Annotated in this window: 158 protein-coding genes and 5 pseudogenes; 73 read left to right on the top strand and 90 right to left on the bottom strand. The window is 60.7% G+C overall.

Annotated features, from left to right (window positions below; genetic code table 11):
* Positions 1-212: 212 nt before the first annotated feature.
* A complete protein-coding gene (locus C9383_RS12215; protein WP_060753078.1) occupies positions 213-2,201 on the top strand; it encodes a peptidase U32 family protein in 1,989 nt (662 codons plus the stop codon).
* 63 nt (positions 2,202-2,264) lie between these two features.
* Here C9383_RS12215 and C9383_RS28400 read toward each other — a convergent pair whose 3' ends face one another.
* Together C9383_RS28400 and C9383_RS12205 are read right to left on the bottom strand one after the other, a co-directional pair.
* The gene (locus C9383_RS28400; RefSeq protein WP_235863267.1) at positions 2,265-4,571 is read right to left on the bottom strand and encodes a hypothetical protein; all 2,307 of its coding nucleotides are present in this window, start codon (positions 4,569-4,571) and stop codon (positions 2,265-2,267) included.
* 113 nt (positions 4,572-4,684) lie between these two features.
* Positions 4,685-5,587, bottom strand: a complete 903-nt coding sequence (locus tag C9383_RS12205; RefSeq protein WP_090371117.1) for a DMT family transporter — start codon at positions 5,585-5,587, stop codon at positions 4,685-4,687.
* Positions 5,588-5,696: 109 nt separating this feature from the next.
* On the opposite strand from C9383_RS12205, the gene C9383_RS12200 reads away from it, so the two are divergent.
* A complete protein-coding gene (locus tag C9383_RS12200) occupies positions 5,697-6,137 on the top strand; it encodes an Lrp/AsnC family transcriptional regulator (RefSeq protein WP_060753081.1) in 441 nt (146 codons plus the stop codon).
* On the opposite strand, the gene xylB is transcribed toward C9383_RS12200, so the two are convergent.
* The 6 genes and pseudogenes from xylB to C9383_RS12170 all read right to left on the bottom strand — a co-directional run.
* Entirely contained in the window at positions 6,106-7,596 is a 1,491-nt protein-coding gene (gene xylB, locus C9383_RS12195) for a xylulokinase (protein WP_090371119.1), read from the bottom strand. The two genes, C9383_RS12200 and xylB, sit on opposite strands and share 32 nt — an antisense overlap.
* 7 nt (positions 7,597-7,603) lie before the next feature.
* A complete protein-coding gene (locus C9383_RS12190; RefSeq protein ID WP_090371121.1) occupies positions 7,604-8,605 on the bottom strand; it encodes a LacI family DNA-binding transcriptional regulator in 1,002 nt (333 codons plus the stop codon).
* A 24-nt stretch (positions 8,606-8,629) separates the two neighbouring features.
* Entirely contained in the window at positions 8,630-9,562 is a 933-nt protein-coding gene (locus tag C9383_RS12185) for an ABC transporter substrate-binding protein (RefSeq protein WP_090371123.1), read from the bottom strand.
* Positions 9,563-9,596: 34 nt separating this feature from the next.
* Positions 9,597-10,574 carry an ABC transporter permease subunit gene (locus C9383_RS12180; RefSeq protein WP_090372408.1) on the bottom strand — a complete coding sequence of 326 codons (978 nt, stop codon included), beginning with the start codon at positions 10,572-10,574 and terminating at the stop codon, positions 9,597-9,599.
* On the bottom strand, positions 10,567-12,099 hold the full coding sequence (locus C9383_RS12175; protein WP_090371125.1) for a sugar ABC transporter ATP-binding protein: 1,533 nt from the start codon (positions 12,097-12,099) through the stop codon (positions 10,567-10,569). Before C9383_RS12175 ends, C9383_RS12180 begins: the two co-directional genes overlap by 8 nt.
* 189 nt (positions 12,100-12,288) lie before the next feature.
* A pseudogene (locus C9383_RS12170) lies at positions 12,289-13,465 on the bottom strand (pyridoxal phosphate-dependent aminotransferase); the annotation flags it as partial.
* 267 nt (positions 13,466-13,732) lie between these two features.
* On the opposite strand from C9383_RS12170, the gene C9383_RS12165 reads away from it, so the two are divergent.
* Positions 13,733-18,736, top strand: a complete 5,004-nt coding sequence (locus C9383_RS12165) for a glycosyltransferase (RefSeq protein WP_090372410.1) — start codon at positions 13,733-13,735, stop codon at positions 18,734-18,736.
* Positions 18,737-18,747: 11 nt separating this feature from the next.
* On the opposite strand, the gene C9383_RS28525 is transcribed toward C9383_RS12165, so the two are convergent.
* The 3 genes from C9383_RS28525 to C9383_RS12160 form a co-directional block, all read right to left on the bottom strand.
* On the bottom strand, positions 18,748-18,882 hold the full coding sequence (locus tag C9383_RS28525) for a hypothetical protein (protein WP_268876210.1): 135 nt from the start codon (positions 18,880-18,882) through the stop codon (positions 18,748-18,750).
* Positions 18,883-18,893: 11 nt separating this feature from the next.
* The gene (locus C9383_RS28175) at positions 18,894-19,061 is read right to left on the bottom strand and encodes a hypothetical protein (RefSeq protein ID WP_162843531.1); all 168 of its coding nucleotides are present in this window, start codon (positions 19,059-19,061) and stop codon (positions 18,894-18,896) included.
* 70 nt (positions 19,062-19,131) lie between these two features.
* Complete coding sequence (locus tag C9383_RS12160) at positions 19,132-19,677, bottom strand: hypothetical protein (protein WP_090371129.1); 546 nt, start codon at positions 19,675-19,677, stop codon at positions 19,132-19,134.
* A 401-nt stretch (positions 19,678-20,078) separates the two neighbouring features.
* On the opposite strand from C9383_RS12160, the gene C9383_RS12150 reads away from it, so the two are divergent.
* Both C9383_RS12150 and C9383_RS12145 read left to right on the top strand, forming a co-directional pair.
* A complete protein-coding gene (locus tag C9383_RS12150) occupies positions 20,079-21,488 on the top strand; it encodes a circularly permuted type 2 ATP-grasp protein (RefSeq protein WP_090371131.1) in 1,410 nt (469 codons plus the stop codon).
* 2 nt (positions 21,489-21,490) lie between these two features.
* Complete coding sequence (locus C9383_RS12145; protein WP_060753090.1) at positions 21,491-22,441, top strand: alpha-E domain-containing protein; 951 nt, start codon at positions 21,491-21,493, stop codon at positions 22,439-22,441.
* A gap of 42 nt (positions 22,442-22,483) precedes the next feature.
* Here C9383_RS12145 and C9383_RS12140 read toward each other — a convergent pair whose 3' ends face one another.
* Both C9383_RS12140 and C9383_RS12135 read right to left on the bottom strand, forming a co-directional pair.
* On the bottom strand, positions 22,484-24,739 hold the full coding sequence (locus C9383_RS12140) for an ATP-dependent DNA helicase (protein ID WP_090372412.1): 2,256 nt from the start codon (positions 24,737-24,739) through the stop codon (positions 22,484-22,486).
* A complete protein-coding gene (locus C9383_RS12135; protein WP_060753091.1) occupies positions 24,736-26,382 on the bottom strand; it encodes a VRR-NUC domain-containing protein in 1,647 nt (548 codons plus the stop codon). The genes C9383_RS12140 and C9383_RS12135 overlap by 4 nt, the downstream gene beginning before the upstream one ends.
* Positions 26,383-26,570: 188 nt before the next feature.
* Here C9383_RS12135 and C9383_RS12130 point away from each other — a divergent pair, with 188 nt between their 5' ends.
* On the top strand, positions 26,571-26,795 hold the full coding sequence (locus tag C9383_RS12130) for a YgdI/YgdR family lipoprotein (RefSeq protein WP_060753092.1): 225 nt from the start codon (positions 26,571-26,573) through the stop codon (positions 26,793-26,795).
* Positions 26,796-26,846: 51 nt separating this feature from the next.
* Here the strand turns inward: C9383_RS12130 and C9383_RS28170 are convergent, their stop codons facing one another.
* Positions 26,847-27,011 carry a hypothetical protein gene (locus tag C9383_RS28170; RefSeq protein ID WP_162843532.1) on the bottom strand — a complete coding sequence of 55 codons (165 nt, stop codon included), beginning with the start codon at positions 27,009-27,011 and terminating at the stop codon, positions 26,847-26,849.
* 178 nt (positions 27,012-27,189) lie between these two features.
* Between C9383_RS28170 and C9383_RS12125 the strand changes: the two genes are divergently transcribed.
* Positions 27,190-27,456 (top strand): hypothetical protein, encoded by a 267-nt coding sequence (locus C9383_RS12125; RefSeq protein WP_081086958.1) that lies wholly within the window; start codon positions 27,190-27,192, stop codon positions 27,454-27,456.
* Here the strand turns inward: C9383_RS12125 and C9383_RS12120 are convergent, their stop codons facing one another.
* The 10 genes from C9383_RS12120 to C9383_RS12075 form a co-directional block, all read right to left on the bottom strand.
* Positions 27,457-28,887, bottom strand: coding sequence for a polyurethane esterase (locus C9383_RS12120; protein WP_090371133.1), 1,431 nt, complete (start codon positions 28,885-28,887; stop codon positions 27,457-27,459).
* A 284-nt stretch (positions 28,888-29,171) separates the two neighbouring features.
* Positions 29,172-32,255 (bottom strand): autotransporter outer membrane beta-barrel domain-containing protein, encoded by a 3,084-nt coding sequence (locus tag C9383_RS12115; RefSeq protein ID WP_090372415.1) that lies wholly within the window; start codon positions 32,253-32,255, stop codon positions 29,172-29,174.
* A 51-nt stretch (positions 32,256-32,306) separates the two neighbouring features.
* Positions 32,307-35,264: an autotransporter serine peptidase EprS gene (gene eprS, locus C9383_RS12110; RefSeq protein WP_090371135.1), complete on the bottom strand. Its 2,958-nt coding sequence runs from the start codon at positions 35,262-35,264 to the stop codon at positions 32,307-32,309.
* A 30-nt stretch (positions 35,265-35,294) separates the two neighbouring features.
* A complete protein-coding gene (locus C9383_RS12105; RefSeq protein WP_060753095.1) occupies positions 35,295-36,629 on the bottom strand; it encodes a TolC family outer membrane protein in 1,335 nt (444 codons plus the stop codon).
* A gap of 2 nt (positions 36,630-36,631) precedes the next feature.
* Positions 36,632-37,945 (bottom strand): HlyD family type I secretion periplasmic adaptor subunit, encoded by a 1,314-nt coding sequence (locus tag C9383_RS12100; RefSeq protein WP_090371138.1) that lies wholly within the window; start codon positions 37,943-37,945, stop codon positions 36,632-36,634.
* Entirely contained in the window at positions 37,942-39,693 is a 1,752-nt protein-coding gene (locus C9383_RS12095; protein WP_090371140.1) for a type I secretion system permease/ATPase, read from the bottom strand. Before C9383_RS12095 ends, C9383_RS12100 begins: the two co-directional genes overlap by 4 nt.
* A 102-nt stretch (positions 39,694-39,795) precedes the next feature.
* Positions 39,796-40,164 carry an AprI/Inh family metalloprotease inhibitor gene (locus C9383_RS12090; RefSeq protein WP_090371143.1) on the bottom strand — a complete coding sequence of 123 codons (369 nt, stop codon included), beginning with the start codon at positions 40,162-40,164 and terminating at the stop codon, positions 39,796-39,798.
* Positions 40,165-40,212: 48 nt separating this feature from the next.
* Positions 40,213-41,646 (bottom strand): serralysin family metalloprotease, encoded by a 1,434-nt coding sequence (locus C9383_RS12085; RefSeq protein WP_090371146.1) that lies wholly within the window; start codon positions 41,644-41,646, stop codon positions 40,213-40,215.
* Between the two features lie 367 nt (positions 41,647-42,013).
* Positions 42,014-43,117, bottom strand: a complete 1,104-nt coding sequence (locus C9383_RS12080) for a DmpA family aminopeptidase (protein WP_090371148.1) — start codon at positions 43,115-43,117, stop codon at positions 42,014-42,016.
* Positions 43,118-43,126: 9 nt separating this feature from the next.
* A complete protein-coding gene (locus C9383_RS12075; protein WP_090371150.1) occupies positions 43,127-44,491 on the bottom strand; it encodes an APC family permease in 1,365 nt (454 codons plus the stop codon).
* Between the two features lie 201 nt (positions 44,492-44,692).
* Between C9383_RS12075 and C9383_RS12070 the strand changes: the two genes are divergently transcribed.
* Positions 44,693-45,478, top strand: coding sequence for a helix-turn-helix transcriptional regulator (locus tag C9383_RS12070; protein ID WP_090371153.1), 786 nt, complete (start codon positions 44,693-44,695; stop codon positions 45,476-45,478).
* 78 nt (positions 45,479-45,556) lie between these two features.
* Here C9383_RS12070 and C9383_RS12065 read toward each other — a convergent pair whose 3' ends face one another.
* The 4 genes from C9383_RS12065 to C9383_RS12050 form a co-directional block, all read right to left on the bottom strand.
* Positions 45,557-45,973, bottom strand: coding sequence for a hypothetical protein (locus tag C9383_RS12065; protein ID WP_090371155.1), 417 nt, complete (start codon positions 45,971-45,973; stop codon positions 45,557-45,559).
* A gap of 486 nt (positions 45,974-46,459) precedes the next feature.
* A complete protein-coding gene (locus C9383_RS12060) occupies positions 46,460-47,539 on the bottom strand; it encodes a polyamine ABC transporter substrate-binding protein (protein ID WP_090371157.1) in 1,080 nt (359 codons plus the stop codon).
* 79 nt (positions 47,540-47,618) lie between these two features.
* Positions 47,619-49,025 carry an NAD(P)/FAD-dependent oxidoreductase gene (locus C9383_RS12055; RefSeq protein ID WP_090371159.1) on the bottom strand — a complete coding sequence of 469 codons (1,407 nt, stop codon included), beginning with the start codon at positions 49,023-49,025 and terminating at the stop codon, positions 47,619-47,621.
* Between the two features lie 49 nt (positions 49,026-49,074).
* On the bottom strand, positions 49,075-49,884 hold the full coding sequence (locus C9383_RS12050; RefSeq protein WP_060752897.1) for a helix-turn-helix transcriptional regulator: 810 nt from the start codon (positions 49,882-49,884) through the stop codon (positions 49,075-49,077).
* Between the two features lie 253 nt (positions 49,885-50,137).
* Here C9383_RS12050 and C9383_RS12045 point away from each other — a divergent pair, with 253 nt between their 5' ends.
* Positions 50,138-50,422: a DUF1652 domain-containing protein gene (locus tag C9383_RS12045; RefSeq protein ID WP_060752896.1), complete on the top strand. Its 285-nt coding sequence runs from the start codon at positions 50,138-50,140 to the stop codon at positions 50,420-50,422.
* Positions 50,423-50,459: 37 nt separating this feature from the next.
* On the opposite strand, the gene C9383_RS12040 is transcribed toward C9383_RS12045, so the two are convergent.
* Positions 50,460-52,907, bottom strand: a complete 2,448-nt coding sequence (locus C9383_RS12040) for a UvrD-helicase domain-containing protein (protein WP_090371161.1) — start codon at positions 52,905-52,907, stop codon at positions 50,460-50,462.
* A 217-nt stretch (positions 52,908-53,124) separates the two neighbouring features.
* On the opposite strand from C9383_RS12040, the gene C9383_RS12035 reads away from it, so the two are divergent.
* Positions 53,125-53,820: a pirin family protein gene (locus C9383_RS12035; RefSeq protein ID WP_060752894.1), complete on the top strand. Its 696-nt coding sequence runs from the start codon at positions 53,125-53,127 to the stop codon at positions 53,818-53,820.
* Between the two features lie 157 nt (positions 53,821-53,977).
* Here C9383_RS12035 and pgm read toward each other — a convergent pair whose 3' ends face one another.
* The 4 genes from pgm to C9383_RS12015 form a co-directional block, all read right to left on the bottom strand.
* Positions 53,978-55,621, bottom strand: coding sequence for a phosphoglucomutase (alpha-D-glucose-1,6-bisphosphate-dependent) (gene pgm / locus C9383_RS12030; protein WP_060752893.1), 1,644 nt, complete (start codon positions 55,619-55,621; stop codon positions 53,978-53,980).
* A gap of 104 nt (positions 55,622-55,725) precedes the next feature.
* A complete protein-coding gene (locus tag C9383_RS12025; protein WP_090371163.1) occupies positions 55,726-57,132 on the bottom strand; it encodes an aminotransferase-like domain-containing protein in 1,407 nt (468 codons plus the stop codon).
* A gap of 36 nt (positions 57,133-57,168) precedes the next feature.
* Complete coding sequence (locus tag C9383_RS12020; protein WP_090371165.1) at positions 57,169-58,587, bottom strand: hypothetical protein; 1,419 nt, start codon at positions 58,585-58,587, stop codon at positions 57,169-57,171.
* A 705-nt stretch (positions 58,588-59,292) separates the two neighbouring features.
* Entirely contained in the window at positions 59,293-60,315 is a 1,023-nt protein-coding gene (locus tag C9383_RS12015) for a zinc-dependent alcohol dehydrogenase family protein (protein ID WP_060752890.1), read from the bottom strand.
* Positions 60,316-60,583: 268 nt separating this feature from the next.
* Here C9383_RS12015 and C9383_RS12010 point away from each other — a divergent pair, with 268 nt between their 5' ends.
* A complete protein-coding gene (locus C9383_RS12010) occupies positions 60,584-61,498 on the top strand; it encodes a LysR family transcriptional regulator (RefSeq protein WP_060752889.1) in 915 nt (304 codons plus the stop codon).
* Between the two features lie 414 nt (positions 61,499-61,912).
* On the opposite strand, the gene C9383_RS12005 is transcribed toward C9383_RS12010, so the two are convergent.
* The 5 genes from C9383_RS12005 to C9383_RS11985 all read right to left on the bottom strand — a co-directional run bounded on the left by C9383_RS12005 (position 61,913) and on the right by C9383_RS11985 (position 69,797).
* On the bottom strand, positions 61,913-63,199 hold the full coding sequence (locus C9383_RS12005) for a type II toxin-antitoxin system HipA family toxin (RefSeq protein WP_060752877.1): 1,287 nt from the start codon (positions 63,197-63,199) through the stop codon (positions 61,913-61,915).
* Positions 63,192-63,509 (bottom strand): helix-turn-helix domain-containing protein, encoded by a 318-nt coding sequence (locus C9383_RS12000; RefSeq protein WP_060752876.1) that lies wholly within the window; start codon positions 63,507-63,509, stop codon positions 63,192-63,194. Before C9383_RS12000 ends, C9383_RS12005 begins: the two co-directional genes overlap by 8 nt.
* A 762-nt stretch (positions 63,510-64,271) precedes the next feature.
* Entirely contained in the window at positions 64,272-65,570 is a 1,299-nt protein-coding gene (fabF, locus tag C9383_RS11995) for a beta-ketoacyl-ACP synthase II (protein WP_090371167.1), read from the bottom strand.
* A gap of 10 nt (positions 65,571-65,580) precedes the next feature.
* On the bottom strand, positions 65,581-68,691 hold the full coding sequence (locus C9383_RS11990) for an efflux RND transporter permease subunit (RefSeq protein WP_090371169.1): 3,111 nt from the start codon (positions 68,689-68,691) through the stop codon (positions 65,581-65,583).
* Positions 68,688-69,797 (bottom strand): efflux RND transporter periplasmic adaptor subunit, encoded by a 1,110-nt coding sequence (locus C9383_RS11985; protein ID WP_090371171.1) that lies wholly within the window; start codon positions 69,795-69,797, stop codon positions 68,688-68,690. Before C9383_RS11985 ends, C9383_RS11990 begins: the two co-directional genes overlap by 4 nt.
* Positions 69,798-70,003: 206 nt before the next feature.
* Here C9383_RS11985 and C9383_RS11980 point away from each other — a divergent pair, with 206 nt between their 5' ends.
* Both C9383_RS11980 and C9383_RS11975 read left to right on the top strand, forming a co-directional pair.
* Positions 70,004-71,464, top strand: coding sequence for an efflux transporter outer membrane subunit (locus C9383_RS11980; RefSeq protein ID WP_090371173.1), 1,461 nt, complete (start codon positions 70,004-70,006; stop codon positions 71,462-71,464).
* A gap of 82 nt (positions 71,465-71,546) precedes the next feature.
* Positions 71,547-72,332, top strand: a complete 786-nt coding sequence (locus C9383_RS11975; protein WP_060752871.1) for an SDR family NAD(P)-dependent oxidoreductase — start codon at positions 71,547-71,549, stop codon at positions 72,330-72,332.
* A gap of 103 nt (positions 72,333-72,435) precedes the next feature.
* Here C9383_RS11975 and C9383_RS11970 read toward each other — a convergent pair whose 3' ends face one another.
* The 9 genes and pseudogenes from C9383_RS11970 to C9383_RS28645 form a co-directional block, all read right to left on the bottom strand.
* The gene (locus tag C9383_RS11970) at positions 72,436-73,707 is read right to left on the bottom strand and encodes an OmpP1/FadL family transporter (protein WP_090371175.1); all 1,272 of its coding nucleotides are present in this window, start codon (positions 73,705-73,707) and stop codon (positions 72,436-72,438) included.
* A 318-nt stretch (positions 73,708-74,025) separates the two neighbouring features.
* Complete coding sequence (locus tag C9383_RS11965; RefSeq protein ID WP_060752869.1) at positions 74,026-74,646, bottom strand: TetR/AcrR family transcriptional regulator; 621 nt, start codon at positions 74,644-74,646, stop codon at positions 74,026-74,028.
* 354 nt (positions 74,647-75,000) lie between these two features.
* Complete coding sequence (locus tag C9383_RS11960) at positions 75,001-75,762, bottom strand: SDR family oxidoreductase (protein WP_090371177.1); 762 nt, start codon at positions 75,760-75,762, stop codon at positions 75,001-75,003.
* A gap of 28 nt (positions 75,763-75,790) precedes the next feature.
* A complete protein-coding gene (locus C9383_RS11955) occupies positions 75,791-76,618 on the bottom strand; it encodes a DMT family transporter (protein WP_090371179.1) in 828 nt (275 codons plus the stop codon).
* A gap of 74 nt (positions 76,619-76,692) precedes the next feature.
* On the bottom strand, positions 76,693-77,598 hold the full coding sequence (gene gcvA / locus C9383_RS11950) for a transcriptional regulator GcvA (RefSeq protein WP_090371181.1): 906 nt from the start codon (positions 77,596-77,598) through the stop codon (positions 76,693-76,695).
* Positions 77,599-77,815: 217 nt separating this feature from the next.
* Positions 77,816-78,331: pseudogene (locus C9383_RS28660) on the bottom strand (methyl-accepting chemotaxis protein); the annotation flags it as partial.
* Between the two features lie 345 nt (positions 78,332-78,676).
* A pseudogene (locus tag C9383_RS28655) lies at positions 78,677-79,759 on the bottom strand (cache domain-containing protein); the annotation flags it as partial.
* Positions 79,760-80,137: 378 nt separating this feature from the next.
* Positions 80,138-81,127 (bottom strand): annotated as a pseudogene (locus tag C9383_RS28650) (methyl-accepting chemotaxis protein); the annotation flags it as partial.
* Between the two features lie 300 nt (positions 81,128-81,427).
* A pseudogene (locus C9383_RS28645) lies at positions 81,428-81,703 on the bottom strand (PAS domain-containing protein); the annotation flags it as partial.
* A 271-nt stretch (positions 81,704-81,974) separates the two neighbouring features.
* On the opposite strand from C9383_RS28645, the gene C9383_RS11935 reads away from it, so the two are divergent.
* Positions 81,975-82,916, top strand: coding sequence for a cupin domain-containing protein (locus C9383_RS11935; RefSeq protein ID WP_090371187.1), 942 nt, complete (start codon positions 81,975-81,977; stop codon positions 82,914-82,916).
* 58 nt (positions 82,917-82,974) lie between these two features.
* Here C9383_RS11935 and C9383_RS11930 read toward each other — a convergent pair whose 3' ends face one another.
* The gene (locus C9383_RS11930) at positions 82,975-83,859 is read right to left on the bottom strand and encodes a LysR family transcriptional regulator (RefSeq protein ID WP_090371189.1); all 885 of its coding nucleotides are present in this window, start codon (positions 83,857-83,859) and stop codon (positions 82,975-82,977) included.
* Positions 83,860-83,953: 94 nt separating this feature from the next.
* Here C9383_RS11930 and C9383_RS11925 point away from each other — a divergent pair, with 94 nt between their 5' ends.
* Positions 83,954-85,090 (top strand): DSD1 family PLP-dependent enzyme, encoded by a 1,137-nt coding sequence (locus C9383_RS11925; RefSeq protein WP_090371191.1) that lies wholly within the window; start codon positions 83,954-83,956, stop codon positions 85,088-85,090.
* Positions 85,080-85,469, top strand: a complete 390-nt coding sequence (locus C9383_RS11920) for a RidA family protein (protein WP_090371192.1) — start codon at positions 85,080-85,082, stop codon at positions 85,467-85,469. Before C9383_RS11925 ends, C9383_RS11920 begins: the two co-directional genes overlap by 11 nt.
* Before the next feature lie 94 nt (positions 85,470-85,563).
* Here C9383_RS11920 and C9383_RS11915 read toward each other — a convergent pair whose 3' ends face one another.
* Positions 85,564-85,920 (bottom strand): hypothetical protein, encoded by a 357-nt coding sequence (locus C9383_RS11915; RefSeq protein WP_090371194.1) that lies wholly within the window; start codon positions 85,918-85,920, stop codon positions 85,564-85,566.
* Positions 85,921-86,188: 268 nt separating this feature from the next.
* Here C9383_RS11915 and C9383_RS11910 point away from each other — a divergent pair, with 268 nt between their 5' ends.
* The gene (locus tag C9383_RS11910; RefSeq protein WP_090371198.1) at positions 86,189-87,382 is read left to right on the top strand and encodes an IS4 family transposase; all 1,194 of its coding nucleotides are present in this window, start codon (positions 86,189-86,191) and stop codon (positions 87,380-87,382) included.
* Between the two features lie 110 nt (positions 87,383-87,492).
* Here the strand turns inward: C9383_RS11910 and C9383_RS11905 are convergent, their stop codons facing one another.
* The 4 genes from C9383_RS11905 to C9383_RS11860 form a co-directional block, all read right to left on the bottom strand.
* On the bottom strand, positions 87,493-88,080 hold the full coding sequence (locus C9383_RS11905; RefSeq protein ID WP_090371200.1) for a tetratricopeptide repeat protein: 588 nt from the start codon (positions 88,078-88,080) through the stop codon (positions 87,493-87,495).
* 181 nt (positions 88,081-88,261) lie between these two features.
* On the bottom strand, positions 88,262-88,516 hold the full coding sequence (locus tag C9383_RS11900) for a MafI family immunity protein (RefSeq protein ID WP_060752857.1): 255 nt from the start codon (positions 88,514-88,516) through the stop codon (positions 88,262-88,264).
* A 5-nt stretch (positions 88,517-88,521) separates the two neighbouring features.
* Positions 88,522-105,873 carry a two-partner secretion domain-containing protein gene (locus tag C9383_RS28390; RefSeq protein WP_090371202.1) on the bottom strand — a complete coding sequence of 5,784 codons (17,352 nt, stop codon included), beginning with the start codon at positions 105,871-105,873 and terminating at the stop codon, positions 88,522-88,524.
* 33 nt (positions 105,874-105,906) lie between these two features.
* The gene (locus C9383_RS11860) at positions 105,907-107,628 is read right to left on the bottom strand and encodes a ShlB/FhaC/HecB family hemolysin secretion/activation protein (protein ID WP_090371204.1); all 1,722 of its coding nucleotides are present in this window, start codon (positions 107,626-107,628) and stop codon (positions 105,907-105,909) included.
* Positions 107,629-107,901: 273 nt separating this feature from the next.
* Here C9383_RS11860 and C9383_RS11855 point away from each other — a divergent pair, with 273 nt between their 5' ends.
* Positions 107,902-108,963 carry an aromatic ring-hydroxylating oxygenase subunit alpha gene (locus C9383_RS11855; protein ID WP_090371206.1) on the top strand — a complete coding sequence of 354 codons (1,062 nt, stop codon included), beginning with the start codon at positions 107,902-107,904 and terminating at the stop codon, positions 108,961-108,963.
* Positions 108,964-108,990: 27 nt separating this feature from the next.
* Entirely contained in the window at positions 108,991-109,941 is a 951-nt protein-coding gene (locus C9383_RS11850; protein WP_090371208.1) for a PDR/VanB family oxidoreductase, read from the top strand.
* Positions 109,942-109,947: 6 nt separating this feature from the next.
* Here C9383_RS11850 and C9383_RS11845 read toward each other — a convergent pair whose 3' ends face one another.
* The 5 genes from C9383_RS11845 to C9383_RS11825 all read right to left on the bottom strand — a co-directional run bounded on the left by C9383_RS11845 (position 109,948) and on the right by C9383_RS11825 (position 116,800).
* Entirely contained in the window at positions 109,948-110,661 is a 714-nt protein-coding gene (locus C9383_RS11845) for a GntR family transcriptional regulator (protein WP_060752849.1), read from the bottom strand.
* 84 nt (positions 110,662-110,745) lie between these two features.
* Positions 110,746-112,488 carry an acyl-CoA dehydrogenase gene (locus C9383_RS11840; RefSeq protein ID WP_090371210.1) on the bottom strand — a complete coding sequence of 581 codons (1,743 nt, stop codon included), beginning with the start codon at positions 112,486-112,488 and terminating at the stop codon, positions 110,746-110,748.
* A gap of 9 nt (positions 112,489-112,497) precedes the next feature.
* Entirely contained in the window at positions 112,498-114,381 is a 1,884-nt protein-coding gene (locus C9383_RS11835; RefSeq protein WP_090372417.1) for a feruloyl-CoA synthase, read from the bottom strand.
* A 62-nt stretch (positions 114,382-114,443) separates the two neighbouring features.
* Entirely contained in the window at positions 114,444-115,892 is a 1,449-nt protein-coding gene (locus C9383_RS11830; RefSeq protein WP_090371212.1) for an aldehyde dehydrogenase, read from the bottom strand.
* Between the two features lie 77 nt (positions 115,893-115,969).
* Positions 115,970-116,800: a p-hydroxycinnamoyl CoA hydratase/lyase gene (locus C9383_RS11825; RefSeq protein ID WP_090371214.1), complete on the bottom strand. Its 831-nt coding sequence runs from the start codon at positions 116,798-116,800 to the stop codon at positions 115,970-115,972.
* A gap of 213 nt (positions 116,801-117,013) precedes the next feature.
* Between C9383_RS11825 and C9383_RS11820 the strand changes: the two genes are divergently transcribed.
* Positions 117,014-117,505 carry a MarR family winged helix-turn-helix transcriptional regulator gene (locus C9383_RS11820; RefSeq protein WP_090371216.1) on the top strand — a complete coding sequence of 164 codons (492 nt, stop codon included), beginning with the start codon at positions 117,014-117,016 and terminating at the stop codon, positions 117,503-117,505.
* A 1-nt stretch (position 117,506) separates the two neighbouring features.
* Here the strand turns inward: C9383_RS11820 and C9383_RS11815 are convergent, their stop codons facing one another.
* Complete coding sequence (locus C9383_RS11815) at positions 117,507-118,823, bottom strand: OprD family porin (RefSeq protein ID WP_090371218.1); 1,317 nt, start codon at positions 118,821-118,823, stop codon at positions 117,507-117,509.
* Between the two features lie 305 nt (positions 118,824-119,128).
* On the opposite strand from C9383_RS11815, the gene mhpT reads away from it, so the two are divergent.
* A complete protein-coding gene (mhpT, locus tag C9383_RS11810; RefSeq protein WP_090371220.1) occupies positions 119,129-120,361 on the top strand; it encodes a 3-(3-hydroxy-phenyl)propionate transporter MhpT in 1,233 nt (410 codons plus the stop codon).
* Here mhpT and C9383_RS11805 read toward each other — a convergent pair.
* The 3 genes from C9383_RS11805 to C9383_RS11795 form a co-directional block, all read right to left on the bottom strand.
* A complete protein-coding gene (locus tag C9383_RS11805; RefSeq protein WP_090371222.1) occupies positions 120,339-121,286 on the bottom strand; it encodes a SphA family protein in 948 nt (315 codons plus the stop codon). The genes mhpT and C9383_RS11805 overlap by 23 nt on opposite strands.
* Before the next feature lie 81 nt (positions 121,287-121,367).
* Positions 121,368-122,135 (bottom strand): coniferyl-alcohol dehydrogenase, encoded by a 768-nt coding sequence (locus C9383_RS11800; protein WP_090371224.1) that lies wholly within the window; start codon positions 122,133-122,135, stop codon positions 121,368-121,370.
* 44 nt (positions 122,136-122,179) lie between these two features.
* Complete coding sequence (locus tag C9383_RS11795) at positions 122,180-123,655, bottom strand: benzaldehyde dehydrogenase (RefSeq protein WP_090371226.1); 1,476 nt, start codon at positions 123,653-123,655, stop codon at positions 122,180-122,182.
* A gap of 269 nt (positions 123,656-123,924) precedes the next feature.
* Here C9383_RS11795 and C9383_RS11790 point away from each other — a divergent pair, with 269 nt between their 5' ends.
* From C9383_RS11790 to C9383_RS11755, 8 genes are all read left to right on the top strand, one after another.
* Positions 123,925-125,682 carry a sigma-54-dependent Fis family transcriptional regulator gene (locus tag C9383_RS11790; protein ID WP_090371228.1) on the top strand — a complete coding sequence of 586 codons (1,758 nt, stop codon included), beginning with the start codon at positions 123,925-123,927 and terminating at the stop codon, positions 125,680-125,682.
* A gap of 168 nt (positions 125,683-125,850) precedes the next feature.
* On the top strand, positions 125,851-127,107 hold the full coding sequence (locus C9383_RS11785; protein ID WP_090371230.1) for a cystathionine gamma-synthase family protein: 1,257 nt from the start codon (positions 125,851-125,853) through the stop codon (positions 127,105-127,107).
* Positions 127,108-127,218: 111 nt separating this feature from the next.
* The gene (locus C9383_RS11780) at positions 127,219-128,649 is read left to right on the top strand and encodes an amino acid permease (protein WP_060752837.1); all 1,431 of its coding nucleotides are present in this window, start codon (positions 127,219-127,221) and stop codon (positions 128,647-128,649) included.
* Between the two features lie 56 nt (positions 128,650-128,705).
* A complete protein-coding gene (locus C9383_RS11775) occupies positions 128,706-129,596 on the top strand; it encodes a LysR substrate-binding domain-containing protein (RefSeq protein ID WP_060752836.1) in 891 nt (296 codons plus the stop codon).
* A gap of 16 nt (positions 129,597-129,612) precedes the next feature.
* Positions 129,613-130,992: a threonine synthase gene (gene thrC / locus C9383_RS11770; RefSeq protein WP_090371234.1), complete on the top strand. Its 1,380-nt coding sequence runs from the start codon at positions 129,613-129,615 to the stop codon at positions 130,990-130,992.
* Between the two features lie 22 nt (positions 130,993-131,014).
* Positions 131,015-131,452: an Lrp/AsnC family transcriptional regulator gene (locus C9383_RS11765; protein ID WP_060752834.1), complete on the top strand. Its 438-nt coding sequence runs from the start codon at positions 131,015-131,017 to the stop codon at positions 131,450-131,452.
* Between the two features lie 177 nt (positions 131,453-131,629).
* Positions 131,630-132,679: a homoserine dehydrogenase gene (locus tag C9383_RS11760; RefSeq protein WP_090371236.1), complete on the top strand. Its 1,050-nt coding sequence runs from the start codon at positions 131,630-131,632 to the stop codon at positions 132,677-132,679.
* 4 nt (positions 132,680-132,683) lie between these two features.
* Positions 132,684-134,096 carry an aldehyde dehydrogenase family protein gene (locus tag C9383_RS11755; protein ID WP_090371238.1) on the top strand — a complete coding sequence of 471 codons (1,413 nt, stop codon included), beginning with the start codon at positions 132,684-132,686 and terminating at the stop codon, positions 134,094-134,096.
* Positions 134,097-134,187: 91 nt separating this feature from the next.
* Here the strand turns inward: C9383_RS11755 and C9383_RS11750 are convergent, their stop codons facing one another.
* A complete protein-coding gene (locus tag C9383_RS11750; RefSeq protein ID WP_162843554.1) occupies positions 134,188-134,505 on the bottom strand; it encodes a hypothetical protein in 318 nt (105 codons plus the stop codon).
* A gap of 422 nt (positions 134,506-134,927) precedes the next feature.
* Between C9383_RS11750 and C9383_RS11745 the strand changes: the two genes are divergently transcribed.
* Positions 134,928-135,455 carry a sterol desaturase family protein gene (locus C9383_RS11745; RefSeq protein ID WP_090371242.1) on the top strand — a complete coding sequence of 176 codons (528 nt, stop codon included), beginning with the start codon at positions 134,928-134,930 and terminating at the stop codon, positions 135,453-135,455.
* A gap of 37 nt (positions 135,456-135,492) precedes the next feature.
* On the opposite strand, the gene C9383_RS11740 is transcribed toward C9383_RS11745, so the two are convergent.
* Complete coding sequence (locus C9383_RS11740) at positions 135,493-136,401, bottom strand: LysR family transcriptional regulator (protein ID WP_090371244.1); 909 nt, start codon at positions 136,399-136,401, stop codon at positions 135,493-135,495.
* A gap of 383 nt (positions 136,402-136,784) precedes the next feature.
* Here C9383_RS11740 and C9383_RS28520 point away from each other — a divergent pair, with 383 nt between their 5' ends.
* The 7 genes from C9383_RS28520 to C9383_RS11700 all read left to right on the top strand — a co-directional run bounded on the left by C9383_RS28520 (position 136,785) and on the right by C9383_RS11700 (position 145,897).
* A complete protein-coding gene (locus C9383_RS28520; protein ID WP_268876211.1) occupies positions 136,785-136,916 on the top strand; it encodes a hypothetical protein in 132 nt (43 codons plus the stop codon).
* 39 nt (positions 136,917-136,955) lie between these two features.
* Positions 136,956-137,483 carry an ester cyclase gene (locus C9383_RS11725; RefSeq protein WP_090371246.1) on the top strand — a complete coding sequence of 176 codons (528 nt, stop codon included), beginning with the start codon at positions 136,956-136,958 and terminating at the stop codon, positions 137,481-137,483.
* Between the two features lie 238 nt (positions 137,484-137,721).
* Positions 137,722-138,963 (top strand): multidrug efflux RND transporter periplasmic adaptor subunit MexE, encoded by a 1,242-nt coding sequence (gene mexE, locus C9383_RS11720; RefSeq protein ID WP_060752822.1) that lies wholly within the window; start codon positions 137,722-137,724, stop codon positions 138,961-138,963.
* 15 nt (positions 138,964-138,978) lie between these two features.
* Entirely contained in the window at positions 138,979-142,158 is a 3,180-nt protein-coding gene (locus C9383_RS11715; RefSeq protein ID WP_090371248.1) for an efflux RND transporter permease subunit, read from the top strand.
* Positions 142,155-143,570 carry an efflux transporter outer membrane subunit gene (locus tag C9383_RS11710; RefSeq protein ID WP_060752820.1) on the top strand — a complete coding sequence of 472 codons (1,416 nt, stop codon included), beginning with the start codon at positions 142,155-142,157 and terminating at the stop codon, positions 143,568-143,570. Before C9383_RS11715 ends, C9383_RS11710 begins: the two co-directional genes overlap by 4 nt.
* Before the next feature lie 373 nt (positions 143,571-143,943).
* Positions 143,944-145,128, top strand: coding sequence for an MFS transporter (locus C9383_RS11705; protein WP_090372419.1), 1,185 nt, complete (start codon positions 143,944-143,946; stop codon positions 145,126-145,128).
* A 244-nt stretch (positions 145,129-145,372) separates the two neighbouring features.
* Positions 145,373-145,897 (top strand): hypothetical protein, encoded by a 525-nt coding sequence (locus C9383_RS11700; RefSeq protein WP_090371250.1) that lies wholly within the window; start codon positions 145,373-145,375, stop codon positions 145,895-145,897.
* A 648-nt stretch (positions 145,898-146,545) separates the two neighbouring features.
* Here the strand turns inward: C9383_RS11700 and C9383_RS11695 are convergent.
* Positions 146,546-147,568: an AraC family transcriptional regulator gene (locus C9383_RS11695; RefSeq protein ID WP_090372421.1), complete on the bottom strand. Its 1,023-nt coding sequence runs from the start codon at positions 147,566-147,568 to the stop codon at positions 146,546-146,548.
* Positions 147,569-147,737: 169 nt separating this feature from the next.
* Between C9383_RS11695 and efeU the strand changes: the two genes are divergently transcribed.
* Genes efeU through efeO (C9383_RS11675) form a run of 4 tightly spaced genes read left to right on the top strand, consistent with a single transcriptional unit; the run spans position 147,738 to position 151,959 of the window.
* Positions 147,738-148,583: an iron uptake transporter permease EfeU gene (efeU, locus tag C9383_RS11690; RefSeq protein WP_090371252.1), complete on the top strand. Its 846-nt coding sequence runs from the start codon at positions 147,738-147,740 to the stop codon at positions 148,581-148,583.
* Positions 148,584-148,593: 10 nt separating this feature from the next.
* Positions 148,594-149,796: an iron uptake system protein EfeO gene (gene efeO, locus C9383_RS11685; RefSeq protein WP_090371254.1), complete on the top strand. Its 1,203-nt coding sequence runs from the start codon at positions 148,594-148,596 to the stop codon at positions 149,794-149,796.
* Between the two features lie 14 nt (positions 149,797-149,810).
* A complete protein-coding gene (efeB, locus tag C9383_RS11680) occupies positions 149,811-151,115 on the top strand; it encodes an iron uptake transporter deferrochelatase/peroxidase subunit (RefSeq protein WP_090372423.1) in 1,305 nt (434 codons plus the stop codon).
* A 25-nt stretch (positions 151,116-151,140) separates the two neighbouring features.
* Positions 151,141-151,959, top strand: a complete 819-nt coding sequence (gene efeO, locus C9383_RS11675; RefSeq protein ID WP_060752815.1) for an iron uptake system protein EfeO — start codon at positions 151,141-151,143, stop codon at positions 151,957-151,959.
* A gap of 47 nt (positions 151,960-152,006) precedes the next feature.
* Here the strand turns inward: efeO (C9383_RS11675) and C9383_RS11670 are convergent, their stop codons facing one another.
* Together C9383_RS11670 and pssA are read right to left on the bottom strand one after the other, a co-directional pair.
* On the bottom strand, positions 152,007-155,678 hold the full coding sequence (locus C9383_RS11670) for a hypothetical protein (protein ID WP_235863269.1): 3,672 nt from the start codon (positions 155,676-155,678) through the stop codon (positions 152,007-152,009).
* Between the two features lie 152 nt (positions 155,679-155,830).
* Positions 155,831-157,174 (bottom strand): CDP-diacylglycerol--serine O-phosphatidyltransferase, encoded by a 1,344-nt coding sequence (gene pssA / locus C9383_RS11665; RefSeq protein WP_090371256.1) that lies wholly within the window; start codon positions 157,172-157,174, stop codon positions 155,831-155,833.
* A 124-nt stretch (positions 157,175-157,298) separates the two neighbouring features.
* Here pssA and C9383_RS11660 point away from each other — a divergent pair, with 124 nt between their 5' ends.
* Together C9383_RS11660 and C9383_RS11655 are read left to right on the top strand one after the other, a co-directional pair.
* Positions 157,299-157,871: a TetR/AcrR family transcriptional regulator gene (locus tag C9383_RS11660; RefSeq protein ID WP_060752813.1), complete on the top strand. Its 573-nt coding sequence runs from the start codon at positions 157,299-157,301 to the stop codon at positions 157,869-157,871.
* A gap of 45 nt (positions 157,872-157,916) precedes the next feature.
* Positions 157,917-158,396 carry a nuclear transport factor 2 family protein gene (locus C9383_RS11655; RefSeq protein ID WP_060752812.1) on the top strand — a complete coding sequence of 160 codons (480 nt, stop codon included), beginning with the start codon at positions 157,917-157,919 and terminating at the stop codon, positions 158,394-158,396.
* Between the two features lie 179 nt (positions 158,397-158,575).
* Here the strand turns inward: C9383_RS11655 and C9383_RS11650 are convergent, their stop codons facing one another.
* Together C9383_RS11650 and C9383_RS11645 are read right to left on the bottom strand one after the other, a co-directional pair.
* Positions 158,576-159,733 carry a PQQ-dependent sugar dehydrogenase gene (locus C9383_RS11650; RefSeq protein ID WP_090371258.1) on the bottom strand — a complete coding sequence of 386 codons (1,158 nt, stop codon included), beginning with the start codon at positions 159,731-159,733 and terminating at the stop codon, positions 158,576-158,578.
* Positions 159,734-159,745: 12 nt separating this feature from the next.
* Positions 159,746-160,060 (bottom strand): hypothetical protein, encoded by a 315-nt coding sequence (locus C9383_RS11645; RefSeq protein WP_090371260.1) that lies wholly within the window; start codon positions 160,058-160,060, stop codon positions 159,746-159,748.
* A 184-nt stretch (positions 160,061-160,244) separates the two neighbouring features.
* On the opposite strand from C9383_RS11645, the gene ku reads away from it, so the two are divergent.
* Both ku and ligD read left to right on the top strand, forming a co-directional pair.
* Entirely contained in the window at positions 160,245-161,078 is an 834-nt protein-coding gene (gene ku, locus C9383_RS11640; protein WP_060752809.1) for a non-homologous end joining protein Ku, read from the top strand.
* 23 nt (positions 161,079-161,101) lie between these two features.
* The gene (gene ligD, locus C9383_RS11635) at positions 161,102-162,637 is read left to right on the top strand and encodes a DNA ligase D (protein WP_090371262.1); all 1,536 of its coding nucleotides are present in this window, start codon (positions 161,102-161,104) and stop codon (positions 162,635-162,637) included.
* A 19-nt stretch (positions 162,638-162,656) separates the two neighbouring features.
* Here ligD and lpxO read toward each other — a convergent pair whose 3' ends face one another.
* Together lpxO and C9383_RS11625 are read right to left on the bottom strand one after the other, a co-directional pair.
* Complete coding sequence (gene lpxO, locus C9383_RS11630; protein ID WP_060752807.1) at positions 162,657-163,556, bottom strand: lipid A hydroxylase LpxO; 900 nt, start codon at positions 163,554-163,556, stop codon at positions 162,657-162,659.
* 257 nt (positions 163,557-163,813) lie between these two features.
* Positions 163,814-165,157, bottom strand: coding sequence for an LPS O-antigen chain length determinant protein WzzB (locus C9383_RS11625; RefSeq protein WP_090371264.1), 1,344 nt, complete (start codon positions 165,155-165,157; stop codon positions 163,814-163,816).
* Between the two features lie 336 nt (positions 165,158-165,493).
* On the opposite strand from C9383_RS11625, the gene C9383_RS11620 reads away from it, so the two are divergent.
* Positions 165,494-165,880, top strand: a complete 387-nt coding sequence (locus C9383_RS11620; RefSeq protein ID WP_090371266.1) for a TIGR03067 domain-containing protein — start codon at positions 165,494-165,496, stop codon at positions 165,878-165,880.
* Positions 165,881-166,015: 135 nt separating this feature from the next.
* Here the strand turns inward: C9383_RS11620 and C9383_RS11615 are convergent, their stop codons facing one another.
* Entirely contained in the window at positions 166,016-166,828 is an 813-nt protein-coding gene (locus tag C9383_RS11615) for a class I SAM-dependent methyltransferase (RefSeq protein WP_090371268.1), read from the bottom strand.
* Positions 166,829-166,980: 152 nt separating this feature from the next.
* On the opposite strand from C9383_RS11615, the gene C9383_RS11610 reads away from it, so the two are divergent.
* The 3 genes from C9383_RS11610 to C9383_RS11600 all read left to right on the top strand — a co-directional run bounded on the left by C9383_RS11610 (position 166,981) and on the right by C9383_RS11600 (position 171,497).
* Positions 166,981-168,219: an MFS transporter gene (locus tag C9383_RS11610; protein ID WP_090372427.1), complete on the top strand. Its 1,239-nt coding sequence runs from the start codon at positions 166,981-166,983 to the stop codon at positions 168,217-168,219.
* 142 nt (positions 168,220-168,361) lie between these two features.
* A complete protein-coding gene (locus C9383_RS11605) occupies positions 168,362-169,948 on the top strand; it encodes an ABC-F family ATPase (protein WP_081086944.1) in 1,587 nt (528 codons plus the stop codon).
* 373 nt (positions 169,949-170,321) lie between these two features.
* On the top strand, positions 170,322-171,497 hold the full coding sequence (locus C9383_RS11600) for an MFS transporter (RefSeq protein WP_090371270.1): 1,176 nt from the start codon (positions 170,322-170,324) through the stop codon (positions 171,495-171,497).
* Here C9383_RS11600 and C9383_RS11595 read toward each other — a convergent pair.
* The 3 genes from C9383_RS11595 to C9383_RS11585 all read right to left on the bottom strand — a co-directional run bounded on the left by C9383_RS11595 (position 171,491) and on the right by C9383_RS11585 (position 174,389).
* Complete coding sequence (locus C9383_RS11595) at positions 171,491-172,540, bottom strand: alpha/beta hydrolase family protein (RefSeq protein WP_090371272.1); 1,050 nt, start codon at positions 172,538-172,540, stop codon at positions 171,491-171,493. The two genes, C9383_RS11600 and C9383_RS11595, sit on opposite strands and share 7 nt — an antisense overlap.
* Positions 172,541-172,746: 206 nt before the next feature.
* Entirely contained in the window at positions 172,747-173,358 is a 612-nt protein-coding gene (locus C9383_RS11590; protein ID WP_090371274.1) for an FMN-dependent NADH-azoreductase, read from the bottom strand.
* A 104-nt stretch (positions 173,359-173,462) separates the two neighbouring features.
* A complete protein-coding gene (locus C9383_RS11585) occupies positions 173,463-174,389 on the bottom strand; it encodes an AraC family transcriptional regulator (RefSeq protein WP_090371276.1) in 927 nt (308 codons plus the stop codon).
* 159 nt (positions 174,390-174,548) lie between these two features.
* Here C9383_RS11585 and C9383_RS11580 point away from each other — a divergent pair, with 159 nt between their 5' ends.
* Genes C9383_RS11580 through C9383_RS11570 form a run of 3 tightly spaced genes read left to right on the top strand, consistent with a single transcriptional unit; the run spans position 174,549 to position 177,249 of the window.
* Entirely contained in the window at positions 174,549-175,928 is a 1,380-nt protein-coding gene (locus tag C9383_RS11580) for an NAD-dependent succinate-semialdehyde dehydrogenase (protein WP_090371278.1), read from the top strand.
* Positions 175,929-175,987: 59 nt separating this feature from the next.
* Complete coding sequence (locus tag C9383_RS11575) at positions 175,988-176,896, top strand: LysR substrate-binding domain-containing protein (RefSeq protein WP_060752900.1); 909 nt, start codon at positions 175,988-175,990, stop codon at positions 176,894-176,896.
* Positions 176,893-177,249 (top strand): MmcQ/YjbR family DNA-binding protein, encoded by a 357-nt coding sequence (locus C9383_RS11570; protein WP_090371280.1) that lies wholly within the window; start codon positions 176,893-176,895, stop codon positions 177,247-177,249. The genes C9383_RS11575 and C9383_RS11570 overlap by 4 nt, the downstream gene beginning before the upstream one ends.
* On the opposite strand, the gene C9383_RS11565 is transcribed toward C9383_RS11570, so the two are convergent.
* Both C9383_RS11565 and C9383_RS11560 read right to left on the bottom strand, forming a co-directional pair.
* Positions 177,238-177,621 (bottom strand): DUF1294 domain-containing protein, encoded by a 384-nt coding sequence (locus C9383_RS11565; protein WP_060752796.1) that lies wholly within the window; start codon positions 177,619-177,621, stop codon positions 177,238-177,240. The genes C9383_RS11570 and C9383_RS11565 overlap by 12 nt on opposite strands.
* Entirely contained in the window at positions 177,618-178,448 is an 831-nt protein-coding gene (locus C9383_RS11560) for an undecaprenyl-diphosphate phosphatase (RefSeq protein ID WP_060752795.1), read from the bottom strand. Before C9383_RS11560 ends, C9383_RS11565 begins: the two co-directional genes overlap by 4 nt.
* A 16-nt stretch (positions 178,449-178,464) precedes the next feature.
* Between C9383_RS11560 and C9383_RS28010 the strand changes: the two genes are divergently transcribed.
* The 4 genes from C9383_RS28010 (at position 178,465) to C9383_RS11545 (ending at position 181,549) form a co-directional block, all read left to right on the top strand.
* Positions 178,465-178,680 carry a hypothetical protein gene (locus tag C9383_RS28010; protein ID WP_143038215.1) on the top strand — a complete coding sequence of 72 codons (216 nt, stop codon included), beginning with the start codon at positions 178,465-178,467 and terminating at the stop codon, positions 178,678-178,680.
* Complete coding sequence (locus C9383_RS11555) at positions 178,677-180,311, top strand: methyl-accepting chemotaxis protein (RefSeq protein ID WP_060752794.1); 1,635 nt, start codon at positions 178,677-178,679, stop codon at positions 180,309-180,311. The genes C9383_RS28010 and C9383_RS11555 overlap by 4 nt, the downstream gene beginning before the upstream one ends.
* Positions 180,312-180,470: 159 nt before the next feature.
* Positions 180,471-181,034 carry a nicotinamide riboside transporter PnuC gene (pnuC, locus tag C9383_RS11550; RefSeq protein ID WP_060752793.1) on the top strand — a complete coding sequence of 188 codons (564 nt, stop codon included), beginning with the start codon at positions 180,471-180,473 and terminating at the stop codon, positions 181,032-181,034.
* A complete protein-coding gene (locus C9383_RS11545) occupies positions 181,031-181,549 on the top strand; it encodes an AAA family ATPase (RefSeq protein ID WP_090371282.1) in 519 nt (172 codons plus the stop codon). The genes pnuC and C9383_RS11545 overlap by 4 nt, the downstream gene beginning before the upstream one ends.
* A 387-nt stretch (positions 181,550-181,936) precedes the next feature.
* Here C9383_RS11545 and ggt read toward each other — a convergent pair whose 3' ends face one another.
* Both ggt and pdxR read right to left on the bottom strand, forming a co-directional pair.
* Positions 181,937-183,661 carry a gamma-glutamyltransferase gene (gene ggt / locus C9383_RS11540; protein WP_090371284.1) on the bottom strand — a complete coding sequence of 575 codons (1,725 nt, stop codon included), beginning with the start codon at positions 183,659-183,661 and terminating at the stop codon, positions 181,937-181,939.
* A gap of 76 nt (positions 183,662-183,737) precedes the next feature.
* Complete coding sequence (gene pdxR / locus C9383_RS11535; protein ID WP_090371286.1) at positions 183,738-185,123, bottom strand: MocR-like pyridoxine biosynthesis transcription factor PdxR; 1,386 nt, start codon at positions 185,121-185,123, stop codon at positions 183,738-183,740.
* A 131-nt stretch (positions 185,124-185,254) separates the two neighbouring features.
* Here pdxR and C9383_RS11530 point away from each other — a divergent pair, with 131 nt between their 5' ends.
* The 4 genes from C9383_RS11530 to C9383_RS11515 are packed head-to-tail and all read left to right on the top strand — an operon-like array spanning position 185,255 to position 187,958.
* A complete protein-coding gene (locus C9383_RS11530) occupies positions 185,255-185,731 on the top strand; it encodes a carboxymuconolactone decarboxylase family protein (protein WP_090371288.1) in 477 nt (158 codons plus the stop codon).
* A complete protein-coding gene (locus tag C9383_RS11525) occupies positions 185,724-186,164 on the top strand; it encodes a GNAT family N-acetyltransferase (protein ID WP_090371290.1) in 441 nt (146 codons plus the stop codon). Before C9383_RS11530 ends, C9383_RS11525 begins: the two co-directional genes overlap by 8 nt.
* A complete protein-coding gene (locus tag C9383_RS11520; protein WP_090371292.1) occupies positions 186,161-186,754 on the top strand; it encodes an FMN-dependent NADH-azoreductase in 594 nt (197 codons plus the stop codon). The genes C9383_RS11525 and C9383_RS11520 overlap by 4 nt, the downstream gene beginning before the upstream one ends.
* Before the next feature lie 58 nt (positions 186,755-186,812).
* Positions 186,813-187,958 carry a MalY/PatB family protein gene (locus tag C9383_RS11515; RefSeq protein ID WP_090371294.1) on the top strand — a complete coding sequence of 382 codons (1,146 nt, stop codon included), beginning with the start codon at positions 186,813-186,815 and terminating at the stop codon, positions 187,956-187,958.
* A gap of 50 nt (positions 187,959-188,008) precedes the next feature.
* On the opposite strand, the gene C9383_RS11510 is transcribed toward C9383_RS11515, so the two are convergent.
* Entirely contained in the window at positions 188,009-188,224 is a 216-nt protein-coding gene (locus C9383_RS11510; protein WP_060752785.1) for a TOBE domain-containing protein, read from the bottom strand.
* Between the two features lie 314 nt (positions 188,225-188,538).
* On the opposite strand from C9383_RS11510, the gene C9383_RS11505 reads away from it, so the two are divergent.
* From C9383_RS11505 to C9383_RS11495, 3 genes are read left to right on the top strand one after another with little or no spacing between them, the layout of a single operon-like run.
* Entirely contained in the window at positions 188,539-189,495 is a 957-nt protein-coding gene (locus C9383_RS11505; RefSeq protein ID WP_090371296.1) for an aliphatic sulfonate ABC transporter substrate-binding protein, read from the top strand.
* Positions 189,496-189,505: 10 nt separating this feature from the next.
* Positions 189,506-190,333: an ABC transporter permease gene (locus C9383_RS11500; protein ID WP_090371297.1), complete on the top strand. Its 828-nt coding sequence runs from the start codon at positions 189,506-189,508 to the stop codon at positions 190,331-190,333.
* A 20-nt stretch (positions 190,334-190,353) separates the two neighbouring features.
* Positions 190,354-191,046 carry an ABC transporter ATP-binding protein gene (locus C9383_RS11495; RefSeq protein ID WP_412046863.1) on the top strand — a complete coding sequence of 231 codons (693 nt, stop codon included), beginning with the start codon at positions 190,354-190,356 and terminating at the stop codon, positions 191,044-191,046.
* 98 nt (positions 191,047-191,144) lie between these two features.
* On the opposite strand, the gene C9383_RS11490 is transcribed toward C9383_RS11495, so the two are convergent.
* The 5 genes from C9383_RS11490 to C9383_RS11470 form a co-directional block, all read right to left on the bottom strand.
* Positions 191,145-192,755 (bottom strand): GMC family oxidoreductase, encoded by a 1,611-nt coding sequence (locus C9383_RS11490; RefSeq protein WP_090371300.1) that lies wholly within the window; start codon positions 192,753-192,755, stop codon positions 191,145-191,147.
* A gap of 24 nt (positions 192,756-192,779) precedes the next feature.
* The gene (locus tag C9383_RS11485; protein ID WP_060752780.1) at positions 192,780-193,997 is read right to left on the bottom strand and encodes a mandelate racemase/muconate lactonizing enzyme family protein; all 1,218 of its coding nucleotides are present in this window, start codon (positions 193,995-193,997) and stop codon (positions 192,780-192,782) included.
* A 1-nt stretch (position 193,998) separates the two neighbouring features.
* A complete protein-coding gene (locus C9383_RS11480; RefSeq protein ID WP_090371302.1) occupies positions 193,999-195,309 on the bottom strand; it encodes an MFS transporter in 1,311 nt (436 codons plus the stop codon).
* A 75-nt stretch (positions 195,310-195,384) separates the two neighbouring features.
* On the bottom strand, positions 195,385-196,809 hold the full coding sequence (gene aldA / locus C9383_RS11475; protein WP_090371304.1) for an aldehyde dehydrogenase: 1,425 nt from the start codon (positions 196,807-196,809) through the stop codon (positions 195,385-195,387).
* A 115-nt stretch (positions 196,810-196,924) separates the two neighbouring features.
* Positions 196,925-197,854, bottom strand: a complete 930-nt coding sequence (locus C9383_RS11470; RefSeq protein ID WP_081086943.1) for a LysR substrate-binding domain-containing protein — start codon at positions 197,852-197,854, stop codon at positions 196,925-196,927.
* A gap of 284 nt (positions 197,855-198,138) precedes the next feature.
* On the opposite strand from C9383_RS11470, the gene C9383_RS11465 reads away from it, so the two are divergent.
* Entirely contained in the window at positions 198,139-199,371 is a 1,233-nt protein-coding gene (locus C9383_RS11465) for an MFS transporter (RefSeq protein WP_090371306.1), read from the top strand.
* On the opposite strand, the gene C9383_RS11460 is transcribed toward C9383_RS11465, so the two are convergent.
* On the bottom strand, positions 199,309-200,223 hold the full coding sequence (locus tag C9383_RS11460; protein ID WP_090371308.1) for a LysR family transcriptional regulator: 915 nt from the start codon (positions 200,221-200,223) through the stop codon (positions 199,309-199,311). The two genes, C9383_RS11465 and C9383_RS11460, sit on opposite strands and share 63 nt — an antisense overlap.
* A 105-nt stretch (positions 200,224-200,328) precedes the next feature.
* Between C9383_RS11460 and C9383_RS11455 the strand changes: the two genes are divergently transcribed.
* The 8 genes from C9383_RS11455 to C9383_RS11420 all read left to right on the top strand — a co-directional run bounded on the left by C9383_RS11455 (position 200,329) and on the right by C9383_RS11420 (position 210,171).
* Positions 200,329-201,210: a HalD/BesD family halogenase gene (locus C9383_RS11455; RefSeq protein ID WP_090371310.1), complete on the top strand. Its 882-nt coding sequence runs from the start codon at positions 200,329-200,331 to the stop codon at positions 201,208-201,210.
* Positions 201,211-201,261: 51 nt separating this feature from the next.
* Positions 201,262-202,488 (top strand): M24 family metallopeptidase, encoded by a 1,227-nt coding sequence (locus C9383_RS11450; protein ID WP_090371311.1) that lies wholly within the window; start codon positions 201,262-201,264, stop codon positions 202,486-202,488.
* Positions 202,489-202,781: 293 nt separating this feature from the next.
* Positions 202,782-204,416 carry an ABC transporter substrate-binding protein gene (locus C9383_RS11445; protein WP_090371313.1) on the top strand — a complete coding sequence of 545 codons (1,635 nt, stop codon included), beginning with the start codon at positions 202,782-202,784 and terminating at the stop codon, positions 204,414-204,416.
* Between the two features lie 57 nt (positions 204,417-204,473).
* The gene (locus C9383_RS11440) at positions 204,474-205,427 is read left to right on the top strand and encodes an ABC transporter permease (protein WP_090371315.1); all 954 of its coding nucleotides are present in this window, start codon (positions 204,474-204,476) and stop codon (positions 205,425-205,427) included.
* Positions 205,424-206,260, top strand: a complete 837-nt coding sequence (locus C9383_RS11435; protein WP_090371317.1) for an ABC transporter permease — start codon at positions 205,424-205,426, stop codon at positions 206,258-206,260. The genes C9383_RS11440 and C9383_RS11435 overlap by 4 nt, the downstream gene beginning before the upstream one ends.
* Positions 206,261-206,262: 2 nt before the next feature.
* Positions 206,263-207,900 carry a dipeptide ABC transporter ATP-binding protein gene (locus C9383_RS11430; protein WP_090371320.1) on the top strand — a complete coding sequence of 546 codons (1,638 nt, stop codon included), beginning with the start codon at positions 206,263-206,265 and terminating at the stop codon, positions 207,898-207,900.
* 85 nt (positions 207,901-207,985) lie between these two features.
* Positions 207,986-209,155: a hypothetical protein gene (locus C9383_RS11425; protein WP_090371322.1), complete on the top strand. Its 1,170-nt coding sequence runs from the start codon at positions 207,986-207,988 to the stop codon at positions 209,153-209,155.
* A 140-nt stretch (positions 209,156-209,295) separates the two neighbouring features.
* On the top strand, positions 209,296-210,171 hold the full coding sequence (locus tag C9383_RS11420; protein ID WP_090371324.1) for a LysR substrate-binding domain-containing protein: 876 nt from the start codon (positions 209,296-209,298) through the stop codon (positions 210,169-210,171).
* A gap of 26 nt (positions 210,172-210,197) precedes the next feature.
* On the opposite strand, the gene C9383_RS11415 is transcribed toward C9383_RS11420, so the two are convergent.
* From C9383_RS11415 to fae, 4 genes are all read right to left on the bottom strand, one after another.
* On the bottom strand, positions 210,198-211,568 hold the full coding sequence (locus tag C9383_RS11415; protein WP_090371325.1) for an MFS transporter: 1,371 nt from the start codon (positions 211,566-211,568) through the stop codon (positions 210,198-210,200).
* A gap of 72 nt (positions 211,569-211,640) precedes the next feature.
* Positions 211,641-213,074 carry an NAD-dependent succinate-semialdehyde dehydrogenase gene (locus tag C9383_RS11410; protein WP_090371327.1) on the bottom strand — a complete coding sequence of 478 codons (1,434 nt, stop codon included), beginning with the start codon at positions 213,072-213,074 and terminating at the stop codon, positions 211,641-211,643.
* Positions 213,071-214,105 carry an aldo/keto reductase gene (locus C9383_RS11405; RefSeq protein ID WP_090371329.1) on the bottom strand — a complete coding sequence of 345 codons (1,035 nt, stop codon included), beginning with the start codon at positions 214,103-214,105 and terminating at the stop codon, positions 213,071-213,073. Before C9383_RS11405 ends, C9383_RS11410 begins: the two co-directional genes overlap by 4 nt.
* Positions 214,106-214,115: 10 nt before the next feature.
* Positions 214,116-214,628: a formaldehyde-activating enzyme gene (gene fae / locus C9383_RS11400; RefSeq protein ID WP_060752763.1), complete on the bottom strand. Its 513-nt coding sequence runs from the start codon at positions 214,626-214,628 to the stop codon at positions 214,116-214,118.
* Between the two features lie 301 nt (positions 214,629-214,929).
* On the opposite strand from fae, the gene C9383_RS11395 reads away from it, so the two are divergent.
* Positions 214,930-216,176, top strand: a 1,247-nt coding sequence (locus C9383_RS11395) for a ribonucleotide-diphosphate reductase subunit beta (protein WP_107338867.1), incomplete at its 3' end; no start/stop codon positions are given.

The following is a 216,176-nucleotide window of genomic DNA, read 5'->3' as shown; positions in this document are numbered from 1 at the left end:
CGCCCTGCACACCGCATAACCCTGTGGGAGGGGGCTTGCTCCCGATAGCGGGGCATCAGTCACAAATAAGCTGACTGACAGGCCGCTATCGGGAGCAAGCCCCCTCCCACAAGGATTGAGCAGTTTGCACACCGGCCCTATGGTAGGTGCCCGCCCAGCGTTTCACGGCTACAATGCGCGCCTCAACCGTGACAAGCCTGACTAAAAAAACTATGTCCTTGCCCAAGCATCACCTGGAATTGCTCAGCCCTGCCCGCGATGTCGCCATTGCGCGCGAGGCGATCCTGCATGGCGCCGATGCCGTCTATATCGGCGGCCCAAGCTTCGGCGCACGCCATAACGCCTGCAATGAAGTGAGCGATATCGCTCAACTGGTCGAATTCGCCCGGCGTTATCACGCCCGTGTGTTCACCACCATCAACACCATCCTGCATGACAACGAGCTGGAACCGGCGCGCCGGCTGATCCATCAGCTGTACGACGCCGGCGTCGATGCCCTGATCGTGCAAGACCTGGGGGTGATGGAGCTGGATATTCCGCCCATCGAACTGCACGCCAGTACCCAGACCGACATCCGCACCCTGGCCCGCGCCAAGTTTCTCGACCAGGCCGGTTTCTCGCAGTTGGTATTGGCCCGTGAGCTGAACCTGCAAGAGATCCGTGCAATCGCCGACGAGACCGATGCCGCCATCGAATTTTTCATCCACGGCGCCCTGTGCGTGGCATTCTCCGGGCAGTGCAATATCTCCCACGCGCAGAATGGCCGCAGCGCCAACCGTGGCGACTGCTCCCAGGCGTGCCGCCTGCCCTACACCTTGAAAGACGATCAGGGCCGCGTCGTGGCCTTTGAAAAGCACCTGCTGTCGATGAAGGACAACAACCAGAGCGCCAACCTGCGCGCCCTGGTGGAAGCCGGCGTGCGTTCGTTCAAGATCGAAGGCCGCTACAAAGACATGGGCTATGTGAAAAACATCACCGCCTACTACCGCCAGCGCCTCGATGACATCCTGGAAGACCGCCCGGACCTGGCTCGCGCGTCCAGTGGCCGCACCGCGCATTTCTTCCTGCCCGACCCGGAAAAAACCTTCCACCGGGGCAGCACCGACTACTTCGTCAGCGATCGCAAGATCGACATCGGCGCCTTCGACACCCCGACCTTCACCGGCCTGCCGGTCGGCGTGGTGGAAAAAGCCGGTAAGCGCGACCTGCAAGTGGTGACCCATGAGCCGCTGTCCAATGGTGACGGCCTCAATGTGCTGATCAAACGCGAGGTCGTCGGTTTTCGCGCCAACATCGCCGAGCCTAAAGGCGAGTTCGAAGAAGACGGTGCCAAGCGCTACCGCTACCGCGTCGAGCCGAATGAAATGCCGGCCGGCCTGCACCAGTTGCGCCCCAACCACCCACTGAACCGCAACCTGGACCATAACTGGCAACAGGCGCTGCTCAAGACCTCGGCCGAGCGCCGTATCGGCCTGTCCTGGGTAGCGCGCCTGCGTGAAGACCAGCTGCAAGTCACCGCCACCAGCGAAGAAGGCCTGAGCGCCAGCGTCACCCTGCCCGGCCCGTTTGGCGTGGCCAACAAGCCGGAACAGGCGCTGGAGACCTTGCGTGACCTGCTCGGCCAACTGGGCACCACCGAGTACCACGCCACCGACATCCAGCTGGATGCACCGCAAGCGTTCTTCATCCCCAACTCACAGCTCAAGGCTTTGCGCCGCGAAGTGATCGAAGCACTGACCGCCGCTCGCGTTGCCGCTCATCCACGGGGCGGGCGCAAGGCTGAAACCTCGCCGCCGCCGGTGTACCCGGAAGCGCACCTGTCGTTCCTGGCCAACGTCTACAACCAGAAGGCCCGGGATTTCTACCACCGTCACGGCGTAAAGCTGATCGACGCGGCCTTCGAAGCTCACGAAGAAACGGGCGAAGTGCCGGTGATGATCACCAAACACTGCCTGCGTTTCTCGTTCAACCTGTGCCCTAAACAGGCCAAGGGGGTGACGGGCGTGAAGACCAAGGTGGCGCCGATGCAATTGATCCATGGCGATGAAGTGCTGACGCTCAAGTTCGACTGCAAACCCTGCGAGATGCACGTGGTGGGCAAGATCAAGGGGCATATCCTCGGCCTGCCGCAGCCTGGCAGTGTGGTCGGTTACATCAGCCCGGATGACTTGCTCAAGACCATCCCGCGCGCACCGCACTGAGTCGACCCAGAGAGGTATAAACCAGGCGTTGGACGAAACCGACGCCTGGCGCCTCAGCGGCGCTCAACCGAAATAATTGGGAAACGTGTTAGGCCCCGCGTACAGGAAGTTCGCCGACGTCAGTTTGATGCCTTTGGGAAACTTCAGCTCGACGAACGGACTGCCCGCCGTGACAGGACCCAAATTCGTCGGCACCTGATCCGTGCTGAATATCACCATATAGTCACCTCGCCCCTCGTAGCGCTTGTTACCCAAAAACAACAGGGTTTCGACGTTTTCACCATTAAATTGCTGGCCCGGTGGGTTAACGTAGACCCCGCCTTTGGAGCCGGCACGCGTGGCTTCACGCGAGGCATCATTAATACTCAACTGCCGCGTAATCGCTTCTGCGCCTTCCTTATTGGTGTAATGAATGTAAACCGGCTGCCCGTTGTACGTGCCCGAATCCACTACCGACTGCCAGTTTGGATGGTTCACCAATTTCTGACTTGCCGCCGTGTTGCCGGGTGCCTGGAGGCGACCTTTCGAACTCGCATCCATTGCCTGCGTTTTCTTTGCGCCGGGGCGTTCGCCGCCTTGAACCCCTCGCCTGGCCCAGACGCCGGTTTCATCCGGCTTGGCAATAATGCCGCTGCTCACCAGCCGGGTCGGGTCTTGAGGGTCCGGTACCCGCAGCAGATAGTGCACGTTGTCCCCGGCGTCCGGCTTGGCACCGGCAAAATATCTGGCGCCGTTGTACTGGATTTCACGCATGCCCGAGCCGGCCTTGGAGAGCGGCGTTGCGTTGAGTTTGAACTGATTGACGCCCTTGGCCAGGTTCTGCGAGGTATTGGGCGCCCATTTCAATCCCTGTACACCGCCTTCCCATGCGACGCCTGGCGCACCCGGCCTGAAGGTGTAACTGGCAAAGTGGGTTGAGGGTTTCAGAACCTTCGGAATGACCGGTTTCACCAGTCGGATGCCACTCGTTACAACTTCGGTGACGACTTTTTCGACCGGCAGCAAAAAGGCCAGAATATCTATCCATATCTGCGCGAGCCCTTCTATGGGGCGCCCGGCACTGATTGCTTCGATTCCGTGCCAGAGAGGCACAAAACCTTTCAGCACTTCGCGACGTTTTTCCCTCTCTTGCTTGAATGCCTGATAGTTTTTCCGGTCATCTTTCTCGGCGTCAGTAACGCGTTCCGGGTCCTCTTGTGCGCTGTGCAGCAAGTCCAGATCGCTCAGGTAAAACAACTTCTCGCCGACTAGCGTCGATAGCTGCTTGTTGCGCTCCAGGAACAGCGCCTGCGGGTTGGACGAAGTGGTCGCACCTGCAGTCGGTGCCGGCAATTCCCCCAGGGGCTCCAGCGCGTAAAGCTGCGCTGAAAAAGACGTGTTGTCCGGCTGCACACCGGGCTGCTTATCCACGTTGGCCTGGTACTGACTGCCTTGAATATTCGGCTTTTGCCACGCCGTGAACGTCTCGGAGTAACCACCGTCGGGCAAGCGTTTTTTTCCGATCACGCTACTGCCTTGGAAGACACCGATATAGTCATCCCGTTTAACCACCGTCCCCTGTTCAGGGTTGACCTCATACACGGTGGTCTTGCCCTGATGGACAGCCTTGAGCAAGAACGTACGGCGCTCCAGCTTGCCGTCCGTTCCCGATGACCTCATTGCATACACACCGACGTCGCCCTGGGCGATAGCAATCTGGTCCGGCACGGGCAAGGTCGAGAACACCTCCTGGAGAATCGTGGCGTAGGCGGTTTTCTTGTTCGCCAGATCCGTTTTGAAGTCCTCACCGAACCGTTTGTCGTCGTAGAGCGCCACCGGGTAGGTTTTGTTGTCCGGGTCGGCATGGCCCTTGATCGGGGACACCTGCTGTGTGCCGATGAAATAGTCCTTGCGCATTGGCATGGGCGTGGAAAGACTGTTGACGGCGTCCGCTATTTCTTCGAGGTGTTTATCCAGTGCGGCAACGGCTTTTTGAATGTCCGCCTGTGAATATTCGGTTTTCCGCTCAAGGATGCCATTCGCCACCGCCCATTCCAGCGCAGGACCTACGCGGGCCGCAGCAATGAAAAGCGCCTGCTCGGGGGTCACCGCCGTGGCACTCATTTTCCCTGGCAAAGCGATCAGCTCTTGCTGGGTCATGCGCTTGGATGAGCCAGGCTCGATGCCTTCAGCCAGATTGACGCCATGCTGAAAACTCACCCAGCTGGCCGAGTTTTTGCTCAGGCCCGACGGCGCCGCCGCCAACTCACGCTTCACCGCCGCAGGGGCATCAAGCGCACCCTTGTGACGGACGTTGCCGGGTTCTATTGCGGCTTGAACGTTTCCTGCCAGGTAGTCAGGGGTTGGAAAGGTAAAAAGAGTGGTTTTCATCGTTCGCCATTGGGGTGGGGAATTTGCTCCAGGCTGCGGTAGACCCGCAACCTGGCATCCGTCCACCCTGTGTGGCGCCTGCGTAGGAATCTGTTCCATCTAAGGCGCAGGGATCACGCCTTTTCAATTCGGCCAGGGGCTTTCAGGGGCCACCACCAGCCCCGCTGCAACCCTGCCGCCGCCAGCAGAATCGCCGCCACGCCCAGCCATTGCAGCCAGCCCAGGCGATGTCCGAACGCAATCCAATCCACGAAAATCGCTGCAATCGGGTAGATAAACGACAGCGCGCCGGTGATCGCCGTCGGCAGTTTCTGGATCGCGCCGTAGAGCAATACATACATCAAGCCGGTATGCACCACGCCAAGGGTGGCCAAGGCCGCCCATGCGTTGCCCGCCGCCGGCAAGCTGTTCCAGGGCACCAATGGCGCCAGCAACAAGGCACCGGTGATGACCTGGATCAAGGCCATCAAGTGCGGTGGCACGGCTTTCAGGCGTTTGATGATCAGCGCCGCCACCGCGTACAAAAACGCCGCGCCCAGGGCCAGGGCGATGCCCGTCAAGTAATCACCGCCGCCGCTCTGTTGCGCGCCATGGGCGGTGACAATCGCCAGCATGCCGAGGAACGCCACACTCAACCACGCCAGTTTCTGCACGGTGATCTTTTCCCCGAGAAACACCGCCGCCAACATCACCAGCATGAACGGCTGGACGTTGTACACCGCCGTACTGATGGCGATGGACGCGCGGGAATAGGACTCGAACAGCAGCAGCCAGTTGCCGACGATGGCCACCCCGCTGAGCATGGCCAGCCCCAGCGTGGCCCAGGTGAGCAAGTCCAGGCGCAAATAGCCCAGTAGTGCACACACCAGCAGCAGCGTCAGCCCCCCGATCACGCAACGCCAGAACACCACTTCGATGACCGACACGCCAGACACCAGCACAAACCAGCCAATGGTGCCGGAGATCAGCATGGCGGCGACCATTTCCCATGACCCGCGACGGATGGATGTATCCATGATTGAGACTCCTCAAGTGAGGCTCAATTATGGCAATCTGCTTGGCAGTGGCTCCAGCGACTAAAAAAGGCAAAAAACCAAAATCACCTTTTCTTATTAGGCGAACATCATGATTGACACCATCGACCAGCAACTGATCGCCGCCTTGATGGATGACTCGCGGCTGTCGCTCAAGGCTCTGGCGGGCATCACCGGGTTGTCCTCGCCCAGCGTTGGCGAGCGCCTGCGCCGCCTGGAGGAGCGCGGCGTGCTGACTCACTACACCGTCGACATCGACCCCCGGCATTTCGGCTACCTGCTGCAAGCCATCGTGCGCATCCGCCCGTTACCCGGCAAATTGCAGGAAGTGGAGCGGCAGATCCAGGCGATCCCGGAGTTCACCGAATGCGACAAGGTCACCGGTGATGACTGCTTTATTGCGCGCTTGCATGTACGCACCATGGAACAGCTCGACACCCTGCTCGACCGGCTCAACACCTACGCCGAAACCAATACCGCCATCGTCAAGAAAACCCCGGTCAAACGGCGCTTGCCGCCCTTGGCTGACTGACGGCGTGCAGCCCCTTGGCGGCGGCCAGCAAGCCTTGAAACTGGCGATAACGTGCGTTTAACCGCGGCTGCTGTGTGAGGTCCGGCCAGTACCGCGCCTTGACCGGCATGCCGGTTTCCAACAACCTGTCGCCCTGCCCGATCGCCAGGAACCCCAGCTTCGCCGCACCGATACAGGCGCTTAACTCGCTGCCGCGCAGCGTGAAAACTTCCCGCTGCAGAATATTGGCCAGCAGTTGTGCCCAGTATTCACTGCGCGCCCCGCCACCAACCAAGGTAAAGCGCTCGACGTGGGCACCGGCCGATTGCACCGCGTGCCACGCATCCAGCAAACCGAAACCCACGCCCTCCAGCACCGCATAACCGAGCATGGCCGCCGTGCAATCATGGCCCAGGCCCATAAAACCGCCGCGCAGCAGCGGGTCATTGTGGGGGGTGCGCTCGCCGGCCAGGTACGGCAGGAACAGCGGCATCTCCGGGGGCACGGGCTGCTCGATCGGCCATTGCGCCTGGATCTGATCCAGCAAGGCCTGTTCGTCCGGCATGCCGGTCAGCCGCGTGACCCAGCGCAGGCAACTCGCCCCGGCCAGCATGGCCCCCATGGTGTACCAGCGGCGCGGCAATGCATGGCAGAAACTGTGCACCGCACCGCCCGGGTTACCGGCAGCGTGATCAGTGATGGCGACGACCGCCGCGCTGGTGCCCAGGGTGATGAAACCATCGCCGGCGTTGATGGCACCCATGCCCACTGCAGCCACCGGGTTGTCGCCACCGCCGCCGGCGATCACCACGCCAGGCGCCAGCCCCAGGTCGCCGGCCGTCAACACGGCACTGGCGGCACCGCCTTCGACCAGCCGGGGCAGCTGTTGCGGCACCAGGCCCGTGGCACGCACCATCGGGGTAAACCACTCACGCTGCGCCACGTCCAGCCACAGCGTACCGGCGGCATCGGACATCTCGCTGATGCGCTCGCCACTCAAGCGCAACCGCAGGTAATCCTTGGGCGACAACACGCAATCAATCGCGGCGAAGACGTCAGGCTCATGCTGTTGCAGCCACAGCAGCTTGGGCGCGGTCAGCCCGGCCATGGGCAAGCTGCCGGTCACTTCGGCAAACTCGCTGCCCAGTTGTTCGGCCTCGGCCACCGCCCGCGAGTCATCCCACAGGATGGCCGGGTACAGCACGCGGTCGTCCTTGCCCAGCAACACCGCACCGTGCATCTGCCCCGACAGGCCGATACAGGCGACACGCGTGAACGCTTCATGGGCACGCAATTGCTCCAGCGCCTGCACGCAAGCCAGCCACCAATCCTGCGGTGCCTGTTCGGACCAGCCGTTGTGGCGCCGCGACACGCTCAAGCGCACTCCGGCGTGGGCCAGCACGACGCCGTCGAGGTCCATCAGGATCGCCTTGAGTTCCGAGGTGCCGAGGTCTATGCCGAGGGAAACAGGACTGCTCATATGGGGGTTATTCCAATCCAATACAGCCACATGAATGGCGAAGTCGCAGGGTGGGCGCCAGGCGCACGCTCTGGGTCGGCGCGTCGGGCCTGGCCATGCGTTGCAGCAGCAGATCCACCGCCCGCGCGCCCAGGGCCTGCACCGGCTGGGCAATCAAAGTCAGGCGCGGCACAAAAAAATCCGCCCAGTCAAAATCATCGAAACCCACCAGGGCCATCTGCCCCGGCACCGCTATGTGTGCGTCACGCAACGCGTGCATGGCGCCCAGGGTCATCAGGTTATTGCCGGCCATGATCGCCGTGGGTGGCGCCGCCAGGCCGAGCAACTGCGCGGTGGCCTGGCGCGCCGGCTGCGTATTTGAGCCGCCATTGACCAGCAATTGCGCATCAAACGCCAACCCCGCCGCCTGCAACGCGGCGCGATACCCCGCCACCCGCTCATCCGTGGTACTGAAGCCCTCGCGTCCGGCAATGAAGCCGATGCGACGGTGACCATGGGCGATCAGATGAGCGATCAGAGCCTGGGTCGGCTGGGCGTTGTCCACCCCGACCTGGTCAAACTGCTCGCTCATCATGCGGTCCACCAGCACTGCGGGGATCTGGTTGGCCCGCAGGTAGTCCAGCGCTTTGGAGCCATTCGAGGGGGCCAGCACCATCCCGTCAACCCGCCGATGATGCAGCGCCGTGACCACGCGCAACTCTTGCTCGGGGTCATCGTGGGTATCGACGAACAACATCATGTAACCGTGCTTGGCACACTCGGTTTCGATGGCGTGCACGGTTTCGCTGAAATAGTGGTTGGACAGCGCCGAGATCGCCACGCCGATCGTGCTGGTGCTGGAGCGGGCCAGCGAGCGCGCCAGGGTGTTGGGGATATACCCCAGCTCCTCAATGGCGCGCTGTACCGCCTGCACCGTCACCGGGCTGACCTTGCGCGTGCCGTTCAATACGTGGGAGACGGTGGAGGTCGACACCCCCGCCCGGCTTGCCACGTCATCCATGGTGACCACGGCGCTTGCCCCTTGCTCAGTGGATCAATGTTTGCTCGACCAGCCGCTGTACGTAGCGACGTTGTCGCGGGTGATCAGTTTCGGCGTGAGCAGGGTCACCGCTTCGGCCGGGGCCTTGTCATTGAGAATGTCGTTGCCCACATTCACCGCCGTCTGGGCCATGGCCCATGGGTCCTGGCTGGCGGACGCCTGGATCTGCGTGTCGGTCTTCAGCGCGTTCTCGATATCCGGCGCGCCGTCCACCGAGGTGATGAGCATGCCGCTGCGTTTCAGTTGCTTGGCCGCCAGGTCGCTGCCGATGGCTTGCGGGTCATTGATCGCGAACAGCCCATCGATTTTCGGGAAGCGCGTCAGGTAACCCTGCATTACGTTCAAGCCGCCTTCGCGCGAGCCTTTACCGTCCTGGTCGTCCGAGAGCACCTTGATCCCCGGCGCTGCGGCGAATGCCGCCTTGCAGCCTTTGACGCGATCGGTCACGGCGGTGACCTGCGGACCGTTCTGGATGATCACGTTGCCCTTGCCCGAGAGTTTGTCCACCAGGAACTGGCAGGCCAGCTTGCCGGCTTCGACGTTGTCGGTCTGCACCGTGGCATTCACGCCCTTGGCGTCCACATCCACCGCCACCACCACAATCCCCGCATCCCGGGCTTTCTTGATCGCAGAGGCCATGGCCGACGGGTCGACGGCGTTGAGCAGGATCAAATCGACCTTGGACGAAATGAAGTTATCGATCTGGGAAAATTGCTTGCTCAGGTCATAGTCGGCCGACACCGAGGTGACTTTGACGTTGGGGTTGAGCTCCTTGGCCCGGGCCGTGGCACCGTCGGCCAGGGTCACGAAATACGGGTTGCCCAATGAGCCCATGCTGATGCCCAGGGCCTTGAGTTCACGAGCATCGACGGCCTGGGACACCAGGGTAGCCAAGGCAATGACGGGAAACAGTCGTTTGAAGTTCATGCCGGTCTCTCTTGTGATTGTTGTTTGAGTGAACTCAGGTCCGCGCACCGGACTGGCGATAGCGATCCAGCGCGACCGCACCGATGATCACGATCCCCTTGATGATGTACTGCCAGATGTCCGACACCCCCAGCAGCACCAGGCCGTTGGTGAGCACCGCGATAATCAGCGCGCCGATCAGGGTGCCGCCGATGGTGCCGACACCGCCGGTGAAACTGGTGCCGCCGAGGATCACTGCGGCGATTGCATCCAGCTCATAGGACTGGCCCAGTTGCAGGCCGTTGGCGGCGAACAGGCGTGAAGCGCTCATCACCGCACCCAGCCCGGCCAATGCGCCGGACATGGCATAGACAAAGAGCAGCACCTTCCACACCTTGATCCCCGACAGCCGCGCCGCCTCGGGGTTGCCGCCCACCGAATAGATCTGCACGCCCATCACCGTGCGGCGCAGGATGAACCACGACAACGCCACCACTGCCACGGCGATCACCACCAGCCACGGCACGCCGAGGATCGAGTCATTGCCGATAAATGCGAAGGGCAGGTCCGGGTTGAACACGGTCTTGTCGTCCGCCAGCAAACGCGCCAGGCCACGCATGGCGGTGAGCGCGCCCAGGGTGACGATAAACGGCGGCAGGCGCATGAAGGCGATCAACCCGCCATTGACCAGGCCCAGCAACAACCCGAAGCCGATGCCGGCGGCGATCCCGAACATGCCGAACTGCGGCGACATCGATGCCTGCAAGGCGACCACGGCGGACGCCGCGAGAATCGCACCGACCGACAGGTCGATCCCCGCCGTGAGAATCACAAAGGTCATGCCCGCCGCCAGCACCACGTTGACCGAAGCCTGTTGGGTGATGATCGACAGGTTCTGCACGGTGAGGAAGTTTTCACTGGCCAGGGCAAAGCCCACCAGCAGCAGGACCAGCACCGGCAGCATGCCCACGGTGCGCATCAGTTCACGCACGCGTTCGGTTTTATGGGGTGTTGTCATCGTCAATTCAGCCATGGGCAGCCACCTGATCGCCACCAGTGGCGAGGTCAATAATACGTTCCTGGGAAATGGCATGGCCGGAAGCCCCGCCGACTTCGGCGACCAACTCGCCTTCGCGCATGATCAGCACACGGTCGCAGGTGCCGATGATTTCCGGCAGCTCGCTGGAAATCACCACGATGCCCACGCCCGCCTGCGCCAGTTGATTGATGATGCGGTAGATCTCCGACTTGGAGCCGATATCCACGCCCCGCGTCGGTTCATCGAGGATCAGCACGTGCGGCTTGACCTCCAGCAACCGCGCCAGGAGCACCTTTTGCTGGTTGCCGCCGGACAACGCGCCGACATTGACCTTGCCCGACGCCACACGAATCGACAGCGACTTGATCGCAGCGGCAGCGCGTTGTGCCGCATGGCCACGATCGAGCACGCCACCGGCATGGGCATCCGGGACGCAGGCGCAGACATTGATGTTGTCGGCCACGCTCATGTCCAGGAACAGCCCTTGGGCCTTGCGGTCTTCGGTGAGGTACACCACGCCGGCACGGATCGCGTCGGCCGGGGTGCGCAGTTGGGTGACGGTCTTGCCGACCACTTCCAGGCTGCCGCTGGTGCGCGGGTCGGCGCCGAAAATCAGGCGCGCCAGCTCGGTACGCCCGGCCCCGACCAAGCCGGCAATGCCCAGCACTTCGCCGGCATGCAAATCAAAGCTGCAGCGGCGCACCCGCTTGCCATCCGCCATATCGCGCACGCGCATCACCACGTTGCCCGGGTTATACGCCGCGTGTTCCTTCTTGTAGAACCCCGAGAGGTCGCGGCCCACCATCATTTTTACCAGCACCTCGGCGGACAGCGCTTCACGGGTCAATTCGCCGATGTATTGGCCGTCGCGCAGTACCGAGACCCGGTCGGATAACTCATAGATCTCGGCCATGCGGTGACTGATATAGATGATCGCCAGGCCCTGGCTGCGCAGCTGTTTGATCAGGGCAAACAGGCGGTCGGTTTCGCGGGAAGACAACGGCGTGGTCGGTTCGTCCATCACCAGGATCCGCGCGTGCGCATGCAAGGCGCGGGCGATTTCCACCAGTTGACGCTCGGCAATCGACAGGCTGCTCACGAGGGTATTGGGCTTGAACTCGGCGCCCAACCGTTGCAACACCTCGACGCAGCCGGCCTGCATGCCTTTGCGGTCGATGGTCCAGCCACGCCGACGTTCGCGCCCCAGATAGATGTTCTCGGCCACGCTCAGGTTCGGGCACAGGCTCAGTTCCTGATAAATCACGGCGATGCCGAGGGTCTTGGCGGTGGCGGGGTCGAAGGAGGCAACGGGCTGGCCGTCGATGCGGATTTCACCGCCGGGATCGGCCTGGTAAGCGCCGGAAAGAATCTTCATCAGGGTCGACTTGCCGGCGCCGTTCTCACCCATCAGGGCATGAATTTCACCGGGATAGACCTTCAGGCCGACGTTCTTGAGCACCCGCAAACCATTGAAGGTTTTGCTGATGCCCTGCATCTCAAGCAAGGGATCAAGGCTCATGGCTGAGCTCCTGGATTTATTATTTTTGTTGTCGAATGCTGCCGACTCTAGATCAGATACATTTCCTTACGCAAGCGCTTGCGTTTGCCGTTTATCGTTTGGTTAAACGTTTCAGTCAAAGCAAAAAAGCGGAATCTGCGGGTTACTAGCTATTTGATGCTGCATGACGACCCAGGCTGCAGTCACCGCGCTCATCGGCCAACTTGGTCACAAAGCCTGCGATACGCTGGCACGCCTGGGCCAGGCGTACTTCGCCAAGGGTGAACGACAAGCGCACAAAACCCTGGGCGGGCTCACCAAAGGCCGCCGCATCGAGGACCGACACGCCGGCTTCGCGAAACAGTCGCCAGGCGAAGTCCAGGGAACTGAGGCCGGTCCCCCGTATGTCCACCAGCACAAACATACCGGCTTGGGGTGCCTGCACCTGGATGCCAGGGCAGAGACTCAGCGCGGCCACCACCAAATCACGTCGGCGCCGGTAGATCTCGCGCATGCCCTGGGTCACGTCATCATGGGCCAGCACCGCCGCCGTGGCGGCTTCCATCACAAACCCCGGCACACCGTAAAGCATGCTCAGCACCAGGGTTTGTGCGTGCACCACCATCTGCGGCGCGGCGATGATCCAGCCGATGCGCCAACCGGTCATGGCGTGGGACTTGGACAAGCTGCCAATCACGATGCAGCGTTCGGCCATACCCGGCAACGCGGCCAGGCTGTGGTACTGGCCGTCGAACACCAGGCTTTCATACACCTCGTCGACCACCACCCATAGGTCATGGGCCACGGCCAGGTCGGCGATGGCTTGCAGCTCCCGAGGGTCAAGTACCACGCCGGTGGGGTTGTTCGGGTTGGAGAAGAAGATCGCTCGGGTACGCGGGGTGATCGCCGCGGCGAGCGCCTGCGCGTCCAGGCGAAAGCCGGACTCCGGCAAGCACGGCACACGTACCAGGGTCGCGCCGCTGGCGTTGAGCGTGGCTTCGTAGGTGACGTACATCGGGTCGAGCACCAGCACTTCATCCCCGGCCTGCAACAGGCACAGGGAGCTGATGAACAATGCATTTTGTGCGCCGGGCACAATGATGACGTTTTCGGCGCCTACGGCGCGCCCCAGGCTGTTGCTGTAGCGCGCCGCCACCGCGTCGCGCAGGGTCTGGCGGCCGGGGATCTCGGTGTAGTGGGTATCGCCCTCGCGCAGGGCGCCGACGGCGGCATCGGTAATGAAGGATGGCGTGGCGAAATCGGGGTCGCCGACGCTGAGGATAATGATGTCCTCGCCCTGGCTGGCGGCGTGAAACGCGGCGTGGTGTATGTCCCAGGCAGCGACGCCCTGCCCTGTAATTCGTTCAACGAAGGGGGAAAACCGCATGCCGGAGCCTCTCGTTCAAAAAGAAATAAGCGCGGGTCCGTCCAAGTGCGAACGGATGGATGCGCTCAACATAGTTCAAACTCCGTAGCCGTCCAATCAATCAAGGCGGCTCGACACAAAAGCCTTTGGCGCAAAGAGTGGAAACACAAGGCACAGGACCTGCCGGCAGAAGCGAGGAATCAAAACGGGGCGCATGGCGACACAAGGACAATGCCACGGGACTTAGTGAGCCCGGGCGTAATCCATACCCTGTCGGTGACCAACCTCATGAACACTGTTTCGCTCTCCCATGCCACGCAACACCGTCCTCCCCCCGCCCCGACAACCGCCAACCCGCCGCAGCTTTCCGGGCAAGCGCGTGAGTTTCCCGCCCCCTCGGCACCGGCTGAAGGTTCACGCCCCGAGGGTGATCGTGAGCTTGCAACAACGGAGTATCACAGCGCGTTGCTCCTGGCGGCCAACCGTGAACGAAACATCACTATTGGCCAGCTTCCTCCCTCCTCCACCTTCGGTCAGTGGTGGACACAGTTGCATAACGCCTTTCAGTCCCCCGACGTGCTGCAGTGGATCCGAGACCAAGGGATCGACACGGCATCGATCAAGCTCAATGCCACCTCGGGCCAGATCAGCTTTACGCTCACGCGGGCGCGTGATCCCGAACAAAAACTCCATACGGTCGGGCAAGACGACCCGCACTGGGCGGCTATCAGCGGCCCGGTTCTGAATGCCGCCAGGGTTATTGCCGCAGGCCATGCCGATACCTGGTTCAAGCCGCCGGTCAGTGTTCCAGATGAACCGGTTGCCTGGTGGTTGATCGGCCGGTTTTACAACGAGCGGCAGGACCTCACCGGGCCGGCGATGCGTGAGCGTGCGGCAGAAATCGATCGAAACCAGGGGTTCACCCCGCTCGATCCAGGCACGTCGAAACACTTGATCGAATCGCGCAGCGAGGAAGCACTCCAGAACCAGAAAGCGTTTACAGGCGATATCCACAACCGACATCAGGCTGCCGGCGAACTCAGACACCTGGCGGCATCCGTGGAGAATGGCGTCGAATATGATGGGCAGATTACGTATGAACTGAAAGCCAGGACACTCAACCTGTCTGCTGACAGCAGCTACCGTCCCTCAAGCGGCGGCCAGTCCCCGACCGTCTCGCTTTTACAATACCTCACGGACCACGGGTTGCACTTGCCAACCCGTCACGAAGAGCTGGTCAACCTCGCGACCGTCCTCTCCACTCCCACACCCAAGGCGGCTGTGCGGGGGAACCTCAGCGGTGCGCTGAGGTGGCTTGACCAGGAGAGCCTGCAACAGCTCAATGCGGATATTCAGGGCGGCACGTTCGGCAACATTAAGCTGAGCCCGTTCAAAACTGTCTTGGACTACCTGCTGGACAATCGGTCGATCTCTCCCGCCGAGCTCGACAACCCGCGCCTGATGATTGAAGCCTTGATCAGCTCCCCCAGGGGCAAGGCCCTGGGCGACGCCATTCAAGCAGTCTTTGCCGCGCGCGGTGTCAAAGGCCCCGGCACCGATTGGCTGCTGGCGGCGCTGCATCTGGAGGTTGATAGCGACGCAGCACAGGGCTTGAAGATTGGCGGCTATCACTTGGTTTCGCCTGAGAATGTGGGCAAGACGGCTGCCACGGTTTTCAAGGAACTGGTCGAGCACCTGGTTGCCCGTGGGCAGGCTTCGTCGCCTGAAAAGGCGCTGATCCAGGCGCACCTGGTGTTGGCCAGGCTGGCACCGGAGTTCCGGGTCAAGGGTATCCCGGACACGATCGTCCCCGGCACTCACAGCTGGGTCAGCTTCGCCACCCTGGTCGCCCGTATTGAAGCGAAATCGCCGGGTGCCACGGCAACGATGAACTATGCGCAAATCATGCTGGAAGGCAGCACCGCACCGGTCACCGATGAGGACAGCGCAAGTGAATATGCCGCCCAGGCCAAAGCACTCAAGCAGTGGGCCGTCGCCAACGGTCAGGCATATCCCTCGACCGAAGCGGCCATGGTTGAAGTGCGCAAGGCGTTCACCGCCCAGATCAACGAGTTGAAGGAGGCGGCGCAAACAGACATAAGGGAACTCCCGACCACTCGGGCCATTGCACTGGAACAGCTGAAAAAGGCCCTGCCGCACATCGACCCGAAATGGTTCGACGAAAAATGCATCACCGTACAGCCCTCACATAAACGCTTTCCAGAACGCTACTCGATACTGGACAGTTACATCGACGGACGCCCTCTGTTCTGGACACCCAACCGTGCCAACTTCTGGAAGGAGGAAGCACGTAACTTCACCAACCTGTTCAGGTCCGAGGAAAACCAGGAGCAGCCTGATCAAACGCCCGCCGCCTGGGTCTCTTCATCCAGCGCGTTCAACTTCGATGAGGTTCGCGAAAAGCTGAAAAGCCTGCCACGCCCAAAAGACCTGTTCGCGCAACAATTCACCGACTTTTCCGATGCGCTGAAAAAAACCACGGCGGCGCAGTACAAATTGCTGCTGGCCAGACAACCGCTGGAAGACCGTCAGCATCTGCAGTTCGGCCAATTGACGGTCCGCAAGGAAGTCAGCTACCACCGGGCGGACCACCCCGTACGAGTGGCCGATGGCGTGCTGTTGGTAGAAACCGAATACAACGGCAAGGTCATCCACTATGCGATTGATCGAAACAAGGGCACCATCACTCGCCGGCCTGGGCAGACCTATGATGAATACCCGCCGACCAACGGCACCATCCCCCAACCCGGCAAGCGGTACGACGTGATCAAACCTGCGGGTAACTACCCGGCAGACGTTACGGATGAGAAAAAAGATGCCCGAGGCGCGCCTGACAGTTTCAGCAGTGTCCGGACCCGCTACATCGTCGATGCGGTGCTCGACGACATGCGCCTGCCCGAGGTCGAGCGTTATGCCAAAGGTGCCACGACCTTCGACACCCAGGTACCGCTGCACGAGAGGATTGAACAAATCGTCGTCGGCTTGATTCCATTCAAATCAGGCATCGAGAACATCATCAACGGCAGGATCAAGGAAGGCATTGTTGAAGTTGTTGTCGACCTGTTCGGTTTTGCAATCGGCATTGGTGGCGCACTCAAAGGTGCGAAAGGCGTTGTCGCAGGCGCGTCAGCCCTTTCAAGGGTGGGCCATGCAGGCAAAATCATTGGCCGGGCAGCGGTGGGCGCGCTGAACCCCTTGAGCGGTGTCGATGACCTGGCGCTGGGTGTCCTGCAGGCAGGCAAGAAGGCAGTCATAACGGCAGCCGGCGCCACCTACCGCGGGATTCAACATCTACGTGGCCAGCGTAGTGTCAACCTGCTTGAGCTGGCCAAAAAGCCGGACATCGCCGAAGGCACCTACAGGGCACTCAATCACACGGTGGAAAGCCAAGCCCTTGCCAAATTCGATGAGGCATCAGGTCGCTGGTACGCCTTTGACCCGCATACCCAGCAAGCCTTCGGCAAACCGCTGGATAACTTCCGGGTGGCTCCTGCTGGCGCCAATACCGCCGACAGCTTGCACGCGATCGGCAGCGCTGATGCCGTCAAGGCCGCCAGTCAGCAATACGGCCTGGCGGCAAGCGGACGGTTAAAGGCTGGACAACAGACGGTGGAAGACATCGCGGTCATGGTTCAAGGTAACTGGCACCGATACGATGCGTTCAAGAAACAACCCTTCGGGCCACCTTTGAAAGACTTCACCCCTCACCGAATCGCGGCTGGCGGCGAGGTCCGGCCCCTGGACCCGGACCTCCTGGGTTATGAAGCCAAGTACATCGCGGCTGACGAGCTCTCGGCCAAGGGCTTGCAAGGCAATGTCTATGTGGGCCGTGGCCGGAATGAATACGTGAAGATCGACGGGGTGCTTTACAAATCCAAGCTTAAAGACGGACAACGTGTCATCCGGCATCCCCAGGGCACGGGGCCGGACATTCCGGTCAGGGATCTGGGAGCCTCAGGATGGGAACCTGCCGCCAGAACTGCGCGTTTGCTGGGCGGCAAGAGTGACGCACCCTTGCGTTGGAAATTGGGCGACAGCACCTATGTCGTGCCCATGGACGACATTAAAGTCGTGGAAAACTCAACCACTCCGTTCACGCTCAACTACAAGGGCGTCGAACATAACGTCATCTTCGACAGTTCGGCGGGAGCCTTTAAAGAAAGCAACCTGTCCACCGGTATCGATCCGCTCAACCCTGCCTATTTCTGGCGAAGCGCCAAGGGCAAGTGGCAACGCGGGCCGTTCAACGAATTCATAAAAGCCAGAAAGGCAGATGCGCATACCTACTCGTTCGTTGATGTCCTGCCGCCTTCGGCCGTGAAAATCCCCAACGATGTGAAGCCGATCCCCAGAAACCTTCACTATTTCTGGGCGGGTCAAGAGCTCCCGCCCAAGCTGATGGATACCCTGCTCAACAACGCCGCCCAGGCTCCCGGTTACAAGTCCATCCTGCATGTGGATGCTGACACCCCAGCCATTTTCAACCAGATAAAGCGCACCCTGGAAAGCAAGGCTCCCGGCCTGGAAGTCAGGAACCTGCGCGAGGATGACGTCTTCAAACAGCTGAAAGGCGATGGGATGTATGACTACTTTCGACAGGGACAAGGGAAAAACCTGGCCGCCGCTTCAGACGTTGCCCGGTACCCTATCCTCAACAAGTATGGTGGGTTCTATCTGGATACCGATGATGTGATCCAGGCAAAGGTCGGGGCTGACGGGTTAAATGCCGGTGCGAGTGATGTGCTGCTCAACAAACCGGTTGCCCATAGCCTCACCGGCTATAAGCCGTTCTACAACACCAGCAATTTCGGCACACAAGCAGGCAACCCGGTCATCACCGCAGTGATTGATGAAATGAAAACCAGCTTTTCGGCCAACAAAGCCTACTTTGCGGCGAACCGGCCTACGGTGGGCCGTGGGCCTGACGGCCGAGTGCAATACACCCCTGAATTCAATCTCTATGAGGGCAAGATTTTTGAGACTGTGGGGCCAACGCTGTTCAACAAGGTGCTCAAGTCGCAACGGCCTGACATGTACGACTTGGGCTTTGACGGCATGACCAAGGAGTCGCGGCTAGTCAACGGAAAGCTCGAATCACACGGCCCGATAGTTAACATTGAAAACGATGTTCGTCAGTACTACACGCGTCGCGGCATCGTTCCCCCGCAAACGCTGGACAAACAGCTGGACAACCTCAAGCAGCATTACTATCCGCTTCACTACAAGTTCCAGGTCAGGATTGGCGCTGAACACTCCTGGATCAACGCCTGACCTGAAGAGGCTCAATCCTGGGGCTCTGTAGTGCCGGCCTGCGGCGCTTCATCCAACGGTTTGAGCGGTACTTGTGCATCATCCATCAACGACCCCGGGTCTTCATTGCCGGGGTCGTTGAGTTCTTCATCAGGCTCTTTTGACATGACCGTTCCCTCTAACCGCCTTGGGTATCGATATCGGCATCGGTTTCAGGCTTGGGCTCGCGCTCGGGCTTGAAGTCTGGACTGTAGTCGTTTTCCTTGGCCTTGGGGTCTTTAGCTGGCGTCGGGTCCTTGGGGGCATCGGCACCGGTGGCAGGTTGTGGGTGTGGGTGTGGGTTCATGGGGCACCTCTTGGAAAATATCGGCCGGGTAAAGTTAAGGGCACGCTCCCGGCGCTGAAGTTCAATTGATTCAAGACACCGGGTTATCCACCTGGATGTAGAACGCATAGGCGCCCAGCACTACCCAGAACACCATGAACAACCAGGGCGCACGCATCGAAAACAACAGCGACTTGCGATAGCCCTTGTGCGATGACTCCGTTTCGCAGAACAGCGGCGAATCGTCATACGCCAGCCCCATCACCGGCTCGCTGCGCAGCAGTTCGCTCTGCTTGTAGTGCCAATGGTCGATGATTTCGTAGGCGGCGCGGATACCCGGCCAGGCGTTCAACGAACTGAGGATGCCCAGGGCGGCGAGGAATACCGGCACCACCAGCGTGAAGAATTTGCCCCACTCGGGATTGAGATTGCCCATGCCCGAGACGAACGCAATCACCAGAAATGACTGCGCGGTGAGGTAAGCATCGGTGCGGTTGGCCAGGATGCTGGTTTCGTATTGGATCTCTCGGCGATAGAAATCCAGGCGGTCCTTGGGCGAGCCGAAGATCTTGGCGTTGTGTTCGCTGTGATCGGTCAGCGCCGCTTCGGGAGTATCCGGCGAGATGATTCTGGGCACGGCGGTGCTCCATTAAGGTGTCAAGTGTCGTTAGAAGAATCACGGCAAGGTGAAGTTCAAACATTGTCACGCACCCATTTGGCGCACCGCCTGCCCCTGTAGTGAGCGAGCTTGCTCGCGCTGGAGTGCGCAGCGCTCCCGTTTTTGTTGGGGCCGCTGCGCAGCCCAGCGCGAGCAAGCTCGCTCACTACAGGTGGTTTAGGCACAAGCTTTGCTTAACCCTTTCATCACCCACTACCGCGCTCACCTGCAGGAGCTTTCGTTACCCCCCGACCCAGAGCCGACCCCATAAGAAAGTAAGGACCCGGTCCGCTGGCACTGTGCGCCACGGCCTTATAAAAAATGCGTTTTTTGAAGCGGCAGTGCCATCAAGCTGCACTCGGCACTGACAAGGTACTGGAATGGCTCGATCTTTCTTTGATGAAATGAATGACGCAAACGGCGTGTGCCGTGCGCACTATCAGGACTTCTCACGCTGGCTGGCCAACACGCCGCCGGAACTGCTGGCCCAGAGGCGTCGCGAAGCTGACCTGTTGTTCCATCGCGCCGGGATCACCTTCACCCTCTATGGCGACGAGCAAGGTACCGAACGCCTGATCCCCTTCGACATCATCCCGCGCAGCATCCCCGCCAGTGAATGGAGCGTGATCGAACGCGGCTGCATTCAGCGGGTCAACGCCCTCAACCTGTTTCTTGCCGATATCTACCACGACCAGCGCATCATCAAGGCCGGCATCATCCCGGCGGACCAGGTGCTGGGCAACGAGGGGTATCAGAAGTCGATGGTCGGCCTGGACCTGCACCGCGGCCTCTACTCGCACATTTCGGGTGTGGACCTGGTCCGCGACGGCGATGGCACCTACTACGTGCTCGAAGACAACCTGCGCACGCCCAGCGGCGTGAGCTACATGCTCGAAGACCGCAAGATGATGATGCGCCTGTTCCCGGAAGTCTTCGCCAAGCAGCGCATTGCACCGGTGGACCACTACCCCAACCTGCTGCTCAAGACCCTGAAAAGCTCCAGCCGCCTGGACAACCCCAATGTGGTGGTACTGACGCCCGGGCGCTTTAACAGCGCGTTCTTCGAACATGCGTTCCTCGCCCGGGAAATGGGCGTGGAACTGGTCGAAGGCGCCGACCTGTTCGTGCACGACCTCAAGGTGTTCATGCGCACCACCGACGGCCCCAAGGCCGTGGATGTGATTTACCGGCGTATCGACGATGCGTTCCTCGACCCACAGGCATTCAACCCGGAGTCCATGCTGGGTGTTCCTGGCCTGGTCGCCGCGTACTGCGCGGGCAACGTGGTGCTGGCCAATGCGATTGGCACCGGGGTGGCCGATGACAAGTCGATCTACCCCTATGTGCCGGACATGATCCGCTTCTACCTGAGCGAAGAACCGATCCTGCAAAACGTGCCGACCTTCCAGTGCCGCAAGCCGGATGAACTGTCCCATGTGCTGGCTAACCTGGGCGAGCTGGTGGTCAAGGAAACCCAGGGCTCCGGCGGCTACGGCATGCTGGTGGGCCCGGCCTCGACGGCCGCCGAGATCGAAGATTTCCGCCAACGCATCAAGGCCCGCCCCCACGCCTACATCGCCCAGCCCACCTTGAGCCTGTCGACCTGCCCCACCTTTGTCGAAAACGGCATCGCGCCACGGCATATCGACCTGCGACCGTTTGTGTTGTCGGGCAAGGAAACCCGCCTGGTGCCCGGCGGCCTGACCCGCGTGGCGTTGAAGGAAGGTTCGCTGATCGTCAACTCGTCGCAAGGCGGCGGAACCAAAGACACCTGGGTGGTGGAGGACTGAGTATGTTGAGTAGAACCGCCGCAGATCTGTACTGGATGTCCCGCTACCTGGAACGTGCCGAGAACCTGGCGCGCATGCTGGAAGTCAGTTACTCGCTGTCGTTGATGCCCCAGGCCGGGCGCAGCGATGGCCTGGACGAACTGGCGATGTCGTTGCTCAGCAGCGGCACCCTGGACAGCTACCTCGAACGCCATAAGCACCTGGACGCCGAGCGCATGTTGCACTTCTTCGCCCTCGACGCGGAAAACCCCGCCAGTATCTACAACTGCCTGCGCGCCGCCCGGGGCAATGCACATGCGGTACGCGGGCGCATCACCGCCGACATGTGGGAGAACCTCAACGCCACCTGGCTGGAAATGCGCAGCATCGCCGCCGGTGGCCTGGCACGCCACGGCATCAGCCACTTCTGCGACTGGGTCAAGCAGCGCTCGCACCTGTTCCGAGGCGCGACCTCGGGCACCATCATGCGCAATGATGCCTATCGGTTTATCCGCCTGGGCACCTTTGTCGAGCGCGCAGACAACACCTTGCGCCTGCTGGATGCGCGCTACGAGATGTTTGGCGAAGAGTCGGAAGAAGTCAGCGACCTGTCGGCACGCGGTTATTACCAGTGGAGCGCGCTGCTGCGCGCGTTGTCGTCGTTCGAGGCGTACACCGAGTTGTACCCGAATGCGCTGAACGCACGCTCGGTGTCGCAGTTGCTGCTATTGCGCAGCGATGTACCGCGTTCGTTGCATGCGTGCATCGAGGAACTGAGCCATATCCTGGCGGACCTGCCCGGCAGTTACGGGCGCTCGGCGCAGCGCCTGGCGGCGGAGTTCGAGGCGCGACTGCGCTATACCGGCATCGATGAAATCCTTGAAGACGGCTTGCATAGCCGGCTGACCGAGTTCATCGACACCGTGCGCGAGTTGGCGCGGGCGATTCATAGCTCTTACCTGGAAGTCGTCTGAGGCGCGGCCACGCGTGTGGTCCGCAGGTGGTTGGGTTGGGCATCACTCAATCAACCACCAACGCGGCAACAATTGGCGCACCCGCGCCTCGCCAAAGCGGTCATCGATCAACATCACCACACCTCGGTCCTGTTGGCTGCGGATCACCCTCCCCGCCGCCTGCACCACTTTCTGCAGGCCTGGGTACAAATAGGTGTAGTCGTAGCCCGAGCCGAAGATAGCGCCCATGCGCGCTTTCATCTGTTCGTTGATCGGGTTCAGTTGCGGCAGCCCCAAGGTCGCGACAAATGCCCCGATCAAGCGCGCGCCGGGTAAATCAATGCCTTCGCCAAACGCACCGCCCAGCACGGCAAAGCCGACCCCCTGGCTGTGCTGGGTGAATTGGTCGAGAAACGCCTGCCGCTGCGCCTCGGCCATGCCGCGTGACTGCAACCACAACGCAACCTGCGGGTGCCGCTCGGCCATCAACTGCGCCACCTGTTGCAGGTAATCGAAGCTTGAGAAAAACGCCAGGTAGTTGCCCGGTTGCGCGGCGAACTGCTGGGCAATCAACTCGACGATCGGCTCCAGCGAAGCTTGGCGGTGCACGAACCGTGTGGAGATCTGATCAACAATACGTACGCGCAGTTGCTCGGCCTTGAACGGTGACTCCACGTCGATCCAGGCGGTGTCCGCCGGCAAGCCAAGCAGGTCGGCGTAATAGTGACGCGGGCTCAGGGTCGCGGAAAACAGCACGCTGCTGCGGGCCGCCGTCAGCCTGGGCCGGATGAATTCGGCGGGCACCAGGTTGCGCAGGCACAGGGTTGAAGCGCTGCGTTTGCCGCCGAACGGCCGCTTGCTGATATCGAAGAGAAAATGTTCGTCGAACAACTCGGCCACCTTGGCAAATTGCAGCGCTTCGAAGTAGAACGCTTGCAAGTCGCCGGACAGCGCCTCGGGGTGGTCGTTGAAGTACTCGCCCATGGCGCTGGTGGTCAGGCTCAGGGCCTGGAGCAGTTTGTCGGGTTTGCTCGCATACGCCTGGTACGGCGCGAGCTGGTCCTTGTGCAGCGCATTCCACTCACGGTTGAGGCGCTGCAAAGGCTTTTTCAAGGGGTCGGGGGCGACGTCGCGCAAGGTCTTGAGTGCATAGGAGTCGAGGCTGGCGCTGTACATCGCACGCGCGCGCTCCACCAGGTTATGGGCTTCGTCCACCAGCACGGCGGCGCGCCATTGGTTGAGCTGGGCCAGGCCGAACAGCATGGCGCCAAAGTCGAAATAGTAGTTGTAGTCGGCGACCACCACGTCGCTCCAGCGCGCCATTTCCTGGCTCAGGTAATACGGGCAGACCTCGTGGGCCAGCGCCACCTCGCGCAGGTTGCGCTGGTCCAGCAGGCGTACCTGGGATGCTGCCTTGCGTGCGGCCGGCAGGCGGTCGTAAAAACCTTTGGCCAATGGGCAGGCATCGCCATGACAGGCTTTGTCCGGGTGTTCGCAAGCCTTGTCCCGCGCGACCAGCTCGAGCACGCGCAGCGGCAGATCGGGGCTGCTGCCGTAGAGCACCTGCGCCGCGTCCAGGGCGAGTTTGCGCCCAGGGGTCTTGGCCGTGAGGAAGAACAGCTTGTCCAATTGCTGGGGCGCCAGTGCCTTGAGCATCGGGAAAATCGTGCCGACGGTCTTGCCGATGCCGGTCGGCGCCTGGGCCATCAGGCAACGCCCGGTACTCACGGCCTTGTATACCGCCTCGGCCAACGGGCGCTGGCCGGGGCGAAAGGCCGCATGCGGGAACGCCAGGCGTTGCGCCGCGCTGTTACGCGCGTCGCGATGCTGCATCTCGCGCTCGGCCCAACCAAGGAACAGCGCACATTGCTGGTTGAAGAACTGCTCCAGCTCCACTGCGGTGAAACGCTGGTTGAGCAGGGTTTCGCCTTCGCCGACGATGTCGAAGTACACCAGCGCCAGGTCGATCTCGCCAAGGCCGAGCTTGCGGCACATCAGCCAGCCGTAGACCTTGACCTGGGCCCAATGCAATTGCCGGTGGTTGGCGGGCTGCGCGCCGAGGTCGCCGCGATAGGTTTTGACTTCCTCCAGGCGATTGGCATCCGGGTCATAGCCGTCCGCCCTGCCCCGCACCTTCAGTTGTGCATATTCGCCTTCGAGGGCGACTTCGTTTTGATAATGCGCGCTGCGCCGCGAAGCCACCGTGCGATGCCCGACGATGCCTTCCTGGGCGCTGGGTGACGGTGTGAAGCGCAGGTCCAGGTCACCGACCTTGGCCGTGAACTCACACAACGCGCGTACCGCGACGCTGTAGCTCAAGCCGGTTGCGCCCAACGCACGTAGCAGACGGTGACCGGCATCTGGTACTCGCCGCAGAACTCCAGCCAACGCAGCTGGTTGTCTTGCAGGCGGTCGCCCGGCCCCTTGACCTCGATCATGCGGTAGGTTTTGCGGGCGGGCCAGAACTGGATCAGGTCCGGCATGCCGCTACGGTTGGCGCGGATGTCCAGCAGCAAGCGTTCAAACCAATAGCGCAAGTGCTCGGCGGGCAAACAGTCCAGGGCTTGCTCCAGCAGCGCTTCGCTGAGCAGGTTCCAGAACACGAAAGGCGATTGGATGCCCCATTTGTCTGCGTAGCGCTGGCGGATGCTGGTTTTGTAGCGCTCATCTTGCAACTGCTCGAAACAGGCCGCGAACAGCGGTGCACGGCGCTGATGAAAATCTTCGCTGTGCAAATCCGCCGGCCCTCGCTGGAACGGGTGGAAAAACGCCCCCGGCAACGGCGCAAAGATCGCGTCCCAGCAAAGCAGGCCGAACAGCGAATTGATCAGCCCGTTCTCGACATAATGCACCGGCGCATCCGGCTCGCTGAGATGGGCCTGCACGCAATACTCCACCGACATCAGCGGTTCGGGCAGCGCCAAGTCCAGGTCCAGGCGGGTGATGGCCCGGGGCTTGATCCTGGGCAGCGCCGGCTCCCCCAGCTTGCGGCGCAGACGCGGCAGCACGCGCAGCAGGTGTTGCTGTTCGGCGGCGCTTTCCGGCGCCTGTTGCGCCGCACACGCCAGGGCCATGGCCTGGGCATAGTCCTCTTGGCGCTCCAGCACCCGGATCAGGCGCGAACGCGCGCCGGGGTGCGCGCACTCGCGATAGATCCGTTGCGCCAAGTCCAGCTCGGCGCTGCGTTCGCAATACTGGCCGATCTGGAACAACAACTTGGCGCGACGCTTTTCCAGCCAGGGGTTATCGGTGGCAAACGTGGCGATTTGCGCGAGTACCACGTCCAGCGTCTGCCCCGCTTCAAACGCTTGCTGGCACTGATGCAGGAACAGAAAGCCGTGCACGTCATCACGGTGACGCAAGCCACGGGACTGCGCACAGAACTCGACCTTTTCGTAGGTGTAGATGCCCAGGTCCGCCAGCACGAACTCCGACCAATCCTGATGCAGGTTGCCGAAGAACATCAGCCGCAGGCGGTCGCACAGGTCCATCACCGTGAGGCTATAGAGGGTGTCTTCAAGGTCCGGGCACCATTGGGCAAAATGCCGGGGCTCGGTAAACCGCGCCGCCAACGCGTCCAGCCAATCGGTTTTCCTGGCCTTGGGTTGCTCGATCCAGGGCTTGAAGGCCGCGAGGATTTCGCCTTTCTGCAGGACGGCGAACAGTGCTTCAAAGCCCAGCGGGCACTGGTCATCGACCCAACCCTGCTGCACCAGTGCCAGCGCTGCCGTGTGGGTGCAACCAATTTCCAGGTAATTGAGTTTGCTCGCCCGAAAATGCACGCCCTTGCGCATCACCATGCGCACCAGCAGCGCCTGGGACGCCTGCGGCAAGCTGTCGAACTGCTGAATAAAATGCACTTCGTGCGCATCGAGCAAATCGGCATAGCGCTGCCCCAGCCACAGCAGTACTTGACGGAAGTTATGCAGGTAATACAGGGGATCGTCGAGGGGGTTGGCCATGTCACGCGCTGATCGAATACTGGTTATGCATACAGAGTGCCGCCACCCAGCGGCTGTTGCAATCGCTAATAGATAAATGGCGCACGCAACTTTTTGTATAAAAGTGATCAGATAGCTCAGTTGATGGCGTAACATTTAGGGCCCGCAGCCCCTGGCTACGGGATTTTTCAGGGTTAAGGGTAAGGGTTATGAACATGAAGAATTTGGGTCTGCCACTGGTTGCACTGTCTTTTGTGCTGTTGGCCGGGTGTGCGACACAAACCGTGGTCACATTGCAAAATGGCACACAGTATTTGACCAAGGACGTCCCCAACGCCAAGACAGCCGACGGCTTCTACGAGTTCACCGACATCGCCGGCAAGCACATACGCGTAAAAGCCGCGGATGTGGCGACCGTCATCAAAGAAAAATGACAGTAAAAAGCCCCGCAAATGCGGGGCTTTTTGTTAAGGGGCATCCCTCGGTCAATACCGGTAGTACGGGTGGTAATACGGGTGATAGTAGGGATGGTAATAGTACGAGTGGTAGTACGGGCGATAACAGCACGGGGCCGGATACGCCGGGTACACCGCACACCCGCCCAACCCCAGCAGGACCAGGGCGCACAGCAACAATCGTAAACGGGACATGTTCGATTCCTCCCACGTGATCACGCGAAACAGCTCGCTTGACCGTTAAACGCGTGCACGCCGGCCGATCCGTCGCGATGGGAAGTTAAAGATTTATTTAGCGAAGGATTTTCCACGCCGCTGCGTTTAACCGATAAGCCGCCTTCATTCGAGGGCGGCAGCACGGAGAACCAAGGCCATGGCACGCATGTCCCGAGCGGTACGCGCGCTTTTACTCATTCCCTTGACCCTGGCGGCCCTGGCGAGTACGCCCGCCTTTGCCGACACCATCATCATCCGCCAGGCACCCCGGGTGATCGTGGTACAGCCCCCACCCCCACCGATCTATTACGCGCATTGGGGTTACGGGCCACGCCCCTATTACTCTCCACGCCCCTACTACGGTTATGGCTACTCCCACCGGCCGCATTGGGATCACGGCTGGCGGGAGCGCCATTGGCGTTGATCAGCCGATGCTGACGCCGTCAGCCCATAGCCCACCCTGCCCCACGCCGACCAGGGTCACCGAGTCGGCGCCAAAGGTGAGCACCGTGTCCGCACCGACCACCTTGGCGTGATCACGCAGGTCGGTGCTGCCTTCCACATCCTTGAACACCAGCTTGTCGGTGACCTGGTAGCCAATTACCCGATCGTTGCCAAAGTGGCCGCTGAACAGGAAGGTGTTATGCCCGCTGTTGTCACGGATCGTGTCATTGCCCTTGCCGCCTTCGATAAAGTCCGCGCCCTTGCCACCCTGGATCAGGTCGTTGCCGTCGCTGCCGATGATGAAGGTATTGCCCTTGTGGGCCTCGGCATTGCGGTTCAGGTCCTGCACCCAGGTGTTGGCCCGCGCCGGGTCGGACAGATTGGCGACTATCACCGTCGAGTCGCGGGTCATCTGGTCGTAGAAGCCGGATTCGAGGATACGCGTCATGCCATCGCCATAGCCGAACGGCAAGTGGGAGAGCCAGGTAGGCAGGTTGACGATGGAGAACGGCAGCACATTCCACAAGGTGGAGGCGTAGTGATCGTTGAAGTTGACGATGTTGTCGGTGGTCGACTCATGCGGCTTGTCGTGCACACCCAGGGACGACAGGTTGAAGGATGAGCCATCCAGTGCGCGGAAGACCGGGTCATTCTCATAGCCGACATTGAGCACCTTGTCGCCGGCGCTTTGGGTGGGCGACGCATAGGCCACATAGTTGGCGTCCTGGTAAAAGCCCGCCCACTTGCTGTTGCTCAGGTCCGCCATGCTGTTGACCGCCAGCCCGCCCAGGCTGTGGCCGCTGACCAGCACGTCCTTGCCGCTCAGGCCATGGGCGCCGGCATAATCGGCCACGTTCTTGAGCAGGTTGCCGAACGCTTCGCCCGCATAGTTCTTGGCATAATCCTTAGGCCCCAAGGCGGCCAGCAGATCGCTGATCAGGTCGCCGATGGAGTCACTGATCAGGTGCTCCCGTGGCCCCGAGGTGCCGCGAAAGCTGATACCGATTTCCTGCAGCTTGCCGGCGTCATCGTATTTGCCCAGCACCTCGACCTGGGCGCTGGTATAGCCGGCCTTTTCACCGAAGAACGTACCCCGCTGGTCGACCTTGCCCTCGTAACCCAGGGTTGCGGCGCTGATGGGCGTCCAGCCGGCTTTTTGCACGGCTTCAAGGGCGGCTTTTTCCGAGTCGGGGTTCCAGGGGATGCCCGGAATCACGCCTTGTGAATCCGTGCTGCCCAGCAACGCCGTGACCAGTGTGCCCGGCAGGCCGAGGCCAAAGCCGTTGTGCTGGTAGCCCACGGCAAAGCCGTTATCCAGGTTGTGATAGGAATACAGCGTGATCGCCATGGCATCGGCAAACAACGCTTTGGAGCCCTCGGTGCCGAGGTTTTTATAGTCAAAGATACCCATGGTAGTGCCTCTCTGTTGTTGGATTTGTCGAGAAAGCGTTTGTCCTATGTCGAACGTATGTAGTGAGCGGGCTTGCCCCGCGCTGGGTGGCGAGCCCTAATGCCAGTCAGTTAAGGCGTAACGCGGTCACTGTGGGAGGGGGCTTGCTCCCGATAGGCCGCGCAGCGGCCTCAAAAATGGGCCTGCTACGCAGTCCATCGGGAGCAAGCCCCCTCCCACAGGTTATCCATCGTCCACTCGTCGCTTAACTGACAGGCATTAGGGCGAGCCCGCTCACTACACGGTCAGAAGGCCCAGTCGAGGCTCAAGCCGACGCCGTGGACGTTCTCCTTGCTGGCCAGCAGGCCGTTGTAGTCAAAGTTCACCCGTGCATCCTTGGTCAACGCCAGGCTGACCCGCGCGCCCACCAGCGCCGCATCGCGCACCAGCGGCGCGCTCTGCACCGCAAAAGACGGGCCGCCCGAGGCAAAGGCCAGGGACTGCTCCGACCCCACGCGGCTCAGGTTGTGCTGCCAACCCAGGGTGCCGGACACTTCCAGCGCCTGGTGATCGTTGAGGTTGATTGTCTTCAACGCACGTGCGCCCAAGGTGCTCAGCACGACGTCGCGGCTGTCGTCGCGGCCTTTGAGTGCGGCGGCATCGCCCTTCTCGGTAAAGCCATCGGTGTCCAGGTGCACGTAGGCCAGGTTGGCGAACGGCTCCAGGGCCAACGGTTGCAGGTTGACGCGGTAAGCCGCTTCACCGAACACCTGGGTGCTGCGGGCGTCGACCTTGGCTTTCTGCTTGCCGGAAACGTCGCCGTATTGCAGGTCACGCTTCATATCAGCGCGATGCCAGCTGTACGCCGCGCCGCCGCTCAGGCGCAAGGCGCCGATTTCATGCCCGGCATAAGCGCCCAAGTGGTAGCTGTCGACCGAGGCGCGACTGTGGGTGTCGTTGCCCATGTTCAGCGAGGTATCGCTGTAGCCGGCAACCAGACCGATGCGGGTCGCCTCGTCCAGTGCGCCATCCACCCCGGCAAGCATGCCGCCGATGGACGTGGTGTAACCCGCCGTCTCACTGCGGCTGTCGGTCTTGCCCCACGCCCCCAACGCCTTGACCCACACGTTGCCACGGCTGTCGAGGGTATCGCTGCGCGAGCCCATCTCACCGTTGCGCAGGCGCTCGCCCACGGCTTCGCGCACATAGCGGCTGTCGTTGATCAGCGCGCTCTGCAGGGCCGGGTAGATCTCGCCGGTCAGTTGCTGGAAGGCACCTTGCGCCGAGGCGGCATTGGGTGCCAGCAACAGGCTTTCATACACCGCATTGCCCGCGCCCAATTGCTCGGCGGCGCCGGCCACCGCACGTTGGTTAGGCGTGGCGGCGACGCTGGCAAAGCTGTTGGTGCGTGCCACGTCCAACTGCACACCGGTGGCGCCGTAGTTCAAGGTGCCACCGATAAACAGGTAGTTGGGCAGTACCGCGCCAAAGGCGCCGGTCACACCGCCGGCGGCCTGCAGGATGTTGTACTGCCGCCCGATCAGGCTGTCGGCCTGTGCCGCGCTCAACAAGGTCGGGCTGTTTTCCAGGGCCAGGGTCACGGTGCCGCCGTTGAGGGTGGCGGTGCCACCGGCAACGATCCGGTCGCTGCTGGTCGGCGACAACTCCACCGCGTAGGTCGAACCGGCGTCAAACGTGACATTGCCCGCCACATTCAGGGTGCCTATGGAATTGCCCGGCGCCACGGTGCCGCCGCTTTTCGCGGCCAGCGAGCCGATACGCCCGGAGCCGCCCACCACACCGCCCTGGCTGACGCTGACGTCGGAGGTCACCGAACCGTTGATCGCCAGCAACCCCTGGTTGACCAGGGTCGGACCGCTGTAGGTATTGGTACCGGTCAGCACCAGCGTACCGATGCCCTGCTTGGTCAGGCCGCCGTGGCCCGAGATGTCATTGCTCCACACATCGCGCCCGCAATGCACGTCGGTGCACAGGCGCTGGGTGGGTTTGCCCGCGTCCACCACGGCGCCCACGCCCGGCAGGTCGGCGACAAACTGCCCGCTGCCATAGGCGCCATCGATACGGAACTCGGCGGGAATGTCCTCGGCCGTGATGAACATACCCGGCCCGTTGACCGCCTTGCCCAGGTTGATCATGCCCCAGCCATACAGCGAATCGATACCCGGCGCACCCAGGTCGGTGGCGGTGGTTTTGAGCACGGTGGAGACCTGTTCGCCGCTCATGTACGGGAAGCGTTCCATCAACACCGCTGCGGCGCCGGCCACATGCGGCGCGGCCATCGAGGTGCCGTTTTTGTTGGCCCAATCGGTGGTGAGGTTCTCCAGCGTGGTGCCATTGATGATCGAACTGAAGATCTTGGTGCCCGGCGCCGACACGCAGAAACTCGCCGCATAACCACAGCGCGACGAGAACGTACTGATCACATACGGCGTGGCACTCGTGGTATCCGGATTTTGCTGCAATGCCGCCACCGACAGCCAGTTCGGCGCGATGTCCGGCACAAAGTACGCCAGGCCCGACATCGCATCCGGGTTGTTGCGGTTGTAGTCGTTACCGGCGGCGAAGATGGTCAGCACGCCGCTGCGCGCGGCGTCGATGGCCCCTTGATAAGCCCCACCGGCCAGCGTGCCGAGGATCGGCCGGATATTGTTGAACTGCGCCTGGGCTTCGTTGACCGTGAAGTTCGGGAACGCCGGATCACGACCGCCCTTGGCATACTGCGCGCCGATGCCGATCCCCCAACTGTTGTTGATGATGCGTGCGCCGCTGGCCACCAGACCGTCCCAACCGGCCTTGTACACCGCACCGTCGTTGCCGAGGATGATGCCGTCTTCGGGGCCTGGGTCACCGTTTTCCGCGCTGAGGATCTGCGCGTTGAAGGCTACGCCGTGCATCGGCCCGCCATCGCGGTTGCCGGCGGCAATACCGCCAACGTGGGTACCGTGGTTGCCCAACTTGCCATTGGAATCCTGGGACGGCGTGCCGTCATAGCGGAACGCGTCGCCCGCCTTGACCGGAATGTAAGGGTCGGTGTACTGGCGGATGCCCTCGGTGACAATCGTCACCACTTTGCCGGGGCTGGCGAATTCCGGGTGCTGGGCATACACCGGCTGGTCGAAAATCCCCAGCTTGACGCCCTTGCCGGTGTAACCGGCGGCGTACGCGGTGTCGGCCTGGATGGCGCCCAGGCCCCAGTCAGCCTTGAACTCAGTGCTGCGCCAACTGGCGGCGTCGCCCAACTTGCCGGTTTCCACATAGGGTGCGGCCTGGGCGGTTCCCAGGGTTGCCAGGCAGCACAGCAGCGCGCCGTATGGCACGCAGCTCAAAGCCTTGAGCGGGTAGCCCGGGCCGGTGTGAGTGGCGGTAATTCGTTTGTTCACGGTGACCTTCCTTAGTTTTCTTGGTTTTTCTTGTTGAACTCAGAACTGCCAGTTGAGGCTCAAACCCACACCCTGGGTTTTCTCACTGCCCCCCAATTGGCCGGTGTAGTCCAGGTTGACCCGCGTGGATGGGCTCAACGCCAGGCTGGCCTGCACGCCGACCAGCGCCGCATCGCGCAGCAGCGGCGAACTGCCCACGGCGAATGACGGCCCGCCGGCGACAAACGCCAAATGCTCTTGCGATTGCACCGCGCTGAGGCTGTGCTGCCAGCCCAGCGAGCCCGACAGTTCAAGCTGCTGGCGATCATTCAGAGGCAGGGTTTTCAGCGCACGCACGCCCAGGGTGCTGAGCACCGCGTCACGCTGATCGCGGCTGCGCTCCAGCGCGGCGGCAGCGCCTTTTTCGTGGAAGGCATCGCTGTCCAGGTGCACGTAGGCCAGGTTGGCGAACGGCTCCAGGGCCAGGGGTTGCAGGTGAATGCGGTAGGCCGCCTCGGTGAACAATTGCGCCGTGCGCGCTTCAAGCTTGGCCTTTTGCTTGCCGCTGACCGCGCCGTACTGCAAGTCACGCTTTACATCGCCGCGATGCCAGCTGTAGGCACCACCGACGCTGACGCGCCAATCGCCCAGCTCGCGCCCGGCATATGCGCCGAAGTGGTAGCTGTCGATGGACGCCGATGCATGGGTGCCACTGCCCATGTTCAACGAACTGTCGCTGTAACCGGCGACCACGCCGACACGGGTCTGTTCATCCAGCTCGCCGTCCACACCGGCCAGCAGGCCACCGAGGGAGCGGGTCGAACCTGCCGTTTCACTGCGGCTATCAGTCTTGCCCCAGGCGCCGAGCGCCTTCAGCCACAGGTTGCGTTCACCGCTCACCGGCACATGCCGCAGGCGCTCGCCCACGGCATCGCGCAGTTGCAGGCTGTCGTTGAGCAGCATCGCGCCGATCGCCGGATAGATCTCGCCGGACAACTGCTGCAAGCCTTGTCGGGCGGTGGCCACCGAGTCCGACAGCAACACACTCTCGTACACCGGATTGCCCGCGCCCAACTGCTCGGCTGCGGCGGCCACGTTGCGCTGGTTGCGGGTAGCAGCCACGCTGGCGAAGGTAGCGTTGTTGCGCCCTACATTCAGTTGCACGCCGTTGGCCGCATAGTCGAGTGTGCCGCCCAGGAACAGGTAGTTGGGCAACACCTGGCCGAACTGGCCCTGGATGCCTCCCGCCGCCTGGAGGATGGAGTACTGCTGGCCGATCAGGCTGTGTACCTGGCTCTGGCTGAGCAACGTGGGGCTGTTTTCCAGCGCGAGGGTGACCGTGCCGCCACCCAACAGCGCTTTGCCTCCCGCCACGATGCGGTCGCTGCTGGTGGGGGTCAGCTCCACGGCGTACGTGGAGCCTGCCGCCAGGTTCACATCGCCGGCCACTTGCAAGGTGCCCACCGAGTTGCCTGGCGCCACGCTGCCGCCGTTATTGACCGACAGCGCGGCAATCCGCCCGGAGCCGCCGAGGGTTCCGCTGTCGTTGACCGTCACCGCCGATGCCAGCGAACCATTGACCGCCAGCAAGCCGCCGTTGACCGTGGTCGCACCGCGATAGGTGCTGTCGCCACTGAGGACCAGCCGCCCGCCGCCGGACTTGATCAGGCTGCCCTCGTACACCCGCTGGGCGGCGGCCTGGTCGCGTGCGGTGCCGATGGCGTAATCGGTCTTGTCCTGTTGGCTGGCATTCGCGGCCACGCCGTTTTGCCAGCCCTTGTCGAGCAAGGTTTGCTGCCAGGCGGCGTGCTCGGCGCGGTCTTCGGCCTGGCGCTGGATCAGCGCCTGATCGGTGATGCCATTACTCCACACATCGCCTTGCCCGGCCGCGAGGTTCACGTTCATCGCGCCCAGCAGTTGCCCCGGCCCGTGCATCGCCCGGCCCAGGTCCGACACACCCCAACCGACCGTGGTGTTGGGGGCTTGGGTGATCGAACCATCGAGCTGCGTCGCGGTGGTCAGCAGCACCTGCAACGCCTGCTCATTGCTCATGTACGGGTAGCGCTCCATCACCAGCGCAAGCGCGCCGGTGGCGTGGGGAGCCGCCATCGACGTGCCGGATTTCACGCCGTAGCCGCCGTCGGGGATGGTGCTGTTGATCAGCGCGCCCGGGGTGGAAATGCACCAATATTTGGCGATGCCACACTTGTTGTACTTCTGGTTGTTGGCTTTATCCAGGCCCGACACCGCGAGCCAATGCCCCTCCAGCTCCGGTTGGAAATACGGCAGTGCCGAGCGCACGCTGGCATTCGCATAACCACTGTTGCCGGCGCTGAACACATTGATCACGCCGGCCTTGGCCACGTCCGCCGCCGCATCCAGCCAGGTGCCCTGGTTGTAATGCTGGGCATAGGCGGCGTGCAGATCGCCGAGGGTCTGGTAGCTGACATCCTTGGGCTGACTGCCCCAACTGTTGTTGATGGCGCGCACGCCGGAATCGACCAGCGCGCTGTACACCGTCTTGAAGTATTGGGGGTCCGGGGTCGGGCCGAACAGGAAACTGTCGTTGGCGTTGGTATTGCCCACGTAGATTTGTGCGTTGTAGGCCACGCCATGCATGCCCACGCCGTCACGGGACGCGCCCATGGTGCCGGTGACATGGGTGCCGTGGGAGTCGTTGTTGGGGTTGAGCGCGCCGGTAGTGCTGAACGGGCTGCCATTGACGTAGGTGCCGGTAGCCGTGACCGGGTGGAAGCGGTCCTTGGCCGCCTCCGGGTGGTTGGGGTCGAAGCCTGAGTCGAGGGCGCCGATTTTTACGCCGCTGCCGCTGATGCCTGCGGCGTAGGCCTCATCCGCCTTCATGCGTCCCAGGCCCCAGTCACTCTGGAACTCGGCGGTGCGCCAACTGGCGGGGTTACCCGCTTGACCGGTCTCGGTGTATGCCGCCTGCGCCGCAACGGACAACAGCAGCAAGGAACCGGCGGTAAAGGGTTTGAAGCGAGGTGAATCGGTGATCATCTAAACCATCCTTATTGTTTTTTTAGACGCTCATTTCACCGGGCCGAAAGCCTCATCGACTTTCGCCAGGTCGGTGTCACGCAAGTTGCCGGCGTAGTAATGCAATTTGGTCCAGGCCATCAGGTAGTCATAACGCGCCTGGGCCAGGTCGCGACGGGTGCTGTACAGCTGCTGTTCGGCGTTCAACGCGTCGAGGTTGACCCGCTCACCGCCGAGGATGCTTTGCCGGGTAGACACCACCAGCGCTTCAGCCGAAACCAGGGCTTTTTGATAGGCGCGCAACTTGCTCACCCCCGACAGGCAGGCGCTGAACTGGCGACGCAGTTCGATCAGGGTCTCGCGGGTCTTGCCTTCCAGCTCGTACTCGGCCTGCTCCATGGCGCGGCTGGCCTGGCGGGTGGACGCGGAGACGGCGCCACCGGCATACAGCGGCAGGCTGAATTCGACACCGATGGTGTTGGTGTCATAGCGCTGGTTGTAGGTGTTGCCGCTGTCGGACTCCTGGCGACGCGAGCTGGCGTACGCGGTGATCTTCGGCAAATGCCCGGCGCGGTTGCGTTCCACCTCATAATGCGCCACCTCGACCGCCTGGCGCTGGGATGCCAGCGTGGGGTTATTGCTGATCGCCAGCTCATGCCAGGTGTCGTAGTTGGCCGGGGTCAAGGTGAAGGCGGCGAAGCTCTGGTTCAGGGGCGCCAGGTCATGGATGTCGACGCTCTGCACGCCGATCAAGGCCCCCAGTTCGCGCAGCGACGCGTCTTGTTCGTCCAGCGCCTGGATTTCTTCGGCGGTCGCCAATTCATAACGCGACTCGGCTTCCAGGATGTCGGTGCGCGTGCCCTCGCCTTGCTGGAACAGATGCTGGTTCTGCTGGAACTGTTGCTCGTACGCTTTCTTCTTGGCGCGGGCAATGTCGATCTGGTCCTGGGCGAACAACGCCTGGGTGTAGTAACTCAGTACCCGCACCAGCAGCGCCTGGCTCTTGTCGCGAAAGCTCTCGTCGGCAAACAACGCCTGGGCCACGCCCTTGCGGTAGTTGGCATAGGCTTCGTAGTCGAACAACGGCTGTTGCAGGCTGAACGTGGAGCCGTAGCTGTTGTAATTGCGGTCGTCGCGATAGGAGCCGCCGCGTCCATCCGGCAGGTGCGCCTCGGAGTTGTTACGGCCCTTGTTGTAGTTGTACGACAGCCTCGGCAGCAGCCCGGCACGACCAATGGTACGGTTCTCCAGGCCGGCATCGCGCTCCTTGATCGCCCCGAGGAAGACCGGGTCGTTACGCAGGGCCTGTTCGTACACATCGAACGGGCCCATGGCCGCTTGCGCACTGCCACAGGCCAACAGCAAGGTGATGAACACTGACTTCATGCTCATTCCTCGGTCAACGCGGAGCCGGCGCGGTCGAGCAGCGGCTTGAACAGGTAATTGAGCAACGAACGCTCACCAGTGCGCACGAACATCTCGGCGGGCATGCCGGGCTTGATCACCAGGCCGTGGAGTTTTTCCAGTGCCGCGTCACTGACGCTGCTACGCAGCACGTAGTACGGCGCGCCGGTTTTTTCATCGAGCATCTGGTCGGCGGAGATCAGGCTGACCTCGCCCGGCACACGCGGGGTGCGGCTCTGGTTGAACGCCGTGAACAGGATGTCGACCGGCAGATGGGTGCCCACCTTGTCCACCAGATGCACCGGCAGATGCCCTTCCACCTCCAGGCGCGTGCCCTGGGGCACGATCTCCAGCAGGGTTTCACCGGCCCGCACCACGGCGCCTTCCGTGTGCACGCCAAGGTTGACCGCAATGCCGTCGGCCGGGGCGTTGATTTCGCTGTGCTGCAGGTCGAAACCCGCCGAGGTCAACTGCTGCTCCAGGGTCAAGCTGCGCAACTGGGCGTCGGCCAGTTGGCTGCGCACCTCCTTTTGGTATTCCTCACGGTGTTGCTGCAACTTGAGGCGCGACTCGAGGATGCCTTGCGCGACGCGACCGCTTTCCCCGGTGTTTTGCGCCAGGCTTTGCTGGACCTGGGACAGCTGACGCTGATAGTCCATCAGGCGGTTGCGCGGGATATAGCCATTGTCGGCCAGGGGCTGCAGGTTGCTCAGTTGCTCGCGCAGCGATTGCGCCTGGGCAGTGAGGTCGCTGCGGGCACGGCGCATGCCATCGAGCTGTGCGCTGGCGCCTTCGATGTTCGCGCTGATGCCCGCCTGCTCGCGGGCAAAGGCTTCGCGGCGGCTGCTGAAGAGTTGGCGCTGGCCTTCAAGCACCAACGCCAGCGCCGGGTCAGGGTTGGCACTCAACTCGGCCGGAAAGGTGACGCTGGATTGGTTGTCGCGCTCGCTCTGCCAGCGGGCGGCGCTGGCCCAGGCCAGGCGGTATTGGGCCTGTAGCGACTGCACGTCGGCTTGATGCTGGGTCTGGTCGAGCAGAAACAGCGGCTGGCCTTGTTTGACCGCCTCGCCCTCCTTCACCAGGATCCGGCTGACCACGCCTGGGCTGAGGGTTTGCACAGCCTTGCGCTTGCCCGACACCACAACCGTGCCTTGCACCGGAATGCCTTGGTCCAGTGGGGCCAGGCTGGCCCAGAGGAAAAAACCGCCGGCGCCGACAACCGTCAGCAACCAGCCCATCTTGACGAAAAAACCGGCGTCTCGCTGCTTGAAAGGGGATTCGAAAGTGGTACTGCTCATGCGCCTGGGTTCCTTGCGGCTGGGTACTGACGGCTAAGGCTCACTCCGGCCTTTTCCCGTGGTGCTTCCGGCTGGCCCGACAAGGCGCGCAGCACTTCCTGGCTCGGCCCGAACGCCTGCAACCGCCCTTCGTTGAGCACCGCCAATTTGTCCGCCTGGGCCAGCGCCGAAGAGCGGTGCGTCACCAGCACCACGCTTGAGCCCTGGGCTTTCATCTGCACGATGGCGCTGGCCAGCGCGGCTTCGCCTACGGTGTCGAGGTTAGAGTTGGGCTCATCCAGCACGATCAAGCGCGGCGCGCCGTACAGCGCACGGGCCAGGGCCACGCGTTGTTTCTGGCCGCCTGACAGGCCGCCACCGTTGTCGCCCAGCACCGTGTCGTAGCCTTGCGGCAAGCGCAGGATCAGCTCATGCACCCCGGCCTGTTGCGCCGCCTTCACCACCTGCTCCGGGTCGGCATCGCGAAAGCGTGCGATGTTGTCGGCGATGCTGCCGCTGAACAATTCGATGTCCTGGGGCAGGTAGCCGATATGCGGGCCGAGGTCATCGCGATCCCAGCGGTGAATATCCGCGCCGTCCAGGCGCACAGTGCCCGCCAGGGTCGGCCAGACACCCACCAGCACGCGGGCCAGGGTGGATTTACCGGAGCCCGATGCGCCGAGCACGCCCAGCACTTCACCGGCCCCCAGGTTGAAGCTGACTTGATGCAGGGTGGCCAGGCGTCGCCCCGGCGGGCCCGCGCTGACTTGCTCGAAACTCACCTGACCCTTGGGCGCCGGCAAGGCCATCTGTTCGACTTGCGGTGGAAACTCACGCAACAGATTGTCGAGGCGTTGGTAAGCCAGCTTGGCCGAGCTCCACTGCTTCCACACCGCGATCAATTGGTCGATCGGGCTGAGTACGCGCCCCATCAGAATGGAGCCGGCGATCATCATCCCGGCGGTCATCTGGCCCTTGATCACCAGCCACGCACCCAGGCCCAGCACCAGCGATTGCAGGCACAGGCGCAAGGATTTGCTCAGGGAGGTGATCACCGAGCCGGTGTCGCTGGCCTTGTTCTGGTAACCGAGAAATTGCGCATGCACGGCGAACCAGCGCTTGCGCAGCGCGCCGAGCATGCCCATGGCCTGGATCGTCTCGGCGTTGTGCAAATGGCTGGTGGCCAACTGCGTCGACTGCTGGGAAAAGGCGCCCGCCTCGCCCAGCGGCTTTTTGGTCAGGTATTCGTTCAGGCAAGCCAATGCGATCAAGATCACGGCGCCTGCCGTGGCCAGCACGCCGAGCCACACGTTGAACAGGAAAATCACGAACAGGTAGATGGGAAACCACGGCGCATCGAAAAATGCGAACAGCGCAGGCCCGGTGATGAATTGGCGGATCACCGTCAAATCGCCCAGGGACTGCCCGGCATGCCCCTGGCCCCGTTGCAGGTTGCGTTCGAACGCGGCCTTGTACACGCGCAGGTTGAAACGCTGTTCCAACTGGCTGCCGATACGGATCACGATAAAACTGCGCACCACTTCCAGGGTGCCGACAAAGGCAAAGAAGCCCACGACCATCAGTGTCAACATCACCAGCGTGGTTTCATTCTGGGAGGACAGCACGCGGTCATACACTTGCAGCATGTAAATCGACGGCACCAGCATCAGCACGTTAATCAACGCGGTGAAACAGCCGATGCTGATCAAAATACTTTTGTATTCACCCAATGCCCTGAATAAGGGCACAACCGCATGGGACTTCGCCATATTTATTGATCTTCCCTGAAGCGAATACGCGCAATAGTTGCCCAGCCCCCTGACTAAGGGACGGCCAACTATGAAATCGAGTTATAGGCTTATAACGATTAACTAAGGCGTGCGTTGCAATACAACTTCCGAACCGGAGGCGGTGCGCCCTTTATATTCGCCTTCTTTCTGGCGATTCAAATGGGTAATACCGCTGCCTTCGGCGTTCATCAACCAGATGCCGTCCGGGGTCGGTGACCAGGTCAAGGGTTTGTCTCCCAGCCATTGTTCGACACAGGCGACATCACCGGCCAGCGCATTGGCCTGTTCCAGCAGGTCCAGCGCGCAGACCTGATCCTGTTGCTTGAGCTGCCAATGCCCGGCCAATTGGGCGCTGGAGGGTAATACGAGACTGCTCGCCATTGCTTGGGCTCCTGCCAAAACGAACAACACCTGCGAAGCACAGGCGATCAAATGGGAAAAACGCGGCATCTTCTGCTCCATCATAGAGCGCGGCGCCGTGGCGCCGCGCGCTTTACATCAGGCTACGATGTCGCTGGTTGCCGCCTGGCCAACGGTGGTGACGAGGAAATCCGCCACGCCATGCCCAGAGAAGTCCACTGCCAACGTACCCAGGTTGGTACCCGAGGCGTAGGTCAGTACAGCATCGCCGGCATGCCCGGTGAATGCATTGACGAAGCTCAAGCCTGCACCTTTGGTGATACCGGTGAGGTCGATCTTGTCGGAACCGGAGGTGAAGTCGAAGATCTTGTCGGCCGCACCCGGCTTGGAGTCGGAACTGGCACCGTACACGAAGGTATCGCTGCCGGCGCCGCCCCACAGTTGGTCCGCACCGCCGCCGCCGTAGATGATGTCGTTGCCGGCACCGCCCTTGATGAGGTTGGCTGCGTTGTTACCAATGATCAGGTCGTTGCCCGAACCGCCGAAGGCGTTTTCGACCGTGACGCCCTTGGCGATGGACACGTTGCCCACCAGGCCGCCAACGTCGGAGAACGACGCTTCATTGAGGTTGATCTTCTGGTTCTGGGTAAAACCGGAGAAGTCCAGGGTGTCATTGCCGCCACCGTCCCATACCGAAAACACCAGCTTGTCGGCATTGGAAGTGGCGCTGTAGAAATCACGCCCGGTGTTGGAGTTGAAACCGTAGGTGGTGTCGCCGGCACGCGTGTTGTAGTTGGCGCCGTAGAGCTTCTGGATCGCCGCGATGTCGTCGATCAGCGGGCCCGAGGAGTAAGCCTCGACCCCGCCTTTACTGAAGTTCTGGTTGGTGTTGCTCTCGCTCCAGTAACTCATGACGCTGTAGCCACGCGTGTCCTGTCCATAGGTCGCGTCGTTATAGGTCGGGTTGCCATTCCCGGCGTTGTAGTCGCCAGGGTGAGCCAGGCCCAGGGTGTGGCCGATTTCGTGGGTCAGGGTCTGCCGGCCATAGTTGTTCAGGTCCGGGGTCTTGTTCGGCGTGTAGCTGTTGTTGGTCAGGTACCACGAAGTGCCGTCGTAGCCTGCGCCGGTGCCGGGCAGGTAGGCGAAAGCCGCTGCGCCGTCCTGGCCACCGCTGTAGTTGCCGAAGGTCATGTGTGCATCACCACCGGAAGCCTTTTCGGTAAAGGTCACGTTGGCGACATCCGACCAGGATTGCATGGCCAGTGCGGCCTGTGCTTTTTGCTGGGTGTTGAATTGGCTGAACCCGGAAATGCCATGTTTGTTCATGGTGGCCGAGGAAGCCGAGGTGAGGAAGGTGTAGGTCAGATCGATCTTGCCGTTGCCATCAAAGTCCCGGTACGCAGCACCATCCCGCAGCAGCTGGGTCGCTGCCTGGTCCACGGTGTAGGACGGTTTGCCATTGACCGTGAGGTTGCCGCCACGGTCGTACAGATGGCTGAAACTATCGATCTGCGAATACGCTGTGCTGGTTTGCGCTGCAGAAACAATAGCTTTGTCTTTTACTTTTGACATAAACGTACTTCCTTGTTTGCAAGTGCATCAGTCTTTGTTCGATAGGAACCTCGCGGGCGAGATCGTCCTATCACTCGCCTCTTTTGAAGGCGTATCGAAACTGACACAACCTGAAATCTTTCGTCTACAAATATTTCCGCATTGAAACTGTGACGTAGATTCAACTTGAGGAAGTGCTCTCCAGCATTTATTGGGGGCCATTGCTTCTGCGCGGCCAATTGTCGCCCACTGTTATTTAAATATTAAATATCGGTAAAGCCGCTCAAGTTGAGCGGCACACTTGATAAATGGATCCAATATATTGTCACGGTGTCATCTACAACATTAAAGAGCCACTATCTGCACTATTAAAGTGCTTTGTCCCCTATTACCGGGCCACACTCCAACCCGACTTGTTCAACGCGCTGATCAGCCTCTCGCCGGTAAGTCCCGGCACGCTGATGCCGTCTTGCGTGGTCATGTCTTCACCGGCCAGCAAGGCATTGATGATCGCCTCCTCCACCGCCTCTGCCGCCGCGCTGAACAGCGGTGAAATATGGTCGTTGTTCACCATCTGCAGGGGCGTGCTCAGCGGTAGGTCCTTGCGCCCGTAATCGGCTGGCGGGATCGCCTGGTTGCCCGTGGCGAACGCCAGGAACAGATCGCCACTGGAGTCTTCAGTGCCGCCACCGGTGCGGGCGATACCGACCGAGGCACGCTGTGCCAGGCGTCGGCACTGGTGCGGCAATAACGGCGCGTCGGTGGCGAGGATCACCACAATCGAGCCCATGCCGGGCGTACCGCGTTCGGCGAACGGCGAAGGGATCTCCATCAGATGACGCCCCACCGGGTAGCCATCCACACGCAGTTCCTGGCGTTTGCCATGGTTGGCCTGCACCAGCGCGCCGACCGTCCAGCCCCCCTGCTGCGCCGGCAAGCGCCGCGATGCCGTCCCGATTCCGCCCTTGAACTCGTGACAGATCATCCCGGTACCGCCGCCCACCGCGCCCTCCTGCACCGGGCCGGATTCAGCGTTATCCAGCGCCGTGCGCACATGCTCAGGCTTGACGTGCTGGCCCCAGATATCATTCAGCAGGCCGTCGTAGGTTTCCATCACCACCGGCATGCACCAATACACGGCCGGGTCTGCCAGGCGCTCACGCTCCAGGGCGATCAACGTGTCGCGCACCACGCCGATGCTGTGGGTGTTGGTGATCGCCAGCGGCGTGGTCAGCAGCCCCGCTTCGCTGATCCATTCAAGGCCAGTGGCGTCGCCATTGCCATTGAGCACGTGATAGCCGGCAAAGCATGGTTGATGGCGCGCCTCCCCGGCCCGTGGCTGGATGACGCTGACGCCGGTGCGCACCTGTTTGCCGTCGATGCAGGTCTTGAGCGTGGCGTGGCCGACCCGCACGCCCGGTACATCGGTGATTGCATTCAATTCGCCGGGCGTGCCCAGCCCCAACGTGATGCCCAATTGACGTGCACGCATAACCACTCCTTACAATTTCTGAAACGCCGGACTCAACCGGCCACTGATGCAATACAAAATCACCGACGTGGCCAGCAAGCCGATGATGATCATGATGTCCCGGACCGACGCAGCCGCGATCAGGGTCGTCAGTAAATAACCCGCCCCCAGCACCGCCAGTAACGCCGGCAGCGGCCACAGCGGCATGCGGTACGGATGCTCACGATCACGCAGCAGCACCCGGCTCATCAGCGCACTCAACGCCACCACCAAGTACACCAGCATGATCAGCAATACGCTGAATGAGGTCAGGTCCGCCAAATTGGAGCTGAAACTCAGCAACGCCGAGGGAACCGCCAGAAACAGCGTAGCCAACCAGGGTGAATCCCAACGCGGGTGGATACGCGTGAAGCAGCGATTGATGGTCGGCGTCCACAGCGCATCGCGGCCACTGCTGAACACCACGCGGCCGATCTGGATGACGATGGCGACGATGGCATTGAACACCGACAGGAAGATCCCCGCGCTGACCAGGCGTGACAGGGTTTCATTGCCGTGGCTGGTCAACAGATAACCGATGGGGTCCGGGCTGCTGATCATCGCACTCAGCGACGGCGCGCCGATTAGCAACGCGGTGATCGGCACCAGCTCAATCACCACCACCAGCCCCAGCGACCACAATACGGCTTTGTGTACGCCTTTGCCGCCACACTTCATGTCTTCGGCCAGCAGCACGGCCGGGCCATAGCCATTGAACGAAAACAGGCCGATACCGACCGCGCCGATCACCAGGCCCCAGGGCGCCAGATGCAACATGCCGTTCTCGACAATCTGCGGTTGCAACAGCACGCTGGCCGGCTGCACCGGGTTACCGAAGCCGATACACACGATCACCAGCAGTGCCGCCACTTCCAGCAACAGGCAAGTGCCGGTGATCCAGGCATTGAGCTTGATATTGAGTATGCCCAGTGCGTAGCTGCACACTACGATCACCAGGGCTACGGTTTGCGAATCGAATTTCGTGCCCAAGGCGTTATTGAGATACGTCGCGGCTCCCGTTGCCAGTACCGGCGGGATAAACAGCAACATGACCAGCACGGTCAAAAACGTCGCATAACCGGCCATGCCGCCGAACACGCGCTTGGCGTAGACATATTCACCCCCTGCGCTGTTATGGGCACGCCCCAGTTCGGCGTAGCAGAAGGCGAACATCAGTGCGAGCAAAGCGGCCATCACAAAGGCCAGGAACACACCACTGCCGGCCTGTTGAATGGCAAAGGGCGCGATGACGAACACGGAACTGGCCGGAGTGACCGCCGAAACGGTGATGGCCACCACATCGAAGACGCTCAAGGTCGGCTTGAGCACGCCGTCTGGCGCGGGAGAAGCACTCATATCGTTATCCTCTGTCGTTGTTTTTGGTGTGAGGCAGAAACGAAAAACCGGATGGGTTGCGGGATATGTTTCCCGCTGAATGAGCACGAAGGTATCGGCTGCGACGGTGTCAGCCAATTCCCCTATTGGGGTACTCCCCTTGACGGCCCCCGGCAAAAACCCAACCCTTGACCGATCTATTCGAGGCCGGGAGCCGTTTAAATGAGCCTGTTCAGGGAAATCGGCATGCATGCAGGGCTGGGGCGCACCCTGTCACAGATCGGCACCGAGCGGTTCTGGAAACAACTGGTGCTGTTACTGCATCAGTGCCTGCCCTTCGACAACGCCCTGGCGATCTTCTACCCACTGGAAGGCCCGCCCCAGGCGCTGGAGGAATACGACGCCCAGCCCAGCAGCAAACCGGCGTCGATGCTGGTTTACCTCAATGGCTTGTATTTGCTCGACCCGTTTTTCCAGGCGTGCCGCGAAGGCTACCTCAGCGGTGTGTACCGCCTCGAAGAGGTGGCGCCGGACCATTTTCGCCAGAGTGAATACTTCCTCAACTACTTCCACGACAACGTCCTGGAAGATGAGGTGCAGTTCATCCTGCAATTGCCGGGGGCAGGCACTTTGTCATTGTCGCTGGGCATGCAACGCCGGTTCAGTTTTGAAGAAAGCGGGCTGATGACCACGCTGGCGGCGTGGGTGCTGCCCTTGATGCAGCAGCATTGGCAGCAAAGCACTCAGCGAGTGCCGGCGATGGACAGCCAGATCAGGGACGCCCTGAGCCATTTCGGCTGCGGCGTGCTGTCGGAGCGTGAGCTGGAAGTCGCCCGGCTGGTATTGCGTGGGTTCTCGTCCAAGGCCATGGCCGAGCGCCTGAACATTTCGCCGGACACCGTGAAGGTGCATCGGCGACATCTGTACGCGAAGCTGGATATCTCGTCACAACCGGAGCTGTTTTCGTTGTTTATCCAGTCGTTGGGGCATGATCTGGAGAATCCCTGAGGGCCGGGTGTCACTACCCAATAAAGAGCGGCTTTCTGAAGTCGACGTCAGAAAGCCGCACTGTCGGTTTTGAGCCTTTCAAACCTTTCCGAAGATATTGTACACAACGTCTATCCCATTCCCCTCCCGGGTTTTAGCCTCCACACGTCCTCGAATCCACACAATCGGACCGGACGTAATAAACAGCACCTCGGCACTGACTGCTGGGCGGCCCTGAGTTGAGCCATGGGGAACGTAAGTAACACTCACTACTTTGTCCGCTAATGTGTAAGTACCGCTTGGCGTGTCAACACCCTTAATCTCGACCTGGATGATTGCTGGCGCTAGCGGATCTGAACCTTCCATCCTGCCAAAAAATCGAATATTTCCGCTTTGTTCGTCGCGATAGACCGATGTCGATATGAAAATACTCGGCACACCGCCAGTGGTTACCGCACCCACCATACTGCCGAACGGGCTGATTTTCGGCAGGACGATATTAGGGACGTTTGGCATAAAAACTCCTTTTTTCATTTGATGACTAATAGGCATCAGGAGCTTAAGTCAATCGCCCAAAAATAAAACCTGTCAGAAATGACAGTCTAAGAAATCGGTTTTTAATCGCTAGAAACTCTATGGACCGCGCCTGCCATGGTGGCCGGCTCCATAGGCGGCCTGCCGCACCTTTTATCATTGGCTTAGTGCACGTAATTGGTAAAACTGGCCATCACGTCCGCGTTAACCCCTAGTCCCACCAGTTAAACCGCCTGATACCGAACGCAGCCTTGTAGTGAACGGGCTTGCCCTAATGCCAGTCAGTTAAGGATTAACGCGGTCACTGTGGGAGGGGGCTTGCTCCCGATGGACTGCGTAGCAGGCCCATTTTTGAGGCCGCTGCGCGGCCTATCGGGAGCAAGTCGAATCGTCGCACCGCCCCTCCCACAATTTATTCATCGCCCGCTTTATCGCTCAACTGACAGGCAAGCCCGCTCACTACGAACTTCAGCGGCCGGTACGGATGGTGTTCCACACCCGTGTACGCACCCGGTCGATATTCAGCGGCATCGCCTCCAGGGCAAACAATTTGCCCATCATTTCCGGGCTCGGGTACACCTTGGTGTCGGCCTTGATCATCGGGTCCACCAGGCTGTCGGCCGCGCTGTTGCCATTGGCGTAGTGCACGTAGTTGGTGATGCTGGCCATCACGTCCGGGCGCAGCAGGTAGTTCATGAACGCGTAGCCGGCTTTTTCATCGGGCGCGTCGGCGGGCATGGCGACCATGTCGAACCAGATCGCAGCGCCTTCCTTGGGGATGTTGTAGCCGATGTTCACGCCGTTTTTGGCTTCCCTGGCACGGCTTTCGGCTTGCAGGATGTCGCCGGAGAAACCGACAGCCACACAGATGTCACCATTGGCCAGGTCGGCGGTGTATTTCGAGGAATGGAAGTACGCCACATACGGCCGCACTTTCATCAGCAGGTTTTGAGCTTTTTTGTAGTCTTCAGGCTGCTTGCTGTGGGGCGGCAACCCCAGGTAGTTCAGCGCGGCCGGCAACAGTTCCGGACCGTTGTCGAGGATCGCCACCCCGCACTTTTGCAGCTTGGCCATGTTTTGCGGTTTGAAGATCAAGTCCCAGGAATCCACCGGCGCGTCGTCGCCGAGCACGGCCTTGACCTTGTCGATGTTGTAGCCGATGCCCGTACTGCCCCACAGGTAGGGAAAACCGTGGGCGTTGCCCGGGTCGTTGTTTTCCAAAGCCTTGAGCAATACCGGGTTGAGGTTTTTCCAGTTGGGCAATTGGTGCTTGTCGAGCTTCTTCAGCGCGCCGCCCTCGATCTGCCGGGCCATGAAGTGGTTGGACGGGAACACCACGTCATAACCCGATTGCCCCGTCATCAACTTACCGTCGAGGGTCTCGTTGCTGTCGTACACGTCGTAGGTGAAACCGATGCCGGTTTCTTTCTGGAAGTTCTTGGTGGTGTCGGGCGCGATGTAGTCCGACCAGTTGTAAATTTTCACTGTCTCAGCGGCCTGGCTGATAGACGCCGCTAATATCAGGGGAAACAGGGCAATGACTTTCATGGTTCGATTTCCTGGCGGTTTCAGGGCTGTTGTTATGGCAGGCGATCAAGGATCCAAAGCGTTCGTGCGAGTCAAACGATCAGTGCATGAAACCTTCCATGAAGCCGGCCACGGCGCTCGCCCACTTGCGCCGCCAGGGCGCGGTATGGGGGTCGGCCAACACCTGGTCTTCATGCACAAAACTGCGAATGATCGCGTTGTAGCCCAGCCAGCGGCAGGGCTCGGGCTCCCAGGGCTTGAGTGCGTCCAAGCCACGCTCGCGGATCACCCAGGGCTGGGTGGTCAATGGCGTATCCAGGCCCAGGATCAGGTCAGCCAAGGTGCGCCCGCCCAGGTTGGTGGCGCCGACGCCCTCCCCGCCATAACCGCCAGACAGCGCGATACCGGTCTTGTGGTCACACAACATATGTGGCCGGAAGTTGCGTGACATGCCGAGGTTGCCGCCCCAGGAGTGTGTAATTCGTACCTTCTTCAGCTGTGGGAAGAGTTCACCAAACAGGTAACGACGCAGCTCGACTTCGCTGTCGGTCAGATCGAAGTTGTGTCGCAACTTCCCCGCGAACTGATAGCCGCCACGGGCCCCGAACACCAGGCGATTGTCCGCTGAGCGCTGGCCGTAGGTGACCTGACGGCTGCTTTCGCCGAACGCCTGGCCATGGCTCAAGCCGATTTCATCCCAGGTCGCGGCGCACAGCGGCTCGGTGGCGACCATCAGGCTTTGCACCGGCAACTGATAACGCCCCAGGGCCGGCAATGTGTTGGCGTAGCCTTCCACCGCCGGCACCACCCAGGCGGCGCGCACGCTGGCCTGGGCGGTGCGCAGGCGGCCGGACTGCCAATGGGTCACCGGGCTGTTTTCGTAGATCGTCACCCCCATGTTCTCCACCACCCGCGCCAGGCCGCGCACCAGCTTGGCGGGGTTGATCGTCGCGACATGCGGCGCATAGATGCCGCCATAGGGCTTGGCGATACGGATCTGCTCGGCCAACTGTTGCGGGCTCAACCAGCGGTAGTCGTGTTCAGTCAGCCCCTGGGCGTGGAGTTTGTCCAGGTAACGACGCAGGCTGCGCTCCTGTTCGGGGTAGCGTGCGGCGCAATACAGGGCACCGCCTTTGCGGTAGTCGCAGTCGATCCCTTCACGGGCCAACACCTGGGCCACTTCATCCGGAATGCCGTGCAACAGATCGAATGAGGCCCGGCGTTGTTGCGGGTCGAGGCCCGCCAACAAGCGGTCTTCACCCAACAGGTTGCCCATCAGCCAGCCACCGTTGCGGCCCGACGCGCCAAAACCTGCGGTGTGTGCCTCGATAATCGCGATTTTCAGCTCGGGTGCCTGGCGCTTCAGGTAATACGCGGTCCACAGCCCGGTATAACCGGCACCGATAATGGCCACGTTGACATCCAGGTCATGGGCCAGCGCCGGCCGCGCCAACAGCGGGTCGTCCAACTGGTCCATCCATAAACTGATCTTGCGCCATGCCGGCATGCCGGGCTCCCCTACCTCATTTCGATAGGGACGATCCTAGGGCGTGAGGTTATGGGCTGTCTTGCGCGCGTGCACGCAGAGAAATTTGCTTGACGTAAGCCTTGGGCGACTGCCCGGTGTGCTGGCGAAATGCGCTGTAAAACGCCGATAACGAGTTGAAACCCGCAGCGAACGCCAGCTCATCGACTTTTATCGGCGACGTGGCCTTGTCCAACTCGGCCAACAAGTGCTGGAGCCGTGCCTGGTTGACGTAGCGGTAGAAGCTCTGCCCGAGCACCTGGTTCAGCAGGTAGGACATCTGATTGCGGCTGTAGCCACACGCCTTGGCCACCCGTTGCAAATCCAGCTCCGGGTCCAGATAGGGTTGCTGCTGTTGGAAATACTGCTGCAGGTCGTTGGCCATATGCCCCAACTGGTGCGGCGACAGGCCCAGGCGACTGACGGTCGGGCGTATGGCCTGGGCCGGTTGTTCATGCACCAGGGATGCGTATTCATTGACCCGCCAGATCAGCCCGTCACGCACGGTGATCGCTTCGCTGGTGCGGAACGACACTAACCCCTGGCCGCCGCGCAAGGTGATGCAGTACTGGATGAAGGCCGTGTCACCGTCGGCGCGAATGCGGTCAGCATGGGCGATGGCCTCATCGGGCCCACGCGGCATGCTGGCTTGCAGGTACTCACGCAGTTCGGCGTAGCCCACCACGCGGTTCTGGAAGAAGTCGTGGTACTGGATGTCCGGATGGTAGTAGGCCATGACCCCATCCAGGTCGCGATGGCGCCAACACAGGTGGTGACGCAACACCAGTTCAGCCGTGGCCCGGGTGGTTTGGCAATCATCGGCCGAGGCGCTGTCGGGCATATAAGGCTCTGTGGCGGGTAAATGGTGAGACTGCCGAATTATCACGACCGCTTCAAGGGTCGATCAGCGCTGATCACTAATGGCTTTTTGCCTGATTTGAACCAGGACATGACCTACATCAAAGAGTCAGTAAACAACTGCCGAACGGGACAAAAAAGTCACATGACGGTTACGAACGAATGCTATTTTTGAAATTCTTCAAACCATGACCATTGACGGTCCTGGCCCTGCCGCGAGCTAAAGGAAGCGCTCAATGAACAAGGTGGGCAATATGCACGGCAACCTGAACAAAGTGACGTTCCCCAACGCCTGCCAGCTGATGCGCTGGCATTTTCATCCGATGGGTTTCGAAGGCAGCATGGATGCGCCTGGCAGCATGATCGTGCGCCTGTTCGACCGGGCCAGCGGCGAGACCTTGATCGCCATCGCCGGCATCCCCTGCGCCACCGTGATGAATGCCTCTGATGTAGAGCGCATCATCGAGGCGGTGGAGGATGAGTTGGAGTCCTTTGTACCACCGCTGTCTTTGCGGGCTTGATGCCTTGCCCGGGCCGTCGTGAGCGGCCCTGCCGGAGTCATCCACGCCGGTCGTCGAAGAACGCTTTCTTGCCATCTACCCGCTCCGAGGCCCTGGGCACATTCACGCCCTGGCCCTCCGGTTTCTCGACATACCAATAGCAGTGGCTCACCGCACGGGTGATACCGACGTAAGCCAGGCGCAGCACTTCGTCTTTTTGCGCCGTGTCATAGGGCTCGCTGTCGCCGTCCTTGCCCAGCCCGGCCATGCGGTAGACCTGGTTCTTGTAGGGCGAACTGGTGACATGCTGGCAATCGCCCAGCAGAAAAACAGCATCCGCCTGCAGGCCCTTGGCGCTGTGATAAGTCAGCTGTTTCAACCTGCGAGCCGCTGGCGGCAAGCTCGAATCCAGATTAACTACAGACCAAATATGCTCTTGAATCAATAACTTATCGCTGCTTTTTCTATACAACATCAAGACCGAATCGCCTTTTTGATAATGCTCTACCAGCGTGCGGCCCAGCATGGCGTCATCGCGATCAAGCACCGCAACCGGGACCAAGGGTTTGGGTGCGCCGCTGGCCTTGGCTTTTTTGCCGGGAATCGCCGGGGCGCTGCGCACCACATGCTCGGCGGCGTCGATGATGTGCTGGTGGCTGCGGTAGTTCTCGCCGAGCATCACACGGGTGGTCGCGGGTGACGGGAATTCCTGGTTGAACGCAATGAAATACTGGGGCGAACTGCCGCGCCAACCATAAATCGACTGCCAGTCGTCCCCTACGCAGAGTAACGAAGAACGCTGCGCCCCACGCCCGACGTGCATCGCCGGGCCACGGCTGCGGATTTCACGCAGGCTGGCGCGGAGCCACGACACGATCTGCGGCGACACGTCCTGGAACTCATCGATCATCAGGTGCGACATCGGGCGCAACAGCGGGTCGCTGAGCAACTTGAGGTTTTCCGGGGTGTTTTCACCGAACAGCGAGAACATGCGGTTGTAGGTCATGATCGGCGGCGACTGGTCGAGCAGATGGTCTTCCAGGGCTTTCCAGAAAATGCTCAGGGCCTCGAAGAAGAACCGATCGGGGTCGTCCTTGGCGAAGCTCATCCGGCCCACGGCAGTGGGTACGTCCAGGCCAAGGTTTTCGATAAAGCCGGCAGCCGTGACAAAGCTGTCCAGCAGCGGCGCCGACGCCAGTTCACCTTTAACCTTGTAGTCAAACCCGGGGCCCGCCGTGGCATCCCCCGCCAGGCTGCCCAAAAGCCGCTTCGATGATTCGTAATTATCAAGCCAAATCAAAGGCTTGCGGCAGAAAGCTTGAAACAAGGTGCGCTTTACCGCCCACTCCGCACGCACCGACAGTTTGGCATTGGGGCGTGTGATCTGGGCATTCTCCCGAGGATCGAAGCCCAACACCACCCAAGCGTCCAGCTCAGCGATGTAGCCATGGCAATGAAACTGCGCACCGTTGATCTCGAAGGTCTGGCGGCTGGGCTCAATGCCTTTTATCGGCCAGGCGCCGGCACGAAACCACAGGTCTTCGATCACATCGCAGAGTTCTTCATCACGCTTGGCCGCCAATTCGGTCACCGCCATGCGCTTTTGCACATCCGGGTGGTCGCGCTCCAGTTCCTTGAGCTGCAGGCCCTGGCGCGCCAGCGGCACGATCAGTTCACGGAAGCGTTCATGGCGACCATGCAAGTGGTGGTAGCAGGCATTCAGCTGTTGGCGCTGCGCGTCGCTGATCCGCAGGTCGAACGGGTTGCTGTCGGCGTCTTCAACCCCACTGCCGAGGTTCTCGAAGGCTTGCAGCCGTTCAAAGCCCGGCAGACTGCGCACCATGGGCAAAATGCGCGAGTGAAAGGTACGCACCACCGCCTGGGCCTCTTTGAGACCAAGGGGTTGGCCCCACAGGCTGAGAATCTGCATGAGTTTGTTGATGAAGTCTTTACGTGATTCGCGGGTGAAGGTCACCACCGTCATCGAGCTGAGCTCGAAGCCCAGATAATGGGTCAACAGCAGGATACGCAGCACCAGGGAGGTGGATTTACCTGCGCCCGCCCCGGCAATCACCGAGGTCGAGGGCGTGTCGCTGAAGATCATCTTCCACTGCGCCGCACTGGGCTGGGCATGCTCGGGCAGCAATCGGGCCACGTCGGCCTTCATGCGTTTTTTCACCTCGGCGGTCAGCGGCAGGCGCCAATCATCGAACAGGCTGTCGTCGATCCCCGGCGCGCGATGCTCGTCCGGTCGAAAGTCACGAATCAACAGGACTTGCCGGCCTTCCTCGATACCATCGGCCTTACCCTCGCGGTAGCCGTACTCCACGCCGGCCTCGTGCCCGCTGCGAAACCCATCCGCCTGGCCATGCAGCCAGGAAAACCGGTGCTGGGCCCGCAAACGGGTCAGGCCATGCCCAAACAGGCGCGCCGCCAGACGCTTGAGTAGCGGCATTTCGGCCAGTGGGCGCAGTTCGGGCGGTAGATCAGGCTTTTGTTGCGGCACGCGGACTCCTGCGATGGACTGGCTTCGACAAGTGCGCCATGGTCGCCGGAAACGGCGCTCAGTTCCAGCCAATTGCTTTATCGTCATGCAGTTAGGCGATGAAGTGAAAGTCAAAACACGCGCAACCCATCTAATCGACTGATAGGAATAAGGCACTTTTTACGCTTTTTATCGATCATCCGCTGCCGGAAAATGCGCTCATTCACAGGAGACGATCATGCTTGAACTTCGACCCTTCAATACGTTGGGCGGCGCCCATCACGGCTGGCTGGACGCTCATCACCACTTTTCATTCGCCGAATACCACGACCCCAAGCGCATGCACTGGGGCAACCTGCGGGTGTGGAACGACGACATCATTGCGCCGGGCACCGGTTTTCCGCAGCACCCGCACCGCGATATGGAAATCATCACCTATGTGCGTGAGGGCGCGATCAGCCACGCCGATAATTTGGGCAACAAGGGTCGCACTGAGGCTGGCGACGTTCAGGTGATGAGCGCCGGCACCGGGATCGCCCACAGCGAATACAACCTGGAAGCCACACCGACCAAGATTTTCCAGATCTGGATTATCCCGAACGAATCGGGGTTGCCGCCGTCCTGGGGCGCCAAACCGTTTCCCAAAGGTGACCGCGAGGGTTTTGTGACCCTGGCCAGCGGCAAGGCCGGAGACAGCGAGAGCCTGCGCATTCGGGCGGACGCGCGCCTGGTGGCAGCGAACCTGAAAGCCGGGGAAAGCGCCGAATACCGGCTGGACAGCGGGCGGCGTGCGTATCTGGTGCCGGCGACCGGCGTGATTGAAGTCAACGGCTTGCGTGCACAAGCTCGCGACGGTGTTGCGGTGCAGGATGAGCAGGTATTGCGCGTAACGGCGATTGAGGACAGCGAGATTGTGCTGGTCGATCTGGCCTGACGGCCGGCGGCATGGATGAACTGTGGCGAGGGAGCTTGCTCCCGCTGGACTGCGTAGCAGGTCCAGTCTTTTCAAATCAAAAGCGGGGGCCGCTTTGCGGCCCAGCGGGAGCAAGCTCCCTCGCCACGGTGACAGTCTTTTCAGAAACTGAGTGGTATCACTCGGAAATCGCGCCGTCGACCAGCACCTGCGCTTCTTCCACCAACTGCTTGAGGTGATCTTCGCCAATAAAGCTCTCGGCGTAGATCTTGTAGATATCCTCAGTACCCGATGGGCGTGCGGCGAACCAGCCGTTTTCGGTCATCACCTTCAAGCCACCGATTGCCTGGTTATTGCCCGGCGCATGGCTGAGGATTTGCTGGATGCTTTCCCCGGCCAACTGCGTGGACGTGACCTGCTCCGGCGACAGCTTGCCCAGCAGCGCTTTTTGCGCCGGGGTGGCCTTGGCGTCGACGCGGATCGCGAACGGCTCGCCCAGGGCATCGGTCAGGCCACGGTAGATCTGGCTCGGGTCCTGGCCTTTGCGCGAGGTCATTTCCGCGGCCAGCAAGGCCGGGATCAAACCGTCCTTGTCAGTGCTCCACACGCTGCCGTCTTTACGCAGGAACGAGGCGCCGGCGCTTTCTTCGCCACCAAAGCCCAGCGAGCCTTCGAACAGCCCGTCGGCAAACCATTTGAAACCCACCGGCACTTCGTAGAGGCGACGCCCGATGCGCGCGGCGACGCGATCGATCAAGCCGCTGCTGACCACGGTCTTGCCCACGGCCGCATCGGCGCGCCAGTCAGGACGGTTCTGGAACAGGTAGTCAATCGACACTGCCAGGTAGTTGTTCGGCGCCAGCAGGCCACCGGACGGGGTGACGATGCCATGGCGGTCATGGTCCGGGTCGCAGGCGAAGGCGACGTCGAAACGCTCCTTGAGGCCGATCAACCCTTGCATGGCATAGCTCGAAGACGGGTCCATGCGGATCTGGCCGTCCCAATCCACGCTCATGAAGCGGAAGGTGGCGTCGACTTCGGTGTTCACCACGTCCAGGTTCAAGCGGTAGTGTTCAGCGATCGCCGACCAGTAGCGCACCCCTGCTCCGCCCAATGGGTCGACGCCCAGGCGCAGGCCCGCGCTGCGGATGGCGTCCATGTCGATCACGTTGATCAGGTCGGCCACGTAGCTGTTGAGGTAGTCATGCCGATGAGTGGTGTCGGCCTTGAGCGCCTGCGCATGGGTGATGCGCTTGACGCCGGCCAGTTTATTGGCCAGCAGTTCATTGGCCTTGGCTTCGATCCACTTGGTCACGTGGGTGTCGGCCGGGCCACCATTGGGCGGGTTGTACTTGTAGCCACCGCTTTGCGGCGGGTTATGGGATGGCGTGATGACGATGCCGTCCGCCAGGCCGCTGGTGCGGCCACGGTTGTAGCAGATAATGGCGTGGGAAATTGCCGGTGTCGGGGTGTATTCATCCCCTTCGGCCAGCATCACGTGCACGCCATTGGCGGCCAGGACCTCCAGGGCGCTGGCGCCGGCCGGCGTCGACAGGGCGTGGGTATCCAGGCCCACGAATAGCGGGCCATTGATCCCTTGGGCTTCACGGTACAGGCAGATGGCCTGACTTATGGCGAGCACATGCCATTCGTTGAAACTCAGCTCGAACGAGCTGCCACGATGCCCGGAGGTGCCGAAGGCCACGCGTTGAGTGGAGATTGCTGCATCAGGCTGGCCGGTGTAATAGGCCGTGACCAGTCGCGGGATATCCACCAGCAACTGAGCTGGCGCCGGCTTGCCCGCAAAAGGACTGATAGTCATGCATAAACCTCGAAAAGAAGGATTCGGAAAAAGTGACAGTTTACTGGGAGTTGGACTACTTCGCGACGATATCGATCCGACAGTGATTGGAGATTTTTCATACGCTAGTCGATCTGCGCCTGGCGCAATGCCTGTGCCAGGCAATCCAGGGTGATATCAAGGTTCAGCTGCCCACTGAACGTGTGGCTGAGCCGCAGATGCTGGGAATGCAAGCCGCTGAGGCTGAACAACTCACCCGGAGCAATCACCACGTGTTGCGCGACCATGCGCTGGAACACCTGACGCATATCCACCGCTGCCACCGATTCCAACCAGAAGCTTGCCCCGGCGATGGGCATGCGATAGCTCACGCGCCCCTCCAGGTGGGCATCCAGGCGCTCACTCATGGCCTCTGCCTGTTCGCACAAGTGCTCGCGCAACGTCTGCAGGTGCTGGTCGAACCGCCCGTTCTGGTAAAGCTGGGCGATGGCGCGTTGACGGATCGACGACAGCCTGAATGAGCGCAGCAGAAATTGGCGCTGCAACTCGCCGCTCAGGTGTCGCGACAAGACATAACCAAACGGCGCTTCCGGCCCGAGTACCTTTTCGAACGAGGAGAACACGATCAACCGCTCCGGGTTGACCAGGTTGCGCAGCGGGACCGGGGGCGATGCGAAACTCAGCTCACCGAATGTATCGTTCTCCAGCAACCAGCCGCCATAGTGCTCCAGCAACTGGGCCACGCGCAGCCGCTCTGCGGTCGACAGCGTATTGCCTGACGGCAGGCTGACCACCGATGACAGCAACACCAGGGGCACCGGTTCGTGACGCAGCAGCTGTTCGAGCATCGCCAGGTCCAGGCAACCGTCGGCCTGCCAAGGCAACTCGACGACCCGCACACCGGCAGCCTGCAACAGGCGCAAGATCAAATAATCACAAGGGGACTCGACCACCACCATACTGCCCTTGAGACCCAATGCATCAATCAGGATCTCCAGCACGCCTCGCACGTCTGCGCCGATGTACACCTCATCGGCCTGCCAGCAACGCGTGGGCGATGAGGTGTAGCGCGCCGCCAACGCCGTACGCAACTCCCACACGCCACAGGGTTGCGACCAGGGTTGCAGGTGATGCGGATGGCGCCGTACCAGTTGGCGCTCCAGCGTCAGCAAAGCGCCGTCGAGCGAGCCCAGCAGCGCCGGCTCATCACCACTGAGCACGGCCATTGCCGGACGCCGCGCCGCCACGTACAAGCGCTCGAGCAGATCGGCACCCGCCATCATTTGCGGGTTGACCGCAGCCGGCCAGGCAAAATAGCCGGATTTGGCTACTGAGTAGACCCGTCCTTCCTTCTCCAACAGTGAGTAAGCGTACTGAATCGTCGAGATCGACACGTTCAGCCGTGCCGACAACTGCCGCAGGGACGGCAGTTTGACCGGCGTGTCCAGGCTGACCTCGTTGATCAGGTTGATCATGTAGCGGTACACCGCCTGGTAAGCGAAATCCGCCTGTCGCTCCCCGCGCAGGGTCATTGGCGCTGACCTGGTCTGACAAACCGGTGCACGCGGCTAACGCCCCGACAACTGCGCCGCCTGCGCCTGGGCCAGGCGGCGGTTGCGCAGTTGGGCACCCCGTTCGATCTGTACCGGCCGCTTGCGGTACAGGTGTTGCAACAACGGCAGCGACAACCCGCTGGTATCGACTGCCCATTGCTGCAACACATCGCCGGCCGGCTTGCCTTGCAACACGTTGTGCAGCTCAGGGAGCGCCACCAGCATGCCCGGGTGGCATTGGCGCAGGTAGCCCTCCAGCCGCTCGCCATGGTGAATGAAGGGTGAGAACAACAGGCAGGTCAACTGCCCTTCATCCAGGCCGAAGAATTCCTGGGCATAGGTCGCTGACAGAATCCGTCCGTCATCTGAGCTTGCCTCGGCAATCAGGTGGTGTGGAATGTGCCGGCGGTACATGGCGTCCATTGCTTGCCTGACAAAGCTATCCACCCCTTCTGCGTAGGACAGCTCCCGCAGGCATTGGGCCTGCAGCCCATGCAAATGCGCCATCAGCAATGGGTTAGGGAACGCCGAATGGCTGAAGTGGAACGCAAAGGGGTCCGGTTTACGGGCCAGGAACTGCGTGAGCAGCGGTGTCGAGGCAACGTCCACCTCCCCCAGCAGATCGTCGATGCCGATATACGCCAGATGCCGGTGCCCGCCCCGGCCCGGGCTGTCGATGTCCTCATAATGTTCGCCGTAGAGGTCACGGTAGCAACCGGCGCTCCACTCCTCCATGCGCGCAAACAGCGCACTGAGCGATGACGACTTGCCGGGCGGCAGAGTGATGCCCGCCGTAGTGGCCGTCTTTTTCAGCCAGGCCAGGTATTGGCTTTGCGTGCGCGCAGAATCGCCACTGACCACCGCATGCACCCCGCCACCCCATGTGGTGACCCGTTGGTAGAAATCCCCCAGGCGCAGGTAGGTGTCGTTACACAATGTCGCCCTGATATCGCCGGACGTCAGGTGCCCTATCATCAGCATATTGCGCTGGCTGACCTCACGCCCCGCACTCGACGGCGGGCGCTGGTGATTGAATGGCAGCACTTCCTGGTTTTCCACCAGGAGCAGGTCTACGCGGGGATCGTCGTGCAGAAACAACGCGCTGTAGCCCTGGTACAGGGTGTCCAGTGTCGCCTGGGTCATGCCCGCATGCCGCAAGGTGGCTACACGCAGATGAAAGGTCTTGGGCGCCCGCCCGGCAATGGTCAATTGCGCCGCCCGCAGCAGCGCCAGGGTGTAGCTGCTGACAGCACCACCGCCATGGGCGACGAGCACCTTGTAGTCACCGACTTGTTCCATGCCGCCGGCAGCCACCACAATTCGCTGGATCAACAATTGAAGTGCCGTACGTTCGGCACGGGTAAAGTGCCCGATCAACCGCTGCAGAACTTGATGATAAACATAGTTCATGGCTTGCTCGTGAATTGCGCTCATTGCTTTACTACCCGAGTTGAAATATCAGTTTCAAGCAACTGCCAAGAGCAATTGCCTGACCTATTACATCTGTAGGTTTATTACTCGTTACAGGGTACGAGGATGGATCAACATTAGCACCTTGCAACAAACCCACCGGAGCGTTACCGGTGGCATTCCAAATGACCACCTTTGACGAGAGCCGCGATCCTGCGCGCCCTACGGCGAAAGAAGGGATAGCCCTAGGAATAATCCGACAGCGTCCTACACCGCTCCAACTAATAAATTAGAGAAATATCTGACCGACATTACTTACCTCTTTCACCCGAACCCTGAAAAACCGCCCAGGCATTCCCAATAAACTTTCAATACAAATAGGCAGGGCCGAATTAGTTTCGACGAAACGATGCGGTAGTTTCAGATAGTCAATCATTGCTCAGTCCTTGAGATGACAGTGAAGGCACAATTATCGGCACTCAAATAATGAATAACAGATACAGAACAGCGCCAGAAACCCGTTCAGATGATCAACCGGCCGCACGTTAATCGCGCCCACACAACAACGCCGCGCTGGAATTCAGGGCGGCGCAAGGGGCAAAGGTATTGTTTGCGGGGCAGAACAGCCCGGTGGCGGCTTAACCCAGGCGCAGGTTAAGCCCTGACAAATGGCGTGTTTGCCTCATCCACTCGGACCCAGGCGCGCTCATTTGCGAATACTCCTACAGCTCAAACAGCCTCAACCTGCAAGGCAACCCGCTCGCGACACGGGCATTCGTCCATGTAGCGGTGCGCTTCGACGAACTGGCTGAACGGGAACACCGTGGTTTTCAACGGCACCAGCACGCGGTCGGCGGTCAGTTGGTTGATGTCGCGCAGCGCACGTTGCAATGCCACCTGGTCCTGGATGATGCCCAGCTCCGGCTTGCCGGTAAAATTACCGATGCAGTGCACAAAAAACTGAATGTTCTTCTGGAACGCGGCACAGGCCGGGAAAGGCGTCTGGTTGCCACCCTGCAAGCCATACAGCACCAGGCTGCCACGGGGCGCCAACACGTCGCCGAGCAGCGACATCTGCGGGCCGCCCAGGCCATCGAACACCACATCCACACCGCGGTTATCCGTATATTTGTTGACTTGCATGAGCAGGTCCTGCTCTTCAGTCACGATCACCTTCTCTGCGCCAAGCGACAGCAGATACTCACGCTCCGCGCTGTCCTTGGTCGCGGCAATCACCCGCACACCCAGGGCCTTGCCCAGTTGCACGAACGAAGGTCCCGCGCAGTGGCTGGCGTCAGTCACCAGGGCAAACTGGCCCGGCTTGACCCGCGCCAGGTCCACATAGGCAAAGTAGGCGATCAACAGCGGCGTGTAGTGCACGCTGGCTTCAATAGGGCTCAAGACGTCCGGGTAACGGGTCAAGGCCGAGCGAGGCAGAACGATCTGCTCGCCATATACCGGGTAGTCATTGGGGCTCTCGGCCGGAAAACTGGCCACCTTATCACCCACTGCCAAGTCGTCCACGCCGTCGCCCAGGGCGACAACAACGCCGGCCATCTCATGGCCAAGGCCCGACGGCAAACGGGCATGGGAAGACGCCAGGTTCTGACGCCAGAGAATGTCGTACCAACTGATGCCAATCGCGTCGACGCGCACCTGCACTTCGCCCGGTGCGGGCTGTGCGGCTGCATGCTCTTCGCACTTGAGCACCTCGGCCGGACCAAACTTGTGAAAACGGATCGTGCGGGACATCGCAAACCTCGCCAAAGTAACCTCTAATGCCATGAACTCTATCTGGGCTTTCCGGGCAAGGCCACCGGTCGCCGTTAATAGTCAACATGCCTGCCATTGATTCAGCTTCTGAGGAATAGACCCCAAGACTCGTAGGAAAACTCAATTAGCCGGTGCAGAGTACCAGTCTTTCCCCGTAAGATTCATGCCGGTCATACTTTTGAATGGAATCTGAAGGTTCTGAATATGGCCGTTCTCGTCAAGCTTGCTGACTCTTCCAGGACCCAAGATGAACCGTAACGACCTGCGTCGTGTCGACCTTAACCTCTTGATTGTATTCGAAACCCTGATGCATGAGCGCAGTGTGACCCGCGCCGCCGAGAAATTGTTCCTTGGCCAGCCGGCCATCAGCGCGGCGTTGTCACGCCTGCGTGGGTTGTTCGATGACCCGCTGTTCGTGCGTACCGGGCGCAGCATGGAACCCTCGGCCCGCGCCGTGGAAATCTTCGCACTGCTCTCCCCGGCCCTGGACTCGATTTCCACCGCCGTCAGCCGCGCCGCCGAGTTCGACCCGGCCACCAGCACCGCGGTGTTTCGTATCGGACTGTCCGATGACGTCGAATTCGCCCTGCTGCCCCAACTGCTCAAACGTCTGCGCGCCGAAGCCCCCGGCATCGTGCTGGTGGTGCGCCGGGTCAACTACATCCTGATGCCTGGCCTGCTGACCTCCGGCGAAATCTCCATCGGCGTCAGCTACACCGCCGACTTGCCGGCCAACGCCAAGCGCAAGGTACTGCGCCGCAGCCTGCCCAAACTGTTGCGCGCCGACAGCGTCCCCGGCTCCCTGAGCCTGGACGACTTCTGCGCCCGCCCCCACGCGCTGGTGTCGTTCGCAGGCGACCTCAGCGGCTTTATCGATGAAGAATTGGAAAAACTCGACCGCAAACGCCACGTCGTCCTCGCCGTGCCGCAGTTCAACGGGCTGGGCACCCTGCTGGCCGGCACCGACATCCTGGCCACTGTGCCGGACTATGCAGCCGACGCACTGACCTCCGCCGGCGGCCTGCGCGCCGAAGACCCACCCCTGCCGGTGCGCAGCTTTGAACTGCATATGGCGTGGCGTGGCTCGCAGGATAATGATCCGGGGGAACGGTGGTTGCGGTCGCGGATTCAGATGTTTTTTGGCGACCCTGAGAGTCTTTAGGCGTTGTCGGGCAGGCTGTTCAGCCTGATCATTTCCGGCTTAGGCCATGGAGATCTACCCATTTCCAGAGTACGAGGCATCTGGGGGCATATCTGAGGGCATGCTATGGATGCTTTGAAAAGGATGCCCCAGGTCTAAAACAGGCGGACACCATCAACCTTAATTCTGGCGTTCAGTAGGCGTATTTACCGTTTGCAGAGCTGGTGTTTGCCAAGGAATGAAGCGTCAACGGTAGCGGCGACGCTCACTGTGTGTACCAAGGCGATATCCCAACTCAATCAGGTGAGTTTAAGGCTCAAATCAATACCAAGCCTTGGTCATCCGGCAACCCCCACGTCTTCGGCGGCACAGGGCCCTACGTGCTTGAGGCACACGGCAGCATTGATTATGAGAGTCGCCCGCTCCTCCCGATCTTCAGCGGCGACTGCTGCCCGCATGACCGTGGTGTAACCGAGCTATGTTCTGATCGATGCGGCATTGGATCGTGCGCAAGGTGTCTTGAGTAATAACCTGTGGGCATAGGTCCTCGGCGATGCTTGCAAACCGGCTCGCCACATCACAAATGCCGTCAATCATTCTGCCTGCAACGTCCGGGGGAACCTCGGCTTCCTCGGCAAGCCGAAGCATTTGCGTGCGGGAAATCGTCAGGGCTTCCCCCATCACATCCATCTGGTGATATCCACTTGGCCCCTCGCAGAAGGTCACGTCGTAAGCTGGCGACAGTCTCCACTGACCGTCTTGCGACATGATGTAGGCAAAGTTCTTGGGATGATCGTCTCTGTTGTTGAACGCAACATTGAAGACGGCACGTTCGAAGGCCACCGCCATCTCTCGCACGTCGTTGGTACACATCTGTGTTGCCCGCAAGAAGTTGACGTAGTCCAACACCCCCGGAGACCGGTAATTTGCCCCCGTAAAGGCCGCTAGGCTTTGCATGGGTACGCGCAGTCCATCCCGACGGTCAAATCGCTTACTAGCAAACGCCGCTAAGCCATTAGGCAGACTGAAGTACTGCGTGTCAGGGGTCTCGATACCGCACATGCGCAGGCATTCGGCGTAGACCATTTCGATAGCGCACACCTCGGCATGTTCTTCTTTGGCCGGGAACTTAATCAACCATGCTTCAAAGCCCGCCGTGACAGCAGTGGTAAACCGGCCAGTTTCGGGATCGCGATAGACGAGGGCCTTAGGCCTTGCACCTTGAGGCGAGCCGCCCACCAGCAGCAACGCATGCAGGAACTCGCCACCGTCTCCATGGAGCACTTCCTGCACTTCGGCGGCAAGCTGCTCCAGCGGGATGTGGACTTCAGACTCCTGCCCTTCGGGTGCCACTGGCTCAAACGTCATGGCCCCCATTGCATTGCTACCGATGTAGGCCAGCCGTTCCAGTGAGCCGATGCGCGCCGTGGTGAGCCCGCGGCGCCTGAACATACGGTCCATCAGCAACATGCCCCACCCATCCGGCAAGGAGTCGTAAACAGGCCCTGGCAAGTACAGTTGGTGGTCTGGGAAATCTCGGCGCAACTGAGTCCCCTCCAGCGGCAGCGTGTAGGAGGACAGCTCCAAGCCCCTTTGCCTGGCTTCATTGCTGTACTCGAACACGATCAGCGGGCGACCGGTCAGGGCAGTCGTGGAGACCAGCGTGCCCCATTGCAATCGCTCACCCCAGCCCTCGTAGAAGACGTTCACTTGCTCAAGCATTGCCGGACTTCCTTTTTGTACGGAGACGATTGGCGCTGTTTTCGTAACGCCGAATATCCTCGATGGTGTCCAGCTTTGGCAGGAACAAGCCTTCAAGTTCCTTGGTTCGGCCAAGAGCCATCGCCACCCGAACGACGCTCTCGAATCCGACATTGCGCCCGGCTTCAAGATTGGACACTGTGTTTGTGCCGATGCCAGCACGCCCGGCCAAGTCGGCTTGTGTCATGTCCAGCGCCAAGCGCTCTGTGCGCAAGCGATCGCAGATGCGTTTAACGACTTCGCTCGGCTTGCTGAAGCTTAAATCCAACATAGTGTGTACCTAGCCCATTCTGTGCCAGTTAGTTCCCAAAATTATAGAATTAACGCATAGCCCTATCAAGCGACTTAATTCCCTAAATCTGTGCCTTATCGCTTGATTTCTAGCTTTAGCCACAACTTACTGGACTTATCTACCACAAAGGCAAAGGGCAGGTAGAACTATTGAGGCCTGCTCAGAACCGTATTTTGGATGAAGGCTTGCCTTCCGCCTGAGCCCGGTGAGCGTTGGGGGCAAAAATGGGGGCTACAGCACCGGCTGCCAGCAATTCATTCACCGGAGTTGAGCCTGTTGGATCATTCAGTTCTGACGTGCGCATCGGGGTTGATCAATCGGGGCAAAAGTGGTCGAGCGCTGCTTGAAGGACATCTCTCATCCATCAACCACGTGTGAAAGCGTCTAAATTAGGGGTTTCTGGGAACCAGGGAAATGCAATCAGATGGAATTTCAGACATGCCCAGGGATGCGGGATCGACTTCTGGAAAGCGCGTCGTGGTAGCTGACAACAGGCATCGCTTGCAGGACAATTTCTCGGGGGACTCGCCCACAGTGTCATGACTGAACGCAACGATTGCACACCGGCCCTCTTCAGCAAAAGCGAGGTACTGGGTGATCAAATATCGATAGGGGTTTTCAGCGGCCAATCCAGCCTGCGCGGCTTGCGCCTCCCATATCGTCCAAAATAAGAGCGCGCGTCGCATCTGCCTTGCTGCCTTTAAAGCGACTCATCTCCTGCCTCCGGGGCACAACCTGCCATCACACTTCAGACTCAGGCGCCCAGCGGCGGAACAGCACGCTCGCGTTAACGCCGCCAAAACCGAAGCCATTTGAAAGTGCGTGCGTGATAGCCATCCCCCGGGACTTGAGGCTTACCAGGTCAAGCCCAGCAGCCGCCTCATCGGCATGATTCAGGTTGAGCGTGGCAGGCACGATCTGATCGCGAAGTGCCAATACGGTAAAGATCGCCTCAATGCCTCCGGCCGCCCCCAGAAGATGCCCGGTGGCAGACTTGGTCGAGCTGATTGCCACACCAGAGCCACTCCCGAACACCGAGCGAATGGCGGCCAACTCGCCCTTGTCACCGACCTGTGTGGAGGTCGCGTGTGCGTTAATATGTTGAACATCTTCGGGACTGACAGCAGCCTGACGCAGGGCCTGCTCCATGGCGCGGCGTGCGCCGCTACCGTCCTCGGGACCTGCGGTCAGGTGATAGGCGTCTGCACTGGTGCCATAACCCACCAGCTCAGCCAGTGGCTTGGCGCCACGCGCGAGGGCATGCTCCAGTGACTCGATCACTAACAACGCCGCGCCTTCGGACATCACGAAGCCATCGCGATCCCGATCAAAAGGCCGTGAAGCCTGCTGCGGGTGCTCGGCAAAACCTGTGGAAAGCGCACGGGCCGCCGCAAAACACCCTAGGGTCACACGGTCGATCGCCGCTTCGGTACCGCCGCAAAGGGCGATATCGGCCTCACCACTTCTGATGATTCTGGCGGCATCGCCGATAGCCTGTACGCCGGCGGCACAGGCCGTTACCGGTGCGCCAAGCGGCCCTTTGAAACCGTGCCGGATGGAAACGTACCCCGCCGCCATGTTGGCGAGAAAAGACGGTGCAGTGAATGGCGACAATTTGCGCGGGCCACGTGTGTCGGTGGTCCGTACAGCATCGGCAATCGCACCAAACCCGCCCACGCCAGATGCAATAATCGTCGCGGTTCTCTGCTGGTCTGCGCGTTCAGTCGGGTGCCAGCCTGCCTGCCCAAGCGCCTCATGCGCCGCTACAAGGGCAAACTCAATGAAGCGATCCATCTTCTTGCGATCCTTGGCGGAAATGATGCGCTCGGGGTCATACCCCGCGATGGCGTCTTCAGCCAGTGACGGCACCTGACCGCCAACTGCAACGCCCGTCCCCTCGGTAACCTCGCCCGGTAACTGGCGGATGCCGGAACGCCCAGCCAACAAACGCTTCCAGACCTCCTCAACGCCGCACCCCAGCGGTCCGACAATGCCGACACCCGTGACTACGATTCGCTTTTGGCCATTGAGATTATTCATTGAACCCTCCTCATTTATCAGTCAATAGTGCTTGGGTGGGTGTCGCTGTATGAGTGCTGCTCTCAGGTTCAGGACGGATCTTGAACCAGATGGAGTACATCGCAGGCAGGAATACCAACGTAATAACGGTCCCGACAAACGTGCCTCCGATCAGGGTGTAGGCCAGCGTCCCCCAGAAGACGGAATGGGTCAGCGGGATAAACGCCAGGATTGCCGCCATTGCTGTCAGCAAGACTGGGCGGGCCCGCTGTACCGTGGCTTCGACCACCGCATGGAAAGGGTCCAGCCCTTCTTGTTCATTGTGGTGGATTTGCCCGATCAGAATCAGCGTATTGCGCATCAGGATGCCCGAGAGCGCGATCAGCCCCACCAGCGCGTTGATGCCAAAGGGTTGTTGAAACAGTAACAAGGTCGGCACCACACCAATCAATCCCAGCGGTGACGTGAGGAACACCATGATCATTGCGGAAATTGAGCGGACCTGCAGAATGATGACCAGCAATGTCATGGCAATCATAATCGGGAACAGCGGCAACATCGCCGTACCGGCCTTGCCCGACTCCTCGATTGCACCCGCTTGTTCGATCCGATACCCATCCGGCAGTTTGTCGATGATCGGCTGGAGTTCTTTCACAATCACACTCGAAACATCCGGCGGCTGCAAACCCTCGGCAATGTCGCCTCGTACGGTGATGGTCGGCGTACGATCACGACGGCGAAGGATCGGATCCTCCATGCGTACATCGATTTCCCCTACCTGAGACAATGGAATCCGCTGACCCGCCGTGCCGACCAGGGTGAAACCTTCGATCCTGGCGGGATCAAGGCGGATATCACCCGCCGCACGCCCGACCACCTGCACCGAACGAATGTCCTCGCGAACCACCGTGATCGGTACGCCCGCCAGCAGGAATTGCAGTTGCTGTGCAACCGCGCTTGAAGTCAACCCCACGGCCTGCAAACGATCCTGATCCAGCGTGAAATGCAACGTCGGCGTCAGCGGGCCCCAGTCGGTGTTGACGGTTCTCATCATCGGACTGGCCTGCAACACGTCCTGCACCTGGCTGGTGATTTCGCGAAGTTTTACCGGGTCAGGCCCCATCACCCGGTAGGCGACCGGGAACGGTGAGTACGGACCAAACACCAGTTGCGTGACCCTGACCCGCGCTTGCGGCGCAAGGCCTTCGGCAACCGCCTCGCGGAGACGGAACTTGAGGGCTTCACGAGCCTCCTGGCTGTCCGTCAGCACCACGATTTTCGCGAATGACGGATCCGGCAGTTCCGGTGCCATCGCCAGATAAAAGCGCGGTGCACCTTGCCCGATGTAGGCCGTGACGATTTTTGCCTCATCCTGCTTTTGCAGCCAGGCTTCTATCTTGGCGGTGGTGGCGCTGGTCTGCTCAATGGAGGTTCCATAGGGCATTTGCACTTCAATCAGCGCCTCAGGGCGGTCCGAGGTCGGGAAGAACTGCTTCTTGACCAGCCCCATGCCGAGGATAGACACCACAAACAAAGCGATAACAGTACCGGCCACCAACCATTTGCGCGCAATGACCTGCGCCAACACCCGGCGGAAGCGGTTGTAATGACGCGTGTTGTAGATGGCAGCGTGGCCACCTTCGACCGTCTTGATGTTCGGTAACATCTTCACGCCAAGATACGGGGTAAAGACCACGGCCACCACCCAGGAGGCGATGAGCGCGATGCCGACAATCCAAAACATGTTGCTGGTGTACTCGCCAGCTGTCGACTGTGCGAAGCCATTGGGCATAAAGCCGATCGCCGTCACCAGGGTACCGGACAGCATTGGCGCAGCCGTATGACTCCAGGCATACGCGGACGCTTTGATGCGGTCGTAGCCCTCTTCCATTTTTACCACCATCATTTCGATAGCAATGATGGCGTCGTCCACCAGCAGGCCGAGCGCCAGAATCAATGAGCCGAGGGTAATCCGGTCAAAGTTCTTTCCCGTGGCCTCCATCACCACGAACACCACGGCCAGCGTCAACGGCACAGCAGCCGCCACCACAACGCCGACACGCCAGCCCATGCTGAGAAAGCACACCAGCATCACCACGAGCAGTGCGACGAAGAACTTGACCATGAACTCGCCGACGGCCGAATCGATATTTACCGCTTGATCGGTGACTTTGGTAAACGCCATGCCCAGCGGCATGCCATGGTTGATCTTGACCGTCTCCGCATCCAGCGCCTTGCCGAGGTCCAGCCCGTTCCAGCCATCGCGCATCACGATCCCCAGCAGCAACGCATCTTCACCGTTGTTACGGACGAGAAAGGTTTTTGGATCTTCGTAACCACGTTCAATCGTCGCGACATCAGAGAGTTTGAGCGTACGTCCCTGGAGCGTAATAGGCGTGTCCCGAATCTTCTGCAGCTTGTCGAAGGCGCCATCCAGACGGAGGAAGACTTGGGGCCCCTCGGTTTCGATCGAGCCGGCGGGCGTGAGCACATTTTGATTGTTCAGCGCGGCAAAGATGTCCTGAGGCGATACGCCCAGGTTGGCCAGGCGATCATGGGAAAACGAGACAAAGATACGTTCGGGTTGCTCCCCGATAATATTGACCTTCTTCACACCCGGCACATGCAACAGGCGCTGGCGCAACGACTCGGCATCGCGCACCAACAGGCGCTGTGGCTCACCTTCGGCTTTCAGGGCAAACAGGGCGAATGTCACGTCCGAGAATTCGTCGTTGACCATCGGCCCGATGACACCGGCCGGCAGCTTGATCGCCTCATCATCGAGCTTTTTACGCGCCTGATAGAACTCTTCCTGCACCTGCGACGGCGGCGTGCTATCCAGCAATGACAGCATCGTGAACGCCAGGCCTGGGCGGGTATAGGTTTCCGAGCGGTCGTACCACTTCAGTTCCTGCAGGCGTTTTTCAAGCGGCTCTGCGACCTGATCCTGCATCTCCTGGGCAGTCGCCCCCGGCCACGCGGTGATCACCGTCAACTGCTTGACCGTAAAGGGAGGATCCTCTGCGCGCCCCAACTGGAAGAACGACAGGATGCCCGCAACGGCAATCAGGAAAATCAAAAATACCGTAATTGAGCGCTCGCGTACGGCGAGCGCCGAAAGGTTGAAACGCCCCTCGCTCATGGATGAGTCCCCGCAACCTTGACGTCACCCTGCTCAGCCAGACGCACCTCTTCGCCATCGCGCAGCAGGTGTGCACCCAAGGCTACAACGGGCTCACCCTCCTTGAGATCGCCTGCGACGCGGGCTGAATCGTCGCTTAAGCCCAGGACCTGCACAGGCCGCCAGCTCACTTTCGCCGGTGTACCGGCGATGACCCACACCCCCGTCCCCTTGCCGGGGTCATAAACCGCCGCGATGGGTACTTGCAACACCGGCCTCTGCGCCGCGCCTTCTGTAATCCTGAGCGTGACGGTCGAACCAAGTGGTGCATTCGCCAGTGCGCCCTCCAGCACATACCGCGCCTCGAAGGTGCGAGTCATACGGTCCGCCGAGTCCGACAGCAGCCTTAGCCTTGCGGTAACAGCACCGGTGGTGTTGCCATAAAGTGTCGCTTGCGCGGAAGACCCGGCTACCGGACGCACGGTCTCGGGCAGGTGCACGATCGCTTCGCGCTGCCCTGCCCTCGCGAGCCGAACCACCGGCTGCCCCGGACTGACGACTTGCCCAGGCTCAGCGAGCGTCTCCACCACGACGCCGTCGGTATCCGCCACCAGCACCGCATAACCCGAAGCATTGCGCGCCACGTCAGCCTGCGCCTGCGCGGCGCCCAGTTGCGCCCTTGCGGTATCCGCCGCCGCTTTAATCTGGTCATAGGCCGATGCAGAGACCGCGCCTGCAGCTACCAGATCACGGTAGCGCGCTTCGTCATCCGCAGTCTGCTTGGCTCGGGCCCGAGCGGCTGTGACCGACTCTTGCTGTGCCCGCGCCTGTAAACCCAAGTCAATCGGGTCGAGGCGCATGAGCGGCTGGCCACGCTTGACGGTCTGGCCCGTGTCAACCAGGCGCTCAAGGATCTTGCCTGACACCCGAAAACCCAAATCGCCCTGAGTGCGGGCAGCGACGACCCCAGTGAAAGAGCGCGAGATATCGGAGGAACCTTGAACCGCTGCCGACCTCACCAGAGGGGCTTGCGTGCGCGGATCTTGAGCGGTGGATGAGTCGCCACACGCCGTCAGGACGAGAGCAAACAAGCAAGCGGCAATAGGGACAGGTCGAAGCCGGCGCATAGATTCCCTTGATTCAATAATAGGATGGAAATCATATTTTTAAATCTGTGACCATATTTGTCAATCGTCACAAGCGTGACACATCACGTTAACTCGGTAAAAGTGCTATTTATCAGCCAATCTGGCAGTGAATCAACAGTGTCAATTGACAGGTGGTGACCATATCGTAATATGGTTACACACAACATTCGATTCAAGGAATCTAAATGCCCTCCCTTCAGCCCCTAGCTCTTTTGGTGAGCGTCAGCCTGATAGCAGGTTGCGCGGTCGGTCCGGACTACCAACGTCCTGACGCGCCGCTTTCCAGTGGATATATGGGCCAGGCCGCTGTTGAACAGCGGCCTGGTACGCCGCAGGCAAGTCTTGTTGCGTGGTGGGAAGGCTTTGGTGATCCACAGTTGGCCGACTTCGTCTCTAAAGCACTTGCGCAGAACCTGGACCTGGCACAAGCGGCGGCGCGAGTCACACAAGCGCGCGCAGGACTGGGCGCCGCCAATGCCGCGTTACTGCCCTCGGGAAACATCAGCGGTCAGGCTGCGCGGTCCTATCAGTCAATCGAGACGCCACTCGGCCAAGTGCTGAATTCAACCCCTGACTTTGATCGATACGGAAGTTCCTACGAGCTAGACCTTGATGCGAGCTGGGAGGTGGATGTATTTGGCGGCCTGCGACGCGGACGCGAAGCTGCACTGGCCGAGTACCAGGCCTCCGTGGCTGGCGTTGCCGCCACACGCCTGGCCATCGCTGCACAGACGGCTGATATCTACATCACGGTCCGTGGATTGCAGGCCCGGCTGGACATCGCAAACCGACAAGTCAAGACGCAGGAGCAATTGCTGGAAAAAGTCCAACTGCTCTATGGCAAAGGCCTCGCCGCCAGCTATGAAGTTCGCCAAACGGAAGGCTCGCTTTCGCAAGTCCAGGCAACAGTACCGGCCCTGCAAACCGGCCTGGATGCCGCCATGAACGCGCTCGATGTGATCCTCGGCACGCCTCCAGGCACGCATCGAACGCAATTGGCGAGTCAGGGCACGATTCCTCTGGCCCCCCAACTGAACGACACTGGAACACCCGCCGATTTGCTGCGCCGCCGGCCAGATCTGATTGTGGCTGAACGCCGTCTCGCGGCCTCCAACGCACGCATTGGGGAGGCCACCGCCGAGTACTACCCGAAGTTTTCACTTAGCGCATTGCTCGGCAGTGCCACGGCCGTATCCAGTGGCAACCTGTTTACCGGCGGTGCCAGCCAGTCGGCAGGCGTCTTGGGCCTGCGCTGGAGGCTTTTCGACTTCGGTCGCATAAACGCACAGATTGACCAGGCAAAGGGGCAGGAAGCCGAAGCCCTGGCCGCTTACCGCCAGTCTGCCCTGCGCGCCACCGAGGATGTCGAAAACGCTTTCTCCGCCCTGGTGAACCGGGAACTTCAAGCCACCACCCTCACCACAGGCGAGGACGCCCTGACACAGGCCCGCCAATCGTCGTTCACGGCTTATGAAAAAGGTACAGCCAGCCTGATCGATGTGCTGCACGCCGACGAGACCCTGCTGCGAGCTTCCGATGCACGCGCGCAAGCTCGAACAGAATCGGCACGAGCGGCCGTCGCCGCATTCAGGGCTCTCGGCGGTGGCTGGCAGGCGCCTGAACCCCAGCCTTTGGCGACTCGATGAGCCACGACTAGTGGTTTTTGGTCGTGGCGCAAAGCAGCGAGTTGGCGAACCCCACAACAGCAATACTTCAGAGAACAATACTATGCAGTCGAGCGAGAATTCCTGGGTACTCATTACCGGCGCATCAAGCGGTTTCGGCAGAGAGTTTGCACAACAGTATGCTGCAGAAGGAAGATCACTGATCCTGGTCGCGCGCAGACTGAATGAACTTGAAATGCTCGCTGAGGAGTTGCGCGCACGTTACGCCGTCGATGTGTTGGTGCAACAGGCGGACCTGTCATCCATTGATGTGATTATCGATCTGCATCGGGATCTGCATGACCGCAACATTGTCGTCGATATACTGATCAACAACGCGGGCTATGGCCTACAGGGCGCATTTCTGGACGAACCCCTGGAAAGCTCCCTGGCTATGATCGACTTGGATATCGCCAGTCTGACCGCCATAACTCGTCTCTTTGCCGAGGATATGCGAGCCCGGCGAAAAGGGCATATTTTGATGGTTGCCAGTCTGCTGTCTTACCAAGGCGTTAAAAACTTTGCCGTTTACTCCGCCGCCAAAGCTTATGTGCTGAGATTCTCCGATGCGCTTCATCGCGAACTCAAAGGTGACGGTGTCGTCGTCACTGCGCTGTGCCCAGGCATGTCTGACACAGGCTTTGCATCAAACGCCAAGCAAAAGATCACCCCCCTCTTGCGCAGGGTGATGATGCAACCCCAGCCCGTGGTACAAGCAGGAATCCGCGCACTGCAAGCGGGACGAATGAGCGTCGTGCCGGGTTTCGGCAACAAGGCCATCAGCGTGCTGACCTGGGCCACGCCTCGTCGGTTTCACCAGGGGCTTATGGAACACGTAATGGGCGTCTGAGTACGGGATAAAACACCGCCTTTCCCAACGGTAGCCGTTGGGAATGCTCTAAACGACCGGAAGTAATGCACGACTCCCGGCCGGTGTGTGGAACAGCAGCCAATCAGAACCGATAACTGACAGAGGCTCCAAGACCGCTCGCGCTGTTTTTATACTTGGAACTGTAGGCGCCCCTAGTCGCAGAGACGTGATTGACCCGAACACTCTCTTCCCACAGATAAGAGTAGGCAACATCAATTGTGAAGTTGTTTGCGGGGGTCCAGCCTGCGCCGATGCTGAACACTTTCCGGTCGCCCGTAGGAATGCGCGGCCCTCGATCGGTGTTATTGGTGGGCGACTGATCGACCGAGAAGCCGGAACGAAGCACCCACCGATCATTTAGCTTGTACGCCGCGCCGATCGCGTGCGCCCAAGTATCATGCCAGTTCTGTTCTTCGGTGACGGAACCTAGTTGAGCATTCAACAAAGGAGGCAACCCTTGGGTCTCAATGTTCAACTCCTTGAAGCGACTCCACCGAGTCCAGGTGCTTCCCACGTAGAGGGTCCAGTCATCATCCAGTTGATGAGTCAACGACATGTCGACTGACTCTGGAGTATCCACTTCCAACGAAGCGTCATAGCTACGACCACTTACCCCTAACACGCTAAAGAGACCGTCAGTGACCTTGGTCTTGGCATCCAGGCGGTAGCTGACCTTGGAATGGTAAGTCATCCCCAGACGGGTTCGGTCTGTAGCCTGCACCAAAATACCGACGTTGAAACCCAGAGCCGTGTCATCCCCGGTGCTTTTGAGTTTGCCGTCATTGCGGCCAGGGCTCAGCGGATTGGGTACCATCCCGGACAGCTCGCCGCTGATGCGGTTGATGGTAGGACCAAACCCGATCGACACTTTATCGTTAAAGGCATAGCTGACCGTGGGCTGAAACGTGAGGGTCGTGACTTCACTTTTGTTCGCATAGTATCGGCCAGCAAAATCGCTGCCGTAATCGGTCATCAGACCAAACGGCACATAGAACCCCATACCGAATGCCCAATGCTCATCAACAGGCTTGACGTAGTACCCCATCGGTACCGTGGTCACTGGCACCATGTCGCCGTCTTCCTGACCGCCGAATGTACTGCGCGTCTGGCTTATATCCGACTTCGCGAAAAGCGTCGCGCCGCCCACGCTGACCTGTTCGCTTTTCAAGCGAGCCATACCCGCCGGATTACCGAAGACCGTGCTCGCATCTTCAGCCGAAGAAGAGCGACCGGCAAATCCGGAGCCCATCCCGCTGATGCTTTGTTCGTTGAGCGCAAAACCGCTCGCCAGCACATTAGAAGAAGCAAGCACGACAGCCAGTCCAAGTGGACGCTTGAGCAAGTTTTTTTTCATTGTTGGAACTCTTCGTGATCACCGGAAAGAACCGGCTAGCAGTAGTTTTGTTATGGGCTCAGTTCGTTTGCATCACGTAAAAAGGCCACAGCTTGGCGCGCCCAAAGAACCCAGCGACCGCCGTGGAAATAACAGAGTGGCGCTGAATCATGGCAATGCAGCCAAAACTGAGGCACCATATTTAGTCATGTGACCATTTATGTCAATGGTCACAGTCCAGGCAAGAACGTGTATGCCACTGCTCGATGCAATGGCTGAAACTGAAAAGGTATTTTTTCGACGTTCACATGAACGCTGCGCAGAATGCGCAGCCGGGAATCACGGCATGAGGCTGCGCAATATAAGATTTGAGGTGAGCGTGGGGGCTGTCTCAACGAAGTCAAGATTGTATTGCAGCAGCAACGGGTTGACGAAAGGCCGCAGCGCAAAATGGATGGAATCGACCGTCTCATCCAATGGGGTCTTGCGTTCAAATTCGCCGCTTTCCCGCCCTTCACGCACAATCTGCAAAACGAAACGCTTAATCTGCGCGTCGTAATTTTGTGTACTTGGCCAGCTTTCTGACGCCGCAAGAGCGGCAATGTCATAGAGCTTTCGATCGTTAAAGAACAGGCTTGCACCTGTGGAGATCAAGGTTCTGACCAAGCGTCGAAAGCGCTCCATTGACGAAACATCATCGACACTGATGGCCTGTTCAACCGCCGCGACGATTTCCGCCAAGCAATTTGAGCAGATGGCTTCGCCGATCGCCTGTTTGGAATCGAAGAATTTGTAGATGTAAGCCTTGGAAAATCCGATAGCCTTGGCCAGGTCGGAAACCGTGGTTTTGCTGTAACCGTACTGGCTGAAATGTTCGTTGGCCGCCGCGACAATCTGATCTCGAATGTCATGATCAGCTGGGCCTCGAACGCCGGGCGAGAAAATGGATGGCTGGTTCATGCCTGTAGCTTACGGATCCAATTCACAGTTGACAACTCGTGACCGTTTTAAAACCGGGTCACAAGTCTGTCAGGCGCTGGATACCTCGCTAAATTGACTTGGATCGGTCGGGATGCGCATCCGCCATAATGCTGACTATCTCTTCAATGCATCATTATTCAGCGCAGTACATTGTCTAACTTGTCCCACTTTACGGACTCACTGGCCGTTTTTTTCAGGTAAATAGGTGCATTGGCTACCAGAACAAAGACTTGATCCTGGAGGCCACTGCCCTCGCGAGCGAGAAACGCTAAACATGCTGCTTATATAAGTCATGACCGGAAAGACTTTCCGTGCAGGCTTCCACAATCTGACTCATTTACCGCCCGTCACATCCAGGAATGTACCAGTAACAAACGATGCCTCCGCACTCGCCAACCATAGAATCGCGCGGGCCACTTCCTCAGGCTGTCCGCCCCGCCCCATGGGGATCGAGTCCTTGACACGATCGACCCGCCCCGGCTCACCGCCACTGGCATGCATTTCGGTATAGATATGTCCGGGGCGAATACAGTTAACGCGTATGCCTTCGCGCGCGACCTCCTTTGCAAAGCCAATGGTGAAAGTCTCCAAGGCTCCCTTTGACGCCGCATAGTCGACATACTCATTGGGGCTGCCAAGGCGCGCCGACGCCGAAGAGACATTGACCACCACGCCGCCCGGGCCGTTGTGACGGTAAGCCATACGCTTTACCGCCTGCTGGGCGCAGAGGATTGGCCCGATGGAATTGACCGCGAAAATGCGCTGCATCCGCTCGAAGCCGAGACCCTCCAGGCGTGACTGAGTCGCCAGCATTCCGGCGTTATTGACCAAGACGTCAATGCGTCCGAACGAGTGGTCGATCGCTGCGAACAAATCAGCCACCTGCCGAGGGTCCGCACTGTCGGCCCGCATCGCCAGCGCTCTGCGCCCCAACGCTTCCACATCCGCAACCACAGCCAACGCTGCGGCCTCGTTGGTAACGTAGCTGATCGCGACGTCATAACCTCTTGCAGCAGCCAGCCGAGCCGTTGCTGCCCCTACTCCACGACTTCCACCCGTGATTAGAATCAGCGGTGCCTGCGAGACGTCGACCATTAGATATTGCTCCTGAGCCGTGGCTGTATCAGCCGATGAGTAAGGTGCCGCTGGCGATCACTACGCACGCCAGTATCCGGCGTGCGGTTAACGTCTCGCCGAGGAAGACATAGCCGATCAACGCCGCAAACAGCACGCTGGTTTCACGCAATGCGGATACCGCGCCCAAAGGCGCTTCGTTCATCGCGTAGATGACCATTGCATACGCGAGCAAAGAGACCAGCCCGCCGACCACAGCAGTCGCTGTTCCGGGCCGGGCAGAGAATAAGCTGCGGGCATCACGCAGACCGATGTAGACCGCCGGCATCAACACGCCCCACAGGGCGCACATCCACACGGTGTAGGCCAGCGGCGCACCGGAGAGCCTGGCACCGATGCCGTCGACCACGCTGTAGGCCGCGATAAAGCCGCCCGTTCCCAGCGCATAGGGCAGGCTGGGAACCGAAAGACTGCGCCCTCTGAAGGCCAGGGAAATAATCCCGCATGACACCAGCGTAACGCCGAGCAACTCGCCAGGCGTGATGCTTTCTCCGGCAAAAACGGCTGCACCCAAGGTGATCAGCACTGGAGACGACCCACGTGAAATCGGATAGATCTGCCCCAGGTCGCCGACTCGATAACTGCGCACCAGAAACAGGTTGTAGCCCACATGCAGCAACCCCGAAAGCACCGCATAGCCCCAGCTTTCAATAGCGGGGGGCAGCATGAATGCTGCGGCAACGAGACTGGTGACGGCGATGGCAATGCACATCACTGTCATCGACCATAGCCGATCAGCGCCACTGCGCAGCAGCGCGTTCCAGCTGGCATGCAGGAGCGCGGCGAAAAGCACGAGGAAGATGAGATGGATAGGCATGCGCCACTCTAGGCAATTCGGCGCCGGGACTAAAGCGAAGGCTCCTCATCGTAGCATGAATGAATGCTCATACATTAAGGTTCTACGTGTTTTACCTTCAGCGCCTCATCGACCAACCATTGACGAAAGCTGGCGATGTGCGGCTGTGATTCAATGCCCTTGGGGCAGACGAAGTAATAAGCGAGCGGCGATGGGAACGGCACATCGAACAGCCGAACCAAGCGGCCATCGCCGATTTCGCTCTCGACATGCCCGCTGCGCACCAATGCAACGCCTTGGCCGAGCAGGGCCGCTTCCACCGTCATGTTGGTATCGCCAAACCTGACGCTTTCCTGAAGCGGCAAATAGGCCAGCCCGACGGCTTGAAACCACACTTCCCACTTGGGTACCAACTCGGCACCGTCCCGCGTCAGAAGCGGAAAATGTAACAATTCCGCGGGGTTCTGCGGAGTGCCGACGCGCCGCAACAGTTCTGGGCTGGCCACAGGAAATACCTGCTCCCCAAACAGGAACTCAGAATGCAGACCGGGGTAATTGCCCTTGCCGAGCCTGATCGCAACATCAGCCTGGCCGTGAGAGAAGTGAATTATTTTATCCGTGGTATCCAGCGAGACCAAAAGCTCCGGGTGCTGACGAGAGAGACGCGGCAAGCGTGGCAGCAGCCATTTGAGCGCGAAGGAATAGGTGGTACTGACGCTGAGTCGAACCCTGTCTTTCTGCTCGCGCAAATCACCCAGAGTCGCCTCCAGGCTGATGAAAAACTCGCGCACGATGGGCGCCAGCGCAGCCCCCGCTGCCGTGAGGCGTAACGCCTTGCCACGTTCAAACAACTGCACGCCCCAAAGGGCCTCAAGATGCCTGAGCTGGTGGCTGACCGCGCTTTGAGTCACATGTAGTTCCTGTGCGGCCGACGTAAAGGTCAAGTGCCGGGTGGCAACTTCAAATGCGCGCAAGGTCGCGGTGGGCGGCAGGTCTCTCATGGGCAGTATCCAGCGAGTTATCAGAAAAGTGCATGCATGAACGTTCGCTCATGATAGGCATAAACTCACTCGGGACGCTGTGTTCTCCATCAATCCCCCGCGCCGACGGCGTCGGCCAAGCCTGAGACATAACCTGCGGGCACGCCCAGGGAAAAGACTGCATTGACCGCCCGAATGAAAACGATGAAAGCTCACCGTTTTCATTCGGCCTGAGAGACTAATATTTAAAACGCCCTACCAGGCCTTTAAGCTCCCCGGAAATCTCTATCAACCGCCCCGAGCCAGTCTGTGACGACTGGGCAAAGCCTTCGACCAACTGGGCATCGGCATGGATCTGTGCGATGTGCCGGTTGATCTCTTCAGCCACCTGGTGCTGCTGCTCGGCGGCGGTGGCGATCTGAGTGTTCTGGTCGCGGATCGAGTCCACCGAGCCGCGGATCTTGTCGAAGCTGTCACGGGCCTGCTGGATGCGTTCCACGCTGGCGTGGGACACCTGCAGGCTGCCTTGCATCTGTTGCGTGACTTCCTGGGTGCGGCGGGCGAGATTGCCCAGCAGGCTGTCGATCTCGCCGGTGGAGTCGGCTGTGCGACGCGCCAGGGCGCGCACTTCGTCGGCGACCACGGCGAAACCACGGCCCTGGTCACCGGCACGCGCCGCTTCAATCGCGGCGTTGAGCGCCAGCAGGTTGGTCTGCTCGGCGATCGAGCGGATGGTGTCGAGAATGGTGTTGATGTTCTGGCTGTCCTGCTCCAGCAACTGCATGGTCTGGGTCGACTTCTGCAGGTCTTCGCTGAGCTTGAGTACGCTGCCGGTGGCTTCGCCGATGTGCTGCTGACCGTCATGGACGTCGCGGTAGCCTTCGTCGGCACTCGACGCGGCGGCGCTGCATGAGCGTGCGACCTCGTTGGCGGTCGCCACCATTTCGTTGAACGCCGTGCTCACCAGCTCCACCGCTTCACGCTGGCGACCTGCGGCCTGGTTCATGTTGTTGGCCACTTCGCTGGTGTCGACGGCGGCGGTCTGCAGGTCCGATGAAGCGCTGCCGATGCGCTGCACCAATTGGGCGATCATGCCCAGGAACTGGTTGAACCAGCCCGCCAGGCCGGCGGTTTCGTCCTTGCCCTGCACTTTGAGTTGGCGTGTCAGGTCGCCCTCTCCTTCAGCGATTTCCTGCAGCCCATCGGCCACGCCGCGAATCGGGCGCACGATGACGCGGGCAAAACTGGCGCCGACAATCGCGAACACCAAGGCCAATACTGCTGCAATGGCGGCGATCAACCAGGTCAGGCGGGTGGCGTCGGCCATCACTTCATCACGCTTGATCAGGCCGATAAAGCGCCAGCCCAGGTCTTTGGAACTGACCACGTTGGCCATGTAGGGCACGCCATCGATCTCGATCTGGGTCACACCGTCGCCGCGCTTGGCCAGTTCGGCGTAGTTGGGGCCCAGGTCGGCCAGGGGTTTGAAGTTGTGCTTGGCGTCGCTGGGGTCTACCAGCACGTTACCGTTGGCTTCCACCAGCATCAGGTAGCCGCTGTGGCCCAGCTTGATGTTGCGCACCAGTTCCGTGAGCTGTTTGAGCGACACGTCCAGGCCCACCACGCCGAGTATATTGCCGGCGGCATCGGCGACGGTGTGCACGGTGCCGATCAGCGTCACATCGTCCGGCGCCCAGTAGTAGGCACCGGTGCGCACGGTGGTGCCTGGCGCGGCGATGGCCGCTTTGTACCAGGGACGCACGCGGGGGTCATAGTTGTTCAGTTTGGTGTCGTCCGGCCAGCTGGCGTAGCCGCCGTCGCTCAAGCCCAGTGACAGGTAGGCGGTACTCGGATGGCTTTTGGCGAACTGGTCGAATATCGCCAGCAGCTCTTTGTTGGTCGGGGTCAGCGGAATTTGTGCGGCATCGGCGCCGGCGTAGCTCTTGAGGTCCTTGGCCGCGACCACACGCGGGTCCTTGGCGACGTAGTCGACGTTTTGGCTGATGCCGTCGAAAAACTGCTTCATGCCATTGTCGATCTGGCGGATCTCGCGACCGCTGCTGTCGAGGAAATTGGCCTGGGCCCCCTCCCGCACATTCAGCACTACCAAAACGGCGACCAGGATGACCGGGACACACGCGATAGCCGCGAACGCCCAGGTCAGCTTCTGCTTGATATTCATGACTTCACCTGCGGGTATTTATAGTTTTGGCAAGGAGAAACGCTAGAGCTGACGTCGCATGTGTTGTTATCGGAAGCCATGCTTAGACTGAATTATCGGCCGCGTTGAAGCGCACTTTAGGAAGATACCGGGAGCTTTTGTACGGCGAATATCCAGGCTGCACCCAATAAAAAAGGCCTGCGCAAGGCGTAATACCAGTCAGTTAAAGCTTGACGCGGTCATTGTGGGAGGGGCGGTGCGACGATTCGACTTGCTCCCGATGGCCGCGAAGCGGCACCAGCTTTGGGTTTGAAAAGGCTGGGCCTGCTGCGCAGTCCATCGGGAGCAAGCCCCCTCCCACAGGTTATTAACTGACCAGCATTATGCTAAGGGCAGGCTTTATCGATTAAAGCGCTCGACCAGGGAGTATTGCGTGGAAGCCGTGCGGGTCAGCTCGGTGTTCAGCCCTGCCGATTGGTTCGCCTGCTCCGAAGTCTGATCAGCCAGCTGGGCGATAGTAGCGATGTTCTGGCTGATTTCCTCGGCCACCGCGCTTTGCTCTTCCGTAGCGCTCGCAATCTGGGTGGTCATGTCGGTGATGTTGGCGACGGCTTCACTGATGCCCAGCAACGCCTTGTCCGCCTCGAGCACTTGGAGTACGCCCTCTTCGGCCTGGCGGCAACCGCTCTCCATGGTTTGCACGGCTTTGCCGGACGAGACCTGAAGCGTGGTGATCAGTTGATGGATCTGCGTAGTCGATTGCGAGGTGCGCTGTGCCAGCTGGCGGACCTCATCGGCCACCACGGCAAAGCCTCGGCCCATGTCGCCGGCACGGGCAGCTTCAATGGCGGCATTCAGTGCCAGCAGGTTGGTCTGATCGGCGATGCCTTTGATCACATCCACGACCGTGCCGATTTCATCACTGTCCCGCGCCAACTGCGCCACAGTCAGGCCGGTTTCGCTCACCACATTCGACAGACGCTCAATGGCTTCGCGAGTTTCCCGGGTTACATCGCGGCCACGCCCCGTCAGCTGGTTGGCCTGCTGGGTGGCATCAGCGGTGCGTTGCACATGCCGGGCAACTTCCTGGGTCGTCGCCGCCATCTGGTTGACTGCGGCCGACACCTGCTCAGTCTCGACACGCTGGCGCTCCAGGCCTTTCGAGCCCTCAGCGGCCAGCGCCTCGGATTGCCCCGCAAGTCGGCTGAGCTGCTCGGCGGTGTCCTGCAAACGGGTAAGGCAAGTCTTCAGACGCGCAGTCTGACTGACGAAAGCCGTTTCCAGGCGGGCTTGCGGGCCACGGGCATCGCTGTACATCTGCGCAATCAACGCATCGGAGGTCGAGGGTTCGGTCATCTGTAACAGGTGCTGCGTTCCGCGCTTTTGCCAACGTGAAAAGACCCAGCCAACCGGTAACGCCACGGCTGCCGCCACACCGAATGCCAACGGCGCACTGAAGAACACACCGCTCACCGCACCCGCCAGCCCGGTGGCCAGATATGGCAGGCAATCCTGCGCAGCACACACCCAGTTTTCCCAGCGAGGGATGGCCGACTTTCCTTGGCTGATACGCTGATAGAGCGCTTGCGCCCGACGGACCTGATCCGCCGTCGGCTTGACCCTGACCGACTCGAAGCCCACCACCTGGCTGCCTTCGAATATCGGTGTGACGTACGCGTTGACCCAATAGTGATCGCCACTTTTGGAGCGGTTCTTGACGATCCCCATCCATGGCCGGCCTTGTTTAAGCGCACTCCACATGTGCGCGAATACGGCTGGGGGCACGTCCGGATGACGAACGATGTTTTGCGGAGCCCCTATCAGATCTTCTCGATTAAAACCGCTGATCTCGACAAACGCGTCATTGCAATAACTGATAACGCCTCGGGCATCTGTTGTAGAGATAAGTTTCTGCTGTGGGTCAAGTGAAACTTCGCGCTGAGTAACGGGTTGATTATTTCGCACAACGACTACCTTTTATGACTTGCATAGCCATCGGCAAGCGCCAGGAAAAGTTAATACTTTTTTTTGAAATTTTTCTTATACATACAGACTTTGTACCGAAATCGAACAATAAACGAAGCTTTATAAATCTGAACGAAAGTACCAACTAAGAAGAAATAAACAAATAGCTTTGCTGCCATAACGGTCGCAGTTTCTATATATATCAGCACTTTGCAGAAGGGCCTGATCCGGCCTACGCTGCATCCACGGATCAGCGAGCGAGGTGACAATCGTGAACAGCACATTCAGGATCGATGCAGTAGACGCCGTGCCGCCAAACGAGCGCGAAGCGGAATATTTCGAGTACAGCAAAGCGGCAAATCCGATCAGCGCCAAGCTCATTACAGGCGTGCCCTACCACAACTTTCCAGCCTCGCTCTGCGACTCAGGCCCCTCGCGGGTCGTGCCGCTGGACCTGAGCGAAGCATTGGGCTGCGAAGGGCCGGCCACCGGCCCCGGGCTTTGTGCCAACTTTATCCGCCTCAATGTGGGCGACAGCCTGACGCTCCAGCCCAACGCCACCTCGCAGGTTTTTTATGTGATTGCCGGCGCAGGTAAAGTGACCCAGGGCGAGCACACCCTGGAATGGTCCAAAGGCTGCTTCATGGCACTGCCAGGTCTGCTGGGCGCCTGTTTCAGCGCGACCGAGGACGCCCGGCTCTATTACGTGCATGACGAGCCCCTGTTGCGCTATCTCGGCGTGACCCGCAGCACTGACCGGTTCTTGCCGACGTTGTACCCGGCGCAGACCGCCAACGCGAAGTTGCGTGAAGCGGCCGATGACCCGCGTGCGCAAGACCGCAGCCGTATCAGCATCTTGTTGGGCAACCGCAATTTCCCGCAAACCCGAACCGTGACCCATGTGCTCTGGGCCATGTATGGAATTCTGCCGGCCGGTTCGGTCCAGAAGCCTCATCGGCATCAGTCCATTGCGCTGGATTTCATCGTCGATTGCCCGACAGGTTGCTACACCCTGGTCGGCACCGACCTGGACGCCGATGGCCAGATACGTCACCCGGTCCGCGTGGATTGGGCACCGGGGCTGGCGTTTGTCACGCCGCCCGGTTACTGGCATGCCCACTTCAACGAGTCCGACCAGGAAGCGTTCCTGATCCCGATCCAAGACGCGGGGCTGCAGACCTACCTTCGCTCGCTGGATATCCGCTTCAGTTGATAGCCGTCGGGCAAGCGGCGCACTTGCATAAAGCATGTTTGCGCCGCCCTTCGTCTGATCAGGCTTTCAATGCGTCCTCCAGAAACGCCACCAATGCCTCCACCCGCGGGCTACGCAGCTTGCGTGAGGGCACCAACAGGTTGATCGGCGCACTGTCGAATTGCCAATCCGCCAACACCCGGACCAGGCTACCGTTGGCGATTGCATCACTGACATCCCACTGCGAACGCAGCACCAAGCCCAAGCCTTGCTCGGCCCAACGCCGCGCGACGCTTCCATCGTTACTCAACAGTGCGGGTTCGATGCGCAGTGTTTTGCGCCCCTGCCCCTTACGCAGATGCCATAGCGTGACATCTTCATCATTTTCACGAATGCAAATGCAGCGATGCTCGGCCAGTTGCTCCGGTGAAGATGGCACCCCGTACTGCTCCAGATAGGCTGCGCTTGCGCACAACCATCGGTGGTTTTGCGTAAGGGGCCTGGCGATCCACAGGCTGTCGTTCAGGTGACCAATGTGAATAACTGCGTCGCTGTCGCGACGATCAGGCCATGGCGTTTCACGCAAATCCAGCTGCAGGCGCAGCTGTGGATGCAACCTGGCGAAGCGGGCCAGCAGCGGTGCAATCCGCTGGCGTCCATAGCCGAACGGCGCCGCCAGCCTGAGCGTGCCGGTCAGCCGCTCATCCTGTTGCCTGAACGACTCCGGCAGCGCCTCCAGTTGCTCCAGCAACAGCGCACATTCACGGGAGAAACGCTCGCCATCAGCCGTAAGGCTCAAGCGCCGGGCATCGCGATTGGCCAGGGTCAGCCCCAGCAGCGTCTCCAATTTGCGTAGGCGCATGGACAGTGCGGGTGGCGAGACGTTGAGCATTCTGGCCGCAGCGCTCAAAGACTCGGAGCGCGCCAGTGTTGCAGCCAGGCGTAGATCTTCGACAGAGATCATTCAATTTTACTTAATGATTGATGACCATTGATTGAACCACAACTTTACGAACGCTGAGTAGAGTGGCCGCGTATCCAGCCACCTGAGTTCTGTCATGTCAGCCCTGATTGCCTCCCTCGATACCCCCGTCGCGCTAATCGATGTCTCGCGAATGCAGCGCAATATTCAGCGCATGCAGCAACGCATGCACAGCTTGGGTGTGCGTTTGCGCCCGCATATCAAAACCAGCAAATGCCTGCCCGTGATCAAGGCGCAGATAGCCGCCGGCGCGAACGGCGTCACGGTGTCCACCCTGAAAGAAGCGGAGTATTGCTTTGCCGAGGGCATCAACGATGTGTTCTATGCCGTGGCCGTAGCGCCCGGCAAGTTGGCTCAGGCCCTCGCACTCAGGCGCCAGGGCTGCAACTTGAGTGTGCTCACCGATAGCGTTGTCGGGGCCCAAGCGATTGTCGCCTTCGCACAGCAACACGACGAACGTTTCAACGTGTGGATCGAGATAGATTGCGACGGCCACCGCTCAGGCTTGGCCGTTGAAGACCCTGCGCTGCTAGCGGTTGCCCGTGTCCTTGTTGAGGGCGGCCAGCAATTGCGCGGCGTGATGACCCACGCCGGCTCCAGCTATGAACTCGACACTCTTCCAGCATTGCAGGCCCTTGCCGAACAGGAACGCCAGCTCTGCGTCAGCGCCGCTGAAAAAATCCGCCAAGCCGGGATGGCCTGCCCGGAGGTCAGCATCGGTTCCACACCCACCGCCCTGTCGGCGCTGAACCTGGAAGGCGTGACGGAGGTACGTGCAGGTGTCTACGTATTCTTCGACCTGGTCATGCACAACATCGGCGTTTGCCAGGCGGACGAGTTGGCCCTGAGCGTGCTGACCACCGTCATCGGCCATCAGCAAGACAAAGGCTGGATCATCACCGACGCCGGCTGGATGGCCATGAGCCGTGACCGCGGCACCCAACGCCAGCGCCAGGATTTCGGCTACGGGCAGGTGTGTACCGAAACCGGCGACTGGATCGACGGTGCGCGAGTGACAGGCGCCAACCAGGAGCACGGCATCATCACCCTTGGAGCGGCCCAGGGCACCGACATCGTGACGCGCTTCCCCATCGGCAGCCGCCTGCGCATCCTGCCCAACCACGCGTGCGCCACCGGCGCGCAATTCCCGCACTATCACGCCTGCGACGCCGAAGGCGCCGTGCACACCTGGAGTCGCCTGCATGGCTGGTAAGATCGAACTGATCCACACGACCAACGCGGCAGCCCCAGGCGGGCATTACTCCCAGGCGGTACTGCACCAGGGCGTTTTATACGTGTCCGGGCAGTTGCCGGTGCGCGCAAACGGCGAGCACAGCGCCGACCAACCGTTCGAGGTGCAAGCCTCAATCGCGCTCGATAACCTGATGGCAATCCTCAGCGCAGCCGGCCGGAGTGCGAGTGACCTGTTGAAGGTGACGGTGTATGTCGTGGGGGTAGAGCATTGGGCCGCTTTTGACCGGGTTTATGCGCGTTATCTGGGAGAGCATCGGCCGGCTCGTGCGGTGGTTCCGGTGGCGGGGTTGCATCATGGTTATTTGATAGAAATTGAGGCGGTGGTTGGTGGGTTGTAAGTGTCAGCGTGGGCCAAGGACGGTTTTTTAACTTTTTGTGGTCATGTCTGCTGGTTGGCTGGGGCTCCCTCAGGGGCTGCCCCCTATTTCCACATTAAACTACTGCAACAGGACAAATACCAAGCCGAGTAGAGATCACATAGGACTCAAGCCCGTTACACTCAGGGATGACTCTCAATGACTTTTCCCCCTCAAACTTCAACACCAGAATCCCCTCCTCTTCAAGCGAAGCACTTGTCACCTGGCAATTCAGATAATCAAAAAGCAACTCACTGGTGCTCACATCCTCACCGTGCCCCTGTTGTTTCCGTCCATGTATTTCACTTGTAAAGGGACACTGTATTAGCACGGTAGCACCATTCCCGAATATCAAAACCTGCGAGCCAACCCCGACTGTCACACCTGTAAGCACTGTTGAATCCAGTTCTGCCAAATCGGCGTCAATAATCATAAATACACTCTCATCGCTTAGGCGGCACAGTATTAGGCGGCAATGGCACATGTGTATCTCCCCTTGCGCCAGTACCACCGGTTGCTGGGTTTATCGGCTGTCCATTTTTCACAGAAATCCAATAACCATTTTCTAAACCGAGAAAATAGAGGTCAGACCCTGAGGGATCCCCGATTTTTCTTACCGAAAATCAAGAAGTTGGAATATTGAAGAGGCCTGCATGGGTCGGCAACTTGGTTTGCACCACACAAAACTAAGATCCGGACCCATGCAGACCATCCGATTTTTGCACAGAGCGCTCGCTCAAGCACTGCCCTCAATCCATTCTCGCCGCCTGACAACGCTGATGAGTTGTGTCAGTTCGTTACTGCAAGGTCGCCGCCTGACGCTGACTGCTCTTGGACGTTTTATGCCAGGTCGGGCGTACCCCAAACATGCGATCAAGCGAGTGGACCGATTGTTGGGTAATCAACACCTGAGAGCAGAACGCCCGCTGTTCTATTGGGTGATACTGCGGGCATTGTTGGGTTCCTTGAAGCATCCTTTAATCTTGGTGGACTGGTCTCGAATTGATGCTCCAGGCGACGCGTTCTTATTGAGAGCCGCGATCCCGTTTGCAGGGCGCTCGTTTCCTATTTATGAAAGTGTCCATGAACGCGAGAGTTGCCCAAAATATCAAAGCCGCCTACTCAAAACACTAGCTGAATTACTGCCTGATGGATGCGTTCCAATCCTGGTCACTGATGCGGGTTTCCGGCGCCCGTGGATGAAGGCCGTAGCAGCGCAAGGCTGGTATTACGTGGCTCGGATCAGAAATCGTGAGCTTTATCGTCGCGAAGAGAATGACTGGCAACCCGTAAAGAATTTATACGCTTTGGCCACTTCATCGCCTAAGTCGTTGGGCCGCGTCGAGATGACGCGAAGCGCCCCTCACTTTATCGATTTGTACTGTGTTCGGCATTCAGCCAAGGGCCGCAAACACCAACGAATCACGGGTTCAATCGCCAGAAGTAAGCTCAGCCGACAGTCCGCCAGGCGTGAGCGTGAGCCGTGGTTGCTTGCCAGCAACCTGGCGCGGGGTGAGTGGAGCCCAGCAAAAATCGTAGCGATTTATAAGCGGCGCATGCAGATCGAAGAAGGTTTCCGAGATTTAAAAAGCAAGCATCTGGGATTGGGCCTGAATCTGCATCGTAGCTGTTGTCCAAAACGCATCGAAGTGTTGTTGTTGATTGCCGCTCTGGCCAACTACCTCATCTTCTTAACAGGGTTACAGGCACGTGAGAACCAACTGGAAAGGCGCTTTCAAAGCAATAACCTCAAGGAGCGGAGAGTACTTTCATTATGGCGTTTAGGCCTGGAGTATTGGCGCAGTTGCACAGGTTTCGGCGACCGAGAACACCTGAAAATACTGGAGCATGCTCTGCGTGATGAGGTGCACCATCAAGCGCAGAGCCTGGGATAGATTTGTGGGGATCCCTCAGGGGCAGACCACCATTCTTTATATTTTTAAAGAGCAACTTTTCTGAACTCTAAAAAACACAAAAGCAGGGTCCACCCCCCTACGCTTCATTATTACCACTTACCTAACTTATCTGAAGATATTAGCCCGCCGGCTCGCTCAAGCTCCTCACAAGCTGACTTAGCAGCATTAAATTCAACTTTATAACGTTCACTATCACCTTCATAAAGCTTCGTCAAAACCGAAATTAAATTCTCATGATTAATCAATTCCCTTGGCCTTATTTTCAAAGCATCTTCATAGCATTTCAAGGCGCCTTCAAAATCACCAATTCTCACTAAAAGACCTCCAAGCTCCACGTAGGAATCAACAAATGAAGGTTCCGTTTCAATAGCCGCTTGATAATATTTAAAAGCGTCCACAAAGTTCCCTAACCTCTCATTCTTAACTCCTGCAATATAAAGATATCTCGCGATTGCTCGCTCTGGCGCCAAACGTGTAGCGGACTCATAGTATTTTATTGCTTTAGCGATTTCACGCCGATAAAAACAAATATCCCCTAAACATTCAAGACGAATATACTCAGAAAGCAAATTCGAGACACTTTCAAAATAGCACTCGCCATCTTCAATCTTATCATTTGAAAGATAATCAATCAGAACACCTCTCACATCGCCATCTCTAGAAACATTCAAAACCATTCCCCAACTGGTCTAACCTTCTTAATCTATGAATTAAATAACTCTAGCTGACTAGGTGGTACTCCAAAAGAAATAGGGTCAGACCATCATTCTTCAATGTTTTTAAAGAGCAACTCTACCAAACTCTAAAAACGCAAAATCGTGGTCTGGCCCCTATTTATTCCAACTAATTTCTAGCTCTTTACTGCTTCAATCCCAGCAGGTGCTTAAATGGCCCCTCATCTAAATCAAGCCCCATATCTAAAACCAGCAGAACAGCCTCTCTATACTCTTCGTCCGTTATAGAAATATCATATTCGCAAATATGATCGCACAATATCTCAAAGGCTAGGCTCTCTTCGCTATACGCGACATAATCCAAGGCTCCCTGGAGAAGATCGGAGTTTAATCGACCTTCGAATTTTTTTCCAAACTTAATGATGCGTTCCGCAAACATAAATCCTACTTAATTGGCTTGTAAGGTGGAATTGGAGCATCATCAGGAAATGCAGTAACAACCTTTCCTGTAGCCGGCTGATATACAACTCGCATTCGCACACCATCACGAGTTTCATAAGCGACCCATTTAGCAGCATCTCCTTTAGCTGTATAAGCCCCACCGGTTCCAGTTTGCGCGTACCACTTAGTGCTCGGAGATGTCGTGATATCGCCGACCGCGTCAATAATCTTATCTCCTGACCAACTTTCAGGAAAAACTGTCTTCCCTTCCTGTCCTGGCCACATATGCCCACCACTGCCTGGCTTATCACCGTACAGAATATGTTGCTTTGCTTCAGGAGAAAGAATGTCAACGTAATCCTTTCCAAGTCCTTTTGCACCTGCGATCTCCTGCGCAGGAAGCGCATCCCCACCATTTGCAGATACTACGGGCTTCTTGCCCGGCAACAGAACCGACACCCCCTCTCCACTTGCGAGTTTCGCGGTCCCCTTAAACAGCGCAATTTCCATCGCCGCCCGCGCAGCCGCGGTTCCATAGTCACGCATCGGGTTAACATCACCCGGGTAGGTATCAGAACTGAACGAATCAAGTACCTTTTGCCCCTGAGTGTATTGATAAGGCGTTAGCAGCTCCCCTGTCGCCTGCATCCCATCGTGAAAGGAAAGCGCACCTCCCAATCCGGAAAGCGCTGGTGCAGCACAACCCACAACTGTCACGCAGGCTGGCGTAGACAGTATTGCACCGCCGAAGCCCGCGGCGGCACCAATCGCCCCCAGCACAGCACGCCCCGCATTTCCAGAACGCTTCAGCGCCTCATCATTCTTCAGCAAATTATCGTTGGCTTTATCCCACCGCCCGTATTCATCAAAAGCCCCCGTTGCCATCAGTTGCTTCTGAGCATCTTTAAAGCTGCCACCATCCAATTCGAGCTCGCGGATGACTTTGTAGTTAGGGTCGTCAACCGGAACGGAGGCGCTGCAATGCACCAAGGCACAGGCGGCGGCTTTCAATTTATAGGCGTTGTCCGGATTGTCTTTCTGCAACGACTCAAGCGCGATTGTCTCTTTTTGATGCAGTTGGCGATTGTATTGATCCGCCATTTGCGACACCCAGGACGCCTTATTGACATCCCCTCCGGCCAAGCCTGCAGCAGTCAGTCCGACAATCTGCGCTACCCCTTGCCTCAACTCTGGTTGTTTGTCGAATGTATCGTTCAGAACCTGCGCCATTGCCTGACTCGCGCCAGCAGCAATGGCCCCGGTCTTGAAGTCCCCACCCGTGGCACTGGATACAGCACCACCAAACAACGCGTGCATGGAGACACGAGCCACACCTCCCTCAGCCCACATCGCCATGCCATTGGTATCGCCTGCATTCTTAGCGGCCTGCCAATGCTCTTGGGCATAACTTCCCACGAAGTTAAAAGCCGTCGCTGCCGCTACGTTCCCGGCCTGGGAGACCAGACCGCCCGTAACATTCTTGCCCAGGCTTCCGCCACCAATCGCGGTCTGGATGGCTCCGGTGGCCACACCTTGAGCACCCGCATGAACCGCAAACCCTCCAATACCCTCCAGGGTACTGAGATCAAAACCTTTGGTCAGGTTATTGAACGGCTTGGTAGTGCCTCCCAGATTTGGATCGATGACACCCGTGGTGAAACCAGCGGCCAATCCGGAAATCAGCGCATTTTTTAAGCTGTCACTGCTGAACGTGTCTTTGAACGCCGCTCCGAGATTACCTTTGTTATTGATGACGCTAACCGCTCCCGTGCCGGCTAACGACGTCAAGGCACCTGTCGCGATAATGTTCCCGAGCCCTGCTGATGTCGCAGCAACTGCTGCGCTCGTTGACGTGGCGGCTGTCGCAGCAGTTCCGGCTGCCATCGCAGAACCAGATCCCGCCGTTGCACCTGCGAGCGAACCGACCCCGGCGCTGGCAGCCCCCGCCGTCAATACCGTGACAATGATGATGATCGCCAGCATCGCCCCCTGCCCAAGGCTGGAGTTGCTGTACTTATACGAGTCGTGCGTTTCCTTGATCAGCTTCCAATCAACATCCCCGCGTTTCTCGGCGTCCTTCAACCACGCCATCTGCGGATCGGCCTTCACCATCGCGTCAATTGCCTGGCTGACGGTCTGCTGATTGACCTGCTTGACGTCAATGTGCAAACCGTCAACAGCCTTGATGATGATGTCGCCCTTGGCAACCATCTGGGTCTGCCTGACGGTTTCATCGGTATTGCCCTTGCCACTCATGCTGTTCCAGGCAAGGCTGCTTTTGCTTTTTGCGTGGCTTTCCTGCTTGAGGTCCTTCACGCCCTCGAAGGTCACCGCGCCACCACTGACAATCGCGATATCCTCACCACTGTCGAGCTTGGCCGCCTGATACACCTGATCACTACCACTCTTGAGCGTCAGATCCCCCCCGCTCGTGATCTCACTCCCGATGTTGGTGACCTGAGTGACCTCATCCCGCTGAGTCTTCTTGCTCCCGAAGCTCCCCTTCTTTTTCATGTCATACAGCGAATAATCGCTGTCTTCCGCCGCCAGCAACCCCAGCTTTCCACCCGCTACCAAATACGCTTCATCCCCCGCACTGACGCGGCTGGCAATCATCGCCAGGTCCTTGCCAGCACTCAGCGAAACATCCCCGCCAGCCTTGACCGACGTGCCCACCTGGCTCACATGGTCTTCCTGCGCCTTCACCTTCTTCAGGTTCAACGCCGAATGCTGCTCGTCCGCCGCCGAAGCCATCGTCAGGTCGCCCACCGCCGACATCGCCACATCCCGCTTGGCATCCATCTGGCTGGCAATTGCCGTCAGATCGCGGCCAGCAATCGCTGACAGGTCGCGACCCGCCGTCACCGATGAACCGTTCTGGGTGACGGAGCGGCTGTTGTTGCGGGCGCTGAGGTTCGCGTTGCTGTTGGCCTGCTCCACTGAGCCGAAGCTCAGGTCGCGGCCGGCCTGGATGGTGGTGTCGCGCCCGCTTTGCAGCACGCTGCCCTGGTTGGAGAAGTCGCGGCCGGCCCTGATGCTCATGTCGTTGGCCGCTTCGATACGTGCGGCGCTGTCGAGAAAGTCGCTGTGTTCGCTGATGACACCATCGCTGCTGTCGTGGCCGGTGACGGTGCGTTCGTTGATCACGTCGCCATTTACGGCGGTCATGGTGACGTCGCGTCCGGAAATGATGCCGCCGGCCTTGTTGACGATGTTGTTGCCCGCCAGCAGGTCCAGTCGGTTGCCCGCTTCGATCAAGCCACTGTTGACCAGGTCGTTGCCGGCCTTGGCCGACAGGTTGTTGCCGGCACGCAAGGTGCCGACGTTGTTCAGGTTCTGGCCGGCGATCAGGCTGACGTCATTGCCCGCAATCAGCGCGCCGTTGGGCCCCAGGCGGTTGTTGGCGTTGGCCAGGTACAGCACCGGCACCAGCACCTCTTCGCCGTTGACCACGCTTTTTTCCAGCCAGACGATGTCGTGGGTCAGCGCCGCGACTTGCTCGGAGCTCAGGCTGACACCTACCGCCAGGTTCAGCGTTTGCTTGCTGGCGATGGCATTGTCCATCAAGTATTTGAACAGCTTTTCGTCGCTGGTTTGCCCATCGAGGAAACGCTGGCCGGTACGTGCGACGACGGCTTGCTGAACCAGGCGTTGTTCGTAGAAACCATCGCCCAGGCGCTTGGCACTCTCGTCCGGGTTGTAGCCCAGCCCGGACAGCAGGTAGTCCGAGCTCATGAATTGCTTCATGCCGGTGAGCACCGGGTTGGTTTCGACCAAGTATTTGTGCGGCTGCGACACCGCGCTCTTGTCTGGAAGACCCTGCACCCGGTTGACGGTCTGGCTGGCAACCGGAGTCGGTTCAGCCGCAGATGGCACAACTGCGACCACGGCAGGTCGGCTGCTGACGCTTGCACCAGGCTGATCGACTGGCGGCGTGACCGACGGGGTCTCTCGTGGCAGAGGCGCCACCGGAACCACCACGGATGGCTGCGGCGCGACGACACTAACCTGTGCAACAGGGGCCTGTGGGATCAGGCCCGGCAGGTCAAGGTCGGGGCGCGTGCTACTCGGCGCAACGGCTACAACGCTGGTTGCGCGATCGGCAGTTGAGAGGCTTGGGACGTTCTGGTCAGGGCGAGTGCCGCCAGACGATGTTCCATCGGGTGTGGTCAGCACGATACGGGCGTCGCGCTCGGCGGGTGTCAGGCCAGACAGGTCGACATTCGGACGAGAGACATCAACCGTCGGCCGCGAGCCTTCAACAGGGTTTTGGGTGTTGATGCCATCGACCTGGGTGATATCGCCGCCGCTGGTACGGCCAGGTTGCAGCGTGACCGCATCGGCATTGCCTATGCCGGCGATGTTAACGGCACTGGCCCTGGCGTTGATTCCGCTGGCCTCGCGGGCCGTAACCGATACCTGTCGGCTGTTGGCGGAGAGCTGGGTGACCTCTTCCAACTGAATCGTCCGCCCCTGGGTTTCGGGAAGGGTCTGTTGGCGTTGCGCCAAACCGACGCTGGCGGCGCCAAGGGTCCAGCTCTGAGGCCCGGCATTAGCTTGAGCCGCTTGCCCGCTGCTGGCGCCCTGCCCGCTCAGGCGGAACAAACCATTCTGGCCGGTGGGCAGGCTGAAGCCCGGAAGCGCGAGGGGGTTCACTTGCTGTTGGGCCAGGTTGGGAGGCAACTGCGAATTGATGGAGATCGCCGTCGAATAGCCACTCCCTGCGCCTGTATCGGTTTTCGTGCGGCCGGCTGCTACATAGGCGTAGTAAGGACGCACCACGCTGTTGTTGATGTTCTGGGCAGCGTTCAGTGCGACGTTGCCCCCCGCCTGGATGACCGCATCGTAGGATTGGCCATCGCTATTGAGCGTGGTGGTTTTTTCGGAAAGCTTGCCGCCCCCCATAAGGCTGAGGAAATAGCTGAGGTCTGCCTCGACGGTCGCCGAGGGCGCAGGGCTATTTTTTGCATTGAAGTTGGCGGCCGCCGGCAGCGCCTGGAAGATTTGCGTGACAAAGTTCCAATACGTGCGGGTGGTCTTGATCTCCTGGGCTTGCACACCCTGGTTATTGATAGTGGTCGCGTTGGCGGTGAGGTTGCCCGTGGCAGCAATGGTGCTGCTCAGGTTGTTGAGCGTCTGGGCGTCGATCTGCATGTCAGCGCCGCTGCTGAGCGCCGAGGCCACGCTGCTGCGGGTAACGTTCAAGCGATCGATTTCATCGATTTGCCACAGACCATTTCGACGGCCTTTGCTGCGGAAGTCACATCCCGCACCTGGGATCAGGTTGCAGTCGAGTTCGGTGATCTTGACCGAACTTTTTTCATGCCCCGAATACTCCAACACGTCCCTGACGTTATTGACGGTCATGGCACTGACGGTCAGGTTTTTCGCACTCTCGACGGTGCCCGAACGGTTATCCAGCAAATCGGCTTTGGTCTGGCTGGCATCTTTGGCGATCAGGACATTACCCAGCCCGTAAACATCGGCGTAGGTGTTGGTAAAGCGGGTGGCCAGCAACTGCATGTCGCCGCCGCTGGTGATCAACCCATTGCTGTTGAGCAGGGTGTTGCTGCTGAGGGTCAGATTGGCGCCGGTCGCCAGTGTGCCGGTGTTGCTGACATCTGCTGCCGTGACGGTCATGGTGTTGGCCGAGGTCAGACGCCCGGCGTTAGTCAACTGGCCGCCCACGTTGATCGTGCTGTCCTGTCCGCCGGCAATACTCGCCGCCGTGCTCAGGTTCACTTGCCCGGCACTCAGGCCCAGGTTACCCACGCTGCTGTAACGCCCATTGCCGCCATAGCTGCCGGCCAGCGTCAATTGGGCCGTGCCATCGCTGGCGATCAAGCCATCGTTGTTCCAGTTACCACCACTGCCTACGAAGCTGTCAGACGCCAACAACTGGCCGCCTGCGGCTTGATTCAAGGTATTGACGTTCACCGTCAAGCGTCCGGCCTGGATCACACTGCTGTTGGTCCAGGTATCAGCGGCCAGGGTCAAGCCCCCTTGGGTGACGACAGTGCCCCCGGCATTGGTCAGGTTCGCGGTGGCAATATCAAACGTGCCGGTGCCGCTGTGCAGCAGGCTGCCGCCCTGGTTCTGGAAGCTTGCGGCATTGAGAGTGAGGTCGCTGGTGCGCGTTTCCAGGCGGCCGTTGCGGTTGTCGAATACGCCGCCGACCTGGAAGTCGGTCTTGCCGCCGCTGCCCATGGCGCGCAATTGGCCGCCCTGGTTGTCGAGGCTGCCGGCTTGCACGTTCAGCAGGGTGTCGCTCTCGATAATCCCCGAGTGGTTGCTAAGTTGGCCGCTGAGCCCCAATTCAACCCGGTTCGCCGCCATTTGCCCAAAGCTGTTGTCCAGCCCCGCACCGCCGACCCGCAGCAGGTCCTTGGCATACAGGCCGCCGTAGGCGTTGGCGAAATAATTGGCGTTGACCACGGCGTCGCCATTTTGCGCGGCGATACGCCCGTGTTGGTTATCCACGCCGCCGGCGATCAGGTTCAAGCGCTGGCCCTGAATCACGCCGGCCTTGCCGACCTGGCTATAGCCGTTCAGCAGCCTGTCAGCCACGTTGGCATCCAACAGGCCCTTGAGGCTGGCGAGTGTGCCGCCCTGGTTATTCAGGGTATTGGCCTTGGCAATGACATCACCGCTTTGCGCCAGAAGCTTGCCATCCTGGTTATCCAGTTCACCGCTGACATCCAGGCTCAAGCCACTTTGGCCCTGTACCACGCCCGCACGGTTACTCAGGCTGACAGCCTTGACTTGCAGGTCTGCACCCTGGCTGTAGATCAAACCGTCGGCGTCGTTTTGCAGGACGCCGGTGCTGGTGATTGCTACGCGGTCCTTGCCGGCGATGGTGCCGTGCTGGCGGTTGTCGAGGCCGCCGGTGAGCAGCGTCAGCAGGCCCTGGCTGGCAATCTGGCCGCCCTGGTTGTTGACCTGGACAGCGCGCTGCAACAGCAACGGGCCGGCGCTGGCCAGCTTGCCGTTGGTGTTGTCGAGGATGCTCAGCAGGTTGAGGGTCAAGCGGCCATTGCTGGCGAGCGTGCCGCCCTGGTTGTGCAGGTCGGTGCCGGTCAGGGTGAGCGCCTGCTGTGCGTTGACGGTGCCGGCCTGGTTGTCGAGGGTGGCGGCTTGCAGGTCGAGGTCGGCGCCGCTGTCGATCAGGCCGCCGTTGGCGTTGTTCAGCCCGGCGCTGATGACCAGGCTTTGCCCGGCGCCGCTGGACAGGATGCCGCCGCTGTTGTCGAGGCTGGCCGCCCGTACGCTCAGTTGCCCTTGGCTGACCAGGGCACCGGCACCGCCATTGAGCAGTTCGCCGGAAAGGCCCACGTCGACTGCCCCGCTGCGGCTGGACAAGGTGCCGTTGTTGCGGTTGTCGAGGCGCCCGCCGTAGACGTTCAGACCCTGCCAACCGGAAACCAGGCCGCTCTGGTTGAGCAGGTGGGTCGCGTTGACGGTCAGCACCTGGCTGCTGATCAGCTTGCCGCCGCTGTTATCCAGGGTGCCGGTGCTCAGGGCGAGGTTTTGCTGGCTGGACAGTTCGCCGTTCTGGTTGTTGAAGGTGCGCAGTCGGTTGAGGGTCAACGGGCCTTTGGCGAGGATCAAGCCGTTGCGGTTATCCAGGTCGTTGTTGTTCAGGTCCAGGGTGACGCGTTGTTCACCCATGACACGGCCACCCGCCAGGCTCAGGGCGCTCAGGTTCAGGTCCATCGCGCCTTTGGCGGAGACCTCACCGCCGCTGCCGGTGTCCAGGCTGGCGGCGCTCAGGTTGAGGGTGCCCTGGCTGTTGATCAGGCCGGCGGCACGGTTGTCCAGCGCCATGGCACTGAGGGTGACGCCTGCCGTACCGAGCAGGCTGCCGTTCTGGTTGTTCAGGTTGGCGCTGGTCAGGGTCAGCGCCTGCTTGGCACTGATCAAGCCCTGGTCCTGGTTGTTGAGCAGACCCTCGCTGGTCAGCTGCAGGTCGCTGCGGCTGGTCAGGGTGCCGCCGCGGTTGTCCACAGAGCCTGCCTGTGCGTTGAGGCTGGCCGCACCGATCAGGCCCTTGACGTTGGCCAGTGCCTGGGCGAGGCGCAGCGTCAGGCCCTGGTTGCTCAGCAGTTTACCGTTGCTGTTGTCCAGGCTTTGCGCGGCCAGGGTGAAGGCTTGGGCGCTGGAGATTTCACCGTTCTGGTTGTTGACGGCATTGAGGTTGTCGAGCAGCAGCGGGCCGAGGGTATTGATCAGACCGCCCTGGTTGTTCAACTGGCCGTTGTTCAGGTCGAGGCTCAGGCGGGTGTTGCTGAAGAGTTTGCCGCCCTGCTGGTCCAGGCCCGTGACGCTGGCCGTAAGCGCCTTGGCGCTGCCGATGCTGCCACCGTTGTTGAGTTGGCCGGCGCTCAGGTTGAGCGTGTCGCCGCTGTTGAGGCGCCCGCCCTGGTTATTCAGCACGCCGGTGGTGACCGCAACCGGCCCTTTACCGCTCAGGCTGCCTTGCTGGTTGCCCAGGCCGGTGCTGCGCAGCACCAGGGCGCCGTCGGTGACCAGTTCACCGTTCTGGTTGTTCAGTTGGCCGGTGACTTCGACACTCAAGCCCTGTGCGCTGGAGAGGCTGCCCTGGGTGTTGTTGAGGCTGCGCGCCTTGACGTCGAGGGTTCCCTCACTGCTCAGCAAGCCCTGGCTGTTGTCCAGGTCGCCGGCCAGTTCCACCTGCAGCGGTTGTTGGCTGAGGAGCTTGCCGCCGCTGTTATCCAGGCCGGTGCCCGCCAGCATCAGGCGCTGGCCGCTGAGTTGACCGCCGTGGCGGTTGAGCAGTTGATCGACGCTGAGGTTCAGGCCACTGCCGGCGAAGACCTGGCCGTTGTCGCTGTTATCCAGTCGTTGGCCGGTGACGTTGACGTCGGCGTTGCTGGTCAATTCACCGGCGCGGTTGTCGATGCCGGCCACGTCGAGTGTCAGCGCTTTTGTGGCGCCGACCAGGCCGCCACGGTTATCGAGGCTGGCACCGCTGAGGTGCAGGGTGTCGGTGCCGATCAACTGGCCTTGCTGGTTGTCGAGGCGGTTCGCGTTAACCGTCAGTTCCGCCTTGCCGGCGATTTCGCCGCCACGGTTGTCCAGGTTGGCGCTGCCCAGTAACACCTTGCCGTCGCCCATCAGGGTGCCGCGCTGGTTATCGATCAGGTCGCCGGCACTGAGGTCCAGGACGCCCCGGCTGCTGACCAGACCCTCAGTGTTGTCCAGGCTGAGACTGCGGCTGTAGAGGCCGGCGCTGCTGATACGGCCTTTGAGGTTGGCCAGGGCTTGGTCGATGCGCAGGGTCAGCGCCTGGTTGCTGATCAGCTTGCCGTTGCTGTTGTCGAGGTTGCGCGCTGCCAGGGTGAAGGCGTTCTGGCTGGAGATCTCACCGTTCTGGTTGTTGAGGTTACCGAGGTTTTTCAGCACCAGGGTCGGTGCATTGATCAAACCGGCGTTGCTCAAGTCACCGTGGTTCAAATCCAGGTTCAGCTGGGTGTTACTGAACAATTCCCCACCCTGCTGGGTGAGGCCGGTGAGACTGGCGTTCAGGCTGCCGGCGCTGGCTATGCGGCCGGCGTTGCTGACCTGGGCGGCCTTGAGGTCGAGGCTGTCGGCGCTGATCAGGCGCCCGCCCACGGTGTTGTTGAACAGGCCGGTGTCCAGGGTCGCGGCGCCCTGGCTTTTGATCAGGCCCTGCTGGCTGTTGTCGAGGCTCGCGCTGGTCAGGGCGAGGGTTTGGGCGGTCTCGAGGATACCGCCCTGGTTGAGTAGCTCATTGGCGCTGCTGATATCCAGCGTACCGGCGCTGGAAACACTGCCGCCGGTGTTATCGATGCGTTGGCCGAGCAGTTGCAACGTACCTTCACTGCTGATCTTGCCGTGGCTGTTATCCAGCCCCGCTGCCAGTTGAATCGCCAGCGAGCGCTGGCCGGCAACGGTGCCTTGGGCGTTATCCAGGCGCGTGCCGGTCAAGCGTGCATCCTGGGCGAACACCAGCCCCTTGGCCTGGTTGATCACCTGGGCCACGGCCAATTGCAGCGCTGTCCCGGCCAGCAGCTTGCCGCCGCTGTTGTCCAAGCGCTGGCCGCTGAGCTCGACGTCTATCTGGCTGGAGATTTCGCCGGCCCGGTTATCGACGCTATCGACCTTGAGTTTCAGCGCTTTTGTGGCCCCGACCAAAGCACCGTCACGGTTCTCGAGGCGGGTGCCGGTGAGGGCCAGATTGCCTTGGGCAACCAGCTCGCCACCTTGTTGCGTCAAGATGCCGATGGTAGCGTCCAGGTCGGCCTGGCTGGCGATGCGCCCCTTGTCGTTATTGGCGTTTTCCAGCGCCAGACGTACCGGGCCTGCGGCGCTGAGCAAGCCACCCTGGTTGCTCAGCGACTGGCCCGTGATGCCCAGGGCCTGCTTGCTGTTGAGCACGCCCTCGCGGTTGTCCAACTGGCCGAGGTAGAGGTTCAGGTCCTGGTTGGCGCGGATCGCGCCGGCGCGGTTATCCAGGCTGTTGCCGCGCAGGGTCAGCAGGTTCTGCCCGGAAACACGCCCGCCACGGTTGTCCAGGCTCGCCGCCTGAATGTCCATGAGCCCTTTGGCCATCACACTGCCCTTGGCCTGGTTGTCCAGCAAACCGTCGACTTTCACGCGCAGGCTGCCATCACTGACCAGGCTGCCGGCCTGGCTGTTGTCCAGGCTCGCCGACGTGACTTGCAGGCGCTGGGCGGCACCGAGGGTGCCCGCCTGGTTAACCAGTGCGCCCTGGATCGCCAGGTCGAGGCTGACATCGCCCATCACCTGACCGTTGTGGTTGTTCAAGGTCATGGCGTTGACCACGCTGGCGCCGGCACTCGAGACTTCGCCGTCGACGTTGAGCAGGTCACCGGCCAACGTCAGGCTCAGGTCTTTCGAGCTGCTGAAAACGCCCTCGCTGTTGTCCAGGCTTGCCGCTTGAGCCGTGAGCCCGGCCGCAGAAACCTGGCCGTTGCGGTTGATCAACGCCTGATCGATCTTGAGCTCCAGCGCCTGGTCGCTCAGCACCTTGCCGTCGGTGTTATCCAGGCTTTGCGCGGCCAGGGTGAACGCCTGTTTGCTGGAGATCTCGCCGCTTTGGTTGGCGACCGTCGCCAGGTTCTTGAGCAGCAGCTGGCCTGGCGCACTGATCAAGCCTGCGGCGTTGTTCAGGTGGCCTTTGTTCAGGTCCAGGGTCAGCGCACCCGTGCTGTAAAGCTGGCCACCGCCGCGCTGGTCAAGCCCGGTGATGCTGGCGGTGAGGGTGTTGGCGCTGGCGATGCGACCCTGTCCACGGTTGTCCACCTGCCCTGCCGTCAGGTTGAGGCGCTCGGCGCTGGTCAGCCGCCCGCCCTGCTGGTTGTTGAAAGCGCCGGTGGTGACCTGCACGGCCCCGTCACCGATGATTTTCCCGCCCAGGTTGTCGAGGCTGGCGCTGGCCAAGGTCAAGGCGACCGCGCTGAGCAACTCACCTTTCTGGTTGCTGATCGCGCCCCAGGTGGTCAGTACCAGCGGTGCGGCGCTGCTGATGCGCCCGTTGTCATTGGCCAGGCTGGCCGCACGCAGGTTCAGGTCGCCATCGCTGCGCAACGCACCTTGTTGGTTATTCAGGTGATCGCTCAAGGTGATGCCGAGGCTGCGCCTGGCGTACAGGCTGCCCTGGGCGCTGTTGTCCCATTGCGCAGCGTTCAGGTGGAGCGACTGCTGCCCGGAGATGATGCCCTTGAGCTGGTTGTTCAAGCGCTGCAGGGTCAACTGCATGTCGCCGTTGGCCAGCAGGCGCCCGCCGGCGCTGTTGTCGAACTGCTGGCCGGTGAGCGTCAGGTCGGTGACGCTGGAGACTTCCCCGGCGCGGTTATCCAGCGTGTCCACCGCCAGGGTCATGGCCTGGCCTGAGTTGAGCAAGCCGCCGTCACGGTTATCCAGCGTGGTGCCGTTGACCTGCAATTGCCCCACCGCCGCGACGCTGCCGCCACGGTTGTCGAATTGGCCGACGCTCAGGTTCAGATGGTTTTTGCCGGTAATACGGCCTTTGGCCTGGTTATCCAGGCTGGCAGCCGTCAATTGCAGCTGGGTAGTGGCGGCCAACAGCCCCGCCTGGTTGAGCAACTGACCGCTGATCAACGCATTCAGGACACCGTCGCTGGTCAGTTTGCCCTGGGTGTTGTCGAGGCTGCCGGCGCTCAGGTTCAAGACCTGGCCCGTGACAAGGCGGCCGTTGCGGTTGGCTACCGCGCCCGAGTGCTCAAGGGTGAGCCGGTTGTCGCCCTGGATCAGCCCCTGGCTGTTGTCCAGCGACGCCCCCGTGAGGGTGGTACTTGCGCCGAGGATTTCGCCCTGGCGGTTGTCGAGTGCCGTGTCGACCTGCGCCGTCAGGTTGTCGCGGACCTTGAGCGAGCCCTCGGCATTCACCAGGCGATCAGCGCGCAAGTCCAGGCCAGTGGCGGAAACCAGGCCCTTGGTATTGTCCAGGGCCTTGGCAATGCGCACGATCAACCCTTGTTCGCTGAGCAACTTGCCGGCGCGGTTATCCAGGCTCTCGGCGCTGAACCTCAGCGCCTGGGTGCTGGAGATTTCGCCGCCCTGGTTATCCACGCTGGCCAGGTTGTTCAGCAGCAGCGCACCCGGGGCATGAATCAACCCACCCTGGTTGTTCAGGTAGCCGTGGTTGAGGTCCAGGCTCACACCCGCCTGGCTGTAGAGGCGGCCATCGTTGTGTTGGTCGAGCCCCGTGACGGAGGCCGTGAGTTGCTGCTGGCTGGTGATGCGCCCGCCGGCACTGTTGTCTACCGGCCCGGCCGTGAGCACCAGGGTGCCATCGCTGTTGAGCGTGCCTTGAGCGTTGCCCAACGCGCCCTTGGCCGACACGGCCAGTTGTTGCTTGGAATAGAGTTTGCCGCTGCTGTTATCCAGACTGGCCGCCGTGATGTCCAGCGCCTGGGCGCCAAACACCAGGCCCTGACGGTTATCCAGGGCACCAAGGCTGGTGAGGTTCAGCGTGGCATCGCCCTGGAGCAAGCCCTCGCGGTTATCCAGGGAGCCGGTATTGACCGAGGCGGTGCGCGCCAACAGTTTACCGTTGCGGTTGTCCAGCGCAGCCTCGACCTGCACCGCCAGGCCGTCAGTCGCACTGAGTGTGCCGCCGAGGTTGTCCAGGCTGCCGGCGCGCAGGTCCAGCGCCTGGGCGGACAGCAGGCCCAGGGTGTTGTCCAGGGCGCGCGCAATTCGCAGGGTCAGCGCCTGTTCACTGAGGACTTTGGCGTTGCGGTTATCCAGCGTATCGGCCGCCAGGGTAAACGCCCGGCTACTGGAGATTTCCCCGCCCTGGTTGGCCACGCTGTTGAGATTGCTCAGCCGCAATTGACCCGGTGCGGTGATGGCGCCGCCCTGATTGTTCAGATGGCCACGATTGAGATCCAGGCTGACGTCGCCCTGGCCGAACAGGCGACCATCGTTGTGCTGGTCCAACCCCGTCACGCTGGCGCTGAGCGACTGCCCACCGCTGACGCGCCCACCGTCGCTGTTATCCACCTGGCCTGCCTTCAGGCTCAATTGGGCATCACCACGCAAGCGTCCCTGCTGGCTGTTGTTCAGGGCACCGTCCAACGCCAGGTCGAGATTCTGGTTGGCATACACGCTGCCCTGGCGGTTATCCAGGCTGGCCGCGTTGATTTTCAAGACGCCGACCGCTGCGAGGTTGCCGTTGCGGTTATCGAGCGTGGTGCCGGCGAGGGTCAGGTCGGCTTTGCTGCTGATGCGTCCCTGGCGTTGATTATCCAGACTGCCCAGGTTCAGGCGTAGGTTACCGGTGGAAGCCAGCAAGCCAGCCTGGTTGAGCAACTGCCCGGCGATCACGGCGGTCAGGGCGCCGTCGCTGGTCAGCGTGCCTTCGCTGTTATCCAGGCTGGCGGCATTGAGGGTGAAGGTCTCGCCGGCCGCCAAGGTGCCGTGCTGGTTGATCAGGGCAGCGCTGCTGAGGGCCACACTGCGATCGCCTTGGGCGCGCCCTGCGCTGTTGTCGAGTGAACCGGCGGTCAACGCCAGGTCATTGGCCAGCAACTCGCCGCTGCGGTTATCCAACAGCCCATCGACGCCGAGGTTCAACGCGGTACGCGCAGTCAATTTACCGCCCTGATTGCTCAAGCTCCCAGCTCGGGCGTCGAGGCTTGTGGCCGACACCAGGCCTTTGGCGTTCGCCAGCGCACGGGCGATACGCACGGTCAGGGCCTGTTCGCTCAAGACCTTGCCCAGGGTGTTATCCAGGCTGTCCGCTTGCAGGCTGAAGCCGGTGGCGCTGGAAATTTCCCCGCCCTGGTTGTCGACGTTGTTGAGGTTATTCAACAGCAGCGACCCCGGAGCGTTGATCAACCCACCCTGGTTGTTCAGGTAGCCGCGATTGAGGTCCAGGCTCAAGTCGCCCTGGCTGTAGAGACGACCGTCGTTGTGCTGGTCCAGGCCGGTCACATTCGCGCTGAGGCGCTGGCCGTTGATGCGCCCGCCGCTGCTGTTATCCAGCAACCCGGTGCGCAATTGCAGGGCGCCGCCGGCGCTGAGCTGGCCGCCCTGGTTGTTCAGGTCAGTGTTGCTCAGTTGCAGGTCGGTGCCCGCGCTGAACAACCCGCTCTGGTTAAGCAGGTGACCGGCTATGGCGGCGGTCAACGCGGCATTGCTGGTGAGCTTGCCAAGGGTGTTGTCGAGGCTGGCCGCAGTGAGTTGCAGGGTCTGGCTGCTTGCCAGGGTGCCATTGCGATTGCTCAGGTCGCCGCTGTTGATCTTCAGCAGAGTGTCGCCCTGTATCCGACCTTGGGCGTTGTCCAGTACGCCCGCCGTCAGCCGCACATCGCGGCCCAGGATTTCGCCATTGCGGTTGAGCAGTGTGGCGTCGACGTCCTGGGTCAGGCCGTTCTGCGCCACCAGATGACCGCCGCTGTTGTCGAGATTGCCGGCGTGTACCTGCAACGATGCGGCGCTCACCCGGCCTGCAGCGTTATTCAACGCCTGGGCAACGGCCAGCATCAGCGACTGCTCGCTCAAGACCTTGCCGCCGCCGTTGTTCAAGCTGCCCACATTGACCTGGCTCGCACCGACAGCGCTGACGCTGCCGCCACGGTTATCCAGCATCCCCGTGACCCGAGCGTTCAGCGCAGCGCGACTGTTCAGGCTGCCGTTCAGGTCATTGACCAGGTCGGCGGCATCGATTTGCAGGCCGGCGGCCGCAATCAGCCCCGCACCGTTATTCAAGACCTGGGCAATTTGCAGGGTCAGCCCCTGGTCGCTGAGCAGCTTGCCGGCCGCGTTATCGACCGTGCGTGCGGCGACGGTAAACGCCCGCGCACTGGAAATCTCACCTTGGCGGTTATCCACGCTGTCGAGGTTGCCAAGGGTCAACTGCCCAGCGGCGTTGATCAGCCCGTTGCGGTTGTCCAGGTGACCCTGGTTGAGGTTCAGGCTCAAGTCGGTGTTGCTGTATAAACGCCCGCCGTCGTGTTGATCGAGGCTGCCGAGATTCGCGTTCAAGCCTTGAGCGCTGGCGATCCGACCAGCGCCGCTGTTATTCACCGCACCCGCCGTCAGGTCCAGGGCCTGGCCGCTGGTGAGCGCCCCACCCTGCTGGTTATCCAGCGCACCGACCTTGACTGTCGCGTTGCCGCTGGACTCGATGCGACCCTGTTGTTGGTTGGCCAGGCTGCCACTGAGTTCAACAGCGAGCGTGCCTTGGCTGGTCAGCGATCCTTGTTGGCTGTTGTCCAGGGAAGCGGCATTCAACTGCACGGCCTGGTGCGCAGCGATCCGCCCGGCCTGGTTGTTGATGGCGGAACTGGCATTCAAGTTCAAGGTTTGCCCGGCCGACACCAGGCCTGCCACGTTATCCAGCATCGCCACCTGCAAGCTGGCCTGGCCAAGGCTCGACAGTTCGCCATTGCGGTTGATCAACTGGCCGACCGTTGCCGTCAGTGCTGCGCTGCTGGTCAACAGGCCGCCCTGGCTGTTGAGCAACTGCCCCGCGTTCACGCCGAGGCTGCCGGCGCTCAAGATTCGGCCCTGGTTCTGGTTGTCCAGGCTCGTGGCGCTCAACTGCGCATTGCGCTGAGCGCTCAGGGTGCCGCCTTGGTTGATGAGCTCGCCGGTATCGAGGCTGAGGTCGCGACTGGCAATGATGGTCTTGCCGGTATTATCGATGCCTTGGGCTGTCAGGCGCACATCACCCTGGGCATTGCGGCTGTTGTCGGGGTTGACGCCGGCTTCGATAATCCCGCTGTTGGTCAATCGCCCGCCCGCGTCCAGCGTGAGGCTGTCCTTGGCGGCCAGGGTTTGTTGGTTGGTCAGTGCGCCTTGGGTTTTCACCGACAAATCGGTACCGGCATACACTGCGCCCTTGGCTTGCACACTGGCCGCATTGACCGCCAGCGCCGTACCGGCCGAGGTCTGCCCCATGATCACATTGCCTGCGGCGTCAATCCGAATATCGCCACCGGCCACCATGTCACCCGACAACCGCACGCCGACACCGGCCTCGGTGCCGATCAGCTTGACCGCGCCGACATACATCCCACCCAGCGCCGACGAGTCGATGGCCAGGTCCGGTGCCTGGCTGCCATCCGCAGCGCGCACGCTGGCATTCAGGGTGCGTGCATCAACGTCATTGCGACCGGCGACGATGGTGAGTTTTTTCGCCTGGATCTGCGCATTGATCGTGGTGGCGCGGGTGATGATTTCGAACTGATCGACATTGCTCGCATTCAGGCCGGCGCCATCGATGGCAACAGTGCCTTGGTCAACCTGATAGCGGTTGATCTGGCCGTTTTCGATCACGGCCTTGCCGGTGGTCAGCGTGGCTTGCGGGGTGTTGATGAAACCGCAGCCATTGCAGCTGATGCCGTAGGGGTTGGCGACAATCACATGGGCCGACTGCCCCGCCACTTCAGTGTAACCGCGCAGCTGGCTGGGGCTGCCGCCGTTGACCTCATTGAGGATGACGTTGGCGGCGCTGCCGTGGAAATTCGGGTTGCCGACGATGATGCCACCCAACTGGGTGGACTGGGTGCGGTCGGTGGCGTTGTTGAGGATCACCCCGTTGGCACCGACGTTGTAGTCATGAAACTGGTTGTGCGACAGGCCGTTGGCGTTGGGGGCGGCAATGTTGACGATCGGCACGCCATTGCCCGCTTGCGCGAGCGTGGTGCCCGGCGCACTGACCACGATACCGTCCGCCTGAGCCAGCAGCGGTTGCCAGAACATGGCGTTGGCCAGGATCAACGCCAACCCTCGTTTAGGCAGCCCCAGGAAGTGGGTACGGCTTTTTACGGCAGCAGAAGGCTGGCGCGCGAGGAAGGCGAACTGACGAACGTCCATGTCATGTCTCGTTGCCCGAAGGCGGTCAAAAATTTAAAGAAAGAAATCCAGTCGGAAATAGATCGGCGCTTCACGCTCAGTGATAGCGGCCGGTCGTTCCAGAGAGTGGGCAAAGGTCACGCTGGCGGCGACGTTCTTGCCTCGGGCAAACAGCTCCACCGAGTTACTGCTCATGCGCCCATGCTGCTCGGCGTTGTAGCGGTCGCGGCTGATCACGCCCTGGTCGTAACCCAGGCTGGTGCCGTACTCACTGAGCACCGGCTGCAGCCAGGCCCAGGTCACCGGGCGGCTCCAGCGCAGGTCGTTGCGCCAGTAACCGCCACTGTCGCCGGCGAGCATCTGGTCTTTGTAGCCGCGAATCGACGACTGCCCGCCCAGGCTCATGCGCTGTGGGCTGAACAGCACGTCTTCGCTGTGCTGGCCGGTCATCAGGCTGCTGAAACTCAATGACTCGCCCCACAACTTGAAGGGATACAGGTAGCTCAGCGTGGCGGTGTATTTGCGATAGCGCGCATCGGCCTGGCCGGGTTTTGGATGATGATTGGCCTGGGCATCGAATGCACCAATGCCGTCTTGCATGCCCAGGTCGATGTTGAGAAACGACTCACCGATACGTCGCCCGTGGTTGATGCCGAACTGGGCTTCACTGAGACGGTTGCTGCTCACGGCGAGCTTGCTGTCTTCAATGAAGTTGTTCGTGCGCAGGTAGGCCACGCCGGTGCTCAGGGAGGTTTTGCTGAGGGCATCGCGGTGGATCACACGCTCCAGGCGCAATTGGTGGTTCTGGCTGTCGCCGGTCTGCTTGAACGTGAAGTTGTTCGCCTCGGCCCGGGAGCGGTATTCGCTCTCGGTGTAGCTGTAGGTGAGGTTCCACCAGCCGAACGGCAAGCTGTAGTTGAGCATCGAATTGCGCGAGGTTTTCTGGTGGTCGCTGACGGCATCGTGCCCGCCGCGCAACGACAGTTGGTCAGCCAGGCCCAATGGATTGTCCCAATCCAGGCTCGCGCCCCACTGCTGCTCGCCGGTACTGCGCTGGCCGCCGTTGTGGCGCGACAGGCCCACGCGCCACGGCTTCTGCGGGGTGTTTTTGACCAACACATCGCTACCGCCCACCGCCTTGCCCGGCGCCAGTTCCATCTGCGCCTGGTTCGAGGGCAAACGGTTGAGCTGGTCGACCATCTGCTCGACTTCGCGCAGGTTGAGCAATTCGCCCTGCTTGCCGGGAAAACTCATCGCCAGTTGGCGGTCGGTGATGCCACTGCCTTCAGCGCCCTTCAAGCTTTCCAATTTGCCTTCGACCACCTGGATCTTGAGGTGCCCGCTGGAGAGATCTTGCTGCGGCAGGTAGGCGCGACTGGTCACCAGGCCTTTGGCCAGGTAGCGGTCAGTGATGACTTTGAGCACCTCGTTAAGCTGTGGTACGCCGAGGCATTGGTCGATGTAAGGCTTGATCAGGCGGTTGCGTTCGCCTTCGGACAACGCTTCAGCGCCGGAGAGCTCAATGGCTTTGATCGGGAAGCAACGAGTGTCGGCAGGCCCTGTGGGCGTCGTAGGCGTCGCGGATTTACCCGGCAATTCCTTGAGATCCTCAAGCCGCCGCTGCTGCTCTTCGAGCAGGCGGTCCTGGCGATCACGAATCAGGTCGGTGATACCTGGAGCAGCCTGCTGTGTGGCGGCTTGCGCCCACCCGCCCGCGCCCAGGCAAAAAAAAGCGGACAGCAGGCTGAGCCTGGTCCGGCGTGCAAAACGCCACATCGATTAGATCCCTCTACATGGCTCAGTGCCATCATTCGGCGGCGATAATAGGGTGGCGATATAGTGGCGTCAATTAAATGTACATCCCCGCTTCACGGCCACAGATCCCCTGCCCGTCCTTGAGTCCTTTTAAAGAATGGATCATTGGATCCACTAGAGCCCAATTGACCGATAATCGCCCGATATATAAAGGTGATATCGTTGACCTATCCAGCCTTCCGCTCATTTAATGGATCCATTAAATAAAAATAACGCGTCGCCTGGAGATTCATCATGTACCCCAAGAACACTTGGTACGTCGCCTGCACCCCTGATGAAATTGCGCAAAAGCCTTTGGGTCGTCAGATCTGCGGCGAAAAAATGGTGTTTTATCGTGGCCTGGATGGCGCCGTAATAGCGGTCGAGGATTTCTGCCCGCATCGCGGGGCCCCGCTTTCGCTGGGGTATGTCGAGAACGGCAACCTCGTCTGCGGCTATCACGGCCTGGTGATGGGCAGTGATGGCAAGACTGTGGAAATGCCGGGGCAGCGCGTACGCGGGTTTCCCTGCAACAAGACGTTTGCGGCCGTCGAGCGCTACGGTTTCATCTGGGTCTGGCCGGGCGATCAGGCCCTGGCCGATCCCGCGCTGATCCCACATCTGGAATGGGCCGTGAGTGATGAATGGGCCTATGGCGGCGGGTTGTTCGAGATCCAGTGTGACTACCGCCTGATGATCGACAACCTGATGGACCTGACCCACGAAACCTACGTGCATGCCTCCAGTATCGGCCAGAAGGAAATCGACGAAGCAGCGCCCGTGACCAGCGTTGAAGGCGACGAAGTCATCACCGCCCGGCACATGGAAAACATCATGGCCCCGCCGTTCTGGCGCATGGCCCTGCGCGGCAACAACCTCGCCGATGATGTGCCCGTGGACCGTTGGCAGATCTGCCGCTTCACCCCGCCCAGCCATGTATTGATCGAAGTTGGCGTGGCCCATGCCGGCAAAGGCGGCTACCACGCGGCCGCCGAGCACAAGGCGGCGAGCATTGTGGTGGACTTCATCACCCCGCAGACCGACACCTCGATCTGGTACTTCTGGGGCATGGCACGCAACTTCAAGCCCGACGATGAGGCACTGACCGCGAGCATCCGCGAAGGCCAGGGCAAGATTTTCAGCGAAGACCTGGAGATGCTCGAACGCCAGCAACAGAACCTGCTTGCCCACCCGACGCGCAATTTGCTCAAGCTGAATATCGACGCCGGCGGCGTGCAGTCACGCAAAATCCTCGAACGCCTGATTGCCAGGGAACGCACGGTCGAACCTCACCTGATCAACACAACCACCGCCTGAATAACCCCAACGCAGGAAGGACTGAACATGATCGATGTGGTGGTGGTATCGCGTAACAATGAAGCCCAGGACATTTGCAGCTTTGAACTGGCCAGTGTCGATGGCAACCCATTGCCGGCGTTCAGTGCCGGCGCGCACATTGATGTGCACTTGCCGGACGGGCTGATCCGTCAATACTCGTTGTGCAATCACCCTGAAGAACGTCATCGCTACCTGATCGGCGTGCTCAAGGACCCTGCCTCACGAGGCGGTTCGCGCAGCCTGCACGAACAGCTGCAACCAGGCGCCCGCCTGAGCATCAGCGTACCGCGCAACCTGTTCCCCCTGGTGCACGACGCTCGACGCAGTGTGTTGTTTGCCGGGGGTATCGGTATCACCCCGATCCTGTGCATGGCCGAACACCTCGCCCAGGCGGGTGCCGACTTCGAATTGCATTACTGCGCCCGTGCCAGCGAACGCGCAGCGTTTGTGCAGCGCCTTAAGACGTCGCCGTTTGCCGAGCGGGTGTTCCTGCATTTTGACGAACAGCCCGACACGGCCCTGGATATTGGCCAGGTGCTGGCGGCCCCCGCAGACGACGTCCACCTGTATGTGTGCGGCCCGGGCGGGTTCATGCAGCATGTGCTCGACAGTGCCCGTGCGCTGGGCTGGCAGGACAGTTGCCTGCATCGCGAATACTTCTCGGCGGCGCCGGTGGACAGCCGCCTCGATGGGCGGTTTTCGGTGCAAATCGGCAGCTCTGGCAAGGTCTTTGAGATACCGGTCGACCAGAGTGTGGTGCAGGTGCTGGAGAGCCACGGCATCACGATTGCCGTGTCGTGTGAACAGGGGGTGTGCGGCACCTGCCTGACTCGCGTGCTGGACGGCGTACCAGAGCACCGTGATCTGTTCCTCACCGAGCAGGAACAGGCGCTTAATGATCAATTCACGCCGTGCTGCTCGCGCTCGAAAACCCCAATCCTGGTGCTCGATCTCTGAGGCGTGTCACGAGGCGGGCAAAATCACCTTCATGCGCGCGTCGGCAGTGGCTGAGCTGAAGGTGTCGGCATAGCGCAACGTCGCATTGGCGTGTTCGCGCATCAGCGCTTCGGCCCGTGCGCCCTGGCGATTGACCAGGGCGTCGAACACCGAGTGGTGTTGCATGTGCGCATAGTTGAAGCGGCGGTATTCGCGGACCATGTCCTCGCGGTCCACCGCCAGTGCCGTCACCGAGGCGAATGGAAGGTGGTCATTGCGTGCCAGGGCATCGGCAATCGCCGGGTTATGGCTGCTTTCAACGATGACCAGGTGAAAGCGCATGTTCAGGTCGTGATAGACCTCAAGGTCGTCCTCGGTGACATACCCCTTGTCGAACAGTTGATCGCCTTCGACCAGGCAGCGCTCAAGCGCCCTGCGCGCGTCATCGGACAAACCGCGTTCGGCGGCTTGACGCGCCGCCAGGCCCTCAAGCACACCGCGCACTTCGACCGCGCCGGCAATATCGCTGGGGCTGACCGACCGCACCTGATAGCCACGCCCGCCGAACGGTACCAGCAAGCCTTCCTGCTCAAGGGTACGGAATGCCATGCGTACGGGCATGCGCGAAACGCCGAAGCGCTGCGCCGTGGGAATTTCCATCAGGCGCTCACCCGCCGCCAACTCTCCGCTGGCAATCATCTTGCGCAGTGCAATCAGCACCAATTGGCCGGGCTTGCTCATCCAGGCAACTTCCAGAAAACGTGGGTCGCCCCATAGTATCGCAAGTCGTCGGATCGCAAGTCGTCGTGCTGCAAGTCAGTGCAATCAGACGAACGCCAGCGCCGCGCGTGCCCCCTCGATTGCGCCCAGGTGCTGGGCCAGCCGCGACGGCAGGTAATCGAAAAAGAACCCGGCGCTTTGCAGCTTGGCGTCACGCAACGGATCGCTTTCGGGTAATACCCTGGAGACCCGCGCAGCCCGTGCCCAGGCAAAGGCCAACAGCGCTACGCCACACAACTGGAGGAAGTCCGGCGCGGCCCGATACGGGTATTCGCGGTCTTTGCCAGACCGCTCGCGAATGGCGCTCACCGCACCGGCCAAGGCATCGCAGAGACTGTCCAACGCGTCGGCAAACCCTGCGCACTCAGCATGCTGCCGGCCCTGCCCGGCTTCAGCGCGCAGCTCGGCCAGCAACAAGCCAAACGCCTGGCCCTCATCGCCCAGCACTTTGCGCAGCAGCAGGTCATTGGCCTGGATCTCATTGCTGCCCTCATAAATCATCGCGATGCGACTGTCGCGCAGGGTTTGCTCGATACCGAACTCGGTGACATAACCGTAGCCGCCGAAGACCTGCAACGCGTTGCTCGCCTGGCGGAAACCCTGTTCGGTAAAAAACGCCTTGATGATCGGGGTCAGCAACGACGCCAATGCGGCCGCCGCCGGGTCCGGCCCCTGCTCAGCCTGATCGAGCAAGTGCGCGGCCCAGTAACCGATGGCGCGCAGGCCTTCGCTGGTGGTGCGCAACTCGAGCAACACGCGGCGCATGGCCGGGTGATAACGAATGGGGTCAGCGGCTTGCGCGGCCACTGTCGCGGGCCGTGACGGTGCGCGCATTTGCACGCGCTCAGCGGCGTACTGCCGGGCGTGCTGCCAAGCCGCGTCGACATGCCCCAAGCCTTGCAGGCCGACATGCAGGCGTGCCGAATTCATCATCACGAACATCGCTGCCAGGCCACGATGGGGCTCGCCGATCAACCAGCCCTGGGCGGCGTCGAACACCAGCGAGCAGGTGGCACTGCCCTGGATGCCCATCTTGTGCTCGATGCCCTCACAGCGCACGCCATTGGCCTGGCCATCGTCCAGGCACTTGGGCACCAGGAACAACGAAATACCGCGGCTGCCGGGCGGCGCATCGGGCAGGCGCGCCAACACCAGGTGCAGGATATTGGCGGTGAAGTCGTGCTCACCGCCGGAAATAAACAGTTTGCTGCCGTTCAGGCGATAGCTGCCATCTCCCTGGGGTTCGGCGCGACAGCGCAGCAAACCGACGTCGCTGCCGGCCTGCGGCTCGGTCAGGCACATGGTCGGCAAGCTATGGCCGCTGATGATCTCGGGCAGATAACGCGCCTGCAACCACGGCGCCGCATGGGTCTTGAGGCACAGGTAGGCGCCGTGGGCAATGCCGGTGTACATGGCCCAGGCGTGGTTGCTGGCATAGAGCATCTCTTGCACGGCGGCGTCGAGCACCTGCGGCAAGCCCTGCCCGCCCAGCGCCTCAGCACAGGCCAGCGCCGGCCAGCCGCCGTCGACATAGGCTTGATACGCCTGGGCAAAACCGTCCGGGGTGCTCACCTGGCCCGCCTGCCAGCGGCAACCCTGACGATCACCCGGGGCGTTCAAAGGCGCCAGCACGCCCTGGCTGAAGCGCGCGGCTTCCTCCAGCACTTGCAGCGCCAGCGGCAGGTCCAACGCCTCGAACGCCGGGTTGCGGCGCCACACATCAGGCGCCTGCAGCCAATGCTCGAGCACAAATTGCATATCGCGCAGGGGCGCCTCATAGCTGGGCATCGGCACACCTCATCGTGTGTGTTCCGCACGCAGCAGCGTGGGGTCTTCACCGCGATACAACGCCTCGACTTTCGCCGCACGCCACTGCAATACCGCACGCTGGTTGATCGAACCCTTGTCGGTAATTTCACCGCGGTCGATGGACGCCGGCTCGTCGAGCAGCGCAATCCACTCCAGGCGACTGGCATTGCCGGTGGCCTCACGATTGAGTCGCTGCAACCAGTCGGCGAACCACTGGCGCACCGGCGCACTGGCCAACACTTCAGTGTCGCTGGCCTCGGCGCTCAGGCCCGCCAGCCTGCGGCATTCGTAGAGCCTGGCGAACACCAGCGCACCCAGGCATTCACGGTCCGGCGCGGCAATCACCACATCCTGCACATAGGGCGAGCCTTCAAGCACGGCGCGATTGCGCAGCGGGCCGACGCTGACAAATACCCCGGAAGACAGCTTGAAGTCTTCGGCAATCCGCCCGTCGAACATCAGCCCCCATTGCGGTTGCCGGGGGTCGGCAAGCTTGAGCGCATCCCCGGAACAGTAATAACCCTGCTCATCGAACACCTCGGCGGTTTGCTCAGGCGCCCGCCAGTAGCCGGGCATGATGTGCGGTCCGCGAAAGCGCCCTTCGAACTTGCCGTCCACCGGCACCAGCCGCACCTCGCAACCCGGCGCGGGCAAGCCGATGTAACCGGCCATCGACAACGGCCCGGTGGTGAAGGTGCAGGATGGCGCGGCTTCGGTCATGCCCAGCCCCGCCATCATGCGGATGCGCTCGCCGCAGTGCCGCTCGGCCACCCGGTCAAGGCGATCCCAGACACTTTGCGACAGGCCGGCGGCAGCGAAGAAGAACAGCTTCATGCGGGCAAAAAAGCACTCGCGCAACTCGGCGTCCTGCTCCAGCGCATTGACCAGCTCTTCCCAGCCCTTGGGCACCGTCAGGTACGCCGTGGGTGAGATCTCCTTGAGGTTGCGCAGGGTCTGGGCGAAGCCCTGGGCCGTGGGCTTGCCGTCGTCCAGGTAAAAGGTGCCGCCGTTGTAAAGCACGATGCCCACGTTGTGGCTGCCGCCAAAAGTGTGGTTCCACGGCAGCCAGTCCACCAGCACCGGCGGCTCCTCGCCAAACACCGGAAACGTCTGCAACAGCATTTGCTGGTTGGCGCACAGCATGCGCTGGGTGGTGATCACCGCCTTGGGCAACTTGGTCGAGCCCGAGGTGAAGAGGAATTTGGCGATGGTGTCGGGGCCGGTGGCGTTGAACGCCGCCTCGGCCTCGGCACCGCCGGGTGTTTGCAGCAGGCGCGCAAAGCTGACGTGGGTACGCCCCGGTACCTCGCCGCGCACACTGATCAGCGGTGTGTCGGCCGGCACTACCGCATCGATCGCACGCTGATACGCCGGCGCATCGCTGACAAACAGCAGCCCCGGTTGCAACAGGTCGCATACATGCCGCAGCTTGGCGAAATCCTGGGACAACAATGAGTACGCCGGCGAAATCGGGCAATAGGGAATGCCGGCGTACATCGCGCCGAGGGCGATCTGCAAATGTTCGATATCGTTGCCTGACAGCAGCGCCAAGGGCTTGTGCGCCGACAGCCCGAAGCCCAGCAGGCTCTGGGCGATGGCTCGCACGCTGGCGAGCATCTGCGCGTAGCTGACTCGGCGCCATTCACCGTCGGCTTGGCGCGCGGCGATAAACGTCTGCTCAGGCCGTACCTCGGCCCAATGCACCAGACGATCCAGCAAGCGCATCGGCAGCTCGGCCAATGGCTCCAGGGAACGCATATGCAGCACGCCCTGTTCTTCAGTGACCTCGACCGGCGCATGGCCGATGGACACCGCGCGGTACCGCGGCGGGTGCGGCTCGGACTGGGGTTGCGGTCTGAATTCGGAACTCACAAGGATGCCCTCCATCAAGGCGGGTCAAACGCCCGCCTTTATTGTTATGTCGCGCAACGGACTCAGATCGGGTAGTGCCGTGGCCCGTTCTGCAACGTCACCCAGCGCAATTGCGTGAAGTGTTCGATGGAGGCTTTGCCGCCAAAGCTGCCATAACCGCTGGACTTGACGCCGCCAAAGGGCATCTGCGCCTCGTCATGCACCGTCGGGCCGTTGATATGGCAAATGCCGGATTCCACCCGTTGCGCAAGCGCCAGGGCACGTCCGGTATCGCGGCTGAAGATCGCCGCCGACAAACCGAACTCGGAATCGTTGGCCAGGCGCAGCAGCGCTTCGTCACCGTCAGCGCGCAGCAACACCGCCACCGGGCCGAAGGACTCTTCGCGGTAGAGCCGCATGTGTTCGGTGACACCCTCGATCAGGGTCGGCTGCAGGATGCTGCCGTCCAATTGCCCGCCGGCCACCAGGCGTGCGCCCTGGCTCAGGGCATCATCGATCAGCGCCTTGATGCGCGTGCCGGCGCCGGCATCCACCAGCGAACCCAGCACCGAATCCGGAGCGGCAGGGTCACCGGCGCGCAGGGTTGCGAGCTTGGCCGCCAGCTTGGCGGTAAAGGCATCGGCGACCTTGGCATCGACAATCAGGCGTTCGGTGGACATGCAGATCTGCCCCTGATTGAAATACGCGCCGAAGGCCGCGGCCGCTACGGCAGCGTCCAGGTCGGCGTCATCGAGCACCAGCAACGGTGCCTTGCCACCCAGTTCCAGCAGCGCCGGCTTGAGATGGCGAGCGCAGAGTTCGCCGACAATCCGCCCGACATGGGTCGAACCGGTGAAATTGACTCGCCGCACCGCCGGGTTGGCGATCAGCCGCTCGACAATCGCGGCCGCATCCGTCGGCGCATTGCTGATGACATTGACCACGCCATCGCCCAGGCCGGCGTCCTGCAACACCTGGCCGATCAACCGGTGTACCGCCGGGCTTAACTCGGAAGCCTTGAGCACCACGGTGTTGCCGCAGGCGAGCGGCATGGCAATGGCGCGGGTGGCGAGAATAACCGGGGCATTCCAGGGCGCGATGCCCAGTACCACGCCGCACGGTTGGCGCAGGGCCATGGCAAAGCTGCCAGGCACATCGGAGGGGATGACTTCGCCGGTGATCTGGGTGGTCATCGACGCGGCTTCGCGCAGGATATTGGCCGCCAGGCGCACGTTAAAGCCATACCAGTTGGGCATGGCGCCGGTCTCACCGGCCGCGGCGATAAATTCAGCGCTACGCGCCTGCAATTGCTCGGCGGCCTTGAGCAGGCGGGTGCGACGCTCGTTGGGCGCCAGCGCAGCCCAGACGGGAAACGCGGCCTGGGCCGCCGCCACGGAGGCGTCGGCATCTTCCAGGGTGGCGGCGGCCACCCGCGAAACCACGGCACCGGTCACCGGGTTGCAACGCTCGAAGGTTCGACCGTCGCGGGCGGGGCACGACTGGCCGCCAATCAATAGGGGCACGTCCAGCATGGTGATTCCTCTTTATTATCTTTATCGGGAATACGTTCAAGCAGGGTGACGGCGATGCGGCCCGCAGGCCGCACACTTCAGCGTTTATACGCCTGCAGGCCCGGCTTGATGCTCTTGTCGTCGAGGAATTGCTTCATGCCCTGCTCGCGTCCGCCTTCGGTGTCGAGCAAGCGTGACTGATCGAGCTTGGCGTAGAGGTAATCTTCGTTCTGCTCCCAGGTCAGTTCGCGGCAACGCTTGAAACCCTGCTTGGCCGCGCGCAGCACCACCGGGTTTTTCTCCAACAGGTTGCGCGCCAGCTCAATGGTGACTTCGCGCAGCTGCGCCAGCGGCACGCTCTCGTTGACCAGGCCCATTTCAGCGGCTTTCTGCCCGCCGAAGGTCTTGCCGGTCATGATGTAGTACAGCGATTGACGATGGCCCACGGTGTCGGCCATGGCCTTGCTGACCAGGTTGCCCGGTGGGATGCCCCAGTTGATTTCCGAGAGACCGAAGGTCGCTTCATCGGCGCAGATCGCCAGATCGCAGGCCACCAGCGGGCTGAAACCACCGCCGAAGCACCAGCCGTTGACCATGGCGATGGTTGGTTTGGCGTACATGCGCAGCAGCTTCCATTGCCATTGCGAGGCTTCACGGCGGATTTTTTCCTGGAGGATTTCCGGGCCGGCATCCACTTCGCGAAAGTATTCCTTGAGGTCCATGCCTGCGGTCCAGGCTTCACCGGCGCCCGTCAGTACCAGCACACCGGCCGCCGGATCCTGCTCCAGGGTTTCCAGCACGTCGATCATTTCCCGGTTGAGGGTCGGGCTCATCGCGTTGCGTTTTTCCGGGCGATTGAGAATGACCCAGGCGATGCCTTGCTCGATCTCAACCTTGACAGTGGTCCAACGGCTTTCGTAATTGCTCATGGCGGTATGCTCTTGTTCTGGTGTGAAGATGGATTCGAAATTAAACCGCAAATATGGTTATGTCAATTAACTATTAATTTGAATAACCAATATTTCTCAAGGTGTGACCAGCGTTTTTTCCTGCGACTTGAAAAGCTGTCGTAGCCAGGGCGCGTCAACCCCGGCAAACTAGATAGCCTTCTTAACCTCCCTTTCCTGAGGATTGCACTGCCAATGGCCAAGCCCTCCACCCTCGCCGCCACCCGCCAGGCCCTGCCCGACAACGACGAGGCACGGCCGCCGCTGGATTCAGCGCTGGACGATCTGATCGGTTATGCCCTGCGCCGCGCCCAGCTCAAGCTGTTCCAGAACCTGATCGGCCGGCTGTCCGAGCATGACCTGCGCCCAGCGCAGTTCTCGGCCCTGGCGATCATCGAGCAGAACCCCGGGCTGATGCAGGCCGACCTGGCACGCGCCCTGGCCATCGAACCACCGCAGGTGGTGCCCTTGCTGAACAAACTGGAAAGCCGCGCCCTGGCCGTGCGCGTGCGCTGCAAACCGGACAAGCGTTCCTATGGGATTTTCTTGAGCAAGCCTGGCGAAATCCTGCTCAAAGAACTCAAGGACATCGCCGCCCAGAGCGACCTGGACGCCACCGCCGCCCTCGACGCCGAAGAGCGTGCAGAGCTGCTGCGCCTGCTCAAGAAGGTTTATCAGGACGGCTGACCTACCAGAGCGCCACGGTGTAAAGCACCAGGAAGCGTGTCTGGTTTTCATCGCGAAACGCGGCGCCACCGGGGAAGTCGTTGCGGTAGATCGATTTGCGCGCCATCAGCCCGACGTTCTTCAGCGGGCCACTCTGGATCACGTAGCCCAGTTCCATCTGGAACTCACGCTCCTTGCGGTCCTGGGCATTGAAAGCCGTCAATTCGATATTGTCGCCTCGCACATACCGCAGCCGGCTTTTCAGGCCCGGCAAGCCCGAGGCTGCAAAGTCATAGTCGTAGATCGCCTGCCAGGTGCGCTCCTTGGCGTTGAGAAAGTCCGAACTCATGGTCAGTTCGCTCATGCCCATCAGCTCGGTACCCGAGATATAGGGCGTGGCCGTGTCGCCGCTGGAGTGCATGTAGCCCAAGCTGAAACGATGCCCGCCGAGGCGATAGCCGAACAGCGCCGAGAGGTTGCGGTTGTCCACCTTACCGGCCTTGGCGCTGCCGTCTTCGCGGCTGAAAAAACTGCGCAGATCGCTGGTCAGTACCCCGTCGCCCACTGGCAGGTTATGCAGCAACGCGAAGGTGTCCTGCTGGTAGAGATCCGCCACTTGCGAGTGATAAATACGCAGGCTGAGGTCTTTATTGAACTGGTAATCGCCGCCCAGGTAAGCCAGGTGCGAGGTGGTTGCGGTGGCGTTGAACCGGCGGTTGGGCGAGGCGATCGTCATGGCCTGGTAGTCGGTGGAATCGCGCTTGTTGATACGGTCGATGTAGCCGGTATTCAGGGTCAGCCCGTCGATATCCTTGGAACTCAAGGTCGTGCCGCGAAAGGTCTGCGGCAGCAGGCGCGACGGGCTGGCAAAAGCGAATGGCAGAAAGATCGACACGTCGCCGGCCTTCACCGTGGTTTGGGCAAACCGCAACTTGGCGGTCGGCGCCAGCCGCGAATATTCATCGGCGGCACGCTTGTCGCTGGCCGATACCGGCAATAATTCAGTGCCGCTGCGGTCTGGCGAAGAGTCGAGCTTGACCCCCATCAGCCCGCGCATATCCAGGCCAAAGCCCACGATACCTGGGGTGTACCCCGATTCCAGGTTGAGGATAAACGCCTGCGCCCATTCGCGGGCGGCGGTCTTGGCGCCGTCGTCCTTGTAGTCACGGTCCAGGTAGTAGTTGCGTAGCGTCAGGGTGGCATGACTGTCGTCGATCAACCCCGCCGCCCACGACGAGGTGGGCAGAACACTCAACAGCAGCAGCGCACTGATCAGGCGTGGCGTGCGGTTCGACACACGGCAGGCCGCCGCGACAGCGCCCGTGGGGAGTTTTTGCATGTTCGATGTCCATTTTTTGTTGTTGTTTTTGGGGTGACACACGCTCGGCCAACCGGCTTCGCCAACAGAGAATGGAAACAGCTGAAGGCACTCGTCAACCGCGACTGACCGATAATCGAACGTTAATAAAACTATCTATTTTCATTCCCGCCACGCGTTCTCAGCGCAAACGATTGAGATAGAGGGCTTGCCTGTCGATATCTGCGGCAAGCTCGCCGTCGTAGTTTTTTTAGTTATATTTGTTATCTTGATTGCCAGCAGCCTACCGGCTCGCACCACAACAAAAACAACAATGAGGTTTGCCCATGGACAGTCCATCGCGTCGTTCGACGCTGACTATCGCGTTGTGCTTTATCGTTGCGCTGATCGAGGGTTTCGATCTGCAGGCCGCCGGCACCGCTGCCGCCGGATTGCGGCAAAGTTTTGCGCTGGACCCGAAAATGCTCGGCTGGGTCTTCAGCGTCGGCATCATTGGCTTGCTGCCGGGGGCGTTCTTCGGTGGCTGGGTCGCCGACCGCATCGGCCGCAAGAAAATCCTGGTCAGTGCCGTGCTGCTGTTCGGGCTGTTTTCCCTGAGTACTGCGTTTGTCGAAAGCTATTGGAGCCTGTTGCTGGTGCGCTTTCTCACCGGCCTGGGCCTGGGCGCCGCGCTGCCCAACCTGATCGCGCTGTGTGCCGAGGCGGTCAGCGAAGGCAAGCGTGGCACCGCGATCAGCGTCATGTACTGCGGCGTGCCACTGGGCGGCGCACTGGCCGCCGTGGTCGCGATGTTTTCCAGTGAACACTGGCAAACCACTTTTATCATCGGCGGCCTGGCGCCCTTGCTGGCCGTGCCGCTGATGATCTGGCTGCTGCCTGAATCCAATGCCTTTCGCCAACAGTCCGGGCAAGCCCGCAGCCTGCGCCCCTCCACCGGCGAGGCACTGTTCGGCGAAGGGCGCGCATGCACGACCCTGGCGTTATGGCTGAGTTACTTCTTCACCCTGACCGTGATGTACATGCTGCTCAACTGGCTGCCTTCGTTGCTGATGGAACAGGGCTTCAGCAAACCCCAGGCGGGCTTGGTGCAGATGCTCTTCAATATCGGCGGCGCCCTCGGCTCGCTGCTGGGCGGGGTGCTGCTGGACCGCTGCAACGCGCTGAAAGTGGTGCTGTGCGTGTACACCGGGTTGCTCGCCGCACTGGCCGGGGTCGGCCTGTCGGTGGGGATTGTGCCCATGGCCATTGCCGGCTTTGCCGCCGGGTTGTTCGTGATGGCCGCCCAATTGGTGCTGTATGCCAGCGCCCCACCCGCCTACCCCACCGCTGTGCGTGCGACCGGTGTGGGGGCGGCCGTGGCCATCGGCCGGCTGGGCTCGGTGGCCGGGCCGCTGGCGGCCGGGCAACTCCTCGCGGCAGGCGCCGGCACTCCCGGCGTGCTGCTGGCGACGTCCCCCGGCGTGGTGATCGCCGCACTTACCATCATCAGCGTGATGCTACGTGCGGCGCCACCGGGCCGGCCTGGCACCCCCGCCGCTAAAACCGGTGCAGCCAGTTAAACACCAGCTTGTTGCCCTGGGTGCGGTTTTGCGCCTGTTGCTCGAAGTACGCGTTCACCGACAGGATATTTTCCTTGTTGAACGCGTACATCATGCCTGGACCGATGGCCCAGACCTTTTCTCGACGCCCACTCACCGCATGCCCATCCACCTCGGTGTCGGTGATCTGCTTCAACCAGTAGCTATTCAAGCCCAGGCTCAATTGCGCGTCGATGGCGTACTGCAGCGTCAGGTTGGCATGCAGTGCCTGCCCGGCCTGGGTACTGGAGGCATCCCCAAAGCCTGCCTGCGGCTGATCATTTCTGCCATTCCACAGGTACATGAAACGCCCACTCGCCGACCACTGGGGGCTGAACCAGTACGTCGCCGCGTAGTAGGGGTTGAATGACCAGAAATGGCTGCCGGGGTTGATCGAGCGATTGCGGTCGTAAGCGCCCACCGGCACCGTCACATCCGCCTCGACCCGCTGGGTCAACCACGGGCTGCCATCGGCTCGGGTCACTGTCGGCAGTTGCAGGAACGCGCCCAGCGTGACATCGCCAAACCCGGCCCGAGAACTGAGTGCCGCGTTGTTCAAGCCATCCTCCACCGACACATGGGCCAGGGAGGTATTGATCAGGGTAAATCCTGGCATCGCGCCATTGGCCAGGGGCTGGCCGACGTAGATGATCTGCGTGGTGGGCGCCACCACTTCCAGGTCCTGCCGGGGCAATGCGAGCTTGTTGCCATGGGCATCATTGAAGCGGCTCGCACGCGAGTACGTGAGGTATTCCTCCAGGTACCAACCGGGTCCGGCAGGCGCGGGTGAGCCGTCATAGAAGCTGGTGGTCCCAAGGTTCAGGCCGGGTAAGTCGTAAGCATGAGCGGTCGCTGACAACGCGACCCATGTCACGGCCGCAACCGGCCGCAAGATAGGCTTGAGCATCTTGTATGTCCTGTATTTTTGTTGTTGTTCAAGACCCCCGGCACGGCGCTGCCGCACCGGGGTGCAACGCTGTGGCAATGCCTACAGGTAAGTGGCGGCCAACCCGCCATCCACCGGCAGGTTGACCCCGTTGACCCAACGCGCCGCGTCCGAGCAAAGAAACGCGATCACTGAGGCCACCTCATCAGCCAAGGCCGGGCGGGTCATGCGCTGGCTGTCCTCGGCCACTCGCTCTGGCCCGAGCATGCTGACGAAATCCCCCAGAATCGGGGTGAACACCGGCCCTGGCGCGACGCAGTTGATACGCACCCCGTGATCGCGAAACCAGGCTTGGGACTGCTGTGCGCTCCAGACGATCAGCGCCTCCTTGAAGTACTGATAGCAGCTGCCCTGCTCCACCGGATTGGCCGCTAGCCACTGCTGCCCGGCCCTGAAGCTCTCGGTGGCGGCCAGCGCTTTGTGCAACGCCAGGCGCTGCGGCCACTGCGCGCCGAGCACCGAGGCGACGTTGACGATGCTGCCGCCCGCCGGCATGCGTGGCAGCAGCGCTTGGGTGAGATGGCGCAACCCCAGGTAGTTGACCTCCGCCACCGTTTGCACCGGCGCCGTACCGGGCACACCGGCAATATTGCACAGCGCGTCAACCCGCGTTGGCAGGCGCGCCACCAATGCGTCGATGCTCGCGGGATCACTCAGGTCGGCATGAAAAAATCCAGCCAGCGTCAATTGGGGTTCATGGCGATCGACGCCCAGTACCGTGGCGCCCTGGAAGCGCGCCAATCGCGCCACTTCCGCACCAATGCCCGACGCGACGCCGGTGACGATCAAGGTTTTGTTGTACAGGTGCATGTTCAAGCCCTCTTATTGTTGTTTAGGCAGGTGCGAGCCAAGGCTCAGAAGGGATAGGCCGGCGGCGTGTTTTTCACGGTGACCCATTGCCATTGGCTGTATTCGTCCCAGTCAGCCGGCCCGCCAACGCTGCCGCCATTGCCCGATGCGCCGCGCCCACCGAAAGGGTTGATGCACTCATCCGCCACGGTCTGGTCGTTGATATGCAGCAGGCCGCAGTCCAGCCGCTCGCCGATGGCCATGGCGCGCCCCACCGAGGGCGAGAGGATGGCCGCCGAAAGCCCGTACTCGGTGCGGTTGGCCAGCTCGATGGCCTCCTCATCCGTGGCAAAGCTGACCACCGTCGCCACCGGGCCGAAAATTTCGTCTTCAAAGGCGCGCATGCCCGGCCGTACGCCACTGAGCACCGTCGGCTGGTAAAACAGCTGGTCATAATCGCCGCCCGCCTCCAGCTTTGCGCCCGCCTGCAGGCTGTCGTTGACGATCTCGCGCACGCGCTGCAATTGGCGCAGGTTGATCAAGGGGCCGAGCGCGGCTTCACCGCGCGCAGCGTTGCCCACGGTCAGCGCACGGGCCTTGTCCACCAACTTGCGTGTCAGGCTGGCGGCGATGGACTCATGCACCAGCACCAACCCCGTCGCCATGCAGATTTGCCCCTGGTGCAGCCATGCTCCCCAGGCGGCGTTGCTGGCGGCCAGGTCGAGGTCGGCGTCTTCGAGAATGATCAACGGGTTCTTGCCGCCCAGTTCCAGCGCGACTTTTTTCAGGTGCCGGCCAGCCACCTCGGCGACTTTGCGCCCCGCTGCCGTGGAGCCGGTAAACGCGATCATCCGCACGTTGGGGTCGCGGCACAGCGCCTCACCTGCCGCTGCGGCGCCGGGCAACACGTGCAGCAAACCCTTGGGCAGGCCCGCTTCTTCGAACAGCCGGGCGATCAGAAAACCACCGCTGACCGGGGTCTGCGGATCGGGCTTGAGCACCACCGCATTGCCCGCCGCCAGGGCCGGTGCCACCGAACGCAGCGACAGCACCAAGGGAAAGTTGAACGGGGAAATCACCCCGACCACGCCATGGGGCTGGCGCCGAGCATAGGACAAGCGCCCCGCCGCGCTGGGCAGCACCACGCCGTGAGGTTGGGACAGCAAGCCCGCCGCCTGATGCAGCAGCACGATCGCTTCGCGCACTTCGTGCTCGCCCTTGAACAGCGCGGCGCCGGTTTCCCGGGCGACATACAGCGCCAGTTCGGCGAATGACTGTCGGGCCACCTCGGCCGCCTTGCGAAACACCTCGGCGCGCTCCCGTGGGCCGAGCGCGGCCCAGGCCGGTTGGGCCAGGGCCGCGCTGCGGCTGGCCACGGCGATGTCGGCCGGGCTGGCCATGGCGCAGTTCATCAGCGGTTCGCCGGTGGCAGGTTCGATCACGGGGATCACGGCTCCCGAAGCGGGCTCCCAATCGCCGTTGAACAGGCATTCGGACTCGATGGCCCGTTGTAACAGGTGGGTGGTTTCAGACACTGACATGGCAACTCCCAGTTCTTGTAATTATCATCGCCTGCACGGGTGCAGACGCCGCCTCTAGCCTTGAGCAAAGGCTGTGCCGTTTGCACGAGACCCCGCTGACATAAACCGTCGAAGGCTCTGGATCGGGGCCTTTCACGCGCCGCGTTGCGGTGCTCCACCGCTCAACTGCAAAAACCACCACCGCGCCACTTGTTCAATTGATAAGGTTATGTTTAATAACTATCTGAGCAGTGACTCATATCGATCACTCGCCTTGCAGGGGCATAACAATGACTAATCCCCAAAGCGCGCAGCCCGACGACCGCGCGAGCGCCGCGCACTATCATCCGCGCGGCGACAGCCGCCAACTCAGCGACAGCAGTTCACCCACGCCTGCGGAACTGACCGACTGCCTGTTTTTCTCTCCCGAAGACGGGCGGATCTGGCTCAACGACCAACGCATGTTGCTGCTGCACAGCTCCGCCTTCGGCGCCCTGCGTGGGGAAGTCATCGAGCGCCTGGGGCTGGAGCAGGCGCGCGGCCTGTTTACCCGCACCGGTTATGCCTGCGGCGCGCGCGATGCGCGCCTGATACGCGAGCGCTGGCCACAGGCCGATGCCGCCGCCGTATTCCGGGCCGGGACGCACTTGCACACCCTGGAGGGCATGACCAAGGTCGAACCCCTGTACTTCAAGTTCGACGCCGACTCGGGGTTCTATGAAGGCGAGTTTCTCTGGCACCACTCCTGCGAGGCCGACGAGCATGTGCGCGCCTACGGTGTCGGCCAGGATCCGGTGTGCTGGACGGAGACCGGGTATGCCACGGGCTTCGTCAGTGGCCTGTTCGGGCAACTGGTGATTTTCCGTGAAGTCGAGTGCCGTGGCATGGGCCACCGCAGTTGCAGGGTGCTCGGCAAGACGGTCGAGCAATGGGGCGACGCCGAGCAGGACTTGCGCTACCTGAATGTGTCCCAGGCCGTCACCAGCCCCGCCGCCGCCCCGCTGCGCCATAGCCCGGCAGGCAGCCCTGTCGGGGTCAGCCAGGCACAACCGCTGGTGGGTGCCAGTGCAGCGTTCAACGCCGCGATGCAAGCCTTGCAACGCGTCGCGCTGACCCCCGCCACGGTGCTGATCAGCGGTGAGTCCGGCGTCGGCAAGGAGATGTTCGCACGCCAGCTGCACCAACTCAGCGGCCGCCGTGACAGCCCATTCGTCGCGCTCAATTGCGCGGCCATCCCCGACAACCTAATCGAAGCCGAACTCTTCGGCGTCGAGCGTGGCGCCTACACCGGCGCCACCCACTCGCGTCCCGGGCGTTTCGAGCGGGCCCAGGGCGGCACCCTGTTCCTGGATGAAATCACCAGCCTCAGCCTGGCGGGGCAAAGCAAACTGCTGCGGGCGTTGCAGGAGCGAGAGATCGAACGGGTCGGCGGCGTGCGCGGCATCACGGTGGACGTGCGGGTGGTGGCCGCGACCAATATCGACTTGCGCAAGGCGGTCGCCGACGGCTCGTTTCGTGAAGACCTGTTCTACCGCCTGAATGTCTACCCCATCGCCCTGCCGCCGCTGCGTGAGCGCCGGGATGACATTCCGCTGTTGATCAATGCGTTCCTGACGCGCTTCTGCCAGGAATACGCGCGGACACCCACCGGCCTGACCATGCGCGCGCTGAAGGTGCTGCTGCGTTACGATTTCGCGGGCAATGTGCGTGAGCTGCAAAACCTGATCGAGCGCGGCCTGATCGCCAGTGACGAGGGCCAAGCGATTGATCTGGTGCATCTGTTTCGCAACGAACCGCTGCCGGCGGATGCCTATGGCCTGGACCACCACGGCAGCCTGTCAAACACCGCGCCGGCCAGCCCCCCTGCGCTGCTGGACACCCTGGGCCAACTCGACCAGGGGTTTTCCATCGAAGGGCTCGAAGCACGCCTGATCCAGGAGGCGCTGCAGCAGAACGCCGGCAACCTGGCCGCGGCGGCCAGACGCGTAGGGCTCAGCCGTGCCCAATTTGCCTACCGGTTGAAGAAACATCAGCGGCAAACCCCGTGAGCCCAAAGACCGACCTCAGAATTATCGAACTGCTCCAGCCCCACCCATTAAAAAAAGCAGCCCTTTGGCACCGATAACATCGTTTCTCGGGGACGCCGCCAATCCCTATATTGGCCCGCACTATCTGTCTGAATGACTCAACGTTCACCCCTCAGTGCGAGTATCTCAATGAACAAAAAACCTGACAGCACAGGACTTGATAATGCGGGCGCCGGGACCCGGGCGGTCTGGGGCGGGGAGCAAGTCAGGCACCCCTACAACGCCACCCAGACCCCGATCGTTGCCAGCGCCGCGTATGGCTACGACGACATCGATGTGTGGTATGACGTGGCATTGGGCAAAGCCCAGGGCTTCATATACAGCCGCATGAGCAACCCGACGGTCGAGACCCTCGAAGCCAAGATCGGCGAGTTGGAAATGGCCGAATCCGCCGTTGCCTTCAGCAGCGGCATGGCGGCGATCAGCAGCGTGCTTTACACCTTCCTGGCCCATGGCAACCGCGTGGTCTCCACCAAGGACAGCTACGGCGGCACCAACAAGATTTTCGAAGAGTTCCTGCCGCGCATGGGCGTGGCGGTCACGCTGTGCGAGACGTTCGATCATGAGCAGATCGAGCGCGAAATCGCCAAAGGCTGTCAGGTGGTGTACCTGGAAACGCCCACCAACCCGACCCTGAAAATCCTCGATATCCAACGGCTGGTCGCGGCGGCCAAACGCGTCGGCGCCTTGGTCGTGGCCGACAACACCTTCGCCACGCCACTGAATCAGAGCCCGCTGGCGCTGGGGGTGGACGTGGTCATTCACAGCGCCACCAAGTTCCTAAGCGGTCACGGTGATGTGCTGGGCGGCCTGGTCTGCGGCCAGGAATCGTTGATGGCCAAGGTTCGGCATTACCGCGAAATCAACGGTGCGTCACTCGACCCGTTCTCGGCCTACCTGATCATTCGCGGCATGAAAACCCTGGTACTGCGCATGCGCCAGCAGCAACGCAGCGCTCGTGCCTTGGCGGAATTCTTGTGCACCGAACCCTTGGTGTCATCCGTCAATTATCCCGGCCTGCCCGGGCACCCGAACCACGCAGTGGCCTGCGCGCAAATGGCTGGCTTCGGCGCCATCGTCAGTTTTGTACTGGTCGGCGGCATGGACACGGTCAAGCTGCTATTGCCACGCCTGCGCTTTGCGCATTGCGCCGGCAACCTCGGTGCGGTGGAAACCATTTACGGCCCGGCCCGCACCACCAGTCATGTGGAAAACACGCTGGAGGAACGGCTGGCGCTGGGGATCTCGGAAGGGTTGGTGCGGGTCTCGGTCGGCATCGAGGACACCGATGATCTGCTGGATGATTTGAAGCAGGCGTTCGCCTTTGCGCGCGGCCTGCGCGAGAAAAACAGCCCACAGAGCAACTGCGCCGAAGTCGCGAGCTGACGTTTCAAACCTCACGACAGGGCCGTCTGTGAGGCGTTTCATGAAGAGGAATAATAATAAGACTTAGCGGCAACGTTCCGACCTGCCCTAACAACTTTCATGAGAACAACCATGTCCACAAAAGAAGAAAAACTCAACACGCGTGCCGGCTTCAAACAGGAAATGCAGACCCGCCATATCGTCATGCTCGCACTCGGTGGCGTGATCGGCACCGGGCTGTTCCTGACCTCTGGCTATACCGTCAACCAGGCAGGTCCCCTCGGCGCGGTCATCGCCTACGTCATTGGCGCGCTCATGGTCTACATGGTGATGATGTGCCTGGGCGAATTGGCGGTGCAGATGCCTGAAACCGGCTCGTTCAGCAGTTACTCGACGCGGTTTCTCGGCCCGGGCACCGGCTATACCGTGGCATGGCTGTATTGGCTGACATGGACCGTGGCCATCGGTTCGGAATTCACCGCTGCCGGTATCCTGATGACGCGCTGGTTCCCCGACACGCCGGTATGGATCTGGAGTGCGCTGTTCGCCGGCGCGGTGTTTTTCACCAACGTGGTGTCGGTGCGTTTGTTTGCCGAAACCGAGTTCTGGTTGTCGCTGATCAAAGTCGTGACGGTGGTGGTGTTTCTTGTGATCGGCGGCGGCGCCATTCTCGGCCTGCTCAATATCGATCAGGCCCACAGCATCGGCCTGGGTAACTTCACCCGCGAGGGCCTGTTCCCGACCGGTTTCATGTCGATTGCCATGACCTTGCTGGCCGTGTCGTTCGCCTTCTCGGGCACCGAGCTGATCGGTATCGCCGCCGGTGAAACCAAAGACCCCCAACGCAATGTGCCACGGGCCATCCGCACCACCGTGCTGCGCCTGGCGATCTTTTTCGTCGGCACGATTTTCGTCCTGGCGACCCTGCTGCCGCGCGAACAGGCCGGCTTGGTGGAAAGCCCCTTCGTGACCGTATTCACCTATATCGGCATCCCCTACTCCGCCGACATCATGAACTTTGTGATCATCACTGCGCTGTTGTCGGCCGCCAACTCCGGGCTGTACGCCGCCTCGCGGATGCTCTGGACCTTGAGCGACCAGGGCCATCTGCCCAAGCAGTTCTCCCAGCTGACCCGCATGGGCACGCCCTTGAATGCGATTGTGTTGAGCATGGTCGGTGGCGGCGCCTCCCTGCTCAGCAGCGTGTTCGCAGCCGACACCGTGTACTTGGCGCTGGTTTCCATCTCCGGGTTGGCGGTTGTGGTGGTGTGGATGAGCATTGCCGCGAGCCAGATCGCCTTTCGCCGCCAGTATGTGGCCAACGGCGGCGATGTGCGCGACCTCAAGTTCCGGGTGCGCGGTTACCCCTGGGTTCCGCTGGGCGCGTTGGTGTGCTGCGCGCTGGCGTGTGTGGGCATCGCGTTCGACCCCGAGCAGCGGGTCGCGCTGTACTTCGGCGTGCCCTTCATCGCCTGGTGCTACTTCGTGTATTACATTACCCGCAACAGCCGCGAGCGACGCCTGTCGCTCGCCTCCACGGTTCGACCGTCCGATGCGTTCTAGGCACGCTCGACGGTGTGGTCCAGCGTGCTCGGCACAGCGTCGATAAGGGACAGATCATGAAGCAAAAGCCACTCCCGCCGTTGAATTGGCTGCGGGCCTTCGAGGTGTCCGCTCGATGCCTGAACTTCACTCACGCCGCTGACGAACTGTGCTTGACCCAGGGTGCCGTCAGCCAGCAGATCCGGCAGTTGGAAAGCCATCTGGGGGTGGCGCTGTTCAAGCGGTTACCACGTGGCCTGGGCCTGACCGAAGAAGGCCAGGCCTACCTGCCGGTGGTACAGGATGCGATCACCCGCCTGGCCGTCGGCACCAATGAGATTTTTGGCCAGCACAAACGCCGGCCAATCAAAGTGCGCGGCAGCCTGGCGTTTTTCGTGCACTGGCTGGCGCCCAAGCTGGTGGGTTTTCGTCAGGACCATCCGCAGGTGGATATCCGCTACATTAGCAATATCTGGGTCAAGGAGCTGGATGGCGAGGACGATATGGAGATTCGCTGGGGCCATGGTCAATGGCCCGGCCTGGTTTCGCAGCGCCTGACCTGGGACACCTTGTTTCCAGTGTGCTCGCCCGCCCTGATCGCACGTTCACCGCTGAATGCGGCCGAGGACGTGGCCCAGCACACACTGCTGCATGTGCTGGGCTACGAAGAAGGTTGGGGCTACTGGTTGAAGATGGTCGGCGCGGACGCCGTCGATTCGTCGTGCGGCCTGCAGTTCGACACGCTGATCTCGACCTTGCGCATGGCGGAGCTGGGGCAAGGGATCGCCCTGGCACGCTCCTCGATGGTCGACGAAATGCTTGAGGACGGGCGCCTGGTCGCACCCTTCGACCAGCGTATCGAAGCCAGCGAATCGTTTTATCTGGTACGCGGTTCAGGCGCCGACGAGCATCCCGACGCCGTGATGTTTTCCACCTGGCTGGTCGAGCAGGCACACCGATACAAATAGTAGCCGGAGCCCAAGCATGCACTATGTGAGTACCCGAAACGCCGCCGTACGGGTCGACTTCGAAAGGGTCGTATTGTCCGGTATTGCCGACGACGGCGGGCTGTTCGTCCCCCTGGACCTGCCGCAATTCGAAACCCAGGACATCGCGAACTGGTCAACCTTGCCCTATGACGAATTGGCGTATCGGATCTTGCGTCCGTTCATTGGGGACGCCATTCCCGAGCCGGATCTCAAGCGCCTGCTCAAAGACGCCAGCCGCCGTTTCCAGCACCGGGCCGTCGCGCCTTTGCATCAGGTCGACCGCAATGAATGGGTATTGGAGCTGTTCCACGGCCCGACCCGCTCCTCGAAGGATTTTGCCGCGCAATTGCAGGCGCAATTGGTGCAGTACTTTCTGCAACGCCGCGCCCGACGTGCAGTGGTGCTCGGCGCCACCAACGGCGATACCGGCCTGGCGGCGATCGAGGCGTTCAACGATTGTGACGAGGCCCATCTGGTAGTGCTTTACCCGGAGCGCGGGGTGCCGCCGCATCAGTTGCACGCACTGTGGGCGGCGGCACGGCCCGATGTGCATCTGTTTGCGGTCGACGGCAGCTTCGACGAGTGCCAGGGCATTGTGAGCCGGCTGTTCAGCCAGTGGCCGTGCCCCCAGTACGAGGCGATCAGTTTCAACTCCAGCAACTGGGTCAATGTGCTGGCGCAACTGGTGATGTATTTCCACGCGGTGCTGCAATTGGGCGGCGGTCAGCGGCCGATCGGTTTCAGCGTGCCGGCGGCGAGTTTCGCCGAAGTCTATGCAGGCTACGTGGCGCAGAAAATGGGCTTGCCCATCACTCAGATTATCGTCGCCACCAATACCAACGATGCCCTGCACCAGTTGTTCCTGAAGAACCATTATTCCAGGCTGCGCGCCAACAAGACCCGGTCACCGGCGATGGACCTGTCGACGTTCTCCAACCTGGAGCGGTTCCTCTGGGAAGTGTATGAGCATGACCATCAGGCGGTCAGCGCGTTGATGCTCGAGCTGGAAACCCACGGCGAGATCACCCTCGCCAACGAATGCTGGTTACGTGCACGGATGATCATTGACTCCTACGCCGTCAGCGATGAGGAAACCCTGAATGAGATGACCGCACTGCATCGCGACACCGGCTACGTTGTCGACCCGCACACGGCCACCGGCGTGATCGCCGCTCGCCTGTACCGTCGCAGCCTGGTGGCGCCGATGGTCACGCTGGGGGAAATTTCCCCGGTCAAATCGGCGGCGTTGCTCGCCGAACTGGGGATCGGCCTCCCGCAGTCGGCCAGCCAGGGCGAGCCACCGGTACACCCACCGTGCCATCGGGTCGCCCCTGATGACATCACCCCCCTTCTTAACGTGCTCGACACGCTTTGAACGCGTGGCCAGTGGAGGCCCCATGAAGCGCATCCTGGACCCTCTCGATGAGCGCATCATCGCCGAGCTGCGGCTTAACGCACGGGCGGCCCACGCCGAGCTGGCGGCCAAGGTCAACCTGTCGCGCAACGCCGTGCGCCAACGGATCGAACGGTTGGAACGCGACGGTGCGATCCTCGGCTATACCGTCCTAACGGGCGATGGACGACACGCCGCCTCACAGATCAACGCAGTGATTTTCGTCTATCGCTATGACCGTATGCGCGGGGAAGACGTCTTGCAGGCCCTGCGCGCGATCCCTGAAGTGACCCAGTGCGATGTCATGAGCGGCGAGTTCGACCTGATGTTGCGCGTCAGCGCAACCAGCCCGCAGCGGGTGCATCAGGTGTGGAATCAGATTTCAGCACTGGCAGGCGTGGAAAACACAGTGACTTCGTTCGTTTTATCCTCAGTCGTCTGAGCCGTTTTTTGCTTGGAAAAAAGTCAACTGCGGTTGGCTTTTTTTATGCCGGTCGTGCACGCCCTCCCTTGGTCAAAACGCCCATGAAATAGAGCAAATCGGCATATTTCACTGCCCTGGGCGCGCCCCTAATCTAGAGCCCTACCCCACCTCACCCAGATCAAGGGCAATAAAAAAATGACTGAATATAAACTCGCGCTGGTCGGCTTTGGCGGCGTCAATCGTGCCCTGGCGCAATTGATTGCCGAGCGCAATGAACGCTGGAAAACTGAACTGGGCTTCAGCCTGAAAATCGTCGGTGTCACCGACCTGTTCCTCGGTTCGCTGATCAATCGTCAAGGGCTGGACGCGGCCTCGTTGGCAGGTCTGCCGGCGGTCAAGGGCGCCCTGGCGCAACTGCCGGGTGGCAACGCCTTGGCGCTCAACGAGGTGGTGATCAAGGACTCCGGCGCGGACATCATCGCGGAGGCGACATTCACCAACCCGGTGGATGGCGAACCGGCGACGTCCTTCTGTCGCTGGGCACTGGAAAGCGCCAAGCACGTAGTGACCACCAACAAAGGGCCGATTGCCCTGCACGGTGCTCAATTGAAAGCCCTGGCCCAGCGCAATCACGTAGCCTTTGAATATGAAGGTTCGGTCATGAGTGGCACCCCGGTGATTCGCCTGGCCAGGCAGTTGCTGGCGGGCAGCACGATCAACGGTTTCGAGGGCATTCTCAACGGCACGTCCAACTTCGTCCTGACCCGCATGGAGAGTGGCCTGGGTTTTACCGAAGCGGTCGAGCAGGCCCAGGCGCTGGGGTATGCCGAAGCCGACCCGACGGCGGATGTCGAGGGCCATGACGTGCGCCTCAAAGTGGTGATCCTGGCCAACGAACTGCTGGATGCAAAGCTCAATGTCAGCGATGTGCGCTGCCGCGGTATCAGTACCCTCACGCTGGACGACATCGACCAGGCCCGCCAGAACAATGCACGCTGGAAATTGATCGGCGCCGCCACACGCCAGGCCGACGGTTCGGTCAGTGCCAGCGTCGAACCGCGCCTGCTAGACAACGCGCATCCGTTGGCCAGCATCGGCGGAGCCACCAACGCGGTGTCGTTCAACACCGACCTGATCGGCACGGTGACAGTGTCGGGGCCTGGCGCCGGGCGTACGGAAACCGCCTTCGCGCTGCTGTCAGACATCATCAGCCTGCATCAGGCTGCGGCACAGAACCGGGAGTAAGCGCATGAACGTATCGAACCTGGCCCGGGCCGTCGTGGCACCGCAGATCCAAGTCCTCAACCCTTACAACGGTACGCTGATCGACAGCGTCGCCGAGGTGTGTGCCTCGCAGGTACCGCAGTTGCTGGCGCAGGGCCGCGACGGCGTGCAGGCGTGCGCGGGGTTGCCGCGTCATCGCCGGGCGCAGATTCTCGAACAGGCCGCCTTGCACGTGGAGCGCGATGCCCAGGCATTTGCCCGACTGATCGTCGAGGAAGCCGGCAAGACCCTCAAGCAGGCCGAAAAAGAGGTCAAGCGCTGCGTCAACACCCTCAAGCTGTCCGCCGAAGAGGCCAAGCGTAATGCCGGCGAGGTGATCCCCTTTGATGCCTATGAAGGCTCGGCGTCGCGCCAGGGCTGGTTCTCCCGTGAGCCGCTCGGTTTAATCGTCGCAATCACGCCGTACAACGACCCATTGAATCTCGTGGCGCATAAGCTCGGCCCGGCCATTGCCGGCGGCAATGCGGTGATTCTCAAACCCTCCGAGCTGGCGCCGTTATCGGCGATAAAACTGGTGTCGTACCTGGTCGAAGCCGGCTTGCCCGAATCCGTGGTCACACTGGCCACCGGCGGCGCGGAGCTGGGCAAGGCGCTGGTGGCGGCGCGAGAGGTGCGCATGATTTCCTTTACCGGAGGCTTTGTCACCGGCGAGCAGATTGCCCGCACTGCAGGCTTGAAGAAACTCGCAATGGACCTTGGCGGCAATGCACCGGTGATCGTCATGGCTGACTGCGACCTTGAGGCCACCGTGGCGAGTTGCGTGTCCGGCGCGTTCTGGGCCGCGGGACAGAACTGCATCGGCACCCAGCGGCTGTTGGTGCATGCGTCCATTTACGCAGCGTTCCGCGCGCGTTTCGTCAGCCAAACCGAAGCCTTGGTGGTCGGCGACCCAATGCTCGCCAACACCGATATCGGCCCGATGATCACTCAACAAGCCGCGCAGAATGCCGAGCGTGTGGTCGCTGAAGCATTGGCCCAAGGCGCTACGTTGCTTTGCGGGCATCGACGCCAAGGCGCCTGCTACGCCGCCACCGTCCTGGAAAACGTCGATCACGCCAGCCAGCTCTGGCGCAACGAGGTCTTCGCGCCGGTGGTGGTGCTACAGCGTTTCGAATCCTTCGATGAAGCCATCGCGCTGGCCAACGAACCCGAGTACAGCCTCCACGCCGGGATCTTTACCCGCGACCTGGCCACGGCCATGAGCGCCGCACGTCGGATCGAAGCCGGTGGCGTGATGATCAATGACTCGTCCGACTATCGCTTCGATGCGATGCCGTTTGGCGGCTCCAAATACGGCAGCCTGGGCCGCGAGGGGGTGCGTTTCGCCTATGAAGAAATGACCCAGCCCAAGGTGGTGTGCTTGAACACGCTGGCTTGATCGCTTCAAGCACAGCCCAATCGGGTGGTGAGGCATTGGGCGGGGCTGGTCGCCCGCCCAATGCGGTTTTTATGCCTGCCCGCCTACCCCGTCAAAGCAATACCGTGGACAGCATGCCCAATGCCCCCAGGCAGAACCCGATCAGTGCGCCTCGCCCCGGTGCCTCGTGAAACAAGGCCCACACCACGATGGGTTCAAGCAGCAACAACGACGTGACCGAGACCACGGTGACGATCCAGATATCGCCCACCGCGACGTACCCCAGCCAATAGGCGCCCAGCAGGCATAAACCGGCAAAACACATCAGTACGACAGGCAGTACAAACGCATCCAGTGAACCGTTGCCCGTCTGGGCAAGCCGGGCCGTGACGACCTCACTGTAAATGGCACAAAACTCACCGATTACCATCAACCCTAGAGCAAAAACTCCGAGTAATTCTTTGGACATATCAAAAACTCCTTCGTATTCAGCGCACTGTTTTTCAGTTCCCAGGCGGCGATACCGTTCGCCAGGGACGCGTTGCAGCGATACGAAACAAGCTTGAACAGGCCCGAATTACCGAAGTGCTTTTGCATGCGATTGTCCTTTGGAGGAGTTGGTGCGGCGCAACCCGCTCAGGTCGCGTGTGCTGATCATACGTTTCGTGAAACCCTATAAACAACCGACGCTCGCGACACGCGTGAATCGATTGCAGCGTGACCCGCTCGGCAGGTCACGGCGAGCGCAGGCTGAGACTTGCGTCGCAGTGCCACGCGAAACAGTTGTCGGCGACGGTGCGATCCCTGAGAATCGCGCTCCCGACCATCGGGCACTACAGGGATATTCTGCACATGGCTGCTTCCAATAAATGGCTGATGTCGTCAGTCGCTTATTACCTCGACTTCTTCACCGTTCCCCTCTTCATCCTCCTTGCCCTCTATCTCGCGCCTTTTGACCTCGGCCTGGCACTGGCCGGCTGGTTGGCCTGGACACTCGTGGAGTACTCGGCCCACCGCTTCCTGTTCCATTCGCTGTACCGCCGCGAGCACTGGACCCACCACGTCGACGTACTCGCCTACATCGGCGTGTCGAGCTGGAAAACCAGTTCAACCTTTGCCGTGCTTTTGCTGCTGGCCTGGTTCACCGGCCTGACCTCGGTTTTTGTGGGGGCCGTGAGCGGATACTTCATTTACATCTCGGTGCACTATGTGATGCACCGCCCCGAGCATTGGGCCTACCGTTTTATTCCGGGGCTGGTGGCCAATCATGATCTGCACCATCGCCAGGGTGTCGAAAAGAACTTCGGGGTGTCGTCGCCGCTGTGGGATCACGTGTTGCGCACCTATGTGCGGGCTGAAACCCTCAACCGGTACGAGTAGGCACGGGGCGCTACATCTGCATGGCCTCCGGCACCTCTCAGCCTGAAACCACCGTCGCATCGACGCTCGACAAGCGCGCCACGATCCGTTCGATCAACATCCGCACCCGCTGCGGCTGAACCCGGCTCGGCGGATAGACGATGTTCAACGCGGTACTGCCCAGGTCGTAGTCCCTGAGCAGCTCAACCAGGCGCCCGGCAGCGAGGTCGGCGCTGACGTCCCATACCGATTTCAGGCAGATGCCATGACCGGCCAGGCACCACTGCCTCACCAACGCGCCGTCGTTGGCCACCCTGCGGCCGCGCACCAGGACCCGATGGGTGTGCCCGTGACGCTTGAACGTCCACTCGCGCGAAATATTGCTACCAAAGCGCATCACCAGGCATTCGTGGCGGGTCAGGTCTTCGGGGCGCAGCGGCGTGCCATTGCGTTCCAGGTACTGTGGCGAGGCGCATACGACGCGGCGGTTCTCACCCATCGACCTGGCGTGCAACGTGCTGTCGGCCAACGCCCCATAACGCACGGCAAAGTCGATGCCCTGGCTGACGAGGTCGACGTAGCCGTCGCTCAGGTTGAGGTCGATGCTGACTTGCGGATGCTCCTCCATGAACTGCGCCAGGATCGGCTCAATGAGTTGGCGCCCGAGGTCTACGGGAGCGCTGAGGCGGATCGGCCCGCAGACCTGGTGCACCCCCAGGCGAATACTGCTGTGCAGTTCATCGGCTTGCGCCAGCAACTGGCGCGCGCCCTCGACCAGCAGTCGGCCCTCGTCGGTCAGGTTGATCGCACGCGTGGTGCGGTTCAGCAGGCTGGCACCGTAGAAACCTTCCAACTGCGCCAGCCGCTCGGAGACGGACGCGGGCGAAAGCCCCAGCTCCCTGCCGGCTGCCGATAACCCGCCTTTCTCGACGATCAGCAAAAACAGTTCAAGGTTCTTTAGCAGCATTGTTCGGTATTTCCGAAGATGGTTTTTGATTTTTGCCCGATTATCAAAATAAACCTAAAGGCATAGGGTTGCATCCATCCGTTTACAGCGTGGAGTGAAGCGATGCCTTCCAGTGACCCGACAGTGCCCATCATTCAACCCGGGATGGCCCCGATGAATGCCCCCCCGCAACCCACTTGCGCCACCTGCCCCTCAGCGGCGTACCTTCCTGGCCCAGGCCGGTGCAAGCGCAGCCGTACTTGCCGCAGGCGCATTACTCAATCCGGCCAGCGCCCATACGGCGCCAGCCTCCTCGCCTGCCCCGGCCCAAAGCCCGCCAAACGGCCGGTTCTGGCCCGGCGATACGCGGCTGGTGGTGTCGATCTCGATGCAGTTCGAAGCCGGTGGCCAACCGCTCAGACGAGTTCCTGCGCTACGCCAGCAGTCATCCGGGCGTGGCCTTCATGCGCAAGGACGCCATCGCCGACTACACCCTCAAGAGTCCGCTCAGCCTGCGGGAAACCGAGACGATTTGAAGCCTCCCCTCCCTCTTTTGCATTCAAGGAAACAGCCCAATGAAACACTATCGAATCACTGCCATGGTCTTGGGTTTGGCCCTGTCGGGTGCGGCCGTCGCCGCAAATACCGAGCTGCTCAACCCCGGAACCCTTGTGGTCGACAAAAGCCTCACCACCAGCCAACGCGAGACCATGGAAAACGTCGCCCGGCGCTACGACACGTTCTGGCATACCGGCGATGAAACCCTGGCCCGCGCAGCGTTGGCCGATCACTTCATCGACAAGACCCCACCGCCAGGGCGCAAACAAGGGCCCCAAGGCCCCCTGCTGGCTTCCCGGGCTTTTCGTGGCGCGGTGCCCGACCTGAGCTGTGAGATCGAACAAATGATCATCGCCGGTGACCGGGTCGTGGTGCACCTGCATTTTCGCGGGCACTTCACCGGCACCTTTGGCGAGATCAAGGGCAAGGGCCAGTCGGTGGATTTCATCGCCACCGATATCTACCAGATCGAAGACGGCAAGATCACCGCCAACTGGCACATCGAAGACAACCTCACACTGATGAAGCAGTTGGGCGCACTTTAGCCAAAACACACCCTGCCACACCGCCAGAAATGTGCGCTGCGTAGACTGATTGCGCAGCGTGCAAAAGTCTTTTGTCATCACGCCTATTGATAGCACCCTAACGAACCCCCCATGCTAGAGGGCTAATCTCGCGCTTATATCATTCCGAATGATAGTTACCTTTGCTTCATTCGATTCGTGACATAGCACATCGCCGCGCATGATCCGCCCATCTCAAATACATTGGCGGATGCACCTCATGGAACAGTCACTCAAACATTTGCGCTTCCCCTTGGCGATCCTGGCCGTGGTGGTGATGAGCGCATGCGGCAAAACCCCGGAACAAGCGGCCGCCATGCCCCCTGCCAAAATCAGCGTGGCCAAGGTGCTGGAACAACCGGTCAACGAGTGGGACGAGTTCACCGGCCGCTTGGAAGCCCCGGAAACCGTGCAGATTCGTCCGCGAGTCTCGGGCCAGATCGATCAGGTGGCGTTCACCGAAGGCGCCTTGGTGAAGAAAGGCGACCTGCTGTTCCAGATCGACCCGCGTCCGTTCCAGGCCGAAGTGCGCCGCCTTGAAGCCCAGTTGGCCCAAACCAAAGCCGCCGCCACCCGCAGCGATAATGAAGCGCAACGTGGCGAACGCCTGCGTCAGAGCAATGCGATTTCCGCCGAACTGGCCGACTCGCGCACCACCGCCGCCCAGGAAGCTCGCGCCGCCGTCGCCGGCATCCAGGCGCAGTTGGACCTGGCCAAGTTGAACCTGAGCTTCACCCGCGTGACCGCACCGATCAGCGGCCGCGTCAGCCGTGCCGAAATCACCGCCGGCAACCTGGTGACTGCCGATGTCACCGCACTGACCAGCGTGGTCTCCACCGACAAGGTCTATGCCTACTTCGACGCCGATGAACGCGTGTACCTCAAGTACACCGAGTTGGCCCGCGAAGGCCGTCGTGGCGCAACCACCCCGGTGTACCTGGGCCTGTCCAACGAAGCCGGCAACCCGCACCTGGGCCAGATGAACTTTGTCGACAACCAGGTCAACCCGGCCACCGGCACCATCCGCGGTCGCGCCGTGTTCGATAACAGCAAGGGCGAATACACCCCTGGCCTGTATGCCCGCCTGAAGCTGGTCGGCAGCGGCACCTACTCCGCTGTGTTGATCAACGATGAGGCGGTCGGCACCGACCTGGGCAAGAAGTTCGTGCTGGTGATGGACGGCGACAAGCCGGCCTATCGTGCGGTGGAACTGGGGCCGAAGATCGAAGGCTTGCGCATCGTGCGCAGCGGCCTGAACAAGGACGACACCATCGTCGTGAAGGGCTTGCAGCGCATTCGCCCGGGGTCGCCGGTAGCGCCGGAAACCATCCCGATGGCCAGCAAGGAAACCCTCGCCGCCTTGGCACAACAACGACAAGCGCTTGAAGCCAGCAACCTGGAGCAAGTGGCGCCGGATAAAGCCGCGCCCAAGCTCGCAGCCGTCGCGACTCCACGCGGTTAAGGGATACGACTCAAGATGAATTTTTCCAAGTTCTTCATTTCGCGGCCGATCTTCGCAGCGGTGCTCTCGCTGTTGATCCTGATCGCCGGTGCGATCTCGCTGTTCCAACTGCCGATCAGCGAATACCCGGAAGTGGTGCCGCCGACCGTCGTGGTACGCGCCAACTTCCCCGGTGCCAACCCCAAAGTCATCGGTGAAACCGTGGCCGCTCCGTTGGAGCAAGCCATCACCGGCGTCGAGAACATGCTGTACATGTCCTCGCAGTCGACCGCCGACGGCAAGCTGACCCTGACCATCACCTTTGCCCTGGGCACCGACCTGGACAACGCGCAGGTACAGGTACAGAACCGTGTGACCCGGACTCAGCCGAAGCTGCCTGAGGAAGTGACGCGCATCGGTATCACCGTGGACAAGGCCTCTCCCGACCTGACCATGGTTGTGCACTTGACCTCCCCGGACAAGCGTTACGACATGCTCTACCTGTCCAACTACGCCTTGCTCAATGTGAAGGATGAGCTGGCACGCCTGGGCGGCGTGGGTGACGTGCAGTTGTTCGGCATGGGCGACTATTCCCTGCGCGTCTGGCTGGACCCGAACAAGACCGCTTCGCGCAACCTGACCGCGACGGATGTGGTCACCGCGATTCGCGAGCAAAACCGCCAAGTGGCCGCGGGTGCACTGGGTGCGCAACCGGCTCCGAATGCCACCAGCTTCCAGTTGTCGGTGAACACTCAGGGCCGCCTGGTAACCGAGGAAGAGTTCGAGAACATCGTCATTCGCTCGGGCGAAAACGGTGAAATCACGCGCCTGAAAGACATCGCACGGGTGGAACTGGGTTCCAGCCAATATGCTCTGCGCTCTTTGCTCAACAACCAGCCGGCGGTGGCGATCCCGATCTTCCAGCGTCCGGGCTCGAACGCGATCGAAATCTCCAACGAAGTCCGCGCCAAGATGGCGGAACTCAAGCAGAACTTCCCGCAAGGCATGGACTTCAGCATCGTCTATGACCCGACCATCTTCGTGCGCGGCTCGATTGAAGCGGTGGTACACACGCTGTTCGAAGCACTGATTCTGGTGGTGCTGGTGGTGATCCTGTTCCTGCAGACCTGGCGCGCCTCGATCATCCCGTTGGTGGCCGTGCCGGTCTCCTTGATCGGTACCTTTGCGGTGATGCACCTGTTCGGCTTCTCGCTTAACGCGTTGTCGCTGTTCGGCCTGGTATTGGCCATCGGTATCGTGGTGGACGACGCCATCGTGGTGGTGGAAAACGTCGAACGGAACATCGAGCTGGGCCTGGACCCGTTCCCGGCGACCGAAAAAGCCATGAGCGAAGTGACCGGCCCGATCATCGCGACCGCGTTGGTACTGTGTGCGGTGTTCGTGCCGGCGGCCTTTATCAGCGGCTTGACCGGGCAGTTCTACAAGCAGTTCGCGCTGACCATTGCGATCTCCACGGTGATCTCGGCGTTCAACTCGCTGACCTTGTCGCCGGCGCTGGCTGCGGTACTGCTCAAAGGGCATGACGCTCCGAAAGACGGCTTCTCCCGGTTCCTCGACAAACTGCTCGGCGGCTGGCTGTTCAAACCGTTCAACCGTTTCTTCGACAAGGCCAGCCATGGTTATGTCGGCACCGTGCGTCGCGTGATCCGTGGCAGTGGTATCGCGCTGTTCCTGTACGCCGGTTTGATCGTCCTGACCTGGCTGGGCTTCGCCCACACCCCGACCGGTTTCGTCCCGGCCCAGGACAAGCAATACCTGGTGGCCTTCGCGCAATTGCCGGACGCCGCGAGCCTGGACCGCACCGAAGACGTGATCAAGCGCATGTCCGATATCGCCCTGAAACAACCGGGCGTGGAAGCGGCGGTGGCGTTCCCGGGCCTATCGATCAACGGTTTCACCAACAGCCCGAACAGCGGCATCGTGTTCGTGACCTTGAAGCCGTTCGACGAGCGTAAAGACCCGAGCATGTCGGCCGGTGCGATTGCCGGCGCGCTGAACGGCAAGTACAGCAGCATCCAGGAAGCCTACATGGCGATCTTCCCACCGCCGCCGGTACAGGGCCTGGGGACGATTGGCGGCTTCCGCCTGCAGATCGAAGACCGTGGCAACCTGGGTTATGACGAGCTGTACAAAGAAACCCAGAACATCATTGCCAAGAGCCATAACGTGCCGGAGCTGTTTGGCCTGTTCACCAGTTACACCGTCAACGTACCGCAGGTCGATGCCGCCATCGATCGCGAAAAAGCCAAGACCCACGGCGTGGCGATCAGCGACATCTTCGACACCCTGCAGATCTACCTGGGTTCGTTGTATGCCAACGACTTCAACCGCTTTGGCCGTACCTACCAGGTCAACGTGCAGGCTGACCAGCAGTTCCGCCTGGATGAAGACCAGATCGGCCAGTTGAAAGTGCGTAACAACAAAGGCGAGATGATCCCGCTGGCGACCTTCATCAAGGTCAGCGACACCTCGGGCCCGGACCGTGTAATGCACTACAACGGCTTTATCACCGCTGAAATCAATGGCAACGCCGCACCGGGCTACAGCTCCGGCCAGGCCCAGGCTGCAATTGAAAAACTGCTGAAAGAAGAACTGCCCAACGGCATGACCTACGAGTGGACCGACCTGACTTATCAGCAAATCCTCTCGGGCAATACCGCGCTGTTCGTATTCCCGCTCTGCGTACTGTTGGCGTTCCTGGTACTGGCCGCCCAATACGAAAGCTGGAGCCTGCCGCTGGCGGTGATCCTGATCGTACCGATGACGCTGCTGTCGGCCATTACCGGGGTGATTATCTCGGGCGGCGACAACAACATCTTCACCCAGATCGGCTTGATCGTACTGGTGGGCCTGGCCTGTAAGAACGCGATTCTGATCGTCGAGTTCGCCAAGGATAAACAGCAGGAAGGCCTCGACCCGCTCGCTGCGGTACTGGAAGCCTGCCGTCTGCGTCTGCGGCCGATCCTGATGACCTCGTTCGCCTTCATCATGGGTGTGGTGCCCCTGGTGTTGTCCAGCGGTGCCGGTGCCGAGATGCGTCATGCCATGGGCGTGGCGGTGTTCTCCGGGATGATCGGGGTGACCTTCTTCGGGCTGTTGCTGACGCCAGTGTTCTACGTACTGATCCGTCGCTATGTGGAGCGCAGCGAAACGCGCAAAGCGGCCAAGGCCTTGAAGCTGGAGACACAGCAATGAGTGTGAAAGTATTTTTGCCGAGCCTGCTGGTACTCGCACTGAGCGCGTGTGCGGTCGGCCCGGACTACAAAACCGAGAAGCTGGAGGCGGCCAATATCACGGCCGCCGCCGACACCAAAAGCTATGACCATGCCAAATACGAAGGCATCTGGTGGCAGCAGTTCGACGATCCGACCCTCAACCAACTGGTCACCCAGTCACTGAGCGGTAACCGTGACTTGCGCGTCGCCTTCGCCCGTCTGCGGGCGGCGCGGGCCATTCGCGATGACGTGGCCACCGACATCATGCCGGTGGTGACCTCGCGGGCCAGCAGTGACGTGGGTAAAGGCCAGATCCCGGGTCAGACTACCAAGCGCGTCAACAGCGAGCGCTACGACCTGGGGCTGGACATGGCCTGGGAAGTCGACTTGTTCGGCCGCATCCGCCGCAACCTGGAGGCCAGCGACGCCGACCAGCAAGTGGCCGAAGCCGACCTGTACCAACTGCAAGTCACCATGATTGCCGAACTGGTGGACGCCTACGGCCAACTGCGCGGCGCTCAATTGCGTGAACGCATTGCCCTGGACAACCTGAAGAACCAGCAGGAATCGCGCGCCATCACCGTCAGCCTGCGTGATGCCGGTGTGGGCGATCAGCTCGATGTGGAACGCGCAGACGCCCGCCTGGCGGCGGTTGAAGCCAGCGTGCCGCAATTGCAGGCCGAACAAGTGCGCGAGCGCAACCGCATCGCCACCCTCCTCGGCCAGCGCCCCGACAAGCTGAGCGTGGACCTGAGCCCGAAAGACCTGCCGGCGATCGCCAAGGCATTGCCGATCGGCGATCCGGGGCAGTTGCTGCAACGTCGCCCGGACATCCTCAGTGCCGAACGCAAACTGGCCGCCGCCACCGCACGTATCGGCGTGGCCAAGGCCGACCTGTTCCCACGGGTCAGCCTCAGCGGCTTCCTCGGCTTTACCGCCGGGCGCGGTTCGCAGATCGGTTCAGCGGCCGCCAACGCCTGGTCCCTCGGCCCGAGCATTACCTGGGCTGCCTTTGACCTGGGCAGCGTGCGTGCCCGCCTGCGCGGCGCCAACGCCGAAGCCGATGGCGCCCTGGCAACGTATGAGCAGCAAGTGCTGCTGGCGCTGGAAGAGTCGGAAAATGCTTTCAGTGACTACGGCAAACGCCAACAGCGCCTGGTTTCGCTGATCCGTCAAAGCGAATCCAGCCGCGCCGCCGCCGACCTCGCCGCGATCCGCTACCGCGAAGGCACCGTGGACTTCCTGGTCCTGCTCGACGCCCAACGCGAACGCCTGGCCGCCGAAGACGCCCAGGCCCAGGCGGAAGTCGACTTGTACCGCGGCATTGTCGCGATCTACAAGGCCCTGGGTGGCGGCTGGCAGCCGGACACGGTGGTCGCCAGCGCCAAATGATGTAAAGCGCTCCTTTGGTTGGTCGCATCCAGCCAATTTTTAGCCCTGCGGTCCATTCGGTCGCGGGGCTTTTTTTGTTTTGGGGGTCCTAAAATGTTGAAGGTTGTTACTGTAAGTCAGATGAGAAGTCTTTTGTAAGTAAGGTCCTAATACCGCGCTGTGTCTGGTGTTGAGGCTTAGAGAGTGCTTATTGCGGCTGCTATTTTTTATGACTCATATGTGTTGACACATAGAACTACAAAATTTGATGACTCAAAACCAGATGCATTAGCCTTAAACTTAAGCCCCAGCCCTTTTGAACCCACAGAAAATGTTCGCGTACAAACTTCAAAAAAACAAGAACGACAACCTGTATTATTCGTTGTCGATATTTATGAATATGGATGTTCAGAGAAGTCTATTTGTACTTTACCTGCTTCAACTTGGAATCAACCAGGGAGAAATAGGCATCCTTCAATCCTTTTTATTCTTTTCTTCAGTGGCGTTAGAAATCCCCTCTGGTTTGCTAGCAGATCGATATGGTCGCAAATGTTCGCTTATAATCGGCTTTTTAGGGTTGTTTACAAGCGGGGTTGGCTTTTTACTATTTTCAGACTTCATTCCTTTCGCAATTATCTTTTGCCTGTTCGGCGCGAGCATTGCCATGGGCTCGGGCTCGGATCGGGCGCTATTATACGATAACTTATTGGCTGAAAATCGGGCTGAAGATTACCCTAAAATACTATCGCGTGCGCGTGCTATTGGTGCGATATCGTTAGGTTTGTCCATGTTGGTTGGTGGTGTATTACAAGACACATGGTCCTGGAATGGTGTTTATGTTTTCTTTGCGATCTCAAAGCTTATGGGGGCTATTGTCGTAACGTTCATTCCCGAAATGAAATTGCCGTCCATTTCTTTATCCCACGATAAAGAGATCGACGTCACTCATGAAAAAGCAGAAGGAATTTTTACCTCGCTCGTTAAATTTTTTCGCTCTAAAAACGGCGCCTTCCTCATCCCCTTATTTATTGGATTCGCTTTATTCGAACTTTCAACGATTCCTTTATTTATCTATGGGCAGCCATTTTTCTCCTTGCAGGGTTTAGCGATACCTTTCATTGCAGGCATTTATGCTGCCATTGAAGGCATCTCGGCAATCATGTTCATGTTTGCTGGGTTTATTTGCTCCAGATTTTCTCTCGGGATAATTGCTTTCACTACAACCATTATTGTTACACCTCTTCTTTTGGTCCTATCAATGGATATCGGAACAACCGCTTCAATTGCAATCTTTCTGTTGATCATGTCGCTTCCCGCTATTTATGAAACATCATATGAAACCTATATCCACGATAATGTCGAATCGCGAATCCGAGCATCCTGTCTCTCCGTTGCGAACCTAGTCAACTCAGTTATTATTGGATTTTCCTATACTGTTTTCGGTGGATTACTCGAAAAATATGGTTTTTCGTTAACTTTAATTATAGTTGCAATCGCCTGTTTTATTGGTTTGTTTGGTGTAGGTGCAACGCTGCTGGCAGGCGACAAAAAAGGCCATTTAGAGAGACAGGAAGCTTGAATAAATCCGCACTCCCCTGAGCCTCTCTCCGCTCACCGCGTCCGTCGTCAATATTTGATTTGTTATTCCGGAAAGCCTGCCGACCTTTAACGAGAAGGATCAAGCTGTCAGAGTTGACCGTAGGGCTTTGTAAGGAAGATCCAAATATCCTTAACGACCCACGAGTCTTATGAACTTTTGAGCGATTGCTTCTAATATCAAACGGCACCGCAAACATCTTTAAGTAATAACGGAGGGCACCACCATGGCAATTGTACCGACGACCGACCTCATACAACGCTCAAAGGCCACCAGCGCTTACCTCATCAAAAACCCTGGAGAAGTCAAAAACGCCTTCACACCACCCGACGAATCAAAAGCGGCTGACGTACTTAAAACAGGCACGCAAAAAGAAATTACCGAGCTGAAAATCTTTCTAAAAGACTATGACATGTCGTCAATCAGTACCGACGAGCTCAAAAAAGTGGGTAGGCGGCTTTACGACAGCGGAGTGATCGATGTGGAGGCATTTGGGATGTTTATCGCTGGCGACTTGGCCAACGATGAAAAGGGGCGCCCTACGAATACGCATGTAAAATTCAATGCCATCGCGCTATTCAACGAGCGTTTGAAAGACTACGACAATTTCTTGATAGACAATCCAAAATTAGCAACACAAGACAACCTGGCCTGGAGACGAGGAATGTTAATTGCCAACCAAGCTGTCGGTGCGCTGGCTTACTTCGCTAACGCCTCCCACGATAAATTTTCCATAGATGAGCAGGTTTGATTTAAGCGGAGCCTACAGTAGGCGAACCCCAACCCGCCTCTGTAGGCTCACCCGCTCAGCGACCGTATTTAACCGTTCCCAAGTAAACTTTCGGTGCAGCATCCGGATTCTTCAATCTCACTCGATAACTCCCGAACTCACCACTGAACAACACGTTACTACCTGTATTGCCTGCTACCCGTTGCCAGGTAGAGCCGACTTCACGCTCAATGGTCAATTGCGGCGGCCTGCCCCGATCTACCGCTGAAATCGTCGCATCAATGTTCGCACTAAAGCATCCATTAGCAGACGTTATCGTGAATGGGCCATAGGCCGTTATCTCGATCTCCGGTTGTATGATCCCGGTGTAGGTGTCGGTAATACTCCAGCATCCCGCAGATGCCTGAAAAGATAGAGCTGTCGTAGCTAGAACTACTAGTGCAAAAAACCTTTTCATGATTTCCATCCTCACAGTTGAATGACAGATTGATCAAGTGACCTACCTATCCCCCAACCCCTCAGACAGAACTACAGGTAGGAATCACCCACCTACAATGCACGTTTTATAACCCTGAATATGCCAGACGCGTCCTATCATCAAATAAGCCAACGCTGTCATACCCAGGAGAAAGTCTTGGTCAGTTATTTCCTAGTCCCGCAGGGCGGCAACTAAAACCGGCTGTGTTCATTCAGAATCAAACTTCGATAATGCCCAGGATTGGACCCCGACCACTTACGAAATGCCTTATAAAATGAACTTGCATCGGCAAACCCCAGTCGCGCTGCGATTTCAGCGAAGCTGATCTGCGGTTCGGCCAGCCAGACAATCGCCAGTTCCTTGCGCACGCTGTCCTTGAGGCCCTGGTAGGTCTGCCCTTCTTCCGCCAGACGGCGGCGCAGGGTGGAGGCGGAAATGCATAGCCGGGTCGCCAGGCCCTCGGTTTCCGGCCAGGTCTCGGGGGGCATTTGGCGCAGGTCGTGTTTGAGGCGATTGGCGAGGCTATCAGGGTCGCGGTATTTGACCAGGATGTTGGCTGGTGCATGAGCCAGGAAGCGCTTGAGTTCCTCGTTACTGCGCTTGATCGGCAGGTCAAGGCAGTCTGCGGAAAAGATCATGCGCGTGCGTGGCCGATCAAAACGCAGGTTGTCGGAAAACATCACTTGGTAATCGTCGCAAAAGTCCGGCTGCGGGCAACGCAGCTCGATGGCCAGGATCGGAATCCGGCGCCCCGCCAGCCAACACGCCACCCCGTGGACAATCATCCAATAGGTAAAATAGGTAAATGCCCGATTGGGTTGCGCCTCGGGTTCCACCAACACGATTTCCGCCAGACTCTGCTGGCGGACCAGTTGCGCGGGCAACCGCTCGAGCATCAGCGACAGGAACCCCAGCCCGGTTTCCAGGCCGTCGGCCAGGGTCGGTTGCGCGATGGCGGCGCGGCAGAGAAACGCCAGGCTGCCGGATTTGAGCTTGCGCGGGTCCATCCCGAAAAACTCATCGTCCATGCGCCGCGCCAACAAACGCCACAACCGCGCATACGCCGTCGCCGGCACACGAGCGTCGCCCTGCTCCAACGCCGCCGGGTCGATACCGGCCTTGCTCAGTACTTCGGCAATCGCCAAGTCGCACGCGCAGCTCTGCAGCAGCGCCTCACGCACAAGATGGATGGAGATAGTGTCTTTTTCCGCCATGGGGAATGGGCTTTTCAACGGCGCATAAGCAAGGCCTGCATCATAAAGGCGCTTGCGATTCGCCACCACCGTTCAGCCTCGGTTCAGCGAAAGTCAATATTTCTTGTTTAGCAATGAGTATCATTATGTTACAAATTGCCATCCCATCCAGTCATGATTGCGGTGCCGAATGCTTGTTCCTTTTTTAATCATGCTGCGCGAAGGCATTGAAGCCGCATTGATCGTTGGCATCATCGCCAGTTACCTGCAACAGACCGGCCGTGGCCAATGGATGCCCGCCGTGTGGATCGGCGTATTTCTCGCCGCCGCCCTGGCCCTGCTGGTAGGCGGTGGCCTGGAGCTGGTCAGCGCTGAGTTCCCGCAGAAACAACAGGAGCTCTTCGAAGGCGTCGTAGGGTTGATCGCCGTGGGCATCCTCAGTTCCATGGTGTTCTGGATGCGCAAGGTCGCACGCTCCATCAAGCACAGCCTGCATGAATCCCTCGACCACGCCCTGGCTGGTTCAAAACATCAAGTGTTCGCGCTGATCGCCATGGTGTTTTTCGCCGTGGCCCGTGAGGGGTTGGAGACGGTGTTCTTCCTGCTGGCCGTGTTCCAACAGAGCGAAGGCCCCGGCGCGCCGATCGGTGCCCTGCTCGGCCTGATCCTGGCGATTGTGGTCGGCTTGCTGATCTATTCCGGCAGCATGCGCTTGAACCTCGGCGCGTTCTTCCGCTGGACCGGCCTGTTCATTCTGGTGGTCGCCGCCGGCATCCTCGCCAACTCAGTGCAGGCCTTGCATGAAGCCGGCGTGTGGAACCACCTGCAAACCGTGCTGTTTGACTTCAGCGCCGCGCTGCCCATGGACAGCCCGCTGGGCTCGGTGCTGGCCGGTATGTTCGGTTACCAGGAAGCGCCGACCGTCAGCACCCTGGGTGCTTATCTGATTTATCTGGTGGTGGCCCTGGTGATGTTCTTCCTGCCTTCGGCGCCCGCCAAGCCGATTGCCAAATCTTCTTCCGTTTCCAGCCAGTAAGGACCGCCTCTTGTCCAACCCAACCCCTCAACCGGCCCCACCGTCCCGCGCCCTGCGCTGGGCCGTGGCCGGCTCGGTGATCGTGATGATCGCCGCCGGTGGCTTGTTCTACTACGCCTCGCAGTTGGCCGCGGCCAAACGCCAGAGCAACCACAATGAAATCGCCGTGACCATCCACAGCCACGCCTGCGAACCCAACGCGCTGACCATGCCTGCCGGGCGTGCCAGTTTCCGTATCATCAACCGCTCCGACCGTGCGGTGGAATGGGAAATCCTCGACGGTGTGCTGGTGGTCGAAGAGCGCGAGAACATCGCGCCCGGTTTGAGCCAGGTGATCAACGCCAACCTGTTGCCCGGCGACTACGCCATCACCTGCGGCCTGCTGAGCAACCCACGCGGCACCCTGCATGTGACGCCGACTGCCGAGTCCGACGCACAGGCCAAGGCCAAACCGTCGATGGTGGCGTTTATCGGCCCACTGTCAGAGTTCCGCGTGTACCTGAGCAGCCAGGGCAGCGCGCTGGTCAAGGCCGTGACCGCCCTGCAGCAAGCCATTGACGCCGGTGACCTGGCCCAGGCGCAAGCGCTGTATGTGCCGGCCCGCGAAGCCTACCAACGGCTGGCGCCCGCCTCCCAGCGCCTGGCCGAACTGGACAACGCCATCAACGCGCGTGCCGACTACTTTGAAAAGCGCGAGCAAGACCCCGCGTTCAGTGGCTTCCACCGCCTGGAATACAGCCTGTTCCAGCAGCACAACCTGGACGGCCTGGCACCGGTTGCCCAACGCCTGGTCAGCGATGTCACCCAGCTCAAGCAACAATTGCTGACGCAGTCGCTGCCACCGGAACAACTGGTCGGCATCGTGGTACGCAACCTCAACAGCCTGGCGGACACGCGTGCGATCAGCGGTGAAGAAGAACGCTACAGCCACGTCGACTTGAACGGCTTTGCCGCCAACCTTGCGGTGGCACGCAAGGTGGTCGACCTGATGCGCCCACTGTTGACCCAATCCGCTGCCGACCTGTTGCCCAAGGTCGACAGCGCGCTCGACGCGTTCGATGCCGAACTCAATGGTTTCAAAGTCGACGGTCAATTCAGCCGCTACGACAGCGTTACGGCCGATCAGCGCAAGCAGATCGCCGACAAGGCCAAGGCTCTGGCCGTTGCACTCGATGGAATCGACCCCGCCCTTGGCCTTTCCGGCCTGCAGTGAAGACGACCGCACACATGAGTGATTCTGAACACACCAACCTCCAACGTCGTCGTGTCCTGTTGGGCATGGCGGCCACCGGCGCGGCGATTGCCGGCAGTGCCCTGACCTGCCCGGCCATGGCCGCCGCAGCCGAGCAAGTCACCACCGCCCCGCGCAGCGACAAGACCCAGGACCACCAGGATTTCTTCGGCAAACACCAGACCGGCATCGTCACCCCGCGCCCGGCCTGCGGCATGGTGGTGGCGTTCGATGTACTGGCCGGCGACCGCGAAGACCTGGAGCGTCTGTTCCGTACGCTGAACGAACGCATCCACTTCCTGATGACCGGCGGCCCCGTGCCGCAAGTCGACCCGAAACTGCCGCCGACCGACTCCGGCATTCTCGGCCCGGTGGTGACGCCGGACAACCTGACCATCACCGTATCGGTGGGTGAATCGCTGTTCGATGAGCGCTTCGGCCTGGCGGCGGTCAAGCCCAAGCGCCTGATCCGCATGGTCGGCTTTCCCAATGATGCATTGGAGCCGGCGCAGTGCCATGGCGACTTGAGCCTGCAGTTTTCCTCCAACACCACCGACACCAATATCCACGCCCTGCGCGACATCGTGAAAAACCTGCCGGACCTGCTGCTGGTACGTTGGAAGCAGGAAGGCAGCGTTCCGCCCCAGGCCCCGGCCAAGCCCGGCGAACCGGCCCAGAGCGCGCGCAACTTCCTCGGTTTTCGCGATGGTTCGGCCAACCCGAATTCCAACGACGACAAAGCCATGGACCAGATCGTCTGGGTGCAACCGAGCAGCGATGAACCGGCCTGGGCCGCCAACGGCAGCTATCAGGCGGTGCGGATCATCCGCAATTTCGTCGAGCGCTGGGACCGTACCCCACTGCAGGAACAGGAAAGCATCATCGGTCGGGTCAAACCCACGGGCGCGCCCATGGATGGCCAGCACGAAAGCCAGGTGCCGGACTACAGCAAAGACCCGGAAGGCAAGTTTACCAAGCTTGATGCCCACATCCGCCTGGCCAACCCGCGTACGCCGCAGACCCAGGCCAACCTGATCCTGCGTCGGCCGTTCAACTACTCCAACGGCGTCAATAAAAACGGTCAGCTGGACATGGGGCTGTTGTTCATCTGCTACCAGGCTGACCTGGAGAAAGGCTTTATCAGCGTGCAAACCCGGCTCAACGGCGAGCCCCTGGAGGAATACCTCAAGCCGGTCGGCGGCGGGTACTTCTTCACCTTGCCGGGCGTCACGGGGCCCAAGGACTTCCTCGGGCGTACGCTGCTCGCGGCCTCGCACCCTCAAACCACTGCCAATACCTAAAACAAACCCAGAGCGGATACGTCCCATGAAGAAGTCGTCTATCGCGTTGTCGTTGTTAATGAGTCTTTCGCCGTTGGCCGCTTTCGCCGCCACTGCGCCGCTGGACCTGGTAGGCCCGGTGTCGGACTACAAGATCTACGTCACCGAAGAAATCGGTGAACTGGTCACCCAGACCCAGGCGTTCACCGACGCCGTGAAGAAAGGCGACCTGGCCACCGCCAAGAAACTCTATGCGCCGACCCGCGTGCACTACGAGTCGATTGAGCCGATCGCCGAATTGTTCAGCGACCTCGACGCGTCTATCGACTCGCGTGTCGACGATCACGAGAAAGGCGTTGAAGCCGAAGACTTCACCGGCTTCCACCGGATCGAATACGCGCTGTTCTCCAAGAACACCACCGAGGGCCTGAGCGCCCTGGCCGATAAGCTGAACGGCGACGTCAAGGACCTGCAGACCCGCGTCGAAGGCCTGACCTTCCCGCCCGAGAAAGTCGTCGGCGGCGCCGCTGCGCTGCTCGAAGAGGTCGCGGCCACCAAGATCTCCGGTGAAGAGGACCGCTACAGCCACACGGACCTGTATGACTTCCAGGGCAACGTCGACGGTGCGAAGAAAATCGTCGATCTGTTCCGTGGCCAGATCGAGAAACAGGACAAGACGTTCCTGGCCAAAGTCGACAAGAACTTTGCCACCGTGGACAAGATCCTGGCCAAGTACAAAACCAAGGATGGCGGTTTTGAGACCTACGACAAGGTCAAGGAAAACGACCGCAAGGCCCTGGTCGGCCCGGTCAATACCTTGGCCGAAGACCTGTCGACCCTGCGCGGCAAATTGGGCTTGAACTGATCTTTGCGCGCGCCTTCGCCACCGTCGCGGCGAAGGCGTCTGTGAGGTCAGGCGGCCGACGGCTGAAAGCCCTGCAGGGGCGCCCCTTCAGGCTTGAAGGTGTGCGGGTTGATCGCATACCACAGGTTGTTTTTCTGCACGGCGTACAACGGGCGTCCGGCACAGGTGCCGGCGCGACTGCCGGCAGGCTGGCCGGATTCTGCGTTGACGCTGGAATACACGCCGGCCCCCCAGCGACACTTTTCAAACACAGTTGCAGGCAGGTAGATATCCGCCCCCAGGGCGCGCAACTCTCCGCGCATGAAGTTTTTACCGAAAGCCGCCACCTTCTGCCCCGTTTTCAATACCCCAATGGCGCCATCCAACGGATTGAGCACGCTGCGAAAAAACGGTGATACCCCCGCGAACCCCTGCATGGAAAATGCCCTGCCATTAAATGGCAATACCACTTTCAGCCCTCTGTAAAAGCTCTTCACACCCGCTAACCCACCGGTCACTGCGAACGAGGCGAAATCGATCAATATCCCGCGTACCCCTTGCGCCGTCTTGCCCTCCGCGACATCGGCGAAGGCGCCGACAAAGGGCAGCAGGCCCAAGACCATCCGCAGGTTTTCAGGGCCGAAAACGTCCTCGGAGCCAAACGGGAATGCACGGCGGCGTTGATAGTCGGTGGGCTGGTTGGCATAGCGGAGCAAAGGCTCACGCGGCATGGCAAAGCTGTTACTCAGTACGCCCTCGACAATGCGGCCGATCTTTGCGCTGCTGAACGTCGTGGGTACCGGCAGCTGTGCGTGCTTTGGATGGCCGGGTATCAACGTGGCAGGCAGGTCGGTCGCGGCCTTTTCGATGATGACCGATGACTGCACGCCGGCTTTCGGCTCGCTGCCAGTTTTATACGCCGCGAAATCAAAGCTGGCAGGTTTTGTGTGTCGGAACTCGCGCCGCACATACGCAAAGGGGCCATGGGGTTTCTGCCCCACTTCGACCTGCCCGCCCAGCGGCAGCGTGTAGCTCAAGTCGTCGCGCTTGACGATACGCATGGCGCCGGGGAACACCTCGAAATACCCGAACCGAGGCTCGACGGCGCCGGTCTCGTAACGGATCAACGTGCCATGCGTGCCCTTGTGTTCGGCCACCTTGGAATCGGCGCCTTCATCGTCCTCAATGGCCTCGCCGGTCTCCTCGCGCAAACTGAAGAATTCGATTTGCCCCACTTCAAGGGCCTTACGGTCTTCCAGCGGCAACTGCGCAAACATGAGTTTGAGTACCGTGGCCTGGGCCGCACGGCAATCAGCCACGTAGCGCTCGATGGCGGGCGCTACCAGCGGTGCGATTTTCGGCAGTTTTTTGATCCGCTCATCAAAATCCGCCTGGGAAATGCGTGGATGTTCGAACTTGTACTTCGCTTTACCGGCGCGGTATTCGTTCAGCCACGTGTTGAACGCGACCAGCGCACCCGGCGAGTCTTGTTCCGCCAGAAGAAACTCAGTCAACAAAACCTCATGGGGTTGGCCGTGCTGCCTGGGATCCGCCACCCGCCGCAAGGTGAAGCCACGGATTTCATCTTCGCTCATCTCGGGAAACAGTAGCGTCAATTGCTCGACAAGCAGGCGGGTCATCGAGGGCGGCTCGGCCGTCAGCGTCTGGAAGGCGTCGCGGAGGCTGTTTTGCTGCTCGGTGAAGGCTTGTGCAGCCGCCTGGTAGTTTTGCGCGGTGTATTTGCCGTCCAACGGCTTGGGAAACACGCCGGCCATCACGGCCCACTCCAACAAAGGCAGGGTGCCCACACCTTTGATCAACGCCTCCTGCTCCGGGTTTTGCGGTTGCAAGCGTGCCAGGGCATTGACTTGCGTTGCGTTCATCGCCCGCGAACTGCCTGGCCCGGCGAGCGCTTCGGCGATCCCACAGCCCAGACGCATGGCGAGCCATGCCGGGGAACCCATCCGCACGTCATCGGGGTTTTGCTTGAGTACTTGGGGTATTGAGGCAGGCAGTTGTGGGTCGGGCTTGAGCAACATTTCCGGCGCAGCCTGTGCCAGGAACATATGCGCCAGAAACGGCGCACTTTCAGCGCTGGCGCCTTTTTCCCGCAGGTGCCGCTCGATGTCGGCACGCACCTCTTTTTGCGTGCGCCCGAAATTGGCAGGCTGATAAATCGCGTAGCCGGCTACTTCTCCTGGTTTGCCCGGCAGGCTGCCCTGAAGGTTGAGCTTGAGCGCCGTAGCGAGCAACGCATGACGCTGCGCCCTGGGTAACGGCTGACCATCAGCCACGTCGAAAAGCTTGAGTTCCTTGGCCAAGGCTTCGGCCTGGGTCACGGCAGCGGGCGAATCAAAAAAAGCGGTCAACCGCCGGTCAGGGTCTGCAGACAACGCCTGCCAGGGGTCCGGGGTGGCCAGGAAGCTATCGAACAAACCGGCGACGCTCGCCGCGCCAGTCTTTAGCACTTCACAGTCAGCCGCCGTCAATGCGCCCGGTGTCCAGGTGTAGGGGGTCAAAGCTGCGTAGTCAGCGGTGAGCGGCGGCTCAGGCCATCGCGTGTCGAGCCAAGCTTGCACGTCGCGGCCTTGCTCGAGCGTCGTGGGCGAACTCAGGCCAAAGAAATCCACTGCCTGGCGCATATCCCAAGTATCGGTGGAGTACAGGGCGTTGCCGGTTTTCTGACTTTGCTCGACCAAGGCTTGTAACCGGCTCTTCATTGCCTGCACGCCAGGGTCGGGATTCTTGCCTACTTCGTCATCGAAGTAGGCTTGCAGGGACCGCCACGTGCCCTTCGCATCACATTGTTGAAGCTCGCCCTGACTGATTCTGAAACGGTCACCGACGCTGTCCAGGCCGATTTTCTCAAGAAAGTCCCGAAACGCTGGTGAGGCGAGCAGCTCGACAAAGGCTTGGCGTGGCAATTGGCTGTTGCGCTCCAGAGAAGAGCCCGGTGGCGCCACATAGGCTTGCTCATCCAACCGCAGAGCCTCGCCCTCCTTCAGGCCTCGCAAGCGCTGGCGAAGTTGTTCGGCCAAACCGCTGCGAGCGGTTGCATCGCTGTTCGCCGTCACTGTGCGGGTAAAAGCGTCGCGCCACTGCTGGCGCTTCTCAACGCTGATGGGCGGCCAGCCATTGCGCTTCAGGTGTGCCCCCAGCGCGGGTGCCGCCTGCTCGTTCTTCGCAGGTTGCACCCCATAAAAATCCAGGATGATATCCCGCGGGATCGGCTCGGAGGGCATGTTGGCGGGAATCCCCAAGTCACTCGGCGAGAGTATTTTTTGCACCTTGCGAAGCTTGCCGCCGGCCTCCCACCAGCCGGAACCATCGGTGGTGGTAAACCGTACGAAGGTGTCTTTTCCATCGCGACTGACCACGCCCACCACACTGTCGCTGAACACTCGCACCGTAGAGATCTTCAAGCCCTTGGCGCGAAACCAGTCCTGCACTGGCGGCTCGCTGAGTGCCTGTTGGTATTGACTGATAAACGGCCCAATCGAGGCATTTCGCGGGATAAGCGGCTCAGGGGCAACCCCTGAACTCAGCCAGCGCCCCACCTTGGTCTGCAGGGTTGCATCGCCTTTGGGCGCGTTTTCTTCGGAGGGGAATCGACGTGGCGCTTCAGCTACGGCAGCCGTGGCGCCACGCTTGTCTCGCGTTGACGGGTTCGACACCGCCCCATCCGACGCAGGAGGCAGGTGGGAGAACCGGTTGTAAGGGTTTACCTGGATAAGCGACATTTCTATTTCCTCTCTACCAGTCAGAATGGTGAGAGTTCTCGTCCGTAAGAACTGTCGAGAGGAAATCTACAAGTCGCAATTGGGCTCTTTCGTAAGCCAAGTCCCAAAAAGATGCAGGCAGAAACCGGGAATTATCTTGTGACGCTCAGCGCTTACAGAATCCGGTACAACAACCGCTCAATCCGCACCCGACTGACCCGCCGTAAAAACTTGCCTACGGCCGGGGGGTAGTCCACCAGCGACTGCAACTGTTGATAGCCGGCAATCCGCGTGGTGTGCTGGAAAATTTGCGCCAGCTCCGCACGTCGCGGCGCCAGCCATTGGCCCTGGGGGTCATCGATCAGCAAACCGTTTTCCAGGTCGAGGCGGAACGCTCGCGGGTTGAGGTTATTGCCCGTGAGCAAGGTGTAGCGTTGGTCGACCCACATGCCCTTGAGGTGGTAGGTGTTGTCGCCGTCGCGCCACAGGTGCAGGTTCAACTGGCCACTGTCGATCACCGGCTGATGCCGCTTGGCGAAGCGGCGCAGGCTGATTTCGTAGAGGTACGGCAACGCTGCGATCACCTTGAACGGCTCGCTGGGCGGGATGTAGAAATCATTGGCGGTTTTGTCACCGACGATGATGTCGATCTTCACGCCTCGCGCCAGGGCACGGTTGAGCTCCCGAGTCACAGGCAGTGGCAGGTTGAAATACGGGGTGCAGATGGTCAGCTGATGCTGGGCGCTGGCGATCAGTTCTAGGACGACCCGGTTCAGCGGGTTGTTCTTGCCCACGCCCAGCAACGGGCTGACGGCCAGGTGGTTATTGGGCAACTGCCCGGCGGTGGTGTCGTAGGCCGCATGTTTCAGGCGGCTGCGCAGGTCGCCGATGTCGTTGCGCAGGCTGCGGGTGGTGGGCGGGTTGGGCAGGTCCAGGCGATGCACCGCCTTGGAAGCGACCAGGCCATGCTCCACCAGATGCTGCATGGAGTCGGCCAGCGGCTGGCTGTGGATCAAGTGGTAGCGGTCATAACGGTACTTGTCGAACTTGTGCAGGTACACGTTGTTCAGGCTCGCGCCGCTATACAACACGCTGTCGTCGATCACGAAGCCCTTGAGATGCAACACGCCGAACAGTTCGCGGGTTTGCACCGGCACGCCGTACACCGGCACTTCGCTGGCATGGCTTTGGGTCATGGCCTGGTACCAGGCGCTGTTGCCGGGTTGCTTGCCGGCGCCGATCAGGCCCCGTTGTGCACGCAGCGAGTCGACCACGACCACAATGTCCAGCTCCGGCCGTGCGGCCTTGGCGGCATGTAACGCGTCGTAAATCTCCTGCCCCGCTTCGTCGTGCTGCAAATACAGCGCAACGATGTAGATGCGCCGAGTGGCCTGGGGAATCTTTTCCAGCAGGCAACGCCGGAACGCCTCGGCGCCGGACAGCACGTCAATGGCCTCGGGGGTGATTGGAAAACCGCGAAGTTTGGGCAACAGGGAGCGTTTGAAGAACGACGGCATAAGGCTCGCAATGGGTCGAATCCGAAGAGGCCACGAGCTTACACCATGGGTGCGCTCAGGTCTCGCAGTCACGCATTGAAAAAGTTTATTGACCAAGAAGAACGATCGTTCTACTGTTAGCCACATGAACGACATGACTCCCAGTGAAACCCGCGACATTATCCTCGACGTCACCGAGAAGTTGATCTATCGCCACGGCATCGCCGCCACCGGCATGGATTTCTTGGTGAAAACCGCTGGTGTGTCGAGAAAAAGCATTTATCGCTACTTCGCCAACAAGGACGAGTTGGTGATCGCCGCCCTGCAACGCCGCGATGAGCGCTGGATGCAGTGGCTGCGCGCAGAAGTGGAACGCAGCGAAAGCAGCGGCGAGCGCCTGCTGGCGCTGTTCAGTGCGCTGAAAACCTGGTTTGCGTCGGCGGACTTTCGTGGCTGCGCCTTCATCAACACCAGCGGCGAAACCGGTGACGCGCAAGACCCGGTGCGGCTGTTGGCCAAAGCCCATAAACAGAAACTGTTCGAGTACGCACTTGAACTGTGTGAAGCACATGGCACCCCCGACCCGCAACAGCAGGCCGCGCAACTGCTGATATTGATCGATGGTGCGATAACCGTTGCCTTGGTGATGGGCGATTCAACAGCCGCTGATAATGCGCAATGCATGGCGCGAACGTTATTAGGACTTGAGAACGCGTAAATCCGGCAACTCTCGATAACCCTTATTGTGTCAAGGAACTGCCCAATGTCATCTCTCCCGGAAACACGCCCGCCTTTGCCGCCCTTTACCCGCGAGTCGGCGATCGAAAAAGTTCGCCTGGCCGAAGACGGCTGGAACTCCCGCGATCCACAGCGAGTATCCCTGGCCTACACCCTGGATACGCAATGGCGTAACCGCGCCGAATTTGCCCACAACCGCGAAGAAGCCAAGGGCTTCCTCACCCGTAAATGGGCCAAGGAGCTGGACTATCGGCTGATCAAGGAATTATGGGCGTTTACCGATAACCGGATTGCGGTGCGGTATGCCTATGAATGGCACGATGACTCCGGCAACTGGTTCCGTTCCTACGGTAACGAGAACTGGGAGTTCGACGAAAACGGCCTGATGGCGAACCGCTTTGCCTGCATCAATGACCTGCCGATCCAGGAAAGCGAGCGCAAATTCCACTGGCCGCTGGGCCGACGCCCGGATGATCATCCGGGGCTGTCCGAACTGGGGCTCTAAACATTTAGAGCGGACGACGGATAACCTGTGGCCAGGGAGCTTGCTCCCGTTGGACTGCGTAGCAGGCCCAGTCTTTTCAAACCAAAAACTGGGGCCGCTTCGCGGCCCAACGGGAGCAAGCTCCCTCGCCACAGTGACAGCAGCAAGCCCTGACTGACTGGCATTGCACGGCAACACACTCAGTCCTGGTTCAGGCCAACCCTGTACAACACGCCGTCATCCTCATCCGTGAGCACATACAGATAGCCATCCGGGCCCTGCCGTACATCGCGGATGCGGGCTTTCAAGCCGCCGAGCAAACGCTCCTCATGGATCACCTTGTCGCCATCGAACTGCAGGCGTATCAGTTCCTGGCTGGCCAAGGCACCAATGAACACGTTGTGCTGCCAGGGTTTGAAACGATCAGCATCGTAAAACGCCATGCCACTGATGCCCGGTGATTTCTCCCAGACGTGATGGGGCGCCACGGTGCCTTCCACTTCCTTGCCCTTGGCCTCCGGGATCGGCGTCAACGAATAGTCGATGCCGTGAGTCGCCAGCGGCCAACCGTAATTCTTGCCACGCTCGATGATGTTGATTTCATCACCACCGCGAGGCCCATGTTCGTTTTCCCAGATCGTGCCGCTCCACGGGTTCATTGCCAGACCCTGCGGGTTACGCTGGCCATACGACCAGATTTCGGGGCGTACGCCCTGCTGGCCGACAAAGGGGTTGTCCTCCGGCACCCGGCCATCCGGGAAGATGCGCACCACCTTGCCTTGCAACTTGTCCAGGTCCTGGGCCGTCGGGCGATCGTTGTTTTCACCCAAGGTCACAAACAGGTAGCCATCACGGTCGAAAGCCAGGCGCGAGCCGAAGTGGTTACCGGTCGACAACTTGGGTTCCTGGCGCAGGATGACCTTGAAGTCCTTCAAGCCGCTCAAGTCATCGGCCAGGCGCCCACGCCCGACGGCGGTACCGGCCTTGCCCCCCTCGCCACCGCCTTCGGCGTAGGACAGATACACCAGGCGGTCCTGCTTGAAGTCCGGTGACAGCACGACGTCAAGCAAGCCGCCCTGCCCTTTGGCCCACACCTGAGGTACGCCGGTCAGCGGTGCCGACAGTTTGCCGTCCGGGCTGACGAACCGCAGGTGGCCAGGACGCTCAGTCACCAGGAAACCTTGTTTATCCGGCAGGAATGCCACGGCCCATGGATGCTCCAGCCCCTTGGCGACCGGCGTGACGCTGATGCTGCCCTGCTCGCTGGGAAACTGTTGAGCCTGCGCCGCAAACACGGCCGTCAATGGAAGTAGCGTGGTTGCACACATCGCGGCTAGCAGGGTTTTGCGTAGAAACATAAGACGTCGTCCTTACCGGCGATTGCCGTTGGCATCATAGGTGGGTGCTTTGGTTTCGGTCGCGGGCCGGCTGGGGGCGCTGTCGCGCTGGGGATAGCGATTGCCGATACCGCCGTTTTCCAGGGTCGGCGCGGGGCCGCTGGGAGTGGCCGGGATACCCCGAGTGGGCGGCGCATTGGGCACCGTGCCCTGCATGCTGTTGGGGTTGGCCCGATGAATAGGGCTGTTGTTGGTATCAAAGTGGCCGGGCAGATTTTGCGCCTGGGCCAAGGGCACCAGCGCCAGGCCCAACGCCAATGCAGCGAAATAACGTACACAACGGTTCATGACTATGCCTCTCTGAAGCGGACAACACGTGCTTTCGATAACACGCTACGCCTAGGGTTCGGCATTCGTAACTAAATACTTTCTGATCAGGTGTAACACGATCTGTCCGTGCATCCCTCCGTCGAAACTTTTTCCCGAGCCGGCCAGTCACCAGAAGACCGGCACTTCTCAAGGAATCGCACTTATGCCACGAGCAATCTGGAAAGGCGCCATCAGTTTCGGACTGGTCCACATCCCTGTCTCCCTGGTCTCGGCGACGTCTTCACAAGGCGTCGATTTTGATTGGCTGGACAAACGCAGCATGGACCCGGTGGGTTACAAACGCATCAACAAGACCACCGGCAAGGAGGTCACCAAAGAGAACATCGTCAAGGGCGTGGCCTATGAAAAGGGTCGCTACGTAGTGCTCAGCGAAGAAGAAATCCGCTCAGCTCACCCCAAGTCGACCCAGACCATCGAAATCATCGCCTTTGTCGCCAGCGACCAGATCCCCCTGCAAAACATTGACACGCCCTACTTCCTGGCCCCTGACAAACGCGGCGGCAAAGTCTATGCGCTGCTGCGCGAAACCCTGAAGAAAACCGGCAAGGTCGCCCTGGCCAATGTCGTGCTGCACACCAAGCAGCACCTGGCGGCGCTGATGCCACTGGAATCGGCCCTGGTGCTGGTCATGCTGCGTTGGCCCGCCGAAGTGCGCAGCCTGGACGAACTGGAATTGCCCAGCGACGTCACCAAGCCCAGCCTGGCCAAGGGCGAGCTGGAAATGGCCAAGCGCTTGGTGGAGGACATGAGCGCCGACTGGCAACCGGACGATTATCGCGACAGTTTCCAGGACAAGATCATGGCGCTGGTCGCGAAGAAGGCCAAGGCCGGCAAGATCGAAGACGTGGAATCCAGCGAAGGCAGCGAGGAACGTAAGACCGCCGACGTGATTGACCTCACGGAATTGCTCAAACGCAGCCTGGCCGGTAAACCGGCGAAAAAAGCCGCCCCCAAAAAACCGCGCAAAGCTTCCTGAGCCGACCAAAGGAGCCCCTTGCCATGCCCAAGCCCCTGAGCGAATACAACCGTAAACGCGACTTCGAGATCACCGCAGAGCCCTCCGGCAGTGCGCCAGGCAACACGCGAGAGGCAGGCGCCCTGTCGTTTGTCATCCAGAAGCACGCCGCACGCAACCTGCACTATGACTTTCGCCTGGAATTGGACGGCGTACTCATAAGCTGGGCTGTGCCCAAAGGCCCCAGCCTGGACCCAAGCCAGAAACGCCTGGCGGTGCATGTCGAAGACCATCCGCTGAGCTACGGCACTTTCGAAGGCAGTATCCCGGCCGGTCAATACGGTGGCGGCGATGTGATCGTCTGGGACCGGGGCATCTGGCAGCCCCACGATGACCCGCACAAAGCCTATCGCGCCGGCAGGCTGAAATTCACCCTGGTCGGTGAAAAGCTCTCCGGCGACTGGGCCTTGGTGCGTACCCGCCTCCAGGGCAGTGGCGCCAAGGAACAATGGCTGCTGATCAAGGAAAAGGACCCGCAGGCACGCCCGGTCACCGACTACGATATCGTCGAGGCCGAACCGAACAGCGTTATCAGCAACGCTTCGGTGGGTAAACACACCGCGCGCACCCAGCCTTCTCACGCGCCTGTCGCCGTCCCGGCACAACGCTCCGCGCAAAAACGCGCCCCGCGTAGTCAGCTGAACATCACCCATGCCGACCGCGTCATAGACCCGCAGAGCGGCACGCAAAAGCAGCAATTGGCGCAGTTCTATGCACAGATCAGTGATTGGATCCTGCCGTTCCTGCGGCACCGGCCCGTGTCGCTGCTCAGGGCGCCAGAAGGCATTGAGGGCGAACAGTTCTTCCAGAAGCACTCAGAGCGCCTGGCCATTCCACATATCAAGCACCTGGAACCTGCGCTGGACCCAGGCCATGCGCGCCTGATGGAGATCCGCACCACCGACGGGCTGATCGGCGCCGTGCAGATGGGCACAATCGAACTGCACACCTGGGGCGCCACCACGGACAAGATCGAAACACCGGACCAATTCGTACTCGACCTTGACCCGGACCCGGCGCTGCCTTGGAAAAACATGCTGGAGGCGGCGCAACTGACGCTGTCGGTACTCGATGAGCTGGGGCTCGACGCATTCGTCAAGACCAGCGGTGGCAAAGGTTTGCACCTGATCGTGCCATTGGCACGCAGGGACGGCTGGGACACCGTCAAAGCGTTCGCCAAGGCCATCGCACAGTTCATGACCCGGTCACTGCCTGAACGCTTCACGGCCACCAGCGGCCCGAAAAACCGGGTCGGCAAGATCTTTGTCGATTACCTGCGCAATGCCCGTGGCGCCAGTACCGTTGCCGCCTATTCAGTCCGCGCACGACCTGGCCTGCCCGTGTCGGTGCCGATCAGTCGGGATGAATTGAAGGGATTGCAAGGCGCCCAGCAGTGGACGGTGGCAAACCTGCAGGAACGCCTGCAAGGTTTGAAGAACGACCCATGGGCCGGTTATGCCAACCGGCAGCGGATCAGCAAAAAGATGTGGGACAGGCTGGGCGCGCAACCACCGCAGTGATTCGCGCCGCCGCCAGGTTTCAGATGAGAATGAAGATCAGCGCCAAACCTGCAAAAATTGCCCATTTTTCCAGGTAGTAACGCGCACGATTGCGCTTTTTAAGCTCTTTGCCGCGCAGGCGAATCTTGTACAGCCGGGTAAAGGCACGGTTCAAGCCACCGGTCTTGTCGCCGTCGTCATTGGGCGAACCTGCAGCGGCCATCACATTGCGGCTGAACCAACGGTTGAACGCGGCCGCCCAGCGATACTTCATCGGGCGCTCGATATCACAGAACAGAATGATGCGGTTCTGCTGCGTAGCGTTTTCCGCGTAGTGAATGTAGGTCTCGTCAAACATGACTGGCTCGCCATCGCGCCAGTAATAGCTTTCACCGTCCACATTGATGTAGCACGCCGGATCATTGGGTGTATCCAGGCCCAGGTGGTAGCGGTAGGAGCCCGCGTAGGGGTCGCGGTGACGTACCAGCTTGGACCCCGGTGGCAGCTCGGCGAACATGGCGGCCTTGATCGAGCCGATGCTCTGCACCAACTCCGTGGTACGTGGGCACAGCTTCATCGCCGATGGGTGGCTGTCGCCGTACCACTTGAGGTAGAAGCGCTTCCAACCCGACTTGAAGAACGAGTTGAAACCCACATCGTTGTATTGATCCGAGCGTTTGATCGCCCCTGCCTGCATCAGGTTCTGACCTTCCTTGCGGATCTCCTCCCAATGCTCCTGCAAAGGGCTCAGGTCCGGAAAGTCACTGGCTGACAGAAAAGGACGGCTTGGCTGCTTGGAGAACAGATAAAGAAAGCAGTTGATCGGCGCCAGGAACGTCGAGTGATCGCTGAGTTGGCGGCCCAGCTTGTGCCGCACCCGGCCACGCAGGTGGACATACGCAATAGAGGCAACGTAGAGAAGAACAATGATGAGTTTCAAGGGATTCGTCACAAGTCAGGGAGAGAACAGGCTGCTCCTGTGGCCCATATCAGCCAAGGATGAAAAGGCAGCACCTGAAATCACAATTCACGTACAAGTGGCACACGGCACGCAAGCTCCTGCGACGTGTGACCATTGGCCGGTATTTAGCCACAGTTTGTAACCAAAGGTTAACTAAGAATTGTGAAAAGCTGTCGACTGAATGTGCTGGAGAATTTGTGGGCAGGCGCTCGCGCCCGCCCACGGGCGCAGGTCTTTTACGTCAAGGGTTGATCGTCTTTGCGTTCGCGGCGGGAAAAACTGCTGTCTTCCAATGCTGCGTAGGCTATGGCGCCTTGACGGCTGAGCATGAGATGGCGGATCAACGCGATCATCATCCCCAGCAATACGCCAGCCACCAGGCTCAAGGCAATGACCAAGGCTTTCTTCGGCTTGACCGGTGCCAATGGCTCCTGGGCGCGGCGGTCGATCGTGACCAACTTGAGGTTGCTCATATCGATGTTAAGACCACGCAAACGCGCAACTTCAGCGCGTAGCGGCTCGACATCCTTCAGGAAAATATCTTCATTCGCACGCTTTTTCAGGATCTCGACTTCCCGGTTGGACTCGAGCAGTTGCAGTTCCTTACCGATTTCCGCAATACGTGGGTTGGTGAAATCATCACTGGTTCGCTGCTGCAATGCGGAGCGCTCTGCTTCCAAGGCTTCGGTACCCATGAAGTACAGCGGGATCTTCTGATTGTTGACCTCGGTACGCATGACCTGACTCGAACCGCCACGCGAGTCATCGGCCATGGAGGACGGCGTGGTCGGTGTCTTGATCCCCATGGACTTGGCAATGGAGATGGCCTCGGCCAGTTCGGCCAGGCGATTGGTGCGCTCCATCTTCAACTGCAGACGCAAGGCACCTAGCTCATCCTGCAATTGCGCACGCTTGAGTCGATCAGCCTCAAGCAGCTTGGCGATCTTGGATTCCTTATCGGTATCGTAGTTGGCGCGGGCTGCGTCGATCTTGCCCTTGAGTTCAGTCAAACGGTTATTAACAATGACCTTGAGGTCTGCGCCGACTTGCTCACGCTCGGCTGCGATGGCGTAATCGACGAAGCCGTTGAGAATGCTCACACCGTCAACGTCCGTCGGGTACTGCAACTCCAGGCGAATATAGTTGCTCAGCGAGTCGGACTTCTTCGGGTCCGGCAGGATCAAGTTGACAGAGTTGCGGTTGAAATCTTCAAAGCTCTGTTCCAGGGTTTGCCCAGGCTTCTTGAAAGCCTTGAACAACTCTTCATGTTCCTTGAAAAAACCCAGGCGGGCTTCGTACGAATCCAACTGAGCCCCGACTTTCAATAGAGCGTCGGCGGGCGGGAGTTTGTAGACCTCAGAGCGGTTCAAGGCATCCAGCTCGTTGATCGCCGCAGGCCGAAGCACACTGCTGACTTCATAAGTCTTCGGCGCCAGGAAGGCATAACCCGCTCCCAAAACACCCACCAGAAGCGTACAACCCACGATCAGCTTTTTTTGCCGCCAAATACCCTGGAACAATTCAAATAGATCGATTTCATCGGAAGCGACAGCGGGCGGAAGCTGGGAAGTACGATTCAAAATAAGAACACCTCAAAATTGACACTAAAATGCCATCACTCTTCAAAGCCCTATGACTTTAAAAATCAGGGACAACGCCCTGGCACAACAGACCGATGGCAATGTGACCACTGAGTCCGATGAAAGATCCTACGAAGCTGGCGTTTATTTCTGTCTTATATAAGCAAACATCAACTACAACATTCATGTAGGGTCAATGCCCTTGGAAGCGTAGCCAATACAACATGAAAAAGCTGTCAAATCGCTGTCTTCTAAAGAAAAATTCCCACACGTCGTCTGGATTATCGTTTTTCATCCGATATAACTAGCTCTTCAACGCGCAGAAAAGGAATTTGCATGCCCTCCCATCCCCACTCCGACTATCAGGCCCTCCAAGGTGCTTGGGAACAGACTGCCCTTGAAGACAGCGGCGTGCTCAACCCCGCCGACGCCCACAGTGCGCCAGGTGCCATTACCACTATTGCAGGGGACAGCTTCCAAGTGACGACGGTCGATGGCGATGTCCTGTTGGCCGGCCGGTTTTCCCTGGACGCCAGCACCCACCCCAAAAGCATTACCTGGGTGGACTCCATCGGCGAGGATGCGGGCAAGCAGCTACCCGCCAGCTACCGGCTCGACGGCGATCATTTCGTCTTTATCGCGGCTGATGAAGGCATGCCCAGGCCGACGGTGTTCAGCACCGGCCCGGGGCAAACCATGCGAACGTTTGTGCGGCGCGGTTGAATGGGCGTACATCCGAATGCTCGACAGCTTTTTCACATAGCCTTCACTTCCCAAGCGATACGTTGACGCTTACCTACTCCAGTGAATCCCTTGGCCCGCCTCGCGCGGGCTTTTTTTTGCCTTCGGCAAACCGGCTCAGGCGGAACGCCGGGTCGCGGTCAGGGTGAAGCACAGCGGCAATTGCGCGCGTTGATTCTCGTATTGATCGTACAGCTCTTCACGATTGGAGTGCGGGTACTCCTGCAAATGGCCTATCTGCAGCTGCGCCGCAATCGCGCCGCTCACCACGCTTCCCAATGTATGCACAAACCAGTACGACGTCGGACCATCAAGGACGTCTCGCCCCTCATAAACGATGGATTCCTGCAATACAAAGGGATCACGCTGGAAATACGAACTGGCCGGCAACATTGGGTTGACGGCCGCGGGATCGAATACTTCAAGGAACGGATGGGTTTCATACATCACCAGAACACCGCCTGGCTTGAGTACACTCGCAGCATGGCGCATGAACAGCGCCACATCCGGCATCCAGCCCAATACACCGATGGTCACCAGCGCTACATCGAACTGCCCCATCAGCGCTTCAGGCAAATGGTGGATGTCGCTCTCAATGAACTGCGGACAGTGGGGCGAAACATCGGCCAGTTCCCGGGCCTGCTGGAGAAACTCACGGGATTGATCGACCCCCACCACCGAACGAGCCCCCAGGCCAAATAACGACAGGCACTCGCGGCCATTGTTACAGCAAAGCTGCACCACGTCCTTGCCGACAACGCCGACCTCTTGCAGCAGTTGGGTGATCGTCGGGTCAAGGCAGGAAAAGTCGGCGCGAGCAACCGCTGCCAGCGTCGCCTTCCAGGTGGCGGTGTCTTTATGCAGCCGGGCGGATTCATCCCAGGCGTGCCTATTGCTCTTGATAGCCTGCTCGGCCGAGGGCATATCCATTGCGTCTCCAGAAGTCAGTGCGGCGAGGTTCGGAAAGTAAGCCAGTTTCATGTCAGATAAAACCCCTGGACATGCCGAACTAATCTCGTCGGCTACAGGTCATTAGCCCAATGAGTGCTCAACCCCTGCGCACTGCCGCTGAAGAATTCATCGTGGCTCATCACACCGACCTGCGTACCACCCTCTCTCTGGACAGCCTGAACTTCTTCCTGGCAGACGTGCGTGATGGGCTTGGGCCGTATCTGGCGATCTATCTGTTAGCGGTGCATAAATGGGACCCGGCCAGTATCGGTATCGTCATGACCCTGGCGGGTATCGCCGCTCTGATCACCCAAGGCCCGGCGGGTGCCCTGGTTGACCGCACGCATAGCAAACGCGCTGTGATTGCGATCGCCGCCATCCTCGTGACCGCGAGTTGCCTGATATTGCCTTTTGTCAGCTCGTTCGGCTGGGTGGCGCTGACTCAGGCGGCCAGCGCGGTGGCGGCCTCCGTATTCGCCCCGGCGATTTCCGCGATTTCCCTGGGGATCACCGGGCCACGCGCCTTTACCCGTCGCACCGGGCGCAACGAAACATTCAACCATGCCGGCAATGCCGTCGCGGCCATGCTGGCGGGCGGCCTGGCCTACCTGTTCGGCCCTGTCGTGGTGTTCTACCTGATGGCTTTTATGGCGATAGCCAGCCTGGTAGCCGTGAGTTGCGTATCACCCACGGCGATCGATCACGAGGTGGCCCGGGGTTTCGACCCAGCCCACGCGCAGGACCACGAAGCGCCATCCGGCTGGAAAGTATTACTGGCCAACCGTCCGCTGTTGCTGTTCGCCGTTTGCTGCGCGCTGTTTCACTTGGCCAATGCCGCCATGCTGCCACTCGTCAGCCAGAAGCTGGCCCAGATCAACCTGCAAATGGCGACGCCCCTGACCTCGGCCTGTATCGTCGCCGCACAATTGGTGATGGTACCAATGGCCTGGCTGGTGGGCCTGAAAGCCGATATATGGGGCCGCAAGCCGTTACTGCTGGCGGGGTTCCTGATCCTGCCGTTGCGCGGTGTGCTGTACACACTGTCCAACGATCCCTATTGGCTGGTGGCGGTACAAATGCTCGACGGCATCGGCGCAGGTATTTTCGGTGCGCTGTTCCCGGTGATCGTCAAAGACCTGACCCAAGGCACCGGGCGCTTCAACGTCAGCCTGGGCGCACTGTCCACAGTATTTGGCCTGGGCGCGGCGTTAAGCAGCAGCCTTGCCGGCTTCGTGGTCCAGCAGGCCGGCTACAATGCTGCGTTCCTGACCCTGGCGTTTGTCGCCGCAGTTGCACTGGTGCTGCTCTGGCTGGCGATGCCGGAGACCCTGGCAAAACCATCTTTCGAGTGCCATACAACTGTCGCCTGACATATGCGACAATGCGCGCCAAATTCCAACACACATCCCCCATTTTCTGCTCAGCGACCGGGTTTCGCGCCTTGATGTCGCTGTTGATGCATGCCTGAAGGCTCCTGCCGCAATGCTTGCAACTCATTGATAGGTAAAGTAATTGATCTCCACAGCTAACATCACCATGCAGTTCGGCGCCAAGCCGCTCTTCGAGAACGTCTCGGTCAAATTCGGCGCCGGCAACCGTTATGGTTTGATCGGTGCCAACGGTTGCGGCAAGTCGACCTTCATGAAAATCCTCGGCGGCGACCTCGATCCGTCCGGTGGCCAGGTCATGCTGGAGCCGAACGTACGCCTGGGCAAGCTGCGCCAGGACCAGTTCGCCTATGAAGAATTCACCGTGCTCGACACCGTGATCATGGGCCACGAGGAACTGTGGAAGGTCAAGGCCGAACGTGACCGCATCTACTCGCTGCCGGAAATGAGCGAAGAAGACGGCATGGCCGTGGCCGAGCTGGAAACCGAATTCGCCGAGATGGACGGCTACACCGCCGAATCCCGCGCCGGTGAACTGCTGCTGGGCCTGGGGATTCCCCTGGAACAGCACTTCGGCCCGATGAGCGAAGTATCGCCAGGCTGGAAACTGCGGGTGTTGCTGGCCCAGGCGCTGTTTTCCGATCCGGAAGTGCTGCTGCTCGACGAACCGACCAACCACCTGGACATCAACACCATCCGCTGGCTGGAGAACATCCTGACCCAGCGCTCCAGCCTGATGATCATCATCTCTCACGACCGTCACTTCCTGAACAGCGTGTGCACGCACATGGCTGACCTGGACTACGGCGAGCTGCGCCTGTTCCCGGGCAACTACGACGAGTACATGACGGTGGCCACCCAGTCCCGCGAGCAGCTGCTGTCGGATAACGCCAAGAAGAAGGCGCAGATCTCCGAGCTGCAATCTTTCGTCAGCCGCTTCTCGGCCAACGCCTCGAAAGCCAAGCAGGCCACGTCCCGCGCCAAGGCGATCGACAAAATCCAACTGGCTGAGGTCAAGCCGTCGAGCCGTGTGAGCCCGTTCATTCGTTTCGAGCAAAACAAAAAGCTGCACCGCCAGGCGGTCATCGTCGAAAACATGGCCAAAGGCTTCGACGGCAAGCCGCTGTTCAAGGACTTCAGCTTCCAGGTTGAAGCGGGCGAGCGCGTCGCGATCATCGGACCGAACGGTATCGGCAAGACCACCCTGCTGCGTACCCTGGTCAACGAACTGACGCCGGATGCCGGCAGCATCAAGTGGACCGACGCAGCGGAACTGGGCTACTACGCCCAGGACCATGCCCATGATTTCGAAGACGACGTCACGCTGTTCGACTGGATGGGCCAGTGGACTCAGGGCGAGCAAATGATCCGTGGCACCTTGGGCCGCATGCTGTTCTCCAACGACGAGATCCAGAAGTCGGTGAAGGTGATTTCCGGTGGTGAGCAAGGTCGCATGCTGTTCGGCAAGCTGATCCTGCAAAAGCCGAACGTGTTGATCATGGACGAACCGACCAACCACCTGGACATGGAATCCATCGAAGCGCTGAACCTGGCGCTGGAAAACTACCCGGGCACGCTGATCTTCGTCAGCCACGACCGTGAATTCGTATCGTCCCTGGCCACCCGCATCATCGAGTTGAGCGCCACTGGCGTCATCGACTTCAGCGGCACCTATGACGACTACCTGCGCAGCCAGGGCGTGGTGTTTTAACCCCCGTAGTGAGCGGGCTTGCCCCGCGCTGGGTGGCGAAGCCGCCCCAACTGGGACGCTTCGGTCTTTCAGGAGGACCGAGGTGTCTGGATTTAGGGTGGCTGCGCCACCCAGCGCGGGGCAAGCCCGCTCACTACAACAGGCGCCGCATTCTTTCAGATAGAATGCGGCGTTTTTTATTGGGGCGGCTTCGCCACCCAGCGCGGGGCAAGCCCGCTCACTACAACAGGCGCCGTATTCTTTCAGATAGAATTCGGCGTTTTTTATTGGGGGTGAGCCCGCTCATCGCAGGGCTGAAGAATAGATAGGGTGCTTTCTTTTGTCCCGGGCCCTTGCCATGATGCATTCACCGCCCGCCCGCGAACGAGTGCCCATGTCCGACGCCGCCCCTTCCTCCCTGTCGATCACCTTGCAGATCGTCTCCATCGTCTTCTACACCTTTATCGCGTTTATCTGCATCGGCCTGCCGATCGCGGTGATCCCAGGCTATGTGCATGAACAACTGGGCTTCAGCGCAGTCGTCGCCGGTATCACCATCGGCTCGCAGTACCTGGCCACCCTGCTCAGCCGCCCCATGGCCGGGCGTATGTCGGATAACGTGGGCACCAAACGCGCCATTGTGCTGGGGCTGGCCGGCATTTTCGTCAGTGGCGTGTTGACGCTTGTTGCCACATGGGTACAGAGCATGCCCGCCCTGAGCCTGGGCATTCTGATCGCCGGCCGGCTGTTGCTGGGCGTGGCCCAAGGTTTGATCGGCGTGGGCACCATCAGCTGGTGCATGGGGGCAGTAGGCGCCGAGCATACGGCCCGTTCGATTTCCTGGAACGGGATCGCGTCCTATGGCGCAATTGCTATCGGTGCGCCGTTGGGCGTGGTGATGGTGGCCGATTATGGCTATGCCAGCCTGGGCGTCGCCTTGTCGGTGCTGGCGGCGCTGGGGCTTTGGCTGATTCGCAACAAACCTTCAGTGCCCGTGGTGCGTGGCGAGCGGTTACCGTTCTGGGCGGTGTTCGGTCGTATCGCACCGTTTGGCGCGAGCCTGTGCCTGGCATCGATCGGCTACGGCACGCTCACCACCTTTATCACCCTGTACTACCTCAACCGCGGCTGGGCGGGCGCGGCCTACTGTCTCACCGTGTTTGGCGTGTGCTTTATCCTGTCGCGCCTGGTGTTCATCTCCGCCATCAGCCGCTTCGGCGGCTTTCGGGCGGCCATCGCCTGCATGACCATCGAGACACTGGGGCTGACACTGCTGTGGCTGGCGCCGTCCACCGGTGTCGCCTTGATTGGCGCAGGGCTGACCGGTTTCGGTTTGTCGCTGGTGTACCCGGCGCTGGGCGTGGAAGCCATCAAGCAAGTGCCCAACAGCAGCCGTGGCGCAGGCTTGAGCGCGTATGCGGTATTTTTTGACCTGGCCCTGGCGATTGCCGGCCCGCTGATGGGGGCCGTAGCGCTGAATCTTGGCTACGGCTGGATCTTCTTCTGCGCCGCGCTGCTATCGATCACGGCATTGGCCGTGACCTTGCAGCTCAAGCGCCGCGCCTACTGATCGGCGGTCTGCAAACCGGCGCGGGTCGCCTGGCCAAGGGTGTTCGTGAAAAAGCGTCCCGCCTCGGAAATCAGGTTGCGGTGAATCCCTTCGCGGTCGACGCCATCCGCATCGGTGCAGACGGCCGGCATCGCCATCTGTTGATCACTGTCGCACGGCGCCATGAAGACGAAGTGCCCTGCCCCGGCCAATAGTTTGAAATCCGGTGGTTGCGGCAGTTTGCGCGCCAGGGCGGCAGCATTCTTGTCCACGGCCACCAGTTTGTCGCCATCGCCGCTATAGAGCAGCACCGGCACATGCACGTCCGCCAGCGTGTGGCGGCCAAACATCAGGCTCAGCGGGGCCATCAGCATTAACGCATGGATACGCGGGTCGGCTTGCGGTTGCAGGTCGTCACGGTCCACCACCAGCTCTCCTTTGGTGGTGCAGGCATCACGGTCCTCCGGACGCTCCTGGCAATAGCGACGCAGGCGATCGAAGTCGGGCTTGGCACCGGCGAGGATCAACGCCGTCTCGCCCCCGGCCGAGTAACCGATGACACCCACCTGATCGACATTGACGAACGGCGACAGCATCGGTTCATTCAAGGTCGCCGTAATCGCCGCAGAAATCTGGATAGGCCGGCCATACAAATTGCTCACGGTGCCCAGCCGGCTGTGATCCTTGTAGTTGTCGCCGGGATGCAGCACCGCCACCACCACAAAACCTTTGCGCGCCAGAGACGTGGCGAGGTCATGCAGGGCCAGCGGTGTACCGGTATTGCCATGGGACAGCATCAGCATCGGGAAACGGCCGATGGCGACCCGCGCGTCCTCAGTGGCGGCAACGTCATACGGCCCCAACCGAGTGATATGTTCAACGCCCAGGGCTGGGCCGCTGGAGGGATAGAACGCGATAGCCTTCATCGGCTGCGAATCCAGCGGGTCGAGAAACGTCATGCGATGAAAGCCCACACTCCAATGCGGGTGCGGTGCAGGCGCGGCGTGCACTGAAACCAGGCCGCCGAGCAGAGAAAGAACCAAAACAGCACAAAGACGCATCATGGGGATGTCCACCTTTGCTGCATGAGAACCGACATGTCGAATTAAAAGTCCAGGTGATAAACCCACGAATGCATAACCTGGGCCAAATGAGTGACATCGGCAAAACGAAAAAACTCCGTACTCCATCGTTTTCGCACGATCAGAGTACAGAGTTTAGGCGCCCGGATTCAGATTGAAACCGAGCAAGCGGCAAATTTACACAAGCCTTACGCGGCGGCGAACAATTGTTCGTTGATGACTACGTTGGCGTCGTTCAGGGACTTGGTCCGGAACTCGTCACCGTAGGCCAGGCCGTGGGCGCGAACGAATTCAATGTCAGTGATGCCCAGGAAGCCCAGCAGCACTTTCAGATAGTCTTCGTGAGCAACACCCGTGGCCTGGCCGACATGCAGGCCGCCCGAGGTGGACACGATGATGACTTTCTTGTTGCCGCACAGGCCTTCAGGGCCGGCTTCGGTGTAGCGGAAAGTCTGGCCGGCCACCGCGATACGGTCGATCCAGGCTTTCAACTGGGTCGGAATAGTGAAGTTGTACATCGGCGCCGCCAGGACAATGGCATCGGCTGCCAGGAACTCGGCCAGGGTGGAAGCGCTGAGGTCGGCTTCCTGCTTTTGTGCGGCACTGCGCTGATCGTCAGGTGTGCCCAGTGCACCCAGGGTGGCGCCGGAAAAATGGTTGATCCCTTCGCTGGCCAGGTCACGGTAAGTCACTTCCACACCGGGTTCAGCCGCTTGCCACGCCTTGACCACGGCAGCACTGAGCTGACGGGAGGCCGAGTTGTCGCCGAGGATGCTGGAATCGATATGCAACAGTTTCATGCGGAATCTCCAAGTGAGGATCGCGGTGGGGCGACCAAGTGAGGTTAATCCTACACATGAAGCCAATACTCGATTAGATGGTACAAATGCGATTGTTCGTCCTATTAATGGGACGATACGTAAATTGAAGCCGAGGTGGGCGCCGGCAATGCATAGGTGCGCTTCATCCATTGGATCTCTTCCTGGGGCGTGCGCCCGAAGAAGCGCTTGAACTCACGACTGAATTGCGAGGCGCTTTCGTAGCCGACCTGGGCGCAGGCCGTGGCGGCGGTGATGTCGCTGCGCAGCATCAACAACCGCGCCTGGTGCAGGCGTGTGGACTTGAGGTACTGCATCGGCGACGTGTCGGTCACGGTGCGAAAGTGCGCGTGAAAACTCGGCACGCTCATCATCGCCTCTTGCGCCAGCGCCGCCACGTCCAGGTGCTGGTGATAACCCCCATGGATCTTGCGGATCGCCCGCGCCACCTTGCCGAACTGGCCCTGACGATTGAGCGCCGCACGCATCGAACCGCCCTGCTCGCCGGTGAGGATCCGGTAGTAGATCTCGCGCATCAGCATGGGGCCGAGGATTTTCGCGTCCATCGGCGCGCTCATCGCTTCGAGAAAACGCAGTAATGAATCGCTCAGCGGGTCATCCATGGGCGATGAGTACATGCCCCGGGGCTCGGCCTCCAGCAGTGCGGGAAAGTCCGCCAACGCCAGCATCAATTGTGCCGCCAGGGTGAAGTCCAGCCTCAGGTACACCGCCAGCATCGGTTCTTCTTCACTGGCCTCGGTTTCCATGGTGAACGGCACCGGCACCGAGACCACCAGATAGTGCTGGGCGTCATACCGGTAAATCTCACCGCCCAGATAACCGCGCTTGGAGCCTTGGCAAACGATCACGATGCCGGGGTCATACAGCACCGGCACCCGATGCAGCGGCCGGTTGGAGCGCAGGAAGCGCACGTCATCCAGCACGCTGAGGTTATAGCCTTCGACAGGCGCCAGGCGGCCCATCAGCTCGATGATTCTCTGTGTTCGGCCCATGGGCTGAGGCTCCTGGGGGAAAACCGCACGGTACTGCGCAAACGGCGGCCTGGCTACACGCTCATAGGAATAGGCAATCAGCACATTGGAATGGATATTCGCCCAACGCACTCCCTTGCGTAGCCTGAAACAGCCCTTTCAGCCCTCGGAGATTGCCCCATGCTCATCGTCTACAACCCTGCCACCGCAGAAGAAATCGGTCGCGTCGCCACGCATTCCACGGACGAAGTCAAGGCTGCGCTCGACCGCGTCTGCGCGGCCTTCCCTGCCTGGTCAGCCAGGCTTGCGAGCGAACGCAGCGACATCCTGCGCCGTTGGCATGACAGCGTTAAAGCCGACAAGGAAGCCTTCGCCGAACTGCTGTGCCGCGAAAACGGCAAATGCCTGAGCGAAGCCCGTGGTGAAATCGACTACGGCCTGGGCTTTATCGAGTGGTATGCCGAAGAAGCCAAACGCGTCTACGGCGACACCCTGCCCACCCACGATCGCAACGCCCAGGTGGTGGTGACCAAGGAAGCCGTCGGCCCGGTCGCCGCCATTACCCCGTGGAACTTCCCGTTCATGATGATCACCCGCAAGGTGGCCACGGCCCTGGCCGCCGGCTGCAGCATGGTGATCAAGCCCGCCGAAGACACCCCGCTGACGGCGCTGAAACTGCTGGAGTACGCACGCAAGGCCGGCATCCCTGAAGGCGTGCTGGAAGTGGTGGTCGGCGATCCCAAGGCCATCGGCCTGATCCTCACCGGCGACCCGCGCATTCGCAAGATTTCGTTCACCGGCTCCACCGCGGTCGGCAAACTGCTCGCCGCGCAATGCGCCGCGACGGTCAAGAAGATGACCCTGGAACTGGGCGGCAACGCGCCGTTTATCGTGTTCGAAGACGCCAATCTGGATGAGGCGGTCAAAGGCTTGGTCAGCGCCAAACTGCGCAACTGCGGCCAGGTGTGTATTTCGCCGAACCGGATTTTTGTGCAACGCAGCATCCTGCAAACGTTCCTGCGGCGGGTGCAGGCGGCGGTGGCCGATATCGAAGTGGATCAGGGCCTGCGCGAGGGGTTTGTGGTCGGGCCGCTGGTCAACCAGGCGGGGTTCGACAAAGTGGCGCACCTGGTGGAGCAGGCCAAGGCCGCCGGCGCCGAAGTACTGATGGGTGGCAAGCCCCACGCCAAGGGCGGCCTGTTCTACGAACCCACGATCTTGACGGGGTTGCAGGATGATTCACCACTGGCCACCGAGGAAATTTTCGGCCCGGTCTTCGCCATCTATGCGTTCGAGGATGAAGAGGAAGCCATCAGGCGCGCCAACCAGACCGAATTCGGCCTGGTGGCATACGCCTACACCCGCGCATTGGGTCGCTCACTGCGACTATCAAGCGGGCTTGAGGCCGGCATGGTCATCTTGAACTCCGGTTCGGTGGGCACCGCGTCGGTGCCATTTGGCGGCATCAAGCAATCCGGTTACGGGCGCGAAGGCAGCTATTACGGGATCGAAGAGTATGTGCATGTGAAGTATGTGCTGATGGCAGGCGCACATTTTTAGTGGATTTGCCTGCACCAGACGCGGATAGTTCGTCCCACTGACAGGACAACAGGTTGATCATGCAAGACCTCAACGACCTTTACTATTTCGCCAAAGTCGTCGAATCCGGCGGTTTCGCGGCGGCAGGCCGTGTGCTGGGCATTCCCAAATCACGCCTGTCGCGGCGCATCGCCGAGCTGGAAGAACGGCTGGGCGCGCGCCTGCTGCAGCGCACCACCCGGCAACTGACCCTCACTGCCGTGGGTGAGCGCTACCTGCGCCATTGCCAGGCCATGCTCCTCGAAGCGGAAATGGCCGATGAGGCCGTGGCCAGCATGTCCAGCGAACCCCGTGGCCGCCTGCGCGTCAGTTGCCCGGTGGGCATGGCCCAGCACATGCTGCCGGACATGGTCGCCGGATTTCTCGCCGCCCACCCACTGGTACAACTGGAAATGACCCTGGTCAATCGCCGTGTCGACCTGGTGGCTGAAGGTATCGACGTAGCTCTGCGCGTGCGCGAACACGGCGATGAAGACCCGCTGCTGGTCACCAAGCGCCTGCGCCAGGCCCAGACGGTGCTGGTGGCCAGCCCGGCGTTTATCCAGGGCAGGCAGATCAACACCCTTGAAGACCTCAAGCAACTGCCGATACTGGGCGCCCTCGAGGCGGACCGCATGGTGCATCAGCGCATTCTCGACCCACAAGGGCAGCCCCACGAGCTGGTGATGGAGGCTCGATTGGGCATCGACGACTTCGTCGTGCGCAAGGCCAGTGCCATCATGGGCCTGGGTTTTACCGTACTGCCGATGATGTATTGCGAAGAGGAGCTGGCCAGCGGCCGCCTGGTGCAACTGCTGCCCGAGTGGTCGCTGCCTGGGGGTTGGTTGCAGGCGGTGTACCCGCATCGGCGTGGCGTACTGCCGGCCATTCGGGCCTGGATTGATTACCTCGAAGAAGGCTTCAGAGGTTGCGGAGACCGACTGCTATGAAGATGAACGAAGAACAAGTCGCGAGGTTTTGCCTGGGCCTGCCCGGAGCACGGGAAGACTATAAATGGGGTGGCGTGCGGGTGTTCTCGATCGCCGGCAACAAGATGTTCGCCGTGCAAAACCTGCGGGGTGCGTCGCTGGCCTTCAAGGTCGACAAGGATTTGTTCCTGGGCCATGTCGATCGCCCGGGTATCCACCCGGCGCCGTACCTGGCCCGCGCGCAGTGGATCATCATGGATACGCCCTACCCGCTGGGCGCTGATGAACTGCGTGGCTTGTTGCAACGTTCCCACCAACTGGTGGTCAGCAAACTGCCCAAGCGCACGCAGGTCGGGCTGCGGCTAGAGGACTGACAACAAGGTACCGCCCAGGAACAGCTGGTCCAGCCAGAACACCTGGTGCAACAGCACGATCACCCAGAACAGCACCTGATAGGACACTTTGCGGGTCTTGTGGCGAAACACCTGCTGGGCGATCAACGCGCCCGGCCAACCGCCTGCCAGCTCGACAGCGTGCAGGATGTTTTCCGGGATGCGGCGCGCATCGGTTTGCGCCTTGCGCTTGTCGCTCCAGTACAGGAAAAACGCCACCACGCTGACCACCCCATAGGCGACCAGCGGGATCAGGGTCTCGCCGCGATACCCCAGCAGCGCCGCTCCCAACAACGGCGCGGCGCACAGCAGTGCAAAGATCGCCGCCTTCAAGCGCGGGTGCTGCAGGCTCATGGCTTGACCGCGGACCAGTCGATCCAACCGAACTGCCAGGTCGCCAGGATCACCAGGCCGAATGCGATCCGGTACCAGGCAAAAGCCGCATAGCTGTGGCTGGCGATGAACTTGAGCAACGCCTTGACCGCGATCATCGCGAAGATGAACGAGGTGACGAAACCAATCGCGAATACCGGCAGGTCATCCGGCTGGAACAGGTGACGGTACTTGTAGCCCGAATACACCGCCGCACCGACCATGGTCGGCATGGCCAGGAAGAACGAGAACTCGGTAGCGGTCTTGCGCGACAAACCGAACAACAGGCCGCCGATAATGGTCGCACCGGAACGCGACGTGCCCGGGATCATCGCCAGGCACTGGGCCAGGCCCACCTTGAGTGCTTCCTTCCAGGTGATGTCATCCACACTGTGCGCATGCACGGCATGCTGGCGACGTTCGGCCCACAACATGATCACGCCGCCGATCACCAGCGCGGTGGCCACGGTGATCGGGTTGAACAGGTAGTGCTTGATCAGGTCGGCGAAAATCACCCCCAACACCACGGCCGGCAGCACAGCGATCATCAGGTTGACGGTAAAGCGCTGGGCATTGCGCTGCGTCGGCAAACCGATCACCACGTCCAGGATCTTGCGCCGGAACTCCCACACTACCGCCAGGATCGCGCCCAACTGAATGATGATGTTGAACGCCTCAAAACGCTCGCCACCAAAACCGATCAGGTCGGCTACGATAATCTGGTGACCGGTGCTGGAGATCGGCAGGAACTCCGTCAGCCCCTCCACCACGCCCAGTATCAATGCCTGTATGGCGGTCCAAAAATCCATATTTCCCCCAAAGGTCATGCGCGAGGCACACCCCGTTGTCTTTTCCAGTGATTCAATGATGTTGAGTGAGCTTGCGGCCAAGCGTTGGATCATCCACGCCGGGCTGCAAAAATTGCGTGAAAAATCAGGCAGTACTCAGGTTTTCCGATTACGCGCCGAAAGCCTATCAGACACGCCGGAAATGGCGAAGCAGCGCTACAACTATAAAAAGCATGGAGTGACAGGACGATGAACAGTTTGCGCAACATGTCGATCAGCCGCCGTCTCTGGCTGATCCTGATAGTCGCCGTGCTGATGCTGCTGACCTTGGGCCTGCTGATGCTCAAGCAGATCCATGGCGATCTCTACCAGGCCAAGCGCCAACAGACCGAGCATGTGGTCCAGACCGCCAGCGGCGTGCTGGCGTATTACCAGAATCTTGAAAAAACCGGCGTGCTGACCCGCGAAGCGGCGCAGCAGCAAGCCCTGAGCGCGGTGCGCGGGTTGCGTTATGACCACGATGATTATTTCTGGATCAACGACCTCACGCCCGTGATGATCATGCACCCGGCCAACCCCAAGCTGGATGGCCAGAACCTGTCGGCGATTCGCGACCCGGACGGGTTTGCGGTGTTCAACGAGTTCGTGAGCCTGGCCAAGGCCAAGGGTGCGGGTATCGTCAGTTATCGCTGGCCGAAGCCCGGCGCCGAAGCCCCGGTGGAGAAAACCTCGTATATCCAACTGTTCGAGCCGTGGGGCTGGATCATTGGCTCCGGCGTCTACGTGGATGACGTCCAGGCCGAATTCAAGGTGCAGGTGTGGAAAGCCTCGTTCATCTGCTTGGCGATCGCCCTGGTGATGGCGCTGCTGGTGCTGCTGATCGCCCGCAGCATCGTGAACCCGTTGCAACAGGCCGTGAACGCCATGGCCAATATCGCCAGTGGCGAAAGCGACCTGACCCGCAGCCTCGACACCCACGGGCGCGACGAAGTCACCCAACTGTCCCAGCACTTCAATGCTTTCACGCGAAAACTGAGCCAGGTGGTCGGCCAACTGCAGGCGTGCGCCAACGCCCTGGGCCAGTCGTCCATAGAGCTTGGCACCAATGCCAGCCAGGCCCATGACCGCAGCCAGCAACAGTCGCAGCAGATGGAACTGGTGGCGACCGCCATCAACGAAGTCACCTATGGCGTGCAGGATGTGGCGAAAAACGCCGAGCACGCCGCCAGCGAAATGCGCGATGCGCAGGCGCAGGCACAACAGGGCCAGGTGAATATCGACGGCAGCCTGCAACAGATCGACCAACTCTCCGGCACCATCGGCCAGGCCGTCGAAGTGATCCGCACGCTGTCCAGCGAAAGCACGCAGATCGGTAGCGTGCTCGAGGTGATCCGCTCCATCGCCGACCAGACCAACCTGCTGGCACTCAACGCGGCCATTGAAGCCGCGCGTGCCGGCGAGCAAGGCCGAGGCTTTGCGGTGGTGGCCGATGAAGTCCGCCTGCTGGCCCAGCGTACGCAGAAATCCACCGCTGAGATCCAGGTCATGATCGAGCGTCTGCAAGGCCATTCGGAAGCGGCGGTCAAGGTTATCAGCGACAGCCACAGCGCCTCGCAACTGACGATTGAACAAGCCGGCCAGGCCGGGGCCAGCCTCACGGCGATCGGCCAGGCGCTGCACAACCTCAACGGGCTGAACGCTTCAATCGCCAGCGCTACCCTGCAGCAGGCGCATGTCGTGGAAGACATCAACCAGAACGTCACCGAGGCGGCCGGCTTGTCCCACAGCACCGCATTGGCGGCGCAACAGTCCAGCGCGGCCAGCGAACATTTGCGCGCCTTGAGCGAACAACTCGACGGCCTGCTGCGCCAGTTCAAGGTCTAGCTCGTTTCAACCTGTGGGAGGGGGCTTGCTCCCGATGGCGGTGGGTCAGCTGAAAAGCAGTGACCGGTGAACCGCTATTGGGAGCGAGCCCCCCACATTGGTCGGTGTTCATTTTGACGTTACAATCCCCGCCCTCTTCGACTCTCCCAAGGAACCGCCATGTCCGGGCTTGAATTGTTCGCCGCCGCCCTGGGGGTGATCGCTGTCTGGCTGACGGTCAAGCAAAACCCCTGGTGCTGGCCCATCGGCTTGGTGATGGTGCTGCTCTACACCTGGGTATTCTTCGATGTGAAGCTCTATTCCGACATGCTGCTGCAGGTGGTCTACGCCGCCCTGCAACTCTACGGCTGGTGGCAATGGACCCGCGCCGGCGAGGTCAAGCAAGGCCGCCAGGTGACCAGCCTGGGCTGGCCCGCGATCATGACCAGCCTGGCGGTCGGTGCGCTGTTCAGCCTGTTGCTGGGCGCCGCCATGGCCCACTGGACCGACGCCGCCCAACCCTGGCTCGACGCGGCCCTCACCGGCTTCAGCCTGGTGGCGCAAATGTGGATGGCACAGAAACGCGTGCAATGCTGGCCCTTGTGGATCGCCGTGGACGTGATCTTTGTCGGCCTGTTCCTCTACAAAGGCCTGTACCTCACCGCCGCGCTTTATGCGCTGTTCACCGTGATCGCCGTGCAAGGCTGGCGTGAATGGCGCGCCGACCCGGCGTTGCACGCATGAAGGTGGTGGTATTGGCAGGCCCCGAATCCAGTGGCAAAAGCTGGCTGGCCGCCGAGCTGCAAGCCCATTTTGGCGGGCTGATGGTGGGCGAATACGTGCGCGATTTCATCGACCATCACCAGCGCGACACGACCCTGGCCGATATTCCCGCCATTGCCCGCGGCCAACTGGCCTGGGAAGACGCCGCCCGCGCCCGACAGCCCGACTTGCTGATCCTCGACACCCACTTGCTGACCAACCGGTTGTGGAGCCAGACCCTGTTCGGCGACTACCCGGCATGGCTCGACACTGAGCTGCTGGCCCGGCACTACGACTTGCACCTGCTGCTCTCACCCGAGCATGTGGAATGGACCGCCGACGGGCAACGCTGCCAACCCGAGCTGGCGGATCGACGGGCATTTTTCCAGGACAGCCTGGCGTGGATGCAAGCGCATCAACAGCCCTTCGTCGTCATCCAGGGAAATTGGCAAGAACGCCGACTCGCCGCGTTCAAAGCCGTCAAACAGCTCTTGTAGTGAGCGGGCTTGCCCTAATGCCTGTCAGTTAAGCGATAGAGCAGACGATAGATAACCTGTGGGAGGGGGCTCGCTCCCGATGGACTGCGTAGCAGGCCCATTTTTTAGTGAAGTGCGCCCCAAAGGTCGGATGGGTGTCCAACTTTTGGGCGCCCTTCAGAGGCCGCTGCGCGGCCTATCGGGAGCAAGCCCCCTCCCACAATGACCGCGTTAAGCCTTAACTGACCGGCATTAGGGCTTGCCCCGCGCGGGGCGGCGCAGCCGCCCCAATCCAGGCACCGCAGTCTTCCTGAAAAACCGAGGCGTCCCTGTTGGGGCGGCTGTGCCGCCCGGCGCGGGGCAAGCCCGCTCACTACAGCCCACTAACAGGCAGGTGTTGCGATGTGATCAGTAGCCCAGTGAAAGGCCAGTATTGCGACGCGGATCATTCGCCCCATAGAAGCGGTTATTACCCACCGGCTTACCCTCCAGTGAAGGCGCGCCGACCAGAATCGCCGCCAAGTGGTTGGCATCCTGAGGGCCCGCAAACTGATGGCCCCAGCTTTCCAGGATCTTCTGGGTATCGGGGCTTACGGCAAACCGTTCCAGGTTGGTGGCTGGCGGCATCCACTGCTGGTGGAAACGTGGCGCATCCACCGCCTCCTGAATGTTCATCTTGTAGTCGATGACATTGAGAATGGTCAGCAAGGTGGCCGTGATGATACGGCTGCCACCCGGCGTGCCCACCACCATCACCGCCTTGCCATCCTTGGTCACGATGGTCGGGCTCATCGACGACAGCGGCGCCTTGCCCGGCGCGATGGCGTTGGCTTCGCCCTGGACCAGGCCGTACATGTTCGGCACGCCGACCTTGACGGTGAAGTCGTCCATTTCATCGTTGAGGATCACCCCGGTTTTGCTCGCCATCACGCCGGCACCAAACCAGTCGTTGAGGGTATAGGTGACCGAGACCGCGTTGCCCCACTTGTCGACAATCGAATAGTGCGTGGTGTTGTTGCCTTCATGGGGCGATACGCCCGGTTTGATCGCCTGGGAGTCGCCGGCTTTCTGCGGGTCGATGGCGGCACGCAGCTTGGCGGCATAGTCCTTGTCCAGCAGGTGGGCGATCGGGTTCTTCACGAAGTCCGGGTCGCCGAGGTAGCTGTTACGGTCCACGTAGGCGTGGCGCATGGCTTCAATCTGGTAGTGCAGGCCCTGGGCCGAGTGGTAGCCGAGGTCGGCCATCGGGTAGCCTTCGAGGATGTTCATGATCTGGCAGATCACCACGCCCCCCGAGCTTGGCGGCGGCGCCGAGACGACGTGGTAACCCCGGTAATCGCACTCGATGGGCGCCAGTTCACGGGTCTTGTATTTGTCCAGGTCGGCCTGGGTGATGATGCCCTTGCCGGCCTGGCTGGAATCCACCAGCGCCTTGGCGACCCAGCCTTTATAGAAACCGTCGCTGCCCTTGGCGGAAATTTCCTTGAGAGTCTTGGCCAGGTCTTTCTGCACCAGCTTCTGGCCGACCTGCATCGGCTGGCCGTTGTGCAGGAAGATCCCGTGCAGGTCCGGGTCTTTTTCGAATTCACCGGTGGCCGTGTGCAGCAGGTCGATATCCCCCTGCTCCAGTTCGAAGCCGTTTTCGGCCAGTTTGATCGCCGGGGCAATCACCTGGGCGCGCTTGAGGGTCCCGTATTTGCTCAGCGCCAGCTCCATGCCGGACACGGTGCCGGGGACCCCGACCGCCAAATGGCCCTTGGCACTGAGGCCGTCGATGACCTTGCCATCTTTGTCCAGGTACATGTCGGCGGTCGCCGCCAGGGGGGCTTTTTCGCGGAAGTCGAGGAAGGTCTTGCGCCCGTCGGCCAGTTGCACGGTCATGAAACCGCCGCCGCCGAGATTGCCCGCCGCCGGGTACACCACCGCCAGCGCATAGCCGACCGCAACGGCCGCATCCACCGCGTTGCCGCCGGCCTTGAGTACATCCACGCCCACATGAGTGGCCAAATGCTGGGCGGTGACCACCATGCCATTTTCACCGGCCACCGGAGCCTGGGACGCAGCTTGCACACCGCTGACGGTCAACACCAGTGCAGTAGCAATCAAAGTACGGCTGAAGGGTTGGTATTTCATCCATGGCTACTCTAGTTATTGAGGTGCACCAAAATAGCCCTTCCCGGTTTTAATCCCCAGCGCAATGGCGTTTTTATTACAGAACTTGTCGGTCACAGAACGATGACGACTCGATCACGCCGCGCAGCAACAAGGCCAGCTCCGACGCTTGTTGCGCCGTGGCGACATTCGTGAACCCCATCAACAAGCCCTGCTCGCGATGTGCGCCCAGGGTCCACACCGACAGCGCCTGTACTGCCAGGCCCGCCGCGCTCGCCGCCTCAGCCACGGCCTGGTCTGATACCGCCACTTCCAGGCGCACCAGCAGATTAATCCCCCCAGCTTGCTCATCCACCCGCAAAAGACCCGCGCAATGCACTGCCAACGCGTTGACCAGCAACCCATGCCGCTGCGCATATAACTGGCGCATCTTCTTCAGATGCCGGGTGAAATGTCCCTGCTCCAGGAAGTCTGCCGTGGTCAGTTGCAATAACTGCGCGCTGCGCTGCTGCAACGCCTGGGCACTGCGCTCAAATGTCGCCACCAGGGCGGTGGGCACCACCAGGTAGCCAAGGCGCAGCCCGGGAAACAGCATCTTGCTGAAACTCCCGGCATGGATGACCCGGTCATCGTGATCCTGGCTCTTGAGCGCCGCCAGCGGTTGGCCCCGGTAGCGAAACTCACTGTCGTAATCATCCTCGACCACCCAACTGCCCTGCTCCCCGGCCCATGCCAGCAAGGCCTGCCGCCGCTCCCGGCTCAAAGCCACACCCAACGGGCTTTGATGCGCCGGGGTGACCACTGCCAGCCGCGCCTGCATGTCGCGTCGAATGCCCTGCGCTACGTCCAGGCCATCACGGTCGACCGGCACCGGCACCAATTCCACGCCGCAATGGGTCAACAGTTGGCGCCCATGCAAGTAGCCAGGGTCTTCGAACCAGCAGCGTTGCCCTGCCATCTGCAGCGCATCGCACAGCAGCGTCAGGCATCCGGCATAACCGGCGCAGACAAATACCTGCTGTGGCGCGCACTGCACGCCGCGGTACAACGCCAGGTAGTTGGCGATGGCCACACGCAGCGCCTGGGCGCCGCGCACGTCGCCCATCGCCAGGCTGTCGGCATCGGTGCGGCGCACTTGTTGGGTCACCAGCCGCGCCCACAGCTTACGCGGGAAGGCATCGAGGGCCGGCAGGCCCATCTGCAAGGCCAGGGGGCTGCGTACCACAGGCTCAACCACCGGCAACGGCTTGACCGACACCGTCGGCAGCGACGCGGCTATCACCGTGCCCGCCTGACCGCGGGCCTCAAAAAAACCTTCGCTGACCAGCAGTTGATAGGCCGTCTCCACCGTGCCCCGCGCCACCTTGAGCTCCAGCGCCAAGCTGCGCACGGACGGCACGCGGTCACCGGGGCCGAACTGGCCCTGGTCAATGGCCAAGCGAAAACGCCGGTAGATTTCCTGGTACTTGGGCAAGGCTGACATCACGGGCGGGCTCGACAGGGATACACGGCGAAGTCTGATCATGTCCCAACCCACTTGTCCAATCATGCCCCTGTCGAGCGATCCGTCAGCCACTGAAAATGACGCATCACTTACCCCACACAGGATCGCCCATGAAACACCGACTCGATTACGCCCAAGCCGCTCCTGCGGGCTACAGTGCCCTCGGTTCAGTGCACCGCTACATCCACGGCTGCGGCCTGGAGAAAGAGTTGATTGACCTGGTGTACCTGCGGGTTTCCCAACTCAACGGCTGTGCCTATTGCCTGGACTCCCACTCCCGCGACCTGCTCAAACAGGGCATCGATCTGGAGAAGCTGATGCTGGTCGCCGCCTGGCATGAGGCCTCACCGCTGTTCACGCCGCGTGAATGTGCGGCCCTGGCCTGGGCCGAGGTGGTCACCCAGGTGGCGCAGACCCAGGTGCCGGACGCCGATTACACCAGGGTCTCGGCGCTGTTCAATGACAAGGAAGTGGCCGACCTGACCCTGGCGATCGCCCTGATGAACGCCTTGAACCGCGTCGCCATCAGCTTTCGCAAGGTGCCGGCCGCCGTCAAAGCCCATCGGGTGAATCAAGATCATGAATGAACAGGTCGAATTTGTGCCGATGCAGACTGAAGCCGACTGCATCGCAAGCTTTGCGGTAATGCAGCAACTGCGCCCGCACCTGAAGGATGCCGTCACCTTTGCCGAGCAGGTCCAACGCCAACAGCAGAACGGCTACCACCTGCTGGCCGCCCGAGAACAAGGTAAGGTGATCGGCCTGATCGGTTACCGGCTGACGGAAAACACCTTGTATGGCCGCTTCATCTATGTCGACGATCTGGTCGTCGATGCGGCCTTGCAACGTCGTCGCCTCGGCGAACAATTGCTGGACCGCGTGCGCGAAGAAACCCGCGCACGCGGTTATCGTTACCTGGTATTGGACACCGGCATGCACATGGCCCTGGCCCAGCGCTTCTACTTCCGCCAGGGCCTGTTACCGCTTGGCATGCACTTCTCCCAGGATCTGAACCCATGACCCGTGCCCTGTTACTCAGCTTCAGCCCCCATGGCAAAGCCGCACACGGCTTCAAACTGGGCCGCGCCCTGCTGCGCGACCTGCTGCCGCAGGCCGAGGTCACCGAACGCGACTACGGCGGCCAGGCGTTGCCGCCGCTGACCCGCGAATACGCTGATGCCCTGACCACGCCTGGTGGCCTGAATGGCGACGCGACGGCAGTGTCGGAACAGCTGATTGTTGAACTGGAAGCCTGCGACCTGCTGATCCTGTGCACCCCGGTACACAACTTCACCGTGCCGGCAGCGCTCAAGGCCTGGATCGACCATGTGGTGCGCATCCATCGCAGCTTCACGGTCAGCCCGCAGTTTGAAAAGGTCGGCCTGTTGCACGACCGGCGCACCTTTGTGCTGGTCAGCTCCGGCAATGCGCGCAAAGGCCACGAGCCGGACTTTCTCACGCCGTACCTGACCACCGTCCTGGCGACGATCGGCATTCGCTCGGTGGACTTTGCCTACCTGCCGGCCATGGTGCGCGGTGAAGCAGCGGTCAATCACTCCCTGGAACAGGCCCACCAACAACTGTCTGCGGCAATCAGCACTGGCCTATAAAATTAATGGCGCTAGAATCGGCGCCATTGTTTGCCCGCCTTCCTGATACGAGCCGCCCATGAGCTTTGATTTCGACACGATCCACCCACGCCTCGGCACCGGCAGCACCAAGTGGAACCGTTACCCGCCTGACGTGTTGCCGATGTGGATCGCCGACATGGATATCGCCGCACCACCGGCCGTGCTGCACACCTTGCACCAGCGCCTGGACCAGCAGGTTCTGGGCTACAGCGTGGCCGGCCCGGATGTGCGCGAAGCCATCGTGGCCGACCTGTGGGCCAAGTACGCCTGGCGGGTGCAGCCGGAGGAGTTGCTGTTCCTGCCCGGCGTCGAACCCGGCTTCAATATGGCGCTGCACGCCTTTGTGCAACCGGGCCAGGCGGTGGTGCTGCAGACCCCGAACTACCGCCCGATTCGCCTGGCACCCGGCCACTGGAACCTGCCACGCATCGAAGTACCGTTTGAACGGGTCGGCGCTGAATACCTCACCCCGCTGGCGACCCTGCAAAAGGCACTGGACGGTGCCGGCGCGCTGCTGTTGAGCAACCCGCATAACCCGATCGGCAAAGTCTTCCCCCGCGAAGAACTGCTGGCCGTGGCCAACGCCTGCCTGGAAAATGGCGCGTTGATCATCAGCGATGAAATCCACGCCGAGCTGTGCTTCGACGGCCGCCGCCACATCCCCACCGCCAGCCTCAGCCCTGAGATTGCCCAGCGCACCATCACGTTGATGTCGGCGAGCAAAGCCTACAACGTGGCCGGCCTGAAGACCTGTTTTGCCGTGGTGCAGAACGCCGAGATCCGCGAACGCTTCAACAACGCGCGTTGCGGCATGGTCGACAGCGTCAGCCCCCTGGGCCTGGAAGCCACCCGCGCCGCCTACAGCGAATGCGCAGAATGGCTGGAGGCCTTGGTCAAGTACCTGGAAGCCAACCGTGACTACCTGCTCGACGCCGTGCAAACCCGCCTGCCAGGCGTGGTGATGCATGCCCCGCAAGGCACCTTCCTGGCCTGGCTGGATTGCAGCGCCCTGGGCCTGGACGACCCGCAGCAATTCTTCCTGGAACAGGCCAAGGTCGGCTTGAGTGCGGGGATCGAATTCGGCGATGACAGCCAACAATTCGTACGCCTTAACTTCGGTTGCCCACGGTCGATGCTGGAAGAAGGCGTGCAACGCATGGAGCGCGCCCTGCGTCATCGCTGACACGCAGAGCGCCTGGGCGGCGTTCCCACGCAAGGCGTGGGAACGCGCGGTCAGAGCTTGGCGATCGACACTTCCGTCGACTTCACAAAAGCGATGACCTCACTGCCCACCTTCAACTCCAGATCACGCACCGAACGGGTGGTGATCACCGAAGTGACGATGCCGGATGCAGTCTGCACGTCGATTTCGGACACCACTTCACCCTGCAGTATTTCCTTGATCACGCCCTTGAACTGGTTGCGCACGTTAATCGCTTTAATGGTCATGTCGGCTTTCCTTTAGCTGTTGGGTCAATCCGCACGAATGCGCAGGCCCTCAAGATGCAGCAGCGGAGAAAAACACAAAAGGAATATATAACTATTTATTTATTCCACTTAGACATATGAAGAGGTGTTGCCCAGCAAACAGTGATTCAACAATCTGCCCCTCTCACCACAGCAATCATCCCGCCACCCCCCGCCAATACGCTGCCGAACCCGCTGGCACAGAGACTGCATATTCCCGAAAAGCATGATGGAACATGCTGACTAATTTTCTAAGCATAAGAAAATCTCCTTCCCATGCCTTTCGGAGCGGTTCCATGAAACCCATTACCCAACGCTTATTGGGCGTCTTCGCCCTCGCGCTGTGCCTGCAACCCCAGGCCTTTGCCGCCGAGACAGATCCGGCCCAAGTCAACCTCGACTACGCCTACTATTCGCCCGTCAGCCTGGTGCTCAAGCATTTCGGCTGGCTGGAGCAGGCCTTGCCGAACTCCAAGGTCGGCTGGGTATTGAGCCAGGGTAGCAACCGGTCACTGGAGTACCTCAACAGCGGCGGCGTCGACTTCGCGTCTTCCGCCAGCCTGTCTGCGGTGTTGAGCCGCGCCAATGGCAGCCCGATCAAATCGGTGTACGTATACAGTCGCGCCGAATGGACGGCCCTGGTGGTACGCAAGGACTCGCCGCTTAAAAATCTCACCGACCTCAAGGGCAAGAAAATCGCCGCCACCAAGGGTACCGACCCGTACCTGTTCACCCTGCGCAGCCTGCAAAAGGCCGGGCTGAACAAGGACGATGTGGAATTGGTGCACCTGCAACACCCGGATGGCCGCACCGCCCTGGAGAAAGGCGACGTCGACGCCTGGGCCGGTCTCGATCCGCATATGGCCGCCAGTGAAATCCAGGCCGGTTCGCGCCTGCTCTATCGCAACAAGGACTTCAACAGTTATGGCGTGGTCAGCGTTACCGAGACGTTCGCCAAGGAGCATCCGCAGACCATCACCAAAGTGCTCGGCGCCTACGAGAAAGCCCGCGACTGGGCCGTGAAGCACCCGGATGAATTCGCCAAGCTGCTGGCCGACGAGTCGGGCTTGCCGTTGGAAGTGGCCAAGTTGCAACTGTCGCGCACCGACTTGAGCACACCGTTCCTGAGCAGCAAGGATGTCGTGTCATCCAAGGCCGCGGCGCCGATCCTGGTGTCTGAAGAACTGGTGCGGCGCGGGGTGAACGTGGACCAGGTGATCGACCAGTTGATCGACACCTCGTTCAGTCAATAAGGGGCGCGGGATGACCAGCAAGACCCAGATTTTGCCGCTGACGGCACCGCAGGTGATCAACCGCAGCGCCTGGCCACGCAGGCTCAAGGGCCTGGTGTTGCCGGTGCTGATCCTGCTGATCCTGGAAGGGGTCGTGCGGGTGGGTTGGTTGCCGTCGTACCAGATGCCGGCGCCCAGCGAAATTGCCGTGACCCTGACGCAGCTGGCCGAGGGCGCGCTGTGGAAGCACATCAGTGCCAGCCTGGGCCGCGTGCTGCTGGGCTTTGCCATCGGCGCCGGGCTGGCCCTGGTATTTGCCGCCTGGGTAGGGTTGAGCCGTGAGGCCGAAGCTTACCTGGAGCCGACGTTCGCCGGGTTGCGTTCGATCCCGAGCTTGGCCTGGGTACCGCTGCTGCTGTTGTGGCTAGGTATCGATGAAACCTCGAAGATTGTGCTGATCGCGATTGGCGCGTTCTTCCCGGTGTACCTCAATGGCGTCGCGGCCATTCGCGATATCGATCGCAAGCTGGTGGAAGTGGGCCAAATGTATGGCTTCAGTCGACGCCGATTGGTACGCCGCATCCTCCTGCCCGCCGCCCTGCCCGGCTTGTTTACCGGTTTGCGCAGCGGCTTGAGCCTGGCGTGGATGTTCCTGGTGGCGGCTGAGCTGATCGCAGCCACCAAGGGCTTGGGCTACCTGCTCAGCGATGGGCGCGAAACCTCACGGCCGGACATCGTGCTGGCGGCGATCATCGTACTGGCGCTGTTGGGGAAGGTCAGCGATGGCCTGCTCGCGGCGCTGGAAAAGCGCTGCCTGGCGTGGCGCGATACCTTCAACGGTCAAGGAGCGGAGCAGTGACTGCATCGCCGTTATTGGATATGCGCGTGGAGCGAAAGAGCTTCAGCGACACCGTGGTGTTGAGCGACGTGAGTCTGGCCTTGCAACCTCGCGAAACCGTGAGCCTGCTGGGGCCAAGCGGCTGTGGCAAAAGTACGCTGTTGCGTATCGTCGCCGGGCTGGACAAGGACTATCAGGGTGAACTGCGCAGCCCGGATGGAGAAGTCGCATTTGTGTTCCAGGAACCGCGCCTGATGCCCTGGCTGACGGTGGAGCAGAACATCGGTTTCAGCGACGACAACCACTACGATAAAGCCTGGGTCACGCAATTGATCGAGGAAGTCGGCCTCAAGGGCTTTGCCCAGGCGCTGCCCAAGGCATTGTCCGGGGGCATGGCGCAACGAGTGGCCATCGCCCGTGGCCTGTATTCGCGACCGCAGGTCTTGCTGCTGGATGAGCCGTTCAGCGCGGTGGATGCGTTTACCCGCATGAAGCTGCAGGACTTGCTGCTGCAACTGGCCGAGCACCACGCCATCGCGTTGCTGTTGGTCACCCACGATGTGGACGAGGCGCTGTACTTGAGTGATCGGGTGCTGGTGATGGGCAACCGGCCAAGCAGCATTCGCCAGGCATTGGCGGTGGACCTGCCGCACCCCAGAGACCGCCGTGATCCAATGCTGGCGCAGCTCAAAGCGTTGTCCCTGACGCAATTGCAGCGAGCGCACGTGATCTGATCCAGTAGTGGGCGGTCGGGCCCTAATGCCAGCCAGGCGAGGCGCAACGCTGTCACTGTGGCTGGCATTGCCCCTGGTGCATCGGTGTCGGGAATGCCTCAAGCATCCTGCAAAATCAGATCCGCGCCCTTCTCCGCCACCATCAACACCGCCGCATGGGTATTGCCCGAAGTCACATTCGGGAAGATCGACGCATCGACAATGCGTAATCCGTCCAGTCCATGCACCTTCAAGCGCTTGTCCACCACCGATGTACGCGGGTCCGAGCCCATGGCGCATGAGCCGCAGAGGTGGTAGATCGAGCCGCTGTTTTCGCGAAAGTATTGCAGCATCTGCTCATCGCTCTGCACCGCCGCGCCGGGTAGAACCTCGGCCACCGTGATGCCCTTGAGCGCAGGCGCCTGCATGATCTTGCGCATCAATCGACTGCCCTGGATCACCTCGTCGATGTCCTTCTGGGTGCTCAGGTAGTTGGGGTCGATCAGCGCTGCATCACGCGGGTTTTTCGAGGCTATGCGGATGGTGCCGCGACTGGTGGGCCGACACGGATTGAAGCACAGCAGGAATCCGGAGTACGGCTCGGGCTTGAGGCTGGCCTTGTTGTTTTTCGGAATCTGGTAGGACAGCGGGTTGAAGTACAGCTGCAGGTTCGGGTCAGCCTGCTCGGCGTTTCCACGGAAGAACCCACCGGCCTGGTTGACGCTCATCGCCAGCGCGCCCTTTCGCGTGAACAGGTACTTGAGGCCCAGCTTCAGTTGGCCGAACAGCGAGCTGAGTTGGTCGTTCAGCGTCGGGATATTGGCCTTGTAGTAGTAGCTGACGCACAGGTGATCCTGCAGGTTTTCGCCCACGGCCGGCAGGTGCTTGACCAGTGAGATATTGTGTTCAGCGAGCAGTTGTTGATCCGCCACACCGGACAATTGCAGGATTTTCGGCGTGTCCACCGCACCGGCACACAGGATGACCTCCTTGCGTGCGGTAAAGGTGCGGGCCACGCCGTGCTGGGTCACGCTGATGCCCGTGGCGCGTTGCTGGTCGTCGAACAGCACGCGGTCGACCAATGCGTGCAGTTCCACCGTCAAATTGGTACGGCCGAGCGCCGGATGCAGGTGCGCAAAACTGCTGGAGCAGCGCTCGCCATTGCGCGTGTTGACGTCATACAGGCCCGCGCCTTCAAAGTTCGGGCCGTTGAAGTCATCGCTCAAGCCATAACCGAGTTGCTCGCAGCCCTTGAGAAACACGTCGCAAATCGGGTGGGTATGGCCCTTCATCGGTGTGATGCTGATGGGGCCACTGCCACCGTGATACTCGGTGTCACCCAAGGGGTGGTTTTCCAGCTTGCGAAAGTACGGCAGCACGTCCGCAAAACTCCAGCCGTCGTTGCCATTCGCCGCCCAGTCATTGAAGTCATGGGCCTGGCCGCGCACGTAGATCATTGCGTTGATCGAGCCCGAGCCACCCTGTACCTTGCCGCGAGGCGCATAGATAGCCCGATCGGCCAACTGCTTTTGCGGCTGGCTGTAGTACATCCAGTTGAAGGTCGGGTTGTAATACATCTTGGCGAAACCGACCGGGATCTTGAACCACCAGGAACTGTCCTTGCCGCCGGCTTCGAGCAGCAACACCGAGTATTTGCCCGAAGCGGACAGCCGGTTGGCCAGGACACAGCCTGCGGCGCCAGCACCGGCGATGATGTAGTCATATGTCATTCACGGTTACCGCATAAGTCGTTTTTAGCCCTTGGCGGGCGAAGTGTCTTTGACGTCAGCCGGGGTTGGCGCCATTTGCAGGTGCAGGCGTTCGCCGGTATACGGCGTGTGCTTGCGCACCACGTCCATATTCAGCTCCACGCCAAGCCCGGGTTCGGTGGACGGGATGATGTAGCCGTCTTCCCAGTGCAGCGGCCTGGTCAGCACCTCGGCGTGGAAACCACCCCAGGTCATGATGCTTTCCTGGATCAGGAAATTCGGCGTACAGGTCGCCAGTTGGAAACTCGCCGCCGCGCCAATCGGCCCGTTGTAAAGGTGAGGCGCGATCTGCGCGTAATAAGCCTCGGCCATGCTCGCGATCTTCTTGGCTTCCAGCAGCCCGCCACAGCGCGCCACGTTCATTTGCAGAATCGAAGCGCCGCCCGCTTGCAGCAGCTTGAAAAATTCGTACTTGGTGGTCAGGCGCTCCCCAGTGGCAATGGGGATGCTGGTCTTGGCCGCAACCTGGGCCATCGCGTCTTCCTGGCCTGGCGGCACCGGTTCTTCGAACCACAGCGGGTCGTATTTCTCCAGACGCTTGGCCAGGCGGATAGCCGACGACGGCACCATCTGCCCGTGCGTACCAAACAGCAGGTCGCACCGGTCACCCACCGCCTCACGGATCTTGCGGCAGAAAGTCTCGCAACGCTCCAGCACTTGCAGGGAGACCTGGTGACCGGAATAAGCGGTGTACGGTCCGGCCGGGTCGAACTTCAGCGCGGTAAAGCCTTTGTTCATGTTCTCGATGGCGCATTCGGCCGCCAGGTCCGGGTCGTCATAGTCATACTCGCCCTTGCTGTTGACCGGGTACAGGTAGGTGTAGGAACGCAAGCGCTCGTTGACCTTGCCACCCAGCAACTCGTAGACCGGCTTGTTGGCGGCCTTGCCGATGATGTCCCAGCAGGCCATTTCCAGGCCGCTGACCACGCCCATCATGGTCAGGTCCGGGCGCTGGGTGAAGCCGCTAGAATAGGCCTGACGGAAAAACCGCTCGATGTGGTGTGGGTCATGGTTGAGCAGATAACGCTCGAACACATCCTCAATGATCGGCAGCATGGCCTTGGGGCCGAAGGTGGCGGCGTAAATCTCGCCGACGCCTTCAATGCCACAGTCGGTCTTGAGCTTGACGAACAGCCAGTACATCCCGCCAATGTGCGGCGGTGGTACGGCAACGATATGGGTTTCAAGGGCGACGATTTTCATCTCAGGCACCTGTCCGGTTGAATTTTTTACGGTTGATCCGGGCGCGCAAGGTCAGGGCCGCCAGGGTCCCGAGCACGCCGATAAAGGCGATGTAGCCGAAATACAGGGTGTAGCCGGCCTTGCCCGGGTAGGTCTCGGTCAAGTAGCCGTTGATCAAGGGGATAAAGGTGTCTGGCAAGTAACCCACCACCGACACAATGCCGATGGCCAGGCCGGTGATGCGTAGCGGGATGTCGCAGCTGTCGAGGATCGCCCAGTACAGGCCGCGAATCGCGTAGGTCATCAGTCCGATAAAGATCACCGTGCCGATCAGCAGGCCCAGGCTGTTGAACGCAGGGAAGACGATCAGCCCGAGCATGGCCAGGGTCACCAGCACCAACGCGACAATCAGCACCGAAATGTTCGAGAACTTGTCCCCCAGCCAACCGCCACCGATGCCGCCGATGGGGCGCATCCACAGCTTGATGGTCGTGATGGTGCCGGCCATCACGGCGGTCATGCCGCTGCCTTGCAGGTAGTCGGAAAAACTGTAGGTGGCCCAGAACATGTGGTAACCGCAGAACACGATGGCGGTCACCAGCCACAGTTCAGGGATCTTCACCAATGTCGTCAGGTCGGTGATCAGGTTGAACTTGCCCTTCTCCACCGCTGCCGTTTCGGCCAGGGACTTGGGGTCTTTGAGCAACACCAATCCGCAGCCGATGGCGATGCAGATAAACGAGTACAGGTACACCACCTGCTTGAAACCTTCAGCCGCCGACCGGCTTTGCGTTTCGGTGGCATAGGCAAACAGACCCAGGGCCACGGTCGCCAACAAGGCTTCCACCAGGCCGCGCCCGCCGTCGAGAATGCCAAAGAAACGGCCCTGCTCAGAGGGGTGCGCAATCATCTTCACGCGCTTGAGCACCGAGGCCCAAAAGGTCAGGCCGGTGGTCAGCCCCCAGCAGCCGAAGATGATCATCAAGCCGGTCATCGACGGCACGCTGGCGTACCACAAGCCCAATGCACCGGTCGCGACCAGCGAGAAGAAGATCAAAAAGCGCGGCGGCAAACGGTCGGCCAGCCAACCGCTGGGCAAGTAGCTGAGCAAAAAAACCGTGCCGAGCATGGAGTACAGGTAACCCAGCTCGCTGTGGTTGATCTGGAACACATCGAGCATGGTGGTCTGGTAGACCTGGCGCAGGTAGAGGATCGGGTAGATCGCCCCCGCCGCCAGTACCAGTAATAGCAGTTGGAAATAGCGACTGGCTTTGTCGCTGCTTGCCGCGGACACGGCAACGGAACCCTGGGCAACAGGTGCAGGCTTGGACATCGTGTAGACCTCGGGCGCCCGATGCGCGGGTGCCCTGATAATTGTTTTTATTAAAGGTGCAGCGGTGTGCGTGGCTCAGTACTTCATGACCACCAAGCGGGTCTGGGTGAACTCCAGCATCCCGTGCTTGCCGTCGTCGCCGCCCAGCCCTGAGCGTTTCCATCCGGCGTGGAAACCCTGGTAGGGGTCCGCCGGGGTCCGATTGACATACAACTCGCCGGCCTCGATCGCATTCGCCACCTTCATTGCCGTGCGGTAGTTCTCGGTGTAAAGCACCGACGACAGACCGAACTGGTGGTCGTTGGCCATCGCCAGCGCCTCATCGATGTCGCGGTACTTGAGCACCGGCAGCACCGGGCCGAAGATTTCTTCCTGGATGATTTCCATGTCCTGGCGGCAATGGCTGAGCAAGGTCGGCGGATAGAAATACCCAGGGCCGTCGGGCAGCACGCCGCCTGTTTCCAGTACAGCACCGGCGGCAACGGCGCGCTCGACCATGGCGTGAATATTCTTGCGGGAACTGGCGTTGGCCAGCGGGCCCATCAGGCTTTCGTCGTTGGCACGGTCGCCGAATTTCACTGCGCTGATTTTGGTTTTCAGCAGTGCGAGGAACGCGTCATGGACAGCCTCGTGCACATACACCCGCTCCACCGCCGTACACAGCTGGCCGCAGTGCGTGGTCTTGGACGCGACGATGGCGCTGGCGGCCTTTTCCAGGTCGGCATCGGCTTCGATGATCGCCGGCGTCTTGCCGCCCAGTTCCAGGGACGGCTTGGCGATATTGGCCTTGCAGTAATCGAGCACGGTACGCCCGGCATTCACGCTGCCGGTGAGGGTAATCAGGCCGACCGCCTTGTGCGTGCAGACGCTGGCTGCGGTGGCGTGATCCATGGTCAGGATGTTGATCACACCGGCTGGAATCCCGGCATTGATCACCGCTCTGGCGATTTCAAACGCCGACAGCGGCGTGTTGTTGCTCGGGCGCACCACCACCGTGTTACCGGCGATCAACGCCGGAGCGATCTTGCGCAGCAAGGTATACACCGGATAGTTGAACGGAATCAGGCAAGCCACCACGCCAATCGGTTCGCGTTGCAGGAACAGGTTTTCGTCCGGCGTGTCGCTGGGGATGATCTCGCCTTCGATACGGCGCGCCCATTCGGCATGGTAACGGGTGATCTGCGCGGCGTAGCGTGCTTCGTTGCTCGCGTCGCTGACGCTTTTACCGGACTCCCTGGCCAGGGCCGTGCCGATGGCTACGGCGTGGCTGTCCAGGGCATCGGCCAAGGCGCGAAGGTGCTCGGCGCGCTCGATGCTGGTGAGCTTGCCCCAGGTTTTCTGGGCGACGGCAGCCGCGTCGACGGCAGCGATGGCCTCGTCGGCGCTGGCGGCACTGACGTGACCGGCGAGGGTTTCATCGGCAGGGTTGTAGACGGCGATCAGGGCATCGCTGGCCGGTTCGACGAACTGGCCGTTGTAGAAATTGCGCTCGAATTGCATGTGGTTTGCCCAACGTTGTTGTTTTGCGAGTGACATGCAGTTTTGTCGTTGTATGGAGGGCGGGCAAACGACTTATTGGGTGGGGTAACATTCGAAAAATGCAGGTTAGGGGTAATCAACCCGCCGCCGTAGACGGCTCCAACTGCCGCTGCGCCAACCAGATCTCCTCCTGCAACCATCGCTCGAACACCTGCAACTGCGGCATATCCGTCTGCTCGGGTCGGGTCACCAGCCAATACGACTGATGCCCCTCCACATGCACATTCAACACCTGCGTCAACTGCCCACTGGCCAGTTCCGCTGCGACCATATGCCAATCCGCAATGGTAATCCCCAACCCATCCGTCGCCGCCCGGATCGCCAGGTCCAGCAGGTCGAATTCATACCCGCCCTGCGTATCCACCCCATGAATCCGCGCCGCATCCAGCCAGTGCTTCCAGGTCAGGTAACGCTGGTCCTCATTGGCCAGCACATGCAGCAAGGTCATGCGATTCAGATCCACGCCATCGCTGCATTCGCGGGCATACAGCGAGGGCGCGCACACCGCGATATGCCGCTCCTGGATCAACAAGGAACTGTCCAGCCCGTCCCACTCACCATTGCCAAACCGAATCGCGCAATCGAGCGTACTGGTCTGCGCCAGGCTGTCCTGCAAGCACGTGGTAATGCTCAGTTCCAACTCTGGATGCGCCTCACGCAAGCGCCCCAGGCGCGGCATCAACCAGCGACTGGTGAACGTCGGCGGTGCGTTGATGTGCAGGCGGTTGGAGTGGGTTTTCTGCTGGATGCTACGCACCGTCAGCTCGATCTTGTCGAAGGACTGGTGCAGCGCGCGCAGCAGCACGCGCCCGGCGCTGGTGAGTTCAAGGTGATGATGGCGGCGCTCCAGCAGACTCTCGCCCAATTGTTCTTCAAGCTGGCGCACCTGGCGGCTGACTGCGCTCTGGGTCACGTTCAACAATTCCGCCGCCCGGGTAAAGCTGCCGGTGCTGCCGGCGACTTCGAAGGCTTTGAGGGCATTGAGACCGGGCATTTTACGTTTCATGGAGGGCACTCGACAGCAACTGACAAGGAAGCGAATTCCCACGGCACCGCAGGAAAATTTTCACACAACATACCTTTTTGTATCAGTTCAGCGGTAGCACCCAGCATCGCTGAAAAACACTCGGCTTTAATCTCCCGCGTCGTTTTTCGACGGTTAGCGTCGTTATCGAATAAATAGCACGCGTATTACGCATGCACACTAAGACAATTAAGCATTGGTGACTGACCTGCCACAAAAGTTAGTCTGGCTGAAAATTTACTCACTTATTAACTTCGGGCCGCAGCATGTCGACAACAACTTTCTCATCGCGACGAAGTATCGGGCTGCTGGCACTTGTGTTCACCGCCTGCAATGCAACCACCCACGGTTTCAGTATTTTCCTGTATTCGGCGTTATTGCCGCAGATCCGTGAGTTATTTGAGTTGAGCTACAGCCAGGCCGCGCTGATTGCCGCGCTGCTGCAACTGTTCTACATGGGCGCTTCGATAGCCAGCGGCATTGCCGCCGCGTGGGTAAGCCCGCGCACCATGGTGCGCCTGACGATCGTATTGAGCCCGGTCCTGCTGGCGCTGGCCGTCGCCACGCCGTGGGTGCTGCCGTTTGCACTGTGCCTGGCACTGGTGTCGGCGTGCGCGGTGTCGAACTGGAACGCGATTGCAGCCTTGGCCCGTGAGGTGATCCCCGCCAGCCACCGTAGCCGTGTATTAGGGTTGGCATCGTCGGGAGCGGCCTTTGCAATCTGCTTGAACGGGCTGCTGATTGCAGGCTTGCAGGGCTTGACCTTGCGCCAATTCTGGTTGATTTGCGCCGGTTTGACGCTGCTGGTCACCCTGCTGACGCTCTGGGCCTTGGCGCCCCACGCAGAGCAGGCGCCCCGCTCCGCGACGCCGCCCACCTTCAGCGAGGTCGCCAGGCAATGGCTGCGCCTGTGCCTTGAGCAACCGGTGGCCCTGCAGATTGTGCTGCTCAGCGGGTTTATCGGCGCGATCAGTGGGCCGTTTCTCAATTTTCTATCGGCGTTTGCCAGCGATCAATTGCAGGCCAGCGCCACCATGACCGGTACGCTGTGGACGCTGATCGGCATCGGAGGCGCCGTCGGCGGGCTGCTGCTCGGGGCGCTGGCCGATCGCTGGGGCGCGCTGAGGGTCATGGCGCTGAGTATCGGTGCCTTCGGCCTGGCCATGCTCGGCCTGCTGGGCCATCCCAGCCTGTTGCTCAGTGTGTGGGCAGCCGCCTTGTTCGCTCTGTTTTATTTCCCGTCCTGGGGCTTGATGGCGGCCTACCTCAGTGCCCGCCTGAACCCGGTGCACAGCCTGCAGGTGGTGAGCCTGAGCATGGTCAGCTATGGCCTGGCCAGCGCCGCGGCCAATGCACTGTGCGGCGGGTTGTTGCAGGTCAGCGGCGAGTTTGCCGTGGTGCATGCCTGGATCACCGGCTGGGTGCTGGCCAGCCTGCTATTGCTCAAGCGCATGGCTCGTGCGAAGGCTGTCGAAGTGCCGGTGTTGCCGACTCCCTGAATCGCCTAACTGACGTTGTAGAATCTGCACCAGTGCGTCCACTTCCGGTACCTGGCAACCGGTTGAGCGCCAGAACATCAGGCGCGCCGGGGCAATCGGCGGAAAGCCCTGGCGCTCGTCCAGAATTTGCCAGCCTTGCGGCACTAAACGCCGCGCCATGACGCCCACGGATAATCCTTGCTCGATGGCAATCGCAATCCCGCGCGGGCTCTGGCTGGTGTAGACCACTTGCCAAGAGCGCCCCGCGTGGGCCAGCGCCTGCACGGCATTGGCCCTGAATGCGCAGCCCTCGGCGTATACCGCGAGCGGCACCGACTGGCGCCCCACCCCACTCCAGCTCGGTGCCGCGACCCACGCCAGCGGCTCATCGCACAGGTATTCCCCAGGCTGCAAGCCGGCATGCTCGACGCCTAGCACCAGGTCCAGCTCGCCGCGCAGCAAGCGGCCGACCAGCGCAGTCGACATTTCGCAGCAGACATCCGGACGCACCTGGGCAAACTGTGCCTGGAAATCCTTGAGCATCCCGCCCAGGCAGTATTCGGCGTAATCCTCGGGCATGCCCAAGTGGATACACACCTGCTCGTTGGGCAATTGCGCGGCACTGATCGCCTCGACGTGCAGCTTGAGGATTTGCCGGGCATAGATCAGAAAGGTTTCCCCGCTTGGCGTGAGGCCAATGGAGCGGCTGGTGCGATGGATCAGTGGCGCGCCGACAATCTCTTCGAGTCGTTGCAAGCTCTGGCTGACGGTGGACTGGGTTTTATGCAGACGCTCGGCGGCGGCCGAAAAACCCTGGCACTCGATAATTGCCACAAACACTTTAAGTAAGCTGCCATCCAGTTCGCCTGACATAACTATCGCCCCTGCCGATGGATTCGATCACAACTTGTAATTTCCACTTCAAACCGCTTTACGCAACTATCGACTCAACACCACCACCGACTTCAGGAGCCGTGTATGAGTCTTAAACTTGCCGATGCCGAAACCGGCGATATCAGCGACATCGTTAATACCGAACTCTATCCCATACATGATTCGGGCCATGTTCAATTACGCACACTCATTGAACACGCCCGCGCCGAACTGGCTGAGGACGGTTGCTGCCTGCTGAAGAACTTCCTGCGCCCACAAGTACTGGAGCAGGCGCGCCAGGAAGGCCAGGCGCTGTCGGGCAAGACCTTTTATTCGGTGCGCAAAGTCAACGCCTACTTCACCGAGGATGACCCCAGCCTGCCCCAGGATGATCCGCGTCGCACATTCATGGAGCGCACCAGCGGCTTTGTGACCCGCGACATGATCGCTCCTGACGCGATCATTCACCGGCTGTACGTCTCCCCCATGATGAAACGCTTTATCGGCGCCTGCCTGGATGAACCGGAGATTTTCGAATACGCCGACCCCTTCGCCGGGCTGGTGATCAACGTCATGCCCGAGGGCACCGAACAGCCTTGGCACTTCGACACCAACGAATTCATCGTCAGCATGATGACCCAGAAGCCCGAGGCCGGCGGCCGGTTCGAGTACGCGCCGATGATCCGCTCGCGCAGCCAGGAAAACCTGGGTGCCGTCGGCAAAGTGGTGCGCGGTGAAGACCGCTCGCGCGTGCAGGAACTGGAGCTCAACCCCGGCGACTTGCAGATCTTCAAGGGCCGCTTCTCGGTGCACCGCGTGACCCGCGTGGAAGGCACCATCGAACGCAACACGGCGATTTTCGCCTACTCGGAAAAGCCCGGGATCATCGGCCGCGCCCAACGTACCAAACAGCTTTACGGACGCCTGTCCGAAGCGCATCTGCAAGCCGAACGCAACCTGGTACGCAGCGACCAGTTGCTCGATTGATTGACCTCTCCAAAAACTCAAAAAACCGTATTTGCCCTGCGAGGAATCCCCATGAGTCTGTCCGGCCCGAACCGCAACCCCGCCGACTGTGAACCCACCTATGACGAGATCCAGCAGATCCAGCTGGACCGCCTGCAACGGGTACGCAACGAACTGAAAAAACGCGACTACGCCGCCTGTGTGCTGTTCGACCCGACCCACATGCGCTACGCCACCGGCTCGCGCAACATGCAGGTGTACTCGGCCCGCAACCCGGCACGCTATGCGTTTATCCCGGCGGAAGGCCCGGTGGTGGTCTTCGAGTTCGGCGGCTGCCTGCACTTGGCCGAAAACCTGAACACCGTCGATGAAGTCCGCCCGGCCAAAGCGATTTCCTACTATTTTTGCGACAGCTTCCTGAGCAACGTCACCGCCGACTGGGCCGCCGAGATTGATGAGCTGGTGCGACAGTGCGGTGGCGGTAAACGCATTGCGATTGAAAGTGCCACTTCGGCCGCCGCATTCGAGCTGCAACGCCTCGGCTATCAAGTGTTCGACGCCCAGGAGCCGCTGGAGCGAGCACGCTGCATCAAGGTGCCCAATGAGCTGAAGATGATCCGCGCCAGCCTGCGCGCCACCGAAGCAGGAGTGCGCCTGATGGAAAGCCGATTGGTGCCCGGCATCACCGAAAACCAGCTGTGGTCGCACCTGCACCAGCATGTCATCGCCACCGACGGCGACTATGTGGAAACACGCCTGCTGTCATCCGGCCCGCGTACCAACCCATGGTTCCAGGAATGCAGCACACGGCCGATCGAAGCCGGTGACCTGGTGGCATTGGATACCGATGTGGTTGGGCGCTTCGGTTATTACGCGGACTTTTCCCGCACCTTCCTGTGCGGCGACCAGGCGGCCACCGCCAAACAGCAGGAGCTGTACAAACTCGCCTATGAACAAGTGCAAACCAACGTTGAAATGCTCAAGGCCGGACGCAGCTTCAAGGAATACGCAGAGATGGCCTGGAAGATTCCCGAGCATTACAAGAACAATCGTTATTTCGCGCTGGTGCACGGGGTTGGCATGACCGGTGAATACCCTTATGTGGTGCACCGTGAGGACATCGATGCGCTGGGTTACGACGGTGTGTTCGAAGCCGGCATGACCATCTGCGTGGAGAGCTACATTGGCCACGACGACGGCGGCGAAGGCGTGAAGCTCGAAGAACAGATCTACATTCACGAGCACGGCATCGAGCTGCTCTCCGATTACCCCTTCGATGCGCGCCTGTTGCCACGCTGAACCGATCCAGCCATACAGGCGGCCCTGGGACGGATCTGTAACATGCATTTATAGAAGGTTACTGCGCAGAATTTGTCGTTTGTCCATCGTTGCGCAAATGACAAAACTGCGGGCATCTCTAATAAAAACAACATGAGAGCTGCCCTATGTCCTATCCCATTGCCCGCCTCCTGACTTCGTTTTGCCTTGTTCTTCTGCCGGCTTCACAGAGGTCCGTGCTGCGCCGTTGCTGCGCCTGCCACTGACCCTTGCGGTTCAACAAAAACGCATATTCGCAAGTACCGGAGAGGCTTATGAAAGACCTGACTACCCTGGGCGGCACCCTGCCGCATCCAGCCGTTGACAACCTGTGTGCCCAAGTCAAAAGCGGAGAGATAAACCGCCGCCAATTTTTGCGTACCGCCGCGCTGCTGGGCGTTACCGTCGCCAGCGCCAGCAACTTCCTGGGCTCGGCCCTGTTGGGCAACGAGGCTCAGGCCGCTGATGCCACGCCCGCGCGCCAAGGCGGCAGCCTGCGCTTTGCCTGTGCGATCCAGGAAATCCAGGACCCGATGCTGATCACCTGGATCGAAGCTTCGAACCTGCTGCGCAATTCCCTGGAATACCTGACCTGGGTCGACGCCGACAACGTCACCCACCCTTACCTCGCCGAAAGCTGGAGCCCGTCCGAGGACCTCACCACCTGGACCTTCAACCTGCGCCAGGACGTGACGTGGAGCAACGGCGAGCGTTTCAACGTCGACGACGTGCAACACAACATCGAACGCTGGATTGCCGCCGACTCCAAGTCGGTCAACCGCACTGCGTTCCAGGACATCAAAGCCTTCGAAAAAGTCGGGGACTACCAGTTCCGCCTGCACCTCAAACGGCCCATTCTGGCGATCCCGGAGATGCTCAACGCCTTCACCTGCGCCATTGTGCACCGCAGCTTCAAGGCGGGTGATGACTGGGCGAAAAATCCGCTGGCCACCGGGCCGTTCAAGCTGGTCTCATTCGCGGTGAACAAGCAGGCCACCTTCGCCAAGCGTGCCGATTACTGGGGCAAGCCCGCCCACCTCGACGAACTGCGCTACATCGACATGGGCACCGACGTGTCCACTCACCTTGCGGCCTTGCAGGCCGGCCAGGTTGACGTGTTGTACCGGGTGACCGTGGCCGAACTGGACCTGGCCAAGCGCCTGCCCGGCGCACAGTTGCTCAGTTGCAAATCCGCGCAAACCGTCGTGATGCGCATGGCCTGCGACCAGAAACCGTTCACCGACCTGCGCATCCGCAAAGCCGTGGTGCTGTGCGCCGACAACGCGCAGATGCTGAAGATCGCCTACCGTGGCATGGGCACCCTGGGCGAGGACCACCATGTAGCGCCCTCCCATCCTGAATATTTCCCGCTGCCCAAGCGCAACCGCGACGTGGCGCAAGCCAGGAAATTGCTCGCCGAAGCCGGCTTTCCCAATGGCCTGGACATCGACCTGATCGTCGGCAATACCCAGGGACGCTATGAGCAGGACTGCGCACAGATCCTGCAGCAGAATTGCCTGGAAGCCGGGATACGCATCAACCTCAAAGTGGTGCCCGCCGCTCAATACTGGCCGATCTGGGACAAGGCCGCGTTCAGCCTCACCTACTGGGCCCATCGCCCGCTCGGAGTGATGTCATTGGAACTGGCTTATCGCGGCGGCGGCGCCTGGAACGAAAGCCACTACAGCGACCCGGCTTTCGATGCCGCGCTGGATAAGGCCATGGGCATCATCGACCCGCAGCAACGCGCGGTGGCCATGCAAAGCGTCGAGCAGATCCTGCAAGACGCCTGCGTGATCGTGCAGCCGTTCTGGGGTGACAAATTCACGGCGGTGAGCAAAAAGGTCCAGGGTTTCCAGGTACACCCCTCTGACTTCTATCCCATGGGTAACGTCTGGCTGAGCGCTTGAGTCAACACTGCCCGCACAGGCGGGCAGGTCTCCCATCATTCGTCGGAGCATGCACCCATGGCTCATTTTCTGTTGCGTAAATTATTGGCGCTGGTGGCAACCCTGTTATCGGTGTCACTGATCGTGTTCCTGGCCCTGGAACTGAACATCGAAGACGTCGCGATCAACGTCCTCGGCCCCTACTCCGCCGCCGACCAACGCACGGCGTGGCTGGTGGAATACGGCTACAACCAACCCTTTGTGTGGCGCTACCTGCTGTGGCTCAAGGATTTTGTCAGCGGCGACTGGGGCACCTCGGTGTACTTTCGTGAGTCGGTGATCAACCTGTTGCTGCCCAACCTGGCGCAGACCCTGACCCTCGCCGGGCTGGCCCTGCTGGTGATGGTGCCCGTGGCGCTGACCCTGGGCGTGCTGGCCGGCATTCGCCAGGGCTCGCTGCTTGACCGGTTGGTGTCGTTCCTGTCGATCGTCACCACGTCGATTCCCGACTTCGCCAGCGCGGTGTTCGTCTCGGCACTCTTTGTGTTCTGGCTCAACTGGCTGCCCGGCGTCAGCAGCATGAGCGAGGGCTTCAGCGCGGTGCAACTGGTCCTGCCGTTGATGGTGCTGTGCCTGTTCGGCATCGGCTACCTGGCGCGCATTACCCGGGCGTCGATGGTCGAAGTGATGCAGTCACCGTACATCCGCACGGCCCGCCTCAAAGGCGCCTCGACCGCACGCATCGTGATGCGCCATGCGCTGCGTAATGTGCTGATCGCCCCCATCACCGTGATCATGTTGTACATCCCGTGGCTGCTGTCCAACGTCATCGTGGTCGAGGTGTTCTTCGCCTACAAGGGCTTCGGCTCGCTGCTCTACACCGCATCGCTGAACCATGACGTGTACCTGATCGAAGCCTGCGCGATGGTCAGTGCGGTGGTCGTGGGCATCACCAAGATCTTCTCGGACCTGGCCTACACCTGGCTCAACCCGCGCATCACCCTGCGCAGTCTCGGCGGAGGTACCCGATGAACCGTCTTCAAGCCTTCAAGCACCCCTTGGCGTTGCTCGGCCTGCTGTTGGTCGGCAGTTGGGTGGTGACCGCGTTGCTGGCGCCGTGGCTCGCGCCGCATGATCCGCTGGAAAGCTTCACGCCACTGCTCACGCCAATGACAGCCGGCGACAACGGCCAGAGCTTCCTGCTGGGCACCGACATGATCGGCCGAGACATTCTCTCGCGGTTGATCTGGGGCACGCGCACGGTGCTGTTCTGGTCGATCCTCGCCACCCTTACCGCGTTCGCCGTCGGCATTGCCATGGGCCTGTGTGCCGGTTACTTCAATGGCTGGGTCGACGCGGTGCTGTCGTATGTGGCCGACACCGTGCTGTCGTTCCCGGTGCTGGTGCTGTACATCGTGATCATCATCGCCCTCGGCGCCTCGGCCGTGAACATCCTGATTGCGGTGACCTTCACCAGTGCCCCGGCCATCTTCCGGATCATGCGCGCATTGACCATCGACATTCGTTCGCGCGACTACGTACTCAGCGCCATCACCCAAGGCGAAGGTTTATTGCGCATCATGTTGGTGGAGATCCTGCCCAATTGCGGCGGGCCCTTGATAGTCGATTTCTGCCTGCGCATCGGCTACACCGCGATCATGATCGGCGCCTTGGGTTTTCTCGGCCTCGGCCTGCCGCCACCGACCCCGGACTGGGGCGGCATGATCAACGACGGCCGCGCCATGGCCATCGCCTTTCCGCACCTGGTGATCTTTCCGTGCATCGCCATCTCCACGCTGATGCTGGGCCTGAGCCTGCTCGCGGACGGCCTGGATGAACACGCCCAGCAAGGCGCAAGGAGTTGAACATGAACCCAGAACCCGTATTGCGTGTGCAAGACCTGACGATTGAACTGCCCACCGGCGCCGACCGCCGCCACGCCGTGCACGGCATCAGCCTGGAGGTGCGCAAGGGCGAAATCCTCTGCGTAATAGGCGAGTCCGGTTCAGGCAAGTCGGTCCTGTCGGCGGCGATCATGGGCGACTACGCCAAGGGTCTGCGGCATGCCGGTGGGGTGATCGACTTTCTCGGTGACGACATCTGCAGCCTGGATGAAAGCCGTTTGCGCGCACTGCGCGGTAACCGCATCGCAATGATTTTCCAGGAACCCATGGCTGCGTTGAACCCCGCGATTCGCATCGGCAAACAAGTCGAGGAAATCTTTGATATCCATGCGCCACAGATGCCTCAGCGCGAACGCCAGGAACGCATGCTCGCGCTGCTCGAATCCACCCAACTGCCCGACCCGCCGCGCATCGCCAACAGTTTCCCCCACCAGCTGTCCGGCGGCCAATGCCAACGGGTCGTGATCGCCATGGCCCTGGCAATGAACCCGGACTTGTTGATCGCTGACGAACCGACCACGGCCCTCGACGTGACCACCCAGGCCCAAGTGTTGAAATTGGTGCGCGACCTGCGAGGGCGCGGTCAACACGGCATTCTGTTTATCACCCACGACTTCGGGGTCGTCGCGCAGATTGCCGATCGCATCGCCGTCATGGAAGGTGGCCGTCTGGTGGAAATCGGCGAACGGGACCAGGTGTTGAATGCCCCCGCCCACGCCTATACACGCAAGCTGATTGCCGCGGTACCGGCGCTGCATCCCGAACTGCGCACACCTTGTGCCGACGGCGAAATGGCGCTGCGTATCGAGCGCCTGACCAAAACCTATAACGTCGGCGGCAGCTCAGTGGCGGCGCTGCGCAATGTGTCGCTGAACCTGCCACGGGGCAAGACACTGGCGATCGTCGGTGAGTCCGGCTCAGGCAAAAGCACCCTGGTCAAGGCGGCAATCCGCCTGGTAGACAGCGACAGTGGGCATGTGTGGGTCGGCGATAGCGACTTCCTGGGCTTGCGCGGCTCGGCCCTGGCGGCCAATCGGCGCCGCATCCAGATGATTTTCCAGGACCCGTACGGCTCGCTCAACCCGCGCCACCGGGTGGGCGACATCATTGCCCGCGCCGCGCGACTGCGAGGGTTGTCCGCCAAAGATGCGTGGACCGAAGCCGGTGACTTGCTCGAACAGGTCGGCCTCAAGCGTGACGCCCTCAAGCGCAAGCCCCGGCAGTTTTCCGGGGGCCAGCGCCAACGCATCGGCATCGCCCGGGCCCTGGCCATGCGCCCGGAAGTGCTGATCGCCGACGAAAGTGTGTCGGCACTGGATGTGTCAGTGCAAAAGCAAGTGCTGGAGTTGCTGGCCGAACTGCAGAAGCAGTTGAACCTGAGCATCCTGTTTATCACCCACGACCTGCGCGTGGCGGCGCAGATCAGCGACCACATTGCGGTGATGCGGCAAGGCGAAGTGGTGGAATACGGCAGCGCCGAACAGGTCTTGCTCAGGCCACGGAACAGCTACACCCAGGCCCTTCTCGCGGCGGCACCCGGCGCCTGCGAGTTACCCGCCGCCGGGCCGCCCTTGAGGCTGATCCACCCCAACGCGCACTGAGTCCAAGCCTTTTCCCTGCGTCGCAGCATTTGCTGCGGCAACGGGCTGCTGTTGCCCAAAAAAAACTAAAAACGAGAGTAAAAACATGCGACCAACGACACGCTACTTCACCCTCATCCCGGTACTCGGCGCCCTGGCGGTACCGGCCATGGCCTATCAGGTCACCGACAACCTCGACCTTGGCGGCGCCGTGCGTGCGCGCTGGGACTATGATCCGGACCGCGATATTCAAAAGTTCGGGCTCGACACCGTGTTTCTCAGCGCCAAGTACAACTCCGACACCTGGATTGGTGAGGCACAGTACCGATTTTATGGGCGCTCTTACCCTTACCAGTACACCAAGAATTACGGCGACATCCAGTTCGCCAAATTCGCCTGGGTAGGTTACAAGTTCAACCCGGACCAGCAAGTGCAAGTGGGCTTGAACACCGTGCCGTTCGGCTTGCAGCCGTATTTCGGCAGTACCTTCTATGAAACCCTGGGCAACGTGATCGGCCTGGAAGATGTGCAACAGGTCGGCACCAAGTACATCCAGCAAAGCGGTGACTGGAACATCCAGGCCGGTTATTACCTGCGCCCGGCGTGGCAAGGCAAAGGCACCAGCAAGGGCGTGACCTATTCCAGCGTGATTTCCGAAGCCGACAGTTATGTCGCCGACGGCAGCCATAACCAGGAGCGCAACACCGTGGTGGTGCGCGTCGCCAAAGCCATGGACCTGGGCGGCTGGAAATCCGAAGTCGGCCTGTCGGGCCTGACCTCGACCCTGGAAAACAAGGACACCGGCAATGACGGCCGACGCAACGCCGTAGCCATCCACTACCTGGGCAAAAACGGTCCATGGGGCCTGCAGTTGCAGGCGGCGCGCCAACAGATGTCACCGCGCAACGAGGGCACCAATGGCGTGGTCACACTGGGCGGTTATGACGGCACCTTCAACGTCGCCAGCCGCGGCAATCTGTATGTAGCGGACCTGAGTTATGACGTGGCCGGCAAATACCTGTTCGACCAGATCAGCGGCGTGAAGCTGTATGCCAACTACAGCGCTTTCGACAAATCCGACGATGCCTTCAAGACCTCGCAACGAGTGATCCTCGGTACCTCGTTTTCGTTCAGCAAGTTGTGGATCGCCACGGAGTGGTTGATCGGCAAGAACGACCCCTACATCGGTGGCAGCAGCTACACCCAGAGCCTGGGTGCCGGGGGCAGTAACCAGTGGGAAAATCAGCTGTACATGAACATCGGTTACTACTTCTAATAGGCGGCGTCAGCACTGACGCCATCGGGGGCAAGCCCCCTCCCACATTTGATCGGCGGCGCGGTCAAAAATGTGGGAGCTGGCTTGCCTGCGATGAGGCTAGTGAAAACACTATAAAAACAATGTGTGGAACCCGAACCATGCGCCACCTCCCTGCACTCAACATGCTTCGCGTCTTCGAAGAAGTCGCTCGCCACCGCAGCTTCAGCCAGGCCGCCGTGGGCCTCAATGTCACCCAAGGCGCAGTCAGCCGCCAGATCAAGCAGCTGGAAGACTACCTGGGCGTAGCCCTGTTCGTCCGCACGCCCCAGGGCCTGTCCCTGACCGAGGCCGGCTTCGCCTTGTCGCCACACCTGAGCGACGCCTTCGACCATATCGAACGCGCCCTGCAGGCCGTGCGCGTACCCAACCTGCGCCAGCGCCTGCGTGTCGTTGCACCACCGACCTGGGCCACACGCTGGCTGTCGGCGCGCTTGCGCGGGTTCTGTGAGCACTATCCGGATATCAACCTCAGCGTCACCCACCAGAGCCACCAGGAGAGCCTGGCCGAGATCGACTGCCGCATTCGCTTTGGTCTGGACGCAGACCCGCATTGGCACAGTGAGTTATTGGTGATGGAGCGCCATATCGCCGTAGCCAGCCCGGAGCTGTTTATCGACGGCCAACCGCCCGACCTGCGACGCTTCCCGCTGCTGCATATCCTGCACGACGGCAAGCGTTTGAAAGTCTGGGAAAACTGGCTGGCGGCGATGGGCCGAGACGATATCGATGCGGGCCGGGGCCTGGAATTCAGCACCCTGGACCAAGTGATCCACACCGCCCTGGCCGGCGGTGGGCTGGCGGTGATCGACCGGCAAATGATCGAGCGCGAACTCGCCAACGGCAGTTTGCTGCCGATCACCCCGGTGGAGGTGATCGGGCCGTATGGCTATTGGCTGGATGTGGCAGCGGACAAGCAGGGGTTATCCAAGGTTGGTCTGTTTACTGAGTGGTTGGGGCGTGTGAGCAATCCCTGACAGGCACTCACCCACCCCGGATACACCTACACCCTGACAGCATTCGCCCTTTTCACGCCGAGCGCCGTGTGCTGCTCGACCGGGCTCTGCGCCTTGCACGCCTGGCTCAGCGTCAGCGCTTTGGTTTCCGGGGCCCAGGCCCAGGAAATGATTGCGCCGAACACCAGGATCGCCGCCAGAATGCCCATGGTCGGGCTCAAGCCGATCCCGGCCACGCTGACCGGCAACAGGAACGTACTGATCGCCGAGCCCAAACGGCTGACCGCAGTCGCCAGACCGATGCCGCTGGCACGTACCTCGGTGGGAAAGCTTTCCGCCGGAAACACACCCACCAGATTGCTGACCGCCGACAACACCAACGTGAATATGCCAAATGTCAGCACCATCAACCACGCCAGGCTACCCGGCAATACCGCCAGCAGGAACAGTGCCGCCGCGAGGATGATGAATGAGTTGATCAGAAAGCCACGGCGCGAGAACTTCACCGTGCACCAGATACCGAGCAGCGCGCCGACAATCAGCAATAAGTTGAGCAGCAACTCAGTGCCGAACCCCTGGGACAACCCCATCTTCTGCAGGATCGATGGCAAGAACGTGTAGATCGCAAAGTACGGCATCACGATGCACACGAAGAATAGGCAGTTGAAGGCCGTGCGCTTGCGGTACTCAGGGCTGAACAGCACGCCATAGCCGGAGCGGGTCTGCGCGGACGGTTCTTCATCCAGCAGCACGTGCTCGCCCAGGTGTTTTTTGACAATGGCGCGGGCTTCGGCGATGCGCCCACGATTGACCAGCCAGCGCGGTGATTCCGGGGTGCCGATGCGGGCGAGCAGGATCAACCCGGCGGGGATCGCCGAAGACGCCAGCATCCAGCGCCAGGCGTCGTCGCCGAGGCTGAGCATGGCGGTGCCGACAAAGGTCGCGGCCACATAGCCGAAGGTCCAGATCACACTGAACGAGCCGAGCAGCACACCGCGGTGTTTCTTCGGTGAGAACTCGGCAAGCATGGCGTGGCCCACGCTGAAATCGCCGCCCAGGCCGATGCCGATCAAGATACGACACAGCAACAGGCTCATGGCGGTTTCAACAAAGAACTGCATCACCGACGCTACGGTGATCAGTACGAAGCTGACCAGGAAGATTTTCTGCCGGCCGAGGGTGTCGGAGATCCAGCCGAAAAACAGGCTGCCCAAAAACAGACCGATCAGGGCCGAAGCACCGATCAAGCCTTGCCAGAAGGCATCGAGTTGCATTTGTGGGCTGAGCAAGGTGAAAGCGATACCGATCAGGCCAAGAATATAGCCGTCGGTGAAATGCGCGCCGAAGGTCAGGCCGGCAATCTTGAGGTGAAACCGACCGATCGGCAGATCGTCGATTTTGACGGGTTGTACAGTCATGGCGTTCTCCATATTGTTGTTTTTGACGGAGTAACAGCCGGTGCCCCTGCGGGCACCGGTTCAAATCAGAGGCTACAGGCCTCCCATCAACAGGTATTTGATCTCCAGATAATCCTCCAGGCCGTACTTGGAACCCTCACGGCCGAGGCCCGACTCCTTGATACCGCCAAACGGCGCGACTTCAGTGGAAATGATCCCTTCGTTGATGCCGACCATGCCCGCCTCCAAGCCCTCGGCCATGCGCCAGACGCGGCCGATATCGCGGCTGTAGAAGTAGGCGGACAAGCCGAACGGCGTGTCATTGGCCCGTTGCAGCACCTCGGCTTCGTCCGTGAAACGAAAGCACGCCGCCACGGGGCCGAAGGTTTCTTCCTGAGCGATCAACATGTCGCCATTGGCTTCAGTGAGAATCGTCGGCTCAAAGAAGGTGCCGCCCAGTGCATGGCGACGGCCGCCGCAGAGCAGCTTGGCGCCCTTCTCCAACGCGTCGCCCACGTGGGCTTCGACCTTGGCCAAGGCGGCTGCGTTGATCAGCGGGCCTTGCTCGGTGTCGCCGTCCAACGCACTGCCCACACGCATGGCGCTGACCGCTTCGGCCAATTTACGGGTAAAGGCCTCGTACACGCCGTCCTGGATATAGAAGCGGTTGACGCACACGCAGGTCTGCCCGGTGTTACGGAATTTGGAGGCCATGGCACCTTTGACGGCGGCGTCCAGGTCAGCATCGTCGAACACGATAAACGGCGCATTGCCGCCCAGTTCCAGCGAGACTTTTTTCAGCGTGTCGGCGGCCTGGCGCATCAGCAGTTTGCCGGTGCGAGTGGATCCGGTGAACGACAGCTTGCGCACAACGCCAGACGCTTGCAGCGCACCACCAATGGCGACGGCGTCACCCGAAACGATGTTGAATACACCGGCTGGAATACCCGCCTGCTCGGCCAGCACCGCCAAGGCAAAAGCCGACAACGGCGTTTCTTCCGACGGTTTGAGGATCATCGTGCAACCGGCCGCCAGTGCCGGGCCGACTTTGCGGGTGACCATCGCCAGGGGAAAATTCCACGGCGTGATCGCAGCCACGACACCAATCGCTTCCTTGGTCACGATGATGCGTGCGTCAGCCTTGTGGGTCGGGATCACATCGCCATAGGCGCGCTTGGCTTCTTCGGCGAACCACTCCAGAAAGCTTGCCGCGTAGACCACTTCGCCCATGGCTTCGGCCAGGGGTTTGCCCTGTTCCAGGCTGAGCAACTGAGCCAGGTCTTTCTGGTTGCCCAGCATCAGCTCGCTCCAACGCTTGAGGCGCTGGCTGCGCTCCTTGGCGGTGAGCTTGCGCCAGGCCGGCAAGGCACGGTGGGCAGCATCGATGGCCAGCTGGGTTTCTTCAGCGGCGGCGCGCTGCACATCAACGATCAGCGCGCCATTGGCCGGGTTGAGTACCGGATAGGTGGGGCCACCGCTGGACCATTGGCCATCGATGTAGTTGCCAGTACGGATCAGCGGGTTCATGCCACGGCCTCGGTCAGGTTGAAACGGTCCAGGCCCGGGCGGGCCTCACGCAGGATGCGCTTGCCGGCGGTGTAGTCATTGATCACATCGCACGGGGTGTAGTTGCGCTCCAGTTCGTGCAGCTCTTCGGCATCCAGGTGGGTGTCGAGGGCCGCCAGCGCACTGTCGAATTGCGCGGTGGTATCGGCGCCGACCAGCATGACGTCGACGCCAGGATGGTTGGCGACCCACGCCTGCGCGATCTGCGCGTTGGACACGCCACGGGCACGGGCCACACGCTGTACCGAATGGGCGATATCGAACGAGGCTTGGTCGCTGTACATCTGCTGGGTAAAGAAATCGGTCTGGTTGCGCGTCGATTGCACCTCACCCGTGAGCAAACCACGCGCCAGCGGGCTGAACACCGAGACGCCCAGGCCCTGGTCTCGGCAGAACGGAATCATCTCGCGCTCTTCTTCGCGGTAGGCGCAGTTCAGTTGCAACTGCATGTTGATCGGTTTGACCCAGCCATTGCGCTCGCAGGCCATCAGTATTTTGGCAAGCTGCCCCGTGAGCATGGTCGACACGCCAATGTAGCGGGCCTTGCCGGAGCGCACGATGTCGTTGAGCGCACACATCGTCTCTTCCACCGGGGTGTTCACATCAAAGTAATGCAGCATGAACACATCGACGTAATCCATGCCCAGACGGCTCAGGGACGCGTCGATGCTGTCCATGATGTGCTTGCGCGAGTGGCCACTGGCGTTGATACCGCTGCGGGTGCCGTAGCCGACCTTGGTGGTGACCACGATCTCGTCACGTCGCGCCACGCGCTTGAGGATGCGCCCCACCACTTCTTCGCCGACACCGGCGGAGTAGAAGTCGGCCAGGTCAATGAAGTTGACGCCGTTGGCCAGGGCATGGGCGACGATCGGCTCGCTTTGCTTTTCGTCGAAAATCCACGGTTTCCAGTCCGGGGTGCCCATGTTCATGGTGCCCAGGCACAGGCGTGAGACTTGCAGGCCGGAGTTGCCCAAACGGATGTATTGCATGGCAGTCTCCTCAGGCTTTCGGCGTGTAGAAAGGATTGCTGATGTGATTGACCACATCGGCCAACTGCGCGGTGTACGGCGTGCCATTCAGGGCGGCGCGGATCGCGGTGCGACAGGCGTTGTAGTTGTTCAGGTAGACGGCGTCCAGATCATCGCAGGCCGGGTTGACCCAGTTGGCGGTGACAATCGCCCATTCGTCTTCGGCCTCGGCCGGCAAGGTGCCGTCCAGCAACGCTTCAAGCACCGCTTTGGCGATCCCGGCCTGGGACGCACCCCAGGTGGCATTGCCGTGCAGGTCGCTGCCGATGGCGGCTTTGTTGACGTAGAGGGTCATGGGTTTGACCGGGATGTTCGGCTGGGCGATCACCATGAACGGGCAATGGCCCTGGCTTGGCGACGCGAGGCTGTTGGCGAACGCCTGGCCGGCCGGGCCATTGCGTGGGCCGATGAGAATGTTGATATGGGCAGCATTGACGCCTGGGCCTTCGAAGCCTTCGCCGATGTACAGATCAAGTGCTTTCATTTTCGCAAACGCTCATTGTTGTTATGGGGAGCTTGTTGGCGAATTTTTAGCATTGAGCTTGGAAGCGGCCGTAACCATTAAAAGTCATGGGGGTGTGAGTTTTTCTCATAGCCCTGCGACCCCTGCGCGCATTCCTGCGCGTTGACCCCGCCTGCCACACACCATATAGTGTGCCCACAAACAGAACAGACCACTATATAGTGTGCAGAATTGGAATTTCCCCACCACACTCTGCGCAGTATTTCAATGCCATGAAGCCTGCAACCCCCTATTTTTTCGAGCACCAGGAAGGAGAATTTCAATGCTGAGTTGGGATGAAGTCGACAACGAAGACACCGGTGCAGCGGTGATCAGGGGCGCCAACGCCGGCCACGCCACCGAAGCCAACATGGACCGCCTCGACGGCGCCGGCGCTGCCGCCGCGGTTGAAGCCCGCGCCGTCACCGCCAGTGACTCCGCCGCCATCGTGCGCGCCAAGGCCGCCCTCGACAAACTCGACATCGCCGAAGGCCTCGCCGAACTCGAAGGCGCCTCCGCCCGCGTCGCCGTTGACGAAAAACGCATGATCAACTGCCGCGCCGACCTCAACCAGCTCGTGCCTTTCAAGTACGACTGGGCCTGGCAGAAATACCTCGACGGCTGCGCCAACCACTGGATGCCGCAAGAGGTCAACATGACCGCCGACATCGCCCTGTGGAAAAACCCCGAGGGCCTGACCGACGACGAACGCCGCATCGTCATGCGCAACCTCGGCTTCTTCTCCACCGCCGACTCGCTGGTCGCCAACAACCTGGTGCTGGCCGTGTACCGCCTGATCACCAACCCGGAGTGCCGCCAGTACATCCTGCGCCAGGCCTTCGAAGAAGCGATCCACACCCACGCCTACCAGTACTGCATCGAATCGCTGGCCATGGATGAAGGCGAGATCTTCAACATGTACCACGAGATCCCATCGGTCGCCAAAAAAGCCGCCTGGGGCCTGAAATACACCCGTTCGATCTCCGATCCGAAGTTCGAAACCGGCACCGTCGAGACCGACAAGGAACTGCTGCGCAACCTGGTCGCCTACTACTGCGTGCTGGAAGGCATCTTCTTCTACTGCGGCTTCACCCAGATCCTCTCCATGGGCCGCCGCAACAAAATGACCGGCGTCGCCGAGCAGTTCCAGTACATCCTGCGCGACGAGTCGATGCACCTGAACTTCGGTATCGACGTGATCAACCAGATCAAAATCGAAAACCCACACCTGTGGGATGCCGAGATGAAGGAAGAAGCGACCCAGATGATCCTGCAAGGGACCCAGCTGGAGATCGAATACGCTCGCGACACCATGCCTCGTGGGGTACTGGGAATGAATGCGGCGATGATGGAAGACTATTTGAAGTTCATCGCTAACCGTCGGTTGTCGCAGATTGGTCTTAAGGAAGAGTATCCAGGCACCACCAACCCATTCCCGTGGATGAGCGAGATCATGGACTTGAAGAAAGAGAAGAATTTCTTCGAGACTCGGGTGATCGAGTACCAGACCGGCGGCGCGCTGAGCTGGGA

The sequence above is a fragment of the Pseudomonas palleroniana genome, assembly GCF_003031675.1.
In the GTDB taxonomy this organism is placed as follows: Bacteria; Pseudomonadota; Gammaproteobacteria; order Pseudomonadales; family Pseudomonadaceae; genus Aquipseudomonas; species Aquipseudomonas palleroniana.
This window is presented reverse-complemented; position numbering and strand designations above follow the sequence as displayed.

Bases quoted from the DNA above. Each gene is read 5' to 3' on its own strand.
- C9383_RS12215 (WP_060753078.1), top strand. From the start codon at position 213: ATGTCCTTGCCCAAGCATCACCTGGAATTGCTCAGCCCTGCCCGCGAT.
- C9383_RS28400 (WP_235863267.1), bottom strand. From the start codon at position 4,571: ATGAAAACCACTCTTTTTACCTTTCCAACCCCTGACTACCTGGCAGGA.
- C9383_RS12205 (WP_090371117.1), bottom strand. From the start codon at position 5,587: ATGGATACATCCATCCGTCGCGGGTCATGGGAAATGGTCGCCGCCATG.
- C9383_RS12200 (WP_060753081.1), top strand. From the start codon at position 5,697: ATGATTGACACCATCGACCAGCAACTGATCGCCGCCTTGATGGATGAC.
- xylB (WP_090371119.1), bottom strand. From the start codon at position 7,596: ATGAGCAGTCCTGTTTCCCTCGGCATAGACCTCGGCACCTCGGAACTC.
- C9383_RS12185 (WP_090371123.1), bottom strand. From the start codon at position 9,562: ATGAACTTCAAACGACTGTTTCCCGTCATTGCCTTGGCTACCCTGGTG.
- C9383_RS12180 (WP_090372408.1), bottom strand. From the start codon at position 10,574: ATGGCTGAATTGACGATGACAACACCCCATAAAACCGAACGCGTGCGT.
- C9383_RS12175 (WP_090371125.1), bottom strand. From the start codon at position 12,099: ATGAGCCTTGATCCCTTGCTTGAGATGCAGGGCATCAGCAAAACCTTC.
- C9383_RS12165 (WP_090372410.1), top strand. From the start codon at position 13,733: ATGAACACTGTTTCGCTCTCCCATGCCACGCAACACCGTCCTCCCCCC.
- C9383_RS28525 (WP_268876210.1), bottom strand. From the start codon at position 18,882: ATGTCAAAAGAGCCTGATGAAGAACTCAACGACCCCGGCAATGAAGAC.
- C9383_RS28175 (WP_162843531.1), bottom strand. From the start codon at position 19,061: ATGAACCCACACCCACACCCACAACCTGCCACCGGTGCCGATGCCCCC.
- C9383_RS12150 (WP_090371131.1), top strand. From the start codon at position 20,079: ATGGCTCGATCTTTCTTTGATGAAATGAATGACGCAAACGGCGTGTGC.
- C9383_RS12145 (WP_060753090.1), top strand. From the start codon at position 21,491: ATGTTGAGTAGAACCGCCGCAGATCTGTACTGGATGTCCCGCTACCTG.
- C9383_RS12135 (WP_060753091.1), bottom strand. From the start codon at position 26,382: ATGGCCAACCCCCTCGACGATCCCCTGTATTACCTGCATAACTTCCGT.
- C9383_RS12130 (WP_060753092.1), top strand. From the start codon at position 26,571: ATGAACATGAAGAATTTGGGTCTGCCACTGGTTGCACTGTCTTTTGTG.
- C9383_RS28170 (WP_162843532.1), bottom strand. From the start codon at position 27,011: ATGTCCCGTTTACGATTGTTGCTGTGCGCCCTGGTCCTGCTGGGGTTG.
- C9383_RS12125 (WP_081086958.1), top strand. From the start codon at position 27,190: ATGGCACGCATGTCCCGAGCGGTACGCGCGCTTTTACTCATTCCCTTG.
- C9383_RS12120 (WP_090371133.1), bottom strand. From the start codon at position 28,887: ATGGGTATCTTTGACTATAAAAACCTCGGCACCGAGGGCTCCAAAGCG.
- eprS (WP_090371135.1), bottom strand. From the start codon at position 35,264: ATGATCACCGATTCACCTCGCTTCAAACCCTTTACCGCCGGTTCCTTG.
- C9383_RS12105 (WP_060753095.1), bottom strand. From the start codon at position 36,629: ATGAAGTCAGTGTTCATCACCTTGCTGTTGGCCTGTGGCAGTGCGCAA.
- C9383_RS12100 (WP_090371138.1), bottom strand. From the start codon at position 37,945: ATGAGCAGTACCACTTTCGAATCCCCTTTCAAGCAGCGAGACGCCGGT.
- C9383_RS12095 (WP_090371140.1), bottom strand. From the start codon at position 39,693: ATGGCGAAGTCCCATGCGGTTGTGCCCTTATTCAGGGCATTGGGTGAA.
- C9383_RS12090 (WP_090371143.1), bottom strand. From the start codon at position 40,164: ATGCCGCGTTTTTCCCATTTGATCGCCTGTGCTTCGCAGGTGTTGTTC.
- C9383_RS12085 (WP_090371146.1), bottom strand. From the start codon at position 41,646: ATGTCAAAAGTAAAAGACAAAGCTATTGTTTCTGCAGCGCAAACCAGC.
- C9383_RS12080 (WP_090371148.1), bottom strand. From the start codon at position 43,117: ATGCGTGCACGTCAATTGGGCATCACGTTGGGGCTGGGCACGCCCGGC.
- C9383_RS12075 (WP_090371150.1), bottom strand. From the start codon at position 44,491: ATGAGTGCTTCTCCCGCGCCAGACGGCGTGCTCAAGCCGACCTTGAGC.
- C9383_RS12070 (WP_090371153.1), top strand. From the start codon at position 44,693: ATGAGCCTGTTCAGGGAAATCGGCATGCATGCAGGGCTGGGGCGCACC.
- C9383_RS12065 (WP_090371155.1), bottom strand. From the start codon at position 45,973: ATGCCAAACGTCCCTAATATCGTCCTGCCGAAAATCAGCCCGTTCGGC.
- C9383_RS12060 (WP_090371157.1), bottom strand. From the start codon at position 47,539: ATGAAAGTCATTGCCCTGTTTCCCCTGATATTAGCGGCGTCTATCAGC.
- C9383_RS12055 (WP_090371159.1), bottom strand. From the start codon at position 49,025: ATGCCGGCATGGCGCAAGATCAGTTTATGGATGGACCAGTTGGACGAC.
- C9383_RS12050 (WP_060752897.1), bottom strand. From the start codon at position 49,884: ATGCCCGACAGCGCCTCGGCCGATGATTGCCAAACCACCCGGGCCACG.
- C9383_RS12045 (WP_060752896.1), top strand. From the start codon at position 50,138: ATGAACAAGGTGGGCAATATGCACGGCAACCTGAACAAAGTGACGTTC.
- C9383_RS12035 (WP_060752894.1), top strand. From the start codon at position 53,125: ATGCTTGAACTTCGACCCTTCAATACGTTGGGCGGCGCCCATCACGGC.
- pgm (WP_060752893.1), bottom strand. From the start codon at position 55,621: ATGACTATCAGTCCTTTTGCGGGCAAGCCGGCGCCAGCTCAGTTGCTG.
- C9383_RS12025 (WP_090371163.1), bottom strand. From the start codon at position 57,132: ATGACCCTGCGCGGGGAGCGACAGGCGGATTTCGCTTACCAGGCGGTG.
- C9383_RS12020 (WP_090371165.1), bottom strand. From the start codon at position 58,587: ATGAGCGCAATTCACGAGCAAGCCATGAACTATGTTTATCATCAAGTT.
- C9383_RS12015 (WP_060752890.1), bottom strand. From the start codon at position 60,315: ATGTCCCGCACGATCCGTTTTCACAAGTTTGGTCCGGCCGAGGTGCTC.
- C9383_RS12010 (WP_060752889.1), top strand. From the start codon at position 60,584: ATGAACCGTAACGACCTGCGTCGTGTCGACCTTAACCTCTTGATTGTA.
- C9383_RS12005 (WP_060752877.1), bottom strand. From the start codon at position 63,199: ATGCTTGAGCAAGTGAACGTCTTCTACGAGGGCTGGGGTGAGCGATTG.
- C9383_RS12000 (WP_060752876.1), bottom strand. From the start codon at position 63,509: ATGTTGGATTTAAGCTTCAGCAAGCCGAGCGAAGTCGTTAAACGCATC.
- fabF (WP_090371167.1), bottom strand. From the start codon at position 65,570: ATGAATAATCTCAATGGCCAAAAGCGAATCGTAGTCACGGGTGTCGGC.
- C9383_RS11990 (WP_090371169.1), bottom strand. From the start codon at position 68,691: ATGAGCGAGGGGCGTTTCAACCTTTCGGCGCTCGCCGTACGCGAGCGC.
- C9383_RS11985 (WP_090371171.1), bottom strand. From the start codon at position 69,797: ATGCGCCGGCTTCGACCTGTCCCTATTGCCGCTTGCTTGTTTGCTCTC.
- C9383_RS11980 (WP_090371173.1), top strand. From the start codon at position 70,004: ATGCCCTCCCTTCAGCCCCTAGCTCTTTTGGTGAGCGTCAGCCTGATA.
- C9383_RS11975 (WP_060752871.1), top strand. From the start codon at position 71,547: ATGCAGTCGAGCGAGAATTCCTGGGTACTCATTACCGGCGCATCAAGC.
- C9383_RS11970 (WP_090371175.1), bottom strand. From the start codon at position 73,707: ATGAAAAAAAACTTGCTCAAGCGTCCACTTGGACTGGCTGTCGTGCTT.
- C9383_RS11965 (WP_060752869.1), bottom strand. From the start codon at position 74,646: ATGAACCAGCCATCCATTTTCTCGCCCGGCGTTCGAGGCCCAGCTGAT.
- C9383_RS11960 (WP_090371177.1), bottom strand. From the start codon at position 75,762: ATGGTCGACGTCTCGCAGGCACCGCTGATTCTAATCACGGGTGGAAGT.
- C9383_RS11955 (WP_090371179.1), bottom strand. From the start codon at position 76,618: ATGCCTATCCATCTCATCTTCCTCGTGCTTTTCGCCGCGCTCCTGCAT.
- gcvA (WP_090371181.1), bottom strand. From the start codon at position 77,598: ATGAGAGACCTGCCGCCCACCGCGACCTTGCGCGCATTTGAAGTTGCC.
- C9383_RS11930 (WP_090371189.1), bottom strand. From the start codon at position 83,859: ATGATCTCTGTCGAAGATCTACGCCTGGCTGCAACACTGGCGCGCTCC.
- C9383_RS11925 (WP_090371191.1), top strand. From the start codon at position 83,954: ATGTCAGCCCTGATTGCCTCCCTCGATACCCCCGTCGCGCTAATCGAT.
- C9383_RS11920 (WP_090371192.1), top strand. From the start codon at position 85,080: ATGGCTGGTAAGATCGAACTGATCCACACGACCAACGCGGCAGCCCCA.
- C9383_RS11915 (WP_090371194.1), bottom strand. From the start codon at position 85,920: ATGATTATTGACGCCGATTTGGCAGAACTGGATTCAACAGTGCTTACA.
- C9383_RS11910 (WP_090371198.1), top strand. From the start codon at position 86,189: ATGCAGACCATCCGATTTTTGCACAGAGCGCTCGCTCAAGCACTGCCC.
- C9383_RS11905 (WP_090371200.1), bottom strand. From the start codon at position 88,080: ATGGTTTTGAATGTTTCTAGAGATGGCGATGTGAGAGGTGTTCTGATT.
- C9383_RS11900 (WP_060752857.1), bottom strand. From the start codon at position 88,516: ATGTTTGCGGAACGCATCATTAAGTTTGGAAAAAAATTCGAAGGTCGA.
- C9383_RS28390 (WP_090371202.1), bottom strand. From the start codon at position 105,873: ATGGACGTTCGTCAGTTCGCCTTCCTCGCGCGCCAGCCTTCTGCTGCC.
- C9383_RS11860 (WP_090371204.1), bottom strand. From the start codon at position 107,628: ATGTGGCGTTTTGCACGCCGGACCAGGCTCAGCCTGCTGTCCGCTTTT.
- C9383_RS11855 (WP_090371206.1), top strand. From the start codon at position 107,902: ATGTACCCCAAGAACACTTGGTACGTCGCCTGCACCCCTGATGAAATT.
- C9383_RS11850 (WP_090371208.1), top strand. From the start codon at position 108,991: ATGATCGATGTGGTGGTGGTATCGCGTAACAATGAAGCCCAGGACATT.
- C9383_RS11845 (WP_060752849.1), bottom strand. From the start codon at position 110,661: ATGAGCAAGCCCGGCCAATTGGTGCTGATTGCACTGCGCAAGATGATT.
- C9383_RS11840 (WP_090371210.1), bottom strand. From the start codon at position 112,488: ATGCCCAGCTATGAGGCGCCCCTGCGCGATATGCAATTTGTGCTCGAG.
- C9383_RS11830 (WP_090371212.1), bottom strand. From the start codon at position 115,892: ATGCTGGACGTGCCCCTATTGATTGGCGGCCAGTCGTGCCCCGCCCGC.
- C9383_RS11825 (WP_090371214.1), bottom strand. From the start codon at position 116,800: ATGAGCAATTACGAAAGCCGTTGGACCACTGTCAAGGTTGAGATCGAG.
- C9383_RS11820 (WP_090371216.1), top strand. From the start codon at position 117,014: ATGGCCAAGCCCTCCACCCTCGCCGCCACCCGCCAGGCCCTGCCCGAC.
- C9383_RS11815 (WP_090371218.1), bottom strand. From the start codon at position 118,823: ATGCAAAAACTCCCCACGGGCGCTGTCGCGGCGGCCTGCCGTGTGTCG.
- mhpT (WP_090371220.1), top strand. From the start codon at position 119,129: ATGGACAGTCCATCGCGTCGTTCGACGCTGACTATCGCGTTGTGCTTT.
- C9383_RS11805 (WP_090371222.1), bottom strand. From the start codon at position 121,286: ATGCTCAAGCCTATCTTGCGGCCGGTTGCGGCCGTGACATGGGTCGCG.
- C9383_RS11800 (WP_090371224.1), bottom strand. From the start codon at position 122,135: ATGCACCTGTACAACAAAACCTTGATCGTCACCGGCGTCGCGTCGGGC.
- C9383_RS11795 (WP_090371226.1), bottom strand. From the start codon at position 123,655: ATGTCAGTGTCTGAAACCACCCACCTGTTACAACGGGCCATCGAGTCC.
- C9383_RS11790 (WP_090371228.1), top strand. From the start codon at position 123,925: ATGACTAATCCCCAAAGCGCGCAGCCCGACGACCGCGCGAGCGCCGCG.
- C9383_RS11785 (WP_090371230.1), top strand. From the start codon at position 125,851: ATGAACAAAAAACCTGACAGCACAGGACTTGATAATGCGGGCGCCGGG.
- C9383_RS11780 (WP_060752837.1), top strand. From the start codon at position 127,219: ATGTCCACAAAAGAAGAAAAACTCAACACGCGTGCCGGCTTCAAACAG.
- C9383_RS11775 (WP_060752836.1), top strand. From the start codon at position 128,706: ATGAAGCAAAAGCCACTCCCGCCGTTGAATTGGCTGCGGGCCTTCGAG.
- thrC (WP_090371234.1), top strand. From the start codon at position 129,613: ATGCACTATGTGAGTACCCGAAACGCCGCCGTACGGGTCGACTTCGAA.
- C9383_RS11765 (WP_060752834.1), top strand. From the start codon at position 131,015: ATGAAGCGCATCCTGGACCCTCTCGATGAGCGCATCATCGCCGAGCTG.
- C9383_RS11760 (WP_090371236.1), top strand. From the start codon at position 131,630: ATGACTGAATATAAACTCGCGCTGGTCGGCTTTGGCGGCGTCAATCGT.
- C9383_RS11755 (WP_090371238.1), top strand. From the start codon at position 132,684: ATGAACGTATCGAACCTGGCCCGGGCCGTCGTGGCACCGCAGATCCAA.
- C9383_RS11750 (WP_162843554.1), bottom strand. From the start codon at position 134,505: ATGGTAATCGGTGAGTTTTGTGCCATTTACAGTGAGGTCGTCACGGCC.
- C9383_RS11745 (WP_090371242.1), top strand. From the start codon at position 134,928: ATGGCTGCTTCCAATAAATGGCTGATGTCGTCAGTCGCTTATTACCTC.
- C9383_RS11740 (WP_090371244.1), bottom strand. From the start codon at position 136,401: ATGCTGCTAAAGAACCTTGAACTGTTTTTGCTGATCGTCGAGAAAGGC.
- C9383_RS11725 (WP_090371246.1), top strand. From the start codon at position 136,956: ATGAAACACTATCGAATCACTGCCATGGTCTTGGGTTTGGCCCTGTCG.
- mexE (WP_060752822.1), top strand. From the start codon at position 137,722: ATGGAACAGTCACTCAAACATTTGCGCTTCCCCTTGGCGATCCTGGCC.
- C9383_RS11715 (WP_090371248.1), top strand. From the start codon at position 138,979: ATGAATTTTTCCAAGTTCTTCATTTCGCGGCCGATCTTCGCAGCGGTG.
- C9383_RS11710 (WP_060752820.1), top strand. From the start codon at position 142,155: ATGAGTGTGAAAGTATTTTTGCCGAGCCTGCTGGTACTCGCACTGAGC.
- C9383_RS11705 (WP_090372419.1), top strand. From the start codon at position 143,944: ATGAATATGGATGTTCAGAGAAGTCTATTTGTACTTTACCTGCTTCAA.
- C9383_RS11700 (WP_090371250.1), top strand. From the start codon at position 145,373: ATGGCAATTGTACCGACGACCGACCTCATACAACGCTCAAAGGCCACC.
- C9383_RS11695 (WP_090372421.1), bottom strand. From the start codon at position 147,568: ATGGCGGAAAAAGACACTATCTCCATCCATCTTGTGCGTGAGGCGCTG.
- efeU (WP_090371252.1), top strand. From the start codon at position 147,738: ATGCTTGTTCCTTTTTTAATCATGCTGCGCGAAGGCATTGAAGCCGCA.
- efeB (WP_090372423.1), top strand. From the start codon at position 149,811: ATGAGTGATTCTGAACACACCAACCTCCAACGTCGTCGTGTCCTGTTG.
- efeO (WP_060752815.1), top strand. From the start codon at position 151,141: ATGAAGAAGTCGTCTATCGCGTTGTCGTTGTTAATGAGTCTTTCGCCG.
- C9383_RS11670 (WP_235863269.1), bottom strand. From the start codon at position 155,678: ATGTCGCTTATCCAGGTAAACCCTTACAACCGGTTCTCCCACCTGCCT.
- pssA (WP_090371256.1), bottom strand. From the start codon at position 157,174: ATGCCGTCGTTCTTCAAACGCTCCCTGTTGCCCAAACTTCGCGGTTTT.
- C9383_RS11660 (WP_060752813.1), top strand. From the start codon at position 157,299: ATGAACGACATGACTCCCAGTGAAACCCGCGACATTATCCTCGACGTC.
- C9383_RS11655 (WP_060752812.1), top strand. From the start codon at position 157,917: ATGTCATCTCTCCCGGAAACACGCCCGCCTTTGCCGCCCTTTACCCGC.
- C9383_RS11650 (WP_090371258.1), bottom strand. From the start codon at position 159,733: ATGTTTCTACGCAAAACCCTGCTAGCCGCGATGTGTGCAACCACGCTA.
- C9383_RS11645 (WP_090371260.1), bottom strand. From the start codon at position 160,060: ATGAACCGTTGTGTACGTTATTTCGCTGCATTGGCGTTGGGCCTGGCG.
- ku (WP_060752809.1), top strand. From the start codon at position 160,245: ATGCCACGAGCAATCTGGAAAGGCGCCATCAGTTTCGGACTGGTCCAC.
- ligD (WP_090371262.1), top strand. From the start codon at position 161,102: ATGCCCAAGCCCCTGAGCGAATACAACCGTAAACGCGACTTCGAGATC.
- C9383_RS11620 (WP_090371266.1), top strand. From the start codon at position 165,494: ATGCCCTCCCATCCCCACTCCGACTATCAGGCCCTCCAAGGTGCTTGG.
- C9383_RS11615 (WP_090371268.1), bottom strand. From the start codon at position 166,828: ATGGATATGCCCTCGGCCGAGCAGGCTATCAAGAGCAATAGGCACGCC.
- C9383_RS11600 (WP_090371270.1), top strand. From the start codon at position 170,322: ATGTCCGACGCCGCCCCTTCCTCCCTGTCGATCACCTTGCAGATCGTC.
- C9383_RS11595 (WP_090371272.1), bottom strand. From the start codon at position 172,540: ATGATGCGTCTTTGTGCTGTTTTGGTTCTTTCTCTGCTCGGCGGCCTG.
- C9383_RS11590 (WP_090371274.1), bottom strand. From the start codon at position 173,358: ATGAAACTGTTGCATATCGATTCCAGCATCCTCGGCGACAACTCGGCC.
- C9383_RS11585 (WP_090371276.1), bottom strand. From the start codon at position 174,389: ATGGGCCGAACACAGAGAATCATCGAGCTGATGGGCCGCCTGGCGCCT.
- C9383_RS11580 (WP_090371278.1), top strand. From the start codon at position 174,549: ATGCTCATCGTCTACAACCCTGCCACCGCAGAAGAAATCGGTCGCGTC.
- C9383_RS11575 (WP_060752900.1), top strand. From the start codon at position 175,988: ATGCAAGACCTCAACGACCTTTACTATTTCGCCAAAGTCGTCGAATCC.
- C9383_RS11570 (WP_090371280.1), top strand. From the start codon at position 176,893: ATGAAGATGAACGAAGAACAAGTCGCGAGGTTTTGCCTGGGCCTGCCC.
- C9383_RS11565 (WP_060752796.1), bottom strand. From the start codon at position 177,621: ATGAGCCTGCAGCACCCGCGCTTGAAGGCGGCGATCTTTGCACTGCTG.
- C9383_RS11560 (WP_060752795.1), bottom strand. From the start codon at position 178,448: ATGGATTTTTGGACCGCCATACAGGCATTGATACTGGGCGTGGTGGAG.
- C9383_RS28010 (WP_143038215.1), top strand. From the start codon at position 178,465: ATGCGCGAGGCACACCCCGTTGTCTTTTCCAGTGATTCAATGATGTTG.
- C9383_RS11555 (WP_060752794.1), top strand. From the start codon at position 178,677: ATGAACAGTTTGCGCAACATGTCGATCAGCCGCCGTCTCTGGCTGATC.
- pnuC (WP_060752793.1), top strand. From the start codon at position 180,471: ATGTCCGGGCTTGAATTGTTCGCCGCCGCCCTGGGGGTGATCGCTGTC.
- C9383_RS11545 (WP_090371282.1), top strand. From the start codon at position 181,031: ATGAAGGTGGTGGTATTGGCAGGCCCCGAATCCAGTGGCAAAAGCTGG.
- ggt (WP_090371284.1), bottom strand. From the start codon at position 183,661: ATGAAATACCAACCCTTCAGCCGTACTTTGATTGCTACTGCACTGGTG.
- pdxR (WP_090371286.1), bottom strand. From the start codon at position 185,123: ATGTCAGCCTTGCCCAAGTACCAGGAAATCTACCGGCGTTTTCGCTTG.
- C9383_RS11530 (WP_090371288.1), top strand. From the start codon at position 185,255: ATGAAACACCGACTCGATTACGCCCAAGCCGCTCCTGCGGGCTACAGT.
- C9383_RS11525 (WP_090371290.1), top strand. From the start codon at position 185,724: ATGAATGAACAGGTCGAATTTGTGCCGATGCAGACTGAAGCCGACTGC.
- C9383_RS11520 (WP_090371292.1), top strand. From the start codon at position 186,161: ATGACCCGTGCCCTGTTACTCAGCTTCAGCCCCCATGGCAAAGCCGCA.
- C9383_RS11515 (WP_090371294.1), top strand. From the start codon at position 186,813: ATGAGCTTTGATTTCGACACGATCCACCCACGCCTCGGCACCGGCAGC.
- C9383_RS11510 (WP_060752785.1), bottom strand. From the start codon at position 188,224: ATGACCATTAAAGCGATTAACGTGCGCAACCAGTTCAAGGGCGTGATC.
- C9383_RS11505 (WP_090371296.1), top strand. From the start codon at position 188,539: ATGAAACCCATTACCCAACGCTTATTGGGCGTCTTCGCCCTCGCGCTG.
- C9383_RS11500 (WP_090371297.1), top strand. From the start codon at position 189,506: ATGACCAGCAAGACCCAGATTTTGCCGCTGACGGCACCGCAGGTGATC.
- C9383_RS11495 (WP_412046863.1), top strand. From the start codon at position 190,354: ATGCGCGTGGAGCGAAAGAGCTTCAGCGACACCGTGGTGTTGAGCGAC.
- C9383_RS11490 (WP_090371300.1), bottom strand. From the start codon at position 192,755: ATGACATATGACTACATCATCGCCGGTGCTGGCGCCGCAGGCTGTGTC.
- C9383_RS11485 (WP_060752780.1), bottom strand. From the start codon at position 193,997: ATGAAAATCGTCGCCCTTGAAACCCATATCGTTGCCGTACCACCGCCG.
- C9383_RS11480 (WP_090371302.1), bottom strand. From the start codon at position 195,309: ATGTCCAAGCCTGCACCTGTTGCCCAGGGTTCCGTTGCCGTGTCCGCG.
- aldA (WP_090371304.1), bottom strand. From the start codon at position 196,809: ATGCAATTCGAGCGCAATTTCTACAACGGCCAGTTCGTCGAACCGGCC.
- C9383_RS11470 (WP_081086943.1), bottom strand. From the start codon at position 197,854: ATGAAACGTAAAATGCCCGGTCTCAATGCCCTCAAAGCCTTCGAAGTC.
- C9383_RS11465 (WP_090371306.1), top strand. From the start codon at position 198,139: ATGTCGACAACAACTTTCTCATCGCGACGAAGTATCGGGCTGCTGGCA.
- C9383_RS11460 (WP_090371308.1), bottom strand. From the start codon at position 200,223: ATGTCAGGCGAACTGGATGGCAGCTTACTTAAAGTGTTTGTGGCAATT.
- C9383_RS11455 (WP_090371310.1), top strand. From the start codon at position 200,329: ATGAGTCTTAAACTTGCCGATGCCGAAACCGGCGATATCAGCGACATC.
- C9383_RS11450 (WP_090371311.1), top strand. From the start codon at position 201,262: ATGAGTCTGTCCGGCCCGAACCGCAACCCCGCCGACTGTGAACCCACC.
- C9383_RS11445 (WP_090371313.1), top strand. From the start codon at position 202,782: ATGAAAGACCTGACTACCCTGGGCGGCACCCTGCCGCATCCAGCCGTT.
- C9383_RS11440 (WP_090371315.1), top strand. From the start codon at position 204,474: ATGGCTCATTTTCTGTTGCGTAAATTATTGGCGCTGGTGGCAACCCTG.
- C9383_RS11435 (WP_090371317.1), top strand. From the start codon at position 205,424: ATGAACCGTCTTCAAGCCTTCAAGCACCCCTTGGCGTTGCTCGGCCTG.
- C9383_RS11430 (WP_090371320.1), top strand. From the start codon at position 206,263: ATGAACCCAGAACCCGTATTGCGTGTGCAAGACCTGACGATTGAACTG.
- C9383_RS11425 (WP_090371322.1), top strand. From the start codon at position 207,986: ATGCGACCAACGACACGCTACTTCACCCTCATCCCGGTACTCGGCGCC.
- C9383_RS11420 (WP_090371324.1), top strand. From the start codon at position 209,296: ATGCGCCACCTCCCTGCACTCAACATGCTTCGCGTCTTCGAAGAAGTC.
- C9383_RS11415 (WP_090371325.1), bottom strand. From the start codon at position 211,568: ATGACTGTACAACCCGTCAAAATCGACGATCTGCCGATCGGTCGGTTT.
- C9383_RS11410 (WP_090371327.1), bottom strand. From the start codon at position 213,074: ATGAACCCGCTGATCCGTACTGGCAACTACATCGATGGCCAATGGTCC.
- C9383_RS11405 (WP_090371329.1), bottom strand. From the start codon at position 214,105: ATGCAATACATCCGTTTGGGCAACTCCGGCCTGCAAGTCTCACGCCTG.
- fae (WP_060752763.1), bottom strand. From the start codon at position 214,628: ATGAAAGCACTTGATCTGTACATCGGCGAAGGCTTCGAAGGCCCAGGC.